Here is a 230,686-nt window from a genome sequence, read left to right on the forward strand (position 1 = left end):
TCGGCATCGTTGACGGCACCAAGGGCCATTTGCGCAGCCAGCCGCAGAGTGCCGCCTTGCTGACCCTGGTCGATGAAGACGTTGCCGGTTGGCATCAGCGCCTGACAGAGCAGGGCATCGACGGCCTGTCGCCGATTCTGCGCGGCAATTACTGCGAGCACTTCTTCTTTAAGGACCCTGGCGGCTATGCCGTGGAGATTCAGCGCTTTCATAACCCGGACGTGGCGGCGCTGTTTCGATGAGCCTGCATCAGCGCATGCAGCACCTGGCCCGCCAGCAGCTTGAACAATTGGGCAGCCCGACGCTGGCGCACAGTTATATCCCGCTGCTGACACGTTTTACCCAGGAAGACCGCGACGCCAAGGGCCTGCGCACCTTCACGGACGGCCAGGACAGCCAGCCGCCGATCCATCTGGCGGCACTGGAACTGGTCCGCGATTACCGCCTGTTGCTGCTGCAAGGCCCGCCCGGCAGCGGCAAGTCGCTGTTTGCCCGGCATCTGGCGCTGTGTGCCAGTGGCGCGCTGATCGATGATCCATCGTTCAACCCGGATCTGTTGCGCCGCCTTGAGCCGCGTAACGAGCAAAGCGACCGCCGCGAACTGGCCTGGAGCGCGCTGCCCATAGCGCAGTACCACGTGGCGCGTGACCTGCAGGCGATCATGGAAGACAACCAGCAACTGGCTCGCCACTGGCTGGACGCCGGCCAGCCGCTGTTGTTGATCATCGACGACGTGCAGTTGCTCGATGACCATCAGCAATTGCTGGCGCAGGCCAGCGAACTGAGCGAACGCTACCCGGCCTTGCACGTGCTGTTGCTGGGCGACAGCGACCTGTGCGGCGAATGGAACCTGCCCGCTGCCTGGCAGCGGCACACGTTGCTGCCGTTGCTGGCCAGCCAGCGTCGGGCCTGGCTGGCCACGCAGCGTTATGAGTTGCTGCGCGATCACTGGCTGGCGGATTGGGCCGGGCATCCGGCGACGTTCGCCCTGGCCTTGACGGTCGATGAAGCGCACAGCGAGTTTGACCTGGCGCGCCGTGTACGAGAGCGGCCGATGGATGACTCGCGTTATAACCAGCAACTGCTGCAAGCGGCCGGGCTGGTCGAGCGCAGCCCGGCGCAGATTGCCCGGTGGCTGGCCTCGCAACCGGTGCAGGCGCAACGGCCGGTTGTGCTGTACGCCCGCGCGCTGCACGCGCCGGGCGAACTGTTCGACGCGCTGTTGCAGCATCGCGAAGTGCCGGCCTGCGTGCTGCTGGCGGCAGAACTGGCCGGGGCCGGGCATGCCGGTTTACAGGATGCACTGCTGAACCTGATCGAAAAACCGGGCGCAACGCTGCATCAACGAGTGGCGGCCGGCCAGGCCCTGGCACGCTTGGGTGACCCGCGCGATTTGCTGGCGCTGTGTGCGATACCCGCTGGTGAGCTGTGCATGGGCACCGCCGAATACGCCACTGCCCGTCCTGCACATCGGCTGTCGGTCGCGGCCTTCAGCATGGGGCGTTATCCGGTCAGCAATGCTGCTTACCAGCAATTTATCCAGGCCACCGGGCGCGAATGGCGCTCTGTCGAGGGCCGCCTGCCCGAGCGGCGTAATGCCCCGGCGGTCGACCTGACCTGGCACGATGCGCAGGCTTTCTGTGCCTGGTTGACGCTTGAATGGCAAGGTGAGGGGCGAATTCGCCACGATCAACAGGTGCGCCTGCCCACCGAGCCGGAATGGGAATACGCGGCCCGCGGCACCCAGGATCAATCGGGCTTGAGCTATCCCTGGCAAGGCCCGTGGCAAGCCGACCATTGCAATGGCGAAGAAGCCTCGCTGAACGACACCTGCACGGTCGGCCTGTTTCCGCTGGGGCGCACGCCGTGGGGCTGCGACGACCTGTGCGGGCAGGTCTGGGAATGGACCAGCACGCTGTGGGGCGAAGACATGAGCCAGCCGCGTTTTGCGTATCCCTATGCAGACGACGGCCGCGAAGACCTCTCCGCCCCGGACCGCGTACGCCGCGTGTTGCGCGGCGGCTGCTTTTCCAGCCCGGCCTGGAAAGCCTGCTGCAGCTATCGCGGCAGCCTGGAAGCCAATGGCTTCTGGCGCGGCAACGGCTTCCGGATTGCAGTGAGTCGCTGATCTCACCGTGAATACTTCAGGGCCCTTTCGCGAGCTTTACGCTCACTCCTACGCGATTTGTGTCGTACGCAATACCAGGCCGCCCCCAAAATCCGTAGGAGCGAGCGCCAGCTCGCGAATGCTGACTGTGTTTCAGCACATTCAAATATGGTGACACGCCACAAAATGCCCCGTTGCGACCTCACGGCTATCAGGCGCTTGTTCGGCGCAGGTTGGGCTGCGTCTTGGGCATCCGGCGTAGTAGCGGCAGGCATTCGGGCTGGCGGGGGCGTGTGGAATGACCGCCGCCAGCGGCGTCGGCGGTCGGTGCATGCGGGGCACCGATTCGAGCAATAACTGCGTATACGGATGCAGCGGCTGTGCATACAGCTCATCACACGGTGCGCGTTCGACGATGCGGCCGCGGTGCATCACCGCCACCTGGTCGCTCATGTGCCGGACCACCGCCAGGTCATGGGCGATGAATACATACGACAACCCGTGCTGTTGCTTGACCGCTTGCAGCAGGTTGAGCACTTGCGCCTGCACCGATACATCCAGCGCCGACACCGGTTCGTCGGCGACGATAATCCGTGGCTGCAAGGCCAGTGCGCGGGCAATGCCGATGCGTTGGCGCTGGCCGCCAGAGAATTCATGGGCAAAACGGCTGGCATGGGTGCCGCGCAGGCCGACGTGTTCGAGCAGTTGAGTCACCCGCTCGCCGCGTTCGGCTTTGCTCAGCCCCGGCTGATGCAGTTTCAGCGGCTCTTGCAGTGACTCACCCACGCTGTACGCCGGGTTGAACGAGGCGCCGGCGTCCTGAAAGATCATCTGGATCTGCGGGCGCAGCGGCTCGAACTGGCGGGCGGGCAGGGCCAGCAGGTCGACGCCGTCGAGCCGTACTTGCCCGCGACTGGCCTGCACCAGACGCAGCAGCATGCGCCCGGTGGTCGATTTGCCGCTGCCCGACTCGCCGACCAGGCCGAGGGTCTGGCCGGGCGCGAGGTCAAAACTTACGCCGTCCACCACGTTATGCCGGGAGCGCGGTTTAAACAGCGAGGTGCGTGGGCCGGGGTAATCCTTGCTCAGGTCGCGGACCTGTAGCAGTGGCGAAGCATTCATGGGCGGGACTCGGACAAGGGATGCCAGCAGCGCACCTGCTGTTGTTCATGGCGCCGGGCCGGGCCAGGTGGGGAGCTTAGCTCGGGCAACTGTTCCAGGCAGTCAACGGCTGCCCGTTCGCAGCGCTCGACGAACGCGCAGCCGCGCGGGCGCTCGTGCAGGTCGGGCACGCTGCCGGGGATGGTCGGCAACTGCGCGCAGCGCTGGTCGATGTCCGGCATGGCGCGCAGCAGGGCGGCGGTGTAGGGATGCGCCGGCGCTGCGCGCAGGGTCGAGACGTCGGCCTGCTCGACGATCTGTCCCAGGTACATGACCGCGACCCGGTCGGCGTAACGCGCGACCACGCCAAGGTCGTGGGTGATCAGCAACAAGGCCATGTTGCGCCGTCGGCACAGGCCGTGCAGCAGGTCCATGACCTGGCGCTGCACGGTGACGTCGAGCGCGGTGGTCGGCTCGTCGGCAATCAGCATGGCCGGGTTGCAACTGATCGCCATGGCGATCATGACCCGCTGGCACATGCCGCCCGACAACTGATGGGCATAGGCATCCAGGCGCGCTTCAGGGTCTTGAATGCCGACTTCGTGCAGCAACTGCACCGCCTGCACCCGCGCCTCGGCCGCGCTCAGGGATCGATGACGGCGCAGGGTTTCGGTCAACTGCCGGCCGATGCTCAGCACCGGGTTCAGTGAGGTCATCGGGTCCTGGAAGATCATCGCCAGGTCCTTGCCGCGCAACTGGTCGAGTTGTCGACGGTTCAGGCCGCGCAGGTCGCAGCCATTAAGGTGTACGGAGCCTGCGACCACCTGGCCGCTGTCGGCCGGGATCAGGCCCATGATCGACATGGCCGTGGCGCTTTTGCCGCAACCGGACTCACCCAGCAAGGCGAGCACTTCGCCGGCGCGCACCTCAAGGTCGACACCGGCCACCGCTTCAACCGGACCGCGCCGGGTAGTGAAGTGGGTGCGCAGGCCTTCGACCCTCAGCACGCTGGACATGGCTGTCACTTAACGCGGCTCCTGATCACGTTGCAGGCTGTGCTGCATACGGCTGATGGCCTCTTCAAGCAAGGCGCGCGGGCAGCCGAAGTTCAGGCGCACGTACTGACCCCAGGCCGCGCCGAAGTCCTGACCGGCGCTGAGCGCGACGTTTGCCTGTTCAAGAAAGAAGCGCTGTGGGTTATCCAGCTTCAGGGCCGAGCAGTCGAGCCACGCCAGGTACGCGCCTTGCACCGGTGCCATGCGCACGCCCGGCAGGCGTTGCGGCAAAACGTCCAGCAGCCAGTCGCGGTTGGCTTGCAGGTAAGTCAGCGCCTGTTCCAGCCAGTCGCCGGCTTCGGCGTAGGCGGCGCGAGTGGCTTCCAGACCCAGGGCATTGACGCTGTCGACCATGCCCAGGCGCGTGGCATTGAAGCGCTGGCGCAGCTCGGGATTGCTGACAATCGCAAACGCGGTCTTGGTGCCGGCGATGTTGTAGGCCTTGCTGGCCGACTGCAGCGTCACGGTGCGCTCGGCAACCGCCGGACCCAGCGAGGCGAAGGGAATATGACGGCGACCATCGAACAACAGGTCGGCATGGATTTCATCGGCGATGACCAGCACGTCGCGGGCAACGCAGATGTCAGCGATGCGTTGCAGCTCGTCGCGTTCGAAGACCTTGCCGATCGGGTTGTGCGGGTTGCTCAGCAACAAGGCGCCGCCTTGCGCCAGCGCCTGATCGAGGGCGGCAAAGTCGGTGTGGTATTCACCGTTTTCGCCGAGCGTAAACGCAAGCTCGATGCTTTGGTGTTGCCAGTAGCCTGCGGCCGCCCGCAGCGGGCTGTGATTGGGCACTTGCACCACCACCGGCGAGTTCGGTGGCAGCAGGCCTTTGAGCGCCATGCTGATGCCGGGCTCGACACCCGGCAACATCAGCAGATGCTCGGCTTCTATGCGCCAGCCATAGGCGCGTTGCTGGTGCTCGACCAGCGTGGCGAGCAATCGCGGCTGCGCCAGGCTATAGCCCAGAAACGGGTGCTCGAGGCGTTGGCGCATGGCCTCGATAATCGGCGGCGCGATGGCGAAGTCCATGTCGGCGACCCATAGCGGCAACACATCGTCGGGGTAAAAATCCCATTTGCGGCTGCCGGTGTCGCGGCGCGGGTAAACGGTGTCGAAATCGAAATTCATGGGGGCGGTCTCATCATGGCTTGCGCGCACTTTAGGGCACCCTTGTGCGCGCAGGCCAGTCTTGCACATTCAATCAGAATGCATAGTTCAGGCGGGTGTAGTAATACGCGCCGTTGGCACCGAAGGGCGACAGTCCGGTGTCGTAGGGCAGCTCGTCACGCAGGTACTGGTCGTTGCTCGACTTGATCTTCGACGGGTAGGTGTTGAACAGGTTGTCGGCACCTGCGGTCAGGGTCCAGCCCGCGATGCGGTAGTTGACCGAGGCGTTGGTGATCCAGCGTGCCTCGTAGCGTTGCGGCTCGATGCCGGCCGGGTACGGGTAGGACGCCGGCGAGCGGGTCACCGCGCCATAACGGGTCTGATTGAGCAGCACGTTCCAGTTGCCCAGGCTCCAGTCGGCGGTGATCGAGTACTTGGTGCGCGGCGTGGCGTCGGTCAGCAGGCTTTCGCTGCCGGGCCCGAACAGCGTCGCGGACGGTGAGTAATGGCTGAGAATGCCGTTGCTGCCATTGATCGACAGGACCTTGGTCTTGTTGTAGTTGGCCGCCAGCGACAGGTTCAGCTTGCCGAATGCTTCCAGGTCGAAGCGATGGCTGCTGACCAGGTCGACGCCACGGGTGCGGGTTTTCGCGCCGTTGGTGAAGAACTGCGCAGCGGTCACTTGCTGGCCGGGCACTTGGCTTTCGAAGTAGTTGGCCAGCGCGGAGCCGGTCGGCATCAGGATCTTGTCGGTGTACAGAATCTGATCGTCGATGGTGATCTGGTAGGCATCGACCGTCACGTCCCAGTCACGGGTCGGCGACCAGACCAGGCCCAGGCTGATGTTCTGCGATTTCTCAGGCTTGAGGTCCTGCGAGCCGAGTGCGCGGGCGGCGGCGCTGTCGACCGCGTAGGTGCCCGACTGTTGTAGCTGCTGGTTGACGATGCTGGTGTTGATCGACTGGTAATGCTGCTGGGCCAGCGAAGGTGCGCGAAAGCCGTTGGACAGCGTGCCGCGCAGGGCCACTTCGTTGTTCAACTGGTAACGCAGCGACAATTTGCCGGAGCCGGTGGAGCCCACGCCGTTGTCATAGTCCTCGTAACGCGCGGCGACGCCGGCCGAGAGCTTGTCGGTGAGGTCGGTTTCCAGGTCGACAAAGGTGTTGAAGCTGTTGCGGTGCCAGTTACCGGTCTGGCTTGGCGGCGTGCCGGTGCGGATCTGCGCGCCGACGGCGCTGCCTTCGATGCCGTAGTACGACGAGGCTTCGCCCGCAGTGATTTCGTAGCCTTCGCGGCGCACACCGCCGCCCCAGGTGAACGCCACCGGGTTGGGCAAGCCGAGGTTGAACTCGCGGCTCCACTCGGTGCCGGCCTGGGCGTCGCTCGAACGGTACGAGCCCAGGTAGAAGTGCGTCGGGCTCTCGCCGAAGGCGCGGTAGTACGACACGTTGAGCGTGTTCCAGGCGTTGAGTTCGACCTTGTTGCGCCCGTAGCTGGCGAAGGTTTTCCAGTCCCAGTTCTCGGTGCGGCCCTTCAGGCCCAACGTGGTTTGCAGGTCTTCGGAGGTAACCACTTGTTCCGGCAGATAGCCGTTGGGATAAATAGCGGTGATGTTGCGGTTGTTGTTCTGGGTCCGGTAGAAACCGTACGTGGTGGCTTCGCGCTGGCCGAGGATGACGTTGCCGTAGGCGGTCAGGTCATCGGCCAGGTCGAATTCGAATACGCCGGCGCCCTGAAAGTCGGTTTCTGGCGAATCACCGCGATTCTGGTAGGCGTAGCCGCCGTCAGCGGCAGCGGTCTGGGCGTTTTGCGCGCCGAATTGTGCGCGGTCGGTGCCGTCCAGGTTCTGCGCGGCGAACGAGAAGCGCGCCCAGCCCGGATGCTCGTTGCTACCCAGATCCACGCCGTAGCTGCCCGACAGGCCGCGACGAATACCGTCGCCGGCGTCGGTCTTGCCGAACTCGGCGGCGATGTTGTTCGAGCCAGGCTTGGCGCCGTGCTTGAGGATGATGTTGACCACGCCGGCAATGGCGTCGGAACCGTACTGCGCCGAGGCGCCGTCACTGAGCACTTCGATGCGCTCGATGGCCGCCAGCGGGATCGAGTTGATGTCGGCCGGTGCCGAGCCGCGCGACACGTCACTGTTGAGGTTGACGGTTGCCGAGGTGTGATAGCGCACGCCATCGACCAGCACCACGGTCTGGTTGGGCGACAGGCCGCGCAGGATAAACGGCCGTTGCAGGCCGGCCGCGCCCTGGTTGAAGCGCGGGAAGGTCACCGCCGGAAGCAGGGCGCTCAAGGCACTGCCGATGTCCGAATAGCCGCTCGATTGCAGCTCTTTGCTGGAGATCACCTGGATCGGTGCCAGCGAGTCGGCGACGGTGCGTCCGGTCTGACGGGTGCCGGTAACGACGATTTGCGACAGCTGGGTGTCGGTCGCAGCGGTTTGCGCTTCGTCGCCGGGCGCAGGTGCAGCGATGGCCGTTACGGTAAGGGCCTGCGTGCAGAGCAATGCGCCGAGCGTGGCGGTTTTCGACAGCCTCGACAGGCCGGATCCGGAGTGGATCATGATGGTGGAACTCCCCTGATAAGTTAAATGGAACGCAACGCTCCCTTTTCCTGTGTAGGGTCATTCGGGCGCAGAAAGCCACTGCGCACGTATCGGCCGTGCGCGAGCGGGTGTGACGAACGTGTTTTTTCCCTGACTCCTGGAGGAGTTATGAGCCCTGTTCTACAGGTCGCTCGGGGTCGGCACTCCATGCCGACCAGGAACCGACATACATCGGTGCGTCGATGCCCAGACACGCCAGGGCAAGAATGGCGTGGGCGGCGGACACCCCGGCGCCGCAATACACCGCTGTGGCCTGTTGGTCATTGATGCCGGCGGCGGCGAACAAGCGTTGCAGCGCCGCATCAGGCAGAAAGCGCCCGGCCGCATCGAGGTTGTCCGCGGCCGGAATATTCACCGCCCCCGGAATATGCCCGCGCGCAGGTTCGCCACTGGCGCTGGGGCCACCCTGATAGTTGGGGGCAATGCGCGTGTCCAGCAACACGCCGCTGGCGGCCCATTGCTGCGCCTGGCTGGCGTCGATTTGTGCCATATGCCCGGCTTCAAGAATCGCTGTGCCCGGTCGTGCCGGGCGCGCCGCCTGACCCTGCCGGTCTTCGGCACTCAGCGCGGCCCACGCGGCATAGCCACCGTCGAGCAGCCGCACATTGGCAAGGCCGGCCCAACGCAACGTCCACCAGGCACGCGCCGCTTGCAGGCCGCCACTGTGGTCATACACCACCACTTGCGTATTTTGATCGATGCCCCAGGCCTGTACCTGCGCCTGCAAGTGTTCGATGGCCGGCAACGGTCGCGAGCCTTGCCGGCCGCCGCCTGCTGCGGCGAAATCGGTGGCCAGATCACTTTCCTGGGCACCGGCAATCCGTGGCCAGTCGCTGAACGGTACGTCATTGGCGATATCCGGGCTGCGTACCGCGAGCACCACCGGCGGGTTGGTGCTGCGCAGGGCATCGGCCAGCGTCGTGGCATCGATCAACACGCGTGAACGCAGGGTTTCAGGGGCGTGGCTCATAGCGAGATATCCAGTTGTTGCGAAGCCATCAGCGACTGAATCAGGCCGCGATGGGTGCTGGCGATATGTTCACTCATCACCTTGCGGGCCTTTTCCGGGTCGCCTTCGCGCAGTACGGCCAGCAGGTCATGGTGCTCGCGGTTGGTTTCGGAGTTCACATCACGCGCCTGGGCACCGAGGTGGAAGAAGCGCTCGCCTTCTTCAAGGTGGCTGACGATCAGGGCATGCAGGCGTGGATTGCCGGTGGCGCGGCTGATCGCCAGGTGAAATTCACGATTGGCATCGACGAATTCTTCACGGCTCTTGCCTTCATCAAGGCGGTACGAGGCATCGGCCAGTTGTTCGAGTTGCTGGAAATCCGCCTCGGAGAAATTGCGCACTGCCAGCGCGGCGGCATCGCCTTCAAGGACCGCGCGGACATGGAACAGGTCATTGATGGCCTTGAGCGTCACCGGTTTGATGCGGTAGCCACGGCGCGGAAAGCTTTCTACCAGGCCTTCAAGGCACAAGCGCATCAGCGCCTCGCGCACCGGTGTCTTGCTCATCTGCAAGTGCTCGGATAACTCCTGCTCGGAGATGTCCATGCCGGGCGGCATTTCACAGTTGATGATCTTGCCGCGCAAGGCAGCATAGGCTTGCTCGGTCAGGGATCTGGCAGATTTTGGAGGCGCTTGTGGCAGGGTGTCGCGCTGCGCGGTGGACTTGGCCATCAGAAGTATCCAGCTTGATATGCGGCGTAATATATCAGCAAAAATATCAGGCGGATAAAGGGCTTACCAAGTATTTGCTTATAAGGTTAGAACCGCTGCGCAGGCCGTATTCAGATCCCGCGCAAGGCATGCGGCCCCTCGCTCAGCTGGTTGCTGAGAAAGTCCAGGCACACCCGGATCTTCTCCGATTCCGATCCTCGCACCGTGGTCACCGCCGAGACATCGGCGGCCTGGCGCCAAGCCGGTAACAGGCGCACCAGTTTGCCTTGTTCAAAGCTGGGCGCCACATCCCAAGCCGAGGCCAGGATTATGCCGAAGCCATCGTGCGCCCACTCCCGCACGATATCGCTATTGTTAGCGGCCATCGGGCCGGTGACTTTTACGGTTTGCATGCCATTGGGGCCGTCAAGGCGCCACAGGCCAAAGCTGCTGTCGCGGTCGCGAAACAGCAAGCAGTCATGCCGGGTCAGCTCGGCCAGTGAAGCCGGGTGGCCGCGTTGTTCGAGGTAGCCGGGCGCGGCGCACAGAATGCGCTCGCTGCTGACAATCTTGTGCGCGATCAGGTGCTGTTCGCTGATCTCACCGACGCGAATATCGATATCGAACTGTTCGCCGATCAAATCGGTGCGTTTGTCGGTCAGCTCCAGCCACACATCGAGCTTGGGGTAGCGCTTGCGCAGCAAGGCCAGCACCGGGGCGACATGAAAGCGGCCCAGGCGCTGGCTGGTGGTGATGCGCAACAAGCCTCGCGGCTCGACCTTATCGCCGTGCGCGGTGTCGAGCATGGACTCGACATCTTCAAGGATCTTGCGCGCCCACACGAGCATCGCTTCACCTTCACGGGTAATCGACACCCGGCGCGTGGTGCGGTTGAACAGCTTGCAGTTGAGCGTTTGCTCCAGGGTCGCCAGCCGCTTGCTGACATGTGCCGGCGAAATGCCGAGTTCTGCGCCGGCACTGGCGAAGCTTGAACGTCTGGCGATGGTGGTGAACAACAATAGATCCCGCAGAAACGGGTCATTATTCGCTATGGGAGAATTCTGATTTTCCATTGGGGCTGATTATGCTGCGAAGGGGAGATAGTAGGCTGGATCGTAGCAGCATCCACCGACAACAATAAAACCCGTGAAGAGCACAGCATGTCTGGAAAAATCAAAATTGCCGTCGCTGGCGTGGGCCTGATCGGCCGCCGTCATATTGAGCTGGTGCAAGCGAGTTCATCCTGTGAACTGGTCGCGGTGGTCGACCCCATGCCGCTGCCGGCTGACTCTCTGGCCAGCCTGGGCGTGGCGCAATACGCCGATTTGCCGGCGCTGTTCGCGGCGGGCAAGCCCGACGGGGTGATCCTCGCGACCCCCAATGCACTGCATGTCGAGCAGGCGTTGCTCTGCATCGAGGCCAGTGTCGCCGCCTTGATCGAAAAGCCGGTCGCGCACAGTGTCGAGGAAGGCACGCGGCTGCTGGCGGCGTCAGAAGCAACGGCTGCGCGGTTGCTGGTCGGCCATCATCGTGCGCACAGCCCGCTGCTGGCCCGTGCGCGGGAGGTGATCCGCGAAGGCATCCTGGGCGATATCGTCGCCGTGCAGGGCAGCGCGCTGTTCTACAAACCCGATGATTATTTCGATGCCGCGCCATGGCGGCGGCAGGCCGGCGGTGGGCCGATCCTGATCAACATGATTCACGAGATCGGCAACCTGCGTTCACTGTGCGGCGAGATCGTCGCGGTGCAGGCGATGCAATCGAATGCCGCCCGCGGCTTTGCCGTCGAAGACACGGTGTGCATCGGCCTGCGTTTCGAGAACGGCGCGCTGGGCTCGTTTCTGCTCTCGGACTCGGCAGGCTGCGCGCGCAGCTGGGAACAGACCTCGCAAGAGAATGCCAGCTACCCGTCTTATGACGATGAAGACTGCTATGTCATCAGCGGCAAGAACGGCTCGCTGGCGGTGCCGACCTTGCGCATCAAACACTATGCCCGGACTGAGCAGCGCTCATGGTTCACGCCGTTTCAGACGGCCGTGGCCGAAGTGCAACGGCACGATCCGCTGGCGCTGCAACTGGAGCATTTCTGCCGGGTGATTCATGGGCTTGAAGCGCCGCTGGTGACGGTGCGCGACGGGCTGCGCAACCTGATCATTACCGAAGCGATCAGCGAGGCGGCCCGGAGTGGGGAGATTGTGCCTACGGCGCCTGCATGCTCATGAGTCACACCGGCGTTGAAGTGAGCGCCAGACGAATCGCCAGCAGGACCAGAACAATCGCAAGGCCGCGCGACTGCCACTGCATGGCGTCACCGTTGCGTGATGCCAGACGACGGATTGCACTCCCCAGCATGCCCAGTGCGATATGGAAGACGATCGCGATCAGCGTCAACACCACGCCCAGCAGCACTATTTGCCGGGTAATCGACGCACTGCCTGGCACAACGAATTGCGGCAGAAACACCATGAAAAAGAGCAGGGCCTTCGGATTGAGTAACGAGCTGAGCATCGCGCGCATGCACACCGACCTCACGCAGGCCTGAATGTGGGCGTGGGTCGGCAGTTCTGCGCGCACCCGAATGGCCTTGTAGGCCATCCACAGCAGATAGAGCACACCGGCCCAGCGGATCAGGTCGAACGATGGCGGCCACTGGGCTATCGCGGCCGTCAGACCGGCGGCTGTCAGTGCGGTCAATACCAGGTCGGCCGCGCCTATGCCGAGCGCGGCGGCCACGCCGCCACGCCAGCCGTAGCGTGCGCCGTGCGCAATCACGAACGCCATGTTCGGGCCGGGCGACATCAGCAGCAGTAACACCGCCCCGGTAAAGAGTAGTAGCGTCGATGGCTCTAGCATGGGTGTTCCAGATCGCCACGATGGACGATGTGAAGCTTGTTGCCATCAGGGTCACGAAGGTAGGCGCCGTAGTAACCCTGGCCATAACAGGGCCGCTCGCCCGGCGCGCCTTCGTCAGTACCGCCATGCAGCATGCCCGCCGCCCAGGCCGCCCGCACGCTATCGGGCGTTTGGGCGTTGAACGCCAGCATGCTGCCATTGCCGGGCGTGGCGGCACGACCATCGCGTGGCAGGTAGACATAGAACCTGGGCAAGACGTGCGTCGGGTGAACCCAGCAAGCCGAGGCCGGGCCGCCATCCGGGATCAACGCTCGACGGACCAGCCCGAGCGGCTCAAGCAGGGCGTCATAAAAAACCGAGGCTCTTTCGAGGTCGGTGCAACCCACGGTGATGTGACTGAACATGTCTCGTACGTCTTGTTGATTTGTGTGGTTTTGCAGCCTAACCTCGCCAACCTGATACACACAAAGAATTGTTCTAGATACATTCGATGACGAAACCACGCTACAAAACCATTGCCGACCACATGGCGAAAGCCATTCGCAGCGGAAGTTTGCGCCCAGGAACGCAGTTGCCCACGGTGCGCGCGCTGATGAGCGAACACGGTATTGCCTTGGCGACCGCCGCTCGCGTGTACCACTCACTGGAGGCAATGGGCCTGGTGGTGGGCGAAATGGGGCGCGGCACCTTTGTACGTGACACCTCGCTGGCGCGCGACCAGGGTCTGCAGCAGGCCTCTCAGGCCGGAATGATTGACCTGACGTTCAATTACCCGTCGCTGCCTGAGCAATCGGAGCTATTAAGGCAGGCACTGCGCACTATCGCCTCGTCGGGAAATCTGGATGCCTTGCTGCAATCGGCGCCCCATGGCGGACGTGTGCATGAACGAGAGATCGCGGCGAAACACCTGCGTAATCGAGGCATTCGAGTGCCCGGCTCGCAGGTCTTGATCGTCAATGGCGCGCAGCAAGGGTTGGCGCTTGCGGTGATGGCGACGTTAAAGCCAGGCGATGTACTCGCTGTCGACGCGCTCACCTATCCAGGCATCAAGGCGCTGGCCGGCGCGCATCACCTTGAGCTGGTGCCCATACCGATGATGGATGGCAAGACCCATCTGGATGCGCTTGCAGCCACCTGCAAGCGGCGTCCGGTACGCGCGTTTTACGCCATGCCAACCCTGCACAATCCCTTGGGGTCGGTCATGTCGATCGCCGACCGTGAACGCCTGGTGGCGCTGGCCGAACAGCATGACTTCATGCTTATCGAAGACGGCGCCTACGCCTTTCTGGCCGAGCCCGTACCCAAGCCTTTGTTCATGCTCGCACCGCATCGCACCGTGTATGTCTCCGGCCTTTCCAAGAGCGTCGGCTCGGGCCTGAGAATCGGATTCGTCGCAGCGCCCGTGTCGCTTATTCCGGCGCTTGAGCAAGCCCTGCGAGCCTCTTCATGGAGTTCGCCGTCGATCACGGTTCAGTTGGCGTGTCGCTGGATCGAGGAGGGCGTGGTCGATGATCTTGAGGCGTTGAAGCGCAAAGATGCCGCGCACAGGCAACGGCTTGCCCGGCGCGTACTCAGCGGCATCGACCTGGTCGCGCATCCCGATTCCTACTTCCTGTGGCTGCCATTGCCTGAAGAGCTTCGTGCTGAGAGCGTCGCGGCCGCCTTGCGCCGCGACAACGTGCTGGTCACGACAGCAGAGCCGTTTTCAGCCGCATCCAGTACGCCGAACGCGCTGCGGGTGGCGCTGGGGTCCGTGCCGCTCGACATGCTGGAGTTGTCCCTGAAGAAATTGAGGCTTGCCTGCGGTTATTAGGGACTGGTCTACGGCAACACCCCAAGCACCGACCAGATTCGCCGTGTGTCCACGTCGGCATTCACCAGTTCGCCGAGTAAATCGCGCAGGGGTTTGTTGCCCCATTCGATGCCGCGATTGATCAGGTACGGTACCGGGCTGTGCGGTTCGATCCTGGCCAGGTACTCGGAAATCACCTTCAACTGCTGATAAGCCGCTTCGCGCGACGGCGGCGTCCCCGTCGGTAATTGTGGCGCCGGTGCAGGGGCGGGCGCGGCTGCCTGGGTGACCGCGGCGGCGGTAACAACGGGCACTGCAACCGGTGCGGGCTCGGGCTCTGGCTCCGGTACGGGTTCAGGGTGCATCGAGAGAAATTCCTGTTGGGCCTGGCGCTGCAGTTCCAGGCCGTGTTGCAAGGCGATGAAGCTGGGGGCTTCGTCGCCCAGATGCATGTCGCTCCAGCGGTTGAGGCGTTCCAGATTGACCAGACAGGTATTGAGCACCTGAATCTGCTGAGCGATTTCGCGTGCAGGGACTTGCAGCACCGATTCTGCCCACTGGCGCAGCAGGTCTTCGGCTTCCTTGGCTTCGGCCTGGATGCGTTTGTTCTCGCTGGTGTTGCGCCGCAGCTTTTGTGCGTGCGTCCACTGCGAAAGGGTCAGGCCTTCGAAGTCCCGTGCGTGGATGACCAGCATCGGCATGCGCACATTGAGGATTTCACTGTAGTTGCGGGCCGCCCAGGCCAGCGGCGGTGCGAGCCAGCTCGGGTCTTCGTCCTGAGCGCGCGGGTAAAGCTGGCCGCCATAGCGTTCGCCCAGTTCGGCGAGCAGTTCCAGGGCCACGCACAGCCCGACCAGACGGTAACGCTGCAACCAGGCCTCGCCCAGCCACACCGCGACCATCAGGTCTTTGCTGCGCTGGCGCAGCAGTTCGCTGGCTATCAGTTCGACCTTGGGCCAGTTGCTGCGTTTGAGGTCGTGCTCCCACACGCCACGCGGCAGGCTGGCGTCGTCTTCGCGGCGCGCCTCGCGCAGCCGGTCAATTTCGCGGGAGTCCTTGAGGCTATGGCCGACCGGATTGTCGCCTGCAAAGGCGGCGAGCAGGTCCGGCAGCGCTTTGCGCAGGCTGTCGAGAGAGATGGATTCAGTCATGGTGTGAACTCGGCGGTGGTCGTCAGTGCGGGCAACCGATTGATAACAGGGTAGGACGCAGCCTGTGCAATCGTATTCTAGGCTGATGGGTTATAACTCTGCCACGGCAGATTGCCACCTATCGAGGAGACCCTATGTTCAGTCATATCCAGATCGGCGCCCGCGACCTTGAGCGGCAGATTGCTTTTTATGAGGCGGTACTGGCGCCGCTGGGCCTGGTGCGCATGGCAGACGAGGCCGATGGCGGTCCTGCCGGTGCCGGCTGGCACACGCCGGGCAGCAAGCGGCCGCTGTTTTACGTGCAATTGCCGTTCAACGGCCTGCCGGCAACCTGGGGCAATGGTGTGCAGGTCAGCTTCGCCGCCGGCTCCCAAGAACAGGTGCGTGCGGCCTGGCAGGCGGCGCTCGATCACGGCGCCAGCGACGAAGGTGAGCCCGGTATTCGGGCCCATTACGCACCGGACTATTACGGTGCGTATTGCCGCGACCCTGAGGGCAACAAACTGTGCTTTGTGCACACCGACGACGCTCAATAGCCAGCGTTGCTTAAGTTGCTCGGCTGTCCATCGCCCTGTGCATCAGCCGTATATAGATGACGCAAAAGACTTTTCTTTTAAAGACTCCCTCATGACCGCCGATATGGAAAATAGCCATATTTATGGCAATAGATATTCCATATTGATATATAGCACTCAGAAAAAGGTATTTCTCATGCTGTTGCGGAGTCTGAAAATTGCTTCAAGGTCGAGCATTTTCTTTGCGTCATTCACCCTGTTGTTAATCATTGTCGGGGCTTTTTTCCTGAGTAAAACCGCACAACTCAGGCAGATCGAGCAGGACATCGAAACTGGTTCGCTGCAAAGCATCAATGTCACCGGCAAGATCAACGCGGCCCTGATTTCCATGCGCCTGGAAACGCAGCGGCTGATTACCGCAAAAGACCCCACCGATATTCAGGACACCAACAAGCGCCTGGACGGTTTTCGCGAGAACTTGAAGCAAGGGCTGAATGACTTTGCGCCTTTGGCCAAGAGCGATGAGGTCAAGGCTATTTTTCTGCCGCTGAAGTCGTCGTTCGATGATTACCTGCGCTTGCAAGCGCAACAGCAGCAGATGCTGAACGCGGGGCAGGTGGCCGAGATGGTCAAGTTCACCGCCGACCAGGGTGTGCCGACGATAGGCCGTGCCATCAGTAAGGGCCTGGCTGATCTGGCGGCCTTCAACGAGCGTTTCGCGGCCTTGCAGGGCGAAGAGGCGGGAACGATTTATACGCACACACGCACGGCGCTGTTCATCGTGATCGCTCTGGCGGTGATCTACACCCTCTTCATTGCCTGGGTCTTTACCCGCAGTGTGACGCAACCGCTTTATCACGCGGTCGCGGTTGCCCAACGCATCGCCAAGGGCGATCTGTCCGGGCAAATTGTGGTCGACGGTGCAGATGAAGCCACCGATCTGCTGCGCGCGCTTGATGGCATGCAACGCGAGCTGCATGAAACGCTGAAGCTGATTGCTTCTTCGTCCGAACGCCTGGCCTCGGCGGCGGAGGAGATGTCGACGATCAATCAGGAAAGCAGCCGTGGCTTGCTGCAACAGAACATCGAGATCGATCAGGCCGCGACGGCGGTCAATGAAATGAGTGCAGCGGTGGATGAAGTTGCACGTAATGCCGCCTCGGCGTCCGAGGCGGCACAGGCTTCCAACGACGCGACCCAGAGCGGGCATCAGCGTTTGGGGCAGACGATCAAGTCCATTCACAGTCTCTCGGACAATGTTCAGGGCACGGCTGTGCAGATCAATGGCTTGGCGCAACAGGCCCAGGACATCAGCAAGGTGCTTGATGTGATTCGGGCGATTGCAGAACAAACCAATCTGCTGGCGTTGAATGCGGCGATCGAGGCGGCGCGGGCCGGCGAGCAGGGGCGTGGATTTGCCGTGGTGGCTGACGAAGTCAGAGCGCTGGCGCATCGTACGCAGCAGTCGACGACCGAGATCGAGACGATGATTGCCGGTGTGCAGAACGGCACTTCAAGCGCCGTCAGTGCGATGCAAAGCAGTATCGAGCAGGCCAGGGTGACACTGGGGCAAGCCGATGATGCCGGCAATGCCTTGCAGGTGATTGCCGATGCCATCGTGCAAATCAACGAGCGCAACCTGCAGATTGCGACAGCGTCCGAGCAGCAGGCGCATGTCGCAAGGGAGGTTGACCGCAACCTGATCAGTATTCGCGACCTGGCCAGTCACAGCGCCGAGGGAGCGAGCCAGACGGCCGTCGCCAGTCATGAGTTATCGCAACTGGCGGTGGGCCTCAATTCTGTGGTGATGCGCTTCAAGCTGCATTGATGGCGCGCGGGGTTACGCCTGCTTGCCGCGTACCCCGATCGCATAAACCGCCAGCCCCAATACCGCCATTGCGGCGCCTACATAGCCGGTTGAGGTCCAGCCCCAACCGGCGGCGATGGCCATGCCGCCCAGTAACGGGCCGATGGCATTGGCCAGGTTGAACGCTGCGTGGTTGGAGGCTGCCGCCAGGGTTTGGGCGCCCTTGGCGATGTCCATCAGGCGGGTTTGCAGCACCGGGCCCAAGGCAATCATGGTGCCGACACAGGCAATCGCCGGCAGCAGGGTCCAGATCGAATGGGCGGCAAACGGGAAGGCCAGTAGCACGACAATCGACCAGACCAGCACGATGCCGATGGCTTGAGCGCCATAGCGGTCGAACAGGCGGCCGCCGACCACATTGCCGATCACTGCGCCGCCGCCGAAGCAGGCCAGGGCGATGGGAATCCAGCTTTGTGCGGCACCGGTGACTTGCAGCAGCGTTGGCGCCAGGTAGCTGAACACGCAGAACATGCCGGCAAAGCCGGTGGAGGCGATCAGCAACAGCAGGCCGATTTGCGGTTGGCAAAACGCTTTGAGCTCATGCGCGACGCTGGTGGCCTGGGGTTTATCGCCGGCCGGCAGCAGGCACTGGACAAGGATGCAGGTCAGCGCGGCAAGCGCCGCCACGACCACGAACGCATAGCGCCAGTCGAGCAGCTGCCCCAGCCAGGTGGCCAGCGGGTTGCCGATCAGCATGGCCACGGTCAGGCCCATCAGCACGGTGCTGACGGCGGCGCCGCGTTTGTGCAGTGGGCTGATCGAAGCGGCGGCCAGGGCGGCGACGCCGAAATAGGCGCCGTGTGGCAGGCCGCTGATAAAGCGCGCCAGCATGGCGCCGTGATAATCGCTGACCAGTGCGCTGGCCAGGTTGGCCACGGCATAGAACAGCATCAGGGCAACCAGCAGGGTTTTGCGTCGCAGTTTGCTGCCGAGCATGGCCAGCACCGGCGCGCCGATCACCACACCCAGCGCATAGGCGCTGATCAGGTGGCCGACCTGTTGTTCGTTAACGTCAAGCCCGCGGGCGATTTCGGGCAGCAGTCCCATGATGACGAATTCGCTGGTGCCGATGGCGAAGCTGCCCATCGACAGGGCCAGCAGAATCCAGAACCGCAATCCGGCGCTTGGCGCTATGTTGTCGCTTGTTGACACGTAATAACCTCATTAATAACCGTGGATGCCCCATAGAAGCGCGCTCTGCCGGAGTGCCGGCCAACCCGTGACCGAGTGCGTTAGCGTTCGCAAAATCTCGGAAACGCTGAAAGTTTACGACTGCTCACGCAGCCGGTCGCGGGCAGAGCGCGCTCCTGCAAAAGCTGGCGAATATACGCGAATCACCCCCCGGCCAGTGTGCGCCCGACCTTCTCCAGCAATTCGCTGATCTGGAACGGCTTGATCAGCATGTCCATGCTGTCGCCGAGAAACACCTGTCGGTTCATGGCGCCTGCCGCATAGCCGGTCATGAACAGGATTGGCAGGTCGGGGCGTGAAAAACGTGCACGTTCGGCCAGTTCGCGGCCGTTCATGCGGGGCAAGCCGACATCGGTGAGCAGCAGGTTGATCGAGGCATCGTCTTGCAGGTGCTGCAAGGCGCTGTCGACATCTTCGCAGGCGGTGCAGCGGTAGCCTGCGTCGATCAGCACTTCGGCGACGAACATGCGCACCGAGGCTATATCGTCGACGATCAATACATGCTCGCCGGCGCCTTGCGGAGGCGGCGTGTGTGCGGGCCGCTCGGCGCTTACCTGCTCTTGGCTGGCCGGCAGCATGATAGTCACTTCGGTGCCACGCCCGGCGACGCTGCGAATGCTGGCATTGCCGGCTGACTGGCGGGCAAAGCCGTAAATGCTCGACAACCCGAGCCCGGTGCCCTGGCCCAGCGGCTTGGTGGTGAAGAACGGGTCGAAGACCTTGTCGATCAGGGTGTGGTCGATGCCGGTGCCGTCGTCGCGCACGCTCAGTGCCACATAGGCGCCGTCAGCCAGGTTCGGGTCGCCATTGGAATGCGCCATGTAGGTCGCGATCCAGATATTGCCACCCATCGGCAAGGCATCGCGGGCGTTGATCACCAGGTTGAGCAAGGCGCTTTCGAGCTGGTTGGGGTCGACCAGGGCGACGGCGGCATGCGTCGTCAGCTCAAATTGCAGGGCAATGCGTTCACCGATGGTGCGCTGCAGCAATTCTTCGAGTGAGCGTACGCGCTCGTTGACGTTGACCGGCCGGGTGTCGAGCGGTTGCTTGCGGGCAAAGGCCAGCAGCCGGTGAGTCAGGGCAGCGGCGCTCATGGCCGAGTTCAGGGCGGCCTCGGTGTAGAGCTGGACCTTGTCGAGCCGCCCATCGCCGATGCGCTTGTGGATCAGTTCCAGGCTGGTGATGATGCCGGTCAGCAGGTTGTTGAAGTCATGGGCGATGCCGCCGGTAAGGTTGCCCAGTGCGTCCATTTTCTGCACTTGCAGCAACTGCGCTTCGGTACGCGCCCGCTCGGCCACCTCGATGGCCAGTTGCGTGTTGGCAGTGTCCAGTTGCGCCAGGTGCGAGCGCTCGCGGTGGCGGTGTTCGGTGACATCTTCGACAAACACCAGGCTCAGGCCCGGTGTGCGATACGGCGAGAGCTGCCATTGGGTTTCACGCAGCTGGCCCTGCACGCGCATGGTCAGTGAACCCTGCCAGCGTTCATCGTCGACCAGCCGCCGGCGCAGTTCATCGATCAGATCGCCTTGCTCGGCAGCAAAGCACTCGTCCAGGCCCTGGGGATTGCGGTTGTCCTGAGTCAACTGGCTGAAGGCACGGTTACATTCATGCACCTTCAGGTGTGCGTCCAGTACGGCAATGGGCGCCGAGACATTGACAAAAATCTCTTGAAACTGCGCCTCGCTTTCACGCAGGGCGTTCTCGGTATCGCGCACCCGCAGCAACGTGCGCAAGGTGGCCAGCAACACGTCCGGGTCGACGGGATGAATCAGGTAGGCGTCGGCGCCGGCGTTCAGGCCGGTGATGATGTCGCCGGTCTGGATCGACGCCGCCGACACATGAATCACCGGCAGCAAGGCGGTGAGCGGGTCGGCGCGCAGGCGGCGGACGATGTCGAAGCCGCTCATGTCCGGCAGGTTGACGTCGAGGATCAGCGCATCGGGTTGCTCGGCGTCAAGCAGGCTCAGGCCTTCACTGCCAGTGCCGGCTTCCTGCACCGCATACCCGTGTTTTTCAAGACGCCGGCGCAGGGCATAGCGGGTGGCGGTGTTGTCGTCGACGATCAGCAGGCGGATCTCACGCTTCATCAGCGGCGTCCTCGGCGATCGCCAGCGGAATCACCACAAAGAAGCTCGAACCTACGCCCGGTGTGCTTTCGACGCCAACCCGGCCACCGAGCAGCGCGGCAAAGCGTTTACACAGCGACAGGCCCAGACCGGTGCCACGCAGGCGCTTTTGCAACGGCGAGTCGACCTGAGAGAAGTCTTCGAACAGTTTGTCGTGCAGCTCCGGGGCGATGCCGATGCCGGTATCGGTTACCGCAAAACGGATCTGGCCGTCGCCTTCCAGTTGCGCCGAGACCCGCACCTCGCCATGGGCGGTGAATTTCAGCGAGTTGGCAATGAAGTTACGCAGGATCTGCGCCAGCTTCTTGTCGTCGGTAAACAGCTGCGGCAGGCCTTGCGGCTCTTCGAAGATCAGGTCGACGCTGCCGGTGTCGACGATAGGCCGGAACATGCCGCGCAGGGCGGCGAACAGGTCGAGCATGTCGAACCAGGCCGGCGAGATGCTGATGCGCCCGGCCTCGATCTTGGCTAGGTCGAGCAGATCGTCGACCATGTCGCTCAGCTCGCGGGTGGCGGTACTGACGAACGCCACCTGTTTGTGCTGCTCGATGCTCAGCGGCCCGTCGAGTTCGTCGGTCAGCAGGCTGGTGATGCTCAGGATCGAGCCCAGCGGGGTGCGGAATTCATGGCTCATGTACGACAGGAAGCGGCTCTTGAGGTCCGACGCCTGGCGCAACTGTTCGGCCTGGGTGTCGAGCTCGGAATACAGCGCCAGCACGCCCTGGTTGGTTTCATCCAGCTCGGCACGCAAGGCGGCGTTTTCGTCTTGCAGGCGCTTGATCAGCGCTGCCGGGTCGTTGCTGATGTCAGTCATGCTCAGCCTCCAGTGTCAGCACGATGACAGTGACGTCGTCACGGCCGCGACTGAAGTCGCGGTGCAGGACCGTGGCGATTACGGCGGGATGACGGTGCACCAGGCCGGGGTAGTCCTGCAGGTTCCAGCGAGACTGCAAGCCGTCACTGTACATGATCAAAAGGTGTCCATTGACGTGGGGGTAATCGAACGATTGTGCCTTGCGGTACTGGGTGCCGACGATGCCGGGGTGCGAGGCCAGGCCTCTGGCGCGCTCGGGGTTGATCAGGCTGGCGCCGATATTGCCGATGCCCGTAAAGCTCAGGCGCCCGCTGGAGGCCTGGTACTGGGCGATGGCCGCCGCGCCGCCGCGAGTGCCGCCCATGGCATGGTGCAATTCGTCCATCAGCTGGGTGGGCGTGGTAAACGGCGCCTGGGCAAAGGCCTGCTCGCCAGCGCGCGCCGCCAGCTCTGCGTCCGGGCCGTGGCCCAGGCCGTCGATGACCAGGGCGCTGAAACTGGCGCCCTTGACGTTCAGGTGCCAGACATCGCCACAGGCCGGATCGTCGTGCAAGGAATGCTGGCTGACCCCGAATGACAGGTCCGCCGCCTTGTCGCCGCGCTGGTACAGGCGGGCGAGCAGCACCGTGCCACGTTGATCGGCGTAGACATCGAAGACGTTGGCCAGGCGCGCGATGGCGCCCAGGCCGATGCCTTGCGTGCCGCCGGTAGAAAAGCCGTCGGCCAGGCAGGCGTCGAGATCAAAGCCCTGGGCGCGATCGACTGCCAGCAGTTCGATGCCGAAACCCTCCGGGCGCGGCAGGACGCGCAGGTGCAGCTCGCCATGGCTGGCGTGCTTGAGCAGATTGCTGGTCAGTTCGGTGGTGACCAGCGCCACGCGCCCGGCATCGGTTTCGTCGAAGCCATGGTCTTCGGCGAGTTTTTGCGCGCAGCGGCGGGCATGGCCGATCTGGCTGCTGTCTTCGATCAGCAGAACCCAGGTCAGGGTGCCGCTCAGGGTCATGTCCATCGGGTAATCGTTATCCGGGTGCCTTGGCCTGGTGCGGTGTCCAGTTCGAATTCATCCACCAGACGCCGCGCGCCGGTCAGGCCCAGCCCCAGGCCACCGCCTGAGGTCCAGCCGTCGGTGAGCGCCAGCTTGAGGTCGGGAATGCCGGGGCCTTCATCGCGGAAGGTCAGGCGCAGGCCGACCCGCGTGCTGTCATCGAGGATCTGCCAATCCATGTCGCCACCGCCGCCATAGACCACGGTGTTGCGCGCCAGCTCACTGACCGCCGTGACCATCTTGGTCAGGTCGACCAGGCGCATGCCGCACTCGGTGGCCAGCTTGCGCGCAGTCTGGCGCGCCAGGACCACGTCTTGCTCGATGGCGATCGGTTGGGTGCCGCTGCTGCGCTCGATCATCGCAGGGCCACTCGCTCGCGCAGCCGTTGCATGCCGCGCTCGACATTCAGGGCGGTGCTCACGCCGGGCAGGTCCATGCCCAGTTCGACCAGGGTGATGGCCACGGCCGGCTGCATGCCGACCAGCATGGTTTCGGCGTCCATGATCCGCGAAAGGCCGGCAATGGTGCCGATCATGCGGCCGATGAACGAGTCGACCATGTCCAGCGCCGAGATGTCGATCAGTACGCCGCGAGCCGAGGTTTTGCTGATCAGCTCGGCCAGGTCGTCTTGCAGGGTCAGGGCCAGCTGGTCATGCATGTCGACCTGAATGGTCACCAGCAGAAACTCGCCCATGCGCAGAATCGGAATTCTGTCCATGCTCTCAGACCGCTTTGCTGAGGTTGATGCCCAGGCGGGTCAGCGCCAGTTTCAAGGCATCCGACAGATTGGCCTTGGTCACCACGCCTTGCAGATCAAGCCCCAGGTGCACGATGGTCTGGGCGATTTGCGGACGCACGCCACTGATGATGCAATCGGCGCCCATCAGGCGGATGGCGGTCACGGTCTTGAGCAGGTGTTGGGCCACCAGCGTATCGACGGTGGGCACGCCAGTGATGTCGATGATGGCGAGTTCAGAACCGGTGTCGACGATGCGTTGCAGCAGCGACTCCATGACCATCTGCGTGCGTTGCGAGTCCAGGGTGCCGATCATCGGCAGGGCCAGCACGCCGTCCCACAGCTTGACCACCGGGGTCGACAGTTCCAGCAGCTCTTCTTGCTGGCGCTTGATCACCGCTTCCCGGGATTTCTGGAACGTGGCAATGGTGTGCAGGCCCAAGGCATCGAACAGGTCGGAAATTTCCAGAAGTTGCTCGGCCAGTTGCGCCGGGTCATCTTTGAAATGGCTTTGCAGCAGGTTGAACAGCGGGCCTTTCAGGGAAAAAATGAAGTTGGCGGTTTGCTGCGAGTCCTGACCGAGCAGGGCACGGCTGGCCGAGAGCTTTTCCAGAAACTGGCGGGTGTCGGCCCAGCCGGCGGCGGCTGTCGAGGTGCCGTGGCCGTTTTCCAGGCCGCTGATCACCAGTTGCAGAAACTCGGCGGTTTGCTGTTGCAGGTCCTGTTCCTTGATGTTGCGGGTGGCGCCTTTGGCTTGCAGGCCCTTGAGCCACTCTTCCAGCAAGTGCGGCTGTTTATTCTTGATCGCATCGATTGTGCCGATCTGCAGTACTGCCATGTGACTCGCTCCCCGAATAATAAACGCCGGCTCCCCCAAGAGTATCGGCGTACGACACTGACCTTGACGGCTCAAAAAAGTTGAAGCAACTGTGCAGTCTGCATCGAAAATTTTCCGACAGGCTGACCTGTATCAATGCCGCGCAGAATAATTGAATCTCTGGCGGCAGAGAATAGACCTGTTGAGTCTTCTGTGTATTGAAATCATTGAGTTATGGGCAGCGGAACCGCGTTGGCGTGTGCCGGTCGGTATGTTGTAGCCATTTGCAGATGAATCTCAGGGAACCTGCCATGAACGAAGACGAACGCTATGTCGCCAACAGCATCCGGATGTGGGTATGGTCCGGGTACTACACGGCCGATGAAATGGTCGACATGGTCGACGACATTCTTGAAGACGATTGCAACGGCGCGATGCTCAAGCGCCTGGTCGAGCCGGAGTTGCACAACAAGCTAGAGGCCGAGAAGTCATGGCCTTCCGTTACGCCCTGCGATCGTCTCGATGCCGTGTTCTATCACTTGCACGAGGCGGGTATCTGCGCGCTGGGCAATGCCGGCTACACCATGTCCGATGGTTTTGCTGAAGTCGCCGAGGCCACGCACGATGCGCCTGACCGGCATTACCATGGTTTTTGTTTCTACCACGGCCAGGATGTGGCGCGGGCGATTGAAGAGGGCGGTTTGATGATCGCTTTCGGTGCGATGGCCGACGACCCTGCGCAGAGTCTGGAAGTGGCGCGGACGGTGTGTGATGCACTGAAAGCCGCAGGCTTCGATGTGGCCTGGGACGGCACGATCAAGCAACGTATCGAGATTCCGGGCTTTCAGTGGCTGCGCCGCAGCTGATAAGCGCATAAAACGGAGTGTTTCAGCTCTCTTTGCTCAGCGCCGCCTGGTCAGTCGGTTCGGCAATCAGGCGCTTGAGCTCGCGGCTCATCGGGAAATTCAGGTTCAGGCCCTTCGGCGGAATCGGCTGGTTGAACCATTTGTCATAGATGGCGTTGATTTCACCCGAGCTGAACAGCGCCTTGATGGCACCGTCCACAACGGCTTTGAAGGCTACGTCGTCCTTGCGCATCATGCAGCCATAAAGATCCTGGGATTGTGCCGTGCCGGTCAAGACCCAGTCCTGCGGCTGCCTGGCCTTGGCACGTTCGCCGGCCAGCAAGGCGTCATCCTGCATGAAAGCCACTGCGCGGCCGGTTTCCAGAATCTTCCAGGACTCACCGATGTCCTTGCCCGAGATAATATTCATGCCCATGCCGTTGCTGGCATTCATGACTTTGAGCAAACGCTCGGAGGTGCCGCCGGCCGTGGTGACGACATTCTTGCCGCGCAGATCATTGAAGTCCTTGTAGGCAGAGTCTTGTCGGGACAACAGTCGGGTATTGGCGGCGAAAATACCCACCGAGAAGTCAACTTGCCGGGCGCGCTCTTCAGTATTGGTAGTTGAACCGCATTCCAGGTCCACGGTGCCATTCTGTACCAGTGGAATACGGTTCTGCGCAGTGATCAGGTTGTACTTGACCTTCAGCGCAGGAAGTTGCAGTTGCTGGCCAATACTTTCCACGATGCGCATTTGAATATCCTGCGAATAGCCGACCGGTTGCCCCGTCAGGTCTGCCATATAGGAAAACGGAACCGACGAGTCCCGATGGCCGACAGTGATGACGCCACTTTCCCGGATTTTTTTCAATGTGCCGGTGTAGGGCTCGGCCGTCGCGTGCGATGTAGCCAGTGCGATCAGCAATGCCGCACCGACCGATATTCCAGAAGAACGCATGCCGGGTACCTCTGTGATGGGCTCCTTGAGAACTGAATTTATCACCGCGTGCGAGGGGCGCAGTAGTCGGCGAAAACACAGATCAGCTATAGCGTCCCGGCATGGGTCTTGTGGTGCTGCGCCACCAGCCATGCCAGCCACAGGCACAGGCCAAAAGCGATCAGCGCCATGGCCGTCAGCAGGTGAATCACCGCATCGCTGCCCCAGGTGGCGATCACATAGCCGCATGCCAGGGGCGCGGCGGCCTGGGCGAGCAGGGCGGGGCGTGCCATGCGCCCGGACACCACGGCGTAGTCCGAGGCGTGGACCACCACCATCGGCAAGGTGCTTTTGACAATCGCCCGCAAGCCGTTGCCGACGCCGTAGCACAGCAGGCCCCAGATCACCAGGTCCGGTGCGAAGTCGACCAGCAACAGGCCCAGCGCGGTCATGCCGCTGGACAGCAGGGCGGTGAACATCGGCGCCTGGCGCTTGAGCAGCAAGTCGCCTATCCGGCACAGCACCTGCGCCGGACCTATCAGCGCCCCCAGCGCAATCGCCGACGCCAGGCTATGGCCGCGCGCCTGCAAGACGGTGAGCAGGACGATGGACAGGCAGGTCATCAAGGCGGCGGCAATCGCGAACAGCAAGGTCATGCACCAATAGATCGCTGGCGCCAGCGCTTGCCCGTTACCGCCAGCGGCTTTGCTGCTGGCCGGCATCGGCACATGTTCGGCCAGCGCGTAGCGGTACAGCGGAAACAGGGTGAACAGCACGATGACGCCCAGCACCGCGCAGGTCATGCGCCAGCCCATGGCGTGGTCCATGATCGCCAGCAGCGGCCAGATCAGGGTCGTGGTGAAGCCGGAAATCAACGTGATGCCGACAATCACCGGCCGTGCCTTCATGCCGTACATCGCCCCCAGCGAGGTGAACAGCGCGTCATACAGACCGGTGGCCATGGCCGCGCCGAGCACCACCCAGGCCAGCAGAAACACCGGCAGCGACGGCGCGATGGCCAGCAAACCCAGGCCCGCCGCGAGAATCAGGCCATGCGCGCCCAGTACCTTGCGCCCGCCCACCCGCGCAATCAGCCGCCCGCACAAGGGTGACAACAGGGCCGCCACCAGTAAACCGAGCGAGGCACCGCCCAGCACCCATTGATGTGGCCAGCCGGTGTCGGCGGCGATAGGGTCGGCCAGCACGCCGAGCAGATAGAACGAGCCGCCCCACGACAGAATCTGCAGCAGGCCGAGCAAGACGATTTTGGTGCGGTTGGGGCGTTGGGGATCGGTGACGGTGTTCAAACGGGATCCTTCGATAACGGCTTGGCCCTGGATGGCAAGGCCGTAGCGGAAACGGTATGCAGTACGCCTCATGCGCGACCGCTGCGGGTCGCAGCTTAGCGGCTCGGGACCGTGTGTTACAGACTGTTTTTGGCATAACTGTTATCGAATCAGCGTCGCCTTTGCGCAGGCCAGACCATCTGGCAAGCCAATCCTGCCTCCGGGGTTGTCTGCGCCTGGCTGCAATCAGACAATGCAGCGGTGCTTATTGACGGCACTGGTCAGCCCTGTCGAAATGGCCCGCTTCTAACGTAACGCCTGCCGTAACACCTGCCGTAGCGCCTATAGCTGAAGCGCTTCGATCCGAACCTTGAGTGAACACGTCCATGCTAGAAGTCACCGAAGTCTCCATTGCCCAGTTGCGCGACGCGCTCGAGTCGGGCCGTACTACGGCCGTCGAGCTGGTCAAGGCCTATCAGGCGCGTATCGACGCCTTTGATGCCCCAGGCACGGCAACGGCGCTCAACGCTGTGGTGGTGCATAACCCTGAAGCCCTTGCTGAAGCAGCCGCCTCCGATGCCCGGCGTGCCAGCGGCAAAACCCTTGGCCCACTGGATGGCATTCCCTACACCGCCAAGGACAGCTATCTGGTCAAGGGGCTGACCGCCGCCTCCGGCAGCCCGGCCTTCAAGCACCTGATTGCGCATAAGGATGCGTTCACGGTCGAACGCCTGCGCGCCGCCGGCGCCATTTGCCTGGGCAAGACCAATATGCCGCCGATGGCCAATGGCGGCATGCAGCGCGGCGTCTATGGCCGGGCCGAAAGCCCCTATAACGCCGATTACCTGACCGCGCCCTTCGCGTCCGGCTCCTCGAACGGTGCCGGCACCGCCACGGCCGCCAGCTTCGCCGCTTTCGGCCTGGCCGAAGAAACCTGGTCCAGCGGGCGCGGGCCGGCCTCCAATAACGGCTTGTGCGCCTACACGCCTTCGCGCGGGGTGATTTCGGTGCGCGGCAACTGGCCGCTGACCCCGACCATGGATGTGGTCGTGCCGTATGCGCGGACCATGGCCGACCTGCTGGAAGTGCTGGATGTGGTGGTGGCCGACGATCCCGACACCCGCGGCGACCTCTGGCGGCTGCAGCCCTGGGTGCCGATCCCTGAAGCCTCCACGGTGCGCCCGGCTTCATATCCTGCGCTGGCGGCAGGGCCTGGTGCGCTGGCCGGCAAGCGCTTTGGCGTGCCGAAGATGTTCATCAACCAGGACCCGGAAATGGGCACCAGCGAGGCGCCGGGCATCGGCGGCCCGACCGGTCAGCGCATCGACACCCGGCCGACGGTGATCGACCTTTGGCAGCAGGCGCGCCAGGCCTTGCTGGCGGCCGGTGCCGAGGTCGTCGAAACCGATTTTCCGCTGGTGTCCAACTGCGAAGGCGACCGTCCCGGCGCGCCCACAGTGTTCAATCGCGGCCTGGTGTCCAAAGCCTTTATGCACGACGAGTTGTGGGAACTGTCGGGCTGGGCGTTCGACGACTTTTTGCGAGCCAATGGCGATCCGGCGCTGAACCGTCTTGCCGATGTCGATGGCGCGCGGATCTTCCCCCACGACCCCGGCACCTTGCCCAATCGTGAAGACGAGCTGGCGGCGGGCATGGACGAATACGTCAACATGGCCAAACGCGGGATCACGCCCTGGGACCAGATCGCGACGCTGCCCGATGGCCTGCGCGGCCTGGAGCAGACCCGGCGCATCGACCTTGAAGAGTGGATGGATCGACTGGGGCTGGACGCGGTGGTCTTCCCGACGGTGGCCGATGTGGCGCCGGCCGATGCCGATGTCAATCCGGCCGCCAACGACATTGCCTGGCGCAACGGCATCTGGGTCGCCAACGGTAACCTTGCCATTCGCCATCTGGGCGTGCCGACCGTCACTGTGCCGATGGGCGTGATGGCCGACATCGGCATGCCGGTCGGCCTGACTTTCGCCGGGCGTGCCTACGACGACAATGCACTGCTGCACCTGGCCTCGGCCTATGAAGCCACAGGGCCAAAACGCCAGGTACCGCCGCGCACGCCGCCGTTGCTGAAGACCGCGCTGTAAGGCGTTGATAGCCAGGCGCCAGCCACGCAATAGGGCTGGAGCCTGGCGGCAATTTTGGTCACCATAGGCAGTCTTTGAAGCCCTTCACGGAAAACTGCGTGCCTGACGAACTGCCCTCTGCGTTGCCTCCTGAACTTGCCATCGACCTCGTTGAAACGCAGCGCTTGCCCTGGTTCAAGCGGGTGTTGTCGCGGGTACTGGGCGGTGGTTTGAACGGGCTGGGTGCCCAGCACAAGGCGTCCTGGATGCAGGGCCACACCGACGGTTACCTGGCCGGCCATAGCGAAGGCCTGCGTGAAGGCTATGGCGAAGGGCATCTGGATGGCGTCGAGCGCGGCCGGCAGATGCTGCTGATCCGCGATACCCGACCCGAGCAGCATCGTGGGCCGCAGATCGAGGATCACCTGTTTGAAGACTGGCGCCTGCCACTCACGCCCGAACTGAAAAAGCGCTTCAAGGCCGATGTCGCGCAAACGCTGGCGGCCCATGCCCAGCCCAGTGCCGCGCAATGGAAGATGATCCTCAGCGATACACCCTCGACCTATGTCATCGCCGGTGCCGGTGCAGGCAAGTCGACCTCGCTGGTGCTGCGCATCCTGCTGTTGACCCATTATCTGGGCTTCGAGCTGGACAGCATGACCGTGGTGACTTTCACACGCGAGTCGCGCAAGGACTTCATCGCACGCCTGATCGAGATCATGGCGCTGTGGGGCCACGCCTTGAGCCCGCGTCAGGGCCGCGAACTGGTGCGCACCTTTCACTCGCGCATCTTGCCGCTGGTGCGCAGCCTGCCGGGTTTCGAACAGTTGCAGGCGTTCGAGAACATGAGCAGCCAGCAGCACAATGATGCCGATATCGACAGCAACCCGTTCGATCTGCGCATCAACGACGCCCAGCGTCAGGCACTCAACCTCTGCTATCGCGATTTGTATCAGCGCGATGAGCGCTTTCGTCAGGTGATTACGCCGTTGTACCGCCAGGCCCGGCAGCTCAGGACGCTGGAGCGCGACCACCCTGATGTGCAAAAACGCCTGGCCGTCACTGAACTGTCGGCCAAGCGCGATGAAGACTGGTGCAACAGCGTCGAGGATTTATGGAAGCGTGCCCGCGCCTGGCCAATCAAAGGCATCAAACCTTCGCGGCAGACGATGCAGATCAACGGCCATGCCTTTCACGTACACGGTTACGCCGCCGAGCTGGATGCCTGGGTGGTGCTGGGCGTGGATGAGGGCGAAGACCGCGAACTGAAACGCCCCGACGCCAAGTTGCCGCTGTGGGCCGAAGGGGTGATCAAGCGCACGCTGTTCCAGGCCTTTTGCTCCAAACCGGTGATCTGGCTCGACAGCTACCAGAGCGGTGGGCAATTGCTGGGCAATCTGGCTGGCAAGGCGGTGGCAGGTCCCGGCTTTGAATACAAGGTGAAAGGTGAACTGGTCAGCGCGCCGTTGCTCGACTGTTTTGTCGCCGCCGCAGGCTTTATCGAAAACCTGGGCCTGGATGTGCCGGCGGCCGTGGCGCAGATGAGCTTTGCCAGCGACGATCCGGACCGGTTCTTTTTCGAAGGGCTGAGCCTGTTCTGGAAGGCCTTCGAGTCGCACCTGCTGGACCTGAGCCCGCCGGTGATGACCTACAACCGCATGTTCGCGCTGTTTGGCGAGAACGCGCCGGAGAACCTGACGCAACTGTCCGATGAGGTCTTGCGACCGCTGTCGCACCTGATGATCGATGAATTCCAGGACGTGTCGCCGCAGATTGTCTCGTGGCTGCGCGCCAGCCTGCGCGAGATTCGCCGCCGGGGCCCGGCGATGCAGGCCGGACGCAAGGCCAGTTACAGCTCCTTGCTGTGCGTCGGTGACGACTGGCAGTCGATCTACGGCTGGCGCGGCAGCTCGCCGCACTATTTCATGGCCTTTACCGAGACGTTTTCCGCGCCGGCCACGACGCGGGTGATGCTCAGCGAGAACTACCGCAGCCATCAGCACATCATCGACGCGGCGGAGCATATCGTCCGCGCCGCGCCGGCGATTGCCGGCAAGAAAGCCAAGGCCAGCGGCGCACAGCAGGAGCTGTGGCCAGTGACGGTGCTTGATCGCGACGACCAGACGCTGTTCGAGCGTGTTCAGGCCCATTACCAGCAAGGTGACAGCATCTTGCTGCTGTACCGCAAGGGCAGTGAGCGGCAACGTTTTGACCCGCAGTTGCAAGGATTGCTGGGCAGTGACCAGTCCCGACGAATCAAGACCCTCAGTTATCACAGCGCCAAAGGTTTGCAGGCCGATGCGGTGTTTCTGCTCGGCGATTGCCAGCACCTGACCCAGTCACCGGCCAAGAACCAGCTGTATCGCCTGGCCGGGTTGGGGGAGAAGGGCGAGCTGCAAGCGTTCGACAAGGCGCAGCAGGACGAAGTCTTGCGCCTGGCCTACGTTGCCATCACCCGCGCGGTGCGCCAGTGCTACTGGTTTATCGATGCGCAAGATAACACCACCGCACCCAAGGCCTCGGATCGGGTCGCCACCGACAAGCCGTTCTTCGACGATCGGCGCAGCCAGTCGCTGCGCGGCTGAATCAGGACATTTGCAGGCGTGTGAGCGGCTGACTGAACAGCTCCATTTCCGCCTCGATGGCTTCAATGATGATTTCCACGTCACGGGCATGCATCACCGTGGCACACGGCAGGCCGGCAATGGCAACCAGTGTTTCGCCGCTGGCACGATTGAACAGGCGGACAATCATGCTGCTGGGGGCATCCATGCTGGCTTCGAAGCCGACTGGATGGAAATGCCAGCGCATCAGCTGGCAGGCATTGGGGAATGTCACCTTGTTCATGAGACCCACCTGTTACATACGGGCACCGGTCGATGCTCAGCGTGGCAGGGCAAGACGTCTCTGCGCAGGTCCGTTTGTCCGATTATCAAACCCACGACGTCGGGCAAATCCCTACAGGGTTGTCAGAAATGTCCTGATTGAGCATTGAACATAGCACTGCATTGCGAAACAAGAAGAAATATTTGTCGGACGGTCGGGCCTCTTGCGAATTCCATGATGTGAATCAACTTTGAGTCGCTTTGTTCTGTGGCTTCTATGGCAGCCATAGGCATTTTCCGTTGAAGCATTGTCCGATAGAAGGCAAGCTGATGGCTCGAAGTCGAGGGCTGCGCCATGTTAAGAACCATCATCCTGGGATTGTTGCTGGCGGCCCCGGTCAGCCACGCGGCTGAAGTCGTCAACATCTATAACTGGACCGACTACATTGCCGCCGACACCCTCAAGAACTTCCAGGCGGCCACTGGCGTCAAGCCCACCTACAAGACTTTCCTGAGCAACGAAGAGCTTAACGCCAAGCTTCTGGCCCGAGGCTCGGGCTATGACGTGGTGTTTCCCTCGGTGCATTTTCTGGCGCGGCAGGTCGAGGCCGGCGCACTCAAGACGCTGGACCGGCGCCAGTTACCCAACTGGAACAACCTCAACCCGGTGCTGTTGCGGGCCTTGCAGGTCAATGACCCGGATAATGCCCATGGTTTTCCCTACCTCTGGGGCAGCACCGGCATCGGCTTCAACCGGGCCAAGGTCAAGGCCGTGCTGGGTGACACTGTGCCGCTGGACTCGTGGGACCTGATTCTCAAACCCGAGAACATGAAGAAGCTGGCGGAATGCGGCGTTGCGCTGATCGACAATGCTCCCGAGATGCTGCCCATTGCCCTTAATTACCTGAGGCTGGACCCGCACAGTGAAAATCCTGCCGATTACACCAAGGCCGAAGCCTTGCTGGCCGGTGTGCGGCCCTATGTGCGTTATTTCCACCTCAACAGCTACATTGCCGACCTGGCCGAAGGCAAGATCTGCGTCGCGGTAGGCTTCTCGGGCGATATCTCCCAGGCTCAGGAACTGGCGGTCAAGGCCGGCAGTGACGTGAACCTCGATTACGTGGTCCCCAAAGAGGGCGCGCCGATGTGGTTCGACATGGTCGCGATGCCCGTCGATGCCCCCAACGAAAAGGCTGCCTACGCCTACATGAACTACCTGCTGCGCCCCGAGGTGATTGCCAATATCACCAACCAGATGCATTACGCCAACGGCAACGAAAAGGCCGATGCCCTGATCGCGCCGCAGTTATGGAACGACACCACGGTCTATCCGAACGCCGACATGGTCAGCCGCATGTTCGTTCTGCAGGCGGTCAAGCCTGAGGTTGAAACGCTGCGCAACGAGGTCTGGGCGCGGATCAAGCTCGGTCAATAAGTGCCCTTTACAGGCCGTTATCGTTTGCCTCCAGGACATACCGGCTCGGCACTTCACCGAGTGCGCGTTTGAATACGGCGGTAAAGGCACTTGAGCTGCTGTACCCCAACTCCATCGCAACCCGTGTCACGGATTCGCCGTGGCCCAGGCGGACCACGGCGGCGAGCAAGCAGGCTTGTTGTCGCCATTCGATGTAACTGACGCCGGTATGAGCTCTGAACAACCGGGTAAAGGTGCGCCGGCTCATCGCGGTGCGCTGTGCCATGTCATCGATGCTTACCTCCAGAGAAGGGCTGCTCAGAAACTCACGGCATGCCTGGGCGAGGCGAGGTTCCTGGGGCAAGGGCGCATTGAGCAAAAGCGCCGGCATCGCGGCAATTTCGTGCAGCAACAAACCCGTCAGGTGGCCAGCGTAGCCATCGCTGACAACGCCTGTCGAGACCTGCATCGCCTTCATCAGCAACTGCCGCAGCAGCGCCGACACCTCTACAACCTGGCAATGCGCCGGTAACTTCAAGCGTTGTGCTGCCTGCTCGCTGACATAGGTATTGAGCATGGTCACCGGGCCACGCATGTGCATGGCGTGCGCCAGCCGGGCGGGCACCCAGACAGCGCGCTGGGGCGGCACGACCCAGTTGCCATCGTCGGTCAATAACGTGATGACGCCCCGCGCGGCGTAGGCGAACTGCCCGCGCTGATGACTATGGGAGGCGAACACCTCACCGTCGGCATAGTCGCAAGCGGTCACCACGGCATCGTGTGGCAAGCTCTGGTCGGTGTCTGAAGTGATTATGGGCATGGCCCGATTCTAATGATAATTGGCCTTGGATCGAAAGCAGGCCATGCCGGTTTCTTGCATATTTCCTCAGTAAATCAAGCACCTCCGCTTGGCGATCTGAGAAAAGACACGTAACCATGCAGAAAAAACACCTGTTACTCGCCGTGTTGGTCACGGCCGTCTGGGGAATTAATTTCCCTGTGACCAAACTCGGTCTTGCCGATATCGATCCCTTGCTGCTGACCGCGCTGCGCTTCACGCTGGCGGCCTTGCCGTGGGTGTTTTTCGTCAAGCGTCCGCCGGTGGCGGTGCGCTGGCTGGCCGCCTATGGGTTGATTTTTGGCGTGGCCATGTGGGCGTTGATCAACCAGGGCATCGCACTCGGTGTGCCACCGGGCAGCGCTTCGCTGCTGATCCAGTTCAGCGCTTTCTTTACGCTGGGATGGGGCGTGCTGGTGTTCCGTGAGCGTTTCACCTGGCCGCAATTGATTGGCAGCGTGCTGGCAGCGATCGGGCTGGTCGGGATGTTGTCAGGCAGCGCCGGTAAAGGCACCACGGTCGGCTTCATGCTGCTGATCGCCAGCGCGTTCGCCTGGAGCGTGGGCAATGTCGTCATCAAGGTGTCGAAGGTGCAGGAGATTTTTGCCTTCGTGGTGTGGGCAAGCCTGTTCCCACCGATACCGCTGTTTTTGCTGACATGGTTGTCACACGGCACCGAACCCTTCACGGCGCTGCCTGCGCATTTACATGCTGTCACCATTTTTTCGCTGGCCTTTCAGGTCTATGGCGCTACGCATTTTTGCTACTGGGGCTGGAACCTGCTGTTGCGCGAGTACCCGGTTTCAGCGGTGGCGCCGATGTCGCTGCTGATCCCTGTATTCGGCATTGCCAGCACCCTGGTGATCCTCGGCCAGCGCCCCGGCACTTGGGATCTGGCCTGCATGGCGTTGATTCTGCTGGCGCTGGCGGTTGGTTCAAGGCCGGGACGCGGGGTGCTTTCACGGCGCACGGCTTCTGAGTCGTGACGTTTTTCTGACAAATGACATGGTATGTTTCCGTCCTCTTTGCAACAGAACGACTTTTTCCCACTCCTATAGTGGGATTTGGATGTCCAAGAAGTAGAAAAATCCTACATATCGTCGGGCTTCTTCATACGGAAACATACTGCAGCTAGCCTTCACAGAAGCTACCCGCGGGACTGGAATACCACCTTTCGAACGGACTCACGAACCCGCCAGGTCTGGCAACGTTGCCGCAGTGACTGGACAAAATTGCATTTATAAAAACCTGCACCGGATTCAACTCATGATTAACCGTGTCAAATCTTCTCTGACCCAATGGCGCCATCGCCGCTGGTTGGCATTGCCTGCTGTATTAGGCGCCTCGGCAGTGTTGTGGTTTGCCAGCGGCGAAGGTGTCATGGCCGACCCCAAGAACGGCACTCAGACCCTGGTGTTTCTGCGCCACGCCGAAAAGCCGGCCATGGGCCTGGGCCAATTGAATTGCCAGGGCCTGAACCGTGCCCTGGATCTGGCGGAACTGCTGCCCAATGAGTTCGGCAAGGCAGACTTCATTTTTGCCGCCAACCCGAGCCGGCATGTCGAAGAGGGCGAGGGCGACCTGTCCTACAGCTATATCCGCCCATTGATGACCATCGGCCCCAGCGCAATCAAGCTCGGCTTGCCCGTCAACATCGATTTCAGCGCCAACGACACCAGCGACCTGGCCCACGAATTGATGGCCACCAAGTACCACGACTCGACCATCTACACCGCCTGGTCCCATGGCTATCTGCCGGACCTGGTCAACAAGGTCGCGCAAGAAGCGTCAGGCAAGAAAATGACCCTGATCGATGACTGGACCGGCGATGACTTCGATTCGCTGCTGGTCATGACCCTCAAGTGGACCAACGGCAAAGCCACGCTGGACTATCAGATTCATAAGCAGAACCTCAATAACGGCACGGTGAACTGCCCGACCTGATCGGTGTGCCCTGCAAGCGGCAGTAGCGCGAAAGGGCTGCTGCCGCTAGTGTGTGCAGCTTTTCGCCCAAGCACCGGTCCTTAATGAAAACCGTTTTTGTCGCCCTATGGCTGTCTGCCGCTTGCCTGTTGTCAGGCTGTATCGGCGCACCGTTACCCCTGACCGAACAGACCGCCGAGCAACTGCGCCAGGTGCCGCCGGTGCGTTTTGTGCTGACCTTCGACGACGGTCCCAGTGGTTCGAGCTTTTATAACCCCACCGAGCGGGTGCTTGACGATCTGGCCGACAACCCGGTGCAACCCGGCATCAAGGCGGTATTTTTCGTGCAGACCGGCGCAGTGGGCGGTGGCGGCACCGACAAGGGCCGTGAAGTGATGCGCCGCCAGGGCCAGGAACTGCATGTGCTGGGCTTTCACAGCAGCACGCCACGGCACACCAACCATCGTTCGCTCAGCCCCGAAGCACTGGAGCAATCGTTGAGCGAGGGCGTGCAGATCATCGAAACCCAGACCGGCCAGCACGCCACGCTGGTGCGCCCGCCGTTCTGGAATTACGACCATCGCACCTTTGCGGCCTATCAACGCCATGGCCTGCACGTGTTGCTGACCGACCTGAGCGCCAACGACGGCAAGATCTGGGGCTTCAACATGAGCCCGCGCCGCCGCGCGCACTTCTTGCGCCAGGTCTCGGAGGTGCGCGAGCGCGTTGCTCGCGGCCAGTTGCCGGCGGTCGATGGCGCGACGCCGGTGGTAGTGACCTTCCACGACATCAACCGCTACAGCGCACGGCATATCCAGGAATACCTGCAAATCCTCATCGACAGCGCCCGCCAGGACGGCCTGCCGCTGGCCGCCAAACCGTTCTACGACGACCCCGCCGAACTGCAACGCGCCGCCATGGCCCGCACCGTCAAGGATGGCCAGACCATCGTGCATTTGCCGGGATTATGGGATTGGGTCTGGGACCATAACGGGCATTGAGCCTAAAGGCTCAGGCTCAACGAACAGCCGCATTGGCCAGCAACCAGTCCCTGAACACGCACAACGACGGCAAATTCTGAAACCGCGTCGCGTACGCCAGATAATAACTGCGGCCGCTGTCCATTGGCTCGAACAGGCTGATCAGTTCACCGCGCGCCAGTTCATCGCGCACCAGCACGCTGGGCACCAGGGCGATGCCGATGCCGGCCGCTACGGCCTGAATCAGGTGCGAGGTGACTTCAAAACTCGGTCCCGGGCGCAAAACGTGATGGTTCAGGCCGTTGTGCTCGAACCAGTCCGACCAGGCATTGGGCCGCGACACCACGCTGAGCAGCGAGTGCTGGGCGACATCCTGCGGGCGCATGCCTGCATGGCCGGGCAGGGCCGTGGGGCTGGCGATCAGCACCAGCTTTTCAGCCATCAACAGGTGCGCGATATAACCCGGCCAGTTGCCGTTGCCGACGCAGATCAGCGCATTCATGTCCTGCGCAGCTGAACTCAGGTCGGTCATGGCGATGCGCGAATGGATATGCACGACAAAGCCCGGATGCCGGGCGTAAAAGTCATGCATCTGCGGCAACAGCCAGCGCGAACCGAAGGTGGGCAGCACGGCCAGGTTCAATGTGCCGCCTTCAGACTTGTGCGCGATGGTCTGCAAGGTCGCACTGCGAATGCGCCCCAGCGCGGCGGCCAGTTCATGCTGATACAGGGCGCCGGCGGTGGTCAGCTCGATGCGCCGGCCGTCGCGCTTGAACAGCTCGACCTCCAGTTGCGCCTCAAGCGCCTGCACCTGGCGGCTGATGGCGCTCTGGGTCAGGGCCAGTTCGTCGGCAGCCTTGGTGAAACTGCCATGCCGCGCCGCCGCCTCGAAAGCGATCAGCAGCGACATTGAAGGGGTAAGGCGTCGTGGATTCATCGTGGTTAAAACGCTCATTCATAAAACTCATGCAAAAACGCCAGGTTTTACATTTGCCTGATCAACCGTTGTGCCCGAAAATCTGTGTCAACCGTTGATCAGCCGTGTCCGGGCATTGCCGCCAGCATACGTGTTCTGCATATAAAAAGTCTTCGAGACAGGAAGTACCGCCATGATTGCCTTGTTGAAACCCGCTAACGAGCAGGCCGACCTGTATGACCGCTTTCTCGGCGCCCTGGCGCAGGAAGGCTTTGCCGGCGACATCGCCCGCGATCAGGGTTCGCGCACCGTGCTGGCCACCGACAACTCGATCTACCAGCGCCAGCCGCAAGCGGCCGTTTTTCCGCGTGACAGCGGCGATGTCGAGCGGGTTGCGCGCCTGGCTGCCCGTCCCGAATTCAACGCCATCGTCCTGACCCCGCGCGGCGGCGGCACCGGCACCAACGGTCAGTCGCTGACCGACGGGCTGATTGTCGACCTGTCGCGGCACATGAACCGCATTCTGGAAATCAACGTCGAAGAGCGCTGGGTCCGGGTGCAGACCGGCGTGGTCAAGGACCAGCTCAATGCCGCGCTCAAGCCGCACGGGCTGTTCTTCGCCCCGGAGCTGTCGACCTCCAACCGCGCCACCATCGGCGGCATGATCAACACTGACGCCAGCGGTCAGGGCAGTTGCACCTACGGCAAGACCCGCGACCACGTACTCGACCTGTCCACCGTGCTGCTTGGCGGCGCGCGGGTCTACAGCCATGTGATGGACGAGCAGGCCGTGGCCGCCGAACAGGCGCGCAACGACCGTGGCGCCGAGGTCTATCGCTGCGCGCAAGGCATCGCCGACGACAAGGCGCAGTTGATCAAGGACATCTTCCCGCCGCTGAACCGCTGCCTGACCGGCTACGACCTGGCGCACCTGCGCGAAGAAGACGGGCGCTTCAACCTCAACAGCGTGCTGTGTGGCTCCGAAGGTTCGCTGGGCTTTATCGTCGAGGCACGCCTGAACGTGCTGCCGATCCCCAAACACTCGATTCTGGTCAACGTGCGCTACGCAGGCTTCATGGACGCACTGCGCGACGCCAAGGCGCTGATGGCGCTCAAGCCGCTGTCGATCGAGACTGTGGACTCCAAGGTGCTGATGCTGGCCATGCAGGACATCGTCTGGCACGGCGTGGCTGAGTATTTCCCGGAAAACCCTGAAACCCCGACCCTGGGCATCAACCTGATCGAGTTCAGCGGCGATGACCTCGATGACGTCGAGCGCCGCGTGCATGAGTTCGTCGAACACTTGCAGCGCGACACCTCGGTGGTGCGTCTGGGCCATACCTTGGCGGTGGGGCATGCGGCGATGACGCGCATCTACACCATGCGCAAGCGCGCCGTCGGCCTGCTGGGCAACGTCAAGGGCGAGGCACGGCCGCAGCCGTTCGTGGAAGACACCGCCGTGCCGCCGGAAAACCTTGCTGACTTCATTCAGGAATTTCGTGACCTGCTCGACAGCTACGGCCTGCAATACGGCATGTTCGGCCACGTCGACGCCGGCGTGCTGCACGTGCGGCCGATTCTGGACATGAAAGACCCGGCCCAGGCCGCGTTGATCCGGCCGATCTCCGACCAGGTCGCCGCCCTGACCCAGAAACACGGCGGCCTGCTGTGGGGCGAGCACGGCAAGGGCCTGCGTTCGCAATACGTGCCGGGCTATTTCGGCGAGCTGTACCCGTCGTTGCAAGCGCTCAAGGCCGCATTCGACCCGCACAACCAGCTGAACCCCGGCAAGATCGCCACACCGGCCACCGTGCCGAGCGCCACACTGACGCTGGTCGATGAAGTGCAACTGCGCGGCGACCTGGACCGCACCATCGACGAGCGCGTGTGGCAAAGCTATGAAAGCGCCGTGCACTGCAACGGCAACGGCGCCTGCTACAACTATGACCCCAACGACGCCATGTGCCCGTCGTGGAAAGCCACCCGCGACCGCGTTCATTCGCCCAAGGGTCGCGCCTCGCTGATCCGCGAATGGCTGCGCCTGCAAGGCGAGCAGAACATTGACGTGCTGGCAGCCAGCATCAAGGCACGTTCGGCCGGCGCCTTGAGTGGCGTGCTGAACAAGGCCCGCAACAGCATTGCCAGGCTGCGTGGCCAGCAGGATTTCTCTCATCAGGTCTATGACGCCATGGCCGGCTGCCTGGCGTGCAAATCCTGCGCGGGCCAATGCCCGGTCAAGGTCAACGTGCCGGATTTCCGCTCGCGTTTTCTCGAGCTGTACCACACCCGCTATATGCGCCCGCTCAAGGATTACCTGATCGGCTCGCTGGAATTCACCATTCCGCACCTGGCGCGTTTTCCCAAGTCGTACAACGCCATCATGGCCGCCAAACCGGTGCGCTATCTGCTTGAACACGTGGCCGGCATGGTCGACAGCCCGCTGCTGAGCCTGATGGACTTCCGTGCGGCCTGCGCGCGCTGGAACGTCGGCATCGCCACCCCGGAACGCCTGGCGGCATTGAGCCCCGAGCAGCGTCAGCGCACCGTGATCCTGGTGCAGGACGCCTTCACCCGTTACTTCGAAACGCATCTGGCCGCCGATTGGCTGGAGCTGATCAGCCGCCTGGGTTACCAGGTCTATCTGGCGCCGTATGCGCCTAACGGCAAGCCGTTGCAGGTGCAAGGCTTCATGGCCGCCTTTGAAAAGGCCGCCAACTACAACAGCCAGACCCTCAGCCGTTTGCAGGGCTTCGACATTCCGTTGGTGGGCCTGGATCCTGCGATGACCCTGGTCTATCGCCAGGAATACAGCAAAACCCTGGGCGACAACGCACCTACCGTGCTGCTGCCGCAGGAGTGGCTGGCCAACGCGCAACTGCCCGAGCGCGCCGACACTGGCCAGGTGTTCCGCTTCTTGCCGCACTGCACCGAGAAAACCAACGAACCGGGCAGCGTCGGCCTGTGGCAAAAAGCCTACTCGCGCCTTGGCCTGAAGCTGGATGTACTGCCCAGCGGCTGCTGCGGGATGTCCGGCACCTACGGCCACGAAACCCGTAACGTTGCTACCTCGAAAATCATCTACCAGCAATCCTGGCAACCGCTGGTGGCCAAACATACAACGGACGGCGGACTGGTTGCGGATGGCTATTCGTGCCGCAGCCAGGTCAAGCGCCAGGATGGCAAAGTGGTGCTGCATCCGTTGCAGGTGGTGTTGCAGCAGGTGAGGGGGAACTGAGCGCTACGTTTGCCTCTGGGCAAATCTCTCTGAACTTCTAAGCCCCACACGGGCCAATCCTGAAAGGGCAATTTTTTCTTTTGCCCGTTCAAGAGGAGATTCAGGATGCCTACAGCAGACGGCAAGATTCGATATGGCGTGGTCGGCGGCGGCTCGATTTCCCAAGGGGCGTTCATGCCTGGCGTCGGTCAGACCGAGAATTCGGTGCTGACCGCACTGGTTACCGGTGACCCGCAAAAAGCCGATCAACTGGCGAAGCTGTACGGGATCAAGGCGTATCGCTATGAAGACTATGAGCAGTTGCTCACCTCTGGCGAAATCGACGCCGTGTATGTCGCAACGCCCAATTTTCGCCACCGCGAATTCGTGATTCCGGCGCTGGAAGCAGGCATTCATGTGCTGCTGGAAAAACCCATGGCCACTAACGAAGTCGATTGCCACGCGATGATCGAGGCGGCCAACCGTACCGGCAGCAAGCTGATGATCGCCTATCGCCTGCACCACGAGCCGGGCACGCTGGAGATTATCGAGCGCGTGCGGGCCGGGGATTTTGGCGAGCCACGGCTGTTTACCGCGACCTTCACCCAGACCGTGAAAATCACCAATCACCGGGCCAAGCATGGCTTTGCCGCCGGTCCCGTGCCGGACATGGGGCCGTACCCGCTGAACATGGTGCGCCAGTTGTTTGCCGATGAACCAATCGAAGTCACCGCATTTGGCAGTAAAAACCCGGAACACGACATTGGCACCTGGGACACCGTAACCGTGGCGCTGCGCTTTCCGGGCGAGCGGCTGGCGCACTTTACGGTCAGCTATAGCTTGCCGGACAGCGAGCGCTTCCAGTTGATCGGCAGCAAAGGCGAGGTCGAGGCGTCGCCGTGCTTCGGTTATGGCGCAGGCGTAGGCATCGCTTATCGCGCGCATATTGGCGACAACACCCGCGAGCATCTGCAGCCGGTGGTGGATCAGTTTGCTGGCGAAACAGCTTATTTCTCCGACTGCATCCTCAATAACGAGATGCCGGAAGCCGATGGCCAGGAAGGCTGGCGCGATGTGCGCGTGGTAGCGGCGATTGAGCGGGCGCTGGAAACCGGCCAGCCGCAAACGCTGGAAACCTTGCCAGGCCGGCGCGGGACCGACCGGCATCAGCAGCGCCAGTATGAGCTGGCCGAGGTGCCGGGGTTTATCGACACCGAGTCACCGACCGAGTAAGACTGCTCGGCCGGTTTGCACGGTATGTGTCAGACCGGCCGTCTACGGTGATCAGAGCCCGATAACGCCCGCGCAGCGCCCAGCAGCGCCAGATGCGTCAACCCTTGTGGCAGGTTACCCAGATAACTGCCGGTGTGCGGGTCGACCATTTCCGAATAAATGCCCACGCCATTCTCCAGGCCCTGCACGGCACTCTCAAACATGCCCGCTGCGCGTTCACGATCGCCCAACAGTGCAATGGCTTCGACCATCCAGAAACTGCACGCCAGAAAACAGCCTTCCTCTTGATCGACATCGGTGTAGCGGTAGTGGAACGCGCCGCTGCCCAGTTCGCGGTCGATGGCATCCAAGGTGCTTTGCAGACGCTCGGTGTGCGGATAGCCAAAGCGTACGGCCAGCGTCAGCGAGGCATCGAGGCGGTCGCTGCCGGGGTAAAACAGATAGGCCTGATGCTGCTCGCTCCAGCAGTGTTCCTCGATCCAGTCTTCGACGCGCTGACGTTCGCGGTCCCAGCGCTCGCAGCAGGTGGTGGGCAGGTGGCCGTCGCGGGCCAGTTCCACCGCGCGGCTGAGGGCTTGCCAGCAACTGATTTTCGACATGCTGTAGTGCTGTTCTTCAGGCAGCTCCCAGATGCCGGCATCCTTGCGCCGCCAATGGTCGGCGCATTGATCGGCCAGGCTGGCGAGGAGCATGGCGCTGGGGCCGTCAAGAATGTTGCCGCAGTCGATAAAGCACTTGGCGGTCTCGAAAATGTCGCCATAGACGCCATGTTGCCATTGCCCGGCGGCGTCGTTGCCAACCATCGGCGGTGAATGCTTGTAGCCAGGCAGGTCAAGGGTCGCCGCGTTGTCGACCAGATCACCGCACAGCGTGTAGCACACGTGCGGGCCGTGTTCGCCCAGCCGCTTGAGCAGCCAGGTAAAGGCTGCCTTGGCTTCCGGTTGCGCGCCAATGCTGAGAAAGGCTTCGATGGTGTAGCCGGCATCGCGGATCCAGGCGAAGCGATAGTCGTAGTTCTTGTCGCCACCGATGCGTTCGGGCAGCGAGGTGGTGGCGGCCGCCATGATCGAGCCGGTGGGCGACGACAGCAGCAGCTTGAGCGCCAGGGCGCTGCGGGTAACCAGTGATTTGTACTCACCGTCATAGGTCAGGCCGTCGCTCCAGATCCGCCACTCCCGGTCGGAGCCGTCGATGCGGGCATCGATCAGATCCAGCGGCGGCACCACCAGCGGTTCGTCACGGCCGGCGACGATGGCCAGCACTTCTCGCTGGCCCTGATGGATCTGCAAGCGCGCCTTGATGCCTTGGTCGCCGCTTTCGTCGATTTCAAGGTTTTCGCTGTGCAGGAACATGCCCAGCACACGTCCGGCATGGAACACATTGCCGTTACCGCTCTGCGAGATATAAGGGCTGACCTTGTCGGCCTGGGTGCCGAAATTGATCTGCACGTTAAAGCTGACCTGACCTTCAATGCCTTCGATACGCCGGCCCAGCTCCGCCCATGGCAGGCGACCGGCCGGGCCGCTGTTGAGCGATTCGGTCATGCGTGCCTGCCCGGTTTCGGTCAGAAACAGGGTTTCCAGCACGTTACTGTCTTGCAGATAACGGCGCTCGACCCGGTACGGGCCTTGAGGGGTAATGGTGAAAAAGCCACCGGACTGCGGTGCCAGCAAGCGGTCGAACAGCGGCGGCGAGTCCATGTGCGGCACGCACCACCAGTCGATGGAACCGTCGGCGCCCACCAGCGCGACCGAACGGCCATCGCCCAGGGCGGCGTAGTCCTCCAGTGGAAGGTAGCCATCGGCATCACGGCGCGGGGTGTGCATTGCAGAAATAGAAAGTTGTAGGGTCATAACGCCTGCCAGGCCAAGTCGAAATTCCGGATGAAGGCATCCGCGCGCATCAAAGCGGCGTGGTGCCAGCATCCACATGAAAATTCCGACTTCGCCTGGCGGGCAGGGTTCGGGGTATTTGCATTCAGAATGCTGGATTGAAGCCTTACCGTAGAGGCTCGCTTGTTTGAATCGCCTGCGCCGTCATGAGTTCATGCTCCAGCGCGTCGAGAAAAACCTTTACCCGTGTCGCCACGAAACAGCGGGTCGGCATGACTGCCCATATCGACAGTTCCTGCATCTTTGCATCCTCAAGGTGTATTTCGATCAACGATCCATCGTGCAATTGCTTGAAAACATCCCAGTAGGTGAGCAAGGCCAGGCCCAGACCTTGAATGGCGGCGGTGCGCACGGCTTCGATACTGCTGGTCATCAAGTGCCCGTTGACCCGCTGGCGCTTGAGTTCGCCGTCGACAATCAGTGGCCAGCGCGGGATGGCCTGCAGCAATACACAGTGATGAGACTGCAGGTCGGCCAGCGTCTCTGGGCGCCCATGACGCGCCAGATACTCCGGTGATGCACAAATGATGCGTGGGTTGGGCAGGATTTTTCGGGCGATCAGTTCTGAATCTTCCAGCGGCGCCAGTCGAAGTGCGAGATCCAGGCCGTGAGCAACGATGTCGACCACCCGATCGGAAAGGTCCAGCTCAACTTTAAGTTCCGGGTGGTCTTCCATCAGGCGCGACAAGACGGGCAGCACAATGGATTGGCCAAAGACACTGGGCGCTGTCATCCGCAGTACCCCGGTGACGGTCGCCGCGCTGGGGCTTAGTGTGTTTTTCGCGCCATCCTCGGCTTCGATCATGGTGGTCGCATAGGGAAGCAATGCTTCACCTTCGGCGGTTAGCGAGACCGATCTTGTCGAGCGATGAAAGAGCCTGACCCCAAGTTCTGCTTCCAGAGCGGCCACGCGCCTGGATATCTGCATAGGTGCGACGCCGAGCAAACGTGCCGCCGCCGACAACGTTTCGCAAGAGGCCACCGCAGCAAAGATTCGAAGATCCGCAACAAGCACTTTATATCCTTTTATGTTCAGCCGGCTTCACGTAATGCGAGATTCAAAGGCCGGTAATAACAGCCTAGCATGGCGCTGAATCCATACTTAATGCTCGTATCTACAGTGAGTCTTGAACAAGAGTGAATCAATATGATTAATCAGTCTGCAACAGAAATATTATCCGAATTCGTTATCAAGAGTGCTGTATCACGCAACCGTCTGGCCGTGGCGCCTATGACCCGCATCAGCGCCAGCGCCGAGGGTAGAGTCACCCCAATCATGCGTGATTATTACCTGCGGTTCGCCAAAGGCGGCTTTGGGCTGATTACCACTGAGGGCTTGTATACCGATAAGGCCTTCTCGCAGGGATATCTTAATCAACCCGGTCTGGCGGATGAGAAACAGGCGCTTGGCTGGGCCGAGCTCAATGCAGAGCTTCAGGCTCATGGCGCGCTGGTTTTCGCGCAACTCATGCATGCCGGGGCGTTGAGCCAGGGCAATCCTTATCGCAGCCATACCCTTGCGCCGTCGGCGGTTCAGCCAGTGGGCGAACAGATGCCGGTTTACTACGGCAAGGGACGTTATGCCACACCTTCAGCAATGACCGAGGCCGAAATTGAAGAGGTCATTCGCGGGTTTGCCGAGGCGGCGGCACGTGCAGTGCAAGTGTCTGGTTTTGACGGCATTGAAATTCATGGCGCCAATGGTTATCTGCTCGATCAGTTCCTCAGTGCGTCTACCAACCAGCGCACAGACCGCTGGGGCGGCGATATCAACGGACGTGTCACCCTGTTGGTCGAGATTATAAAAGCGGTGAAGCGCGAGATCGGTGAGGGTGTCCCGGTAGGCATCCGCATCTCTCAGGGCAAGGTCAATGACTTCAAGAGTAAATGGCCAGGTGGGCAGGGCGATGCAGACGTTATCTTTAGCGCATTGGCCAATGCGGACGCGGACTTTATCCACGTTACCGAATATGAGGCGTGGCAACCCGCGTTTGAGAATGGCGGCCAAAGCCTGGTCGCGCTGGCCCGCCGATATGCACCGGGCGTCAGTCTGATTGCCAACGGCAGCCTGCATACCCGGGAACGAATCGCCGCAGCACTGGCAGACGGTGCGGACATGGTGTCATTGGGGCGCGGCGCACTGAGTAATCCCGATTTCCCGAAAATTCTCGCTGATAATGGCAGCGCACGCGCGTTCGACAGCTCTATTTTGGGACCTGTTGCCGATATCAAGGCGTCTGAGCTTCGCGCAGAATAGCGTGGTGCTTTAACTTCATGACGACTCATGCCCGGTAGACCGATCGACTAGTAACAGTTAACATCGCCGCCATGAGCACTCCCAAAACACGCGAAACCTCCGATGTCCGCCAGGGAATCCTTGATGTAGGCCAACGTATCATGGCCGCCAAGGGCTATTCCGCCGTGGGCCTGAATGAAATTCTGGCCACTGCCGGCGTGCCCAAAGGCTCGTTTTATCATTACTTCGGTTCAAAGGATGCGTTCGGCGAGGCGATGCTGGAAGGCTACTTTGCCGACTATCTGGCCGAGCTGGACCAGGTGCTCGCACTGCCTGATCTCACCAGTGCCCAGCGGCTGATGCGCTATTGGGCCATCTGGCAGGACACTCAGTCGTTCCAGGACTGTCAGGGCAAATGCCTGGCGGTGAAGCTGGGCGTTGAGGTGGCCGACCTGTCGGAAGCGATGCGCACCGTGCTCAAGCGTGGCACGACCGGCATCATCGACCGCCTGGCGCAGGCGATCGAGGAGGGGATTGCAGACGGTTCCGTGACGATCAGTGGCGCGCCTTACGCCACCGCGCAGAGCCTTTACCAGCTGTGGGTCGGTGCCAGTGTGATGGTGAAAATAACCAAGAGCGTCCAGCCCTTTGAAACAGCCCTGTCGACGACGCGGCAGATCCTCAGCCTTTCCTGATCAACCCTTCAAACGACGTATCGCCGCTCGCTACCTGAATCCAGGGGCGAGCAAAAAAATCAAAATAGCACTAGACGACTGGTCTAATCGTGATTAGAGTTACCGCACATTCAACGCACCGATTCATTTAATACCCAGTCTCTAGACGACCAGTCTAATCTGTTTCTGGCTACTCCAACTTCAAGCAGGGAAATCAAAATGAAAGTTCTCATGGTCCTGACCTCGCACGACACCCTTGGCACCACTGGCCGTAAAACCGGCTTTTGGCTTGAAGAGCTGGCGGCGCCTTACTACGCCTTTCTGGATGCCAAGGCCGAAATCGTCCTGGCCTCGCCAAAGGGCGGCCAGCCGCCGCTTGACCCAAAGAGCAACGAACCAGACTTCCAGACTGACCTGACCCGCCGTTTCGAAACCGATGCCGTGGCCAGCGCATTGCTCGCCAGCACTGTGCGTCTGGACAGCATCTCGGCAGCCGATTTCGATGCCGTTTTCTATCCGGGCGGCCACGGTCCACTGTGGGATCTGGCAGAAGATCCGGTTTCGATCCGCTTGATCGAATCCTTCTTGGCCGCCGGCAAGCCCGCCGCTCTGGTGTGCCATGCGCCTGGCGTGCTGCGCCATGTGAAAAAGCCTGACGGTACGCCGCTGGTTCAAGGCAAAAACGTCGCCGGCTTTACCAATAGCGAAGAAGAGGCGGTCGGCCTGACCCAGGTCGTGCCTTTCCTGGTCGAGGACATGCTCAAGGCCAACGGCGGCTTGTACTCGCAAGGTGCGGACTGGTCTTCCTACGTGGTCCGCGACGGCCTGCTGATCACCGGCCAGAACCCGGGTTCGTCCAGCGAAACCGCAAGCGCGCTGATCAATCTGCTCAACAACGCCTGAGCCTCTCCCGGCTACACCGCTGACTGACGTCAAAAGGAATTCTTTTATGCAACACCGCTCACTGTTCGAACCCACCTCGCTGGGCCCGCTGACCCTGAAAAACCGTATCGTCATGCCGCCGCTCACCCGCCAGCGCAGTGCCCAGCCCGGTGATGTGCCCACGGCGCTGATGGCCCGCTACTACCAGCAACGCGCCAGTGCCGGCCTGATCATCAGCGAAGGCACGCAGATCGAGCCCCGCGGCAAGGGCTATGCCTGGACGCCGGGCATTTACAGCCAGGCGCAGATCGATGGCTGGCGCACCGTGACCGACGCCGTGCACGCCGAAGGCGGCGTGATCTTTGCCCAACTGTGGCACGTCGGCCGCGTGTCCCATAACGCACTGCAACCGGACAACGCCGCGCCCATTGCGCCGTCGGCGATTCAGGCGCAAAAGGTCAAAGCCTTTATCGAAACCGGCCCAGGCACCGGTACGCTGGTCGACCCTTCCACGCCACGGGAACTGAGCGTCGCCGAGATCAAAGCGCTGGTCGAGCTTTACGCCCAGGCCGCACGCAATGCCCTGGACGCCGGCTTCGACGGGGTCGAGATCCACTGCGCCAACGGCTATCTGGTCAACCAGTTCATCTCGGCCCACGCCAACCAGCGCACTGATGAATACGGCGGCTCGCTGCACAACCGCCTGCGCTTTCTGCGTGAAGTGGTTCAAGCCGTCAGCGCCGTGGTCGGGCCTGACCGCCTCGGGGTGCGCTTCGCGCCCTTGTTCACCAGTACCGACGAAGACCGCGTGTACATCGGCTTCGTCGAAGACGATCCACACCAGACCTACATCGAAGCCATCAAGGTGCTCGAAGAAACCGGCATCGCTTATCTGTCGATCGCCGAGGCGGACTGGCCCAATGCGCCGGACCTGCCGCCAGCGTTTCGCCGTGAGGTCAGAAGCACCTTTACCGGTCGGATCATCTACGCCGGGTTGTACACCGCCGACCGTGCGGCGTCCCTGATCGAAGCCGGTCTGGCCGACTTCGTTGCGTTCGGGCGGCCCTTTATCGCCAACCCCGACTTGCCCCGGCGCATCGCCAATGGCTGGCCGCTGAATCCCTTGAACGCCACCGGCCTGTATGGCGGTGACGAAAAAGGCTTCACCGATTATCCGCAGTATTCCCCCGCCAGATCCGAACTTGAAAATGAGGTGTTCGCATGAGCAAAGGTATTGAAGGCAAAGTGGTATTGATCACCGGTGGCAGCACCGGCATCGGCGCCGAAGTCGCCCGATTGCTCGCCGCCCGTGGCGCGAAAGTGGCCGTGGCCGCCCGCCGCGCCGACAAGCTGGAAGCGGTGGTGGCCCAGATCATTGCCGACGGTGGAACAGCCCGTGCCTACACCCTCGATGTCACCGACAAGCACCAGGTCGAGGCGGTGGTCGCGGCGGCAGTGGCGGACTTTGGCAAGCTCGATGTGCTGATCAACAACGCCGGACTGATGCCGATCCGGCCGATGTCGGAGGTCAACACCGATGAGTGGGACGCCATGATCGACGTCAACCTCAAGGGCACGCTCTACGGCATCGCCGCCGCGCTGCCACGGTTTCTGGCACAAGAAAGCGGGCACATCATCAACCTGAGCTCGGTGGCCGGGGTCAAGGTGTTTGCACCAGGCGGAACGGTGTATTCGGGCACCAAGTTCGCCGTCAGTGCCATTTCCGAGGGCTTGCGCCAGGAAGTCGGTGACAAGGTGCGCGTGACTTCGATTGCACCGGGCGCGGTGGACAGCGACCTCAAGCACAGCACCTCGGGCACAGCCAAAGACACGGTGCTGGACTTCTATAAGCAGGCGATTCCGGCGGCGTCGGTGGCACGGGCTGTCGCGTTTGCGATCGAGCAGCCCGATGACGTGGATATCAACGAAATCGTATTGCGCCCGACGCATCAGGTGTTTTGATTTCGGGTTGAAGGAAAAGCACGCTGACAGACCTCTAAAGCGGATACGAGGTCTTACAGCGATGCATTCAGTTCTTCGATCAGCGTTTCCCGATACTTCAATGCCGATATCGACAGCTCGCCGAGTTTGCTGGCAACGGCGCTCAACAAACCCTGCGCCAGCAACATGAAGGCGCACATGCTGTTGCTGAAAAACAGGCTGTGATTGGGCACGTAGAAGCTGTGCAATGCAACCTTGGCCAGCGGCGAACTGGCCGAGTCGGTCAGGGCAATGACCTTGATTCCGTGGCGGGCCGCCACCTCGGCAGTGGCCAGAACGCTGGGGGTGTAGGGAAAGCAGCTGGAAACAACCAGCACATCACCCTGATCCAGTTGTGCGAGGGCATCGGCCACGCCCTGGCGGCTGGAGTCGAGGGCGGCTACATCCGGGCGCAACATGCCCAGTCCGTAGGACATGAACAACGCCAGTGAATTGAACTGGCGCATGCCGTGGATCCTGATCCGCCGGGCACTGGCCAGCAGTTCGACCGTCTGCACGAACACGTCCGGGTCGACCTGTTCGATCATGCTGGCGATGTTTGCGCTTTCCTGACGACCCAGGCGAGTCAACTGATTGAGGGCGTCCTTGTCTTCATTGTTGATGACCAGTCGTGAAGCCTGATCGCTGTAGAAATGCTTGCCTTCGGTAATCTCCCGACGAAAAACATCCTGCAGTTTGCTGAAGCCGCCATAACCCAGGCGCTGTGCCAGCCGCGACAGGGTAGAGGCATTGACGTCCAGTTGCTCCGCCAGCTCGCTGATCGAAGAAACAGCGGTGCGTTGTGGTGATTCGATCAGCCCCATCAGCACGCGCCTGGAGCTGCTACCCAGCGCGATATCGACCTCGCGTCGTTCGATGGCCGCGAGCAGTTGCTTGAGGCCGTCGAGCGTATCGGGAGGTGCGGTCGGGGCGTTAGTCATCAGAGGTATCCATTATTGAGTGAGCGCCTGCGCTCGTTGCACTCAACCCGAACAAGCGTTGATCAGTGAGCGGTGGACCACGCCTTCGACATCGGGCCGGTCTGTGCTGGGCTGCGTGTAAATCCGCCACTCTACAGTGTTGGCGTTAATCAGAAAAACGCCGGTTGCCAGGGTGTTTTCATCATCGGGATCATCAGCCGCGCAACGATAAACGGGCAGGGCGCCGCCTGCGGTGTCACGCAGAATAGCCAGTGAAGTGTCGGCATCCAGATAATCGGGTATCAGTTGCAGGCGCTGGTCGATCCGCCGCTGCCTTGCGCCTGAGCTGGCGGTGATGCGCTGCCCGACCTGATTGAGCGACAACGACACCAGATGGTTCGAGTGCCCGGCCGGCCACTGCACTTCGCTGACATTGCTGCCTTCGGCGCTGGCCTCGACACTGACAATCCGTGCGCTGCCCACCTGCCCGAAGGTGTGGTGAAACGCCCCGGCGCGATCGGTGCGCGTGACCAGGGCAATCGCTTCGTCGATATCGGCGGCGTCGAGCGTAGCGCGCGCCAGAACCTGCCGTGGAATGCCCGCCGCAATATGCCTGGGCCGGATGTTGTTGACCGTCGCCACCAGCCCGCGCTCATTCACCGCCAGCGTGTGCCCCGGCAGGGAGCCTGGGTAGATAAAGCTGGTGAACGCCAGGCCCGCCTCTGGCGTCGCATGCAGGAGGGCGCAATGGCCGCGAAGTTGTGGAAAGCCGTCTTCGTTGTGGGCGATCAGCGTGCCATCCTGTGTCGGGCCAAAGACGGTCGTGCAGCCGTCCACACTCTGCGCGTACACATAGTCACCCCGGCAGTTCCACATGAACACTTCATCGAGTGGCAGTTGCAGGCCATCGGCCAGCCCTTCGATTTCCTGCCAGTAACGCGGGAATTCGTCTTGTACCCGCTGACGCATGTGCAGCGCCGCCGGCGTGTGTGCCTGCGCGGCCAGGTATTGCCAGAGTGCAAGAGGCCGCAGGTGCTCATGCACCGCCTCGCGACCGAAAACACCCAGCCCGTGGCCAATCGAGTACGCGCTGCCATCAAGATGGATAGAGGGCAATGTCATGGCTTTTCCTCACGATACGTGTTGCAGGAATTCCCGCAGGCGGGGGCTGGGCGGGTTGGCGATCAGTTCGGCCGGCGGGCCATCCTCGGCAATGCGGCCCTTGTCGATGAAGATCAGGCGTGTGGCAACCTTGCGGGCAAAGTCCACCTCGTGGGTGACGATCACCATGGTCATGCCTTCATCGGCCAACGACTTCATCACGGTCAGTACCTCATGGCGCAGTTCCGGGTCCAGCGCAGAGGTGGGCTCGTCAAACAGCATGAGCTTGGGCTTTACCGCCAGCGCCCGGGCAATCGCCACGCGCTGCTGTTGTCCGCCAGAAAGTTCGGAAGGGTAATGGCCGGCGCGGTCGGCCAGGCCGACTTTTGCCAGCAGTTCGGTGGCGAGTTGCTCGGCTTCCTTGCGGCTGGCACCGCGCACCCGCACTGGGCCGAAGGCGACGTTCTGCAGCGCGGTCATCTGGGGAAACAGGTGAAACTGCTGAAACACCATGCCCGCTTCCTGGCGAATCAGACGCTCGTCGACCTTGGGGTTGTTGACCTCCAGGCCATCGACCAGCAACTGGCCGCCGCTGATTTCTTCCAGCTTGTTGATGCAGCGCAGCAGTGTCGACTTGCCTGAGCCCGAGGGGCCGATGATGACCACCACTTCACCGCTGGCAATCTTGAGGTTGATGTCATGCAACACCTGGGTGCTGCCGAAGTGCTTGGAGACACCGTTGAACTCGATCATAGGATTTTCAGCCTCGATTCCATGCGCCGCAGTGCATAGCTCAGCACCAGGGTAATAATCAGGTAAATGACGGCGACGGCTGACCAGATCTCCATGGCGCGGAAATTTCCGGCGATGACTTCCTGGCCCTGGCGGGTCAGTTCGGCCACGCCAATGACAATGAACAGCGACGTGTCCTTGATGCTGACGATCCACTGGTTGCCCAGCGCCGGGATCATCCGCCTGAACGCCAGTGGCGCGATGACGTAGCGCAACGTGTCACGTCTGGACAGGCCCAGTGCCAGGCCTGCTTCGCGAAAGCCGCGGTGGATCGACAGCACTGCACCGCGAGTGATCTCGGCGATGTAGGCCCCGGAGTTGAGCATGATGGTCACTACGGCTGCGGTGAACGGGTCGATGCGTACCGGAATCATCATCGGCAGGGCAAAGTAGATGAACATGACCTGCACCATGATCGGGGTGCCACGAATCAGTTCGATGAAAACGAGCGCAACACGGCTGCTGAAAAAACCGCCGTAGGCGCGGGCAAAGCCCGCGACCACGCCGATGACGGCACCACCGATCAGACCCAGGATCGAAATCCACAAGGTCAGCCTGGCGCCTTCGAGCAGGACCGGCAGCGCATCCCAAATGGCGCTCCATTGGAAATGCATGCTGAATTCTCTATGGGGAAGGATGAAGGTTATTGCGGGTCGGTACCGAACCACTTGCGATAGATCTGCGCATAGGTGCCGTTTTCACGGATCTTCTTCAGCGCCGCGTTGACGGGTTCGCGCAGCTCGCTGCCTTTGGGGAAGCCGATGCCGTATTGCTGGGCGAGCATCTGCTGGCCGACAGCCTTGACTTGGCCTTCACCGGCAGTCTTGATGTAGTACAGGACATTGGGGGTGTCGTGCATGGCGGCGTCGACACGGCCAGTGCGCAATTCCAGGTAGGCATTGTCGATGTTGGGGAATTGGCGCAGGTCGCGCGCTTTCAGGTTGGCCTTGGCATAGTCGGCGGCCGAGGTGCCGCTTTTCACCGCCACGGTTTTACCGGCGATATCGGCTTCACCCTTGATCGTGTCGTTGTCGCTTTTGACCATCAACAGAAAGCCGCTGTCGTAGTAGCCGTCGGAAAAGTCGATGGCTTGCTTGCGCTCCTCCTTGATGGTGATGCCGGCCAGTGCCACATCGACGTTACGGGTTTGCAGGGCAGGAATGATGCCGTTGAAATCCATCGGCTTGAGCGTGTAGGTAACGCCCATTTCCTTGGCGATCGCAGCCCACAGGTCAATATCGAAACCCACGTATTCGTTGCCTTGCTTGAACTCGAACGGCACGAACGCCGTATCGGTTGCCACCAGCAGTTCCTTGCTGGCAGCAAAGCTGCTTGAGGTGGTGACCAGTGCCATGACCGCCAGTGAGGCCTTCAGAAAGTTCTTCATGCGTAGTTTCTCTTCAGGGGGATGCAAGCCCCAAGACAAGCCTTGGGACAATGGGGATAGCGGCAGTCAATTTTTGAGTGATTCACGGCAACTCACTCCACTGTTCTTGTTGTTGGCCCGGCTAGCCACCCGAAAAAGGAGGCGCACGAAATAATTGCTCTTTCGCAAAATATACATGCATTTATTTTGCGTGCAACTATATTTTGCATAGGTCGTGGTCACCAAAAAATCGGTTTTATCCTTTATTTATTGAGGTTTAAAGCGAATTTTTAGCAGATGCCAAGAATGTCCCGCCTGCAAAAAATAATTGCATTTAAAATTTGTGCATCTATTATTTGCAAAAATCCCGGGAGCGGCACCATGAGCCACGTCTTTCATCGCAACCTCAAGCACAGTTACCCAATGGCCGTTCAGGGCGATGGGCCTTACCTGGTCGACAGTCACAACCGTCGCTACCTGGACGCCAGCGGTGGTGCCGCCGTGTCTTGCCTTGGCCATAGCGATCCTGATGTGATCGAGGCGGTGCGCCAGCAGATTGGCCAGTTGGCCTATGCGCATACGTCGTTTTTCACCACGCAGGTGATGGAAGAGCTGGCGGACTTTCTGGTGGCTCGGGCACCTGAAGGGATCGATTCGGTGTACTTCGTCTCCGGTGGCTCCGAAGCGATAGAGGCGGCACTGAAACTGGCGCGCCAGTATTTCATCGAGATCGGCCAGCCCCAGCGCACGCATCTGATCGCGCGTCGCCAGAGCTACCATGGCAATACCCTGGGCGCGCTGGCCACCGGCGGCAATGAATGGCGGCGCAAGCAGTTTGAGCCATTGCTGATTAACGTCAGTCATGTCAGCGCCTGCTATGCCTATCGCGAGCTACAACAGGGCGAAACTCCCGAGGCCATGGGCGTGCGTCTGGCCGCGGAGCTGGAAGCTGAAATCCTGCGCCTGGGGGCTGAACATGTCATGGCGTTTGTGGCCGAGCCGGTCGTTGGCGCCACGCTGGGGGCGGTGACGGCGGTGCCGGGTTATTTCAAGCGTATTCGTGAAGTGTGCGACCGTCACGGCGTCTTGCTGATCCTCGACGAGGTGATGTGTGGCATGGGGCGTACGGGAACACTGTTCGCCGCGCAGCAGGAGGGCATTACAGCGGACCTGATCACTGTCGCCAAAGGGCTGGGCGCGGGCTATCAGCCTATCGGTGCAACACTGGTCAGCCAGAAAATCCGCGACGCCATCGCCGCAGGTTCGGGCTTTTTCCAGCACGGGCATACCTATATTGGCCACGCCACTGCCTGCGCTGCGGCACTGGCGGTGCAGAAAGCCATCGAGTCGCGTGGCTTGCTGGCCAGGGTCAATCACCTGGGTGAAGGATTGCGCGAGCGATTGCTGGCGCGTCTGGGCGATCATCCGCATGTCGGTGATATTCGTGGGCGCGGGCTGTTTCAAGGCATCGAGCTGGTCGCCGATCGTGGCAGCAAGGCGGCGTTCGATCCTGCGCTCAAGCTGCACGCCCGACTCAAACAGGCCGCCATGGCCGAAGGCCTGATGTGCTACCCCATGGGTGGCACCCTCGATGGGCTGCGCGGCGATCACATTCTGTTGGCGCCACCGTTCATTCTTGAGGAACACCACCTGGACGAGATTGCCGACACGCTGTTCAACGCCGTAATCACCACGCTGAAAAGTCTCTGAGGGCATACCGTAATGGCTATTGAATCGCGGCTGAGCGAGCTGCCTGAAGCATGCATGGATGACGCCCAGCGTGCGGTGCTCAACGACATTCTGGCGGGACCGAGAGGCAACCTGGACGGGCCTTTCCTGGCCTGGATTCACAGCCCGGCGCTGGCCAGTCACGCCCAGCAACTGGGCGCGTTCTGTCGTTACGGTACGCGGCTCGAATTGCGCCTGACCGAGCTGGCGATTCTGTTTACCGCTGCGTGGTGGCAGTCACAGGCCGAGTGGCAGATCCATGAGCCCATCGCACGTGCGGCGGGAGTGAATGAGGCGATTATCGAGGCGCTGCATCAGCGCAGCGTTCCGGTGTTCACGCGTGACGACGAGCAGTTGGTCTACAGCATCGGCAAGTCGCTGTACGAGACGCGGCGTGTCGACGAGGCGCTGTATGCCGATGCGGTCAAGGCGTTCTCGGAGCCTGGGGTCGTCGAGCTGATCGGCGTTTTCGGCTATTACGCCTTCGTGGCAATGACCCTGAATGTGTTTGCGGTTCGACGTGATACCGATGCGCCGCTGCCGTTTATCGAGCCCTGAAGGTCTTGTTCAAGCGCCTTTGCAACATGAGCTTATCCGGCAAGCTCGATGAGAACCTCTTCATTGAGTTGCGCGGGATGCGATACGCCGAGAAGTCCCAGATCCCTTTTCAGTTCTTCCGTGATCAGTTTGATCGCATGAGACACCCCGGCTTCACCGCCGACCGTCGCCGCGTAGTTGAACGGCCTTCCGATGAAGACCGCTTGGGCACCCAGCGCCATGGCCTTGATCACATCAGTACCGCGCCGCACGCCGCTGTCGAGCATGACCACCATGCTGGGTGCTGCTTCTATGATTCTGGGAAGAATCACCAGTGGTGCAACGCTGCCGTCCAGTTGCCGTCCACCGTGGTTGGAAACGATGATGCCGTCTGCGCCGATCGCATGGGCCTTGATCGCGTCCCTGGGGTTGAGTATGCCTTTGATGATCAGCGCGCCTTTCCAGCGCTTGCGGATCCTGATGACGTGCTCCCAGTTCAGATGCCCGCGATCTGAAAAGTCGCGCAGCACGTTCGCCGACATGATCGGTGCTCCCCTGGACGCATAGTTGTTCTCGAAGTGGGGCATGCCATGGCGGTAAAGCGTTTTCAGAAACGTCGTCAGCAGCCAGGTGGGATGAGTCAACCCATCCAGCGCAAGTCGAAGGCTGGGTCGTAACGGTGTGGAAAATCCTGCCCGTACATTGTTTTCCCGATTGGCCGCTACCGGGGTATCGACCGTCAGTACCAATGTCTTGACGCTGGCGGCGGCTACCCGGTCGATCAGCGCATCGATCTGTCGCTCATCGCCTGGCAGGTAGGCCTGAAACCACGTTGTCGGCGCGGCGTCCATGACCTCTTCAAGCCGGATAAGTGATGAGCCACTCATGATATTTGGCACTTGAGCCTTGGCGGCGGCCTTCGCCAGGATGATATCGCCCCGATAACTGGTCATGGCGGCGATGCCCATAGGCGCAATACCTACAGGGGCGCTGTATTGCTCGCCAAACAGACTGCATTGCGTGCTGACTGTCGAGACGTCGACTAATGCATTGGGAATAAAGCCGTAACGGTGAAAGGCGCGCAGGTTGGCGGTAAACGAAACTTCATCTTCCACGGCACCGCAAACATACGCATAAAGAGGTTTGGGAAGCAGGCGTCTGGCCGCGGGCTCGAAGTCTTTGAGCGAGAGGTATCGGCTGAGAGAGATGGGCATTCTTATAGGCTCTGTTTTCTGGAGTGTTCTGAGCTAAGCAGTTGCAGCTAAAACTACGAGTGAATCCCTTCGCCATAAAGCGAATAAAATCGTACTGTTGGTTTCGCTTTTAAGAAAAAGAGACGATGCGATGACGCTCAAGCAACTTGAGGCGTTCTATTGGGCTGCCACCTGCACCAGCTTTTCCATTGCCGCCGAACGGCTCAATATCTCGGTGTCCTCCCTGTCCAAGCGCATAGCAGAGCTGGAGTCTGCCCTGAGTACATCGCTGTTTGACCGAGGTGCGCGAAATGCCGTGCTGACCCCGGCCGGCCAGCACCTGGTGCCTCACGCGCGCGACCTTATCGGGCATGCGGGGCGCTTTTTATCGATGGCTAAAAGCAGTTCGGCAATCGAAGGGCGCTGCAGGTTCGGGGCCGGAGAATTGTCTGGGCTCACCTGGCTGCCGCAAATGATGGGTTCCCTGCAAAAAGCCTCTCCAAACCTTCTGATCGAGCCCACCATTGCGGTGGGGCAGGTGATAGAGCAGGCACTGGTCGCCGGTGAGCTGGATTTTGCCGTGATTTCCGGACCCTCAACCCGCGCCGGTATCGCTTCACTGACCATTGGCGCTGCCGAGTTCACCTGGGTGAGCTGTCGTTCGCTGCAATCGGGTCGGGATGTATCGACCTTGCGTCCCGAGGACCTTTCCACGCTGGCGTTGATAAGCCTGCCCGCAAGCGCCGGCACGGTAAGGATTCTGGACGACTGGCTGGCTGAGCAGCACGTGAATCCGGAACGGCTGATGTCTTGCGAAAACTGGGGCGCCATCGCCGGGCTGATCCGGCATGGGCTCGGTGTTGGCTTTCTACCGAGCGCCTGGGCGGCGAAGCTTATTGAGCGTGGGTCGCTGATAGCGCTTGAAGCATTCCCGCCACTGCGCCCGCTTCAGTACACCTTTCAATGGCGGCGGGATGACAGCCGGGCATTGATCGTGCAGGCCCGCGAGATTGCGCTGCGCTGCATCGACTTCCACGCGCCGACCTGTTTGCTGTAACGGCCATGGCTACACCGCCACTGAAAATGGCGCTAGACTCGTCCCCACGCTGAATCGATTCACCCTGCATCAGCGAACCATAATTCCAAGAAAGGATCCGCTCATGAAACTGCTCCCCATCGCCTGCGCCATCGCCACGCTTTCCCTCAGTACTCACGCCTTTGCCTGGGACTTTGTCCTGCTCGACAGCGACAAGCCCGCCAGTAATCTGCGCATCACCAGCGAGCAACTTGGCGTCAAGGTCGACAAACCTTTTTCGATCAGCATGCGCACCTTGCACGGTGGTCGTCAGGAGGGCGTGAGCCTGATCGATATCGACAACGGCACGATGAAACTGACGCTGGTGCCGACGCGCGGCATGAATGTGCTCAATGCCCAGGTTGGCAATGCGCGGATGGGCTGGGATTCGCCGGTCAAGGAAGTGGTCAACCCGGCGTTCATCGAGCTTAACGGTCGCGGCGGCCTGGGCTGGCTCGAGGGCTTCAACGAGCTGGTCACCCGCTGTGGTTACGAGTGGGTCGGTCATCCGGGCATGGACAACGGCGAGTTGCTGACCTTGCACGGTCGCGCGGCGAACATCCCGGCCAGCAAGGTGACCGTGCACATCGATGAAACCCCGCCGTATGCCATTCATGTGCGTGGCGAGTTGAAAGAGCAGGCGTTCAAGAAAGTCGACTTCAGCGTGCAGACCGAGCTGGTCACCGAGCCGGGTGCGGCGCGGTTTGTGCTTAATGACACCTTGACCAACAACGGCGATTACCCCAAGGAATACCAGGCGCTGTACCACAGCAACTTCAGCACGCCGTTTCTGGAAGAAGGTGCCCGCTTTGTCGCACCGGTCAAACAGGTATCGCCCTTCAACGACAAAGCCAAGGCTGACCTGAGCGACTGGCAGACCTATCGCGCCCCGACGCCCGACTACGATGAAACCGTCTACAACGTGGTGCCTTACGGCGATGCCAAAGGCGACACCTTGACCGTGCTGCACAACAAGGCCAGCAACCTCGGCGTCGCGGTGGGTTTCAATGTGCAGCAGTTGCCGGTGTTCTCGCTGTGGAAAAACACCGACACACGCGGCCAGGGCTATGTCACCGGGCTGGAGCCAGGCACCAGCTTTTCCTACAACCGCCGTTATCAGCGGCCGCTGAACCTGGTGCCGACCATTGGCCCTAAACAGCAGCGTCAGTTCAGCATCAGCTACGCCTTGCTGGCCGACAAGCCGGCGGTGGACCAGGCATTGCAACAGGTCAAATCGATCCAGAACGAGCGTGCGACAGAAGTGCGGCAGACGCCGTTGGTGGATCTGAGCAAGGAGTGATCAGCCACCACGCTGTATCTGCTCAAGGATCAGGCTGTCGGTGATGTTGATGTCGTCCAGCAACAGAAACATCTTGCTCAGCACCTCGGCCATTTTCTTGTCGGTGTCGGCGAACGGCAGGTAGAACTCGGTAACGCTGGTTGCTGCCGGCACGATGCACAGGTAGTTGCCGGGTTCGATGTGGATGGCTGCGCTGCCCAGATGAATGCGGTAGTCGGCACGCTGGCCGCTGATGTGCAGGAAATGCCCTGCACATTTAACGTTTTGCAGCCCGAGCCCTTCAATCAACTCGCCGACCAGTTCGGTGCGTCGTTGCAGGGTTTCGTTGCTGGTGCTGTAGCCGTCTGCGGCGTGGGCCACCGAGACCAGCAGGTCGGCGTCGCGCATGACTTCCGAGAACAGCAGCGGCGGCACGTGCTCAAGCGCGATGGCTTGCTGGTCGCGGTAGAAGGCAATCGTGTCGAAGGTAAAGTGTTCGGTCTCCGAAAGGTAATGTCCGGTGTCGAGAAAGTTGAACAGGGCGTAAATGCCGTGCTCTTTGCTCTCGTAATAGATGTCTTCGACGCTTGAGGTCGACCAGTTGCGCGCCTGCAGCAAGCGGGCGGCGACGTTGGCTTTCAGGCGGTGGCCGGCAAAGCGGCTGGAGCACAGGCCGCTATCGCGCTCGGCCGGTGTCAGCAGGTACAGCTCGCGAAAGGCCTGCTTGAAAGGCTGTACGCGGCGCTGGCTGACCACTTGTTTTTGCCAGGCCGACAGTTGGCCTGCCGTGAACAGATGAAGAGGGTGCGCGATACGCAGGTTGTTTTGCGCGACGTGTGGGCGGCCTTCAAGGTCAGTCACCGTCAGCGTGGCGGCATCGAACCAGCCCAGCGCGGCGTCATCGACCTGCACGATCAGTTGTTCCAGTAGCAGGCGCACGGCGGGCATGTTCAGCAGCGGCTTGAGGTCGTCCAGCAACAGGGTTTCGCCGCTGCTCATCATCGCTTCCAGGGTGCGGCAAAAGCGTGCGATCTGCTCCTTGAGCTGGGTCTGCTGCGCTTTTAGCGCGACAAAGTCAGCGTGTTTACGGATCGCCGGCGGGGCGGTCTTGAGCGTCTTTCCGGCCTTGCCGATGTGCAGCGTGGGCGACAAGCCGTCGATCACCAGGGTGATGTCGTAGCCATCGATGCTGGCGGCCGTGTGGGCAGATTCGGCGATCTCCGATTCCATGGCCCATTCCAGGCGAATCGCCGAGGGGTAACCGGCGACACGCGCCAGATTTTCCAGGCCTGCCTGTATTGCTGCGTGGGAGTTGGCCTGGCGTTCCGCGCCGTATTTACGCACCTCCTTGTGCAGTTTCTTCAGCATCAGATAGCGCTGGCGGACGTCGTCCGGCCCCGTCACCGGCAGTACGCCATAGATGCGCATGGCCGCCTGTGCGTGACGGGTCAGTTTCTTTTCCAGCGCCGCTCGACCGATGCCCCGGTAGGCGTCAAGCAACACGCGCGTTTCGGGAAATGCCCAGTGCGAGGGCTCAAGCGCGGCAAGGTATTCGCGCAGGTGGTCGGGGTTGGCCTCGGCCAGCGCCTTGTCCAGCAGGTAGCGGTCCACCACGCCGACGCTGTCATCCAGGGTATTGGGCAAGTCGGTGCCCCAGCCGGACTGAGGCGCCAGGGCGATGTTCAGGTATTCACGCTGGAAGGCTTGCAGGTCACGCCAGCCAAGCGCGTCGAGCAGCACACGGCTGGCTTGCCCAGCGTAGGGCAGAGCGGTCAACAGGGTGTTTCTTGAAAAGCCGTTCAGCGCCGCGAGCAGTTCTGCCGATTGATGCTTGGGCAGTTCCTGAAGCAACAGGAATTGTTGCAGCACCGTGGCGGTATCGCCGAAGCTTTCGAAGTCATCCGGCCTCATGCCCAGCCGTTCGATGACTGCCAGGGCTTGCAGCAACCAGCGGCGCTGATACACCTCGACCGAGCGGAAGGTGTCAGCCAGTTTTTCGGCGTTATCGGGCAATGCTGCCAGGGCGTCCTCGACATAGCGCACGGTGAAGTCTGCCAGCTCAGGGTGTACGGCGGCGGGTTCGTCATCGGCGTAACGCTCCTGGTCCACGTCATCGCTGACAAGCCCGGACTCGTCCGGGTAGAACAGCATGGCGCGGCCCCAGGTATTGGCCGCGCGGACGAAGCGCGGGTAATCGAGGCGGCCCGCTTGCAGCAGGCCCAGCGCGATGCGCTCGATTTCCTTGTGGACATAGACGTATGCGTCGGCGACTTTCCGTTGTTCCTCATCCGGCGCAGAGGCGGGTGGTACGCGGTTCCAGCGGCCATCCAGTAACCACTCGGCCAGGGTCTGCCAGGCCGGGTCAGTTGGGTAATTGCTCAGCCGATTGATGCAGGCGTGAACGTCAGGAAAGACCCAGGCCTGGTCCGGGTTTCTTCTGTACAAGGCAGAGCCATCGCCGTCATCGGGCACTGGATAGTCACTGTCTTCGAAGGCAAATTGCAGCATGTGCTGCAGCCGCGCGCCGAGCTGCTCCAGCGCATAGGCATCCGGGTGCGCCGTGATCCATGCATCGCAAAGCCGCTGTTGCAGGCCATAGCGCTGTTGATCGCGGTGGTCTTGCAGATCGTCCCAGAGGGTCGGGAACGCAAAACCATCAGCCAGTGCCTTGGTTCCATGCTCGGGATGCTGCCTGACCCAGTCGTCAGCGATGGCCAGCAAATCGATGCCCTCCCAGAAGTCGGACTCGAATTCGTCATGCCGACTGAGCGTTGGATAATCATCCAGCGCTTTATCGCAGAAGGCTTGCAGCGCCGCGAGGCGGGTGGTTTGTTCGGGCACAGGACGGCGTGATTGCATGACAGTATCCGGGCAAATGAGCGACGAGGATCAACCGCCAACCAGCGGCACCAGGCGGATAAACGCGAGCGTGGAAGGAGGGCTCAATTCGATGGATTCATCGAGCCCATGCAGCATGACGCCATTGTGCAGAACGCGAAACGCACGGCTTTCAAAGCCCTTCAAGGCGCGCTCGACCTCAGCGTCGACATCCACGTCTGGCGCCTCGCGGGCCTGAGGCATCACAACCGCACCTTCACAGGCTTGCTGGCGAATGTCGCGCTCGCTCAGGTATTGGCGGTCGAGCACTTCGCGCACCGACAGGTGTTGCTGCCAGTGCTGGGCTGACAGCGCGGCGATCTGTTCGGCAACGGTCAGGCGAATGAGCTCGGCGACCGTCAAGGTCATCGAGCCCGGTGTCAGGGTGACAGGAGGCAGCAAAGGCTCCTGGCGTGCGCCTTTCAGGCAATAGCTATGAACCACGAACTCCATGACACCCCTCACAGGCCGGGTTATTCAATTGCCTCGGCCACGCCTTGATCTTCACCCAGAAACCCACCGCTCTGGTGATGCCACAACCGCGCATAAACGCCGTTCTTGCCGAGCAGTTCGGCGTGGGTGCCTTGTTCGATGATGCGCCCGTCATCCATGACGATCAGCCTGTCCATGGCGGCAATGGTCGACAGTCGATGGGCGATGGCAATCACGGTCTTGCCCTGCATCATTTCATCGAGGCTTTCCTGAATGGCCACTTCGACCTCCGAATCGAGGGCGCTGGTGGCCTCGTCCAGTAACAGGATCGGTGCGTTCTTGAGCATCACCCGCGCGATCGCGACACGTTGACGCTGGCCGCCCGACAGCTTGATGCCACGCTCGCCCACCAGGGTGTCGTAACCCGAGTGGCCTTGCTTGTCGCTCAGTTGACTGATGAAGCCATCGGCCTGGGCATTGGCGGCGGCGGTGCGGATTTGCGCATCGGTCGCGTCGGGACGGCCATAGGCGATGTTGTCGCGAATGGAGCGGTGCAGCAGCGAGGTGTCCTGTGTGACCATGCCGATGGCGCTGCGCAGGCTGTCCTGGGTGACGTGCGCGATGTTTTGCCCGTCGATGCGGATCTCGCCGTTGTCCACATCGTAGAAGCGCAACAGCAGGTTGATGAGTGTGGATTTGCCGGCACCGGAGCGGCCTACCAGGCCAATCTTTTCACCCGGGCGAATGCTCAGGCTGAGGGCATCCAGCACCTGGCGCTCGCCGTTGTAGTTGAAACTGACATTGTCGAAAGTGACCGCGCCACCGCTGGTGACCAGGGCGGTCGCGTCGGGTGCGTCCTGAACCTTGGGGCCGCGGGTCAGGGTGGCCATGCCGTCCTGCACGGTGCCGATGTTCTCGAACAGCGAAGTCATCTGCCACATGATCCAGTGCGACATGCCATTGATGCGCAAGGCCATGGCGGTAATCGCTGCCACGGCACCGGTGCCGACTTCGCCCTGGTGCCACAGCCACAGGGCAAAACCGCCGGCACCCATGATCAGCGCGACCACCAGAATCTGGTTGACGATCTCGAACTGGCTGACCAGGCGCATCTGGCGCAGGCCGGTGAGTTTGAAATCCTCCATCGCCGCACGGGCAAAGTGCGCTTCACGTTTGGAATGGGAGAACAGTTTGACCGTGGTGATATTGGTGTAGGCATCGGAGATGCGCCCGGTCATCGATGAGCGGGCGTTGGCCTGTTCCTGGCCGACTTTGCCCAGGCGCGGCACGAAGTAGCGCATGGCCAGACCGAACAACACCACCCAGGCCACAAAAGGCAGCATCAGCCTCAGGTCGAAACCGCCGGCCAAAGCGATAATCGCGATGAAGTACACGCCGATGCCGGGCGCGATTTCGACAATCGTGAACAGCACCTCGCGCACCGACAGGGCGGTCTGCATCACCTTGGTGGTGACCCGGCCGGAGAACTCGTCGGAGAAAAAAGAAAGGCTTTGGCGCAGCATCAGCCGATGGAAATCCCAGCGCAGCCGCAGTGGCAGGTTTATCGCCAAGACCTGGTGCTGGACCATCGTGCGCAACGCGACCAGACCAATGCTGGTCAGCAATATGGCGCCGATGCCCCACAGCACGCGGCTTTCCTGTGCAGCGGCTTCACCGCCGGCCTGCCAGGTCGAGAGCAGGTCCACGACTTGCCCGAGGAAGGAAAACAGCCAGGCTTCGTAAATCGACACGCCGGCGCTCAGCAGCGCAAACGCCAGGATATAGCCGCGGGCGCCACGGGTGCAGGCCCACAGGAAGCGCGCCATGCCGTCAGGCGGCGGTGGGACTTCATCGGGTGGGAAGGGGTCGAGCCATTGTTCAAACGCGCGAAGCATGGTGATCTCCAAAACGATCCAGTGCGAGATTCTGGCATTTAAAAGGACAAGTGGCCCACTATCGAGCGCACGCAATCGCTGATAGCATCCGGCCACTTCGTCGGATGCCATTCTGGCTAGGCCGTTCCCGGCTCTGCACCGGGCATTTGCGGCGGTAGCCTCAGGGTTGACGATGCTGACCAACGGTGGTTCAGGTTCTCTGAAAATCCGCCGATATCTCGATTGAATATTTCAGACCTTTACAGGGACGTAGCGAATGAAGCACGTAGTGTGGTGGGCGGCGTTGGCCCTGTTAAGCGGTGCGGTGCAGGCGGCGAGCGAGAGTGACCCGCTGCTCGAGGGCGCCACGTCGACCTCCAGTGAGGTTCGCGGCGTGCTGCGCGCTCGTTTCCAGGCGGTACTGGCCAGCGAGTTGTCCGGTCGGGTAACGGACCTGCCTTACGCCGAGGGCCAATCGTTCAGCAAGGGCGATGTGCTGGTGCGCTTCGATTGCAGTGCTTATCAGGCCCAGGCCAATGCGTCCGGTGCCGCCGTCCGTGCTGCCCGCGAGGAGCTGCGCAACAAGCAGCAACTGGCGGCGCTCAACTCCGTCGGCCGCTTCGAGGTGACACTGGCCGAGGCCCGACAGGCTCAGGTCCAGGCCGAATCGCAGGTCTATCAGGTCCAGGTCCAGCGCTGCCAGGTGAAGGCGCCGTTCGATGGCCAGGTCGTGGTACGCCGTGTGCAGGCGCACGAAAGTGTCGCCAGCGGTACGCCGCTGCTGGAAATCGTCGACAACCGCTCGCTTGAAATCCATGTGCTGGTGCCGTCGCGCTGGCTCGGCAGGCTCAAGCCCGAGCAAACCTTCAGTTTCGTCCCGGATGAAACCGGCACGCCGATCAATGCCGTGGTCAAGCGCCTTGGGGCGCGGATCGACGAGGGCAGCCAGACACTGCTGCTGATCGGCAGTGTGCCGGCGAACACCAAGGGCCTGCTGGCCGGCATGAGTGGCACGGCGCATTTCGCGGAGCCGCAATGAACGCGCCTGCCCCTGGCCCGCTTGAACAACTGCTTGCCCATTACCTGAAGCTGGAGCGTCAGGCACGCGCCGCTGCGTCGGTCGAGGTGCTGTCGTTCAGCATGGTCAACGACAGCCAGGCACTGTTCGGCTTTCGGCATGCGGCCTTGCTGATCACCGGCAAGGTCCGCGCCCTGACCGGTATCAGCGCGGTCGAGCCGAACGCGCCGTTCGTGGTGTTCATGGAGCGCATGGCCTCGCGCCTGGCGGCGGGTGAGCGTTTCGCCTTGCCCGGCGTGGTGCCGCCGCAGGATCTTGATCAGGCCAGTCGTGATGACTGGCAGGCACTGTCGGCGCCGCATGCATTCTGGCTGCCATTGAAAAACCGCGAAGACGAAGTGTTCGGCGGCCTGTGGCTGGCCCGTGACACGCCGTGGAATAGCGCCGAACAGGCGCTGCTGGCGCAACTGGGCGATTGCTACAGCCATGCCTGGCGAGCCTTGCAACCGGGCAAGCCATGGCGTTTGCGCTGGCCGGCGCGCACTCGCTGGGCGCTGGCTGCGGCCTTGTTGCTGGTGCTGTTGGTGCCGGTGCGCCAGTCGGTACTGGCGCCGGCCGAGGTGGTGCCGCGCAACGGTCAGGTGGTGGCCGCGCCGCTGGACGGCGTGGTCGCCGAGTTTCTGGTCAAGCCCAACCAGCCGGTCAAGACCGGGGATGTGCTGGTGCGCTTCGACGCCACCAGCCTCAAGGCCCAGGCCGATGTGGCCGAGCGTACCCTCGGCGTCGCCGAGGCGGAACTCAAGGCCAACACCCAGCGGGCGTTTTCCGATACCGATTCCAGTGCCCGGCTCGATCTGCTGGCCGCCCGCGTCGAACAGAAACGCGCCGAACGCGATTACGCCCGCGAGCTGCTGGCGCGCAGCGAAGTGCGCGCCGAGCGCGACGGCCTGGCGGTGTTCGCCGACGCCCAGCGCTGGACCGGCAAGCCGGTGCGCACCGGTGAGCGGCTGCTGGAAATCGCCGACCCGGCCCAGGCCGAACTGCGGATCGAACTGCCGGTGGCCGACGCCATCGGCCTGGAGCAGGGCGCCGAAGTCGCGCTGTTTCTCGACAGCGACCCGCTGAACCGCCACAGCGCCACGCTGGAGCGTGCCGCTTACCAGGCCCAGAACACAGCGGCCGGGCAACTGGCGTACCGGCTCGATGCGAACTTCGATGCGGCCGTACCGCGTATCGGTTTGCGCGGCACGGCCAAGGTCTTCGGTGACCGTGCGCCGCTGGCGCTGTACCTGCTGCGCCGGCCATTGGCAGCCCTGCGCCAGGCGGTGGGCCTGTGATGCTGCCGGCACTGCGTGCCGACCTGCAGCTTTCAACAGGCACGCCGGGGCTCGACGGTTCGCCGCAATGGACCCTGGCCGACCCGCTGCGCGGCAAGTACTTCAAGCTGGGCGCGCCGGCCATGCGCCTGTTGCGCCACTGGGCGCTGGGTGACCCGATGCGCGTGCTGAAGGCGGCCAATACCGAACCCGGCGTGCCACTGGGGCCCCAAGCGATCGAAGAACTGCTGCGTTTTTTGCGCGGGCATGACCTGATCAGCGCCGGCGACGCCGAGCAGCGTGCCGGTTACGAGGTCAAGGCGGCCAGCCAGCGCCAGGGCCTGTGGACGCAAGTGCTGCACAAATACCTGTTTTTCCGCATTCCGCTGTGGCGGCCGGACGCTTTTCTAAATCGCACCTGGCCGTGGCTGGAGCGTTTCGGCCCGAACCTGCTGCGCTTCGGTTTGCCGACCGTGTTGCTGCTGGGCATCTTTCTGGTGATGCGCGACTGGGAGCGCTTTCTGGCGACCTTTCCGCACCTGCTCAGCCTTGGCGGTATGGCGGCCTTCGCGATTGCTTTGGGCTTTGCCAAGCTCTGTCATGAATTCGGCCACGCCTACATGGCCAAGCGCGCCGGCTGCCGGGTGCCGAGTATGGGCGTGGCGTTCATGGTCTTGCTGCCGATGCTGTATACCGATGTCAGCGATGCCTGGCGCGTGCAGGACCGCCGGACCCGGTTATTGATCGGCGCCGGCGGCGTGCTGGCCGAACTGCTGCTGGCCTGCATCGCCTTGCTGGCGTGGTCGTTGTTGCCGGACGGGGCAGGGCGCACGGCGGCGTTCATGCTCGCCAGCGCCACCTGGATCACGACATTGGCGATCAACGTCAACCCGCTGATGCGTTTTGACGGCTACTTTCTGCTCAGCGATTTATGGGGCGTCGACAACCTGCAGAGTCGCGGTTTTGCTCTGGGCCGCTGGCACCTGCGCGAGCGCTTGTTCGGCTACGGCGAACCGGCACCGGAACGCTGGTCGCCGGCGCTGCGCAAGCGCCTGCTGTGCTGGAGCTATGCCGCCTGGATCTGGCGTGCGGTGCTGTTCTTCGGTATCGCCCTGGCCGTGTATCACCTGTTCTTCAAGGTGCTCGGCATCTTCCTGATGATGGTCGAGCTGGTGTGGTTCATCGGCCTGCCGATCTGGCGCGAGTGGGGGCATTGGTGGCAGCACCGCGACAAGGCGCAGCCGCGCAAGGTGTTGTTGCTCGGCGCCGGCCTGCTGGCGTTGCTCGCGGTGCTGCTGGTGCCGTGGCGCAGCGGCGTCGAAGTGCCGGCGATGCTCGAAGCGCAGCGGGTAAGTGCCTTGCACGCACCGACGCCTGCGCGGATTCGCGAAGTGCTGGTGAAGGATGGACAGCCTGTTACGCAGAACCAGGTACTGCTGACGCTGGAGTCGCCGGACCTGGCGTCGCGCATGAGCATTACCCGGCGTGAGATCGAGATTCTGCAATTGCAACTGCGTCGGCAGTCGAGCCGCAGCGCCACGGCCGCCGACAGCGGCATTCTGGAGCAGCGCCTGGCCGAGGCCGTGGCTGAGTACCGTGGTCTTGCGGCCCAACGCGAGCGCCTGAGCCTGCGCGCGCCGCACGCCGGCGTGGTCCGCGATCTGGCGCAAAACCTTGCGCCGGGCCGCTGGGTCGGCGTCGAGCTGCCGCTGGCCCAGGTCGCCGAGGACGGCTTGCGCTTGCGCGGCTACCTGGCCGAGGCCGATTTGTGGCGGGTCGCGCCGGGCACCACCGGGCATTTCGTCGCCGATGACGTGTTGCGCGATTCGCTGCCGGTCAGCCTCAAGGATGTGGACGCCAATGGCGTCTCTTTTATCGACCAGGAAGCGCTGGTGTCCGACCAGCACGGACCGATTGCCGTGCGCCGTGACGAAGAGAAAAGGGCGCAGCCGCTGGAGGCGCAATACGGTGTGCGTTTCGAGCTTGAAAGCGCAGCGCCCGAGCAGGTTTCACACCCGCAGCGAGGCCTTGTTGTGCTGGATGGAGAGGCCATGTCGTTATTGGGATCTGCCTGGCGACGACTGGCTGCATTAGGCGTCAGAGAAAGTGGATTTTAGTGATGTGTTTGTCAAACAGTTGCGCTAATCTGCTGGCAATATGCCGCGCCATCGAATGTGACACTCGTTACAAAGAAAGATTCACTGGAAAAGTCGTTCATACAGGGAAGTTGCTTTGATGCTGTCGAAGTACGCTGTGACACTCCGTGCCTTGCACTCAGGCGATATGGCCTTCATCGAAAGTCTTTATGCCGGCTCGCGCGCCTTTGAAATGTCCCATAGCGGCTGGCCCGCCGAACAGATCGCGGCTTTTCTCAGCCAGCAGTTTCATGCCCAGCATACCTATTACAAAGCCCATTACCCCGACGCCGAATTCCTCATCATTGAGCATGAAGGGCATGCCATCGGCCGGCTGTATCGATATTGGGGACCGAACACTTTACATGCGATCGATATTGCACTGCTTGCCGACTATCAGGGACGGGGTATTGGCAGTGCGTTGCTTGAGGACATGCTGCGTCGCGCCGATGAATCAGGGTTGGTGACCGAGTTGTTCGTAGAAAATTATAACCGTGCCCAGCGGCTGTATGGTCGCCTCGGATTCGACGTCATCAACGAGTCCGGGGTGTACCTGCGCATGCGCCGTGAACCTCGGACTGCCGCCAGGAAAGCGTTATGACTCAAGACACACTCTATGTAATGCCCAGCAGAGCTGAACTCGAAAGAGCAGATCCCCATGGCTTCATTCTGCAGATCGCCCCTGAGCAGGGACTGCGGGTCTCGCTGCTGAGCGTCGTCGAAGGCGTGCCGATGGATGCGCGCTTTGAATGCTATTCGCTGATGCTCGCGTTGCCCGTCGGGGTGACGTTGCCATCGCAACTGTATCGCCTGTTCGGCCCCGAGGGGCAGCAATGGCTGTTGCTGCTGACCCCTGTGATGCCGGAGCCGGACGGTCGCAATGTGCTCGAAGGTGTGATCCACCGTGAAGTGGTCCCGGCGACCAGCATCGAAAACTGAAAAGTTTCACCCCCAACGCTATTCAACTTTAAGGAAGTGGTTCGATGAGCGATCCGTTTATTGGCGAAATCAAGATGTTTGGCGGAAATTTCGCCCCGCGTGGCTACTCCTCATGCTCAGGGCAGTTACTGTCAATCGCCCAGAACAGTGCATTGTTTTCCATTCTTGGGACTACCTTTGGTGGAGACGGTCAGAACACATTCGGCCTGCCTGATTTGCGTGGCCGGGCGCCGATTCATTACGGCGCTGGTCCAGGCCTGACGCCCATTGAGTTGGGTGAAGTGGCGGGTACCGAGATGGTGACGCTGTTGAATACGCAAATGCCGGCGCACGTCCACACCATGATGGGTTCCACCGACGAAGCCACCAGCAATGTGCCGACGCCAAATTGCTTCCTTGGCTCGGCAGTCGACAAGGACCTGAACCCGGTAAACATCTACACCAGTACCCAGGGCACCCCGACGCCTTTCAACCCACAAAGCGGCGGCATTGCCGGTGGCTCCCAGGCATTTCCGATTCGCAACCCCTACCTGGCCGTGAACTTCATCATCGCACTTGAAGGGATCTACCCCTCCCGCCCCTGATGCAACAACCGGCGGTGCTCTAGGGCACCGCCACTTTTTTTGAGCGCATCGCCGGCGTTGGCGATGCGCAGGCACACCTGGAGGTGCAACATGAAATTCATCGAACGATTCTCGCGTAAGTCCGTCCCGCAGCCGCATTCCGTCGAGCCCGATGCTGCGCCGCTGCTGATGGCCCTCGAGCCGCGAATCATGTTCGATGCGTCCGTGGCCGTGGTCGCCCAGGAGGCCACTCAGGCCACCGCCGAGCCCGCCAGGGACAGCACCTCCGCAGACAACACCAGTCAGGCCGCAGCCAGCATCGATACGCGGGCCAGCACCAACGACAGCGCGCAGCGCCAGGAAGTGGTGTTCGTCGACAGCCAGGTGGGCAATGTCGCCGAACTGCTCGCCGGCCTGTCGGCCAATGCCGAGGTCGTTGTGCTCGACCCGAGCAAGGACGGCCTGCAGCAGATGGCCGACTACCTCAAGGGGCGCGAGAACCTGGACGCCGTTCACCTGTTGTCCCATGGCGCGCAGAGCACGGTGCAGGTGGGCAATGTCTGGCTGGCAGAAAGTAACCTGGCCGAGCATCGGGCGGCACTGGAAAGCATCGGTGCCGCGCTCAAGGCCGACGGCGACCTGATGCTCTACGGCTGCCGGGTCGGCGACGGTAACCAGGGCCAGTCGTTCATCGACGATCTGGCGAGTATCACCGGCGCCGACGTGGCGGCTTCTTCGGACGATACCGGGTCGGCAGCGCTGGGCGGCAACTGGACGCTGGAACGCAGCAGTGGCCAGGTCGAGACCGCAACACTGAGCGGAGATGGCTATGAAAGCCTTCTGGCCAATGCATGGAGTATCGGTACGGCGCCGCTAGGCACAACCATCGCTGCGGCCGGCCGTACCGTGGTCGGCGATTTCGACAGTGACGGTGACACCGACATTCTTTACCAGACTGGCGGTGCCAGCTCTGTCTGGGCGTATGCGCAGAGCGATGGCGACGGCACCTTCACCCAGCTCTCGATCGCAAACTCGCCTTTTGCCGGGGTACCGCTGGGTAACCACGGGGGCAACTTCTTCGTGGCCGATTTTGACGGGGATGGTGATGTTGATGTGCTGATAGGCGCGGCCACCACCACGGGTACGTTCTTGCGCAACGACAACGGCACCTTCACCAGTCAATCCAGTGCAGGTTTTCCGTCAACCACCACCGGCACACGTATGGTGGTAGGGGACTTCGACAATGATGGCGATGCCGATATTCTCTATCAGGCAGGGGCCAATGGCAGCGTATGGGGGTATGCGCGTAGCCTCGGTAATGGCAGCTTCCAGTTGCTGACCCAGGCTAATTCTCCTTTCGCCGGCGTGGCGCTGCCGAACCACTCCGGCACAAACTACTTCGTCGCCGACTTCGATGGCGATGGCGACCTTGATGTCATGGTGACTGCCACGGGTGCGACGACGACCTACCTGAGCAACAGCGCTGGCTCTTTCAGCAGTCCTGCCACATCCGGCCTGCCCACGCCTACTGCCCCCGGGCGTATGGTGGTGGGCGACTTCGACGGCGATGGCGATGCCGACATCCTCTATCAGACGGGTAGCGACAGCTCGGATTTCCAGTATGCGCGCAGCAATGGTGATGGCTCCTTCACCATACAGACTCAGGCACAGTCGCCCTTTGACGGCCTGAATCTGGTCAACAACGGTGGTACGAACTATCGCGCTGGCGACTTCGACGGCGATGGTGATGTCGACCTCTTTGCCCCGACCAACGGCAGTCAGGGCACCCTCTATCTGCAGAACGGCGCGCCGCCCGGGTTGCTGTCTTCCACACCGAGCGACAACGCCACCGGCGTGAGTCCGACCGCCAACATCGTGCTGACCTTCGACAAGTCGGTCAGCAAGGGCAGCACTGGCAATATCTATATCGTGCGGACCTCCGACAACGTGGTAGTCGAGACCATCGCGGTCAGCTCTTCACAGATCACCGGTTCCGGCACCACCTGGACCATCGATCCATCCATCACCCTGGGCTCTGGCACGGCCTACGCCATCCGTGCCGATGCCAGGACCTTCGTCGATGCCAATAACATTGTCTTCACGGGTATTCAGTACAACACCACGCTGAATTTCGTGACCTCGAGCAATGCCGCGCCCGTGATCACCGGCCTCACTGGCGATAACGTCAGCTACACCGAGGGCAGCGCGGGCGTGTTGATTGATTCGGGCGCCAACGCGACGGTCACCGATGCCGACAGCGCCAACTTCAGCGGCGGCAATGTCACCGTGTCGATCAGCAACAACGGCGTGTCCAGTCAAGACGTGCTATGGATCTCCGATCAGGGCGCCGGTGCCACGAACATAACGGTCAGCGGCAACTCCGTTTCCTACGGCAGTAACGTGATCGGCACCTTCACCGGCGGCACCTCGGGTAACCCTCTGGTGATCACCCTCACCAACGCGGCGACCCCCGCCGCGGTAAGCGCGCTGCTGCAACGCCTTGCGTACCGCAACAGCAACGACGCCGACATCGCCACACCGACGCGCACCGTGCAGGTCACGGTCAGCGATGGCGCTGGCGGTACCAGCACCGCCGCCTTGGTAAACGTTGTCATCAACGCGGTCAACGACGCCCCGACCCTGACCGCCACCGGCTCCAACCCGACCTTCACCGAGAACGGTTTGCCGGCTGTTCTGTTCAGCGGCACTGCCATCAGTACCGTCGAAGCAGGGCAGAGCATCACCGGGCTGATCGTGCAGGTCACTAACCTGGCGGACGCAAGCCTGGAAAAGCTGGTCATCGACGGCACCAGTGTCAGCCTTACCGATCTGACGTCGGTGATCACGGGCACCAACGGCCTGAATGTATCGGTTGCTTTCAGCGGTACTACCGCCACAGTGACCATCACCCATGCCGGGATCTCCACGGCGCTGGCGCAGACCATCGTCAACGGCCTGGCCTACCGTAACGACAGCGATACCCCGACGGGCGGTTCCCGTACTGCCACCCTGACCGCCGTTCGCGACAGCGGCGGCACCGCCAACGGCGGGATTGAAATCACCCCGCTGTCGATCGCCAGCGTCGTGACCCTGGTTTCGGTCAACGATGCGCCGGTCCTCACCGGCAGTGGCGGCAGCGTGACCTGGACCGAAGGCAACAACACCCCTTCGACCCCGGTGGTCATCGACAGTGGCCTGACTATCAGCGATCCAGACGGTCCGGGCATTGCCTCGGCCACCGTGCGCGTCTCGGGCAACTACAGCAACGGCCAGGATTCTCTGGCGCTGTTGTCCAATCCGGCGACCATGGGCAACATCATCGGCTCATGGGACGCCACCACCGGCACCCTGACCCTGAGCTCCGCCGGCAACCAGGCCAGTCTGGCGCAGTTCCAGTCGGCGCTGCGGTCGGTGACCTACACCAACCTGTCGGACGCGCCCTCGGTCTTGACCCGCACCGTGCAATTTCAGGCCAACGACGGCAGTCTGGACTCCTCTGCGGTCAGCCGTACCATCACCCTCACTGCCGTGGACGACTCTCCGCTGATCAGTGCGCCGGCGAGCACCCTGGTGGTCGAAGATGTCGCCTCGGTGATCAACCAGATCAGTATCAGCGACGTTGACTCCACCAGCGGCACCGTGACCCTGAGTGTCGGCTCCGGCACGCTCAGCGCCACCAGCGCCGCTGGCGTAACCGTAGGCGGTACCTCCAGCGCGCTGACGCTGACCGGCACCATCACCAGCATCAACAGCTTCATCGCCAATAACCGCCTGACCTACACCACGGCAGCCAACGCCACGGCCAACGAGACCCTGACCATCAGCGTCGACACCGCCAGCGCCAGCACTGCCAGCACCACCATGACCCTCAGCGTCAACCCGGTGAACGATGCGCCGGTGGTTACCGTGCCGGGCAGTCTCAGTGTCACCGAAGATGTGGCCGGCGCCATCACCGGCGTCAGCTTCAGTGATGTCGACGCCGGCAGCGGCAATGTGACCGCGACCTTTTCGGTGGCCAGCGGCACCCTGACTGCCACCGCTGGCAATGGCGTCGGCGTCGGCGGCGATGGCACCGGCTCCCTGACCCTGTCGGGTACGCTGGCCGATATCAATGCCCTGATCGCCGGCAACAACCTGGCCTACAAGACCGCGCAGAACGCCACCGCCAGCGTGATCCTGACGGTGACTATCAACGACAACGGCAATACCGGAGGCAGCGCGCAGACGGACACCAAGACGGTCACCATCAACGTCACTGCGGTAAACGACGCGCCGGTCAATACGGTGCCGGCCGCCCAGACCACGTCGCAGGACTTCGTTCTGGCGTTCAACGATGCCAACGGCAACGCCATTTCGGTTAATGACGTGGATGCCGGCAACAACCTCATGATCGTGACGCTTACCGCGGTCAACGGCACCGTGTCATTGTCTTCTGCCAGCGTGACCTTCATGACGGGTACCGGCCTGGATGACAGCACCCTCCGTATTCAGGGCACCCAGGCCAATCTTAATGCCGCGCTGCAAAGCCTGACGTTCAAGCCTGATAGTGGCTTCCTCGGCAGCGCCAGCCTGGTCATCGAGAGCGACGATCAGGGCTATACCGGCAGCGGCGGGACCAAAAGCGATCTCGACACCATTACCATCAGCGTGGTGCCAGCGAATCCGAGGGTCACCGGCGTTGCCGCGCAGGGCCTGGACCGTACCGTAAAGATTGGCGACGACGTGCTGGTCAACGTGGTGTTCGATCAGGCGGTCAACGTCAATCTCACCGGCGGTATCCCGAGCCTGCTGCTGGAAACCGGCCTGGTCGATCGCAGTGCGGTTTACCAGAGCGGGTCGGGCAGCAACACGCTGGTCTTCAAGTACACGGTGCAGGCCGGTGACACCAGCGCTGACCTGGACTTCCAGAGCACGACGGCGCTGCAACTCAACGGCGCGGTGCTGGCCAATGCCTCCAGCGACCTGGCGATCCTGACCCTGCCGACCGTCGGCGGTGCGAACTCTCTCGGTGGCCGCAGCAATATCGTGGTCGATGGTGTGGTACCGGTTGTGGCCAGCGTCAGCGTGCCATCCGACGGCACTTATATCGCCGGGCAGACCCTCGATTTCACGGTCAATTTCAACGAGAACATGGTGGTCGACACCAGCGGTGGCACCCCGAGCCTCGCCGTGACCCTCGACACCGGCGGTACCGTGTACGCCAATTATGTGTCCGGTTCCGGCACTAACGCTTTGGTCTTCCGCCTGACCGCCGCCAGCGGCCAGCTGGACAGCAACGGCGTCACCGTGGGCAGTTCGATCCAGCTCAACGGCAGCAGCCTGCGTGACACCGCCGGCAACGACGCCGTGGTCACCCTGAACAACGTCGCCAGCACCGCCAACGTCAATGTCGACGCCGTGGTGCCGACCGTGCTCAGCGTGGCGACGCCAGGCGATGGCACCTACAAGGCCGGCGATACACTGAGCTTCACTGTCAATGCCAGTGAAGACCTGCAGACCGGTGCGCTGGCACCTCGTCTGGTACTGGACGTGGGCGGCGCCACCCGTTACGCCACGTATGTCTCCGGCAACGGTAGCTCGGCGCTGGTGTTCGAGTACGTGGTGCAGGCGGGCGACAACGACAGCAACGGCATCGCGGTCAGCAGCCTCGACCTGAGCGGCGAGCAGTTGACCGATCTTGCCGGCAACGACCTGAACCTGACGCTGAACAGCGTGGGCAGCACCGCCGGTGTACTGGTGGACACTGCGGCGCCGAGTGCCAGCGGCATCGTTCGTGTCGGCTCAACGCCGACCAGCAGCAGTTCGGTCAGCTTCACCGTGACCTTCAACGAAGACGTCAGCGGTGTCGATGCCAGCGACTTCGGACTGTCCCTCGTCGGGACGGCCAGCGGTACGATCACCAGCGCCACCCAGGTGGACGGCCGCACCTGGACGGTCGTGGTGGACAGCCTGAGCGGTCTCGGCACGCTGGGGCTGAACCTCAACAGCAGCGGCACGAACATCGTCGATGCGGCCGGCAACGCGATTACCGGCGGCCTGACCGGCGCGACCTACACCATCGACCGCGTGGCGCCGAGCGTTACCAGCGTCGATGTGCCGGCCAACGGCACCTATGTGGCCGGGCAGAACCTCGATTTCACCGTCAACTTCAATGAAGCGGTGCAGGTGGACACCACCGGCGGCACTGCGCGCATCGGCGTGACCCTCGACACCGGCGGCACCGTTTATGCCAGCTACCTGTCCGGCGCTGGCACCACTGCGCTGGTGTTCCGCCTGACCGTTGCCAGCGGCCAGCTCGATACCGACGGTATCAGCCTTGGCAACAGCATTCAGCTTAACGGCGCGACCCTGCGCGACGCGGTCGGCAACGACATCAACACCACCCTCAATGGCCGAGGCACCACCACGGGTGTACTGGTCGACGCCATCGTGCCAGTGGTGGACTCGGTCGGCTTGCCGGCCGACGGCAGCTATAAGGCCGGCGATGTGCTCAGCTTTACCGTCAACACCAGCGAAGGCGTGGTGGTCGATACCTCCACGGGTACGCCGCGCCTGGTCCTGACCGTGGGTGGCGCGACCCGTTATGCCAGCTACGTCTCTGGCGCCGCCAATGGCGCGCTGGTGTTCCAGTACACGGTGCAGGCGGGTGACACCGCCGCTGGCGGCCTGGTGGTTGGCAACACGCTGGACCTCAATGGCGGCAGCGTGCGCGATCCGGCCGGTAACAGCCTGACGCTGAACCTCAATGGCCTGGGCAGCACTGCGGGCGTACTGATCGACACTACGGCGCCAACGGCCAGCGGCATCGTGCGTGTCGATTCGACCCCGACCAACAGCGGTGCAGTCAGCTTCACGGTGACCTTCGACGAAGACGTCAGCGGCGTGGATACTTCGGACCTGAGCCTGTCCTTTACCGGCAGCGCGTCCGGCACCATCGCCAGCGTTACCCAGGTGAATGGCCGGACCTACACCGTGCTGGTCAACGGCATCGGCGGTACTGGCAGCCTGGGCCTGAATCTGAATGCCAGCGGTACCGGCATCGTTGATGCGGCCGGCAACGCCATCACCGGCGGCCTGACCGGCGCGACCTACACCATCGACCGCGTGGCGCCGAGCGTTTCCAGCGTCGATGTACCGGCCAATGGCACCTATGTCGCCGGGCAAAACCTCGATTTCACCGTCAACTTCAATGAAACGGTGCAGGTCAATACCACAGGCGGCGTGCCGCGCCTTGCCGTGACCCTAGACACCGGCGGCACCGTGTACGCCAACTATGTGTCCGGCTCCGGCACTAACGCATTGGTTTTCCGCCTGACTACTGCCAGCGGCCAGCTGGACAGCAACGGTATCGCTCTGGGCAGTTCGATCCAGCTCAACGGCGGCACCCTGCGCGACAGCGTTGGCAACGACACCGTAGTTACCCTGAACAACGTCGCCAGCACCGCCAATGTCAATATCGACGGCATAGTGCCGACCGTGCTCAGCGTGGTCACACCGGCCGACGGCAGTTACAAGGCCGGCGACGTGCTGAGCTTCACCGTCAATGCCAGTGAAGCGTTGCAGACCGGCGCGCTGGCACCACGGCTGGTGCTCGATGTCGGCGGCGTGACCCGCTATGCCACTTATGTCTCCGGCAACGGCAGCTCTGCACTGGTGTTCCAGTATGTGGTGCAGGCCGGCGACAACGACAGCAACGGCATCGCGGTCAGCAGCCTCGACCTGAGCGGCGAGCAACTGACCGATCTTGCCGGCAACGACCTGAACCTGACGCTCAATAGCGTGGGCAACACGGCCGGTGTGCTGGTCGATACCGGGGCGCCGAGTGCCAGCGGCATCGTGCGTGTCGATTCAACCCCGACCAACAGCGGCGCGGTCAGCTTCACGGTGACCTTCGACGAAGACGTCAGCGGTGTGGATACCTCGGACCTGAGCCTGTCCTTTACCGGCAGCGCGTCCGGCACCATCGCCAGCGTTACCCAGGTGAATGGTCGAACCTACACCGTGCTGGTCAACGGCATCGGCGGTACCGGCAGCCTGGGCCTTGATCTGAATGCCAGCGGTACCGGCATTGTCGATGCGGCCGGCAACGCCATCACCGGCGGCCTGACTGGCGCGACCTACAGTATCGACCGCGTGGCGCCGAGCGTTTCCAGCGTCGATGTACCGGCCAACGGCACCTATGTCGCCGGGCAGAACCTCGATTTCACCGTCAACTTCAGCGAAGCGGTGCAGGTGAATACCACAGGCGGCGTGCCGCGCCTCGCCGTCACCCTCGATACGGGCGGTACGGTCTACGCCGACTATGTGTCCGGTTCCGGCACTAACGCTTTGGTCTTCCGCCTGACCGCTGCCAACGGCCAGCTGGACAGCAACGGCATCGCTCTGGGCAGTTCGATCCAGCTCAACGGCGGCACCCTGCGCGACAGCGTTGGCAACGACACCGTGATCACCCTGAACAACGTCGCCAGCACCGTCAACGTCAATGTCGACGGCATAGTGCCGACCGTGCTCAGCGTGGTCACACCGGCCGACGGCAGCTACAAGGCCGGCGACGTGTTGAGCTTCACCGTCAATGCCAGCGAAGCATTGCGGACCGGCGCGCTGGCACCACGACTGGTGCTCGATGTCGGTGGTGTGACCCGCTATGCCACTTATGTCTCCGGCAGCGGCAGCTCTGCACTGGTGTTCCAGTACGTGGTGCAGGCGGGCGACAACGACAGCAACGGCATCGCGGTCAGCAGCCTCGACCTGAGCGGCGAGCAACTGACCGACCTGGCTGGCAATGACCTGAACCTGACGCTGAACAGTGTGGGCAGCACCGCCGGTGTGCTGGTCGATACCGGGGCACCGAGTGCCAGCGGCATCGTCCGTGTCGATTCAACGCCGACCAACAGCGGCGCGGTCAGCTTCACGGTGACCTTCGACGAAGACGTCAGCGGCGTGGATACCTCGGACCTCAGCCTGAGCCTGACCGGCACCGCGTCCGGCACCATCGCCAGCGTTACTCAGGTGAATGGTCGAACCTACACCGTGCTGGTCAATGCCATCGCGGGTACCGGCAGCCTGGGCCTGAACCTGAATGCCAGCGGCACCGGCATCGTCGATGCGGCGGGCAATGCAATTACCGGCGGCCTGACCGGCGCAACCTACAGCATCGACCGCGTGGCACCGAACGTCACCAGCGTCGATGTACCGGCCAACGGCACCTATGTCGCCGGGCAGAACCTCGATTTCACCGTAAACTTCAATGAAGCGGTGCAGGTGAATACCACAGGCGGCACTCCGCGCCTTGCCGTGACCCTCAACACCGGCGGTACGGTCTACGCCGACTATGTGTCCGGCTCCGGCACTAACGCTTTGGTGTTCCGCCTGACCGCCGCCAGCGGTCAGGTCGACAGCGACGGCATCAGCGTCGCTACCAGCATTCAGCTCAATGGCGCCATTGTCCAGGATGCGGCGAGCAACGCGGCCAACCTGACCCTCAATGGTCTGGGCGATACCTCGGGTGTGCTGATCGATGCCGTGGTGCCGGTGGTGGACTCGGTCGACCTGCCGGCTGACGGCAGCTACAAGGCCGGTGATGTTCTCGGCTTTACCGTCAACACCAGCGAAGGCGTGGTGGTCGACACCTCGACCGGCACGCCGCGTCTGGTGCTGACCGTAGGCGGCGCGACCCGCTATGCCAGCTATGTGTCTGGCGCCGCCAGTGGCGCGCTGCTGTTCCAGTACACGGTGCAGGCGGGCGACACCGCCGCCAGTGGCCTGCTGGTCGGCAGCACGCTGGACCTTAATGGCGGCACCGTACGCGAGTCGGCCGGTAATAACCTTGAGCTGAACCTCAATGGCCTGGGCAGCGCTGCTGGCGTACTGATCGACACCACCGCACCAACGGCCAGCGGCATCGTGCGGGTCGATTCAACCCCGACCAACAGCGGCGCGGTTAGCTTTACCGTGACCTTCAGCGAGAGCGTCAGCGGCGTGGATGCCTCGGACCTCAGCCTGTCCTTGACCGGCACCGCGTCCGGCACCATCGCCAGCGTTACCCAGGTGAATGGCCGGACCTACACCGTGCTGGTCAACGGCATCGGCGGTACCGGCAGCCTGGGCCTGAATCTGAATGCCAGCGGCACCGGCATCGTCGATGCGGCGGGCAATGCAATTACCGGCGGCCTGACCGGCGCGACCTACAGCATCGACCGCGTGGCGCCGAGCGTCACCAGCGTTGATGTACCGGCCAACGGCACCTATATCGGCGGGCAAAACCTCGATTTCACCGTCAATTTCAGCGAGAACGTGGTGGTCGACACCACCGCTGGCATCCCGCGCCTCGCCGTGACCCTCGACACCGGCGGCACAGTCTTCGCCAACTATGTATCCGGCTCTGGCGGCAACGCTCTGGTGTTCCGCCTGACCGCTGCCAGCGGCCAGCTGGACAGCAACGGCATTGTGCTGGGCAGTTCGATCCAGCTCAACGGCGGCACCCTGCGCGACAGCGTTGGCAACGACACCGTGGTCACCCTGAACAACGTCGCCAGCACCGCCAATGTCAATGTGGACGGCGTGGTGCCGACCGTGCTCAGCGTGGCCACACCGGTCGACGGCAGTTACAAGGCCGGCGACGTGTTGAGCTTCACCGTCAATGCCAGTGAAGCCTTGCAGACCGGCGCGCTGCCACCACGGCTGGTGCTCGATGTCGGTGGCGTGACCCGTTACGCCACGTATGTCTCCGGCAATGGCAGCGCGGCGCTGGTGTTCCAGTACGTGGTGCAGGCCGGCGACAACGACAGCAACGGCATCGCGGTCAGCAGCCTCGACCTGCGTGGTGAAGCACTGACCGACCTGGCTGGCAATAATCTGAACCTGACGCTGAACAGCGTGGGCAACACCGCCGGTGTGCTGGTCGATACCGGGGCGCCGAGTGCCAGCGGCATCGTGCGCATTGATACCACGCCGACCAACAATGGCTCGGTCAGCTTCACGGTGACCTTCAATGAAGATGTCAGCGGTGTCGATGCCAGCGACTTCAGCCTCGCCCTCACCGGAACTGCCGGTGGCACGATCAGCACGGTCACTCAGGTCAACGGTTCGACCTGGACGGTTCGGGTGGATAACCTGAGCGGTGCCGGCAGCCTGGGCCTGAATCTCAATGCCAACGGCACCGGCATCGTCGATGCGGCGGGCAATGCGCTGACCGGCGGCCTGACCGGCGCGACCTACAGCATCGACCGTATTGTCCCGAGCGTGGTCGGCGTCGATGTGCCGGCCAACGGCAGCTATGTCGCCGGGCAGAGCCTGGATTTCACCGTCAACTTCAGCGAAGCGGTGCAGGTGGATACCACCGGCGGCATTCCACGCATCGAAGTGACTCTGGACACCGGCGGCACCGCATACGCGACCTACCTGTCCGGTGCTGGCACAAATGCGCTGGTGTTCCGCCTGACCGTTGCCAGCGGTCAGCTCGACAGCAACGGTATCAGCGTCGGCAACAGCATCCAGCTCAATGGCGCCACGCTGCGAGATGCGGCGAGCAACGCGGCCAACCTGACCCTCAACGGCCTGGGCGATACCTCGGGTGTGCGGGTCGACGCTGTGGTGCCGGTAGTGGACTCAGTCGACCTGCCGGCTGACGGCAGCTACAAGGCTGGCGATGTGCTGAGCTTTACCGTCAATACCAGCGAAGGCGTGGTGGTCGATACCGCCACCGGCACGCCGCGTCTGGTGCTGACCGTGGGTGGCGTGACCCGCTATGCCAGCTATGTCTCTGGCGCTAACAGCGGCGCGCTGGTGTTCCAGTACACCGTGCAGGCGGGCGACACCGCCGCTGGTGGCTTGTTGGTCGGCAGCACGCTGGACCTCAATGGCGGCAGCGTACGCGATCCGGCCGGCAACAATCTTGAGCTGAACCTCAATGGCCTGGGCAACGCCGGCAATATCTTGATCGACACCACGGTGCCGACTGCCAGCGCTCTGGTCGTTTCGCCAGGCAGCAGCGGTTCGGTCAGCTACACCCTGACGTTCAGCGAGAACGTCAGCGGTGTGGATATCAGCGATTTCAACCTGGTGTTCAGCGGTAACGCGGCTGGCAACATTGCCAGCGTCACCCAGGTGGACGGCCGTACCTACACCGTGCTGGTCAATGGCATCGGCGGCACCGGCAGCCTGCGCCTGGATCTGAACGCCAGTGGCACCGGCATCGCCGACGCGGCGGGCAACGCTATCAGTGGCGGTCTGACGGGTGAAAGCTTCGTCGTCGACCAGTTGGCCCCGAGTGTCACCACGGTCGATGTACCGGCGAGCGGCAGCTACAAGGCTGGCGATGTGCTGAGCTTCACCGTCAACACCAGCGAGGGCGTGGTGGTGGATACCGCCACCGGCACGCCGCGTCTGGTGTTGACCGTAGGCGGCGCGACCCGTTATGCCAGCTATGTGTCTGGCGCCGCCAGTGGCGCGCTGCTGTTCCAGTACACGGTGCAGGCGGGCGACACCGCCGCCAGTGGCCTGGTGGTCGGCAGCACGCTGGACCTCAATCGCGGCAGCGTACGCGATCCGGCCGGCAACAACCTTGAGCTGAACCTCAATGGCCTGGGCAACGTCGGCAATGTGCTGATCGACACCACGGCGCCGACGGCCAGCAATCTGCTGCGGGTCGACGCCTCGCCGAACAATGGCGGTTCGGTCAGCTACACCCTGACGTTCAGCGAGAACGTCAGCGGCGTGGATGCCTCGGACCTCAACCTGTTCTTCACCGGCACCGCGTCCGGCAGCATCGCCAGCATCACCCAGGTGGATGGCCGCACCTACACCGTGCTGGTCAATGCCATCGGCGGCACCGGCAGCCTGCGCCTGGACCTGAATGCCAGTGGCACCGGCATCGTCGACGCGGCGGGCAACGCACTTGTCGGCGGCTTGACCGGCGCCAGCTACAGCATCGACCGTGTGGTCCCGAGTGTGGTCGATGTCGATGTACCGGCGGGCGGCAGCTACAAGGCCGGTGATGTCCTCAGCTTCACCGTCAATACCAGCGAAGGCGTGGTGGTCGATACTGCCACCGGCACGCCGCGTCTGGTGCTGACAGTGGGTGGCGTGACGCGGTATGCCAGTTATGTCTCTGGCGCTAACAGCGGCGCGCTGGTGTTCCAGTACACCGTGCAGGCCGGTGATACTGCGGCTGGCGGTTTGGTGGTCGGCAGCACGCTGGACCTCAATGGCGGCAGCGTGCGCGACGCGGTCGGCAACAACCTGGAGCTGAGCCTCAATGGCCTGGGCAACGTCGGCAACATCCTGATCGACACCTCAGTGCCGACCGCCAGCAATCTGGTTGTTTCGCCAAACACCGACGGCTCGGTCAGCTACACCCTGACGTTCACTGAGAACGTCAGCGGCGTGGATGTCAGCGATTTCAATCTGGTGTTCAGCGGCACCGCCAGCGGCAGCATTGCCGGCATCACTCAGGTCGATGGCCGCACTTACACCGTGCTGGTCAATGGCATCGGCGGCACCGGCAGCCTGCGCCTGGACCTGAATACCAGTGGCACCGGCATCGTCGACGCGGCGGGCAATGCGCTTGCTGGCGGCCTGACCGGCGCCAGCTACAGCATCGACCGTGCGGCACCGAGCGTGGTCGGCGTCAATGTACCCGCCAACGGCACTTACGTCGCCGGGCAGAACCTCGACTTCACCGTCAACTTCAGTGAAGCGGTGCAGGTGAACACCACCGGCGGCGTGCCACGCATCGAAGTGACGCTGGACACCGGCGGTACCGCGTATGCAACCTACGTGTCCGGCGCTGGCACCAACGCGCTGGTGTTCCGCCTGACGGTTGCCAGCGGCCAGCTGGACGCCACCGGCATCAGCGTCGGCAACAGCATCGAGCTCAACGGCGGCACCGTCGGTGACAGCAACGGCAACAATGTCGTCACCACGCTTAACGGGCTGCCGGACACTTCACTGGTGCGGATCGACGCCGTGGTGCCCGTCGTGGACTCGGTCGTCCTGCCGGCGGGCGGCAGCTACAAGGCCGGCGATGTGCTGAGCTTTACCGTCAACACCAGCGAAGGTGTGACGGTAGATACTTCTACCGGTACACCGCGTCTGGTACTGACCGTGGGCGGTGTGACGCGGTATGCCAGCTATGTCTCCGGAGCTGCCAATGGCGCGCTGCTGTTCCAGTACGTCGTGCAGTCGGGCGACACCGCCGCTGGCGGCCTGGTGGTCGGCAGTACCCTGGACCTCAACGGCGGCAGCGTGCGCGATCCGGCCGGCAATAGCCTGGCACTCAACCTCAATGGCCTGGGCAACGCCGGCAACATCGTGATCGACAGCACGGCGCCAACGGCCAGCAGTCTGGTGCGGATCGACGCTTCGCCGAACAACGGTGGCTCGGTCAGCTACACCCTGACGTTCAGCGAGAATGTCAGCGGCGTGGATGTCAGCGATTTCAATCTGGTGTTCAGCGGCACCGCCAGCGGCAGCATTGCCGGCATCACTCAGGTCGATGGCCGCACTTACACGGTGCTGGTCAATGGCATCGGCGGCACCGGCAGCCTGCGCCTGGACCTGAATGCCAGTGGCACCGGCATCGTCGACGCGGCGGGTAATGCGCTTGCCGGCGGCCTGACCGGCGCCAGCTACAGCATCGACCGTGTAGCACCGAGCGTGACCGGCGTCAATGTGCCCGCCAATGGCACTTATGTCGCCGGACAGAACCTCGACTTCACCGTCAATTTCAGTGAAGCGGTGCAGGTGAACACCACCGGCGGCGTGCCACGCATCGAAGTGACGCTGGACACCGGCGGTACCGCGTATGCGACCTACGTGTCCGGCGCCGGCACTAACGCGCTGGTGTTCCGCCTGACGGTTGCCAGCGGCCAGCTGGACGCCACCGGCATCAGCGTCGGCAACAGCATCCAGCTCAACGGCGGCGTCGTCGGTGACAGCATCGGCAACAATGTCGCCACTGCCCTTAACGGGCTGCCAGACACTTCACTGGTGCGGATCGACGCCATTGTGCCGACCGTCACCACCGTGGGGCTGCCGGCGACAGGCGCCTACAACGCCGGCGATGTGCTGCGCTTCACCGTGAACGTCAGCGAGGCAGTCAACGTCGACACCAGCACCGGCACCCCGCGTGTCGCGTTGAACATCGGCGGCGTGACCCGCTACGCCAACTATGTGTCCGGCTCCGGCAGCAACGCGCTGGTGTTCGAGTACACCGTGCAGGCGGGCAACAACGCCGCCGGCGGCATCGGCTTGCCGGGCACCCTCGACCTCAATGGCGGCACCGTGCGCGACTCTGCCGGCAATGCGCTGAACCTGGCGCTGAATACGCCGGGCGTGGTCGGCGGTGTGGTGATCGATACCGTGGCACCGCAGGTCAGCGACATCGTGCGTGTCGACCTGAGCCCGACCAACAGCGGCTCGGTGCGCTACACCGTGACCTTCGACGAGAGCGTGTCCGGTGTCGACAGCGCCGACTTCGCCCTGGTCTTCAGCGGTTCGGCCAATGGTCGCATCGCCTCGGTGGAGCAGGTCAACGGCCGCACCTACATCATCCTCGTCGACAACCTGAGCGGCGCCGGCAACGTACGCCTGGACCTCAACAGCAGCGCAACCGGCATCGTCGACGCAGCGGGCAACGCGATCACCGGCGGCCTGGAAGGCAGCAGCTACAGCATCGATCGCGTGGCGCCAAGCGTCACTCGCGTGGATGTCCCGGCCAATGGCACCTACGTTGCCGGCCAGGCTCTGGACTTCACCGTGCGCACCAATGAAGCGGTGCTGGTGGACAACGGCGACGGCAATCCGCGACTGGCGATCAGCCTCGACAACGGCACAGTGGTTTACGCCAACTACCAGTCCGGCTCCGGCGGCACAGCCCTGGTGTTCCGCCTCAACGTCACCAGCGGCATGGCTGGCAACAGCACCTTCGCCGTGGCGCCGTCCATCGATCTCAATGGCGGCAGCATCCGCGATGCTCGCGGCAATGATGCCAATGCCGGCCTGAACAACATCGGCGACACCGGCGGCATTCTCGTCGATGCCAAGGCACCGCTGCCGACCAGCATCGTGGTGGACGGCCCGGTATCGGTGGGCGACCGCACGCTCAACTTCACCCTGACCTTCGACGAGGCCGTCAGCGGTGTCGACCTCAGCGACTTCAGCGTGACCGGGACCGGCAGTGCCAGCGGTACCGTGCAATCGGTGCAGCAGATCGATGCCACCACCTACCGCATCACCGTGGGCAACCTGAGCGGAGCGGGCGCGCTGGGCTTGAGCCTGAACGCGCTGAACAGCGGCATTCGCGACCAGGCCGGCAACGACCTGGCGAGAAGCCTCAACAGCGCGTTGCAGACCCTTCAGTCGCAGGATATCGGTGACCTCAACTACCGGCTCAACCCACCTGACACGCTCAGCACGCCGCAATCGGTGGTGGTGCAGCCGCAGGTGCCGGGCTTCGTGCCTACTGAGGCGGTGTCGCCGCTGTTCGCAGCAGGCCTGTTCGAGGTCCGCACCGTGGGCGGCAACGTGCAGCCTCTGGGCATCATCTTCCTCGGTAACGGCAGCAGCGCGCCGAGCTTCATCGCCCAGGTCTTCGGCAGCAGCGGCCTGAGCAGCCTCGGTGGCAGCCAGGGCGGCTTTGGTGGCGGGGAGGGCAGCGTGTTCGGCAGCAGCACCTTCGCCGGCATTTTCAGCCGCGCGATACCGGGCGTCAGCGAGATGAACGTATTCAACGGTGCTCAGTGGAAACAGAGCGACCTCAACCAGGGGCTGCGCGGCATGTTCGGGACACCGACCTTCGGCCAGCAACTGCAACAAATCAACGAAGCCGACCAGCGCCATGTGCGCGAGTTGGCCATGGCCCTGGCTCAGCCGGCGCAGATCGGGAAGCGGGCATGAAGCACAGCACACACTTACAAAACAAAGCCGTACCAGGGGGCGGCCCAAGGATGAATAAAAGCCAGAAATTGTTCGGTGCCAGCTTGCTGGCGCTGGCCATCAGCGGTTGTGCTGTCACCAGCCAGCCTATCGACCGCAGCGCCAGCGAGGAACGTGCGCGCACCGACCTGGTAACGATGTTCAAGGATCAGGAACCGCTCAACGGCCCGCTGACCGTGCACCAGGCCATGGCCCGTGCGGTGAAGTACAACCTCGAAGCACGCCTGAAGATCATGGAAGAGGCATTGTCCAAGCGTCAGGTCGACCTGTCGCGCTACGACATGCTGCCGCGCATGGCGCTGGCCGCCGGTTACGCCGGTCGCAACAGCGTCGGCGCTTCCAGCAGCCAGAGCATCGAGACCGGCACCCAGTCCCTCGAGCCGTCGACCTCCCAGGACCGTGACCGCGACGTCGCCGACCTGACCATGGTCTGGAACGTGCTGGACTTCGGTGTCAGCTATGTCAGCGCCAAGCAGCAGGCCGACCAGCGCCTGATCCTCGAAGAACGCCGGCGCAAGGTCATCCACACCATCACCCAGGACGTGCGTTCGGCGTACTGGCGTGCGGTGGCGGCACAACGCCTGCTGACCCAGATCGATGGCCTGATGAGCCGTATCCACCAGGCCCGCGACAACAGCCAGCGCATGGCTGCCCAGCGCGTCGGTGATCCGGTGCAGACGCTGAGTTACCAGCGTGCGCTGATCGAAGCCACCCGCCAGCTGGAAGAGCAGCGCCGCGCGCTGTCGCTGGCCAAGACCGAGCTGGCGGCGCTGATCAACCTGCCGCTCAACACCCAGTTCACCCTGGCGCCGGATGAAGGCTATGTGGTGCCCAGGTTCACCGGTGACCTCGCCAAACTGGAACAGCAGGCCCTGTCGAGCCGTCCGGAACTGCGCGAGCAGGATTACCAGGCGCGCATCAGCGCCGCCGAAACCCGCAAGGCCATGCTACGCATGCTGCCGGGCCTGGAGTTCTCGCTGGGCGGTCATTACGACAGCAACTCCTTCCTGACCACCCAGAGCTGGGCCGACTACGGGGTGAAAATCACCTGGAACCTGTTCAACGTGTTCTCGGCACCGGCCGCGATCAAGGTGGCCGAAGCGGGCGAAGATGTAGCCGCTGCCCGTCGCCAGGCGATGTCCATGGCGGTGCTGGCACAGTTGTATGTGGCCAACGCCAACTACAACGAAGCCGTGCGTCAGTTCCGCACCAGCGAAGAGCTGGCCGACCTCGACGGCCAGATCGCCGAACAGCTGCGCAACCGCTACCAGACGCAGAACATCGGTGAGCTGGAACTGATTCAGGGTGAACTGAACAACCTGCAGACCCAGCTCAAGCGCGACCTGTCGTACGCAGAACTGCGCAATGCCTACGCGCAGTTGTACGTCAGCTCCGGCAGCGACCCGCTGCCCGATTCGCTGCCGGACAACAACCTGCAGACCATCGCGGCGGCGCTGCAGACCAGCGAGGCAAACTGGAACCGTTGATCGTCCTCAAGTGCCGCACTGGCCCGCTGACACGTCCTTCAAGGACGCGCAGCGGGTGTACAAAAACGCGGTGCTGAAGGTACGCAAGGATCGGTGGGGCGCGATCAACCTTTCGCCCCGCCTTCAATCGAGCCTCTTGCAGGTATCGATCAACAGCGTTCGCAGCCACTTCTGGCCTGGGTCGTGATGCGTTCGCTCATGCCAGGCCACGGTCTTGCTGAAGCCTGGAACCTCCACCGGCGGCTCGAGCATCACCAGGCCATCGGTATGCAACGCCAGGCGTCGCGGCACCACAGCGATCAGGTCGCTGGTCAGCAGGATATCGGGAAGCACCAGAAAGCTGGTCACCGAGGTGGTCACACGGCGTGATCGGCCGATGCGCGCCAGCGCCGGGTCGGTCACGCCATGAAAGGAACCGCCGCCGGGCGATACCAGCACATGATCCAAGGCGCAGAAACGCTCCAGGGCCAGGGTTTGTGTGCCGGCATCAGGATGATCGGCACGCATCACGCAGACATAACGTTCATCGAACAGCGCCGCTGCGTGCAAGCCCGGAGCGGTGCTTTGCGGCGTAACCAGCGCCAGGTCGATATCGCCCCGGTCCAGCTGGCCTGCGAGCTGTTGAGCATCCACAGGCTGCACGGCCACCCGGATATTCGGTGCCTGAGTTCTCAAGGCGTTCAAAAATGGCACGACCACCGCACGCAGTGCGTAATCGGTAGAGGCAATCGAAACGGTCATGTCGGCGGTGGCAGGATCAAAGGCTTGAGGCCTTAGCAGGTGTTCAATGTCACTGAGCAGTTGCTTGACCGGTGCTGCCAGTTGCTCGCCACGCAGGGTCGGGACCATGCCGCGTTGGGCGCGCACGAACAGTGGATCGTCAAAGCTCTCACGCAGGCGGGTGAGCATGCCGCTCACAGCGGGCTGGGTGAGGGATAAGCGCTCGGCGGCCCGGGTAACACTGCGCTCATCCAGCAGGGCGTCGAGAGTTTTGAGCAGGTTGAAGTCGAGGTGCCTGATATCAGAATTCATGATGCTCTGGATAAAGTATGGCGATTGGCGTTATTTGACCGTAGCACCCAACATGGCGTCGGTCTATTAACAGTGAGTGCCGATCATGAACGAAATCTTCTGGCCGCCAGGCTATCTGCCGGGATTTACCGAAAACTTTGTCTGCAATGAAGTCATTGTTGCTGGCCTTGGCGCGGCGGACATCTGGCCGTTACTCAGCCAGGCGTCGCGATGGCCGACCTACTATGCCAACTCTGCAAACGTGCGGTTTTACGAGGGCGCGGGTCCAGAGTTGAAAAGCGGCGTGCGCTTTTACTTTGAAACCTTCGGCTTTGCGGTCGAGGCGCAGTGCAACGAGTGTGTGCCGCCAGCCGAGGGCCAGCCAGGACGGATTGCCTGGCACGGTTGGGCGGGAGAGGGTGATACCCGCCTGGATGTGCATCACGCCTGGTTGATCGAGGACCTGCCTCAAGGCCGCGTTCGTGTGCTCACCCAGGAAACCCAGAAGGGAAAGCCGGCTGAAGCGCTGGCCCTGGCGCATCCTGATCCGATGCTCAATGGGCATCAGGATTGGCTCAACGGTCTGGTCAGGGCTGCGCGTGAGGCCAGCCAGTAACGGCAGACGCCTGCCAGACAGCGTTTTCCCCTGCGCAATGCCATCCCAAAAACGACGTGACACTTTCCTGGAAGCGACCTGTCGTTTGTCCATTGGACTTTTATAACCTATTGAATTTATTACAAAAAATATTATTTAATTTGTGTTCTGTGTGAATTCTATTTGTATACACACAGAATACATCCTATTGACCCGCACTTTTCCCCATGCCAGTCTGGCCTCGTCAAGCAGCCATTTCCAACGCTGCGCCCCTTGTTGTCGCATCACTCCACCCTCTGGCAATCAGAGGTTTGAAACTAAAAAACAGAACGGGATCGAGGCACGCCATGAAGAAGTTTTGGAAAACCGTTTGTGCAGTTGCGCTTGTGGGAATGGTTGCTCTTCCGGTGCAGGCAGAAGAAAAAACCATCACGGTCGGGACAATGTCCTGGGAGGACCTGACGCCGATTACCGGCATTACCAAAAAGGTGCTGGAGAATGCCGGTTACACCGTAAACGTCGTTGAGTTTTCCGAAATCGGTATTGCGTATGCCGCGTTGACCAAAGGCGATGTGCAAGTTCTGGCTTCGCAGACGGATTACGCCACTCAGGATTACTGGAACAAGAACAAGAACCGCCTGGAAAAACTCTCGCCGGTTTCTTATGGCTTGTACCAGGCCATTGCTGTTCCGAAGTACGTCGATATTGATTCTCTGGAACAACTTAACGAGAACGCCGACAAGTTCAGCGGCAAGATCATCGGCATCGAACCCGGTTCAGGCTTGATGAGCGACGCAAACAAAGCCGTGAAGGACTATGGCTTCAAGCTCAAGTTGCTTGAAGGCAGCACCGCCGCCATGACCGCTGCACTGAAGTCCGCCGTCGACCGCAAAGAGTGGGTTGCAGTGACGATCTGGGAACCGTCGTGGATGGCCCAGAAGTTCGACCTCAAGTTCCTCAAGGACCCCAAGGGCTCCTTCGCACCGCCGCAAGCCTACTACTGGATCGGGCATAAAGGTTTTACCGGCCAATACCCGCATGCCCGTGAAGTCATCGCCAGCGTGTACGTGCCCTTGGCCGATATCACCGCCATCAATGGCGCCGTCAAGGACGGCAAGACCATGGATGAGGCCGTCGCCGGCTGGGCCGATAACCATGCCGATCTGATGAAGCGCTGGGCCAATATCAAACAACCCTAAGCATCGATTTTTTTCGCCACTGCCAGGTACGGATAAAGCGTTCTGATCAATTAGAAAAACCAATGCAATTGGTTCAATAGGCTTAGAAATGACAACGGTCAAAATAGACACTAACGAAGTGCTTGTGGATTGCCAGTCGGTCTGGAAGATCTTCGGTCAGAATGCCAGGGCGGCGATGCAGGCAGTGGTCGACAAGGGGCTCGCTAAAACCCAGGTCCTGCAGGACTTCAGCTGCGTGGTCGGGGTGTCGAATGTGAGCCTTCAGGTTCGCCGCGGTGAAATCTTTTGCATCATGGGCTTGTCCGGCAGTGGCAAATCGACCCTCATCAGGTTGCTCAATAAACTGATTACTCCCAGTGCCGGCAAGGTGCTGGTCAAGGGCAAGGATTTGTCCGCGCTGTCACCAGCGCAATTGCGCGAAGTGCGTGCGCGGCATATCGGCATGGTGTTCCAGAGCGTGGCGCTGCTGCCCAACCGCACCGTGCTGGAAAACACCGCCTTCGGCCTGGAAGTGCAGGGCGTCGGCAAGGCCGAACGCTACGAGGTTGCCCGGCGTGCGCTGGCCAAGGTCGGTTTGACCGACTGGGCCTCACGCTATCCTGGCGAGCTGTCTGGCGGCATGCAGCAGCGCGTCGGGCTGGCGCGGGCACTTACCGCCGATCCTGAAATCATCCTGATGGACGAGCCGTTCAGCGCACTCGATCCATTGATCCGTCGGCAATTGCAGGACGAATTCCGCCAGCTCACCAAGGCGCTGGGCAAATCTGCGGTATTTATCACCCATGACCTGGAAGAGGCGATTCGTATCGGTGACCGCATCGCCATCATGAAGGACGGGGTGATTATCCAGGTCGGCACGGCCGAAGAGATCGTGCTGAATCCGGCCGATGATTATGTCGCCGAATTCGTCGCGGGCATCTCGCGCTTGCACCTGGTCAAGGCCCACTCGGTGATGACGCCCGTTGCGCTCTACCGCCAGGCCTTTCCCCAGTGCGATTTTTCACGACTGGCCCAGACCTCGCCTGATACCGATATCAACGAACTGATCGGTCTGAGCATGAATGCCGATCTTGAACCGGTGGCGGTGGTCGAGCACGGTGTGGTGGTCGGCATCATCACCACCAGGGATCTGCTGCGTGGCGTTCAAGGCATCCCTAATGATGCCCAGGCGATTGCGCCGGTGCTGGAGGCCTCGACATGAGTACCCCGGATTTCTCGGTGCAATTCGATGCCGCCGTGGACTCGGGCCTTATGTGGCTGCAGGACAACGGTGAGGGCTTTTTCAACGCGGCCAACACGGCGTTGACGGGTGTATTCAAGGCCGTGCAGTGGTGCATCGCCTCGCCGCCGTTCTATGTGATCGCTCTGCTGATCGGCCTGCTGGGCTGGCGCATGGTCGGTGCGCGGTTTGCCGTGCTATCGGCGCTGGCACTGTTGCTGTGCAGTCTTATCGGCCTGTGGCCCGAAACCGTCAGCACGCTGGCACTGGTACTGACGGCCACGTTGCTGGCGTTGCTGGTGGCGGTGCCGTTGGGCGTGCTGGCCGGACTGGCCCCGGCGTTTGATCGCGTGGTCGACCCGTGCCTGGACCTGGTGCAGACGCTGCCGCCTTACATTTATCTGCTGCCGGCCATCGCGTTGCTGGGCTACGGCCCTGCGACGGCATTGCTGGCCACCTTTATCGTCGCGGTGCCGCCGGCGTTGCGCCTGACGTCGCTGGGCATCCGCATGACGCCCAGGGAATTCGTCGAACTGGGCGATGCCAGCGGCGTCACTGGCTTGCAGATGTTCTTCAAGATCCGCCTGCCGTTTGCGATGCCGAGCATCATGGCCGGGGTCAACCAGAGTCTGATGATGGCGTTCGGCATGGTGGTCATCGCCGGTATTGTCGGCTCCGGCGGGCTGGGCGAAGCCATCTACGGTGCCGTGCGCACTCTGGATATCGCCCGGTCGATCAACGCCGCGCTGGCCATCGTCATCCTCACCATGATCCTCGACCGTCTTGCACAAAGCGCCGCTGAATCGCGCAGAGGAGCCAGCCAATGAACCTCACGGATTTCCGTTTCTCGCCAGGCGCATTCCTGGCGCCTGCCATCGATTGGCTGAACGCCAATCTGCATGGTCTGTTTGTGGTGATCAGCCAGGTGATCGAGGCCACTCTGGGCGCCATCGAGACCGCGTTGCTCGCGCCTCACGCCTATGGGTTGATTGCGGTGGTGGTGCTGTTGGCGGGGCTGCTGGCCAACTGGCGCGTGGCGCTTTTTGCCGGCTTGATGTTGCTGTTTTGCCTGTTCTCCGGGCTGTGGGTGGCGTCGATGCAGACCATCGCGCTGGTCTCGGTGGCGGTGCTGATTTCGGTCAGCGTGGCCTTTCCGCTGGGCATTCTGGCTGCGCGGGTCAAACGCGTGGATGCGGCGCTGCTGCCGATCCTCAACATCATGCAAACCGTGCCGCCGTGGGTGTACCTGATTCCGGCGGTGATGCTGTTCAGCCTGGGGCGCGTGCCGGCAATCATCGCCACCATCGTGTATGGCATTCCACCGATGCTGCGCCTGACCACATTGGCCTTCAAACAATTGCCCAAGGACCTGCTGGAGCTGGGCCAGGCCATGGGCGCATCGCCGCGCCATATTCTGTTCAAGATCGAATTGCCCACGGCGGCGCCCACGCTGCTGGTGGGGCTCAACCAATGCATCCTGTTGTCCCTGGCGATGGTGGTGCTGGCCGGGCTGGTGGGCGCGGGCGGTCTGGGCGCTGAAGTCACGCGCGGTCTGACCCGCATGGAAATGGGCCTTGGCCTGCGAGCGGGCCTGGCCATTGTGGCGGTGGCGCTTTTGCTCGATCGTCTGTCACGCGGCGCCTTGCAGCGCCAGGCACGGCGCGCCTGAGATGGGCGAGCGACGGCAATTCTGCGGGGCGATGCAGGGCAAGAACCTGCGCTACCTCAATGATGACCTGGGCCAGGAGGCTCGCCGGGCGCGTGCCGGGTTTGTGCTGCTGGAGCATTTTTCGCTGCCGGCGTTTACCCAGGCACTGGACACCGTTGTCACCGCCAACTTGCTACGGCCGGGGCTGTTCGCCACCCAAACTTTCGGGCTGGGCGCTGAAGAAATCGTCAGCGACCTTGGCCTGGTGATTCGCCCCGATGCGCACCTGACGCTGGACGCGGTGGGTAGCCTGGATTTGCTGATGATTTGCGGCGGTTACCGCACGCCGCTGCGTGACAACGATGAATTGACCACGTTGCTGACGGCGGCGGCAGAGCAGGGCGTCGCACTGGCGGGTATCTGGAACGGCGCCTGGTTCCTGGGGCGCGCGGGGTTGCTGGAGGGCTATCGATGTGCGATTCACCCCGAACATCGTCCGGCCCTCGCAGAGATCGCCAGGCTCAGCCATGTCACCAGCGAAGCCTATGTGGTGGACCGAAACCGGCTGACGGCCTCCAGTCCCACCGGGACGTTCTATATGGCTCTGGAATGGATTCGCAGCCTGCATGGCAAAAGCCTCACCGACGGCATCGAAGACATCCTCGCCTTCGAGGCGTCACGCTTCAGGCGGATCAAGCCGATGTTGAACGTGTCGGTCAGCGGGCCACTGCGTGAGGTGATCAACCTGATGGACGTCAACCTTGAAGAGCCTCTGGAAATACACGATCTGTGCCTGTATGCCCGGCGCTCCCGGCGCCAGATCGAGCGATTGTTCAAGGAGCAACTCGGCACGTCCCCGCAACGCTATTACATGGACCTGCGCATTACCGAAGCACGGCGGCTGTTGCAGCACACTTCGTTGACCATCGTCGAGGTGTCGGTGGCCTGCGGTTTTGTCTCGCCCAGTCATTTCAGCTCGTGCTACAGCGCCTATTTCGGGCATCGGCCGTCCAAGGAAAATCGCTTGGTCAAATAGCCTTTAATGCCCGTAATCATTGGGCGATATCGGCTATTTGGTTTGTGTATATTAATTGTAGACAATTAGAATATTGTTGTTTTATAGTGCCAATACAGGTAGTAGACCGGGTGCACTTACTACTAGGAAGGTTTCACCATGGCTAGCAAAGAACTCAATACGCCGGCTCCCGTCGAGCCCACCCTTGACCGCAAGGCGGTGTTGGGTGACGCGCTGCGGCGTCGCATCCTCAGCATGGAACTGGCACCGGGTGCCGTGGTGGACGAGTTGGCGCTGTGTGATGAGTTCGGTTTGTCGCGCCCGCCGGTGCGTGAGCTGATGCGGCAAATGGCGACAGAGGGTTACATCGACCTTGAAGCCAACCGTGCTGCACGGGTGTCGGCGATGAGCTACCAATCGCTGCGCAGTTTTTTCCTGGCGGCGCCGTTGATTTACATCGCCACCACGCAACTGGCCTGTTCCCACGCAACACCGGCTGAAATTGTGGAGTTGAAGCGGATACAGGCCCTGTTCCGTACCGCAATCGAGGAAAAGCATGTCGAGAATCGTGTTCTGTACAACGACGAGTTTCACCTGCAAATCGGCAAGATGGCGCACAACGTCTACCTGATGCCGAGCCTGCAGCGCCTGCTGATCGACCACGCCCGTCTGGGCAAGATCTTTTACCGCCATCCGACCACGGTCGATATGCAGGAAGACCTGGAAGTGGCCGCTCAGCAGCATGACGAGATGATCAGCGCAATTGAAAACCACGATCCGGTCTTGGCCGGCGAAATCGTGCGGGCCCACCTCGAACTGTCCCGTCGGCGGATGTCCGAGTACGCGGCCCCCGAAGGCCTGGATGTAGCGATCACGTTCTGACCATTCGATGCCGGCCAGTGTGATGCGATGCAGACGGGTAGCTTTTAGCGCTAACAACTATAAAGAACCCAGGTCGCGAAAATGGCACTCATCAGAAACACCCCGGCAGACGATTCAACCTGTGGCTGGTTTCACCTCAGCCCGGCACGTGTAGCCCGCGCGCGCCATAGCGGCACTCGCTCGGTGCGCTGGGCCATCGTAGGGGCAGGGTTCACCGGCCTTGCAGCGGCACGGCAACTGGCGCTGAATTTTCCGGATGACGAGATCGTGCTGATCGAGGCGCAGGAAGTCGGTTACGGCGCCTCCGGGCGTAACGCAGGCTTTGCCATCGACTTGCCCCACGACATCGGCGCCGAGGACTATATCGGCGATATCGCCACCGCCAGAATCAGCATGGAGTTGAACCTCGCCGGGCAGTCCATGCTCCGTGAGCTGGTCGAGCAGCACGGCATCAACTGCCAGTGGCGCGATTGCGGCAAGTACCAGGCGGCTATCGAGGATCGTGGCATTGCCGTGCTGGACGCCTATCGTCGCGGCCTCGACAAGCTCGGGCAGTCCTATCGGATGATCGAAGCCAAAGACTTGCCCAGCCATATCGGCACCGGTTTCTATCGCAAGGCCTTGTTCACCCCGGGCACTGCGCTGGTTCAGCCGGCGGCGCTGGTCAAGGGCCTGGCAGACTCACTGCCGCCGAACGTGACCCTCTACGAAAACACCCCGATTACCGAGGTTGAATACGGCGAAAAAACCGTGCTCATCCACGCGCATGGCCGCATCGTCGCCGACAAGCTGGTGCTCACCAATAACGCCTTCGCCATGAGCTTCGGCTTTCTCAAAAGCCGCATGCTGCCGATCTTCACCTATGCCAGCCTGACCCGGCCGTTGACCGAACAAGAGCAAGCGCGCCTGGGCGGCAATCCGTTCTGGGGCGTGATCCCCGCCGACCCGTTTGGCACCACCTTGCGGCGTACCGTCGACAACCGCCTGCTGGTGCGCAACAGCTTCAGCTTCAACGCCGATGGGCGCAGCAACCCCAAGTACCTGGAGCGCTTCGTCAAACGGCACAAAGCCTCTTTCGACCGGCGCTTTCCAGAGCATCGCCAGGTCAACTTCGAGTACACCTGGGGCGGCTCGCTCAGCCTGTCGCGCAACCACATGGCGCACTTTGGCGAACTGGCGAAAAACGTCTACGGCGCTCTGTGCTGTAACGGTCTGGGCGTCACCCGCGGCACCGTCACCGGCACCCTGCTGGCCGAATGGCTGGCCGGTAAAAGCAACCACCTGGTGGATTTTCTGTTGACATCGCCGGGCCCTAGCAGAAACCCACCGCAGCCACTGTTATCAGCAGGGGTCAACATGAACCTGCTATGGGGGCAAAGCCGCGCAGGCAAGGAAAGCTGATAGTTGCAACACGCCAGAAAGGCACGACCGAACGTAATTGATTGATTGGAATACAGCAGGCACTTCAGTGACCACTGTTTCTGATTGAGACGGCTTTCATTCGCCTGGACTTCACGTGTGCGTTGTATCCGGCGAATGAACGAAATGAAGCAGGAGATAATAATGACAAATCCGAATGCCTCCGTTGAGGATGTACCGCTTAATAACTTTCACCGTTTACTCACCGCCCGTTCGGGGGGCGGTTCATTTGTGGATGGTTATGTATTAAGCATTATCGGCATTGCGATGATGCAGATCACGGGCGCGCTGGAGTTGACCGAGTTCTGGCAAGGCCTGATTGCCGCCTCTGCATTGATTGGCGTGTTCTTTGGCGGTTTTATCGGCGGCTGGCTGACCGACAGGTTGGGCCGCAAGAAAGTTTATTTCATCGGTCCGTCGTTATTTATTCTGTGTTCGCTGGCGCAGTTCTGGGTCGAGTCGGCATTTGTATTATTTGTACTGCGATTCATCATCGGTCTGGCCGTGGGTATCGAATACCCGGTGGCCACTTCATTGCTGGTGGAGTTTCTGCCGAAGAAGCAACGCGGTCCAAGGCTTGCCGCGCTGACCATCCTCTGGTTTGCCGGTGCAGCCTTTGCCTATGTGGTGGGCAACGCGATTCTCGACACCGGCGTCGACGACGCCTGGCGCTATGCGCTGGCCAGTGCAGCGCTGATCGGGCTGATGCTGTTTGTACTGCGCCTGGGCACTCCGGAGTCTGCGCGCTGGCTGCTGAGCAAAGGCCGCGATAGCGAAGCCGAACAGGTCATCAAACGTGTCTACGGGCCGCACTATTCGCTGCGCGATCTGCCGGAACAGCCTGATGAACGCAAGATGACCTTCCGTGACCTGTTGCGTTCGGGGTATGGCAAGCGCCTGTTGTTTGTCTCGGTGTTCTGGTCCTGCTCGATCATTCCCGTGTTCGCGGTGTATGCGTTTGCCCCAAAAGTCCTGCAGGCGCTGAACCTGAAAGGCGAGTGGGCCTCCTACGGCTCGATGTTCATCACCTTGTTGTTTGTGGTCGGCTGCATCCTCGCCACCCGGCTGATCAACACCCTCGGCCGGCGCAGCATGCTGATCCACAGCTTCTTGTGGTCGGGCCTTGCACTGTTGCTGCTGGCGACGTTTTCCGCCAGCCATGAGCTGCTCGTGCTGTTTCTGTTTGGCGCCTACGCAGTGTTCATCGGCGGCGCCCAGGTGCTGCAACTGGTGTACCCCAACGAATTGTTCCCCACCGAAATCCGCGCCTTTGCCGTCGGCATCGGCACTTCGCTGTCACGGATAGGCGCTGCCGTGGGCACCTATCTGGTGCCGCTGTCGCTGACCTCGATCGGTATCGGCAACACCATGTACGTCGCCGCCGGCGTGACCTTTATCGGTCTGGCGGCTGCCTGGGCCATGGCGCCTGAAACACGGTCACTGAACTTGCGGGACGCAGCGGCATTGAGCAACTGAGCGGAAAAACATCACTTTCACTGTTGGAGAAACACGCATGAAGTTTGAAGGCATCTACACCCCGGCAATTACCCCGTTGACCGCTACCGGGCAAATCGATAACCGCGCATTCGCCGACGTTCTCGAGTACCTGATCGAATCCAGAGTGCACGGCATCATCGTTGGTGGCTCCACCGGTGAGTACTACGCACACACCTCTCAGGAGCGCATCGATCTGGCAGCTTACGCCAGGGAAGTCATCGGCAACCGTGTCGCGCTGATCGTCGGCACCGGCGCCATCCGCACCGAAGATTCCGTGGAATACGCCAGGGCGGCACGCGCCATCAAGGCCGACGCCATCCTCGTTGGTTCGCCGCCGTATGCACTGCCGACCGAACACGAAAACGCCCTTCACGCGCTGGCCGTTGACCAGGCCGCCGACCTGCCGATCATGCTCTACAACTACCCTGGCCGTATGAGCGTGAGCATGGGGGATGCCTACTTCAAGGCTGTGTCCGCCTCGAAAAACATCGTGGCCATCAAGGAAAGTTCGGGCGACATGGCTCAGGTACACCGCCTGGCCACGCAGTTCCCGAACATCGCACTGTCCTGTGGCTGGGATGACCAAGCCTTGGAATTCTTCGCGTGGGGCGCGCGCAGCTGGGTATGCGCCGGCTCCAACTTCGTGCCGCGTGAGCACGTTGCATTGTACGAAGCCTGCGTGATCGAGAAAGACTTCGACAAGGGCCGCAAGATCATGAGCGCGTTCATGCCACTGATGGATTTTCTGGAAGGCGGTAAATTCGTGCAGTCGATCAAGGCCGGTTGCGCCTTCAACGGCCTGCGCACCGGCAGTGTTCGCGCGCCGCTGCAACCGCTGTTCGAGGATGAAAAGCAGGCACTTGAACAGGTGATTACGACCCTCAAGCGCGATGTCGCGCACATCGTCGGAGGTGCATGATGACTCACTTGCTCAGCGCTGCCGAATACGCCGCCATCGCCAGGGACCTCAAGTTCCCCACCACCTCTTTCGTCAATGGCGCGCCCTACACCTCAGTGTCGGGCAATACCTTTGCCACCCTCAACCCGGCAACCGGTGAAGTGCTGGCTGAAATCACCGCGTGCAATAGCGACGATGTGGATGTTGCCGTGGCCTCGGCCAGGCAGGCATTCGACGATGGCCGCTGGCATAAGCTCAGCCCCGGCGCACGCAAGAAAGTCCTGCTGCGCTTTGCCGATCTGCTGGAGCAGCACTCTCACGAGTTGTCTGTGCTCGAAAGCCTGGACAGCGGCAAGCCGGTGCGTGAGTGCCAACTGACCGACGTGCCGGAAACCATCCACATGATCCGCTGGCACGCCGAGTTGATCGACAAGATCTACGACAACACTGCGCCGGTTGGCCACGACGCCCTGACCCTGGTGGTGCGTGAGGCCATTGGTGTGGTCGGCCTGGTGCTGCCGTGGAATTTCCCGCTGCTGATGCTGGCCTGGAAAATCGCGCCGTCACTTGCGGCCGGTTGTTCGATTGTGGTCAAGCCGGCCAAGGAAACGACCTTGACCGCGCTGCGCGTGGCCGAGCTGGCGTCCCGGGCCGGTGTGCCGGACGGTGTGTTCAACGTGGTGTCCGGTGGTGGTCGCGAAGTGGGCGAGCCATTGGGGCGTCACATGGACGTCACCATGGTCAGCTTCACCGGTTCGACCGATACCGGGCGCCTGTTCCTGCAGTACGCGGCAGAGTCGAACCTCAAGCGCATCGTGCTTGAGCTGGGCGGTAAAAACCCGGCCGTGGTCATGAACGATGTGGCAGACCTTGATCTGGTCGCGGGCCATGTCGTCAATGGTTCTTTCTGGAACATGGGCGAGAACTGCTCGGCGTCTTCGCGCCTGATCGTCCATGCCGACATCAAGGATGAACTGCTCAAGCGTATTGGCGTGCAACTGCAGGACTGGAAGATGGGCAGTCCGCTCGACCCGGACAACCGCCTAGGCTCGATGGTCAGCAAAGCGCATTTTGACAAGGTCAGTTCGTACCTGGTGCAGGCTGGCAACGAAAAGCTGCGCGTTGTCTACGGTGGCAAAACTGAAGAGGGTATCTACGTGCAGCCGACAGTGATCGACGGTGTCGGTGCTGACAGCCAGCTGTTCAAGGAAGAAATCTTTGGCCCGGTGCTGACCGTCACCACGTTCAACACGCTGGAGGAGGCCATCGTCCTGGCCAACGACACGATCTACGGCCTGGCCGCGTCGGTCTACACCGATAATCTGCGCAACGCGATCAAGCTCTCGCGCGAGATCCGGGCCGGTATCGTCACCGTCAACTGCTTTGGCGAGGGCGATGCATCGACACCGTTCGGCGGCTACAAGCACTCCGGATTCGGCGGGCGTGACAAGTCCATCTGGGCCCACGACCAGTACACCGAGATCAAGACCATCTGGATTGATGTGTCCGAAGGCTAGAAAATCAGGCGCTCCATCACAACCCTTTACGCAAGCAGACTGGGGCGCCTTTACTCGAACGAAGTCAATTTAGCGGTCTTGCGTCTCTATTTTTCTCAAATAATTCAGATTATTTTCAAGTGGATGTGTAACTAACCGCTCGTCAGACCTGGCGTGAATTTCTTGAACATACGATTCGCTCTCCCGGACAGATTGAACATGTGCTGACGAAAATTCCCTTTCGTTTTGCCTCTGGGAGAAAGCAATGAAAGCCATCGTTTATAACGGTCCTCGTGACGTCAGTGTGCAAAACGTGCCGGACGCCAGAATCGAAAAACCTACCGACGTTCTAGTGCAGGTTACGACCACGAATATCTGTGGGTCCGACCTGCACATGTACGAAGGCCGAACCTCTTTTGAAACAGGAAGAGTGTTTGGTCACGAGAACATGGGAGTGGTCATTGAAGCGGGTGCCGGCGTTGACCGGGTCAAGGTAGGCGACCGGGTTTGCTTGCCCTTCAACATTGGCTGCGGCTTTTGCGAAAACTGTGAGAAGGGCCTGACCGGTTTTTGTCTGACGGCTAACCCGGGCAGTGCTGGTGCGGCCTATGGTTTCGCCGATATGGGGCCTTACCAGGGTGGCCAGGCCGAGCTGCTTCGCGTGCCTTATGCCGACTTCAACTGCCTGGTCTTGCCCGAAGATGCGCAAGAGCGTGAAGACGATTACGTCATGCTGTCCGACATCTTCCCGACAGGCTGGCATGCAACCGAGCTGGCTGGCCTGCTTCCAGGCGAAAGCATTGCCATCTACGGCGCTGGCCCGGTGGGTTTGATGGCGGCTCATTCAGCCATGATCAAAGGCGCTTCCCAGGTTTTCGTCGTAGACAATCATCCTGACCGCTTAAAGCTGGCTGCCCGGATGGGCGCCACGCCCATCAACTCGCTCGAGAAAGAAGCGGTGGATCAGATATTGAATCTGACCCATGGCAAAGGCACTGACCGCGGTTGTGAGTGTGTTGGCTATCAATGTTGCGATCGCCATGGCCATGAAGCCAATCACCTGACAATGAATAATCTCGTCGCTTCGACCAAGGCTACCGGGGGCATCGGTGTCGTTGGCGTATTCGTGCCGCAAGATCCGGGCGCGAAGAATGAACTGGCCAGGGAAGGCAAGATGGCCTTCGATTTCGGCGCGTTCTGGTTCAAGGGACAACAGATTCGCACCGGGCAGGCCAACGTTAAGGTCTACAACCGACGCCTGGCCGAGTTGATCCATCACGGACGGGCGAAACCCTCGCAGATTATTTCTCATCGACTCAAGCTCGCTGAAGGTCCAGACGCCTATAAGCACTTCGACGCGCGTGACGATGGCTGGACCAAAGTCGTACTCAAGCCCACAGCCTAAGACGAATCAGTGTGAAGGAGAAAAACATGATCGGAAACCATCGTAAGTTGGCCATTGCACTGTCGGTGATCGGCGCTGTTGCGCTTATCGGCGGCTGTGCTCGAGACCCGGAAAAACCTTCTGTTACCCAGCTCGCCGTCAGCGGCACAAAAAGCATGTTGCGCACTGATGCAGATATGCAGAAAGTGCTGAACAAATTTGCCAGTTTCGATGGCAAGGCCGTTGAAAAAATCACTCCGGCCGAGGCTCGTCAACAACCGACAATGGCCGATGCGGTCAAGGGTGTACTCACCGATCAAAAGCGTGACAGTACCCCTACGGCACTGGTGCCTGGCGTGACCACTCGTGATATTCAGGTTCCCGGTGCCGCAGGCTCGATGCCCGCGACGGTCTACACACCTGAAGGCACGGGGCCGTTCCCGGTCGTGTTGTTCTTCCACGGAGGCGGTTGGGTATTCGCCGACCGCAAGGTGTACGACGGCGGTGCGCGTGGTCTGGCCAGGCAGGCCGGTGCGGTGGTTGTATCCGTCGATTATCGACTCGCACCGGAAAACAAGTTTCCGGCGGCCCATGACGACGCTCTGGCCGCTTACCGCTGGCTGACCAGCAATGCGACTTCGCTCAATGGTGATCCGAAGCGTCTTGCATTGGCAGGTGAAAGCGCTGGCGGCAACCTGGCCGTCGCAACTGCAATCGCGGCCCACAAGGCAGGTCTGACACAACCCAGGCACGTCCTTTCCGTGTACCCGGTTGCGCAATCGAGTACAGACACCGAGTCCTATCTCAAATACGCAGATGCAATCCCGCTTAATCGTCCGATGATGCTGTGGTTCACCTCCCAGATCACCACCAGCCAGGCGGACACTAAAGACCCTCGAATCGACCTGGTACACGCCAACCTGCAAGGGTTGCCGCCCGTCACGGTCATCAACGCTGAAATCGACCCGCTGCGCGACGACGGTGCCCAGCTGGAGCAAGCACTTAAAACTGCAGGCGTAAGTGTGGAACGCAAGGTGTATCCAGGCGTTACCCACGAGTTCTTTGGCACCGCAGCGGTGGTGCAAAAGGCGCAGGACGCCCAGGCTTATGCAGGCTCGCGCTTGAAGGCCGACCTGGAAAAATAGTCTGTAAGGGGCGCGATGATCGCTTTGCGGATCTCGCGCCTCTGAATCAATGTCTTAACACCCAAGTGGTCAACCCCCGAATTTCTATTGATTGGCTGAAGGCCCGCATGACAAAGCGTCCGGGCGAAAAAGGGCTGCGTCTTTTTTTCATGATTGGAGAAGCTGAAATTGGACCCTGCCGAAGTGGACGGCTCTGTATAATGGCCCTTTAGCCACATCTATTTTGAACCCGTCCGTAGAAAAGAGATTCTGTGGCCATCATTGGGAGATTCGTTTGCCTACTGTTCCGGTAGATCCAGTCGGTGATGAGCGCTTGTCCCATGTGCTGAATGCCAGTGAGCGACTGGTGATGGCAGAATCGGTGGACGAGGTTGTTGCCGTACTCCGCGACACGGCGCGTGCCGCTGTGGGAGCTGAGGGCGTCGCGGTCGTTATCGAGCACGACGGACGCTGTTTTTATGTCGCGGAAGATGCTGTTTCTGCGCTTTGGCAAGGCCAGACCTTCCAGGCCGACCACTGTATTTCCGGGTGGGTGATGCATCGTAGTGAGACGGTCGCGATCCGCGACGTCCGGCTCGATCCACGCATCCCGCAGGACGCTTATGCGCCGACCTTCGTGCGCAGTCTCGTCATGGTGCCCATCGGTCGACCTGTTCCGGTCGCAGCACTGGGCGCTTACTGGTCAGAGGTTCGTACCCACGGCCACGATACGATCACGTTGCTGGAAAGCCTGGCGCGTCTGGCGACGATTGCCATTGAGAACGCGCGCCTTACCCAGGCACGCAATCGCGCGGCAGCATTGGGGGCTGCGCAGAACCGCATCCTGGGGCTGGCCGTCGAAGAGACGCCCCTCAACGTTGCGCTGGATGCAATCGTCCGCGAGGTCGAGGCGCTGTCCACGTCCCGCTTTCTGGGCAGCATCCTGCTGCTGGACGAGGAGGGCCTGCACCTTCGGCATTGCGCCGGGCCGAGCCTTCCCGGCGCCTACATCGATGCTGTCGAACGCCTCGTCATCGGCGCGGGCGCAGCCGCTTGCAACACCGCAGCATTTCGCAGCGATCCACGCTGGGCCGGGTTCCGCGAGCTGGCCATCGGGCAGGGCCTGCACGCTTGCTGGGCAACCCCGATCCGTTCGGCTCAGGGCGTCGTACTCGGCAGCTTTGTCATGTACCACCCTGAGCCACGCGATCCGTTATCGGTGGATATCGAGATCGTCGATTTCGTTGTGCGCACGGTCGGGCTTGTCGTTCACCGCGCTCGAGCGAAGGCTGCGATCCGCATCAGCGAGGCGCGCTACCGCCAGATCGTCGAGGGCGCAGAAGACTTCGCGATCATCACCTTCGATGCGCAGGGCGTGGTAACCAGCTGGAACATCGGTGCCCAGCGCGTCGTCGGCTATCGTGCCGAAGAGGTCGTGGGGCGCCAGGGTGATCTGTTCTACACCGACATCGACCAGGTCGAGCGTGTGTTTCACAGCGAGCTTGAAACCGCCCAGGAACAGGGCCGCGCCGTCAACGAACGCTGGCACGTTCGCAAGAATGGCACGCGCTTCTGGGGGTCGGGACTGATGATGCCGCTTGCCATGAACCACGGCGGCTTTGTGAAGATCTTCCGCGACCGTACGGCCGAGCACCAGGCGGAGGCGGCGCTGCAGGAGAGTGCGGCGCGGCTGCGTTTCTTTGATGAGCTCGACAGCCGGCTCTTTGACATTCGCCATGCCGAAGACGCGATGCTCGCAGCGACCGAGTTGCTTGGGCGCACGCTCAACGTGTCGCGCTGCGCCTATGCGGATGTCGACATCGATCACGACCGGTTCTGGATTCGCAGTGACTACAATGCGCCCGGCATCCAGAGCTCGGCCGGAACCTACAGGCTCGACTTTTTCGGTCCACGGGCGGCGGCTGATATGCGTGGCGGTCGCACGTTGATCCTGCGCGACGTCGTCGCCGAGCTTGCCGACGACATCGGGCGTGAGACTTTTCTGGCCATCGGCATCGACGCGATCATTTGCTGCCCGCTGGTAAAGGACGGTCGGCTGACGGCAATGATGGCGGTTCATCAGAATCAGCCTCGGGACTGGTCACCGTCCGAGATCTCCTTGGTCAAGGAAGTCGTCGAGCGCTGCTGGGCGCACGTCGAACGGGTGGGCGCCGAGGCGCGCCTGCGCGAGAGCGAGGAGCGATTGCGCCTTGCCGTCGACAACGCCGATATCGGCTTCTGGGACGTGGATACAGTTCACAACACCCTGATCTGGCCGCCACGGACCAAGGCGATGTTCGGTATTTCTGCTGACGTGCCGGTCTCGATTCAAGACTTCTACGACGGCCTGCATCCCGAGGACCGAGAGGCGACGGTCGAGGCCTTCGCGGCGGCCGTCGACCCTGAACGCCGCGCGCTCTATGACGTGGACTACCGCACGATCGGCAGGGAAGACGGCATCGTTCGCTGGGTGGCCGCCAGGGGCCGGGCTGTGTTCGATGCGACCGGACGCTGCCTGCGCTTCACCGGCACGGCAGTCGATGTCACCGCCCGCAAGGCCGCCGAAGAAGAACTGCGTGAACTCAATGCCACGCTCGAAGCGAGGATTGCCCAGGCCATCGCCGAACGTGAGGACGTCCAGCAGGCGCTGCGCCAGAGTCAGAAGATGGAGGCCATGGGGCAGCTTACCGGCGGCGTAGCCCACGATTTCAACAACCTGCTCACCCCGATCGTCGGCACCCTCGACATGCTCCAGCGCAAAGGCGTGGGTGGTGAACGGGAGCAGCGTCTGATTGCCGGCGCCGTGCAATCGGCCGATCGGGCCAAGACGCTGGTGCAGAGGTTGCTCGCCTTCGCCCGCCGTCAACCGCTTCAGGCGGTTCCGGTCGACGTGGCCAGGCTGGTGAGTGACATGGGCGACCTGGTGGCCAGCACCACCGGCCCGCAAATCAAGGTCGTGGTCGATGCCCCGCAGGATTTGCCGGCAGCGATGGCCGATCCGAACCAGCTTGAGATGGCACTGCTGAATCTCTCTGTGAACGCCCGCGACGCCATGCTTGAGCGCGGGACGATGCGGATATCGGCCAGCACGGAATTTGTCCGTGCGGGTCACCGTTCAAAGCTTGCGACAGGTGAATACATTTGCCTGTCAGTCGCGGACACCGGCACGGGCATGGACGCGGCCACGCTCGCCAGGGCAGTGGAACCGTTCTTTTCGACCAAGGGCGTCGGAAAAGGCACGGGTCTGGGGCTCTCGATGGTTCATGGACTGGCATCCCAGTTGAACGGCGCGCTGACGATTCAAAGCTCACCCGGTCTGGGGACCAACGTGGAGCTTTGGCTGCCACGCAGCATGACCGTGCCGGCAGCGGCCTTGCGCATTGTCGAGGCTGCGCAGCCACAATCGGCACATGGATTTGCGTTGCTGGTCGATGATGAAGAGCTTGTGCGCGCCAGCACGGCGTACATGCTGGCCGAGCTGGGCTACCGCGTGATGGAGGCCGCGTCAGGCGAGGAGGCTTTGCAATTGCTGGATACTGGACAGCCATTCGACCTGCTTGTCACCGACCATCTGATGCCGGGCATCAGTGGCACCGATCTGGCCAGGCTGGTCAGCACCTCGCGTCCCGGGGTCAAGATCCTCATCGTCTCCGGCTATGCCGAACGCGAAGGGCTCGACCCGGACCTGCCGCGGCTTGCCAAGCCGTTTCGCAAGGATGAGCTGGCGGCGAGTTTGTTGCAGCTGGGTGGTGAGTCTTGAGAGGGGCAAGAGGAAGCAGTAATTCCCATCCCGGAAATCATGCCATCGGGTAATGGTTTTGAATGGCGTGGGAACCATCAAGCTTAAAAAGGTTCGAAGGCGCAGCCGCCGGCCCAGCGTTCTGGAGCAGCGGCTCCCCCGTTATATCGCGCCTAGGCAAAGCCGGCAGCCATTGCCGAGCGCTGGTCACTGATGGAACGCGACTGACCCCAAGGACCCTTTATGTCTGGATTCATCCGTGCATTCGCACGTCTTTTACCCCTTGCCGTGCTCAGTGGCTGCGCGGCCCAATCGCCCGTTTTCGTCAGCGAACCCCTGCAACCGGCGGCGGGTGGCCCGGTGGCTTACCTGGTCGGCAGCATCGGCCCATTGGGGCGCGACGCCGCCTATACCAATCAGCGCATCCTGCTGCGCAAGCGCGGTGTACCTGATGGTGCCGCGGCCTGGTGGGGCCATGCTGCAGTGGCGCATACCCCCCAAGACATCCAGGACTCGCGCAGCCCTGATGATAAGGCGCTGCCCGGCGAAGCCAGTGTGTTTGTCATGCCCCTCAAGCCGGGCGATTACGAGCTTTACGATTTCCAGTTCTTCTGGAACGGCGCCAATAGCAGCTTTCGTTCCGTCCAGGCGCGTGAACAGTTTGTGATCCCGCTGCGACTGGAGCCGGGCAAAGCCTACTACCTCGGCGAATTCCGCTCACGCTGCATCGACGTGTCGGCCTGTATCTTCGTGCATGACAGCCAACAGCCACGCGATGAAGTAATTGCCCGACGCTACAGTCCCGACCTGCCGGTGCTGCAACCCTTGAACTTCGACCTTGCGCCTGCCTATCCCTTCGTGTTGCCAGCGAAGTCGTCGCCTGAAACGGACGCCGTATCAGGCACCCCAAGGAGTACACGATGAGCAAGCCCATCATGTTTGCCGCCAGCCTGTTACTGGCCGGTTGTGCCGGTACCCAGACCTTGCCCGATCCTCAGATCGAAGCGGGCCGCGACTACCTGCCGCCGATCACGGTGATGATTGATTCGCAGGAGCACGGCTCCGAACTGCGCAACTACCTGCGCGAAAGCGGCGTCTTCAGTAAGGTCGAAAGTGGCACGGCCAAGGCAGGGGAAACCCAGGTGATGGTCAACCTGAACGTCAAGCGCGAGATGGCCCCCACGCCGCTGCTGTTCCTCAGTGCTGCCACGCTGTTCCTGTTGCCATTGCAGAACGACATGGATACCAGGGCCGATTTCACCGTGATGCGCGATGGCAAGGTGCTCAAGCGTTACCACTATGAAAACTACATGGGCAAGTATTCCTGGCTGTTGGATCTCGGAGTACCCGAGCGCCAGGAAAATATCCGCCGTGTGGCGCGTGCCTTCGCCCGTGACATGCAGACCGCGAGCCTGGCCGACAAGCCGCTGGAGATGCAATGACCAAGCACCTGTTCAAGATCGCGGCAGTCGCCGGCGGACTGCTGGTGCTCAGCGGCTGCAATCCGTCGATGAAGCCGCTGGGCTATCACGCGCAAAAGCCTTATGTGCCGTTGAGCCTGCTGGTGGTGCCGCAAGGCTATACGCGCCATGACATCCAGGAAAGCAATGAGTTGACCGAGGCCGTGAAGTCGTCCGGTGCGTTTTCATTTACCGACCATGGTTTCTCACGCAAGGGTTATGGCTTGGTCATCACCCAGCCGCCGGGTGAGGGCGGCGGGCTGCTGGTTGCACTCAATGCCCTGACTCTGCTGACCTTGCCGGTACCCTACAGCTACGTGCATAACCTCAGCGGCCAGGTCTACAAAGACGGCCAGTTGCTGCGCACGTTCAACTACACGCGCGAGGGCATGAGCGTGGCCACTTGGTACGTTGCGCCGCCAAATACCGAAAACCGGCGGCAGATGCTCACCGAACTGATGCAGGACCTGGAGGCCAGCAAGCTGATTCCCCATACAGGCGAGGAATGACAAGGCTGGCTTTTCCTGATCAAAGACTGTGTCCGGGGTGAAGATAAAACCCGGCTGGATAACGCCATCCTTCTGCAAACAGCGGCCGGCGATGTTGCCGAACGATTCGGTGTGACGACAAGTACACCTGAGTCAGGTCTGGCTGCTTTCGCTGCACGCCTCGTTCTGGAGGTAATACGCCGTAGAGCGCTCGACCACCGGCAGCATGCCACTGAGCGGGCGTGCTGAGTTGAGACTCTCCAGACTTTCGCCGGTGCCAAGCAAGGCGACGGTGTGTTGGCTGCAGTTGTAGACATGCCTTGAATACAACGCCCCTAACAAACCATCCCGTCGGGTCACTACCACGCGTTGCTGAATATGGCCGGATTTTTCCAGCAGGGTATGCCGAGCATTGGGGTCGTGAGGAATGTTGATGAGCGTTTCGGCTGCCTGAGCCAGAGCCGCTTGTGTCATACAGGCAGGGATCAATAAGGCCAGCCAGAGTGCTTGAATGTTCATCAGTGCTTCCTGCGGATGAGACGGCGCGTCATGCGTATCCCGAGATTATGGGATCCAAAAAAATGGGCATAGCGCCGCTTATCGGCCTGTGCAGCGCTCTGGCACAACTCTCTGAGAGTTATTGAACATCCTGTTGTGCAACAGCCACTTGGCAACGGTTTCCGGCAAGCGTCAGTGCCATGACGCTTGCTACTCTCAGGATTTGCCGACCAGTGGTGCGCAGCACGCTTTCCAGATCTGGCGCATGCAGTTCTTGAGCAGCCGTTTTTTTGATGGAAACAACGGAGCTGGTGGGAACAGGCGCTTCACTCGATTGGCGGACTGTACGAGGTCGAGCGAAACGCCAAGGAAATGAGAGACGAAGATCGCTGGCGATTACGCCAGGAAACAGCGGTGCCCGCCGAAAAACTGCATCAGTGGATGCCTGCCTGATCTGTGCAAGGTGTGCGTACCACAGTGGAATCGATCATTCAGGTGTCCATATCAACCAACCTTTCCCGGTCCAGCCGGATGTATATTGAAATGACTGAGTATGGAGCTGATCAGTCCTGGAAAGCGCATTTCAACATCCTCCTGCCGAAGAGCGTTCATATGGGTTGCACCAACGCTGCGCGTGCGCATCAACCCCGCATCACGCAGAACTCTGAAGTGGTGAGAGGCGCTTGATTTAGGTCGGCCGCCATCTAGCTCGCCACAGGTCGCTTCATTCACATCAGCAAGGTGACGAATAATGTTCATGCGCACAGGATCGCTCAAGGCATAAAGAACACGCTCAAGAATGAACTCCTCGGGTTCCGGATGTTTGAATGCTCTGGAGGACTGGCTGCTGCCATTGGTCGAGGCAGGTGTCGACGTCCTGCACTGCTCACAACGCCGCTTCTGGGAACCCGAGTTCCCTGAGATTGACGGTGAGAACGGCCTGAACTGCGCAGGCTGGGCGAAGAAAGTCACCGGCGCCGCGACCATCAGTGTGGGTTCGGTCGGGCTGGAGAATGATGTTACCAACGCCTTCGCCGGCAAGGGATCAACCCCGGCGAGCCTGGATCGGCTTATCGAGCGCATGGAACGCGAAGAGTTTGATCTGATTGCAGTAGGGCGTGCTCTGCTGAGTGACAAGGATTGGGTCGCCAAAGTGGAGAAACGCGATTACGCCGATCTGAAGGGTTTCAATCCGGCATCGTTAGCCGAATTGATTTGAGCATCGCAGTGCAAAGGAACGTGTGACACCGCGAAGGTTTCAGTTTGAGGGGGCAGAGCTCTGGCCTGGTGTTGCGAGGTCGAGATCGCCCCCTTGTTGAGTGCGCCATGACCAACGGATCAAGGCCACTCAACAAAACTGCGCACCGCATCGTGCGCTAATGCCAGCGGGCGTTTGTAATCAGTCATCGCCATTGATAGCGGTGACATAAACCCCGGTCAGTCCTCCCAATGCAGCGGTCGCTTGCGATGCTTTTCTCAAGACAGTGGAGCGGACGCGCTTGATTTGCTCGGCGTTGAATCGATCTGCGGGCCCCGACAGAGTCAACGCGCCGACCAGTTCGTTTTCAGTGCCAAACACCGGAACGGAAATCGCAGCCGTGTCTGGATCCCGCTCTCCGAATGAGACTGCCCAGCACTGTTCGCGGATGGATTCAAGGGATGGGTCTTTTGCTGCGCCAAATGCGCGAAGGACTTTGCCTGAAGCACCCGCATTGATGGGGAATCGATCTCCTTCATGAATGGAAACACGTACCGATCGTTTAGGTTCGACACGGAGCAAGACGACTCTGCTTGCTCCTTGCGCAACATAAAATGATGAGGTTTCCGCGCATTCCTGGGACAGCGCTTCGAGTATGGGCAGTAGCGCATCACGCAGGTTGAAGGCGCCCTGATAAAGCTGGGCGAGCCGAAGAGGTTCGTGCCCGACAGCAAATTGACCGTCCGCCAGTCTGCGTATGAAGCCTGCGCGCTCCAAAGAGGTCATCAGGCGCAAGATCGTACTTTTGTACAGGCCTGTGCGCCGTGATATTTCAGCCAAAGGCAGGCTGGGGCGATCGGAATCGAACGCTGCGAGAATCGCAAAGGCCCGGTCTACGGCGGCGACACCGCCTGCTGCTTCATTATTGTCGTCACTTGCTGGGGTGTTGTAGGTAGGCATAGCGTCACTTTTGGTGCTTGAAAAAGGCCTGCCACTGGGCAGGCCAACCCGAGCTGCTTAAATCCCAACATAGAGAATCCAGCCTTCGGGTGCAACAGAACACTGTTCTGATCAGGCTTCTCGCATAAACAGCTTGAGCACCAGTGCCATCACGGCAGCGAAAAACAGAATGCAGCCCATCACCATCAGCCCTGCGGTGAAGGACTGCGTGGTTTCTTTCAGATAACCCATCAGCGACGGTCCAACGAAACCGCCGAACGCTCCAATTGAGTTGATAAGGGCAATGCCACCCGCTGCCGCCTGACCACTGAGAAATTTGGCGGGCAGTGTGTAAAAAATGGTCTTGGCCGAAATGGTACCGACCAACGCCAGCGTGATACCTATCAGCGCAGGAATCAACGCGCTCATCTGAAGCGCGAGCATCAGGGCCAGCCCGGCCAGAACCAACGCAATCACAAGGTTCAGAATCCCTTTGCCGGTCCGGTCCACATGCCTGGCCCAAAACAGCAATCCTATGGTCGAGAAGAAATAGGGGATGGATGCAATCCAGCCAATCATGCTCAGCTCTACGCCTTGCGCCTTGAGCATTTGTGGCAGCCAGATACCTATTCCGTATGTACCAATCGTGAAGCTGAAAGTGATCGAACTGAGAATCCATACACGAGGGTCTTTGAGCGCTCCCTTGAATGCATGACTCTTTTGAGTTTTGCCCGTCTCCGCTGCCAGAAGCGAGTCCAGTGCATCGCGCTCCTCAGTGCTGAGCCATTTGGCTTCGCTGGGCCGATTGGCGAGTACTTTCAGGGTAATCAGCCCCAAAACGCATGCTGGAAGCCCTTCAATGATGAACATCCACTGCCAGCCGGCCAATCCCCAAGCGCACCGTGCATCTGCAGCAGCCAGATAGACAGCGGACCGCCCACAAGAAACGAAATCGGCGTCGCGACGGTAAACCAGGCCAATACGCGGGTACGGTACTGGAGTGGAAACCAAAGAGTCAGAAAGAAGATGACGCCGGGGAAGAATCCTGCCTCAGCCACGCCGAGAATGAAGCGAATGATGTAGAAGCTGTAGGGCCCGACCACAAGAGCGGTGGCAGCTGCTGCCAGCCCCCAGGTGATCATAATCCGGGCCATCCAGAGCCTGGCGCCATAGCGATACATGGCAAGATTGCTAGGGACTTCGCATAAGCAATATCCAACGAACATGATGCCTGCACCCAGCCCGAACTGGGAGGCTGTCAGGCCAAGCTGATCCGTCATTTGCAACGCGGCATAGCCAACGCTCGTACGGTCCAGATAGTTAAAGAAGTAAGCCAGAGCCAAGAGCGGGATCAGTCGCCATGCAGCTTTGCGCAGCGCGCGTTGCTGGAGTTCGGACAGCTCAAGGGGTTGTGCCAGGGAGCAGCGTTTGCTGGAGTCGTGACGTTAGCCATGACAGGTTCCTCGATATTGTTCTTATGTACGGTCAGACGAAGTGGGCAACGTCGATGCATGGCCAACACCCGATGGGCGTTGGCACTGCACATTTATTGGCGCCAGTTCTTGTGCGGATCTATCAGAGTCGAACCAGACCGGCGGATGCCAGGTCATTGATTGCGCTACTTTCGTACCCCAACTCGGTCAACAGCTCCCGCGAGTGACTGCCGATTTCAGGCACTGGCAGTCGTGCACCAAAACGCTGGCCATCCATTTCAAATGGCAGCATCGGCACTTTTGTTGTTTGCCCATTACCGAGCGCCAGTTCAGTCAGCCCACCCGACTCATTCAGGTGTTTATCATCGAAGAGATCTTCCGGACGTTGAATTGGCGAGAAAGGCAGGCCGGCCATTTCGCACAGCGCCATGACGGACGCTTTGTCCATAGCCTGGAGACGCTCGCGCACAATTGGCATGATTCGCTCACGGGCCTGCACACGCTGGTTATTGCGGGCTAACGAGTCATCATTGGAGAATTCCGGGAAATCGAATGCTTTGCAGAATTCGACCCATTGGCTATCGCTCACGACGCCCAGGAATACCTGCTGGCCTTCTGCAGCAGTTTCGAAAACGTCATAAATAGCCCAGGCAGAAATGCGGCTTGGCATCGGTGCTGCGGCCGCCCCGGTCACCACCTTTTGCATCATGTGCTGCGCGACCAGGAACGCGGAGTTTTCGAACAGACCGGTCTGGACAAACTGACCCTTGCCACTGTCTTTGCGCTGGAGGAGGGCTGCCAATACAGAGATAGCGCTGAACATACCGCCCATCACATCGTTGACCGACGCACCTGCGCGCAGTGGACGACCAACCGGGCCGGTCATGTAGGCGAGCCCGGTCATCATCTGGACAACCTCGTCCAGCGCTGTCCGTTTTTCATAGGGGCCAGGCAGGAAGCCTTTCATCGAGCTGTAGATAATATCTGGCTTGATCGCCTTGATCGCGTCGTAGCCAAGGCCCAGTTTCTCCATGGCGCCTGGACGAAAGTTCTCCGTCACCACATCTGCGGTAGCGATCAGTTTCTTGACCGCGGCCATTCCTTCTTGCGACTTGATATCGACGGCGAAGCTTTTCTTGTTGCGGTTGTAAGTCAGCCAGTAGCCTGCGCCGGACCCCATCAGGCGACGGGTATTGTCACCTTCAGGAACGGGCTCTACCTTGATCACCTCTGCGCCAAGATCTGCAAGCAGCAGGCCACAGGTTGGCCCCATGACCATATGAACGAACTCAATGACTCGGATGCCGGCAAGTGGCAGTGATTTGTCCGGGGACTGGCTCATACTGCCTCCTTCGCATAGGTAAAGTTTTTTCCAACACCGGCATCGGGGATAAAGCCATACAAGGCCTCACCTGGAAGGCCTTGGCGCAGCCACTCGCGTGCAGCGACCAGACGATCGATATCGACGCCGGTTCGCAAACCCATGGACTCGAGCAGGTAAACCAAATCTTCGGTCACGATGTTGCCTGAGGCGCCGGGAGCGTATGGACAGCCGCCAATACCGCCCTGTGACGCATCGAAGACCGTCACGCCAGCCTCGAGCGCCGCGACAACATTGGCCAGGCCTTGACCGCGCGTATTGTGGAAATGGGCGCTTCCGGCCAAGGCGCCAAGCTCATTTCGCAGCCGGGTGAATACTCGACGAACCTGAGCCGGGTTGGCGTAGCCGACAGTGTCTGCCAGTCCGACCTCATCGACTCCCAACCCGGCCATCTTTATCGCCATGGCGATGCTCTCGTCTTCAGTAACCACGCCTTGAATGGTGCAACCGAAAACGGTGGAAAGGCCGGCCTCGATGGCGACTCCGGGGAACTGCTCATTGCGCAGCGCAACCACAGCCCTGACCTCTTCAAAGACCTGAGCGTGCGTTTTACGAACATTGGAAAGGGAGTGAGGTTCGCTGACGGAGATCGGTAGCGTGATTTTCTGAACGCCCGACTCGAAGGCTGCCTGTGCGCCCTTGAGATTCGGCACAAGCGCGGTGACGAAGAGGCCGGAAATCTGACGAGCGTGAACAACCAGTTCAGCGCAGTCGGCCATCTGCGGAAGAAGTTTTGGCGGTACGAACGATCCAACTTCGATCTCGCGCAATCCCGACTCGGCCAGTGCCGAGAGCCAGCGAAGTTTCAACTCGGTAGGCATGGTTGCCTTGATGCTTTGCAGGCCATCGCGGGGGGCGACTTCACTGACCAATACATCGATATCTGAACCGTGGTGCATGGAGGTTCTCCTCATCGGCTGGAGAGCCTTTGGAACATTCACGCGGCAGGCTATTGGGGTAGCACAGGTCCGTATTTTATGATTGTTCTGTTAGGCAGAATGACGTTCTGTTAAATAGTATCTGCGCCATTTTCTTATGCTGTCAATGCCCATTCATGCTTGTTGAAGCACGCAGGAAGAAAAATATTTGTGCATGTGTACGGCTTGACAGATGCCATTAAATTTTGGAAAAGTGTTTCGTACAAAGAAATGGTGTTCTGTCAGATAGAACATTAAATATAAGAATGCGTATCTGGATACTCACCCATCGCCGAAAATGGATGCAGTGCCTGCGCGCTTTGCGGAGATCTCCATGAGCCTTTATGCCCCTCCCCAGGACCTCCAGACCGAAGTTTTCAGCCGCATGCCTGAGAAATTCTGGCGCGATGGCGATTCGGATTGGGTAAGAGCCAACAAACCTGGCCAGGTCGTCAGTTGCTTTCTTGAAGGCCCGTCGTTCGACAAAGCCGGAAATCTCTATGTGACGGACATTCCCTACGGTCGAATTTTCCGTATTTCTCCTGCCGGCGAGTGGGAGCTGGTAGTCGAGTACGATGGCTGGCCAAACGGGTTAAAGATCCATGCAGATGGTCGTATCTTTGTCGCGGACTACAAGCGCGGCATCATGGTGCTCGACCCTGCCACCAAGACCATCGAGCCTTTCCTCACCCATCGGCGTAGCGAGGGTTTCAAAGGGGTCAACGATCTTTTCTTCGATCAGGAAGGGCGCCTCTATTTCACTGACCAGGGCCAGTCAGGCATGCACGACCCGTCCGGTCGTGTATTTCGATACGACCTGCAAACGCAGCGACTGGACTGCCTCATCGACAACGGCCCGAGCCCGAACGGCCTGGTGCTGGATCTGAAAGAACAAGCATTGTTCGTCGCCATGACTCGTGGAAATGCGGTGTGGCGGCTACCTATCCAGAAAGACGGCTTTACCTCGAAGGTGGGCATTTTCAGCGCCATGGCTGGTGGAGTCAGTGGTGCAGACGGTATGGCTCTGGACGATGAGGGTAATTTGTACGTCTGCGATGCCGGTAACGGCTGCGTATGGGTCTTCGATGCTCATGCCGTGCCAATGTATCGGATTCGGGCATGCTCGACCGGCAAGACCGTTACCAATCTGGCTTTCGGCGGCGAGGGCAATCGCACGCTGTTCATCACGGAATCGGCTACTGGTCACATTCTGAAAGTGCACTTGCGCCACGCAGGAAAAAAACTCTTCTCCCACGCCTGAGCTGAAATAACTCGCCACGTCTATGCGTGACCGCGTAGGCGTCCGCTCGTCCAGAAGATGAGCACACGAAAGTCTTCACTATAAAACCGATAAGACGAGGGACTTCATGATCACGATCCTGAGCTACACCATGATCATCTGCTTCATGTACCTGATCATGTCAAAGCGGCTCTCTCCGTTGGTGGCATTGATACTGGTACCTGTTGTATTTGCCTGCGCAGCCGGGTTCGCTGGCGAGCTGGGCCCGATGATGTTTGATGGCGTGAAGATGCTTGCTCCCACGGGCATCATGCTGACGTTCGCCATCCTGTACTTCTGCATGATGACCGATGCTGGACTGTTCAACCCGCTGATTGAAACAGTCATCAGAGTCGTCAAGGGTGATCCTCTGAAAATCGTATTGGGCACAGCTGTTCTGGGGATATGCGTTGGCCTGGATGGCGATGGGGCAACCACTTACATCATCACCACAGCCGCTCTTTTGCCCCTGTACCGTCAGACAGGTATCCGCCCGCAAGTCATGGCAACCGTACTGCTGCTCACAATAGGTGTGATGAATATCCTGCCTTGGGCAGGCCCGTTCTCCCGTGCCGCCAGCGCCATGCATGTCGACATCACTGAGTTGTTCATCGAGATGCTGCCGATCATGTTGGCGGGCCTGGCCTGGGTGTTGCTGGTAGCCACCATCCTGGGCCGCCAAGAGCGCAAAAGACTCGGAGTGGCACGAATCGATCTGGAGAACCTCATTGCTGAGCTTGAGCAATCCAGGCTCACTGGCTGGCGATTTATCTTCAGCGCCATGCTGACGGTCACGTTGATCGCGCTGATGATGCTGAACGTCATGCCTCTGTCGACATTATTCATGATCGCCTTCGGCTTGGGGCTTGTCGTCAACTACCCTACGTTGAAGGCGCAGAAAGAAGTCATCGACAAATACGCGGGAAGTGTCCTCTCGGTAACGTTACTGATCTTCGCTGCAGGCATATTTGTAGGCGTCATGTCAGGGACGGGAATGATCAAGGCCGTTTCTGAAAGCCTGGTGCAGATCATTCCGGAGTCGGCTGGCCAGTTTATGTCGGTCTTCACCGCCATTATCAGTATGCCGTTCACTTACATCCTCACCAATGACGCATTTTACTTCGGTATTTTGCCCATCCTGGCTGAGACCGCTGCGCATTATGGTATCGATGGGAAAGAAATGGCCGTCGCAGGATTGATTGGCCAGCCTGTTCACCTGTTGAGCCCGCTGGTGGCATCAACTTACTTGCTATGCGGCCTGCTTAACGTTGACTACGGAGATAACCAGCGCGCTTCGATTGGTTGGAGTATGGGCACCTGCCTGGTCATGTTCATCGCTGCCGTCCTCTTTGGCTCGATCACGGTTTTAGCCTGATCCGCCTGCCCGGTCTAAACAGCCCTGCAGCCAGCCGGCTTTCGGAGTGTCCGCTCTGCGGCCGGCCTGTTTGAAGTTGCCTGCTCTTATCTGATGTTCTGAACGTCGAGCCCCTCGCGTGGCCACCATCCACACCGGTACATTCCTCGACGTTACGGGCGGTCAATGAATCAGAGGCACGGATCATCCAACTGCTTGCGCTCGGTTTCAAGTAACAGCGGGCTGCCTCACCTTGCGACTCAATCCCGGTGTCTGGCCCGTAATGCGCTTGAATGCACGACTGAAAGCGGCCTGCGATGTATAGCCCAAACGCTGCGCTACCTCTTCAATCGGCAGCCTTTCGAGGGTCAGCCACTGGCTCGCGAGCCGCATTCGCAGTTCGGTGACATAGCGCAGCGGGGCCATGCCAATCGTCGCCTGGAAGCGGTCCGCGAAAACCGAGCGTGAGGTATTACAGTGCTCTGCCAACTGCGCAACGGTCCAGTCGCGGCCCGGTTGCTGATGAAGTGCAAGCAGTGCACCGGCCAGGCGTGGATCGCGCAAGGCGGCGACCAGGCCAGAGGCATTTCCGCAGGCGCACTCCACCCAGCCGCGAACGACCATGGCAGCCACCACGTCGGCCAACCGCGCAAGGATACCGGCGAAGCCGACACGGGCGGCGCTGACCTCGCGTTCCATGGTGGTCAGGATCGGCACCAGCCCGGGGTAACGCTGGCCGCCGGCATCAATCAGCATCAGGCCCGGCATCAGCCGGCCAAGGCCATGGATACTGCCCAGTTCAAACTCCATGCAACCACTGAACACAATTGTGCTCGGCGTGGGGCTGGCATCGGTTCCGGTATCCACCGCGCTGACGGTGTCGCCCAAGGGCGCGCCGTCCAGACGGTCGATGTCTTGAACGGACACATCCGCATGGGAAGCCAGTTGATGGGCTGCGCCGTGGGAGATGAACACGGCGTTGCCGGCAGACAGCGCGTAGGTGCTGCCGTCCTCCATTTGCAGCAGCGCATTGCCGACGGCCATGAAGTGGAACCAGGCGTGCCCGGGCTTTTCCGCAAAACCCAAACCAAAGGTCGGGCCCGCCTGGATACGCCGGTATTCAACGCCACGCAGGCGCATGCCGCGCAACAGCTCGTTGATGAGGTCCGAGGAGAGAGCAAACTGATCTGCAGGCATCGTTCAGGTGTTTTAGTCAAAAAGTAGAGACTTTGGATCATAGATCATCCAGTTTTCGGCGCCTAGACTTCGGCTCGCAATGAAAATTGGGAGATCCGAGCAATGACTGACTGTGTATGTAACGCCGTGTCCGACCGCCATCCCGGCATCGGCGCGGACGTAGAGCCTGCGACGCCCGCGTGGATGGCCGTCTTCTCGTTGGCAATGGGAGTGTTCGGATTACTGACCGCTGAGTACCTTCCGGCCAGTTTGCTGACACTGATGGCTACCGACCTGGGCGTGTCCGAAGCGCTGGCCGGGCAAGCGGTAACGGTGACAGCCGTGGTGGCGCTGTTTGCCGGCTTGTTGGTGCCAGGCCTGACCCGCAGCATCGACCGGCGTTGGGTGTTGCTGGGTTTTTCCACGCTGATGGTCGCCTCCAATCTGTTGGTCGCCATTTCCTCCAGCTTTGCGGTGCTGTTGTTGATGCGCATCTTGCTGGGCATTGCCCTGGGCGGGTTCTGGAGCATGGCGGCGGCAGTAGCGATGCGCCTGGTGCCGAGTGCCTTGTTACCCCGGGCGCTGTCGATCATTTTCAGCGGCATTGCCATCGGCACGGTCGTGGCAGTGCCGCTGGGCAGCTATCTGGGCGGGCTATATGGCTGGCGCAGCGCGTTCTTTGCAGCGGCAGCGGTCGGCATGGTGACCCTGGCTTTCCAGTCCTTCACTCTGCCGCGCCTCGCGCCGCGCCGGCCGGCACGTCTGCGCACCGTTTTCGAGGTGTTGCAGCGTCCGGGCATCGCCATCGGGATGTTCGGTTGCGTGCTGGTGCACAGCGGCCACTTCGCGATGTTCACCTATGTTCGGCCGTTCCTTGAAGGGACGACCGGCATCGGCCCGCAAGGGCTGTCACTGATGCTGCTGGGGTTCGGTGTGGCGAACTTCGCCGGCACGTTGTTGGCCGGCAAGCTGCTGGAGCGCCACCCGCTGGCCACCCTGGTGCTGATGCCCGCACTCGTCGGCGTTGCGGCACTGGCGTTGGTGCTGTTGCCGGCCTCGGTGCCGGGGCAGGCGGTACTGCTGGCGATCTGGGGCCTGGCCTTTGGTGGTGTGCCGGTGGCGTGGTCGAACTGGGTCGCCAGCGCGGTACCTGATCAGGCGGAAAGCGCCGGAGGCATGGTAGTGGCCTCTGTGCAGTCAGCCATTGCCACCGGTGCCGCCGCTGGCGGTGCAATGTTCAGCCTCGGTGGCAGCGCAGGTGTATTCGTCGCGGCGGCCGTGCTGATGCTGCTGGCCGCGTTGCTGATTGCGCTGCGTGTCCGCGTCCCTTCTGCCCATGGCGCTCGCCAGCCCAAACCCGCGCTGCACCTTTGATCCGGTTTGCCAAACCGCCTCGATCCGTCCGTCACCAGGAGATACCCCATGAACAATACGACGTCTCACCAAGGACGCCTCAAATCGTTGCGCGCAGCAGGCATCGGCAATGCGCTCGAATGGTTTGACTGGACCCTGTACGCAACCTTTTCGGTGTACCTGGCCAGCAACCTGTTCGACAAGACCGATGCGCGCTCGGCGATGCTCGCGACGCTTGCTGTGTTTGCGGTTGGCTTTGTCGCACGCCCTGTCGGCGGATGGTTGTTTGGCCGATTGAGCGACCGGCTGGGGCGCCGGACCATCATGGTGCTCACCATGCTTTTACTGGCGATCAGCAGCCTGGGCATCGCGCTTATCCCTGACTATCAGAGCATCGGCCTGTATGCCTCGGTCGCACTGTTGTTTTTCCGCCTGATGCAGGGGCTCGCCCATGGCGGGGAGACAGGGGTTTCCTATACCTACGTCGCCGAGATCGCGCCAAGCAAACACCGTGGTTTATGGTCGAGCTCGGTCTATGTGGGGGTGACGCTGGGAGTGATGTCAGCCACGGCCGTGGCGGCAGCGCTGACCTGGCTGCTGGGCGCGCAGGCAATGGGTGACTACGGCTGGAGGATCGGTTTTGCCATCGGTGGAGTCCTCGGCATTTATGCTTTGTTCTTGCGCCGCGGCGCGCAGGAATCTCATGTGTTCGTAGAACAGCAGGGGCAAGCGCAGCCGCCGCGCAAGCTGTCCACGGGGGAGATGCTACGCGTGGCACGTAACATCGTCATGCTTGCAGCGGCCGCCAATGTCACTTACTACGCCTGGGTCACGTTCGGCGCTTCGACGGCGATTGCCCAGGGCATGGACGCCACGGGGGCCTATGTGGCCAGTCTTCTCGCGCAGGTCCTCTGCGTGTGCTGGTTGCCGGTCTGCGGAATGTTGTCCGATCGGGTAGGGCGCCGGCCCATGGTCATCGCCTGGGGCCTGGGTGTGATCGTGCTGACCTATCCCATTTCAATAATGGTGACCACTGAGCCCTATACGCTGTTTTTGGCCCAGGTGCTGGGGCTTGGCGCCTGGTCGTTGATCGCGGCGATTTTCCCCGCGGTGCTGTCCGAGCAGGTGCCGACCCAGGCACGCGCGCAGGGCGTCGGTCTGGTCTCGTCGGTTTCAGTGGCGATCTTTGGCGGCACCGCCCCTTATCTGCACAACTACCTTGGCGGCGCCGACCTTGGCTATCTGTACGTCAGCTACGTGATCGGGTTGGGCGTAGTCACCGTTCTGGCAGGGTTTCTTATCGACGAAACGGCGGGCATCGACCTTGCGCATATCGAGGCGCCCGGCGCTCGAGCCGGCGTAAATACATTGACTGGTCGAGCCACAGAGTCAGCCGAACAAAGGAGTACGACTCAATGAATGCCACAGACCTGAAAAACGCCGCTGCACGAGGTGAACGACCGGGCGCCAACGTGACCGTCAGCCAGACTTCAGGCCCCCGTCAGGCCGCACGCGAGACCTGGGTCGAAGTTCCTTCCGAGTCGGGCCCGGCGGCCGCCTGGTGCTACTCGGACCGCCGCACCTACAGTCCGGGTGATTCGGTTTGCCTGTACGTGTCGTCAAACCGCCTGCACGTGAGGCTGCGGATCTATCGTGATGGCGCCATCGCCCGCACGCTGCATACCACCGACCGCCTCGATGCTCGATTTCACCCCATACCCGAACGTGCCTATGAGCATGGCTGCCAATGGCCTGTTTTCATGCAGTGGTCAGTCCCGACGGATGCGGAGCAGGGTGGCTATATCGTGGAAATACGCGATGGTGCTGACAGCGTCCTCGGGCATCACCTGTTTATCGTCAAGGCGCTGCGCAAGCGTGCCGATGCCTTGGTGCTCGTCGCCGCCACATCGACATGGGCCGCCTATAACGACTGGGGCGGTGCCAATCATTACTTTGGCCTTCACCCCGGCACGCCGCGTGGCCGCTCACCGTTGCTGTCGGCACAGCGCCCCTGGGCGCGAGGGCTGGTCTGGCTGCCGGAAGGCGCACCACGTTGCGTCAACGCGACACGGCCCCGCAAGCCAGGTCCGGCGCGCTATGAGTTCATCGAATGGGCCTCCCTCAACGGCTACGCCAAATACTACGCGCTGGCGGGATGGGCTTCCTACGAGAGACCTTTTGTGGTCTGGGCCGAACAGCAGGGTTATACGGTGCATGTCGTGACCCAGGACGATTTGCATCACGACCCGCACGCGCTCGAAGGCTACGCCTGCGCCGTCTTCATCGGCCACGACGAGTACTGGACGCGGGAAATGCGTGACCATGTCGACGCCTTTGTCGAGGAGGGCGGCAAGGTCGCGCGCTTTGCCGGCAATTTCATGTGGCAGATCCGCCTGGAAGATGGAGGCCGGCGGCAGGTGGCCTACAAGTACGATGCCGGTGCGCTCGATCCTGTGGCTGCTACCGAGCCTCATCGGCTAACCGGGGCCTGGGAAGATCCGAGGGTAAATCACCCCGGGGCAACGACGTTCGGGGTGAATGCCCTGCGCGGGATATACGGCAGCTTTGGGGGAATGGCACCGCGCAGCCCTCGCGGGTATACCGTCTTCAGGCCTGAGCACTGGGCGTTCATGGGGACGGGCCTGGGTTACGCGGACATGTTCGCAGACGAAGCCAACATCTTTGGCTATGAAGTGGATGGCCTCGAATACACGTTCGTCGACGGCCTCCCCGAACCACTCGGCACCGACGGCGCGCCCTGCGGATTGCAAATCCTCGCAATGGGCTGGGCGACCAATGCCGAGCATGGCCGCGCCGAGGATGCCTATTCATTCATGCTCGGCGATGGCGATGCCCGGTTTCGTGCCTCCATCCTGGCACCCGACCTTAGCGACGCCAGCATCGATCTGCATCGCCGCGGGGCCGGCATGGTGGTGCACTTTCACAAAGGTCGAGGTGAGGTCTTTACCGCCGCCACGTGCGAATGGGTTCATGGGCTCATGCAGGCAGACATCTACACCGTGATGATCACAAAAAATGTGCTTGAGCGTTTCTTGCGCACGACGTAGGAGCGAGCGCCAGCTCGCGAAAGGGCCAGTAAAATCAACACATTTGAGGGTGACTGCACCTTAGCATTCGCGAGCTGGCGCTCCCTCCCACAGATTTTGGGCTGGCCTTGATACTGAGTACGACACAAATTGCGTAGGAGTGAGCGCAGCTCGCGAAAGGGCCAGTGAAATCAGCACATTTTAGGGTGACTGCACCTTAGCCTTCGCGAGCTAGCGCTCCCTCCCACAGATTTTGGGCAGGCCTTGATATTGAGTACGACACAAATTGCGTATGAGCGAGCGCAGCTCGCGAAAGGGCCAGTAAAATCAGCACATTTTAGGGTGACTGCACCTTAGCATTCGCGAGCTAGCGCTCCCTCCCACAGATTTTGGGCAGGCCTTGATACTGAGTACGACACAAATTGCGTAGGAGCGAGCGCAGCTCGCGAAAGGGCCAGTGAAATCAATACATTTGAGGGTGACTGCACCTTCGCCTTCGCGAGCTGACGCTCCCTCCCACAAATTGCGTACGAGGTTCGCTGACCTCCCTCAGCAACTTTTAACGCTAAGGCGCTGGCAGAGCTCACGGCAAGCTTGGAGCGCGTCGATGATGATCTGAGCGCGGTTATGAACATGTTCGACAAACTGGAAAGGCAAAAATAATCAGATAAACAGCCTGCCCGACAACGCCTAAAGACTATCCGGATCCCCGAAAAACATCTGAATCCGCGACCTCAACCACCGTTCCGCCGGATCGTTATCCTGCGCCCCGCGCCAGGCCATATGCAGCTCGAACGTCTGCGATTCCAGCGGCAAATCCTCTGCCCGCACACCGCCATTGGCGGTCAGCACCTCAGCCGCATAGTCGGGCACGGTGGCAATGATGTCGGTGCCGGCCAGTAACGTCGCCAGCCCATTGAATTGCGGCACGGCCAATACCACATGGCGCTTGCGCCCCAGCTTTTCCAGGTACTCGTCCATAAACCCCGACAGGTCGCCGGCAAACGACACCAGCGCATGCGGGCGGGCGCAGAAGTCGTCAAGGCTCAGCGGGCCCGGAATCGTATCGGCGCGCAGCACTTGCGGGCGGCTGCGGCGCAGGACCTTGCGCTTGGCGTTGGCCGGCAGGTCGCTGGTGTAGCTGACGCCCACCGAGATCTCGCCGGAGGCCAGCAGCGCTGGCATCAGGATGTAGTTGACCCGGCGCACCACCAGGACGATGCCCGGCGCTTCGGAGCGCAGGCGTTTGAGCAGTGAGGGCAGCAGGGCAAATTCGACTTCATCGGACAGGCCGATACGAAACACCGCCTGGCTGGTGGCGGGGTCGAATTCCGAGGCACGGCTGACGGCGGTAGAGATCGAGTCCAGCGCCGGCGACAGCAGGCTGAAAATTTCGGTCGCCCTGGCGGTGGGCTCCATGCTGCGACCGGTGCGTACGAACAGCGGGTCGTCGAACAAGCCGCGCAGGCGCGACAGGGCTGCGCTGATCGCCGGCTGACCAAGGAACAGTTTCTCGGCGGCGCGGGTCACGCTGCGTTCGTGCATCAGGGTTTCGAAGACGATCAGCAGGTTGAGGTCAACGCGACGCAGGTCATTGCGGTTCATACGTGTGGGCTCGGGCCATTTGTCGATTCGGGCATGTCGCTGCGGGCTGTAGGAAAACACCCGGTATAGACAGTGGTGCGCATAGTACGGGCAAACCACACAGCGGCGGAACGATTAATTGAGGCCTGGCGCAAGGCATTGACGGTTGCAATGTGCCTGCCAGATGCGAACAATGGCCGCCGCATGGCGCAAGGATGGAACGTCTCGACAGCAGATTGAATCTATTGCGAATCGATGACAGGCATGTCGACTATTAACAGCCACTGACTGGTTCTGCCGGGAAAGCCCGGATAAAGTGCATGGCATCTAGGTTCATAAGGCGAGGTTCTCAATGTCCCGCACGATCCGTTTTCACCAGTTTGGCCCGGCTGAGGTGCTCAAGCTTGAAGAGCACCCAGCCGCGCTGCCTGCGCCTGGCGAAGTGCAAATCCGCGTCCAGGCGATTGGCATCAGCTGGTATGACGTTCTCTGGCGACAGAATCTGGCCAGCTCCAAGGCACGCCTGCCGGCAGGTCTTGGCTACGAGATGGCCGGTGTGGTCACTGCGCTGGGCGCAGGTGTCGACGACCTGGCGGTGGGTGACAAGGTGGCCAGCTTCCCGGCTGCCGACCCCAATCAGCATCCGGTGTACGGCGAAGTCATCGTGCTGCCACGCACCGCCCTGACCCGTTATCCCGACGTGCTGACCCCGGCGCAAGCCAGCGTGCATTACACGCCCTTGCTGATTGCCTATTTCGCGTATGTCGATCTGGCGCGCATCAAGGCCGGGCAGACCGTGCTGGTGACCGATGCCAGCCATTGTGCCGGGCCCTGTTTCGTACAGCTGGGCAAGGCGTTGGGCGTCAAGGTGATTGCCGCGACCAAAACCGACGATGCCCGCGAATACCTGTTGTCGCTGGGTGCCGACAAGGTGGTGGTCACCGAGGAACAGGACCTGCTGATGGCCATCAACAAATACACCGCCAACCGCGGTGTCGATGTGGTGTTCGATGGTCTGGGCGGGCCACAGATGTCGCTGATGGGCGATGTCCTGGCGCCGCGTGGCAGCCTGGTTCTGTACGGCCTGCAAGGCGGCAACCAGACGCCGTTTCCGGCCTGTGCGGCATTCCAGAAGAACATCCAGTTCTATGTGCACTGCCTGGGCAACTTCACCGGCAAGCCGGAACTGGGTATCGACCAGGACGCCGAGTCGCTGCAACGGGCGCTGAGTGATATCAACCAGTTGACAGCTGACCGGGTGTTGCAGCCGTTGACGATTCGTCCGTTTGCCTTTGAGCAGGTGGTCCAGGCGCACCGTTACATGGACGGCTGCCCGATTGGCGGGCGTGCGGTGCTGGAACTCGCGGCTGATTGATTCGGGCTGCGCGAAGGTATCGGCCCTATGCTTTAGTGCCGATACCCTGAATAAAATCTCCTGTTACATTAGTTAGTCAAGGCATTGATTGTTTCCAGTCAATGCCTTTTTTGCTTTTGGCTCCTACAGAGTGCAGTTCATGTTGTAGGAAAGTTCTCTACTAAATAGGGCCTGTGTCTGTCATTTCACCGAGCGATTATACTGCTTGCGTCACACGGCCAGTGTCGGACACTGTGTTGAGCCTCCATTGGCTTGTATTGCTTGTCTTCGGTGGGGCTGGCTGAATGCCAAGGCTGGTCTGGCACGGGGCTTTGCTCAAGGCCGCTGCGCAGTTGCAGAAGACCCGTGCGCCGCCGTGTTTAAACAGTATGAAGTGTGGGTGTGATGTTTAATTTAAGGTGTTTAATTACGCGGTAGTGTGGGGCTTTTGCACGGAGTGGGTCACTTGTAATAGCGATGTCGATATCGATAATGATTTGATAATTACTACTCAGGGAATGAGCCATGTCTGTTTTTCAAATCCATTGTCTACCCCGTGTCGCTACAGAGACGGCTTCAACTTCGCAGTGGGCAGGGCTAGCATGATGAGTGCCATTCACGAGCAAGCAATGAACTATGTCTACCAGCAGGTTTTGCAACGCCTGCTCGGTTACTTCACGCGCGCCGAACGTACCGCCCTGCAACTGCTGATCCAGCGCCTGATCGTGGCCGCAGGCGGGATCGAGCGCATCAGCAGCTTCAAGGTCATGACCGCCTTCAGCGGCGGCAAGGACAGCGCCTACACGGTTGCACTGTTGCGCGCCGCCCAGTTGAGCATTGCCGGCAGAGCGCCGGGCACCTTCAACTTGCGCGTGGCCACCATGCGCCATGCGGGCATGACGCCTGCGGTCATGGGCAACATACACAGGGTCTATTCGGCACTGTTTCTGTATGACGATCCTCGGGTCGAGATGCTGGTTTTCGACAATCAATACACCCATGCCTTCGAGCCGGACCTGCCGTTCTCCAGCGCCGGGCGTGAGCAGAACCGCAGCGACATGCTGCAGGCCGGACACCTGTCGGCCGGCGATGCGCGGACCACGTTCTGTAATAGCTGCTACCTGGGGCTGGCGCAGTTTCTGGGCCGCGCCATCAGCTGGGGCGAGGGCGCAGACGCGGTGCTCAGTGGCGACTCGCGCAAAGAGCAGAAACTCTACATCACCTGGCTGATGCGCCTGGCCCAGGGCAGTGGCTTGCACACCGGTCACTGGCGTAACCAGAACTTGCAGACGGTGATGCGCAGCCTGGACCACATCGGCCAGGCCTGGCTGCAGGAACTGTACGGCGAAGCGGAAGAAGACGCTGCGTGCAGCCGTTTCATGCCGCCCGGCAAACCGCTGAACCCGACGTTTGTGGCGATCAACGACCTCATTTGCGGCAAGGTCGATGAGCACTGGAACCTGCTGACCGAGTTTCTGGCGTTCCGCTTCGATGACCTGGCCTTCAGCTTCAGTGAGTCCGACTGCGCCAACCCGGTATTGATGGCCCACATGCAGGGCCTGCGGGCGCAATGGATCGAGCAGCGCGAGTACGCCGAAGGCATTGCCGACTACCTGATTCTTGCCCGCAGCCTGATGCGCAGCAAACAAATGCCCGTACGCTTGATCGAGCAGGCCATGACGGCCTATGACGGCGCACAGCGCATCGACGTGCGGCGCGAGCTGGCGGCCAGTTTCGCCCAGGACGCCTACGGCCTGAGCGAGGCGCAACTGGTGTGCATGCTGTTCTCGCCGTTCATTGATCAGGGCACGGGGCTGGAGGCGTTTTTGCGTCGGTGTCATCCCGGCATGCTCGTGGCCCTGGCCGATCTGCACCGGGCGCTGGCCGGTCAGAACGCACCGGATCAAGTGCTGCTGTGGCTGGTGGAAATCAGTGGGCTGAGCTTGCGCGGCTTGCAGCGGTTGTATGCCCGCCAGCCGGTGGATTTTGCCGACCCGCAATCGATCATTGCCCGGATTCGCCTCGCCGACCCCGATCAGCGCCGCATCCGGCGGCTTGACCCGGCCAGCGGCCAGACGCATGTCGTCAGGCTTTCCGGCCGCTGACCGCAGCCTTGCGCTTTATCCAGAGACTGTGCCCTTGCCTGAAGGCGATTGCGCGGTTGTTGATGTCAATGCCCCATGCCCCGGTTGCCTGCCATGAAAGATAAAAACGATTTCGCCTACCAGGCGGTGTATCGCTATCTCGTTCGCCTGATCAATGAAGTACAGACCGATTCAACCCTGAAAATGCCCTCGCTGCGCCAACTGGCCCGGCGCCTGCGGGTGTCGATCTCGACCATCCAGAGCGCCTACTCGCTGCTGGAGCAAGAGGGACGCATCTGCTCGGTGCCCAAGTCTGGCTATTACGCCTTGCCCGCCAGCAGCGAAGAGGCATCGGCAGGCGAGGGCGACAGCGTGCTCGACACGCTCTACCGCCATGTGCGCAGGCCCGGAGTGAACATGCTGTCGGGCGACGAGCCGAGCCTGTTGCTGGCGCCGCAAGGGGTATTGCTCGGTATGGAGCGCGAGCTGGTGCGCCAGTACCCGCAACCGCTGGACACCGGTTTTCAGCCGTTTGGCGACCTGGAACTGCGCAGCGCCCTGGCCGCGCGTTACACCCGCGATGCTCAGGACTGCTGGCATGCCGAGCAGGTGTACATCGGTCCCGACCTGCTCGGCATGCTCAAGGCGGTGGTGCAGACCCTGCGCCTGGCCGGCAGCAGCGTGCTGGTCGAATCGCCGTGTACCTGGACGCAATTGCGGCTCTTGCAATCGCTGAACGTGCAGGTGGTGGAAATGCCGCTGGACGATGACGGCAGCGTGCGTCTGGCCGAGCTTGATCATCTGCTGCTGGAGCACAAGATCAGCCTGGCGATCCTGCCTTCACGGCTCAATCCGGTGAGCGGCACCGTCGCGCCGCTGCCCAATCGCCAAGCCATGGCGAAGTTGCTCAATCGCTACCGGATCTGGGTGCTGGAAAACGACAGCCATGGCGAACTGGCCTTCAATCCCCACGACACCTGCCTGCGTGAACTGATCGACCCGCAACGGCTGCTGATCCTCGGCAGTTTCGACAAAGTCCTGGGACCTGAAGCGCCCTACGGTTACCTGTTGTGCAAGCATTTCGAAGCGCTGTGGCAGGAGTACTTTCTGCTGCGTGCCTTCGACCTGCCGCCCGTGCGCCAGAAGGCCATTGCCCGGCTGTGCAACAGCGGGCGGCTGGATCAGCACATTACCGAGCTGCGCAGCCTGCTTGAACAACGCATGCAAGACATGGGGCTGTTGATGGACCAGCATCTGGGCCGCTGGGTACGCTTTGAAATGCCCAAGGGTGGCAGCGGCATCTGGGCTGAAAGCCAGCAATGCGTGGATATGCGTCAGGTATTCGAAACCCTGCTGAACCAGCGTCTGGTCATCGCGCCGGGCGAACTGTTCAGCCTCAGCGGCCTGCACCGCCAGCACCTGCGCATCAGCTACGCCATCGACTGGCACCAAAATGTTTCAGGCGTGCTGGAAACCGTGGGTGAAGCCCTCAAGCAGGCCCGTCGCTAGGCAACCCTTGTGCCTGCCACCGATCCATTTCCATTTGCCAGCATGGGGCAGGCTGGTTACTGTGCGCCCATCCAGTACCTCCTTTATCGATGGTTGAACCGCGCTGTGACCCTCCCGACCTCATTACCGCCGCCGGTCAGCGCCGATCCGGTGCCTGTGCGCTACACCGTGGCGGTGCGGGCGTTGTGCGAGTTCACCGCCAAGGCCGGCGACCTCGACCTGCGTTTCACGCCGTCGCCCACTGCCCTTGAAGGCATGCTCGGCCACCGCACCGTGGCCTCGCGCCGTGGCCCGGATTACCAGGCCGAAGTGTCGTTGTCAGGCGAATACGGCGCCTTGACCGTGCGCGGGCGCGCCGATGGTTATGACGCCGCGCTCAACCAGCTGGAAGAGGTCAAGACCTATCGCGGCGAGCTGGACGCCATGCCCGACAACCACCGCCAACTGCACTGGGCACAGGTCAAGGTCTATGGCTGGCTGCTGTGTCAGCAACTGGACCTGCAAGCGCTCACCCTGGCGCTGGTGTATTTCAATGTGACCACTGAACGCGAGACGCTGATCCGGCAAAAAGCGACCCGCGACGAACTGCACGCCTTCTTCATTCGCCAGTGCTCGCTGTTCCTGCACTGGGCCGAGCAGGAGCTGGCGCACACCGGTGAGCGCAACCAGGTGCTGGCGGACTTGAGCTTCCCGCATGCCGGGTTTCGTAGCGGGCAACGGGTTTTGGCCGAATCGGTCTATAAAGCCGTCAGCACTGGTCGTTGCCTGATGGCCCAGGCACCGACCGGCATCGGCAAGACCCTCGGAACATTGTTCCCGTTGCTCAAGGCCATGCCGATGCGCGGCCTGGACAAAGTGCTGTTTCTGACGGCCAAGACGCCCGGCCGGCAACTGGCGCTCGATGCCCTGGCGACCTTGAACCGGCACCAGCCGAACCTGCCGTTGCGGGTGCTGGAGATGGTCGCCCGCGACAAGGCCTGCGAACACCCCGACAAGGCCTGTCACGGTGAATCCTGTCCGCTGGCCGAAGGCTTTTATGACCGTTTGCCCGCAGCCCGTGCGGCAGCGGTGCAAAGCCGCTGGCTGGATCAGGCCGGGGTTCGCGACGTGGCGCTGGCGCACCGGGTCTGTCCGTATTACCTGAGCCAGGAACTGGCACGCTGGGCCGATGCGGTAATCGCCGACTACAACTACTGGTTCGACCTCAGCGCCATGCTGTTCGGGCTGGCGCAGCTCAACCAGTGGCAGGTCGCGGTGCTGGTGGACGAGGCGCACAACATGGTCGAGCGCTGTCGGCAGATGTACAGCGCCAGCCTCGACCAGCAGGCCTTGGCCGAGGTCATTACTACCGCACCGGAGCCGGTGAAAAAGGCCCTGCAACGCCTGAACCGGCAATGGAACGCGCTGAACAAAGAACAGACCCAGGCCTATCAGGCGCATGAACAACTGCCCGCCAGGTTGCTCGCCAGCCTGACCGGCTGCATCTCTACGCTGGGCGATTACTTCAACGACCACCCGCAGCAGCTCCCCGATGCGTCGTTGCAGAGCTTTTACCTGGAGCTGATTGGTTTTACCCGCATCGCCGAGCTGTTCGATGAGCACTTTCTGTTCGATGTCTCGCGCCGCGACATCGGCCGCCAGCGCAGCCGCTCACGCCTGAGCCTGCGCAATGTGGTGCCGGCGCGCTTTATCGGTCCGCGCCTGACCGCTGCGCGCAGCACCGTCATGTTTTCCGCGACCCTGACGCCTCAGGCGTTCTATGCCGACTTGCTGGGCGTGCCGGCGAGTACCGTCTGGATCGATGTCGAGTCGCCGTTTCATCATGAGCAACTGGAGGTGCGCATCGTCAGCCGCATCTCGACCCGTTACACCCATCGCCAGGCATCGCTGGCGCCGATCGTCGAGCTGCTGGCCGAGCAGTATCAGGCGCGACCGGGCAATTACCTGGCGTTCTTCAGCAGCTTCGATTACCTGCAACAAGTGCTGGACCTGATGCGCCAGACCCACCCGCATCTGCCGGTGTGGAGCCAGGCGCGGGGCATGAGCGAGGCTGACCGCAAGGCCTTTCTCGAACGCTTCACCGCCAGCAGCCAGGGCATCGGCTTTGCCGTGCTGGGCGGCGCATTCGGCGAAGGCATCGACCTGCCGGGCGCGCGCTTGATCGGCGCATTCATTGCCACGCTGGGGCTGGCGCAGCTCAACCCGGTCAATGAACAATTCAAGCAGCGCATGGCTGCCTTGTTCGGCGCCGGCTACGATTACACCTACCTGTATCCGGGCTTGCAGAAAGTGGTGCAGGCGGCCGGCCGTGTGATCCGTACACAGAATGACCGGGGCGTGGTCATGCTGATCGACGACCGATTTGCCGAGCCCAACGTGCAGCGCTTGTTCCCGCGCTGGTGGCGCCTCAACTAGTTCAAGGGCTTGGGGAATCAAAGCCAAGCACAACAGTCAAAGTGCCAGTAAACTGCCGCTGGTCTGACTTTTCCTACACGTTCAGGCACGGAATTTTAAATCTATGGAGGTCGCATGAGTCTGAGTCCCCTCGCCGGCAAGCTGGCACCCGAGCATTTGCTGGTTGATATCCCAAGGCTGGTCACAGCCTATTACACCGGCCAGCCGGATGCTTCGGTGACGACCCAGCGTGTGGCATTTGGTACTTCCGGGCATCGCGGCACCTCCTTTGAACTGAGCTTCAACGAATGGCACGTTCTGGCCATCAGCCAGGCGATCTGCCTGTACCGCCAGAGCAAAGGCATCGACGGCCCGCTGTTTCTCGGCGCCGATACCCACGCCCTGTCGACGCCAGCCAGCGCCACCGCGCTGGAAGTGCTGGCTGCCAACGGCGTGCAGGTAATGATCTCGGTTGACGACGAATACACCCCGACGCCTGCGGTGTCGCACGCCATCCTTTGCTACAACCGTGGTCGCAGCAGCGGCCTGGCCGACGGCATCGTGATCACGCCGTCGCACAACCCACCGCAAAGCGGCGGCTTCAAATACAACCCGCCCAACGGCGGCCCGGCCGACAGCGATGTCACCAAGTGGATCGAGAACAAGGCCAACGAACTGCTGGCCGCAAAACTCGCCGGCGTCAAGCGCATCAGCCATGAGCAGGCTCTGCGTGCCGACACCACCCATCGCCATGATTACGTCAACACCTACGTCGCCGACCTGAAAAGCGTCATCGACCTCGACGCCATCCGTAACTCGGGCCTGAAACTGGGCGTCGATCCGCTGGGCGGGGCAGGCGTGCGCTACTGGCAGGCCATCGGTGAGCACTACAACCTGGACCTGGACGTGGTCAACCCGCACGTCGATCCGACCTTCCGCTTCATGAGCGTCGACTGGGACGGCCAGATCCGCATGGACCCATCCTCCAGCTACGCCATGCAGAGCCTGATCGGCCTCAAGGACCGTTACCAGATCGCCTTCGCCTGCGACCCGGACCACGACCGCCACGGTATCGTGACCCCGACCGGCGGGCTGATGACGCCCAACAGCTACCTGGCGGTGGCCATCGATTACCTGTACCAGAACCGTCCGCAATGGCGCGCCGATGCTGCCGTGGGCAAGACCGTGGTCAGCAGCGGCCTGATCGACCGCGTCGCGGCGCGCCTGGGCCGCACGCTGTATGAAGTGCCGGTCGGGTTCAAATACTTTGCCCAGGGCCTGTACGAAGGCTCGCTGGGGTTTGGCGGTGAAGAAAGTGCAGGCGCCTCGTTCCTGCGTCGCGACGGCAGTGTCTGGAGCACCGACAAGGACGGCCTGATTCCTGCGTTGCTGGCCGCCGAAATGACCGCCATCAGCGGTCTTAACCCAAGCCAGCGTTACAGCGCGCTGACGGCTGAACTGGGTGAGCCGTTCTCGACCCGCGTCGACGCCAAGGCCAACCCGCAACAGAAAGCCGCACTGGGCAAGCTGTCGCCGGAGCAGGTCACTTCAACAGAACTGGCAGGCGAGTCGATCCAGCACGTGCTCAGCCACGCACCGGGCAACGATCAGGCCATTGGCGGCCTGAAAGTCATGACCGAAAACGGCTGGTTCGCAGCACGTCCTTCGGGCACCGAAGACATCTACAAGATCTACGCCGAAAGCTTTATCGGCGATGACCACCTGCAGCGTCTGGTCGGTGAAGCACAGACCCTGGTGGATGCGGCCATCGCACCGCGCTGAAGTGCTGCGCACCTGCGGGTCATCCCGCAGGTGCGCGCTTTTGCCGACGGTTCTTCACGAAGCCGCGAATGTTCAACCCCGCCAGCAACACCTGCAACACAATCAGCGCCCAGGCGCTGGCATGCACGCCCCAGATCACCCACAGCACATTGCTCAGGCAGAAACACCAGAAGCCGATCATGCGCCTGCGCGGTAAGTGCGAGCCGGTGAACCAGGCGGCCAGAACGGTAATGGCCATCGCCGGCCATTGAATCAGGTCGACCCACATCGGATTAATGGCTTTGCTTCTGGGTGTCTGACTTCGGATCGGGCGTTGCGGGCTGGTGCTTTGTTGGATCAATGCGCTCGACGGCCGGTTTTTTAGCGCGATCCTTATCGCTGTCCGGGGTCATGAGGGTTTCCGGACGCACGTTACCGCTCGGGGCCGAGGGCGCTGTGCCGGGCGGCAATGCCGAGCCGCCGGGTGCCATCGGCTGACCCGCGCCGGCCGGAATATCGCTGACTGCCGCCGCCGGTACGGTCGCCGCCAGCGCCGAAATGCTCAAAACGCCCGTCAGAGCGGCCATTGCTACTGCGTGACGCAATGAAGTTTTCATGGGTGTACCTCTTGGTCGAAACCGGAACAAGCACCGGTCACTCATGAGGTTGGGAAAGAAACCAGCCGGGTAAAGTTTGAAAAAGATTGGCATGTCACGACGAGCGGACGCCGCGCACCGCCTGAAAGGGCTCAGGCAGCGTGCGGCTCAGCCTGTCAGGCCTGCAGATAAACCACGTGCGTGTGGGTGTATTCGTAAAGCCCGTGCTTGCCATCGGCGCCGCCGACACCGGACTTGCGCACTCCGGCATGAAAGCCCTGCATGGCCTCGAAGTTCTCGCGGTTGATGTAGGTCTCGCCAAAATCGATTTCGCGTATCGCGTGCATCGCCTTGCCCAGGTCCCTGGTGTACAGCGATGACGTCAGGCCGTACTCGCAATCGTTGGCCAGCGCGATGGCTTCATCGAGGTCATCGACGATCTGGATCGGCAGCACCGGGCCGAAAATTTCCTTGCGCATGATCTCCATGTCCGCGCTGCAGCCGGCCAGTACGGTGGGCTGGTAATGAAAGCCCTGACCCAGATCGGCGATCTGTCCGCCGGTGATCAGTTGTGCGCCTTGCGCCTGGGCTTTGCTGACCTTGGCCGCCACGCTGTCCAGGCCCTGGCGATTGATCAGCGGGCCCATTTCAACGCTGCTGTCGGCCAGCGGGTCGCCATAGCGCGTCGCAGCCATGGCGGCGCTGATCTTGTCGATGAATTGATCGGCGACCTTGCGCTCGACATACACCCGTTCGGCGCAGTTGCACACCTGGCCGGTGTTGATGATCCGCGAGTCACGAATGGCTTTGACTGCCAGCTCCAGGTCCGCATCCGCCAGCACGATGGCCGGCGCCTTGCCGCCCAGTTCCAGGTTGAGCTTGGTGATATTGGCCGCTGCCGCGCTCATGATCCGTGAACCGGTCTCGACACTGCCGGTAAAGCTGATCATGTCGACCTGAGGGTGCGCGGTCAGGGCGGCGCCCACGCCGCCATCGCCGGAAACGACATTGAACACGCCCGGCGGCAGGTCGGTTTCGGCTACAAGGCGGGCGAACTCGAAGCAATTGTTCGGGGTTTCTTCACTCGGCTTGATGACGATGGTATTGCCGGTCAACAGCGCCGGCGCCATCTTGCGGGCGATCAGAAAGAACGGAAAATTCCACGGCAAAATCCCGGCGACCACACCCAGCGGCTTGCGAAACAGGAATATATTCTCGCCCGGCCGGTCGCTGTTGATGATCTCGCCTTCGATACGCCGCGCCCATTCGGCCATGTAGTCGAGGTAATCGGCGGTGAAGTTGACCTCGACCTCGGCCAGCGCCGAGATCTTGCCTTGCTCCAGGGTGATGGTGCGCGCCAGGTGCGCCACGTTTTCACGCAGCTTGCCGGCAATCCTGCGCAGGAAGCCTGCGCGTTCATTGGCCGTACGTTTCGCCCAGCCGGGCTGTGCGGCCCGCGCCGCTGCAAGCGCGGCTTCGACCTGGCTGGCATCCGAGGCCGGAACCCTGGCCAGTAACGCGCCGGTGGCCGGGTTGAACACGTCCAGGTGCTCGGCGCTGCTGACGAACTGGCCGTTGATGTAGTTTTTATACGCAGTCATGGTCCAGATCCTTTTATCAGTAGGTACGCGAGGCCGGGCGCTGCTCGGCCGGTTCCCGGTAGCGCGCCAGATTGCTCAGTGCAGCCTGGCGCATCAGGCTGATGTCGATGGCCACCGCAATGAACTGGCAGCCCCAGCTCTGGTAGCGCCGCGCATCGTCTTCGGCCGGGGCCAGAATGCCGCTGACCTTGCCAGCCGCCAGCGTGGCGTCGATGGCGTAGCGAATCTTTTCCTGCACCTCGGGGTGTGACGGATTGCCGATATGGCCCAGCCCGGTGGACAGGTCGGCGGGGCCGATAAACACCGCATCGACGCCGTCGACGGCGGCAATGGCAGCCACGTTTTCAATGCCGGCCCGCGATTCCACCTGCACGATCAGGCACAGCTGTTCATGGGCGGTGTTGATGTAGTCCGGCACCGCGTCCCAGCGCGTGGCGCGGGTCAGGCCACCGCCGACGCCGCGAATACCGTGCGGCGGGTAGCGCATGGCTTGCACCAGCGCACGCGCCTGCTCGGCGGTCTCGACCATCGGGATCATCAAGGTCTGGGTACCGATATCCAGCAACTGCTTGATCAGCACCGGATCATGACCGACGGCGCGAACCACCGGTGCGGTCGAGTAGGGCGCCACCGCCTGCAACTGCGCAAGAATCGACGGTACGGTGTTGGGCGCATGTTCGCCGTCGATCAGCATCCAGTCATAGCCGAAACTGGCGGTGATTTCAGAACCGTAGCCGGTGGCGAAACCGGCCCAGATGCCGTATTGCGGCTCGCCTTTGGCCAGCGCGGCCTTGAATGCGTTGTGGGGCATGTTCATAAAAGGGCTCCTCGAATTGAACGAAAAGTGATCAGTGCTGATACGGCCGGTGCAACTGGCACTCAGGGTTCAAATCGACGCCAAAGCCCGGCTTGTCGAGTTTCGACAGGCGCATGCGGCCATTTTCCGGGACCGGCTCACCGAGCAGTTGCGGGTGGAACATCGGCACCACCTCGTCGGCCTTGGGCGCCATCATCAGGAACTCGGCGAACGGGCTGTTGGTGCGCGTGGCGACGAAGTGATAGCTGTACACCGACGAGCCGTGTGGAACGACCATCGCGCTGTGCGCATCGGCCAGTGCCGAGATCTTGATCAGTTCGGTGATACCGCCGCACCAGCCAACGTCCGGCTGGATGATGTCGCAGCAACCCATCTCTAGCAGCATACGAAAACCCCAGCGCGTTGCTTCGTGCTCGCCGGTGGTGACCAGCATGCCGGTCGGTACGTTTTTCTTAAGCGCCGCGTAGCCCCAGTAATCGTCGGGCGACAACGCCTCTTCGATCCACTTCAGGCCAAACTCGTGCGCGCCTTGCGCCAGGCGCGTGGCGTAGTTGAGGTCCAGGCTCATCCAGCAGTCGAGCATCAGCCAGAAATCCTTGCCGACCCGCTCACGCATCACTGCCAGTTCTTCGAGGTTCTTGCGCAAGCCTTCTTCGCCCTCGGCCGGGCCGTGGTGCAACGGCAGCTTGCCACCGATAAAGCCCATCTTCTGCGCCAGGTCCGGGCGCGCGCCGGTGGCGTAGAACTGCAACTCGTCACGCACCGCACCGCCCAATAGTTGATGCACCGGCTCCTGGCGCACCTTGCCGAGCAAGTCCCACAGCGCCAGGTCGATGCCGGAAATCGTGTTGATCACCAGGCCCTTGCGGCCGTAGTACTGCGACGAGAAATACATCTGGTCCCAGATGCGCTCGATGTCAGTGACCCTGGCGCCTTCGACAAAGCGCGCCAGGTGCTTCTCGACGATATACGCCGCCGGCTCGCCGCCGGTGGTCACTGCGAAACCGACATTGCCGTCCGAGTCCTCGACCTCGACCACCAGCGTGCCCAGCACATTGATGCCGAAACTGCGGCGGCTCTGGCGGTATTCCGGGTATTTGCTCATGGGTGTGGCGATATGGTCGTCGATCCAGTGGCCGTCGCCCTGATCGTGGTAGTCGGCGCCGCCGCCTCGCAAAACATAGGCGCGAACGTGTTTGATGGTTGGAATGGCCATTTTTATATGCCTCTTGATCAATGCTGAAAGGTGGGCTGTTTATGCGGCTGGGCAGTGCGTGGCGCACGGATACCCATCACCAGCGCGGCGGCGATGAAGGTGGTCATTGCCAGCAGGTACAAACCGGCGGCGGGCGATTGAAAGGCGTTTTCAGCCCAGTTCTTGATAATCGGCGCGATAAACCCGCCCAGGGCGCCAAACGAGTTGATCAGCGCAATGGCACCGGCTGCGGCGGAGCCGGCAAGAAAACTGCCCGGAAAGGTCCAGAACACCGGCTGCACGGCAATAAAGCCGGAGGCGGCAAAGCACAGCGCCAGAATGCCCAGCACCGGGCTGGCAAAGGTCACCGAGGCGGCAATGCCCAAGCCCGAAACCACCAATGTCAGAGCGGCCACGGTGCGGCGCTGGCCGGTGCGGTCGGCAATGCCCGGAATCTTCCAGGCCGCCAGCAAGGCACACACCCAGGGAATGGCGCCGACGATGCCGACCATCAGACCGACCTTGGTGCCCAGCAATCCGGCCACTTGCGTGGGCAGATAAAAGACCACGCCGTAGACGCTGGCCTGAATCAGCAGATAGATCAGGCACAGGTACAGCACGGCCGGCTGGCACAAGACCTTGAACACGCTGCCATGGCTCTGCTTCTGGCTGTCTTCGGCGTCCAGCACGCTCTGCAACTGGGTGCGTTCCTGCACGGTCAGCCATTTGGCATCGGCGGGGCGGTTGTCCAGGTAAAAGTACGCCCAGATGCCGACCGCACTGGCCATCAGGCCTTCGACCGCAAAAAGCCACTGCCAGCCGTGACTGCCCAGTACGCCATCCAGCTCCAGCAGCAAGCCAGACAACGGGCTGCCGAATATGAATGCCAGCGGCGCGCCGAAGTAGAAGAAACCCATCGCCTTGCCGCGTGCGGCACTGGGAAACCAGTAGGTGAGGTACAGGATCACGCCCGGAAAGAAGCCGGCTTCGGCCACACCGAGCAAAAAGCGCAGCACATAGAAAGTCGTTTCGTTATGGGCAAAGACCATGGCCGCCGAAACCAGGCCCCAGGTGACCATGATCCGGCACATCCACAGCTTGGCGCCGACGCGGTGCATGATCAGGTTGCTGGGCACTTCAAGCAGCGCATAACCGACAAAGAACACCCCGGCGCCAAACGCGAAGGCGGCATCGCTGATGCCGGTGTCAGCCTGGAAGGCCTGCTTGGCAAAGCCGACGTTGGCGCGGTCAAGGAACGCCATGATGTACATCAACAGCAGAAAAGGCAGCAGCCGCCAAGAGACCTTGGCCAGCAACGAGGCAGGGAGTGTGTTCACGTCAGTTTCCTTATTGGAATTATTTGACTGATGAGTAACAGCTCAAGAGCGTAGTGATTCTCTTGTGGAACAAACTCTACTGCTTACTTATGATGCGTGACTAATCGAAATAAGCTGTTAGTCGATACCTTGAGGGTATCGGTCTAAAGAGCATCACGATAACGGCCGGCCTGACCCTGGCGTATAATGCCGGCCCGGCCGGATCCTCTGGAAACTGCACGCGATCCAGGCCGGCGTCCTTACTCTCTTGGTCCCAAGGCATGGCATTCAGCATACTTGTTCAGCGAATCGTTTCCGAAATCGGGCAGAAGATTGTCAGTGGCGAGCTCAGCCCCGGGGCGCACTTGAGCGCCCAGAAAGTGGCCGACAGTTTCCATGTGTCGCGTTCGCCTGCCCGCGAAGCATTGGCGTTGCTGGCTGAGCAGGGCGTGCTGGAGCAAATCCCGAACCGGGGTTTTTTCGTGATCGGATTTTCAGATGCAGGTGTCGAGCAGACTGACGAGATCATTCCGCTGGAAGAGCCCGCCGAGTATTACCGTCTTTCCGAAGACTGGCTCAACGACGCCATTCCCGCCGAAGTGACCGAAAAATACCTGCGCGAGCGCTATGGCCTGACCAGGTTCGAGGTCATCGATATCCTCAATCGCGCTGCAAAGGTCGGCTGGGCAGAGCCCAAGCCCGGCTATGGCTGGCGCTTTCTCGATGTCGCGAAGACGCCCGAGGCGCTGGAGCAGATCTACAAGGTCCGTTCGTTGATCGAGCCTGCGGCGCTGCTCGAAAGCACCTTCAACCATGACCATGAGGTGCTCCAGCGCCTTGGCAAAGAGCAGCATGATCTGCTGGCCGGAGGCATTGATACCTTGCCCGCCGACGTGCTGTTCAGGGCCGGTATCCGTTTTCATGAAGAATTGATCAAACTGTCCGGCAATCCGCTGTACCTCATGGTCCTCACGCAGCTCAACAACATGCGTCGATTGATCGAATACCGCTCGATGATCGACCGCAAGCGTTTGTACTCCCAGTGCGCAGAACACGTGCAGATCGTGGAACTGGTGAGCGCCGGCAACAATCCCGAGGCCGCAGACTTGATGAAGCGCCACCTCAGCGGATCGCTAGCCCGCAAGTCGCCGATTCTCGATCGGCGTCGTGGCGACAAGGCACCCGTACAGACCATGACGCAGGTGCCTTCAATCAACGAGTGAGCCGTCGCCTGGTGTTACCCCGTGATCACTTGCGCCACGGCGTGGCCGAAGGCACGGCAACCCAGTTGACCGCCGAGGTCGGCCGTACGCTGGTCCGGGACGTCAAGGACCTTGTCCACGGCCTGTTCCATCATCTTGCCGGTGCTGGCCAGTGCTGGTTCACCGTGTTGCTCGGCCATCCACTGCAACAGCATGGCCACCGACAGAATCATCGACACCGGGTTGGCCTTGTCCTGGCCGGCAATGTCAGGGGCAGAACCATGCTGGGCCTGGGCGCAGCAGTGGCTGTCGCTGGCCATGATCGAACCTGCCAGGCCCAGGCTGCCAGAGAGCTCGCTGGCAAGGTCACTGATGATGTCGCCATAGAAGTTGGTCGCCACCAGCACGTCGAAGCGCTCCGGGTTGCGCACCAGGTGCGCGGTAGAGGCATCGACCAGCATGTCGTCCAGTTGTACCTCGGGGAAGTCTTTGGCGACGTGACGCACACACTCCAGGAACAAACCGTCGGTCATGTGGAAGCTGTTGGCCTTATGGATCGCCGTGACCTTGCGCTTGCGCTTCATGGCCAGTTCGAACGCGCGCCGGGCGATGCGCTCGCAGCAGTGACGGGTGATCTTGCGGGTCGATAGCGCCATGTCGGGCGAGGGCATGACCTCACCCCAGCCGCGAGACATGTTGCGGTCCGGGTAAAAGCCTTCGGTTGCCTCACGCATGATGACCAGGTCCATGCGTTTGCCGGGTTTCATGTTCGACTCGATAGAGGCGCGTGTGCGGGCCGGGCGGACATTGGCGTAAAGATCCAGGCCTGTCCGGAAACCTGCCGAGACGTTGCGACCGCCTTTTTCCGGTGCCGGGTAATCGGCATGGGACTGCGTGCCAAGGATGATCCCGTCATAGTCTCTGGCCTTTTCCAGCACCTCATCACGCAGCGTGGTGCCGTACTTTTTCAGGCTGTCGAAACCGACATCGTCATAGTCAAAGCTCAGCCCAAGCCCGAATCTGTCATTGGCAGCGTGCAGCACTTGCATTGAGGAATCGATGATTTCGGGGCCGATTCCATCGCAGGGAAGAACCAGAATACGCATGACATTCTCCTGGGCGAATAGCCCGTGGATTTCAAGAAAGCACCTTGGAGGTGCGCCCTTATATTGCATTTTATTGATTTAAAATCCAATAAATGTAATTTTGTGCGCTTGTGCAATCGCGCTGCCGGATCCATCGCTACCAGGAGTTTTCGATGCGTTACGACCTCACCAGCCTTGACCTTTTCATCACTGTCGCTCAAGAGCGCAACCTCACCCGTGCCGGGCGCATCAAGCACATGGCGGTCTCGGCGATCAGCAAGCGGATTACCGAGCTTGAAGCGCAGGTCGGATCACCACTGTTGTTGCGTAATGCGCGTGGGGTCGAGTTGACGCCGGCGGGACAATCACTGTTGTTTTATGCCCGCCAGCTCAAGCAGACCATGGCCCAGCTCGACAGCGAACTGAGCGGCTACGCCAGCGGCGTGAAGGGGCATATCCGCATTCATTCGATTACCTCTGCGTTGTCGCAGTTTCTGCCTCAGGACGTCGCAGGCTTTGCCCAGTTGTACCCGCAGATCAAATTCGATATCGAGGAGCGGGTAGGGTCGGCGGTGATTCGTGCCGTGGCGGATGGGCGTGCGGACCTGGGCATCATTGCCATTCAAACGGCGGCCGAGGGACTTGAAACAGTCGTCTACCGCCATGATGAGCTGACGCTGGTGGTGCCGGGCGGGCACGCATTGGCCGCTCTGAAGTCGATCCGCTTCAATGAAGTGCTGGAGCACGAGTTTGTCGGGCCGCATCTGGAAAGCTCTATGCATACCTTGCTGACCGGCGAAGCGACAAAGCTTGGCCTGGCCCTCAAGTTGCGCATTCGTATCAGCAGCTTCGACTGCATGTGCCGCATGGTCTCGAACGGGCTGGGCATTGCCGTGCTGCCTCGCAGCGTCATCAATCAGTACCTGCGCAGCCACAAGCTCAAAGCCGTGACGCTGGATGAGCCGTGGGCGCAGCGGACATTGCTGTTGGCAGTGCGCAAGTACGATACCGCTTCGCCGACACTTAAAACCTTCATCGACCACCTCAAACTGCCCGGCAGAGACGCTTCGTAGCGTTCGCGTCTGGCGAACGCTGCTGTGGTGATTGACCAATTTTCATCCCGGTAGACTGCTTTTAGTATCCGCTCATGCACCGTGCTGACCGCCTGAGTCACGCCGAGTGAACACTTATAAGAAGCCGAGCGATAGAAGCATGACCGAGACTGCCTGCGACCTCTTCAGCCCCCTGGTGATCAATGACAATGCGTTTACCATTGTCGATCTGCGCAAGATGCTCGATCACGAGCAACTGGCCAGGCTGCCATACTCCATTCGCATCCTGCTGGAGAACGTTGCACGCTGCTCGCCACAGGCCTTGTCGTCGGTGCTGGCGCGTGCCATCGGCCAAGGCCCTGATTGCGAAGTGCCTTTCCAGCCCAACCGGCTGATGTTTCACGACACCACGTGCCTGCCAGCCCTGGCCGATTTCGCCGGCATGCGCGATGTCGTGGCCGAGCTGGGCGGTGATCCCCAGGCAATGAACCCGTTGATCCCGGCCGTGCTGACCATCGACCATTCGGTGATCGTCGAGCGCTATGCCGAGGCGGATGCCGTCGAGCAGAATCTGGATATCGATTTCCGCCGCAACAGCGAGCGTTATCGCTTCATCAAGTGGGCGCAGAAAAGCCTCGACAACTTTGGCGTCATTCCACCGGGCACCGGCATCATTCACCAGATGAACATGGAGGCGCTGGCCCAGGTGGTCTGGGAAAGCCGTGGCGAACACGGCGAGCGCCTGCTGCACCCGGACGATATGGTCGCGACCGACAGCCACACACCGATGATCAACGCTATCGGCGTACTGGGCTGGGGTGTTGGCGGCCTGGAAGGGCAGGCCGCCATGGTCGGTGAGCCTGTCCCGATCAGCTTCCCGCAGGTGGTGGGTATTCGGGTCAGCAATGCCATGCGGCCTGGCGTCACCGCAACCGACCTGTCGTTGCATGTGGCTGAAATCCTGCGTCAGCGTTCGGTGGTGGGCAAGTTCGTCGAATTCACCGGCCCCGGCTTGTCGACCCTGAGCTGGGCGGCGCGTGGCACGGTGTCGAACATGGCGCCCGAGTACGGTGCAACCGTGGTGTTTTTCCCGTTCGACAACGAAACCCTGGCGTATCTGGAGCTCAGTGGTCGTTCGGCCGCACTGCGTGAGCAGGTCGTCGCGTACATGAGTGCGCAACCGCTGTGGCGCCGTGACGAATTGGCCGAGCCGGTGTTCGACGAGTTGATCGAGCTGGACCTGGCCAGCATCGAGCCAAGCGTCGCCGGCCCGCATCAGCCGCACCAGCGCCAAGCGCTGTCCAATGCTGCCGCCTCGTTTCGCGACGAAGTGCTGGGCGGCGGCAACCTGATCACGACACCGCAAGGACAACGCTTTAACGAGCCCTCGTTCGGCGAGTCCATCACTCACGGTGCCGTGGTGATGTCGGCCATTACCAGTTGCACCAATACCGCCAACCCGGCGCAAATGATCCAGGCCGGCCTTCTGGCACGCAAGGCTCGATCCTTCGGTTTGCAGCGTAAACCGTGGGTCAAGACGTCGCTCTCACCCGGCTCGCAAGTGGTGGCCGATTATCTGGCCGAAGCCAACCTGCTGGACGATTTCTCGGCGCTGGGCTTCGATCTGGCAGGCTTCGGCTGCATGACCTGCATCGGCAACTCCGGCAAGCTCGAAGAGCACGTCGAAGCCTTTGCCGACCAAGGGCTGAAGGGCGTCGTGGTCCTGTCGGGCAACCGCAACTTCGAAGGTCGGGTCAACCCCAAGGTGCCGGCCGGTTACCTGGCATCGCCGGCACTGTGCGTGGCCTACGCCATCGCGGGCACTATCGACATTGACTTGACCTCGCAACCGCTGGGCCAGGATCGCAACGGGCAGCCGGTCTACCTGCATGACCTGATGCCGTCCGATGCCGACATCGCCATGCAAGTTGCCAGCGTGGTCAAACTCGAGTTCTTCCAGCAGCGCCTGGCGACCGTCTGGGACGGCACCCATCACTGGCAGGCGCTTTCGGCCGAGGGCAGCGTGCAGTTTCCGTGGAGTCCTGAATCCACCTACCTGCGTCGCCCGCAATACCTGGCCGATATCCAGGCCGAGCCCAAGGCGTCTCTGGCGATACACGCAGCCCGCACGCTGATGGTGCTTGGCGACAACGTCACCACCGATCATATCTCGCCGGCCGGTGCGATTCCCGCTGACAGCCTGGCTGGCCAGTGGTTGCTTGCGCGCGGCGAAGACCCGCAGGACCTCAATCAATATTCGACCCGGCGCAGCAACCATGAAGTGATGCTGCGTGGTGCCTTTACCAACAAAACGGTGAAAAACCGCCTGCTCGGCGAGCAGCAGCCAGGCCTTGGCGCCTGGGCCTGGAATGCCGATCACAGCGCGTGCCTGCCGCTGTATGAGGCCGCCAAGAGCTACGCCGCACAGCAAACGCCCATGGTGGTGTTCGCCGGCATCAACTACGGCGCCGGCTCCAGCCGCGACTGGGCAGCCAAGGCGCAAGCGTTGCTTGGCGTCAAGGCGGTTATCGCGCAGAGCATCGAGCGTATCCACCGCAGCAACCTGATCGGCATGGGCGTGCTGCCTTTGGTCTTCAAGCCGGGGCAGGGCGTCGATGACCTGCAGCTCGATGGCACGGAGCAGTTCGATTTCCTTGGTCTCGATGACCTGGTAGTCGGTGAAAACCCGGTCACGTTGACCATTCGCCGCGCCGATGGTCGTTGCGATCAGGTTGAGGTCATCGCCCGGGTCGATTCACAACAGGAAGTCCGCTACCTGACCCATGGCGGGGTACTGCCGTTCGTGATTCGTAAAGTCGTCGCCCGTACTCGTCGCTGACAGTACCGCGATCTTCAACCCTTTCTGCAAGCGGGAGAACTATCCCTATGTTCGCGTATGTCGGTTCGCGCACAACCCGGGAACGCAATGCCCGAGGTGATGGCATCACGGTCTATCGGCTGGATCAGCAAGCCGGCACGCTGGAGCAGGTGCAAGTCGTCGATGACCTGATCAACCCGTCTTTCCTGGCGCTGAACCGCGCCGGCGATCGGCTGTACACGGTCCACGGTGATCAGAGTGAAGTCAGTGCCTTCTGTGTCGACAAGGCCAGCGGCAAGCTGACCTTTCTCAATCGGCAGGGCTGCGCAGGCAGGAATCCGGTGCATCTGGCACTGGATCCGAGTGAGCGTTTTCTGGTGGTGTCCAATCACATCACCGGCACCCTGGCCGTGCTCAATGTCACTGAAGACGGGGCGCTGGGCAGCGTCAATCAGTTGCTTGAGCTTGAGGGAACGCCTGGGCCGCACCGTGTCGAGCAACCGTTTGCCAAGCCGCACTTCAATCCATTCGATGCGACCGGCCAGTTTGTGCTGGTGCCGGACAAGGGCCTGGATCGGGTATTCAGCTTCCGTTTCGATAACGGCACGTTGTACCCGGCCGATCAGCCTTATGTTGCCAGCCGTGAAGGTGCAGGTCCCCGCCACATTGCGCTGCACCCGAAAGCTGCATTTGCCTATGTGATCAACGAGCTCGACTCCAGCGTCACCAGCTATCGATTCGACCCGCTCAGCGGTGCATTGCAGCCGGTACAGGTACTGACTTCGTTGCCTGCGACCTACACCGGCAATAGCCGTGCCTCGGAAATCGAGATCGACCGTAGCGGGCGTTATCTCTACGCCTCCAACCGTGGCTACGACAGCATCGCGGTGTTTGCCATTGACTCCCTCAGTGGCCTGTTGAGCCCGGTGGCCTTTGTGCCCACCCAGGGCAAGACCCCACGTTTCTTTACCCTGACGCCCAACCAGCGTTTTTTGTTCGCACTCAACGAGGACAGCGACACCATCGTTTCCATGGCTGTCGACCCGCAACACGGCACGTTGAGCGGCACCGGTTTCTCGGTGTCGTCCGGTAGCCCGGTGTGCATGGTTTTTTCTGCCTGAACCGCTCTGCAACCATAAAAATGAAAGGAGCCGGCACAAGCTGGTTCCGCGTGAGGTCGCCATGAATAAAAACAAGACAGTTGATGAGCAAGCGATAGTTCGCAAGATCACCTGGCGGATCATTCCCTTTGTGTTCCTGCTTTACATCGTCTCCTACCTGGACCGGGCCAACATTGGTTACGCCGCGCTGGAGATGAACAAGGAACTGGCGCTGTCCAGCGAGGCCTTCGGCTTCATTTCCGGCATTTTCTTTATCGGTTACTTCCTCTTCGAAGTGCCGAGCAACGTCATGCTCAACAAGTTTGGCGCGCGGGTCTGGATTGCCCGCATCCTGGTCACCTGGGGTTTTATTGCCGCCTTGACCGCGTTCGCCCAGACCGCCAACCAGCTTTATGTACTGCGCTTTTTGCTGGGGGTGGCCGAAGCCGGTTTCTTTCCTGGCATCATTGTCTACCTGACGTTCTGGTTCCGCTCCCGTGAACTGGCGACCACCGTGGCGCTGTTCACTGCGGCGATTCCGGTCAGCTACATCATTGGTGCGCCGTTGAGCACCTGGATCATGGACAACGTCAAGTGGTTCGACTGGAGTGGCTGGCGCTGGATGCTGTTCCTGGAGGGCATTCCAGCCGTCTTTCTGGGCATTGCCTGCTACTTCTTTCTGACCGACAAGCCTGAACAGGCCAAATGGCTCAAGCCCGAAGAGAAGGCGTGGCTGCTGGCCGAACTGGAACGCGACCGCCAGAGCCGCAAGAACGTCAAGAGCCTGAGCGTCTACAAGACCATGACCAACCCCAAGGTTCTGTACCTGTCGTTCATCTACTTCGTCTATCAGTGCGGCAGCCTCGGCGTCGGCTACTGGATGCCACAGATCATCAAGGGGTTTTCCGACACACTCAGCCATACCCAGATTGGCTTGATCGCCACGCTGCCTTACATCGTCGCCACCGTGGCCATGGTGCTGTGGTCACGCAGCTCCGACAAACATAACGAGCGCAAGCTGCACTCGGCGGTTCCATTGCTGGTCGCGGCATTGGGTCTTGTGGGCGCCGGCATGCTCGGCAGTCCTTACCTGGCGATGGCAATGATCTGTGTGGCGTTGTCCGGGTTGTACAGCTTCAAGTCACCGTTCTGGGCCTTGCCGACGCTGTTCCTCAACCGTGCCACCGCGGCGGTGTCGATTGCCGTCATCAACTCGATCGGTAACCTGGGTGGCTTCGTCGGGCCCTCGTTGATCGGTATCGTCAAGGGCAATAGCCAGAGTGCCTCGACCGGCCTGCTGTTTCTCAGCGCATTACTGCTGATCGCCTTCCTGATGACCGTCCTGATGCGCGTGACCAACAAGGACCCGGATCAGCCCGTCACCGCCCCGAGCCAGCAGACCAGCTGACTCTGCGCCGAATCACCCTCCCTACACCTTGCCACCTGGTAAGGCTCATTGCTGGAGTATCACCATGAGTGACATCACCCCCGCGGTTCTCGCCGATCTCGCGCCTGAGGGCAGCCTGTGTGCTGCGATCAATTTTGGTAACCCGGTGCTGGCACAACGTGGCGCTGACGGCAGCCCGCAAGGCGTGTCGGTGGCATTGGCCAAGGCCCTGGCTGCTGAATTGGGCGTGACCCTGGAAATACGCACTTTCGATGCTGCAGGCAAAGTCTTCGCTGCATTGGAGCAGGGTGCCTGGCACCTGGCGTTTCTTGCTATCGAGCCGGTGCGCGAAGCGCAAATCGCTTTCAGCGAACCCTACGTGATCATCGAAGGAACGTACCTGGTACGAGCCGACGCACCGTACCAGGCGGTCGATGAGCTCGACCAGCCCGGTCTGCGCCTGGCGGTCGGACAGGGCGCAGCCTACGACTTGTTCCTGAGCCGGACCCTGCAGCATGCGCACTTGCAGCGAGCCGAAACTTCAGCCGGCGCCGTTGACCTGTTCATCGAGCAGCAACTGGATGCAGCCGCAGGTGTGCGTCAACCGCTTGAGAAAGTAGCCGCTGCCGACCCACGTTTTCGGGTTGTAGACGGCGCGTTCACCGCCATCCGGCAGGCCATGGCCGTTCCACGCGGTCGCGATGCGGGCGCCGCGTATGTACGTGCGTTCATCGAACGCAAGAAAGCCGAAGGCTTCGTGGCGAATGCCCTGGCCGAGAGTGGCCAGGCTGATGTCGCCGTTGCACCCTGAGGGCACCTCTGAAAACGGCCTGCGTTCGCTGATGGAGAACGCAGCCTTGCTCAAACACCAATTTTAATTTTCCGAACACCTTTCTAGGATGAACTTCTTCATGAAGTTTACGGCCTGGCCAAACTTCATATTGATGACGACTCGATAACAACTATAAGGAACCAGGTCATGACTCAAAAAGTTGCTTTTGTCACTGGCGGTATGGGCGGTATCGGCACGGCCATTTGTCAGCGCCTGGCAAAAGACGGGTTTATTGTCGTGGCCGGTTGTGGTCCCGATTCTCCTATTCGTGCTGAATGGCTACAGAAACAGAAAAGTGCCGGGTTCGACTTCATTGCCTGCGAAGGCAATGTCGCCGACTGGGACTCTACCGTGCAGGCCTTCGACAAGATCAAACAGCAAGTCGGCCCGATCGATGTACTGGTCAATAACGCCGGCACTGTCTGCAATGTATTGTTTCGGGACATGGTCCCGGCCGATTGGCAAACCGTGATCGATACCAACCTCAACTCCCTGTTCAACGTCACCCGGCAGGTCATCGACGATATGGCCGCCCGGGGCTGGGGGCGGGTGATCAATATCTCCACGGTCAATGCTCAACTCGGGCATGTCGGCCAGGTCAATTACGCCACCGCCAAGTCGTCCATCCGCGGCTTTACCCGCGCGCTGGCCCGTGAGGTGGCAGCACGCGGAGTGACGGTCAACACCGTGTCACCGGGCTATATCGGCACCGAGCGTCTCAAGGCAATTACCGCCTATGACCGCATGGACAAGGTCATTCAGGAGATTCCGGTCAAGCGCCTGGGAACGCCCGAGGAAGTGGCAGCCATGTGCGCCTGGATTGCTTCTGAAGAGTCGTCATTCGCCACCGGTGCAGACTTCGCCATTAACGGCGGTCTGCACATGAGTTGATGAGCAGCTCATATAAGCACGACGTCCAATAATAACTAAAGTTCTGCTGAGGGTCTTCAATGTTATCCATACTTGGCTATGGCATGATTATTACATTCATGTCATTGATCATGACCAAGCGCCTGGCACCGCTGGTTGCAATGACCACCATTCCCATTCTGTTCGCGATCCTGGGCGGCTTCAGTGCCGACATGGGACTGATGATGATCGACGGTTTGCGCAAAGTAGCGCCGACGGCCGTCATGGTCATGTTTGCCATTCTTTATTTCGGCATGATGTTCGACACCGGCCTGTTCGACCCGATCATTCGTACCTTCATCCGCCTGATCAAGGGCGATCCGGCCAAGGCGGTATTGTTTGCCACGTTACTGGCCGGCATGGTGTCGCTGGACGGTGACGGCTCGACCACGTACATGATCACCCTGACGGCCATGTTGCCGTTGTTCAAGCGCTTGAAGATCAACCCGCTCATCTTGCCGTGTGTGGTTATTCTGGCTGCCAGCGTCACCAACCTGTTGCCATGGGGCGGACCGCTGGCACGTGCGGCGGCCTCTTTGCAGGTGGAAACCACCGAGTTGTTCCTGCCTTTGATTCCGGCGATGGTCATTGCTTTCGTGAGTGTGCTGGCATTGGCGTTCTACCTGGGGCTGCAAGAGCGCAAGCGTCTGGGCGTGCTGAGTCTGCCCGGTGATCATCGCCGGCCTGCAAGCGCGCAGGACGAAGACATGAGCGACCTGTTGACCCTGAGCGATGAAAATGCAGAGCTGCGCCGGCCCAAAATGTTCTGGCTCAACGCTGTGTTGACGCTTGTGCTGATGGGCAGCCTGGTCGTGGAAGTGTTGCCACTGCCTATCCTGTTCATGCTGGCGTTCTCCCTGGCATTGGTCATCAACTATCCGGGCATGGATGACCAGCGTCGACGTATCGCCGCGCATGCTCCGACAGCCTTGAACCAGATTGCGATCTTTCTGGCCGCAGGTATTTTTGCCGGCATTCTCTCCGGTACCGGAATGGTCAAGGCCATGTCGGAAACCCTTCTATGGGCCTTGCCACAAAGCTGGGGTGCGTACCTGGCGCCGATCACGGCGATCCTGAGTATTCCGGGCACGTTCTTCATGTCCAACGATGCGTTCTATTACGGTGTGCTGCCGGTACTGGCCCATGCTGCCGAGGCCTATGGCATCAGTGCGGCTGAAATCGGTCGGGCATCGATGGTCGGTCAACCGGTGCACCTGCTCAGTCCGCTGGTGGCATCGACTTATCTGTTGTGCGGGCTGGCGGGCGTAGAATTCAGCGACCATCAGAAATACACCTTCAAATGGTCACTGCTGTTGTGCCTGGTGATCATGGCAGCGTCGATGCTGTTTGGCTTGTACCCATGGTATTCCACGGCGGTTTGACGATTACGCAAGACAAGGGCAGGTGCGGGCTATTGGGCACTCGGCTATGATGCGCGCTCAAGCAAAACAAGCTGCAGGCCAATGCTTTAAGGGTATCGGTCTAAAGAGGACTGCATGAGCGACCATCACCTGTTCGGCCGTTTGCGTTACAAGCACTTGCAGATGCTGATGATGCTCGGTTCCAGCCTTAACCTGCACCGCGCCTCGGTGAGCATGAACATGTCGCAACCGGCCGCCAGCCGGATGCTGCAAGAGATCGAAGACATGTTCGGCTGCGAACTGTTCGAGCGTTTGCCGCGCGGCATGCAGCCCACCGCGCTGGGCCGCGAGCTGTTGCGTTTCGCCGAAGCCGCCCTGAGCGGCCTCGACCGTTGCGCGGCGGATCTGGCGGCGCGCAAGCAGGGCGGCTACGGCTACCTGTCGATCGGCACGATCATGGGCGCCGCGCCGGATCTGGTGATGCACGCGGTGGCCGAAATCAAGGCGCTGAATCCACGCCTGCGCTTGCGCATCATGGGCGACACCAGCGATCAGGTGGTGCAATTGCTGGAGCAGGGCCGCGTCGACATCGCCGTGGCCCGGCGCGATATCAGCAATGACCGCGAACAATACGAATTCGAGCCGCTGGGTAACGAACGTTTGATCGCCGTGGTTCACCACGGTCATCCACTGGCTGACCGTCCCAGCCTGCAGTGGCACGAGCTGGTCCGTGACTGGCCGTGGATTCTGCAGCCGCAATCAAGCCCTGCGCGAGTGGCCTTCGAGCAAGCGTTGCTGCGCCATGAACTGCCGATGCCGGCCGACATCATCGAATGCAGCTCGGTGTACTCCATGCAGCAACTGGTGCAGTTGACCGATGCCGTGATGGTGCTGTCGGAATCGGCGATGCGCGACTACCTGAAGATGGGCCTGGTCAAGGCTCTGCCAGTCAGCATCGACGCGCAAATGGCGCCCTTCGGGTTATTGCGGCGTAAAAATGAACCGATCAGTCGTGAATTGCAGTTGTTCATTGATCTGCTGCGCAAGCGCAGCCAGGAAGACGAGGGGTAAAGCGCCTTACACCTACGCGATGGTTTCAAACCTTGCCGGCTCGTACTGACCTTTGCTCCACAGTTGACTGGTGAACCAGCCGGCGACTTTTTCGCTGCTCAGCTCTTTGTCCTTCCTTTCGATGAACAAGGCGCCCAGATCAATGGTCCTGGCAAAGTTTTCCTTGTTCAGGACATATTCGCCCAGCGAGCTGCCGCCCCATGGCGAGTCGGCAGCGACCATCTCTATCGAGGCGTCACGGTAGACAGCTGCCGAGCTTTTCAGGGCGTCTGAGGCGTTCAACAGCGCGTCGAGCTGCTCAAGGTCCTTGGCGTTCAATTCGCCAGAGGTATTCAGGGCTTTGAGGCTGCCGTCTTCAACGATGGTAAAGCTGAATTTCTTTTCGGCCAGATCGGGAAACATATAAGCCAGCGCCGACTTGAACTCGTCAAACGAAGCCTTCAAGGCATTGTGAGCCGCTTCGTGTTTTGCGGCCGCAGCCGGGAAATCGGCATACTCCGGCCGGCCGGCAAACGTGGGGCTGGACACAATTGACTCAGCCAGTGACAGGGCCTCTTCGCTGGGGTGATACACCGCAGCCGGAGTATCCAGCGCCTTCGTTGTCGTCGCGTCGATGGCGTCGGCTCTAGCCTTGATCGACACTGTCGAAAGCGTCAGTTGCGTGTTCAAGGCGCTATTCAAAGAAATGTCCATCTCGTCAATCCATGATGTGTGGGCGTACAGAACTGATCGGCCGGACAGATAAAAACTGTAGGCCCGATTCCATCCTTCATGCCCTGCGGTGACCTGTAGGAGCCCGCTTGCCGGCGACCGGCTGCATTAGCAGTCGTAAAATCTCAGCATGTCCGAAATCCTGCGAGCGCTAGCGCACTCGGTCGCCGTGGTCCGGCATGCCGGCAGAGCGGGCTCCTACGAGCGAGTCACGGCTGATCTCGCTGATCGAGCGGGCACCGGTCAGGATCATGGCCACGCGCATTTCCTTTTCGATCAGCTCCAGCAAATGGCTGACGCCCTGGCCACCGGCCGCGGCCAGTGCATAGATAAACGCCCGGCCGAGCATCACGGTGTCGGCGCCCAGGGCAATCATGCGCACGATGTCCAGGCCATTGCGGATGCCGGAGTCGGCCAGAATCGCCAGCTGGCCCTTCACCGCATCGGCAATCGCCGGCAGCGCCCGCGCAGTCGACGGCACGCCATCCAGCTGGCGGCCGCCGTGGTTGGACACCACAATGCCATCGGCGCCGAAACTCACCGCATCGCGGGCGTCTTCGGCGTCCAGAATGCCTTTGATCACCATCGGGCCTTGCCAGAACTCGCGAATCCACTCCAGGTCTTTCCACGAAATCGACGGGTCGAAGTTAGTGCCCAGCCAGCCGATGTAATCGGCCAGGCCTGTCGGGTGCCCGCGATACGCCGAGATATTGCCCAGGTCATGCGGCCGCCCGTTGATTCCCACATCCCAGGCCCAGGTCGGGTGGGTAAACGCTTGCAGCATGCGCCTGAACGCCGCGTTCGGGCCGCTCATGCCCGAATGCGCATCGCGGTAGCGGGCGCCGGGCACCGGCATGTCGACGGTGAACACCAGCGTGGTCACGCCGGCGGCCTTGGCACGTTCCAGCGCGTTCTTCATGAAGCCGCGATCCTTGAGCACATACAGCTGAAACCACATGGGCCGGCTGATTGCCGGCGCCACTTCCTCGATCGGGCACACCGACACCGTCGACAACGTGAACGGAATGCCCTTGGTATCGGCGGCCTTGGCTGCCTGCACCTCGCCACGTCGCGCATACATACCGGTCAGGCCAACCGGCGCCAGGGCCACCGGCATCGCCAGGGTTTCACCGAACAGCCGGGTTTCCAGGCTCAGCTCTGACATGTTGCGCAGCACCCGCTGACGCAGCGCGATGTCGGCCAGATCGGCAACGTTGCGCCGCAAGGTGTGCTCGGCATAGGCGCCGCCATCGATGTAATGAAACAGGAACGGCGGCAGCTTGCGTTGCGCAACGGCGCGGTAGTCGGTAGAGGCCGAAATGATCATGGCGATGCGTTCTCTCTTGTTGTCTGGCATGCAGTGCTGGCCAGTCTAGACGGCGGGTGCCATGCAGGACTAATCCGATTTAGGCAGGCTGCGATACCTTGAGGTTATGAGTTGAAATGAATGATGTCATGACTATGCCGACTGGGTAGGAGCGCGCTCTGCCGGAATACCGGACCACCGCGACCGGCTGCGTTAGCAGTCGTAAATTTGTGGCGTTTCGCAGATTTTGCGAGCGCTCCGCACTCGGTCGCGGGCAGAGCGCGCTCCTACGGGGACTTATGCTGGCTGTACGGCAGCGTTATGTCAGTGACAGAGGGCTACCTCAGTCGCTGAACAACTCAAACATCAAATCGCGAAACCACTGGTTGGCCGGGTCCTTGTGATAGCGCGTATGCCAGAACAGGTTGATGGCGATTTCCGGCAACGGCACCGGCAAGGGCAGGGCGACCAGCTGGAAGGGTTCTGTGCAGGTGGAAGCAAAACGCTCTGGCACCGTGGCCACCAGGTCGCTGCGTTGCAGAATGTGCCCGACAGCCACGAAGTGAGGCACCTGCAAACGGATATCCCGGTGCAGGCCGGCGCGGCGCAGGTACTGTTCGACCTCGCCATGGCCGGTGCTGGTGGCGGCGATGTGTACATGGGCGTGGCTGCAAAAGCGTTCTGCGGTCATCGGCTGGCGGGTCAGCGGGTGATCGCGCCGGCACAGGCACACATAACGATGGATAAACAGCCGGCGCTGGTAGAAGCCGTGCTGCAAATCCGGTTGCAGGCCCACGGCCAGGTCGATGCTGCCGCCGGCCAGCGCTTCGGATAATTGCGCGTCGCTGCGCACGGTGGTCACCGATACGCCGGGGGCGCGTTGCAGCAGGGCTTCGATCAGGCGCGGCATGAACCAGATCTCGCCGATATCAGTCATCGCCAGGGTAAAGCGCCGCTGGCTGTGCGCCGGATCGAATTCCACCTTGGGTTGCAGCGCCTGACCGAGCAGGGCAAGCGCTTGCGCCACCGGTTCTGCAAGGCTGGCCGCATAGGGTGTCGGCTGCATGCCACGCCCGGTGCGCACGAACAACTCGTCGTTCAAGGTGGTGCGCAGGCGCTTGAGGGCGTTGCTCATGGCCGGCTGGGTCAGGCCCAAGTGTTCGGCGGCCACGGACACCTGGCGGTCGATGAGGAGTTGGTGCAGCACCAGCAACAGGTTGAGGTCTAGGTTGCGCAGGTTCATGCCGGAAAGTCTCTTTATTCACAACGGTGATAGTTTCTATACGATCCGCTGCATTTATCAATACCGCATTGCAGCGCAGGATGGGCTCATACCAAAAACAATCAGCCCGATGGAGTGCCTTTCCATGCAAAACCCTTCTTCCTTGCGCATTGCTATCGTCGGCGGCGGTATCGCTGGCGTGGCGCTGGCAATCGACCTGTGCCGCCATGCTCACCTCGATGTCACGCTCTTTGAAGCCGCCGCCGCCTTTGGCGAGGTCGGCGCCGGTGTGTCGTTCGGCGCCAACGCGGTGCGCGCCATTGCCGGGCTGGGCATTGCCGAGCCATACCGGCAGATCGCCGATCAGACGCCGGCGCCGTGGCAGGATGTCTGGTTCGAATGGCGCCGTGGCGTCGATGCCGGTTACCTGAGCGCCAGTGTCGCCGCCGGTGTCGGCCAGTCTTCGGTACACCGCGCCGACTTTCTCGATGCCCTGGCTAGCCAGCTGCCCGACGGCATTGCACAGTTCTCCAAACGTGCGGTGAGCGTCCGTCAGGATGCCGAACAGGTGCATATCACCTTTACCGACGGCAGCGAGCATGCGTGCGATTTGCTGATTGGCGCTGATGGCATCAAATCGTCGATTCGTGATCATGTGCTCGGTGGCCTCGGCCAGCCGCTGGCCAGCCCGCGCTTCAGCGGCACCTGTGCCTATCGCGGCCTGATCGACAGCGACACCCTGCGCGCCGCCTACCGTGAACGCGGCGTGGACGAACACCTGCTGGATGTGCCGCAGATGTACCTGGGCCTTGACGCGCACATCCTGACGTTCCCGGTCAAACAGGGGCGCTTGATCAATGTGGTGGCGTTTGTCTCCGACCGCAGCCAGCCCGATCCGCAATGGCCGGCCGATCAGCCTTGGGTGCGCACCACCAGCCAGGCTGAAATGCTCCAGGCGTTCGACGGCTGGGGCGATGCGGCGCGGATCCTGCTCGAGTGCATCCCGGCGCCAACCCTGTGGGCACTGCATGAACTCGATGAATTGCCGGGTTATGTGCATGGCCGGGTGGCGCTGATCGGCGATGCCGCCCACGCGATGTTACCGCATCAGGGCGCTGGCGCCGGCCAGGGCCTGGAAGATGCCTGGCTGTTGGCGCGCCTGCTGGCCGACCCGCAGGTGCTCGACGCGCCGCTGCCCAAGGTGCTGGAGGCGTATGACGCGATTCGCCGGCCGCGCGCCTGCCGGGTGCAGCGCACCTCGCATCAGGCCGGCGAACTGTACGAGCTGCGTGAGTCGCAGACTGCTGCCGACGAAAGCTTGCTGGGCCAGACTCTGGCCGAGCGTTTCGCCTGGCTCTGGGAGCACGATTTCGATGCCGAACTGCGTCAGGCGCAGCAGCGTCTCGGCTGGTTGCAGGCGGCCTGAGGCAATAACGTGCAAAAACCGCGGGCACACGCCTGCGGTTTGAATAACCACTTCAAATAACAACAATAAAGAGCCATGCCATGCGCACAATCAACGTGACAGCCCTGCTGGACGGGGTTCGTTTCAATGCCTTTCATGCTCGCGTGCTGCTCTGGTGCGCGCTGATCATTATCTTCGACGGCTATGACCTGGTGATCTACGGCGTGGTGCTGCCCTCGTTGATGGCCGAATGGGGGCTGACGTCATTGCAGGCCGGGGCGCTGGGCAGTTGCGCGCTGGTGGGCATGATGATTGGCGCGCTGTTTTTCGGCTCGTTGTCGGACCGCATTGGCCGGCGCAAGACCATCGCCTTCTGCGTCATCCTGTTCAGCGGCGTCACGGCCCTTAATGGCCTGGCGCAAAGCCCGGAAGTGTTCGGCCTGTGCCGCTTTATCGCCGGGCTGGGCATTGGCGGCGTAATGCCCAATGTCGTGGCGCTGATGAATGAATATTCGCCCAAGCAGTCGCGCAGCACGCTGGTGGCGATCATGTTCAGCGGCTATTCGCTGGGCGGCATGTTGTCGGCCGGGCTGGGCATGTGGCTGATCCCGCAATGGGGCTGGCAGGCGGTGTTCTACGTGGCGGCGATTCCCTTGCTGGCGCTGCCGCTGTTGGTGCGCCAGTTGCCGGAGTCGATGAACTACCTGCTGCGCAGCGGCCAGACCGAACGCGCCAAGGCCATTCTCGATCAGGCGGTGCCCGATTATCAGCCTGCGGCGGGGGATGCGCTGGAACAGGCCTCGGGTCGTAGCGCCAATGTGTCGATCAGCGAACTGTTCCGCGAAGGCCGCACGCTGAATACGCTGATGCTGTGGCTGGCGTTCTTCTGCTGCCTGCTGATGGTCTATGCCCTGAGTTCGTGGCTGCCCAAGCTGATGAGCAGCGCAGGCTACGGTCTCAATTCCAGCCTGACCTTTCTGCTGGTGCTCAACGTCGGCGCCATCATCGGTGCGATTGGCGGCGGCTGGCTGGGTGACCGTGTCGGGTTGGGCAAGGTGCTGCTGGCGTTTTTCACCTGCGGTGCGCTGGCGCTGAGCCTGTTGTCGTTCAAGGCGCCATTGGCGGTGCTGTATCTGCTGGTGGCGATTGCCGGCGCCTGCACCATCGGCACGCAGATTCTGGCCAATGCCTGCACCGTGCAGTATTACCCGGCGCAGATTCGCAGCACCGGGCTGGGTTGGGCCATGGGCATCGGCCGTACCGGCGCCATCATCGGCCCGCTGCTCGGCGGTGCCTTGCATGCTAGCGGGTTGCCGTTGCAGGTGAGCTTTCTGGCCTTTGCCGTGCCGGGGCTGGTGGGCGCGCTGGCGGTGCTGGTGTTCTTGTGCAACAAGCCAGGCGCCCGGCCGGCGCTGAAATCGGCGCCGACTGTCTAGGGGCGTTCAGACGCTCTTCGAGCCGCCGCCGATTTGCCAGATATACGGCGGCTCGGTGCCGTTGATTTCCCAATCGCCGATGATCCGTTCCTTGTAGATCAGCGGGTTGTGCGAGGCGGCGGTGCGGGCGTTGCGCCAGTAGCGGTCGAGCTGTTTGGCGCTGCTGGTCGCCGAGGCGCTGAGGGCGTTGAACAGCTCGCTGGTGGCACGCAGGATCAGATCGCTGATCACCACCTGGCCTTGCGCCGATTCCAGTTCGGCCTGCAGGTTGGCCTGGCGTTCGGCGTCGTTGTCAGTGCCGAAATGCGCGAGATAAGCACCGTGCGAGGCCTGTGCGGCGCGCACGGCGGTGGCTTCGGCGGCATACACCTGGGCCGAGGCGCGGCCAACCACTTGTTGCACCAGCGGGTCGCGGTCCACCGATGAGGCATTGCCGTGGCTGAACACGCGGGTGCGCTGGCTGACCTGTCGGGCAAAGTCGCGTACCGCCGCGCGGCCGCTGCCGACCAGCACCGCGAGCAGCACCAGTTGATAGAAGGCAGTCTGGTATTTGAAGCGCCCGGCGAACGGCAGAATGTCGTGCTCGGCCACTTCGGCATTCACGAAGGTTGAGGTGCCGCTGCCGGTGGTGCGCTGGCCAAAGCCGTCCCAGTCATCCTGCAAGGTGACGCCCGCTTGCGCGGTGCGGGTGACGGCGATCACGTCTTCGCCGGTGTCGTCGCGCTGGGCGTACAGGTCGATCCAGTCGGCAAAGATGCTGCCGGTGCTGTAGTACTTGGTGCCGTTGACCACCCAGCGGCCCTCTGCACCTTCACCCTGACGCGAGACCCGCGTGATCACCTGGCCAATCTTGACGTTACCCACTTCGGTCCAGGCATTGCCGACCAGTTCGCCCTTGACGAAGCGCTCGAACCACACGCTCTGGTCGCTGTGGGCGTGGGCATTCAGGCGGTCTTCGACAAAGGCGAAGTGGCCGCGCAGCGCCTGGGGAATGTTGGAGTCGGCCTCGGCCAGCTCGATCAGCAGTTGCAACAGCTGCGTCAGCGAAGCGCCGTTGCCGCCGTGCTCACGCGGCACGCGCACGGCGCCGAAGCCTGCTTGCTTGAGCCAGCGAATCGGTTCATGGGGCAGGGTGCGAGTGCTTTCGCGTTCAAGCGCCGTGTCAGCGATGCGCGCAAAGATCGGCCGGAAGGTGTTGGCAAGCACTTCATAGTCGGTGCCGGTGGAAAGCTGGGGCAGATGCTGCTGGACAGACATTGGGTATCTCCTGGATCAATGAGCGATACCTGTGCTTTCGCAAAGTCCGTGCCTGATAAATAAACTCATTTAAATCATAGACTTATATTCATGTCGTAGCCTTTTCGCGCTGTACACCTCGCAGCAGCTTGCTGAAGCACTGTTGCCTGGCCTACAGCAGGCGCGGCCCAGCGTGCGCATGACGGCGTGATTCAACTGTTCATGGATCAACAGTTGTTTAACACCTTGCTGTTGAATGGACATTGCCCGAATCCCTTCGCTGTTATTTATATCTTTGATTTATAACGGATTTTAAGATTGGCACGGTTGCTGCTCTAGCCTCTTGCATCAAGGCCAACGCCGAAGAGGACAACATGAGTACACCCATCAAGGTCGTAGTGGTATCCGGCAGCCTGCGCACGCCATCGCGAACCCATAGTTTGTTGCACGCGGTGATCCAGCAACTGGAGCAACGCCTGCCGGTCGAGGTGCACTGGGTCCGCATCGCTGAACTGGGCAGCGCGCTGGCCGGTTCCCTGGAACGCGACGGCGCGTCGCCGGCCTTGCTGCCGCATCTAAAGGCCATTGAAAACGCCGACCTGATCATCGCCGGCAGCCCGGTGTATCGCGCCTCTTATACCGGGCTGTTCAAGCACTTTTTCGATCTGGTCGATCACCAGTCGCTCAAGGGCGTGCCGGTGTTGCTGGCCGCCACCGGTGGCAGCGATCGGCATGCGCTGGTCATCGATCACCAGTTGCGCCCGCTGTTCGGTTTCTTCCAGGCGCACACCTTGCCGTACGGCCTGTACGCCGCTGCCGACGCCTTCAGCGATTACCAGCTTGTCGATGCCGCGCACCTGGCGCGCATCGAGCGGGCGCTGGACCCGATCGTTGCCTTTTTTCATTCCGTAGCGCTCAGCGCCGCCTGATATTCAAAACCTTCGAGGAGTTATCGACATGAGCCAACAATCGATCAAGTTCGCCTATTGGGTGCCCAACGTCAGCGGTGGCCTGGTGGTCAGCAATATCGAACAGCGCACCAGCTGGGACATCGACTACAACCGCAAACTGGCGCAAATCGCCGAGCGCTCGGGATTTGATTACGCCCTGTCGCAGATCCGCTTTACCGCAGGCTACGGCGCCGAATTCCAGCACGAGTCGGTCACCATCAGCCACGCGCTGCTGGCCGCCACCGAAAAGCTCAAGGTCATCGCGGCGATTCTGCCTGGGCCGTGGAACCCGGTGCTGGCGGCCAAGCAACTGGCGACCATCGATCAGTTCACCAACGGTCGTGTCGCCATCAACGTGGTGTCGGGCTGGTTCAAGGGCGAGTTTCATGCGATCGGCGAGCCGTGGCTGGAGCATGACGAGCGCTATCGTCGGTCCGAAGAATTCATTCGTGCCCTCAAAGGCATCTGGACCCAGGACAACTTCACCTTCAACGGTGATTTCTACCGGTTTCGCAATTACACCCTCAAGCCCAAGCCATTGCAGCAGCCGCACCCGGAAATCTTCCAGGGCGGCAGCTCGCGGGCCGCACGCGACATGGCGGCGCGGGTGTCGGACTGGTATTTCACCAACGGCAACACGGTCGAGGGCATCAAGGCCCAGGTCGATGACATCCGCGCCAAGGCGGCGGCCAACGGTCACTCGGTGAAGGTCGGCGTCAACGCCTTCATCATTGCCCGCGACACCGAGCAGGAAGCCCAGGCGGTGCTGCGCGAAATCATCGACCAGGCCAATCCCGAGGCGGTCAATGCCTTTGGCAGCGAAGTGAAAAACGCCGGTGCGGCCAGCCCTGAAGGCGAGGGCAACTGGGCCAAGTCGACCTTCGAAGACCTGGTGCAGTACAACGACGGCTTCAAGACCAACCTGATCGGCACGCCGAAACAGATCGCCGAACGCATCGTGGCGCTCAAGGCGGTGGGCGTGGACCTGATTCTCTCGGGCTTCTTGCACTTCCATGAAGAGGTCGAGTACTTCGGCCAGCATGTGCTGCCACTGGTGCGCGAGCTGGAAGCACAGAAACTGGCCGACAAGGCGGTCGCTTGATGAGTGCACGCGCGCTGACATTGCCCGCATGGCTGGCGCATCAAGCCGGCGCGCGTGCGCAAGCGGTTGCCTTGCGGCACAAGTCGCTGGGCATCTGGCAAGCGCTCACCTGGGCGCAATTGCAGCAGCAAGTACAGGTGGTCGCCGCCAGCCTGCACGCCAGCGGTTTCGAGGCCGGCAAGCAGGTATTGATTATCAGCCGGCCACGCCCTGAAGCGTTGATCGTCGCCATGGCCGCGCAATGGCTGGGTGGCGTGGCGGCGCTGTTCGACCCGCTGGACGCGGCCGGCGCGCAAGGTGAAGTGCTGCGCCAGTTGCCGGTGGAGTTTGTGCTGGCCGAGGGCCTGGAAGAAATCAATCGCCTGCGTGACTGGCGGCTGGAGCCGGGCTGGCTGGTGTACGCCGATCCGCGCGGGCTGGTCGATGAACTGTCGCGCGGCAATGCGCTGGATTACGCGCGTTTGCCGGTTGCAAACAGTGCGCCCATCGAGGTGCAGGCACAGGCGATAGACATTGCCTTTGCGTTCTATCGCCTGAATGCCCACGGCCTGGAGCGGCTGTTGTTCAGCCATGCCCAGTTGATCAAAGAGGCGCGGCCACTGGTCGAGCAGCAAGGCCTGAGCGATCAGGAAGAGGCGTTGGCCGCGCGGGCATTTGCCGCCAGCGGCCAGGCGCGCTATCTGCTGGCGCCGTGGTTATTGGCAGGCTTTACGCTGAATTTTCCTGAACGCCTGGAAACCCGCGATCAGGACCGCCGCGAGCTGGGCCCGACGCTGGTGCTGGGCACGCGTGAAACCTATGGGCGGTTGTATGCGCGGGTGCTGCAACGCCTGCCGTTGCCAGGCACCTTGCATCGGCGCTTGCTCGACTGGGCGTTGCACGGTGCATCCGGCCGGTTGGCCGGGTTGATTGGCGAGGTGCTGATTCGCCGGCCGTTGCGCGATGTGCTGGGGTTTGGCCGCCTGCGCGTGGCGCTGTTGGTGGGCCCGCCGCTGGATGAGCGGGCGCAGCGTTTCTTTGCTGTGCTGGGTGTGCAGGTTCTGGCCTGGCCCGGCAGCGAGGCGCACGCGGTGCGCGGGCTACGTCACGCAGATCAAGCCCTTGGTTTGTCGGTGGCGGTATGAAGAGTGCGCAGCCATTGCTGGAATTGCAGGGTATCTCGCTGTCGTTCAAGGGCGTCAAGGCGATCAGCGACATCGGTTTTGCCGTTGCCGAGGGCGAGATCTGTGCGCTGATCGGCCCCAACGGCGCGGGCAAAAGCTCGCTGCTCAATGTCATCAACGGGGTTTACCAAGCGCAGCAGGGCAGCATTCGCTTTGCCGGAAAAACCCGGCGGGTGATGCGGCCCAACCAGGCCGCGCAACAGGGCATCGCCCGTACTTTCCAGAACATTGCCTTGTTCAAGGGCATGAGCGTGCTCGACAACGTGCTCACCGGGCGCAACCTCAAGCGCCGCGCCAGCTGGCTGGAACAGGCGCTGCGCATCGGCCGGGCGCCGGATGAAGACGACCGCCAGCGCGAAGCGGCCGAGCGGGTGCTGGCATTCCTGCGGATCCAGCCGTGGCGCGACGCGATTGTCGGCACGTTGCCGTACGGCCTGCAAAAGCGCGTCGAACTGGCGCGCGCGCTGGCCGCCGAGCCGCGATTGCTGCTGCTCGATGAGCCGATGGCAGGCATGAACGCCGAAGAAAAGGCCGAGATGAGCCGCTTCATCGTCGACATCAACCGCGAATTCGGCACCACGGTGGTGTTGATCGAACACGATATCGGCGTGGTGATGAGCCTGTCCGACCATGTGGTGGTGCTTGATTACGGACGCAAGATCGGCGACGGACCACCGGCCGAAGTGCGGCGCAACCCGGACGTCATCGCCGCCTACCTCGGCGCCCGCCACTGACTGGAAAACAACCATGGAATTTTTCTTTGAGGTGCTGATTGGCGGCCTGTTGGCGGGGGTGATGTATTCACTGATCGCCATCGGTTTTGTGCTGATCTACAAGGCCAGCGGGGTGTTCAATTTTGCCCAGGGCGCCATGGTGCTGTTTGCCGCGTTGACCTTTGTCAGCCTGCTGGAGCGTGGCGTGCCGTTCTGGCTGGCGCTGCTGATCACACTGGCGGTGATGCTGGCGCTGGCCGTGGCGGTCGAGCGCGTGGTGCTGCGGCCATTGGTCAATCGCCCGCCGATCACCTTGTTCATGGCCACGCTGGGTTTGTCGTACCTCATCGAGGGCGCGGCGCAAGCGTTGTGGGGCGCGCAAGTGCATGGCCTGGAACTGGGCATCAGCGACGAACCGCTGGAACTGCACGGCATGCTGCTCTCGGCCTTCGACCTGTTCGCGGCGGCCACTGCGGGGGTGTTGGTGGTCGGCCTGTCGCTGCTGTTCAACCGCACCCGCATGGGCCTGGCATTGCGCGCCGTGGCCGACGATCCGCTGGCCGCGCAGGCGGTGGGCATTCGTTTGCAGCGGGTCTGGGTCGTGGTCTGGGCGGTGGCCGGCTTTGTCGGTCTGGTTGCCGGGCTGCTGTGGGGCGCGCGGCTCGGGGTGCAGTTTTCGCTGTCGTTGATTGTGCTCAAGGCGCTGCCGGTGCTGATCATCGGCGGTTTTACCTCGATCAGCGGTGCCATCGTCGGTGGGCTGATCATCGGCGCCTCGGAAAAGCTTGCCGAGGTCTATCTGGGCCCGGTGATCGGCGGTGGCCTGGAAAACTGGTTTCCCTATGTGCTGGCGCTGTTGTTCTTGCTGGTGCGCCCGGCGGGTCTGTTCGGTGAACGCGCCATCGAGCGCGTCTAAGGAGTGGTGACTATGTTCTACCGAGAAGCCGGCCAGTTCAGCACTCGCTACCGCGAGGACCGGCGCTTTTTTCGCCTGCGCCAGGACCGTATCGGCGTGGCGCTGCTGGCGGTCGTGGCCGTTGGCGTGGTGCCCTGGCTGGGCAATGATTACTGGTTCAGCGCCATTCTGATCCCGTTTCTGGTGCTGTCGCTGGCCGGCCTTGGGCTTAATCTGCTGACCGGCTACGCGGGGCAGTTGTCACTGGGCTCGGCGGCGTTCATGGCCGTGGGCGCGTTTGCAACCTACAACGTCGAGCTGCGGGTTCCGGGTTTGCCGCTGCTGGTGAGCCTGCTGTTCGGCGGCCTGACGGCGGCGGCGGTGGCCATCGTGTTTGGCTTGCCGAGCCTGCGCATCAAGGGCTTTTACCTGTTGGTGTCGACCCTGGCGGCGCAGTTTTTCGTGCAATGGGCGCTGACCCGCTTCAGCTGGTTCTCCAACGACAACGCCTCCGGAGTGATCAGCGCACCGCCGTTGCAGATTGCCGGTATCGATTTTGCCTCGCCCGCCGGACGCTACCTGCTGACCCTCGGCGTGGTGCTGGCGTTGTTCTGGCTGGCCGGCAATCTGGTGCGCAGTGAGCTGGGGCGTAACTGGATGGCGGTGCGCGACATGGACACCGCTGCCGCCGTGATCGGCATCCCGTTGCTCAAGACCAAGCTGCTGGCCTTTGCCATCAGCGGCTTTTACCTGGGAATTGCCGGCGCGTTGTGGGCGTTCACTTATCTGGGCACTGTGGAGCCGCACGGTTTTGACCTGAGCCGCTCGTTCCAGATCCTGTTCATCATCATTATCGGCGGGCTGGGCAGCATTCTCGGCAACTTCCTGGGCGCGGCCTTTATCGTGCTGTTTCCGTTGTTGCTGTCGAACCTGGCCACGCTGCTGCCGGCCGGACTGATCGCGGCAGGGCAGCTGGAAAACCTGCAGAAGATGGCGTTTGGCGCGCTGATCATCCTGTTTCTGATCAAAGAACCGGAGGGCCTGGCGCGCCTCTGGAAAAAATTCCGCGAGCGTGCACGGCTCTGGCCGCTGCGCTACTGAGCGAACCCTTGGGCGTTGACCCTATCCCTGTCTGCCAACTGATTCCAACAAGGATTTAATAATGATCAAACATGCAATCGCCGGCGGCCTCGCCCTGGCGCTGGGCCTTGCTGCGTCTTTTTCGGCACAGGCCGAGGCCGAGCAGTACTTTCCGCTGCAAAGTTACCGGGTCGGCCCGTATGCCGCCGGCGGCACCGGATTTTTCGGTGGCTTTATCGACTACCTCAAGTACGTCAACGCCAGCGGCGGGGTCAACGGCGTCAAGCTGACCTGGAGCGAGTGCGAAACCGAGTACGTGGTCGAGAAGGGCGTCGAATGCTACGAGCGCCTGAAAAAAGGCCTCAATGGCGCGCCGGCTGCCGCGACCAACCCGCTGTCAGTGGGCATCGCCTACGCCACGCTGGAGCGCTCGACCGCCGACAAGCTGCCATTGATCACCATCAACCACGGGCGCACCGACTCCACCGACGGCAGCGTATTTCCGTATGCCTTCCCGTTGCAGTTGAACCCGTATTCCGAAGTGTCGGCGATCATCAACTGGATCGGCGACAAGAGCGGCGGGCTGGCCGGGCTCAAGGGCAAGAAGATCGTCACGCTGTACCACGGCTCGCCGTACGGCAAGGAAACCAACGAGGTGTTGCAGACCCTGGCCGACAAATACCGCTTCGAACTGACCTTGCTGGAGGTGCCGCACCCCGGCAACGAGCAGCAATCGCAGTGGTTGAACATCCGCCGCATCAAGCCCGACTGGGTGATCCTGCGCGGCTGGGGCGTGATGAACCCGGTGGCGCTGAAGACCGCGCAAAAGGTCGGTTACCCGGCCGACCACATCATCGGCAATATCTGGAGCAACTCCGAAGAAGACGCCACGCCCGCTGGCGGCGCGGCCAAGGGCTTTATCGCGATCACCACGCACCCGTCCGGCACCGCGTTCCCGGTGCTCCAAGGCATCAAGCAGCAGGTGGTCGACAAGGGTCAGGGCGACCTGGCCGACCCCAAGCGCTTCGGCACCGTGTATTACAACCTTGGTGTGGTCAACGGCATTCTCAATATCGAAGCGCTGCGCATCGCTCAAGAGAAATTCGGCCAGCAGCCGCTGACCGGCGAGCAGGTTCGCTGGGGCTTCGAGCACCTGAAACTGGATGACGCACGCCTTGAAGCGCTGGGCGCCAAGGGCCTGGTGCAGCCGCTGCAACTGTCATGCGCCGACCACGAAGGCGGTGGCGCGGTGCGCTTCCAGCAGTGGGACGGTGAGAAGTGGAACCTGATCAGCGACTGGGTCCAGGCTGACCGTGCGTTGCTGCGGCCGATCATCGAAGCTTCGTCGCACAAGTACGCCCAGGAAAAGGGCATTACCCCGCGCGATTGCAGCAAGGAAGGCTGATCGCCGTTCAACCCGGCCGGACCCTGTGTCCGGCCCTTATCGCTGGAGGCCGGGATGATCCTGCAAGTCGACAATATCGAAGTGGTGTACGAACAGGTGATCCTCGCCGTGGCAGGCGTGTCGCTGAACGTCGGGCAGGGCCAGATAGTCGCCTTGCTCGGCGCCAATGGTGCCGGCAAGAGCAGCACGCTCAAGGCCATCACCGGGCTGGTGCGTGCCGAACGTGGCGAGGTGGTGCGCGGCAGCGTGCATTACCAGGGCAACGACATCACCCGCCGCTCAGCCCAGGCCCTGGCCGGCGATGGACTGGTGCAGGTGCTCGAAGGCCGGCATTGCTTTGCGCACCTCACAGTCGAGGAAAACCTGCTGACCGGCACCTTCGCCCGACCCCGGATGTCACGCGGCCAGGTACGCGACGAACTGGCGCGCATCTACGACTGGTTTCCACGCTTGCAAACCCGGCGCAAGAGCCTGGCCGGCTACACCTCGGGCGGCGAACAGCAAATGGTCGCGCTGGGCCGCGCGCTGATCTCCCGCCCGCGCCTGGTGCTGCTCGACGAGCCGTCCATGGGCCTGGCGCCGCAACTGGTCGACGAGATCTTCGACATCGTCGCCGCCCTCAATGCCCGCGAAGGCGTGAGCTTTCTGCTCGCCGAACAGAACATCGACGTCGCGCTGCGCCATGCGCATTACGCCTATGTGATGGAAGGCGGGCGAGTGGTGGACCAAGGAGAAGCGCGGCAGATGGCTGCACGTGAGGACATACACGATTTTTATCTGGGCGGGGCGGCTTAACAACTGTGTTCTCAAGCCAACTGCGCGTCAGCCTTGAGCACGACACAAATTACGTAGGAGCGAGCGCAGCTCGCGAAAGGGTCAGTGAAATCAGCACATTTGCGGTGACTGCACCGTCGCATTCGCGAGCTTGCGCTCGCTCCCACAGAGTTTGGGCTGGCCTTGATACTGAGCACGACACACATTGCGTAGGAGCGAGCGCAGCTCGCGAAAGGGCCAGTGAAATCAGCACATTTGCGGTGAATGTACCGTCGTATTCGTGAGCTGGCGCTCGCTCCCACGGGTTTTGGGATGGCCTTGATACTGAGCACGACACACGTTTCGTAGGAGCGAGCGCAGCTCGCGAAAGGGTCAGTGAAATCAGCACATTTGCGGTGAATGTACCTTCGCATTCGCGAGCTTGCGCTCGCTCCTACGGGTTTTGGGATGACCTTGATACTGAGCACGACACAAATTACGTAGGAGCGAGCGCCAGCTCGCGAAAGGGCCAGTGAAATCAGCACATTTGCGGTGAATGTACCTTCGCCTTCGCGAGCTGTCGCTCGCTCCTACGGGTTTTGGGTTGGCCTTGATACTGAGTACGACACAAGCGCGCTTGCCTTGGGCGGCATAACGACGACCGGCTGCGTTAGCAGTCGTGAAGGTTCAGCGTTTCGCAGAGTTCTGTGAGTGCTTCGCACTCAATCGCGGGCAAGCGCGCTCCTACACAAGAGGTGAATTTTAAATTCAATAAGGTCAGTTATTGCGATTCGGCGTCAGATCGACAGGTGCACCAGGCGGTTGCCTTGTGAGCTTTGCGCCGGCTTGCGCTTGTTCACCACCAGCTCGCCAATACGGATCAGATGGCTGCGGGTGATGTTGCGCGACAGGCCCAGCAGGCTTGCGGTGTGTACCTGGTTGTAATGGCAGAAGCGGTAGGCGGCGCGCAGCAGGCTGTCTTCGACCTTCTCATGCAGGGCGCCGCTTTGCTCTTCGAACAAACGCACGAAGGCGCGTTGCAGCAGTTGCTCGGCGGTTTCATCGCGCGGGCGGTTGTCGTCTTCGCGCTCGATGCGCAGGTTGGACAGGTGCAGGTCTTCGGCGCGAATCAACCGCTCGCGGCAAATCAGCAGCGTGTGATGAATGACGTTTTCCAGCTCGCGAATATTGCCCGGCCAGCCGTAGCCGGTCAGGCGTTTGATCGCGTCCTCGGCCAACGTGACTTCGGCATAACCCAGCCGCTGGCTGTACTGGTTGATGAAATGCCGCGCCAGTGGCAGTACATCGCCGGGCCGCTCACGCAGCGGATAAAGCTGCAGGCTGACCACGTTGAGGCGGTAGTACAGGTCTTCGCGAAAGTGTCCGGCGTTGATGGCCTTTTCCAGATGCACATTGGTGGCCGCCAGCACCCGCACATTGATCGGGATGCTCTTGCGTGAACCCAAACGCACCACTTCACGCTCTTGCAGCACGCGCAGTAGCTTGACCTGAATGGCCATCGGCAAATCGCCGATTTCGTCGAGAAACAGCGTGCCGCCGCTGGCTTCTTCGAACCAGCCGGCCTTGGCCGCTAAAGCACCGGTGAACGCGCCTTTTTCATGGCCGAACAGCTCGGCCTCGACCAGCGATTCGGAAAAGGCCCCGCAGTTGACCGCCACGAATGGCCCGGTCTTGCGCGCGCTGAGGTTATGGATGTGCCGGGCGACCAGCTCTTTGCCGGTGCCGGTCTCGCCGATGATCAGCACGCTGGCTTCGCTGGGCGCGACCTGTTGCACATGGGCCAGCAGTGCCTGCGACTTGGGGTCTTCGAAGACCTGGGCCGTGGCCCTGATGGACGTTGCCAGGGTCGGGGAGGGTGGCAGGGTCAGCAAATGCATGGGCGAACCTTACGAATAGAAGGACGGAACAGGGCGCGTACCGTTCAGCGCCCAGTCGCCCAGTTCCTGGATGCGGTAGTCCACCGGATCGTGCAGGGTCTGGGTGCGCAGGTTGCGCCAGTAGCGGTCAAAGCGCAGCGAGGCGTGCGTGGCGCGGGCGCCGGTAACCTCGAACAGCCGATTGCAGATGTCCAGCCCGTGGCGGGTGGCGGCGACCTTGGCCGTCCCCACTGCCAGCGCCAGTTGCGCACGCTCTTCGCTGCTGAGGTCGTGCTCCTTGCTCCAGGCTTCGTCGAGCAGGTGGGCGGCGCGTTCGATCAACAACCGCACGCTTTCAAGGCCCACCCAGAATTCGCCATAGTGGCGCAGGATATAAGGGTCTTCGCCGCTGCTTTCGGCCGTTGAGCGAAACCATGGCCGGCTTTCTTTCAGCGTGTACTGACGCGCTTCTTCAAAGGCGCCCTCGGCGATGCCAAGAAACAGATTGGCGAAATGCAACTGGGCAATCAGCGGGCGCAACCCGGCAAACGGCGTGCTCAAGGGGCCCGGATTAAGCAGTAATTCGGAGTGTTCGACGCGCACGCGCTCGAACGTGGCGCTGCCGCTGTCGGTCTGGCGCTGGCCGATATTGTCCCAATCGTCATGCAGGCTGATGCCGGTACGGCCGCTGGGGATGGCGGCGATCAATAGCTTGCCGCCGGCGTTTTCGTCGATGGCCGAGGCGATGAGCATTTCCGAGTCGCTGGCACCGGAGCAGAAGCTCTTCTTGCCCGAGAACTCATACCACCCCGCAAATTTGCGCAGCACCGTACGGGTGTCCAGCGGGTTCAGGGCATTGCCCCAGAACCAGTGGTTACGGGCGGTTTGCTCGAACCACGGTTGCCACTGTTCAGGGCTGGAAAACAGCCGCACGGTGGCCAGCATCAGGTGATGGAAACCAAACACGTGGGCCAGGGAACTGTCGACCCGGGCGACTTCGCGCACCACTTCAAAGGTGTCCCGCCAACTGGCGCCCAGGCCGCCGTACTGGCGGGGGATCACCAGGCCCAGCAGGCCGCTGTCGCGCAACGCATCGCGCTCGGCCTTGGGCGTGCCGCCCTTGGCATCGCGCTCGACGGCGGTTTCGGCAAACCACGGCGTGAGCTCGCGCACGGCCTGCAACGGGTTGATCGGGATGGCTTGTTGATTGAGGCTCATGAGGGGTCACGATGTCCTGGAACAAGGAAGGTGACGTTTACACAGCAAGCACCGTTCCATGTTTAAAAACCCGTTATGAAACAGCAAGTTGCTGGGTTTAATCGGCCAGGACGACGTGTTGCTACGGCGGACAACTGTGGATCAGGTGTTGCTGGGACAACAGCGGCGCAAGTGTTGACAGATAAACACTCGGCAGGCCGCAGGCAGGTCATTCAGACACATCAGGTAATACCACCCCATATCTTGCAATGTATTTTTTGCCATAAACCGCGCAAACCCTGAGTAATCAATGCAAGGGGCCGGTGCAGCCTGCGTCTAGACCGCCAGGCCGTCGGTATAAAGCGTGTCGTCCTGTACGCAATAAATGCCCAGCGGGCCTTCACCGCCACCGGTGCAATCCAGAGCCATGACATTGCCCAGCCGCTGCGGGGCGCGCAGCCGGGTATGGCCGACGCACACGCGCCAGACACCATTAATGCCGTCAGTGTTTTGCTTGAGAATGCGTTCGCGACCCCACAGCGCGGTTTGCTCGATGCGTGGGTCATGCAGGTGCTCAATGAACATCGACCAGTTGATGGCGGCCGGCACATCGGCATGCAGGACGCCGACGGTGCCGTGCGCTGATTCGATTTCGATCACGATCGGCAGGCTTTGCAGCCTGGCGATGATCATGTCCTTGGACTCATCGGCAATGTTCATCCACCAGCGCGCGCCGTGTGCGGAGTAGGGCACATCGGGATTGTCCAGCCAGGCGCGGATCAGCATCTGTTCGTGGTTGCCTTGCACGGCATAAAACCAGGGCTCGCCCAACAGTTTCAGGCCTTGCAGCACACCGGGCCCGCGATCGATCAGGTCGCCGACGCCGATTACCCGGTCAACCGCGCGATCAAACCCCAGCGCCTCAAGCCCCTCGAACAACTCGGTGATTTTGAAATGGATGTCGCCGACCACAAAATCCCGGCCTTGGGTATTGGGCGGCAGTCTCAGTAGCTTTGCGTGCATAGGCACCGGATCCTTGAGGTGAATGGCTCTGAGGCAACAAATCGCAACATTTGTTGCACCTTAACCGCATCGGCTTCAGCATGACGCTTTTTTCAGGGAGGAAAAGCCCGTGCTGGCTTCGTTATTCGCCGTTTTGGCACCGGTGTTCATCGTTTCGCTCATCGGCTATGCCTGGGCGCGCAAAGGACAGAATTACCCGACCGACTTTATCGCCCGGCTGGTCATGACCATCGGCACGCCGTCGCTGGTGCTGTCGACCCTGAGCCGTACCCGCCTCGATTCCGCAGCGTTCACCAGCATGGCCGTGGCCTGTGTGCTGAGCATGATTGCCATGGCATTGATCGGCCTGCTGGTCAGCAAGGCATTCCGTCAGCACTGGCGGGTGCTGGTGCCGGCCTTCATGTTTCCCAACACCGGCAATATGGGCTTGCCGATCAGCCTGTACGCCTTCGGCGATCACGGCCTGGCGCTGGCAGTGGCGTTTTTTCTGACCCTGTCGATCTTCCAGTTCACCTTCGGAATTGCCTTGTCAGGCGGTGCCGCCTCGCTCAAGGACCTGATGCGCAATCCGGTGTTGATCAGCCTGGTGCTGGCATTGCCGATCATCTTCTTCGACCTGCACCTGCCACGCTGGCTGGCGAACACGGTTGATCTGCTGGGCGGCATGACCATTCCGCTGATGCTGCTGACCCTCGGCGTGTCGCTGGCCAGTATCCGTTTGCACCATGTCGCCAGCGGCATGCTGCAAGGCGCCTTGCGTATTGTGCTGGGTGCGGCGGTGGGGTGGATCATCGGTATCGCGCTGGGCATGGAGCCATTGGCCAGGGCGATCCTGATCACCCAGTCGGCGATGCCGGTGGCGGTGTTCAATTACCTGCTGGCGGTGCGTGCCAATCAATCGCCGGAGAAAGTCGCCAATCTGGTGATGTGTTCCACCGTATTGTCGTTCGTGTGGCTGCCGGTGGTGCTGGCGGGGTTGATGTAGCCATGGCGCTTACCCGGTAAACGTCACACCCACCGACAACAGGTTTTCAATCTTGCGCGCGGCGTCCAGCATTCGCTGGGCGATTTTCGGCAGTTCCTGATCATCCTTGCGGTACTGCGGGATGGTTGCCGAGATGGAGCCGCGCACTTCACCGTCGACAAACCAGGGCGCCGCCAGGCCGAAAGCGCCGGGCACTCGCTCGCCATCCCCGGTGGACCAGCCACGTGCGCGGATGTCTTGCAGGTCGGCGGCCAGCGTATCTGCCTGGGTGATGGTCGCCTCGGTGATCGGCGTCAGTTGCAGAGAGCCGGCCACTGCCGGGTCCAGCCACGCCAGCACGGCCTTGCCCGCAGCGCCTGCGTAAAGCGGCACATCGACATGGGTCTGCAACTTGTACTGGATGGGCCGCCAGCCTTGCAGCACCTCCAGAAACCTTGCTGTTTGCGTGTGCCGGTCATAGCTGAGAAACGCCACGGTTTCTCCGGTTTCCTGCACCAGTTCCTGCAGGATGGTGCGGCATAACTGCGCGATATCGACCGGTTCGCTTGCGATTCTGGCCGCCCATTGATACAGCCTGGGGCCGGGGAACAATTGCTGCTCGGCACTGGCCAGCAAATCTTCTTGAGCGGCCGACTGGATAAGGCGCCTGGCGGTGATGCCGTTGCACAGCAGGTGGTCGTGGATTCGGGCGCCATCGCGAAAGCCGTTCGGGCAAGCACAGGCCATTTGCAGCAGCCGCTCCAGCCGGGCAACAGTGGATTTGGCATCGCTTTCAGGCGCTTCGCTCAGGTGCTGGATGTCATGCGTGCAGTGCGCACCGGCCTGCGCATCGATGTTGCCGATTACGGCTTCAAGGTCCGCGTTCTGCACTGGATCATCCGTCGCCGATGCCTCACTGAAAGAGTGCAGCGACACGGCCACGGTCAGGCCATTGGGCAGGGTACGCAGCGCGATCGACAGCGCTCGCGGAAATTCCGATTCGGCCATCAGCGGGGAGCCTTGCGCGCCCATCGAGCTGTCAGCGTCTGCAGGCTTGATGTGCAAAAAATCGCTGAAGTGCCGGCCAATGTCGCCGAACGTCAGCGGATAAATAACCCCCAGCTCCGGCCTGAAACTTAGCGTGCCTTTCGACTCGCTGCACGCTGCCACGAAATAACCCTGGTCTACCGCTGAGAAAATCGAAAGCAGCGCGGTATGCCGGGTGCTGTCAGCCAGTGCGCCAAACAGCTGTTTGCAGGCACCCAGCAAGGTGCTGTGTTCGCTGAGCGAATGGGCAAGGACTTTCAGCCGTGGTCCCAGGCTGTATTTCCCTGTACCTGCCTCGACCGCAAACCCTCGTTCGACCAACGACAGCAGCAACCGGTTGACGGTGCTGCGGCTCTCGTTCAGTTCAGCCGCCAATTCCCGCACGCCCCAGGGTTCAGATGCCACTCGTCGCACCAGCGCGTCGATGACTTCGATCAGCCGAGTATGGCTGGAGGTGGCTGCAGCACGGGTTACAGCGGGAGTTGCCGGGTTTGCCTGGTTCATCTTCGAGTAGGTCGCCGCAGGGGAGCGCTATTTTGCGGGTTAAGGCCATCGAATCGCAATTGCATGTGGCGGTTGACAAGGATCAGTGGCTTGGAGATTCTATAAAAACAAAACAGGACGTTGTCCCATTTTTTGTAATTGCGCTGTACGATCGAATCCGATAAACCCGGAGTCCCATTAATGGGGAGTGCCATGAATAACAATAATGCTGCTGCAGCCACCGTGAGCCTGGCCACGGAGCCATCCGAAACAACATCCGAACAAACCCGCAAAGCCAAGAAGGCCACCCGCGCGGCGGTGTTTGGCACTTTTGTCGAGTACTACGATTTCAGTGTGTACGGCTATCTGGCCGCCACATTGGCCATGGTGTTTTTTCCTTCGGACGACCCGACTACCGGCTTGCTCAATACCTTTCTGGTGTTTGGCTCGGCGTTCCTGGTCCGGCCCTTGGGCGCGATTGCGTTCGGCTGGCTGGGCGACAAGGTAGGCCGGCGTACCAGCCTGATTGCCAGCATCACCTTGATGGGCGCCGCCGCGACCCTGATCGGGCTGCTGCCCGGTTACGCGCAGATCGGCGTCTGGGCGCCGATCTTTCTGGTGTTGCTGCGCATGCTGCAAGGCTTTTCAGCCGGTGGCGAAATTGGTGGTGCGGCCAGCTACATTCGTGAGTGGGCACCGGCCAATCGCCGTGCGCTGTACATTTCTTTCCTGCCCTCGATCGCTCAGTTCGGCAAAGGCCTGGCCGCGGCGATTGCCGGTCTGGCTGCGGCCTTCCTGACCGATCCGCAAATGATGGACTGGGGCTGGCGCGTACCGTTCCTGCTGGCGCTGCCGCTGGGCATCATCGGCTTGTACATGCGCCTGAGCATCGAAGACAGCCCGGAGTTCTCCTCACATAAAGAGGGCGGCGCGGTCGAGAAAACCCAGCCTTTCATGCAACTGGTTCGTGAATACCCGGCCCAGCTCGGCAAGGTCATCATGATTTCCCTGGTGCAGAACGTGGGCACCTACATTGGCACCGTGTTCATCGCCTCCTATTTCAGCTCGGTACTCAAGTACTCCAAGGGCCAGGCGTCGACCATCGTGCTGATTGCCGTGACCCTGGCGGCCTTTCTGATTCCGCTGGCCGGGCAGCTGGGTTCTGTGCGCGGCAGCCGCTCGTTGCTGCGCTACTCGTATGCCGGCTACGCATTGCTGTCGATTCCTGCGTTCATGCTGATGCAGAAAGGCGACATCACTTACGCGATTCTGGGCCTGGCCATCCTGATGATTCCTTACGCCCTGTGCGTAGCCGGCACCTATTCGGCGATGCCGGAATTCTTCCCGACGCACATCCGCCATACCGGCGTGGCCTTCGGGCACAGCGTGGGCGCGGTGATCGGCGGCGGTGCCGGGCCGTATCTGGCGACCTGGCTGACCGGCAGCACCGGTGATCTGTCCGCGCCCAGCTACATCCTGTGTGCCGCAGGCCTGCTGGGGTTGTGGGTCATCTCCACGGTTCGCCCGCACGACGCCTCGAGCCAAAACACCGATAACCATCAATTCAAGTGAGTGGATCTGTCATGCCTCTGATTTTTGTTACCAGCCCCATTCATGAACAGGTCCTGCACGCGCTTTCGGCCTACGGCGAGGTTCGCCTGGGCTACGGCGTTAACGCAGTCACCTTTGATGAGATCAAACACCAGGTCGATGCCGTGTTCCTGCGCGGCGGGCACATGACCGCCGAGCGCATCGCCGCCGCGCCACGCCTGAAAATCATCGCCCGGCATGGTGCCGGGTACGACAACGTCGACACCGCTGCCGCCGCCGAACACGGTATCTGGGTGACCAATGCGCCGGGCGCCAATGGCCGCAGCGTGGTCGAGCATGTCTTCGCGCTGTTGCTGGCGATCAGTAGAAAATTGCACACCGCCTCCGAGCAGACCCGCAACGACAACTGGGCCCGCGACCGGCTGGCCCTGAGCGGTATCGAGCTTGAAGGCCGTACCCTGGGCCTGATCGGTTTTGGCAACATTGGCCAGCTTGTCGCACCAGTGGCCGAAGCCTTCGGCATGAACGTGCTGTTTACCGACCCGGCCTATGACGCCAGCGCCGACAAGCGTTGTGTCAGCCTGGACACTTTGCTGGCCACTTCCGACGTCATCAGCCTGCATGTACCGCTGTTGCCGGGCACCCGCAACCTGCTGGGCGCTGCACAGTTGGGCAAGATGAAACAGGGTGCGGTGCTGATCAATACCAGTCGCGGTGGCGTGGTCGATGAAAGCGCTCTGGCCGACGCCTTGCGCAGCGGCAAGCTGGCTGGAGCCGGCGTCGATGTGCTGGATGCCGAGAACATCGACATGATCGATCCCTTCAAGCACAACACCTTTCCTGTGGCCGGGCTGCCGAACCTGATCGTGACCCCGCACGTGGCCGGGCAGACCGACGAGTCGCTGCTGCGCGTCGGCATGAGTGCGGTCGAGGCGATTGCCGCCGTGCTGCGCGGTGAAGCACCGGTGCATCCCGTCAACCAGCCCGTGGCCGCCTTGCTGCGCCAGGCTTGATACTGCTATCGAGGTCAACATGTTTATAAACGTATCGGCTGAAAACATTGGCGTTGCAACGCCTTGGGAGCGCGCGGACCTGGCTGCACTGGAAGCCATTTCGCACTACCCGGTCGCTCTCATCGGCGATGTCTTGCAACGCATGGGCATGATGGCGTCGGTGGTTCGCCATGTCGCAGGCAAGGCGTCGTTCTTCGGCACCATCCTTCCGATCCTGACCCGTGAGGGTGACAACCTGGCGATCCACCGCGCACTGGACGATGCCCGGCCGGGTGATGTGCTGGTGATCAACGCCAACGGCGAAACCAACCGGGCCGTCTTTGGTGATTTGCTCGGCGAGGTCTGTCTGGCCAAAGAGGTTGCGGCCGTGGTCATCGACGGCGCCGTGCGCGATGTCGAAGAGCTGGACGTCATGGGCTTGCCCACCTACGCACGGGCGGTCAATCCGGCAGGACCCTCCAAGTCCGGACCCGGTCAGGTCGGAACACCGGTGGCGTGCGCCCATGTGGTGTGCAACCCGGGTGACGCGATTCTGGGCGATCGCGACGGTATCATCGTCATCAACCGCCATGCAGTGCCTTCGTTGCTGGAAAAACTCAAGGTGCAGGACGGTTTCGAGAACAGCTTCAGGGAAAAGGTGCGGGCGAGCATTCAGGGTTCATCATACTGATCCGCGCTCCGTACGAGCCTTGCACCACGCGCCGGTGATAATCATTGGGCGTGGTGCTCACCAGCTTTTTAAAGTCGCGCAAGAAATGCGACTGATCGGTAAAGCCCAAGTCCAGCGCCAGCTCGGAAAACGACACTTCAGCCCCCGCGCCAATGCGGTTCAACGCCGCCTGGCAGCGGATGATCCGGCAAAAGGTCTTGGGCGTCATGCCGGTGTCCTGGCGAAACAGGCGTTGCAATGTGCGGCCGGTGTAGCCGCTCAAGGCTTCCAGCCGACAGATACGAACATCGCCGCGGTGCGCCAGCACCTGGCGGATGATCATGGCCGTGACTTCAGAGGTGTCTGGCGCCAGCCCCGGTGCGGCAAAGCGATTGAACAACGCCATTTGCTCGCCGAACAGCACAGTGCCTGCCATGCGCTCGATCATTGATTGCGCCCCCGGCAACAGCTCTTGCAGGTCGACTTGCTGTTCGGCCAGATCCTCAACCATGCCCTTGACGAAACCCGGTATCACACCGGGCCGGAAACGCACGCCGAAGTAACGGTGGCGGTGCAGCAAATCCACGCGCTGGGCCTGCAGTGGCGTACCACAGACCTTGGCGCCGGGGCGGCTGGCGTCACAGTCGAAGAGGATATCGACGCAGCCATCGGGCACCGCGAAGGTCTGATCCGCCGGCGTCTCGATGTCCAGCGCATAGAAGTGCGAAATCGCCGGATGCGCGGTGTTGATCACCCGATAGCGCGATGAATTGAGCACAAACCAAGGCTGCTCGCAGGCATCGCCAGGGAGAAAAGCGCCAGCGGGCAGGGCATGTCCGATTTTTACAATACGCTCCGGATTGCTCTTCATAAACTCGATATCACCTTGTCCAGACAGCGTTAAGCGTGGCAGGCCTCAAGCGGTGTAACGCCAGCCGCCAACTATGTCTCAGTGCGTCGAGATAAACATGACCAACAACGCCAAGATCGACTTTATCTACTTGTCTGAGCAGGACATGATCCGCGCCGGGGTGACCGACATGCCTTCGTGCGTCGACACCATGGAGGAGATGTTCGGCCTGCTGTACCACGGCGATTACCGCATGGCGGGTCCCAATAACGACTCGCATGGCGCCATGGTGATCTTTCCGGAAAACTCGCCGTTTCCGAACATGCCCAAGCCCACGGCTGACCGGCGCATGATGGCGATGCCAGCCTATCTGGGCGGCAATTTCTGCACCGCTGGCGTCAAGTGGTACGGCTCCAACATCGCCAACCGCGACAAGGGCCTGCCGCGCTCGATTCTGATGTTCACCCTTAATGACCCGGACACCGGCGCGCCGCTGGCGCATATGTCGGCCAACCTGTTGTCGGCCTACCGCACCGGTGCGATTCCGGGGGTTGGCGCCCGGCATCTGGCGCGCAAGGATTCCAGAGTGATCGGTTTATTGGGTCCTGGCGTGATGGGCAAGACTTCAGTCGCCGCCTTCATGGCGGTGTGCCCGCAGATCGACACAATCAAGATCAAGGGCCGTGGCCAGCGCAGCCTGGACGATTTCCTGACCTGGGTGCGCGTGACATTCCCGCAAATCGTCAATGTTCAGGTGGTCGACACCCTTGAAGAGGTGGTGCGCGGCTCGGACCTGGTGACCTATTGCAGCTCCGGCGAAGTCGGCGACCCGACGGCCTATCCGCAGGTCAAGCGTGAGTGGGTCAAGCCCGGTGCCTTCCTGGCCATGCCGGCCGCTTGCAACATCGACGCCGGCATGGAGCAGGCCGATGTGCGCAAGGTGGTCGATAACACCGGCCTTTACGAGGCCTGGTTTCACGAATTGCCCAAGCCTGCGCACCACTGCGTGCCGGTGATCGGCGTGCGTTTCATGGACATGATCGCCGAGGGCTTGCTGCAGCCGGAGCAGGTCGAGGACATCGGCAAGATCATCGCCGGTGACGCACCGGGGCGCCTGAACGATGAAGAAATCATCCTGATGTCGGTGGGCGGCATGCCGGTCGAGGATGTGGCGTGGGGCACGGTGGTGTACCGCAACGCCATCGAACGCGGCATCGGCGTGAAGCTGAACCTCTGGGAAACCCCGGTCCTCAGCTGACTGAATCTCTTTAAAGGAAGTGAACATGACTCAAATCACCAAACTCAAGACCGGCTCGACATTCGAAGAGCAGGCCAGCTACTCGCGCCTGGTCGCGGTCGACAACTGGATCTTCGTGTCCAACACCGCAGGTCGCAACCCGCAGACCAAAGAGATTCCCGAGGACCTGACCGAGCAGACCCACCAGGTGTTCGCCAACATCGAAGCGGCCCTGGCGGCGGTGGATGCCAGCCTTGCGGACGTGGTGTGTTCGCGGGTGTTTATCCAGAACCCGGCCGATGTGCCGCACGTAATGAACATCATCGGCGAGAAGTTTCGCGGCATTGACCCGGCCAGTACCGTGACCTGCCCACCGCTGGGCTCGACCGTCTACAAGGTCGAACTGGAAGTGACCGCCTACCGCGGCGCTTCGCAAGCCAAAGTGATGCAGATCACCTTGGCATAGGCACACGAATAATTATTGGATTCACCGCATTCGTAGGAGTGAGCGTCAAGCTCGCGAAGAGGCCGGCACATTCAAACTATGTTGTGGCTGATGATCAGCATTCGCGAGCTGACGCTCACGCCTACGAGTCCATACCATTCGCTTTCAGAGTGACCCATGGCCCCCATCATCGCCCCCGTCCACACCTCGCAGACGCTTCCACCCTCGACCACGGTCGTGATCATCGGCGGCGGAATCATCGGTCTTACGGCGGCCCTGACCCTGGCCGAGCGCAATATTCCGGTGGTCGTGCTGGAAAAGGGCCGGATTGCCGGCGAGCAGTCGTCGCGCAATCTGGGCTGGATCCGCAAGACCAGCCGCCATGCCGGGGATATTCCCCTGGCTCAGGCCGCCGACCGCCTGTGGGCGCAGATGCCCGAACGGGTGGGTAGCGATGTCGGTTATCGCCAGGCCGGCATCATGTTTGTGGCGCGCAACGAAACGCAGATGACTATGCATGAGCAGTGGCTCAAGGGCGTGGAGCACCTGGCGCTGGATTCGCACTTGCTCGGCAAACAGGCCATTGCCCGGCATGTGCCCGGTGGACAGGGCGACTGGCTGGGCGGCATTTACACGCCTTCGGACGGTCGGGCCGAGCCGACCCTGGCGGCCAGCGCCATCGCCAATGCGGCCATCGCCAAGGGCGCGGTGATCATCGAACACTGCGCGGTGCGTACCTTGCAGACCTCCGGCGGGCGCGTCAGCGGCGTGGTCACCGAGCAAGGCGAGATTCGTTGCGAGCAGGTATTGCTGGCTGGCGGGCTGTGGTCACGCCGGTTTCTCGGCAATCTGGGCGTCAACTTGCCCACCTTGCCATTGACCTGTTCGGTGCTGCGCACAAAACCCATGGCCGGTCCGACAGACATCGCCGTCGGCGCGCCGGACTTTTCGTTTCGCAAGCACATCGACGGCGGCTACATCATTACCCAGCGCGGCGCGCTGGATGCGTTCCTGACCCTGGACCACTTTCTGCTCGGGCCGCAGTACCTGCCGCAACTGAAGGCGCAGCGCGACTTTTTGCGCATCTCGCTGGGCAAGTATTTCTTCAATGACCTGACCCTGGCGCGGCGCTGGAAGGCGGGCAGCGTTTCGCCGTTCGAGCGCGTACGGGCTCAGGATCCGGCCGCCAATGCCGGGCTTAACGAGGAAGCGCTGCGTAACCTGCGCGCGGCCTGGCCGGTGTTTCAAAACGCGCAGATCGAGCAGGCGTGGGCGGGGACCATCGATGTCACGCCGGATTCAAACCCGGTAATCGGCCCGGTCGCGAAAATTCCCGGCCTTACCCTGGCCACCGGTTTTTCCGGCCACGGTTTTGGCACATCGCCGGCGGCGGGGCAACTGGCGGCCGATCTGCTGTCGGGGCAGGCGCCGATCATCGATCCGGCGCCTTACAGCTTCGAGCGGTTTGTCAGGTAGCCGGCACGATATCGACCGCTTCCATGATCGGCGCTTCGATATACGGACTGCCTGGCGTCAGGATGACCTTGCGGCAATCTTCCTGACGCTTGTCGAAGATCTTGTAGCCTTCGGCCGCCTGTTCCAGCGACAGTCGGTGCGTAATGATGGCTTCAGGCGACAACCGGCCGGTTTCGATATGCCCGAGCAGTTCCGGCAGATAACGCTGCACATGGGTCTGGCCCATGCGAAAGCTCAGGCCCTTGTCGAAGGCATCGCCAAACAAGAAGCCGTGAATGAAGCCTGCATAAACCCCCGGCACGCTGACTACACCGCCGCGCCTGACGGCGGCAATGCACTGGCGCAGCGCCTTGCCGCTGCTGCCTTCGAGCTTGAGGGTCGCCAGAATGGTTTCCGTGGTGCTGCCCTTGGCCTCGAAACCGACCGCGTCGACCACGCCATCGACACCGCGCATGCCCGGTGTTTGCTGGATGATGGTGTCGGCCGGATCGTCGTCGTCATCGAAATTGATCGGAATCACACCGTAGGTTTTCTGCGCGTAGGCCAGCCGGTACTCATGATGATCGACCATGAAGATGCGCTCGGCACCGAGCATCCGCGCCACGGCTGCGCACAGCAGGCCGACGGGCCCCGCGCCGTAAATGGCAATGCTTGAGCCGGCACCGATTTCAGTGTTTTTCACCGCTTGGAAGGCGGTCGGCAGAATATCGGACAGAAAAAGCACCTTCTCATCCGACAGCGTGCCCGGCACCTTGAAAGGGCCGGTGTTGGCTTTCGGCACTCGCACATATTCGGCTTGCCCGCCGGGAACACCGCCATACAGATGGCTGTAACCGAACAACGCCGCACCTGACGGAATCGACTTTTTATTGAGAATCGCACCGCGCCCGGTGTTGGTGGTTTCGCACGCCGCAAACTGATCGAGCTGGCAGAAGAAGCAACTGCCGCAAGCAATTACAAACGGAATGACCACCCGGTCGCCGGGGCTGACCGCCGTGACGCCGGTGCCGGTCTCTTCGACGATGCCCATGAACTCATGGCCAAAGATATCGCCATGCTCGACCGACGGAATCTTGCCGCGATAAAGGTGCAGGTCCGAGCCACAAATGGCCGTGGCAGTAACGCGCAGAATGATGTCGTCGGGCTGCTCCAGCACAGGATCCGGAACCGTATCGACTTTTACGTTATGCGCGCCATGGTAGGTGAGTGCTCTCATATCGGTTATCAGCCTGTTGGTGGGGTGATAAGCAACTGAGGCAGGGCTGGCGGGCTTAGTTCAACGCAATCTACCGATGGTATGGCCGCTGTCAAAGCCGGCCGAAGTCATCCTTTTCCCGTTCTTTTTCGATCATGGCGTCAAGGTATTCCTCCTGTTGCTTCACCCAGTCCGAGAAACGCGCAAACTCGCTGGCGCTCAGGTGTTGCGGGGTCATGTTCGTGTATGTCGAGTCGAACGCTTCGGAAAGCAAAAAGCACTTTAGCCATTCGTTGTAATAGCTGCGAACGGCTTTGGCATTTCTCAGCACCACGATGTTTTCACGGCTGTAATTAGCGTTGTCCGAGTAGTTATAGGAGCCTGTTACCACTTCCTTCGGGATGGGCTCACCCTCTTTGATGTCACAGCAGACGATAAATTTGTGATGAAGCAGAGGGTTCTTGTTGGTGACGGTGCCTGGCGTTGTTCCACCAAATAACCTCAGGAAGTCATTGTTGACAGCATTGTGATCAACCAGATCAGGACTGAATAAAAGCGTCGCCGCAAACGCAGACTCTGATACCGGAAATGGCAGTGCATTTGCCGCTTTGACGATGTTGATACCGGACCGGCTCAGACAGGTTTTGGCTTTTTTTTCCATGATGATGCAGCTGCCACTGGGCCGACTGGCGAGTGCCTGTAACAGACCGACATTCGACAACCAGGCCACGCAGCCTACGACGGCGTCGTATTGCTCGATCTTCTTGAGCAGGATGGCCTCGATATTGCTGAAGTAGACGTCTACCTCTGGAGACTCGAAGTTATCTTCCTGAAAAAGCACGTTGAAACCTTGAACCATCGTTCTGCTTCCTTGATTAATTCTGTGCCCTGGCCAGCATCGACATGATCACCTCGAAAAGCTCGTGCCTGGCCTGCTCGGGCAGCACTTCTGCTGATGCCGCCGCATTCGACAGCGCATCGGCAGCGCCCATCATGGCGCGCAAGTGCGCATTTGAAAGCTGCGCGCCGCCGAGAAACGGCGCCAGCACGGCGCGGCATTTGTCCATGAACAGCACTTCATACTCATGTTTGACCCGGGCCAGTTCCGGCGAGCTGCTGAGTGCTGCAATGACGCCCGGAATCTCGCGGCCCTGGTGCAGCACGCAATCGACATAGGCGTCGGCGATCACCCGGGCCTTGGCCTCGGCGCTGGCTTCGCTGTTGTGCAAGGCCTCGTCGAGCAGTGCTGTCTGGCGTTCATCGAAATCCTGGTACAGGCGCGACAACAGCGCCGGCCGGTCAGGAAAGTGATCGTAGACCACCGGTTTGGTGACGCCGGCCTGCTCGGCGAGGTGCCCCAGCGTCAGCGCTTCAGTGCCTTGCTGGCGCACGATTTGCCACGCCACGCTGAGCAACTGGGCAAGGCGATTTTCTCGGGTCATTCTCTGGCGCGGCTGTGATGGGGCGGATGAAGGTGGGCTTGACACGGTTATATACCAAAAGTAAGTTATCGAAACCTACCAAAAGTATATTGCGCGCTGCATTCACCCGCAACCCATCACAGAGACCAGACCATGCATACCCTGATCGTTGTCGCTCACCATAATCCCCAGTCACTGACCCACAGCCTGGCGGCGCAGATCGCTGAAGGCCTGAGCGAGGCCAACCCGTCGCACAGCCATGAGCTGTACGATCTGGCCGCATCAGGATTCGACCCGCGGTTTTCGGACGCCGACAGTGCAGTGCATCGCTACAAGGCTCGCCCGCCTGCGGATGTTGCTGTCGAGCAAGCGCGCATCGACCGCAGCGATGCGCTGGTGCTGGTGTACCCGGTCTATTGGTGGTCGATGCCGGGTTTGCTCAAGGGCTGGATCGACCGGGTGTTTTCCAACGGCTGGGCCTTCGATTTCAGCATCGATGGCGATTTCACCAAAAAACTGGGGCATCTGGAGGTGCATCTGGTAGGCGTGGCCGGCGCCGACGCGGGTTCTTTCGAGCGCCACGGCTACGACGCGGCGATGAAAGTGCAGATCGATCACGGCATTTTCGATTACTGCGGCGCGCGGGTGATCACCTCGCAACTCATCCATGAGTCGGAAACACTGGATCCACAGGTGCACCTGCAGGCCGCGCGCGCGATCGGCAAAGGCCTTTTCAGATGATGGCGTCGGCAAATTCCAGCATCAGTTGCGCCAATGCCTGAGGTGTCTGCAATGGCATCAAGTGCCCGGCGCCGGGTATGACCTTGACCTCACCGTTGGCAAAGTGCGCCAGCGTAGTACGTGCCTGCTCGTCAGGGCCGGGCACTTGCCGGTCATCGGCGCCGCACACCACCAGGGCCGGGTACGGCAGCGGGCCGATGCGATCGCTCCAGTCTTCGCGGCTGCCGTGGTCGACCCAGGCGCGCCAGGCGTCGAGGTTGACCTGCCGGGCATCGGCAATGGCGATTTCACGCAACGGTTCTGGCAAGCGATGCGCGCTGGACTCGTCGACAAACTGTTCGGCCTGCTCGCGTGAGCGGTCGTAGCCACGTTGCTGGTCACGGTCGTCTTCGCTCATCGGCTGCGGGCCGGGCGGCGAGGGCGCAACCAGGATCAGGCCGGCGAGATACTCGGGACGGCGTGCCGCCAGCACCACGGCCACCTTGCCGGTCATCGAGTGGCCGACCAGGATGCAGCGCTCAAGCCCGAGCTCGCTAATGGTCTTGTCGACCTGATCGGCCATTGCTTCGACGCTGTAACCGCTGATGTGCGCCGCATCGCCAAAGCCCGGTGTATTGAGGGCCACGCAGCGGTGCTCACGGTCCAGAAACGGCGTGGCCGCCGACCAGGTGCGGTGAGAGCCACCGAGAAAATGCATCAGGATGAAAACCGGCGAACCGTGGCCTTGCTGACTGTTGGGGAGCATGCGCGACACCTGAAGAGGATTTTGCTATGGAGCAAAACCCAGGCACCGAGTTTCATCCAGATTGCTCCGAGAAACCCTTTCCTTCAGGTGGGGGTAGGAAAGGAGCGCGGCGTAGCCGCATGGGCTGTACATAAATACAGCTTGATGGCACTATCCATCGATGAGCAAGCGCGCCTATAAATTCAGGTTTTATCCCACTTCAGAGCAGAGGCTGCTACTGGAGAAAACCTTTGGCTGTGTACGCTACGTCTACAATTACATCCTGGATTTTCGCTCCAAAGCTTACGCCGAAGACAAGACGAACATTGGCTTTACTGGCGCTAATGCGGCGTTGACCCAATTGAAGAAAGATCCAGAGAGGGCATGGCTCAACGAGGTCTCCAGCGTTCCTCTGCAGCAGGTGCTTCGCCACCAGCAAAAAGCTTTCATCAATTTCTTCGAAAAGCGTTGCGGATACCCTTCATTCAAAAAGAAACACCATCGTCAGTCCGCTGAGTTCACGCGCAGCGCCTTCAAATATGTCGACGGCAAGCTTTTTATTGCGAAAAGCAAGGTGCCCCTTGATATTCGCTGGAGCCGAGGCGTTCCGGGTGAGCCTTCCACCGTCACGGTTTCAAAAGACGGGTCTGGTCGTTATTTCGTGTCTTTACTGTGCGACTTTGAGCCTGAAAAACTCACGGTTTCGCCAAACATGATCGGCATTGATCTGGGGATCACGGATCTGTTTACGCGATGCGACGGACAGAAAGAGCCCAATCCAAAGCACACGGCCAAATACGCCGCCAGGCTGGCGCTGCTACAGCGTCGACTGGCCAAAAAGAAGCTCGGATCAGCCAATCGCCTGAAAGCCAAGCGAAAGGTGGCCAGGCTGCACGCAAAAATTTCAGATGCCCGCCAGGACAACCTTCATCAGGTGTCGCGCAGATTGATCAACGAAAACCAAGTGATCTGCGTCGAGTCTTTGAAAGTCAAAAACATGATCAGGAATCGCACGCTGTCCAAGGCCATTGCTGACGCCGCCTGGGGTGAGTTCGCCCGACAGCTGGAGTACAAGGGTGACTGGGCGGGCCGGCAGATCGTGAGGATTGATCAGTGGTACCCGAGCAGCAAAACCTGTTCAGGTTGTGGTCACGTATTGGCCAAATTGTCACTCTCGACTCGAATCTGGGCATGCCCATCGTGCAACGCCGAGCATGACCGCGACACCAATGCTGCAAAGAATATCAAATCCGTGGGACTCACAGTTTTAGCCTGTGGAGAGCGTGTAAGACCGATGGCTCAAGTAGCCTGAGGCTGTGCTCTGTGAAGCAGGAACCCCCTTGCTTTTCGCCTGTGGCGACGATCGAAGATCGAGGTGGGGGAGGACGTCAATTTTCCGATCAGCAATATGCCTATGTGCCATCTGTCGTCAAACGCGATGGATGCGTTGAACAAGTGTAAATCGCTCACAGTCACTCTCAGAACGGCGCGACACAGCGCTGCCCTGATGCCTCTGGAGATACCGTGATGAGCGACTTGCCTGTAACACGTCTTGCGATCAGCCCGCTGCGCTTTGAACCTTCGTTCGAGCAAGTGCCTGACGATGAAGCCCAGACCAGCCAGGAATTGGCTGAAACGCTGCGCTCGATCATGGAAACCACCTTCAAGGACAACGGCCACGCCGACCGCAGCGTGCACGCCAAGGCACACGGGCTGCTGCACGGTCACCTGACGGTGCTCGACAATCTGCCTGCCGAACTGGCTCAGGGCGCGTTTGCCACCCCGGCGCGCTTGCCGGTGGTGATGCGTTTTTCCACCAACCCCGGCGACATTCTTGATGACAAGGTGTCGACCCCGCGTGGTCTGGCGATCAAGCTGGTCGGCGTCGAGGGCCCACGGCTGCCGGGCAGCGAAGGCCAGGTGACGCAGGACTTTGTGATGCAGAACGCCAAGGCCTTTACGGCAGCAACGCCCAAGGACTTTCTCAAGACGCTGAAGCTGCTGGCCAAAACCACCGACAAGGTGCCGGGCATGAAGAAGGCCTTTTCGGCGTTGTTGCGTGGCATCGAGTCGACCATCGAGTCGATGGGCGGCGAAAGCGGCACATTGAAAAGCCTCGGCGGCCACCCGACCACGCACATTCTGGGCGAGACCTTCCACAGCGTTGTGCCGTTTCTGTACGGCGATTATTACGCCAAGCTGGCGTTGGTGCCGGTGTCTCCAGGCCTGCAATCGCTGACCGATCAGCCGGTGAATCTCGACGACAATCCGAATGGGCTGCGCACCGCCGTCAATGACTGGTTCGCCCAATACGGCGGTGTCTGGGAGTTGCGCATTCAACTGGCCACCGACCTTGAGAAAATGCCGATTGAGGACGCCTCGAAGGTCTGGCCCGAAGACCTCAGCCCCTTCGTCACCGTCGCGCGGCTTGAAGTGCAGCCGCAGGATTCCTGGAGCCCTGAAAACGTCAAGGCCATCGACGACGGCATGGCGTTCAGTCCCTGGCATGGCTTGCAGGCTCACCGGCCATTGGGTGGTGTAATGCGGGTGCGCAAGCAGGCCTATGAAATGTCTTCAGGCTTTCGGGCGCAGCACAACGGTTGCCCCATGCACGAGCCACGCTGATGCACTTACTCCATTCCACCGCCCGGTTCAAACCTTACCGCTCGGCTGCGGGCGGCTGGGGTTCGGCCCGTTCGGTCATGACCATTCTGTGGCGAGAGCAGGCGCTAGGTAAGGCGCCTGTGGCGCTATTCAAACAGAACAAGCCCAAGGGTTTTGCCTGCGTCAGTTGTGCGTGGGCCAAACCGGGTAACCCGCACGCACTGGAGTTTTGTGAGAACGGCGCCAAGGCGACCGCCTGGGAGCTGACTTCGCTTAGAACCGGGCCGGACTTTTTCGCCGCCCATACGTTAAGCGAACTGCGTGGCTGGAGCGACTATGCCCTGGAGCAGCACGGCCGGCTGACGCATCCGCTGCGCTACGAGGCGGTTTCCGATCGCTATGTGCCAACGACCTGGGAGCAGGCCTACCGCGAAATCGGTGCCAGCCTGCGCACGCTGGCGCCGGATGAAGTGGTGTTCTACGCCTCCGGCCGCGCCTCGCTCGAAGCGTCGTTCATGTACCAGTTGTTTGCCCGCGCCTACGGCACCAACAACCTGCCCGACAGCTCGAACATGTGCCACGAAAGCACCTCGGTCGGCTTGCAGGAAAGCATTGGCGTACCGGTCGGCACGGTGACGCTGGACGACTTCGAACATACCGACTGCATTTTCTTCTTCGGCCAGAACGTGGGCAGCAACAGTCCGCGCATGCTGCACCCGTTGCAGGAAGCGCGAAAACGCCACGTGCCGATCATCACCTTCAATCCCTTGCGCGAACGCGGCCTGGAGCGCTTCGTCAATCCGCAGTCGCCGGTCGAGATGCTCGGGCCTGAATCGACGGTGATCAGTACCCAATATCACCAGGTGGCGATTGGCGGTGACATTGCAGCGCTGACCGGCATGGTCAAGGCCGTGCTGGAACTGGATCGACTGGCACGCGCCGAGCAGCGCCAGCCGGTGCTGGATGATGCTTTCATCGCGCAACACACCGAAGGGTTCGAGGCGTTTATTGCGCAAGTCGAACGCCAGCCCTGGAGCACGCTGGAGCATCGTTCCGGCCTGAGCCGTAGCGCCATGGAAGCGGCGGCGACGGTGTATGCACGCAGCGAGCGGGTGATGCTGATCTACGGCATGGGCATGACCCAGCATCGGCATGGCGTCGAGAATGTGCAGATGCTGGTCAACTTTCTGCTGCTGCGCGGCAATATCGGCAAGCAGGGCGCCGGCATTTGCCCGGTGCGCGGGCATTCCAATGTGCAGGGCCAGCGCACGGTGGGCATCACCGAAGACCCGGCCAAGGTGCCGAAGGACAAGATCGAGGCGCTGTTCAAATTCAGCGTGCCGCAGCGTATGGGGCTGGCCACGGTCGGCACGTGCGAGGGCATTGTCGACGGCAGCGTGAAGGGGTTTATCGGGTTGGGCGGCAATTTCCTGCGCGCCATTCCTGACACCAACCGCATGGAGCCGGCCTGGTCGCAATTGCAGCTTAATGTGCAGGTGGCGACCAAGCTCAACCGCAGCCACCTGTTGCCCGGTGCGCAAATGTGGTTGTTGCCGTGCCTGGGACATATCGAAAAGGATCGGCAAGACGGCCATGAACAGGTTTACAGCACCGAGGATAGCACCGGTTTCATTCGCGCCTGGCAAGGCACCAGCGAACCGGCCGGTGAGCAATTAAGGTCGGAAGTGGCGATCATCGCCGGCCTGGCGCACGCCACGCTCGATGGCAGCGCGCAGATTCCCTGGGCGCAATGGCGCACGGATTACGCGCAGATTCGCACCGCGATCGCTCAGGTTTACCCGCAGATATTTCATGACATGGAAACACGGATGTGGGAGCCCGGCGGCTTTCATCGGCCCTTGCCGGCGCGCCAGCGGGAATGGAAAACCGAGTCCGGCAAGGCGCAGTTCATTACCCCTGAAACGCTCAACGAAGATGACGATGTGTTCAGCGGTCGCACAGGACGGGACGTCATCCAGTTGATGACGCTGCGCAGCAACGACCAGTTCAACACCACCATCTATGGCTACGACGACAGGTTTCGTGGGGTCAAGGGAACGCGCAGCGTGGTGTTCCTCAACCGCAATGACATTGTGCGGCTGGGCTTTGCGCCGGGCGACTGGATCATGCTGCGCACCGCTGTCGAGCCTGAGGTACGGCGTGAAGTCGGGCCGATGCAAATCATCGCCTATGACATTCCCGAAGGTTGCGCCGCGGCTTATTACCCGGAGTGCAATCCGCTGGTGCCGCTCTGGCATTACGCCCAGCGCAGCAAGGTGCCGGCCGCCAAATCGGTGCCGATCACCTTGCACGCCTCCAACCTGCGAATTCATGAGCGGGAGGTGCCGGACAAGGATCTGGTTATTTAGTCGGAGGAGGCCGAGGCATCGGCCTTTTCGCGGCGAAACTGCATGATTTCCGGCAGCCTGTCTTCAATCCAGTCGACCATAGCCTCGACTTTGCTGGCCGCTTCATTGCCCATGGGCGTGAGGCTGTATTCCACATGCGGTGGCACCACCGGGCGCGACACGCGCTGCACCAGGCCATCGCCTTCAAGCCCTTGCAACGTCTGGGCGAGCATTTTCTCGCTGATGCCGCCGATCTTGCGCCGCAGGTCACTGAAACGGTGAGTGCCGCCCAGCAGTACCACCAGCACCAGCACACCCCATCGGCTGGTCATGTGCTTGAGCACATCGCGTGAAGGACAGTGTGTATCCAGCACCTCGCCGCGCCGGACTTTGACTGAAAACGGTGTATCGATCTGTTCATTGATGGTCATGGCACTTACCTTTTTGTGCGTACTTACCCATCGTAAGTGTGCGGCGTAGGATCAGGTTTCCTTTCATCCAAATCAAGGTGCTTTCATGATTGCTGTCACAGGTGCTACGGGTCAGTTGGGCCGTCTGGTAATCGACGCGCTGCTCAAAACCGAACAGCCAGGCGATGTCATCGCGCTGGTGCGTGACCCACAGAAAGCGCAAGACCTGGCGGCCAAGGGCGTACACGTACGTCAGGCCGACTACAGCCAGCCGCAGACCCTCGACACCGCGCTGGCTGGCGTCAGCAAACTGCTGCTGATTTCTTCCAGCGAAGTCGGTCAGCGTTCGGCGCAACACCGTGCGGTCATCCAGGCGGCCAAAGCCGCAGGCGTGCAGTTGCTGGCTTATACCAGCCTGCTGCACGCTGACACCTCGCCGCTGGGCCTGGCACTTGAACACCGCGACACCGAACAGGCACTGGCCAATTCCGGCGTCAGCCATGTGGTGCTGCGCAACGGCTGGTACAACGAAAACTACACCGCAGGCGTGCCTTCGGCGCTTGAGCATGGCGCGATTCTGGGCAGTGCCGGCCAGGGTCGTATTTCGTCGGCCTCGCGTGCCGACTTTGCCGAGGCCGCGGCGGCGGTGTTGACCCAGCCAGGGCATGCCGGCAAGGTCTACGAGCTGGCGGGCGACGAGAGTTATTCATTGCAGGAACTGGCCGCGCTGGTCGCGGCTCAATCGGGCAAGCCCGTTGTGTATAACGACCTGACGGAAGATCAGTACAGGGCCGCCTTGATCAGCGTCGGCCTGCCTGAAGGCTTCGCGGCGTTGCTGGCCGACTCCGATGCCGGTGCCGCCAAGGGTGCTCTGTTTGAAGAATCCCGCCAGTTGAGCCAGCTTATTGGCCGTGCAACGACACCTATTGCGGTTTCTGTTGCCGAAGCACTCAAGCACTGAGGTTCATTCTTCAAAGGGAATCAATGCAATGAAGGCCATCAAGATTCGTCTGCCTGCGCAACTGGACACGCTTGAAGTCGTGGACCTGCCAGATCCGGGGCAACCGGGACCTGGGCAGATTCGCGTGCGCTTGCATGCCAGTGCCTTGAATTTTCATGACTACGCCGTGGTGACCGGCAAGATGCCAACCGCTGACGGGCGCATTCCCATGGCCGACGGGGCAGGGGTCGTCGAGGCGGTCGGTGAGCAGGTCACGGCGTTCAAGGTCGGCGATCATGTGGTCTCGTGCTTTTTCCCGCACTGGCATGACGGCGCGCCGGCCATCGCCGATTTCAGCACCACGCCGGGCGATGGTGTCGACGGGTATGCGCAAGAGGTCGTCGTCAAACCCGGCCACTGGTTCACCCATGCGCCCAAAGGCTTCACTCATCAGGAGGCCGCGACACTGACCACCGCCGGCTTGACGGCCTGGCGGGCGCTGGTGGTCAACGGTGCGATCAAGCCTGGCGATTCGGTGCTGGTGCTGGGGACGGGCGGGGTGTCGATCTTTGCGCTGCAACTGGCCAAGGCTATCGGCGCCACGGTGATTGCCACCTCATCGTCGGAGCAGAAGCTTGAAAAGCTGCGAGCGCTGGGGGCCGACCATGTCATCAACTACCGCACCCAACCGCAATGGGGCCAGCAAGTGCTGGACCTGACCGGCGGGCGCGGCGTGGATCACGTGGTCGAGGTCGGTGGCCCGGGCACTCTGGCGCAGTCGATCACGGCATGCCGGATTGGCGGGCACATCGCCCTGATCGGCATCCTGACCGGCATCGCCGGTGATGTGCCGACGGTTGCGCTCATGGCTAAGCAGCAACGTTTGCAGGGCTTGATCGTCGGCAGCCGCCAGCATCAGCTGGAGTTTGTGCGGGCCCTCGACACCTTGGGCATCAAGCCGGTGATCGACAGCGTGTTTGCGCTGGATGACATCGCCAAAGCGTTCGCCCACGAAGCGTCGGGCGCGCACTTTGGCAAGATCGTCCTGAGTCTCTGATCAGGCCAGGCTGTCGATTTCGGCCACGGCCGCTTCGATGGCGGCGTTGCGCGGTTGCTCGCCCAGCGCCAGGCCTTCAGCGCGAACGAAGGTCACATCGGTGATGCCGATAAAGCCGAAAAAGCCGCGCAGGTAGGTTTCCTGATGGTCAAGAAATGCGGCCGGGCTGCCTTCGCTGTACAGCCCGCCGCGCGTCGAGGCGATAATCACCCGCTTGCCGCCCGCCAGCCCTTCGGCGCCTTCTGCGGTGTAGCGAAAGGTCTTGCCCGGCACGGCAAGACGGTCGACCCAGGCCTTGAGCTGCGACGGCAGCGAGAAGTTGTACATCGGCGCACCGATGACAATCACTTCAGCGGCCAGAAAATCCTCCAGCACCTGAGCATTGCGCGCGACTTGCTGGCGAATGCTTTCGTCCTGGGGTTCAACACCCTGAAATGCCAGAAACTCGGCGGCAGACAGATGGCCCACCGGTTGCTCGGCCAGGTCGTAACGCACAACCGATTGTCCTGGCGTGGTTTCACGCAGTCGTTCAACGATCGCAGCGGTGAGCTGGCGGCTGATCGATTGGTCGTTGAGGATGCTGGCGTCGATATGCAGAAGTGTCATGGTTAAAGTCCGTGGTATAGAATTGTGACTGGGGCTAATAATGTAACTAGCCAATACTTGGCCGACAATACGGCACAAAAAGAGAACCCGGTATCATGAATGTGACCATTCCCCTGGATAACCTGCACGGCTCCGACTGCCAGAGAATCAGCCAGGTGCTGGCCCGAGTGGGCGAAAAGTGGAGCATCCTGATCATCATGTTGCTGGCTAGCAGGCCGCATCGTTTCAGCGAAATCAAACGCACCATCAATGGCATCTCGCAGCGCATGCTGACGCTGTGCCTGCGCGGGCTTGAGCGTGACGGCCTGATCAAACGCACGGTGTATGCCGTCATGCCGCCGCATGTCGAATATGAACTGACGGCGCTCGGGCTGTCGCTGACCGAACCGGTGATTGCGCTGGGCAACTGGGCCGGCCAGCACATTGCCGATATCGATGCGGCGCGCGCAGCCTACGATGCGCAGCAGCAAAACCCGGATGATCTGCCACCGCGATCCACTGCGGATTAATTGCTTGGTCAGACGCGCAGCAGGGCGCCGATTCGCTGAATCTCCGCTTCACCCTGCGCCAGGGCGGCCTGGCTGGTGTGTACCGAGTAGTGCCCGGTCACCAGGTCATGCGGGTGCTTGACCGCCGAGCCCAGCACGAAAGAAGTCGCGCCGTGCGCGACAAAATCGATGGCCTGCCCGGACTCCTCGAAGGCCGCCAGTTCGCCGGCTTCAATCGGGCCGTCAGCGTCCAGACTTCCTGCGTTGACCGCGACCCAGGCCACGCGGTGACCGGCCGGTGGCGTGTAGCGCCAGTGCTCGCCGTCTTGCAGGTTCACTGCCAGGTAATTGATGCCCTCCGGTGCCGGAATAACGCTGCTTGCGGCGCCGTAATGACCGAGCAGTACGCGCGCCGGGCCTTCCTGCACGATGTGCGCAGGGTCGAGGTAAACGCTCTGCGCGGGCGCGTTTTCCAGGGCTGCCGGCAAGGCCAGCCACAACTGGAAACCCAGCATCGAAGCCTCGCCGTTCAGCGCCGCGTCGTGCCAGACGCCATTGCCGGCGCGCATCCACTCCACGCCGCCGGCGGGTAATACGCCCGAGACACCGGTTGAGTCTTCATAAGCAACATCACCTTCGATCATGTACGTCACCGTCGCGATGCCTGAGTGCGGGTGCATGCCGAAGCGGGTCTTACCGCCCTGGGCTTCAAGGCTGAAAATGTCCAGAAACACGAACGGCTTTAACACCTGGCCCAGATCGCCAGGGCTCATCAGGCGGGTAATGGGGCCGTGAACACGGCCTTTGGTTTGCCGGACAATGCGCCGAGGCGCCAGGGTAGGTTGTTTAGCGGCAGCGTTAGCAGTCATGAACGTGTGCTCCTAATGTGCAATGAACACAGCATAAGCGTCTACTCATTGAGTTATTAGATGGCACAATTGGAATGAACTCATCCAGTTAATAAGGTAATGGTCTTCGTATGCTTGATCTCAACAACGTTGCCTTGTTTGTTCATGTGGTGCGCCATGGCAGCTTTGCCGAAGCGGCACGGCAACTGGGCATGCCCGCCAATACCCTGAGCCGACGGGTCCAGCAGCTTGAGGATCAGGTGGGTACCCGGCTGTTGCAGCGCTCGACGCGCAAACTCACCCTGACCCAGGCAGGCCAGGAATTTCATGACCGCTGCTCGGGAGCGGTTGAAGGCCTGATCGATGCCGGCCAGCAGTTGATGAGCGGCAGTCAGGAACCGAGCGGCACCGTGCGCATTGCGGTGATGGCCGATTTCTTCGACTTTTTTCCGATGCAGTGGGTGGCCGGCTTTCTCGATGAATATCCCAAGGTGCGGCTTGATTTTGTGCTCAGCGACGCACGCAGCGACCTGATCGCCGAACGCATCGACATTGCACTGCGTGGCGGTATCTTGCAGGACTCCGGCTATGTCGGGCGTCAGGTGCTCAGTCCCGGCAAGGACCAGTTGGTGGCCAGCCCCGCTTACCTCGAAAAGCACGGTGCGCCGAGCACGCTGCAAGAGCTGGTCAATCACGATTGCGTGAGTTTTTCCTGTCCGGGCGGCCTTTCGACCTGGCGTCTGAAAGGACCGGATGATGTCGAGGAAGAGGTGCAGGTCAGCAGCCGTTTCGCCGGCAACACCGCGCAGGCATTGCGCAAGGCTTGCGTGGCCGGGCTGGGGATTACCTTGCTGCCAGGCACACTGACCGGCCAGGACCTGAAAACCGGCCGATTGGTGCCGGTGCTGCCCGACTACCACCGCACCGGCCACGGCCTGCACGTGCTGTACCCCAGCCGCCAGCACTTGCCGCTGGCGGTGTCGGCCGTTATTGAACTGCTGATGAGCAAGTTGGCGCGCTGAGCTACGCCAGACCATCCAGTTCAGCCAGCACACTCTGATCAAGCGGCAACCCGGCCGCCGAGATATTTTCGTGCAAGTGCGCCACCGACGAAGTGCCGGGGATAAGCAGAATGTTCGGCGCACGCTTCAACAACCAGGCCAGCGCAACGCGCAAGGGTGATGCGCCGACGCGCTTGGCTACATCCGAAAGAATGTCCGATTGCAGCGGCGAAAAGCCGCCCAGCGGGAAGAACGGCACATAGGCGATGCCTTGTTCGCCGAGGGTGGCGATCAGTTGCTCATCGTTGCGGTGGGTCAGGTTGTAATGGTTCTGCACGCAAACGACAGGGGCGATGCCTTGGGCTTGCTGCACTTGGGCGGCGGTGACATTGCTCACGCCCAAATGGCGGATCAAGCCCTGTTGTTGCAGCTCGGCGAGGGCGGTAAACGAGGCTTCGATAGAGCCTTCGGTGGGCGATTGTTGATCGCCCCAGGCCCGGAAGTTGACCACATCGAGCACGTCCAGCCCCAGATTCTTCAGGTTGTCATGCACCGCCCGGGTCAGTTCTTCAGGGCTTTGCGCCGGCAGCCAGGCGCCTGCGGCATCGCGCAGCGCCCCGACCTTGGTGACGATGACCAGGTCCGACGCATAAGGGTGCAATGCTTCGCGAATCAGTCGGTTGGTAACGTGCGGGCCATAAAAGTCCGAGGTATCGATATGGTTGACGCCGGCTGCCAGCGCTTCGCGCAGCACGGCGATGGCGGCCTTGTGGTCCCTGGGCGGGCCGAACACATGCGGGCCGGCCAGTTGCATGGCGCCGTAGCCCATGCGATTGACGTGTTGATCACCAAGTCGATACGTTCCTGCTGCGCTTGCGTTGCTCATGTCAGTGCACCTGTGCTGTGGGAGCGCTCACTATAGGCATTGACCGCTGCGACGATAATCGGGTGCAATCGGCACGGGCTGTACGGGTGGGCGGACAATGCTGAACAATATTCAAGATCTTCTGGCACTGATCGCGGTGGTCAAGGCGGGCGGCTTTCGTGAAGGTGCGCGCATCAGCGGCAAGTCATCGTCGAGCCTCAGCGATGCGGTCAGGCGCCTGGAAAGCGAGCTGGGTGTGCGCCTGCTCAATCGCACCACGCGCAGTGTGGTGCTGACTGAAGCCGGCGCCCGCTTGATGGAGCGCATCGTGCCGGCGCTGGCCGAGGTCGAATCGTCACTGGATGTGGTCAATGACTACCGTGATCGTCCCTCTGGCAGCCTCAAGCTGAACGTACCTTCCAGCGCGGCAAAACTGGTGCTGCCCTCGATCATTACCCCGTTTCTCAAGGCCTATCCCGATATCCGCATGGAGGTGATCGTCGAAGAAAACTTCGTCGATGTGCTCAAGGACGGCTGCGATGCCGGCATCCGTTATGACGAGCGCCTTGAGCAAGACATGATCGCCATTGCGATTGGCCCGCGTATTCAGCGCATGGCCACTGCGGCTTCGCCGGAGTACCTCAAGGCCCGAGGCCGCCCGCAGTATCCTGCCGATCTGCTTGAGCACGATTGCCTGCGCGGACGTTTTCCCAGCGGGGTGATGCCGGTCTGGGAATATGAGCGCGAGGGCGAAACAGTGTGCGTGGACCCCAAAGGCCCACTAGTCGTCAGGTTCGGAGGCGGGTTTGACCTGGCAATCGAAGCGGCGCTGGCCGGGCTGGGCATCATCAATCTGTTTGAAGACTGGCTGAAACCCTACCTGGACAGCGGCGCACTGGTGCCGGTGCTTGAGCCGTGGTGGCAGGAATTTCCGGGACCCTACCTGTATTACCCCGGCCGGCGCTATCTGCCGTCACCGCTGCGGGCATTAGTGGACTTCATCAAGCAAACCAACGCCCGCATCCCGTAAGACCGAGGCTCAAACTCATTTAAAAAACACCGCTTGTAGGAGCGCGCTTGGCCCGCGACCGAGCGCGAAGCGTTCGCAGAAGTGCATCGCGAATGCCGGCTTCAATCCGCCTCGCGCCAGATCAGCTTGCTGGTGTCGTAACCCTGCTTACGTGCGGTGTCGAGCAACTGTTCGCGCACTTCGTCGGTGATCACCGCCGAGCGAGACAACAGCCACAGGTATTCGCGGTTCGGATGGCCGACCAGTGCAACGCGGTAATCCTGGTCGTGGTACAGCACCCAGTATTCGCCCTTGGTCAGGCCCGGCAGCAAACGGCTGAACCAGTTGTCGAACTGCACCCAGAGTTTGTCGGTCTTACCGGCCACTTGCGGCTCGGCGATGCCTTGCACTTCGTTGACCTTGCCGTCTTTTTCGCGGCACGAGTTGATGACATCGATGCGCCCGTCCTCACGCAGCGCATATTTGGCCTGGGACTGCACGCAGTTGCGCTGGAAAAACATCGGCAAACGCGCCAGCTCGTACCAGGTGCCCTGATAGCGTTGCAGGTCCACTTGCACAGTGGCAGGCGAGTTCTTGTCGTCGCTGCTGGAACCTGCGCAGCCGACCAGCGTCAGCATCAGGCATGAGAGCAGCATGGTGGTGCGCATTTTCATGGAAAACCTCTTGAGCAATGGCGGCCGGAAATACTCGTCTGTCTTTCGATACAAGGTTGAGCAAAAAGTTGTACCGGTTTGTCATCCCATACTGAAAAAACTATACAAAGATTTTTATTTGTACAATATTTCCCTGGTTTTCCATGAGGAATGAGCGCGATGAGCCAAGACACTCAAGTGAACCTGAAACGCTTTGTCGAACGCGCCAGGGCCGGGGAAATCCATGAACTGGAGCTGTTCTCTCTGGAGGGCGGTTTCTACCTGCTGCGGGTAAAGTCTCAACACGGCAGCCATTACCTGGTCGATGAGCGCGGCGAAACCCTGCGCCTGCGTTCAACCACGCATCTGCGCGACTTGCTGCATGAATACGCCTTGCCGGCGCTGCCTTGCGTGCTGGTGCAGCACGTGGTCCACGATGAAATGTGCGGGCGCCGCGACGGGCCGATCGAACCGTTGCGCCTGCCGGTGAGCCTGGAACGGCAGTGGTAAACCATCCACCACCGCGTCTGGGGCTGATTCTGGGCGACCAGTTGTCGTTCAACCTCGACCTGCTGCACGCGCTGGACCCGCAGCGCGATGTGCTGCTGATGGCCGAAGTCGAGGGCGAGGCGCGGTACGTGCCGCATCATCCCCAGAAAATCGTGCTGATCTTCAGTGCCATGCGCCATTTCGCCGAGGCGTTGCGCGAACGTGGCTGGCAAGTGGTGTATGTGCGCCTGGATGCGCCGGGCAACAGCGGCAGTATCGCGGGTGAGCTGAGCCGCTGGCAGCACACATTGGGGGCGTCGCAGTTACACGTGACCGAGTGCGGCGAATGGCGCCTGGAGCAGGCGCTGCATGACAGCGGCTTGCCGTTGGTATGGCACGCGGACCGGCGCTTTCTGTGCTCGCGCCAGGCATTTGCCGGCTGGGCCAGCGGCCGCGATCAGTTGCGCATGGAACCGTTCTACCAGTGGATGCGCAAACGCAGCGGCCTGTTGCTCGACGCCGATGGCAGCCCGCTGGGCGGCAGCTGGAATTTCGACAGCAGCAACCGCAAGTCCCTCCCACGCTGCCTGCGCGGGCCGTTTGCCGCACACTTTGCCCATGACGCCATTACCCTTGAGGTGCTGACGCTGGTACGCGAGCGTTTCAGTGACCATTACGGCGCTGTCGACAGTTTCGATTACCCGGTGACTCATCAACAGGCGCAGGCGCTGTGGCTGCACTTTCTCGACTTTTCGCTGGCCGCCTTTGGTGACTATCAGGACGCCATGGCCGAGGGCGAGCCGTTCCTGTTTCATGCGCGGATCAGCGCCGCGCTGAACATCGGCTTGCTCGACCTGCGCCAGCTGTGCAGCGATGTCGAGGCCGCGCATCGTCAGGGCAGGGTCAAGCTCAATGCGGCCGAGGGCTTTATCCGCCAACTGATTGGCTGGCGTGAGTACGTGCGCGGCATCTACTGGCTGCGCATGCCTGAATACGCCGAACTGAATGCCTTCGGCAATCAACGGCCGTTACCGGAGTTTTACTGGACCGGCGCCACCGGCATGCGCTGCATGGCCCAGGCCATCGGCCAGACGCTGGAGCACGGTTATGCGCACCACATTCAGCGGCTGATGGTCACCGGCAATTTTGCCTTGCTGGCCGGCATCGTACCGTCGGCCATTTGCGACTGGTACCTGGCGGTCTATCTGGACGCCTTCGACTGGGTTGAATTGCCCAACACGCTGGGCATGGTGATGCACGCCGATGGCGGCTACCTGGGCTCCAAACCTTATTGCGCCAGTGGCCGTTACATTCAGCGGATGTCCGACCATTGCGACAACTGTCAGTACCGGGTCGATCGCTCCGTGGAAGAGGATGCCTGCCCGTTCAATGCGCTTTACTGGCACTTTCTGCTGCGTCACCAACAAGCACTGGCCGCCAACCCGCGCCTGACCATGGTTTACCGCAACCTGCACGACATGCCTGAAAGCCGCCAGCAAGCGCTGTGGCAACGCGGCGAACGCTTGCTGGCCCGGCTCGATGCAGGAGAGACTCTTTGAAGCGTGTAAAAAAGGCCGATTTGCCGCACAAGACCTGCGTGGTGTGCGGCCTGCCGTTCAGTTGGCGCAAGCGCTGGGAAAAATGCTGGGACGAGGTTCGCTATTGTTCCGAGCGCTGCCGCAGGTCGCGCCATGGCAGCAATGCCCGAACGCCATAACAGCTAGACAAGCCTGCACCTTGGAGGCTGTGGCGCTGGCTGCTAGCCTGCGCAATGCCCCTGGATACGGAACCGCGCCTCATGCCCAACGATCTGCCCCGTGAACTGCTTATTAATGGACCGGTCGGTCACATTGAATTGTTTATCGATGCGCCCGCACAACCTGCCAAAGGCATTGTGCTGATCAGCCACCCTCAGCCCTTGCTGGGTGGCAGCCCACGGCATGTGGTGCCGCTGACCCTGGCGCGGCATTTATGTGCCGACGGCTGGCTGGTGGTGCGCCCAGGCTTTCGCGGCGTAGGCAACAGCGCCGGCACCTATGACGAGGGGCAGGGCGAAACCCAGGACAGCCTGGCGGTGGTCGAGTATTTCAAGGGCCGATACCCTGATCTGCCGCTTGCGCTGGTGGGGTTCTCGTTTGGCGCGCATGTGTTCGCACACGTGGCCTGCGCCGTGTCCCAGCCTCTGCATGCCGTCGCGCTGTTGGGGCTGCCGGTGGCTGAGGTGCCGGGCGGCCGCTATTACCAGCCTTTGCCGCTGCCGACCGACTGCCTGCTGTTGCATGGCGAGCTGGACGAAATGGCGCCCTTGGCAAATCTGCTTGACTGGGCGCGGCCTGATCAGCGCCCGGTCACGGTGTTTGCGGGCGCCAATCATTTCTTCAAGGGCTGCCTGAGCGTGGCCGCCGAGCAGGTGGCACGCCACCTGAACGGGGCGTTATCTTCAAGCGGTCAATAACGCCAGGCTCATTTGCAACACCCAGGCCTCGATCCAGGTTTCATCGACGGGCACACGCCGGCGACGCATGCCGTCGGCGGCCTGCACCAGTGCCAGGATCGCTTCGGCCGAGCTGTGGCTGTCCTGGCATTTGAAACTGCCCGCGCGCTGGCCACGCTCGATGATCTGCCGCAACGGCGCCTGCAAGCGATCCATCTTCTGATCGATCCACGGCCGTAGCGCCGGTTCTACATGGCAGATTTCATGGCACAGCACCCGCTCTTCACAGGGATAGGAGCGCTGACGCTTGAGCAGGAAAACCAGATAACCGTGCAGGTCGCGGCTGAATCGCCCGGTGCGCCAGGCGTGTACGCGCCGCTCGATGATGTCCTGCAGCACATCGACCAGCAGGTCCTGCTTGCTGGCGACATGGTGATACAGGCTGCCGGGTTGCAAACCCACCTTACCGGCGAGCTGGCGCATGCTCATCGCGCCGTAGCCGGCCTCGGCCATCAGTTCGCGTGCGGCCTGCAACAGAAAATCCGGGCTGCTACAGGCCGGTTCAGCCATGGTCGGCGGCCTGTTCGAGGATGGCGCGGGCGCGCAGGATCACCGGCGCATCGACCATCTGGCCGTCGAGGGTGAAGACGCCGGCGCCGCTCTCGGCACCGGCCACCACGCGCCGCGCCCACTCAAGCTCACTGGCTGACGGTTGCAGCGCCCGGTGAATCACCGCGACCTGGCTGGGGTGAATGCACAACGCGCCGCCAAAGCCCATGTCACGGGCAAACTGAACGTGGCGGTGTAAACCCTCGGTGTCCTGGATAGCCGGAAAGACGCCGTCCAGTGGCGCCGCCAGTCCGGCAACGCGGCTGTGCAGCAGCACGGCATAGCGGGCGTGGCTCAGCACCTGTTCGGCCGCCTCGCTGCCGGTGCGCAGGTTCAGGTCCAGGCCAAGGTCGAGGCTGCCGAACGACAAACGCTCGACACCGGCGCTGGCCGCAATGTGCGCCAGCGCAACCAGGCCTTTGGCGCTTTCGATGATGGGCCACACCGGTTTGCCCGTCGCATGCGCCAGCCGCACCTGCCCGGCGGTTTCGGCCTTGGGCAGCAGAATGCCGCTGACGCCGGCATGGCGCTGACACAACGCCAGATCGGCTTCGTGCGCCCAGTGCTCCGGCGCATTGACCCGCACCAGCACCTGCGCGTCCGGCTGCTGTTGTAGAAAGGCCGCCAGATTGTCGCGGGCCTGTTCCTTGGCGCTTTCTTCGACGGCATCTTCCAGGTCGACGATAACCCGGTCCGCGCCGCTGGCCAGCGCCTTGGCAATACGTTCCGGGCGGCTGGCCGGCACGAACAGCGCTGAACGTACGACAGCCGCAGTCATTGCGCGTCCTCCGTTGTGAACTCGACTTCGCCGGCCTGGGCCATGCCCGACCCGGTGCTGGCCCAGAGTTGCGCCTTGCCGTCTTCAAGCCGTCGGCCGCCGACCTCGAAAGGCGTCGGCGAGATCAATGGCCGCAGGCCGCGAAAGCTGAAGCGCTGCACCGTGGCTGTCGGGTTGGCACGCTGAAAGGCGCGCAGGTTAAGCGTGGCAATCAGCGGGCCGTGGACCACCAGCCCCGGATAACCTTCGGTTTCGGTGACATACGGCCAGTCGTAATGAATCCGGTGGCCATTGAAGGTCACCGCCGAATAGCGAAACAACAAGGTCGCGTCCGCCTGCACGGTTTCTTGCCACTCGGCGACGGGTGCCGCCTCGGTACCGCCGAGTTTGGGCGGCGTCGGTTCGCGGTAGACGATGTCCTGTTCTTCGACCAGCAGCGTGTCGCCATCCTGGAGGTATTCATGGCGCACGGTGACGAACAGCAGTGAACCGGTGCGGCCGTGCTTTTCTTCGACATTGAGAATCGTCGAGCGCCGCGACACCTCGGCGTCCACGCGCAGCGGCTGAATGAAGTGCAGGCGGCCGCCGGCCCACATGCGGTTGCGGTTATCAGCCGGCGGCAGGAAACCACCACGCGCCGGATGGCCGTCGCCGCCCAGGCCGGCAGCCTCGACTGGCTCCTGAAAAAATGCCCAGTGCCACAGCAGCGGCAGGGCGCTACCGGCCTCAGGTGTCGGTTCGCTGAGTGTGGCGGCGATGCGCTTGACCAGCGTGGGAGTGATGCGGTCGTGGCTGGTTTCGGTACGGCCGATCCAGGCACTGAAGTCTTGAGTTGGCATGCAAATGTCCTTGTTCAAAGCCTGATGGCAGTCAAATGACCCCGGCGCTGTGCAATTGCTCGATGCGCTCGCTGGACAGGCCCAGCTCGGCAAGAATGCTGGCGCTGTGTTCGCCCAGTGCCGGCACCGGGTCCATGCGCGGACTGAAGGCGTTGCTGTTGGCCGGCGGCAACAGGCTGGGAATATGGCCGGCCGGCGTTGCGACCTGACACCAGCGTTCGCGGGCCTGTAACTGCGGATGTTCCCACACGCCCTGCATGTCGTTGACCCGCGCATTGGCGATGCTGGCCTGGTCGAGACGCTGGATCACCGTGTCGAAATCCAGCGTGGCAAAGGCCTGGACAATCAGCGCCCGCAAGGCCTCGCGGTTTTCCACACGCTTGAAGTTAGCCTCGAAACGCGGGTCATCGGCCAGGGCCGGCTGCACCAGCACCTGCTCGCAGAACAGCCGCCATTCGCGTTCGTTTTGCAGGCCCAGCATCACCGTGCTGCCATCGCCGATCGGAAACGGCCCGTACGGGTAGATCGTGGCGTGCGCCGCGCCCGCACGCGGCGGCGGGCTGGCGCCGTCGTAGGCGTAATACAGCGGGTAATTCATCCACTCGACCAGGCTTTCGAGCATCGACACCTCGACATGGCTGCCTTCACCGGTCTTGCCGCGCAGCAACAGCGCCGACAGCACGCCGGTGTAGGCGTACATGCCAGCGGCGATATCGGCTATCGAGTTGCCGGCCTTGGCCATCTGTTCTTCGCCCGCGCCACCGGTCACCGAAAGAAAGCCGCCTTCGCTCTGGATCAGCAGGTCATAGGCTTTTTTCTGTTCATAAGGGCCACCGGCACCGTAGCCGGAAATATCGCAGACGATCAGCCGCGGAAAGCGCGCATGCAGCGCCTCGAACGACAAACCCAGGCGCGCCGCGGCCCCCGGCGCGAGGTTTTGCACCAGCACATCGGCCTGTTCCAGCAGTTGATCAAGAATCTCGCAAGCCGGGTCCTGCTTGAGGTCCAGGGTCAGGCTTTGCTTGGAGCGGTTGGTCCACACGAAATGCGAGGCCAGGCCATTGACGCGCTGGTCGTAGCCCCGGGCAAAATCGCCGGTGCCCGGGCGCTCGACCTTGATGACCCGCGCGCCCAGGTCCGCCAGTTGGCGGGTGCAGAAGGGCGCAGCAATCGCGTGTTCGAGGCTGACGACCGTGATGCCGTCCAGCGGGCGCATGTTCATGGCGTTTTCTCTCTTGTTATCCATGTTTGGGCGGTGAAACGTTCGGTCTAAAAAGAACGCGGCAGCTCCAGCAGGTGTTCGGCCACATACGACAGGATCAGGTTGGTCGAGATCGGCGCGACCTGGTACAGCCGGGTCTCGCGGAACTTGCGCTCCACGTCATATTCGTTGGCAAAGCCAAAGCCGCCGTGGGTCTGCAGGCAAGCGTTGGCCGCCTCCCAACTGGCCTTGGCCGCCAGGTACTTGGCCATGTTGGCGGCGGCACCGGCGTTCTGGCCCTTGTCGTACAGCTCGCAGGCCTGCCAGCGCATCAGGTCTGCCGCTTCGATTTCGATGTGGGCCTCGGCAATCGGGAACTGCACGCCCTGGTTTTGTCCAATCGGCCGGCCGAAGACCACGCGATCACGCGCGTACTGGGCAGACTTTTCGATGAACCAGCGGCCGTCGCCAATGCACTCGGCGGCGATCAGCGTGCGCTCGGCATTCAGGCCGTCGAGGATGTAGCGGAAGCCTTTGCCTTCCTGGCCGATCAGGCTGCTGGCCGGAATCTCCAGGTTGTCGAAGAACAGCTCATTGGTCTCGTGGTTGACCATATTGGCAATCGGCTGCACGGTCAGGCCGTTGCCGATGGCCTCACGCAAGTCGACCAGAAAGATCGACATGCCTTCGGATTTCTTCGTCACCTCGGCCAGCGGTGTAGTACGCGCCAGCAGGATCATCAGGTCGGAATGCTGGACCCGCGAGATCCACACCTTCTGGCCGTTGATCACGTACTTGTCGCCCTTGCGCACCGCCGTGGTCTTGATCTTGGTGGTGTCGGTGCCGGTGGTGGGCTCGGTCACCGCCATCGACTGCAAGCGCAGCTCGCCGCTGGCGAAACGCGGCAGGTAATAGCTTTTCTGTTCTTCATTGCCGTTACGCAGCAAGGTGAACATGTTGTACATCTGCCCGTGAATGGTGCCGGAGTTGCCGCCGCAGCGGTTCACCTCTTCAAGGATCACCGAAGCTTCGGCCAGGCCCAGGCCCGAGCCGCCGTATTCTTCAGGGATCATCGCCGACAGCCAGCCGGCCTCGGTCATGGCGGTGACGAAGGCTTCGGGAAAGCCCTTTTCTTCATCGATCCTGCGCCAGTATTCGGCCGGAAAGTCGCCACACAGGGCGCGCACGCCTTCGCGGATGGCGTTGAGTTCATCGTTGTCGTAGTCGCTCATGCGTGTTCTCCAGATCAGGTCGGCTGAAAGCCAAGCGCTGCGCGGAAGCGGTTCTTGATGTAGAAACCGTCGCGCGGTGGCAATACGCGCGGCGGGTTCTCGGCCTTGATCTTGACCGTGGCCAGCTTCACGCCCTCGCGCGTGGCGAAGCGTTCGCGCAGGTCGTGTACGCCATCGAGGTCGCGGATCTCGCCGGTCCAGCTGAAACCGCAGGTCTGCGCGACCTGATCGAGCTTTATGCCGAAACCGGCGTGGCTGATCTGCATGCCGGTTTCGCCGAAGTGGCCGTTGTCCAGCACCACCACGGTCAGGTTGGCAGGCTTTTGCAGGGCCACAGTGGCGAGGGCGCCAAAGCCCATCAGCAGTTCACCGTCGCCGGTAATCACCACCACCGACTTGTCCGGCTGGGCATTGGCCAGGCCCAGGCCGACGGTGATCGAGCTGCCCATCGCCGCCCACAGGTAGTAGTTGTTGTCGTGGTCGCCGGCGGCCATGACATCGTAAGAGGCCGAGCCCAGGCCGGTGACCACCAGCACATCCTTACGGTCGGCGAGCAGGGTGCGTACCACTTCGCGGCGGCAGAGGCTGTGATTAGCACTTACTTGACCCATTTCTTTTCTCCGATCAGGCGCTGACCGAGCAGCAGTGCGGTGGCAGAATCGCCGTTGAACGCCATGGTGGCGGCGCCGTGCAGCAGCGGCGCGACGTCTTCGGGCACATCGGCGCGCCAGGTCATCACTTTCATCAGGTTCAGCGCGGCCTCGGTGGCCTGGCCCATGGGGTTTTGCCAGGCGTTGAATTCAGCCCAGTCGCCACGCATGGTCACCACCATCAGCAGCGGAAAACCGGCGCAGTTCTGCAAGGCCAGGGTGTTGATGCAGTTGCCGACACCGCTAGACTGCATCAACAGCGCGCCGCGCTCGCCGCCCAGCCAGGCGCCGGCGAGATAACCAATGCCTTCTTCTTCAGTGGTCAGCACCACGGCCTTGATATCGGGGTCGGTATAGGCCATGCGGATCGAGGCGCTGTGGCCTGCATCCGGCACGAACACAATGTGTTTGACGTCATGGGCCTTGAGTACGCTGAACACGTCCTCTTGCCAGTGTTGTTCAGTTTCTTGCGATGACATGAGTGTCTCCCGTACGTATTGCTCTTGTTATGGATGGTGCTTTTGTCGGGGTTCAGCATGGGGTGAAGCAGCGGACACGACGACTACCGTTTTTCTCTTTGAGATATGCCGTGCGGGCATCGATAGCCAGTGGTGCAACGCTACTCCAGAGCGTTGCCCTGAATAAGAGCGCGGGGCGTCTAACAGCTATGCCCGAATGCTATAGCTGGCCGGGGCGGTGCTTGTTTAGACTGGGGGCCAACAGTGCGGTTATCAGTGAGTCAACCCATGGACGTCGTTCAGCTCAAAACCCTGATTCATGTGGCCGAACTCGGCAGCCTCAGCAAGGCCTCCGACCGGCTGCACATCGCCCAGCCGGCATTGAGTCGCCAGATCCGGCAACTGGAAAAGGAACTGGGCGTTTATCTGTTCGAGCGCCACGGACGCGGCATGGTCATCACCGAGGCTGGCAATGAAGTGCTGCAACACGCAACGCGGATCATGGATGAACTCGAAGCGATCCGCAGTTCGGTGTCCGGTGGGCACAGCTCCTTGCGCGGCGCCGTGGCCATCGGCACCACGCCGACCATTGCCGAAATTGCCACCGTGCCCCTGATCAAGCGCATCCGCGAGGCGCATCCGCAGCTGTCGATCCGACTTTCTTCGGCGTTCAGTGGCTATCTGGTCGACTGGCTGCAACGCGGTGAGCTGGAGCTGGCGATCTCTTACGACCTTGAGCCATTGAACACGCTGCGCATCGTGCCGGTGATGATGGAAACCCTGATTCTGGTCGGCCCGGTCAGCGCCGGCCTGAACATGCACACGCCGGTCAACTTCAGTCATCTCGCTGGCGAGTCGCTGGTGCTGCCCAGCGCCCGGCATGGCTTGCGCAAGATTCTGGATCAGTGCGCCCTTGACGTCGGCTTCAAGCTGGTCACGCACGTCGAGGCCGATTCCTTTGGCGCCATGATCGACCTGGTTCGTCATGGCTTTGGCTTTACCGTACTGCCCCTGGCTTCGATCTACGGCCACTTGCAGAACGGCACCTTGTGCGCCGCACCGCTGATCGAGCCGACGCCGATGCGCAAGGTAGTGATGGTGTCACCGGCAGACCGCCGCGTCAGCCCGGCGACACGCTATGTCGGGGAGACGTTTGTGCAACTGGCTTCAGAGCTGGTAGAGCAGGGGATCTGGGCGGGGCACATGCTTTAGAAAAGCTCCAGCGAGGCGGGGCGCTGGCGGTATTCAGCGGCGCAAGGATAAGGGTCATTGCGCCGCCAGCGATTTTGATGCGCCGCTTTACGGCAGCGGGTTGCCGCCCGTCACACCGAAGATTTCACCGGTGATGTAACTCGACTCCTGACTGGCCAGCAGCACATAGATCGGTGCGCATTCAGCCGGCTGGCCGGGACGGCCCATCGGCGTCTCGGAGCCGAAATCCGGAATCTTTTCCTGCGGCTGGCCGCCACTGGGTTGCAGCGGTGTCCAGAACGGGCCGGGCGCTACGGCATTGACCCGAATGCCCTTGCCGATCACCTGTTTGGCCAAGGCTTTGGTGAACGCCACGATCGAAGATTTGGTTGGCGCGTAATCCAGCAGGGTTTCCGAAGGCTGGTAGGCCTGGATCGAGGTGGTGTTGATGATGGTCGCCCCGGCAGGCAAGTGCGGCAACGCTGCCTTGCACAACCAGAACATGGCATAGACATTGGTCTTGAACGTGGCATCGAACTGCTCGGTGGTCAGATCGGCGATGTCTTTTTGCGCCGTTTGCTTGCCCGCCACGTTCACCAGAATATCCAGCCCGCCCAGTGCTTCGACGGCCTTGCTGATCAGGCTTTGGCAAAACTGCTCATCTTTCAGATCGCCAGCAATTGCGACGGCCTTGCGGCCTTCCGCTTCGATCAGCTTGATGACTTCCTGCGCGTCCTGCTCTTCTTCCGGCAGATAGTTCAGAACGATGTCGGCGCCTTCGCGGGCATACGCAATCGCTGCCGCCCGACCAATACCCGAGTCGGCACCGGTGATAAGTGCCTTGCGGTTTTTCAGGCGCCCGAAGCCTTTGTAGCTGGTTTCGCCGTGGTCCGCCGCTGGCTGCAACTTATGCACGGTGCCCGGCGCCGATTGTGGCTGCTCCGGAAATTTCGGGGTCGGGTACTGAGTCAACGGGTTCTGCATGCTGTACTGGTTTTCGGTCGCCATCGGTACTCTCCACAGTAAAAATCCAACACGGATGCCGATCGGATAACACCCGATCAGCATCGATCAGTCAGGAGAGTTGAAAGCCGCAGGAAGGCCATCGTTCAATTTTTTTCAGTGCCAGGAGAGCGGGCGGTTAATCGTTTCAGTCCAGGAAGCTGCGATCAAACAGGTACAGACTTTGCGGCTTCAGGTTATCCAGCGTTGCCTGCGGCCGGCCGCCTTCGCCGTTTTTCTTGCGCCCGGATTCTTGCAGGTAACCGGCTTCGATCATCTTCAACAGCCGTTGGCGGATGCTGGTCTTGAGCACCGGGCGCTGCAGCACCAGCGAAAAGATAGTTACCGCTTGCGGGGCACTGAATTCCGCGCCGAGGAACATCAGCGGCAAGCTGCTGTACATCGACTTGGAAAACAGACGCTCGTGGGCGCGGGCCACCAGCTCGTTGTGGTCGAAGGGCAGTTTGAACGCTCCGGAGGCGACGTCCCTGAGCGCAAAGAAACCCTGATTCGGCGCCAGTTCTACGCTGTCGCTGACGATCGCCAGGTAGAACGTCGAGGACGACCAGCAGCGCGGGTCACGAAAGGCATCGCCGACGGTGCCGACCTGCTCGGTCCAGGCCAGCGGCATGCCGACTTTGCTGGAACTGCGCAGACGCTCCAGGGCGTCCTCCAGCGTGCGGTCTTCGACATCGCCATTGACCACGATGCCGGGCAGCGCCCAGTGGTTGGCAAAAGGTTCGTTGTCACGCTGGTTCAACAGGATTTGCAGCGTCTGTGTGTCGCGGCAGTAGCGCAGCACGCACAAGTCGATGGTGTGCAGATAGGCACTTCTAGGGGCGATGCGGTCTTGCATGTCAGTTTCCGTGTGCGGCGTAGAGGCCATAGTTTAGCGGATTCATGCCTGGCGCCATCCAGTGGGTTGGCACCGGTTCGCCCTTGATCAGCCGCTCGCGCAGGGTGCTGCTGCGTACGCCGATCTGCTCGTCGATGCACACCACTGAAAATCGTTGCAGCAATTCATTGCCCCGATAGAAGCGGGGCAACTGCTCAAGCACGTCCGGGCCGACCACCAGCGCCACCTGCCGGTCGGCGATTCCCAGGCCGCGGGCCAGATAGTCGAGCAGGGTATAGCTGTAGATCGGGCCCGGCTGTACGGCGGCCAGTTGCGCCTCGATATCGCACACATCAATCCCGGCGGCGCAGTCCTTTCGGACATGGGCGACGATGCTGCTCAGCCATTTCAGGCGCAAGGCGTAATCGGCCATGCGCTTGCCATCGGGGTGCCTGAAGCTGGGCACCACCAGCACCTTATGCGCCTGGCGCGAAGCTTCGATCATCACGCTGGCATGGCCGGCGTGCGGCGGGTTGAAGGCGCCGCCGTAGAGCGCAATGTCATACATCGCAAAATCCTCAATAAGATCACGACGTGTACCTTAAGACAGATTGATCTGTGATGGAAGGGCTTGTTTCAGCGCTACCTGCATTATGGCTATTGTTCGCTGCCGTAACAGGGCTTGCGGGATATTTTCAGAAAGGGGTTGCAACATAGGTACACGACATGTACCTTTGGCTCATGCAAAGGAGGTACACGACATGAACCTTTCACTGAGAAACACGGCTTCTTTCGATGTCGATGCACAAAAGGGTTTTACCCCGCTGTGTCCCGATGAACTCCCGGTCACCGGCGGTGATCAGATCGGCGGCGAGCTGAATTTCATCGCAACCCTGGCCAGCCTGCGCCTCGGCAGCAAGGATGCCCACAGCCCGCAAGCACCCTGGGTGGTGGCGCAGCACACAGACATGTTGCAGCCCACCGGGCTTGAGCATGCCGACCTGACCTGGGTCAGCCACTGCGTGCCGGGCACTGAAGGTTTCACCCTGCTGGACGAACTGCCGGCGCCGTATGACTACGACTATTTCGTCTGGAAGGGCGTAGAGCCTGAGTTTCACCCGTACGGCGCGCTGTACCACGACCTGCACGGCAAGCTGTCGACCGGTGTTGTCGAGTACCTCAACAGCCGGGGCGTACAACAGGTCATCGTCGGCGGACTGGCACTGGATTACTGCGTCAAGACCACCGCCCTGCAACTGGCGGCGGCCGGCTTCAAGGTCATCGTGCACTTGCCGGCCTGCCGCGCGATCAGCGAGCCAGGCGCCATTCAAGCGATTGACGACATGCGTAAGGCCGGGATTGCCGTGGCGGCAACCCGTGAAGAAACCAGCCGATTGGCCACTCAATAAGGAGCGACACTCATGGACAGTGCATTCGATCGCAGCACCGGTGTTATCCAGAGCCTGCTGGACACCGACTACTACACCTTCACCATGATGCAGGCGGTGTTGCACCAGCACCCCAACGTCGATGTGGAGTACCTGTTCATCGTTCGCTCCAAAGAGTCGCTCGGCCACCTGATTCCCGAGATCCGTGACGAACTGGAAAAGCTTGCCGACCTGCAGATGCGCGAAGGCGAACAGCGCTTTCTGTTCAACAAGCGCTCCCGTGAATACTTGACCCCGGATTTCGAGCAGTTCCTGGGCCTGTTTCGCTTCAACCTGCGCTATATCCATGTTGCAGAGGTCGATGGGCAACTGAACATCCGTGTGCGCGGGCCGATGCTGCACTGCATCATGTTCGAGCAGCCGGTGCTGGCCATGGTCAGCGAGTTGCGCAACCGTGACAAATACCCGGACGTCGAACTGGCCGATGTCACCCGCAGGCTCTATCAGAAGTTCGAGTGGCTGGAGGAAAACGCCAGCCCTGAAGAGCTGGCCGAGTTGCGCGTTTCGGACTTCTCGACCCGCCGGCGCTTGTCGTTCCGTGCCCAGCGCGAAGTGGTCGACATCATGCGCAAGGACTTTCCCGGTGTGTTTGTCGGCACCAGCAATGCGCACATTGCCTACGAATTCGATCTGCCGCTGATCGGCACCATGGCTCACCAATGGCTGATGGTGCACCAGCAACTGGGGCGCCTGCGCGAGAGCCAGAGCGCCGCGCTGGAAAACTGGGTGCATGAATACCGTGGTCGTCTGGGCATTGCCTTGACCGACTGCATCAGCACCGATTTCTTCCTCAAGGACTTCGACCTGTACTTCGCCAAGCTGTACGACGGCCTGCGTCAGGACTCCGGTGACCCGATCGTCTGGGCCGACAAGGTGTTGCAGCGTTATCAGGAACTGGGCATCGACCCCAGGACCAAGGACTTGATGTTCTCCGATGGCCTGAACTTCGAGAAGTGCCTGCCGATCCTGCGCCATGTTCGTGGCAAGGCGCGCGTCGGTTTTGGCATGGGCACCAGTCTGGCTTGCGATGTCGACGGTGTCGAGCCGCTGAGCATCGTGATGAAACTGGTGCGGGTACACGGTGAGCCGGTGGTGAAGTTTTCCGATGACCCGATCAAGAACGTGTGCGAAGACGCCTCGTTCCTGCAATACGCCGCCCAGGTATTCAACGTCGATCTGAACAACCAATAACGGAGCGTTCGCCATGAGCACACTACAGACAGACATCGCCCGCGATCTGGGCATTGACCGCCAGTGGCAAGCCGGCAGCGAGCAACAGCACATCGCCCGGCGCGTCGACTTCATCAAAAACGTCTTGAAAGACTCAGGCTGCAAGACCCTGGTGCTGGGCATCAGCGGCGGTGTCGACTCGCTGACCACAGGACGGTTGTGCCAGCTGGCGGTGGAGCAACTGCGCGGGCAGGGGCATGACGCCCGCTTTATCGCCGTGCGCCTGCCTTACCGCACCCAGGCCGATGAAAGCGATGCGCAGGCCTCCCTGGACTTCATTCGCCCGGACCTGATTACCACGACCAACATTGCCGAAGGCGTGGACGGCTTGATGGCCGCCATCGACATCGAAGGCTTGCAGCCGTCGCCCGAACTGACCGACTTCGCCAAAGGCAACGTCAAGGCCCGTGCGCGGATGGTGGCGCAGTACGCGATCGCCAACTTCACCAACGGCCTTGTAGTCGGCACCGACCACGCGGCTGAAGCGCTGATGGGCTTTTTCACCAAGTTCGGTGACGGCGCCTGTGACTTGGCACCGCTGTCGGGGCTGACCAAGGGCCAGGTACGCTTACTAGCCGCTGCACTCGGGGCACCGGCGCAACTGGTTTACAAGGCACCGACGGCCGATCTTGAAGAACTGCAACCCGGCAAGCTGGATGAAGTGGCTTACGGCTGCAGCTATGCAGAACTTGATGCCTATCTGATGGGCGAAGAAGTGACGCCGACGACCCAGGCAATCATTGAGGCGGCTTATAGGCGTACTGCGCATAAACGCCAGTTGCCGAAGGTGCCGTAAGAAAATCTGGAGAGTCGTTATTATTATTGATCAGGGCCGGCAAACTTTTGCGGGTTCTGATTGTCTCGCGCCTTTTAAAACATGCTCTTGGTCAGCGACTGAAGTTGGGTCGCTGATATTTCTTTATGTACCTTTAATGATGATGGCGATTTGCCTGATCCGTGTGGTAGCATCCCTGCATAATATGCACTAAGGTCGCCCTCTTTGAGGGCCGACTCACTCTTCTTGCTCAATGTCCTACTCGAGAGCCCAAGTATCAAACTTGATACTTTCCCCACGCATTGATGACAACCGTCGACAAGGCTGGCGCCTTGCCGAGCCAATGGATGGCCTTCCGGAATTTTAAAATAGTCGGGTGCTGAAGATAGCCCATGCAGGCTATTTCCAGCGTATCCATCCATCACGTTTGTAAACACTGAGTGGCGCACATGTTCGATGCGGTAGAGAAGGGATTGGGGAATATAAGTGTCAGGTCCAAACTGGCCCTGGGCTTTATTGTGGTTTTATTGTTGACCATCATGATCGCTGTCGTGGGTTGGTCCGGGCTCAACGGCCTGGGTGAGCGCAGTGCCAGGCTGAGCAGCATTGCCAAGATCAATGAAGTGGTGCGCGACATGCGCATTGCGCGCCTGAGTTATACGATTACGCCAGACGCTGCACGCGCCGCCGCTGTAATTAAAGTGATGGACGACCTTGATGCCCGAATCGATGAGTTGGCGAAAAAGTTTACCGACCCTGCCGATCTGCGTCTGGTCCAGGAAGTCGACAGTGCGGTACTGAGTTACCGTGGCCACTTTCAGGATTTTGTCCAAGCCACAGAAGCGCGCAGCGAGGTGAACTCCCGGCAGGCCCAGTCTGCTCTGGACGGCGATATCAAGGCCCTGTTTACTGCCAGCGGGCATTTGACAGACAGTCAGTCCAAAAAGCGTGACGCTGAAGTGCAAACCGCCGGCGAAAGGCTGATCGGCGCCACCGTTCTGGCCTTGTTGCTGGGGCTGCTGGCCTCATGGCTGATTACCCGGTTGATCGTCGTGCCGTTGAATGAAGCGCTGCAAAGCGCCGAACGGGTGGCCGAAGGCAACCTGAGCCACGACATCCAGGTGTCACGTCGCGATGAACTGGGCATGTTGCAGGCCAGCATGCAGCGTATGACCGTGAACCTTCGTCAGTTGATTGGCGGCTTGCGCGACGGTGTCATACAGATTTCCAGCGCCGCCGAAGAGCTGTCTGCCGTCACCGAGCAGACCAGTGCGGGCGTCAACAGCCAGAAAGTCGAGACCGACCAGGTGGCAACCGCCATGAACGAAATGGCGGCCACCGTGCAAGAGGTCGCGCGCAGTGCCGAAGAGGCCTCGCGTGCGGCGGTCAATGCCGCCCAGGAGGCCCGCGAGAGCGACACGGTCGTCACCCAGGCGATCGAGCAGATTACCCATCTGGATGCGGAAGTCGGCAACTCGACCGAGGCCATGGCCGAGCTCAAGCGTGAAAGCGACAAGATCGGCACGGTGCTGGACGTGATCAAGTCGGTCGCGCAACAGACCAATCTGCTGGCCTTGAACGCCGCGATTGAAGCGGCGCGTGCCGGTGAAGCCGGGCGCGGCTTTGCCGTGGTGGCCGATGAAGTGCGCAGCCTGGCGCAACGCACCCAGACCTCGACCGAAGAAATCGAAGCGCTGATCGGCGGCCTGCATCGACGCACCCAGCAAGTGGCAGACACCCTGGATAAAAGCCGCGCACTGACCGGTAACAGCGTCGACCTGACGCGCCGTGCCGGTTCGTCGCTGCTGAAGATCACCCGATCTGTCGCCACCATCGAGTCGATGAACCTGCAGATTGCAGCCGCCTCCGAACAGCAGAGCGCCGTGGCGGACGAGATCAACCGCAGCGTGCTCAATGTGCGCGAAGTGTCCGAACAGACCGCCGCCGCCAGCGAGGAAACGGCCGCCTCCAGTATTGAGCTGGCGCGCCTTGGCGTGCACCTGCAAACCCTGGTGGGCCGGTTCCAGATTTGACTGTTCAGGCCCCGTCGCGTCATGCACCGACGGGGTCTTGCTGACTTTTCAGGCCTTCACAAAACTGCTTGAGCGCTTCGCCGGCCTTGACCAGCGAAGCATCATCAATCGCGTAGGCAATGCGCAAATGCCCCGCGACGCCAAAGCCGCTGCCTTGCACAACGGCCACATCGTTCTCTTCGAGCAAGGCCAGCGCCACGTCTTCATCGGTTGTCAGCACGCGGCCTTGCGCCGAGGTCTTGCCCAGCAAGCCTGTGCAGTTGGCAAACACATAAAAGGCCCCGGCCGGGCATTCACAGTGCAAGCCTGGAATGGCATTGATCAGCCGCACCATCAAATCGCGACGACGCTGGAACACCTCGCGGCTCTGGGCAATGAAGTCCTTGGGGCCTTGCAGCGCGGCAATCGCGGCCTGCTGGGAAATCGAACAGGCGCCCGAGGTCTGTTGGCCCTGAAGTTTCTCCATGGCGGCCAGCAACCAGCGTGGCCCGGTGGCAAAACCGATGCGCCAGCCGGTCATGGCGTAGGCTTTGGACACGCCGTTCATGGTCAGGGTGCGCTCGGCCAGGCGCGGCTCGACCTGGGCCAGGGTGTAGAACGTCTGGTCGTCGAACAGCAGGTGTTCGTAGATATCGTCGGCCAGCACCAGCACCTGCGGGTGGTCGAGCAGCACGCCGGCCAAAGCCTGCAGCTCATCACGGCTGTACACCGCACCGGTCGGATTGGACGGCGAGTTGATGATCAGCCAGCGGGTGCGCGGGGTGATGGCAGCGGCCAGTGCCTGCGGCGTCAGCTTGAAGCCGCTGCTGGCGTCACACGTGACGGTCACGCAGCGCGCGCCGCACAGTTGCACCATTTCCGGGTAGCTGACCCAGTACGGCGCCGGCACGATGACTTCGTCACCGTCGTTGAGCGTGGCCGACAGCGCGTTGTAGATCACCTGTTTGCCGCCACTGCCGATCAGGGTGTCCTGCCACTCGACCTGCAACCCGTTTTCGCGGCGAAACTTGGCGGCGACCGCTTCACGCAGCGCGCGGCTGCCGGCCACCTGGGTGTAGCGGGTGTGGCCCTGGTCGATCGCCTGTTTGGCGGCTTCGCGAATGTGCGCGGGCGTGTCGAAGTCCGGCTCGCCGGCGCACAGCGAAATAATCTGCGCGCCTTGGGCCCGGCGTTGCGCCACGCGGTCAATGATGCCGTAGGTGGCTGAAGGGCGGGCGCTGGCCAGCCGCTGGTTGAGTCGTTGCAGGTCGGCGTTCATAGTGCGCACTCCACATTGATCGCCTCGAACTGCGTGTCGTGCATCACCTCGGCAACCGACTGGCCGCTGCGCACCGCCGCGACCATGCCGCCCTGGCGGCGGGCGATGCGCTCGCCCAGATCGAGCACCTTGTCGATCTGCGCCTGCGCGATAAACACCGTGCCGCAGCTATCGGCAATCACATAGTCGTCCTCGCTGACGGCAACACCTGCCACCTCAAGGGTGCAGCCCGCATCGACCTGCACCACGCGGTTGCGGGCGCTGATCATGGTGACGCCACGCCCGTACACGGGATAGTCGATGTCGGCACTGCCATCGATGTCGCGGCTGTAGCCGTCGATCACCGTGCCGCGCACGCCCCTGGCAACGGCGGCATTGGCCAGAATGTCGCCCCAGCACGAAATGCCTTCGAGGCCGCCGGCGATCACCAGCACTCTGTCGCCGCTGGCAATGGCCTCGATCACCGGGGTAATCAGGTGCACGGTGGGCGCGTTGCCGGTCTTGGCCGCCAACTGCACGGTGCTGGCGCGGCCGACGATTTTGCCGCAGCCCCACAAAGGCCGCAGGCCGAACGTGGCACCGGGCAGATCAAGGAAATCCAGCGCATCGGACACGGTGTTGGTGTCCAGTGCCGCCAGCCGTTCGAGCGCGCAAGCCTGAGTCATGGGATGAACCTGATGGTGAAGGAGGGCGCCAGTGTCAGGCAGGCGGGTTGATAGGTATATTCCTTATCAACGATGCATTGCATACGCTCAACCTATGGAAAAGACATGATCAACTTTCGCCTGATACGCCACCTGTGGTTGTTCCTGGCGGTGGCCGAAGAGCAGAACTTTGGCCGCGCCGCCAAGCGCCTGGGCATGACCCAGCCGCCCTTGACCGAGCAGATCCAGATTCTTGAACAGGCACTCAAGGTCAAGCTGTTCGACCGCTCAAGACGCGGTGCGCGATTGACGCCCGTGGGCGCGGCGATTCTGCCGGCGGTGCGCAAATTCGCCGATCAGCTCGAACGCCTGGAACTGGCGGTAGAGGAGGCGGTTGCAGGTCATCGCGGCATGCTGACCATCGGTGCGATCTCCTCGGCCATGTTCGATGTACTGCCGGGAGTGATCGAACGCTTCAAGCTCGAACACCCGCATATCACCGTGTCAGTGCGTGAAATCGACAGCGTCGAGGCGGTGCCGGCCCTTGAAGCGGGCGATATCGACCTGGCCTTTGCGCGTCTGGACGGCGACCTGGGCAAAGCCATCGAGTGGCGCCCGCTGACCGAAGAACGCCTGATGGTCGCGTTGCCGGCCGATCATGCCTTGGCCAGTCGCAGCCGCATCGGGCTGGAAAGCCTGGCCAACGAGCCGCTGGTGATGTTTGCCCGCAAGGTCAGCCCGCTGTATTTCGACAATATTATTGCCACCTGCCGGGCCAACGGCTTCTCGCCCAGGGTCTTGCACGAAGTACGCTCGGTAGCTTCGCAAATTGCCTTTGTCAGTTGCGGCCAGGGCATCGCGCTGGTGCCGGCCGCCATGAAAAAACTGGCGCCGGGTAACGTCGTGCTGCGGGCGTTGACCCAGAAAATCAGCGTGGTCACCACGACGATTGCCTGGAACCGCGAGCGTGCCAATCCCCTGGTCGAGGCGCTGGTGAGCCAGGTGGGCGCCATCGATCAATAGGTTTGCCGTATGAAAGCCATCGTCGATCGGGAATTTACAGATCAAGGTGCCGGCGTCGACAGTGTCGGGCTGAATAAACCGAGGAGCCCACACGTGCCGCAATCGCATTCTTTCAAGCAAGACCGGCTGAATGTCAGCCTCGACGGCATAGACCTTGAGCTGGCCAGCGTTTACCGCGAAGGCGAGGGTGAGCCGATCCTGTTTCTGCATGGCTTTGGCTCGACCAAGGAAGACTACGCCGGCATCACCCGCCAGGCCGCGTTCGACGGCCGCCCATTCGTGGCTTATGACGCGCCGGGTTGTGGCGACAGTGCATGCAGCGACCTGTCGCGCGTCTCGATTCCGTTGTTGCTGGCCACGGCCCTCAAGGTGCTGGAGCACTACCGCATTCAGCGCTTTCACCTGGTGGGCCACTCGATGGGCGGACTCACGGCGCTGTTGCTGGCCCACCATTGCCCGCAGCGGGTACTCAGTTTCATCGACATAGAAGGCAATATCGCCCCGGAAGACTGCTTTCTCAGCCGCCAGATCGTCGACTACCCGGCGGATGACCCCCACGTATTCTTCAACGACTTTATCGAACGCACCCGCCACAGCCCGGACCCGGCCAGCGCCTTGTATGCCGCCAGCCTGCCGCACAAGGTCCGCGCCCAGGCGGTGCGCGCAATTTTCACCTCGATGGTGGAGTTGTCCGACCATGGCGACCTGATGAGCAAGTTCCTGGGCTTGCCGTGCCCGCGAATGTTCATGTTCGGCGATCAGAACAGTCACCTGTCGTACCTGGCCGATATTCAGGCGCAAGGTGTGGAACTTGCCAGGATTGCTGAGTGCGGGCACTTTCCGATGTATTCGAACCCGATTGAGATGTGGCGCAGGATTGCCGACTTTCAGCAGCGTCAATGATTGCAAATTGTATCGGCGCTAACCGCGCCCACCTGCCAAGGCCCCGGTCCTCGGGGCTTGCCGCTCATTCATGAGCCACGCTCATAAGCTCATCCCGTTTTGCTGACATAGTCGCGCTGCCTGAGCGCGGCTAGATTCGCGCCAGATAAAGCAAGCAGCGCCGGCTGCCTCGACCCTGTGAGTCTTGGCAGCTTCATGTCGCAAGGAGAACCCGCATGACCCCGACCCGACGCACCGTGTTAGTCGCCATGAGCGCGCTGGCGGCGATGCCCGTTCTTGGCTTTGCCGCTTCAGGCGGTTCTGGCAGCAGCCTGGTGAACAAACCCCTGCGCATTGGCGTGATCGGCGCCGGCTGGCTGGGCGGCACCGTTGGCCGTTGCTGGGTCAAGGCCGGGCATGAGGTGCTGTTTTCGACCCGGCACCCTGAAGAGCTGGAGTCGTGGGTCAAGCCGCTGGGCCCGCAGGCCTCGTTCGGCACGCCGCAACAGGCTGCCGGGTTCGGCGACATTCTGCTGATCGCGGTGCCCTACGAAGCCATTCCAGAACTGGCGCAAAACCTTGGGACGTTCATGCGCGGCAAGATCGTGCTGGATGCCTGCAACCCTTCCGCCTCCAGCACCACCGCGCTGGTGCTGGAGGCGCGGGCCAACGGTGCGGCGGTGACCACCGCCAGATACCTGGCCGGTGCCCACGTGGTACGCGCCTTCAGCGCCGTGGATGCAACGGCGGTCGAGGCGTCATTCGCAGGCTCCGGCGCCACGCTGGGCGTACCGATTGCCAGCGACGACCAGGACGCTTTGCAGGTGGTTGCGCAGCTGGTGCGCGACGCCGGCTGCGCGCCGGTCGTGGTCGGCACACTGGCCCAGACGGTCAGTTTCGAGCGCGGCGGGCCGGGATTCCGGGCCAATACTTCTGAAGCACAACTGCGCCGCCTGCTCGATCTGTAGCCGTGGCGGCGCCCGTTAAAGGTGAAACCTGATGACCGACAGCAAAAAAACCGACCCTCATGAGGGGGCAGCACCTTCACGTCGCAACTTTCTCAAATTTGGCGTCTCGGGCATCGCCGCCGCGACGGTCTCGACCTGGATTCCGGACGCCGTGGGCGCGGCGGTGCCTGCTGCGGTCATCGATGACAAGGACGCGCCCAAGGCCGGTGAGCAGCGCATCAAACTGACGGTCAATGGCCAGTTGCATGCTCTGAATGTGCCGGCCAATGCGATTTTGCTGGATGTCTTGCGTGACCGGCTGCAATTGACCGGCACCAAGAAGGGCTGCGACCACGGCCAGTGTGGCGCCTGCACCCTGTTGGTCAATGGCGTGGCAATCAACTCGTGCCTGTCGATCGCCTTGCAGCACGACGGCGACAGCATCACCACCATCGAGGGCCTGGCTCAGGGCGACGACTTGCACCCGGTGCAGGAAGCGTTCTGGGATCACGATGCCTATCAATGCGGCTACTGCACTTCGGGGCAGATCATGAGCGCCGTGGCGATTCTCAACGACCCCAACCTTGGCACCGACGATGCCAGCGTCAAAGAGGCCATGAGCGGCAATATCTGCCGCTGTGGCGCCTACAAGAACATCCTCGCGGCGATCCAGTCGGCGCGCGGCAAGATGCCGAGGGCGGTCTGATGCAAACATTCGATTATGCCCGCGCGCAATCGCCGGCCCAGGCCATCGCCAGCCATGCGGCACCGGGTTTGCCGTTCTATCTGGCCGGCGGCACGACGCTGCTTGATCTGGTCAAGCTGGATATCATGCAGCCCGACCGCCTGGTCGATATCAACCGGCTGGCGCTCAAACAGATTGAGCCCCTGGCCGATGGCCGTGTGCGCATCGGCGCCCTGGTGAGCAATACCGCGCTGGCCAGCCACCCGCTGATTCGCGAGCGCTATGCCGTGTTGTCGCAAGCGTTGCTGGCCGGCGCCTCGACACAACTGCGCAACAAGGCCACCACTGCCGGAAACGTGATGCAGCGGGTGCGCTGCAATTATTTTCGCGACGGTATTTCGCCGTGCAACAAACGCCAGCCGGGCTCGGGCTGCGCGGCGGTCGGCGGCCTGAACCGCAGCGTGCATGCGGTGCTCGGCACCAGTGAACACTGCATCGCCACCCATCCTTCGGACATGTGCATGGCCATCGCCGCCATCGGCGCGCTGGTCACGGTGCAAGGGCCGAACGGTGTGCGCGAGATACCGTTTGCCGATTTTCACCGGCTGCCGGGCAATACGCCGTGGCTGGAGCATGCGCTTGAGCCGCACGAACTCATCACTCACATCACCCTCGATGCGCCGCTGGCCAACAACCGTTCGGCCTACCTGAAACTGCGCGACCGAACTTCGTATCAATTTGCCCTGGCGTCCAGCGCGATCATTGTGGTGCTGGACGGCCAACGTATTCGTGAGGCGCGGATTGCCCTGGGCGGCGTCGGCACCAAACCGTGGCGAGCCCTGGACGCCGAGCGCGCACTGATCGGGCAAACGGTCGATATGGCGCTGTTCACCCGGATTGGCGAGCGCGCCATGCAAGGCGCCAAGGCTTACGAGCACAACGGCTTCAAGATTCCGCTCGGCCAGCAGGTGGTGACGCGCAACCTTCGCGATCTGACCGTCCCGATGAAAAAACAGGAGCGCAGCTGATGAGCCAGTCCATTATCGGCACACCCTACAAGCGGATCGACGGCCGGCTCAAGGTCACCGGCGCTGCCCGCTATGCGGCCGATCACCCGTTGCCGGACATGGCCTATGCCTATGGCGTCTACAGCACCATCGCCAGCGGCCGTATCATCGCCATCGACGACAAGATCGCGCGCGGCATGCCCGGCGTCGCGGCGGTGTTGCACCACGGTAACTTTCCGGCGTTGCACCGCACCCCGGATGTGGCCCTGAGCTTCAAGGAGATGCTCAGCGCGGCCAAGGTCGACGAGCGCCGCTTGCCCTTTGAAGATGACCAGGTCGCGTATCCCGGGCAGTTCGTGGCGCTGGTGGTGGCCGACACCTTCGAGCAGGCCCGCGCGGCGGCCCTCAAGGTCAAGGTCGACTATGCGCCAACCCGGCCCATCACCCGCCTGGCTGACGCCTTGCGGCAAAAAGGTGCGCGTGAAGGCGGGCGAGGGCACAAACGCGGTGACCCCGATGCCGGATGGCAAACAGCAAGTACCCGTCTCGATCAGACCTACACCACGCCGGTGGAAACCCACAGCCCGATGGAAATGCACGCCACCACCGCCTACTGGCGCGACGGCAAGCTGTTTGTCTACGAAGGCACCCAAGGCGTGGTCAACCACCGCAATGTGCTGGCCAACGTCTTCGATCTGCCTGAAGACCAGGTTGAAGTGCATGCACCGTTTATCGGCTCCGGGTTTGGCAGCAAGCTGTGGCCGTGGCCCCACTCGATTGCCGCCTGCGCCGCCGCCAGGGTGGTGAAGCGCCCGGTGCAACTGATGCTGCCGCGCGCGCAAATGTTCACCACCGCCGGCCACCGTCCGGAAACCTTGCAGCGTATTCGCCTGGCCACCGACGGCGAGGGCAAGCTGGTGTCGATTCGTCACGAGTCGTTCAACAGCACCTCGACCACCGATGCCTACACCGAAGCCTGCGGCGGCGTCACGCGCAGCCTGTATTCGTGCGCCAATGTGCTGGTGAACCACAAGAACAGCCCGCTCAATCGCGGCACGCCCACCTCGATGCGGGCGCCGGGCGCGGCGCCCGGCCTGTTCGCGCTGGAGTCGGCCATCGACGAACTGGCGTTGTTGCGCGGTATTGACCCCTTGGCGTTGCGCAAGCTGAACCTGGCCACCCGCGACGAAAGCCTGAACCTTGAGTGGTCGAGTAATCATCTGCCCGAAGCCATCGACATTGCCGCCGAGCGCTTTGGCTGGCACACGCGCAATCCGGCAGTGGCCAGCATGCGCGACGGGGATGAACTGATCGGCTATGGCATGGGCGCCTGCAACTGGGAGGCGTATCAGGTGCCGACCGACGCGCGGGTGATTCTGCGCGCCGACGGCAGCGCGCTGGTGCAATGCGGCCAGCAGGACATCGGCACCGGGACTTACACGGTGGCGGCGCAAACGGTCGCACAACTGACCGGCTTGCCGTTCGAGCGGATTGAAGTGCAACTGGGCAGCTCGACTTTTCCGCCGGGCGCGCTGGCCGGGGGTTCCTGGGCCACGGCCAGTATTCTGCCTGCCGTGGCCGGCGCGACCCGCGCCGCGCTCGGCAAGCTGCGCCAATACGCGGTCATGAACGGCGGGCTGCTGGCCGGCAGCGAGGCCGACAGCCTCACGGTTGCAGACGGGCAACTGATCAGCGGTGAGCGGCGTGTCGGTTTTGCCGATGTGTTGCGCCATCAACGGCTATCCCGCGCCGAGGGGTATTTTCAGAGCGGCGTCAAAGGCGGCGACTTCTCTTATCGCTCGTTCGGCGTGCATTTTGTCGAGGTGCGCTGGGACCCGGGTATTTCCCGGCTGCGGGTGGCGCGGGTGGTCAGCGCCATCGATGTCGGCAAGGTGGTCAACCCGCTGGCGGCGCGCAACCAGGTCGAAGGGGCAATCATCATGGGGCTGGGCATGGCGCTGTTCGAGGACTCGGAGCACGACCCGCGCAGCGGCCTGCCGGTCAATAACAACTACGCGGAATACGTGGTGCCGGTGCACGCCGACCTGCCTGACATCGAAGTCACTCTGCTCGATTACCCGGACTACAACCTCAGTGAATTCGGTGCGCGCGGAATCGGCGAAATCGGCGTGACCGGCCTGGCGGCGGCGGTTGCCAATGCGGTGTATCACGCCACCGGCAAACGTATTCGCAGCTTGCCGATCACCAAGGAAAAGTTGATGACGGTTTGAGACGGCTGTTGAGGAGTAGATGCCATGCAACCGCTTGACCTTCACGTCATTCAACAGGCCCGCGCCTGGATCGCGCAGGACCAGCCGGTGTGGCTGTGCACGGTGCTGGCCACCTTTGGCTCGGCACCCCGCGGGCCGGGGGCAATGCTGGCGTGCCTGGGCAGCGGCGAGCACTGCGGCTCACTGTCGGGCGGCTGTGTCGAAGAGGATTTTCTGCAACGGGTGGCCGACCGCCTGTTCAGCCCGGTCAGCCAGGTGGTGCGCTACGGCGAAGGCGGGCTGCCGCCAACACGGGCGCTGCCCTGCGGTGGCGGGCTCGATGTGCTGGTGGAATATCTGGCCCCCGGCCCGGACAGCGACGCACACCTGCAGATGATTGAAGCGGCTTTCGCAGGCGCCGACCTGATCGCTCGCACGGTGCTGCTGGGCACGCCACATCGCAGAATCGTGCCCGGCTGCATGAATTCAGCGCGTGTCGAGGTGGGCCTGGAGCAGGTGACCATTCGCATGGGCGCCGTGCAGCGCTTGCTGTTGGCCGGGCTTTCGCCGGTGGCCGAGTTCTGTGCAGGTTTTGCCGTGGCGCTGGGCTATGAAGTGATCGTCTGCGACCCGCGCACCGAGGTGATTGCAGGCTTTGCCCTGCCGGGTGTCGAGGTGCTTGAGGTGCTGCCGGCGGTCTATATCGCCAATGGTGGCTGCCATGCCGCCACAGCGGTGGTCGCGCTGACCCATGACCCTCGGCTGGACGACCTCACCTTGCTTGAGGCCGTCCGTACGCAGGCTTTTTACATCGGTGCGATGGGCTCGCGACGCACCAGCAGCAAACGCCTGGAGCGCCTGGCGCGGATCGGCGGGCTCGACGACGCCACGCTGCACAGAATCCACGCACCGATAGGCCTGAACTTGGGCAGCAAGACCCCGGCGGAAATCGCCTTGGCGGTCATGGCCGATATCCTCCGGGTGTCCAACGGTATCGCCCTTGAAACCTTGTGATCAGCGATTGACGTTCTTCTGCAAATGCGCCGGATACCGGTCGCCGACTACCTTGATCTGCTCCAGCGCCGTGGCGATTGCCGCCAGATCGGTGTCATGCAGCTCAAGCCTGGCGGCGCCCATGTTTTCCTCCAGCCGGTGCAGCCTGGTCGTTCCGGGAATCGGCACAATCCAGGGCTTTTGCGCCAGCAACCAGGCCAGGGCGACCTGCGCGCGCGTGGCGCCTTTACCGGCGGCAATGTCGCCCAGCACCTCGACCAGCCGTGCATTGGCCTTGCGGTTCTCTTCGGTGAAACGCGGCACCACCTTGCGGAAATCGTTATCGGCAAACTGCGTGCGCTCATCGATCGCGCCGGTCAAAAAGCCTTTGCCCAGCGGGCTGAACGGCACAAAACCGATGCCCAGTTCTTCCAGCACCGGCAGGATCTGCTCTTCAGGCTCGCGCCACCACAGCGAGTACTCACTTTGCAGCGCCGCGACCGGCAGCACCGCATGCGCCCGGCGAATGGCATCGACGCCGGCTTCGGACATGCCGAAATGCAGCACTTTACCGTCCTCGACCAGTTGCTTCACGGCACCGGCCACGTCCTCGATCGGCACTTGCGGGTCGAGACGGTGCTGATAAAGCAGTTCGATACGGTCCGTCTTCAGGCGCTTCAACGAGGCTTCGACCACCGCCTTGATGGTTTCCGGGCGACTGTCCAGGCCGTCACCCGGTACGCCATTTCTGAAGCCGAACTTGGTGGCGATCACTACCTGATCACGCATCGGAGCCAAAGCTTCGCCCAGCAATTGTTCGTTGGTATACGGCCCGTACGCCTCGGCGCTGTCGAAGAACGTCACGCCCTTGTCGAAGGCATCCCGAATCAGCGCGACCGCCGCCTTGTGTTCCTGTGCCGGTCCATAGCCGAAACTCAGGCCCATGCAGCCAAGACCGAGGGCAGATACGTGCAAACCGCTTTTACCCAGCTGACGTTTTTGCATGTGTTGTCTCCTTCGCAATGATGTGGTCGATGGTGTAGTCGATGCTTAAGTCGATAGGTACACTCTAAATTCCTGTGTCCGGCTCAACAATCGGCACACCGTTTCATGGGTACTTGAGGTTAATTCACTAATGATCCGCGCTGGCCTTCCAGAATTGACCGCTTTTGTCGCGATCGCCGAGCAACGCAGCTTCAGCGGCGCCGCCAGAGCGCTAGGGGTTTCGCCTTCGGCACTCAGCCACTCGATGCGCGGGCTTGAAGCGCGCCTGGAGCTGCGCCTGTTCAATCGCACCACCCGCTCGGTCGCGCTGACAGAGGCGGGCGAGCAACTGTTTCTGCGGGTACAACCCCTGCTGGGCGACCTGGAATGTGCGGTCAATGACGTGACCTCGGCGCGCAATACGCCTTCCGGGTCGATCCGGCTGAGCGCGTCGGAGTCGTCGTTCAAGCTGTTGCTGCGCCATGTCATGCCACCGTTCTTGCAGGAAAACCCGCAGATCCACATCGAATGCGTGACCGACAGCCGCCTGATCGACATCGTCGCCGACGGTTTCGATGCCGGTATCCGGCTGTATGACGACGTGCCGCGCGACATGATCGCCGTCCGCTTCGGGCCCGATGTGCGCTTTGCCGCCGTGGCTTCGCCGGACTACCTGAGCCGGCACCCGGCGCCACAAACGCCCCACGACCTCAAGGCGCATCGGTGCATTCGCTTTCGCTTTGCCAGCGGCACGCTGTTTCGCTGGGACCTGGACCATGAAGGCCGCTCAGCCAGCATCGACGTTGACGGTCCCATGACCCTGGACAACATCAACCTGATGACCGAAGCCGCTCTGGCCGGTATCGGCATCGCCTGGGTTCCCGAACATCAGGTCGCCGACCACTTGCAGGCCGGACGCCTGGTGCACCTGCTGCCTGAATGGGGACCTTGTTACCCTGGCGCCTGCCTTTACTACCCGGCCAATCGACACCCGCCCATGGCCTTGCGCATGTTCGCCGAGGCGGTGCGCGACTGGGCGCGGCGGCAGGAATGAACGATTGGTGAGTTTTACTCACGGGGCTATAAAGCCGTTTGCCGATTGTTGAGTCGCCCTTATAAAACTAGCCTCTGCCATTCATCACTGATCGATAGCAGGGAGTTAACGGCATGGCTGAACACGATCCGGTCCGCCGCCAGGTCATCGCGGCCATTGCCAGCCTGCCACTGCTGGCCACCGACGCCAGCGCTGACGCGCCTGGCTCGCGCCTATCCGGGGCCAAAGCCCTGGTCGCGTACTTTTCGCGCACCGGCAATACCCGCGTCGTGGCCGGCCTGATCCAGCGCGCGCAATACGCCGACCTGTTCGAGATAAGGCCGGCGACGGCGTATCCCGAGGACTATCTGCAAACGGTCGAGCAAGCCCGCCGCGAAACCGCCGATGGCTTCAAGCCTGCGCTGGCAGATACGGTGCCCGGCATCGACAAGCATGAAGTGGTGTTTCTCGGCTTTCCGGTCTGGGGAACCACGGCGCCACCGGTGATCCGCTCGTTTTTATCGGCCCATGACCTGTCGGGGAAAACCATCGTGCCGTTTGTGACGCACGGTGGTTACGGGCTGGGTAACAGCCTTGAAGTCATCGCCCGACACGCACCGGGTGCCAGGGTTGTGAAAGGCTTTGTGATGGAAGGGCCGCAGGAGAGGAGAACGATGGAGACGGTGAATGGCTGGTTGACGGGGCTGAAGGTTTAGAGCGCTGGCATCATGCGCTGTGAATGGGTGGTTAACGCCATGTTGTGGGAG

Annotated in this window: 192 protein-coding genes and 4 pseudogenes (1 of these 196 running past the window's edge); 115 read left to right on the forward strand and 81 right to left on the reverse strand. The window is 61.5% G+C overall.

What is annotated here, in order from left to right; all coding sequences use genetic code 11:
* Together ACYAS9_RS11925 and ACYAS9_RS11930 are read left to right on the forward strand one after the other, a co-directional pair.
* Positions 1-242, forward strand: the 3' portion of a protein-coding gene (locus tag ACYAS9_RS11925; RefSeq protein ID WP_463568503.1) for a VOC family protein. It extends 145 nt beyond the left edge of the window; the window shows 242 of its 387 coding nt (coding positions 146-387); its start codon lies beyond the left edge, outside the window; the stop codon is at positions 240-242.
* A complete protein-coding gene (locus tag ACYAS9_RS11930) occupies positions 239-2,128 on the forward strand; it encodes an SUMF1/EgtB/PvdO family nonheme iron enzyme (RefSeq protein ID WP_463568504.1) in 1,890 nt (629 codons plus the stop codon). Before ACYAS9_RS11925 ends, ACYAS9_RS11930 begins: the two co-directional genes overlap by 4 nt.
* A 141-nt stretch (positions 2,129-2,269) precedes the next feature.
* On the opposite strand, the gene ACYAS9_RS11935 is transcribed toward ACYAS9_RS11930, so the two are convergent.
* The 7 genes from ACYAS9_RS11935 to ACYAS9_RS11965 all read right to left on the reverse strand — a co-directional run bounded on the left by ACYAS9_RS11935 (position 2,270) and on the right by ACYAS9_RS11965 (position 10,716).
* Entirely contained in the window at positions 2,270-3,229 is a 960-nt protein-coding gene (locus ACYAS9_RS11935) for an ABC transporter ATP-binding protein (protein WP_463568505.1), read from the reverse strand.
* Positions 3,226-4,224 carry an ABC transporter ATP-binding protein gene (locus ACYAS9_RS11940; RefSeq protein WP_463568917.1) on the reverse strand — a complete coding sequence of 333 codons (999 nt, stop codon included), beginning with the start codon at positions 4,222-4,224 and terminating at the stop codon, positions 3,226-3,228. Before ACYAS9_RS11940 ends, ACYAS9_RS11935 begins: the two co-directional genes overlap by 4 nt.
* A gap of 9 nt (positions 4,225-4,233) precedes the next feature.
* On the reverse strand, positions 4,234-5,394 hold the full coding sequence (locus ACYAS9_RS11945; protein ID WP_463568506.1) for a MalY/PatB family protein: 1,161 nt from the start codon (positions 5,392-5,394) through the stop codon (positions 4,234-4,236).
* A 73-nt stretch (positions 5,395-5,467) separates the two neighbouring features.
* Positions 5,468-7,942 carry a TonB-dependent receptor plug domain-containing protein gene (locus tag ACYAS9_RS11950; protein WP_463568507.1) on the reverse strand — a complete coding sequence of 825 codons (2,475 nt, stop codon included), beginning with the start codon at positions 7,940-7,942 and terminating at the stop codon, positions 5,468-5,470.
* A 148-nt stretch (positions 7,943-8,090) separates the two neighbouring features.
* The gene (locus ACYAS9_RS11955) at positions 8,091-8,954 is read right to left on the reverse strand and encodes a sulfurtransferase (RefSeq protein WP_463568508.1); all 864 of its coding nucleotides are present in this window, start codon (positions 8,952-8,954) and stop codon (positions 8,091-8,093) included.
* On the reverse strand, positions 8,951-9,664 hold the full coding sequence (locus tag ACYAS9_RS11960) for a GntR family transcriptional regulator (RefSeq protein ID WP_463568509.1): 714 nt from the start codon (positions 9,662-9,664) through the stop codon (positions 8,951-8,953). The genes ACYAS9_RS11955 and ACYAS9_RS11960 overlap by 4 nt, the downstream gene beginning before the upstream one ends.
* 110 nt (positions 9,665-9,774) lie before the next feature.
* Positions 9,775-10,716, reverse strand: a complete 942-nt coding sequence (locus ACYAS9_RS11965; protein WP_463568510.1) for a LysR substrate-binding domain-containing protein — start codon at positions 10,714-10,716, stop codon at positions 9,775-9,777.
* 87 nt (positions 10,717-10,803) lie between these two features.
* On the opposite strand from ACYAS9_RS11965, the gene ACYAS9_RS11970 reads away from it, so the two are divergent.
* Positions 10,804-11,865 carry a Gfo/Idh/MocA family protein gene (locus ACYAS9_RS11970; RefSeq protein ID WP_463568511.1) on the forward strand — a complete coding sequence of 354 codons (1,062 nt, stop codon included), beginning with the start codon at positions 10,804-10,806 and terminating at the stop codon, positions 11,863-11,865.
* 1 nt (position 11,866) lies between these two features.
* Here ACYAS9_RS11970 and ACYAS9_RS11975 read toward each other — a convergent pair whose 3' ends face one another.
* Both ACYAS9_RS11975 and ACYAS9_RS11980 read right to left on the reverse strand, forming a co-directional pair.
* Positions 11,867-12,496, reverse strand: coding sequence for a LysE family translocator (locus ACYAS9_RS11975; RefSeq protein ID WP_463568512.1), 630 nt, complete (start codon positions 12,494-12,496; stop codon positions 11,867-11,869).
* Positions 12,490-12,900, reverse strand: a complete 411-nt coding sequence (locus ACYAS9_RS11980) for a VOC family protein (protein ID WP_463568513.1) — start codon at positions 12,898-12,900, stop codon at positions 12,490-12,492. Before ACYAS9_RS11980 ends, ACYAS9_RS11975 begins: the two co-directional genes overlap by 7 nt.
* Before the next feature lie 86 nt (positions 12,901-12,986).
* Here ACYAS9_RS11980 and ACYAS9_RS11985 point away from each other — a divergent pair, with 86 nt between their 5' ends.
* Positions 12,987-14,309, forward strand: coding sequence for an aminotransferase-like domain-containing protein (locus ACYAS9_RS11985; RefSeq protein ID WP_463568514.1), 1,323 nt, complete (start codon positions 12,987-12,989; stop codon positions 14,307-14,309).
* Between the two features lie 8 nt (positions 14,310-14,317).
* Here the strand turns inward: ACYAS9_RS11985 and tssA are convergent, their stop codons facing one another.
* Positions 14,318-15,439 (reverse strand): type VI secretion system protein TssA, encoded by a 1,122-nt coding sequence (tssA, locus tag ACYAS9_RS11990; RefSeq protein WP_463568515.1) that lies wholly within the window; start codon positions 15,437-15,439, stop codon positions 14,318-14,320.
* Positions 15,440-15,573: 134 nt separating this feature from the next.
* Here tssA and ACYAS9_RS11995 point away from each other — a divergent pair, with 134 nt between their 5' ends.
* The 3 genes and pseudogenes from ACYAS9_RS11995 to ACYAS9_RS12005 all read left to right on the forward strand — a co-directional run.
* Positions 15,574-15,975, forward strand: coding sequence for a VOC family protein (locus ACYAS9_RS11995; protein ID WP_463568516.1), 402 nt, complete (start codon positions 15,574-15,576; stop codon positions 15,973-15,975).
* 175 nt (positions 15,976-16,150) lie between these two features.
* Positions 16,151-16,924 (forward strand): annotated as a pseudogene (locus ACYAS9_RS12000) (MCP four helix bundle domain-containing protein); the annotation flags it as partial.
* Between the two features lie 258 nt (positions 16,925-17,182).
* Positions 17,183-17,782, forward strand: a pseudogene (locus ACYAS9_RS12005) (methyl-accepting chemotaxis protein); the annotation flags it as partial.
* 12 nt (positions 17,783-17,794) lie between these two features.
* On the opposite strand, the gene ACYAS9_RS12010 reads toward ACYAS9_RS12005, so the two are convergent.
* The 7 genes from ACYAS9_RS12010 to ACYAS9_RS12040 all read right to left on the reverse strand — a co-directional run bounded on the left by ACYAS9_RS12010 (position 17,795) and on the right by ACYAS9_RS12040 (position 24,571).
* Positions 17,795-18,907, reverse strand: coding sequence for an MFS transporter (locus ACYAS9_RS12010; protein WP_463568918.1), 1,113 nt, complete (start codon positions 18,905-18,907; stop codon positions 17,795-17,797).
* A gap of 248 nt (positions 18,908-19,155) precedes the next feature.
* The gene (locus tag ACYAS9_RS12015) at positions 19,156-21,099 is read right to left on the reverse strand and encodes a response regulator (RefSeq protein WP_463568517.1); all 1,944 of its coding nucleotides are present in this window, start codon (positions 21,097-21,099) and stop codon (positions 19,156-19,158) included.
* The gene (locus ACYAS9_RS12020) at positions 21,089-21,952 is read right to left on the reverse strand and encodes a sensor histidine kinase (RefSeq protein ID WP_463568518.1); all 864 of its coding nucleotides are present in this window, start codon (positions 21,950-21,952) and stop codon (positions 21,089-21,091) included. Before ACYAS9_RS12020 ends, ACYAS9_RS12015 begins: the two co-directional genes overlap by 11 nt.
* Positions 21,945-22,955: an ATP-binding protein gene (locus ACYAS9_RS12025; RefSeq protein ID WP_463568919.1), complete on the reverse strand. Its 1,011-nt coding sequence runs from the start codon at positions 22,953-22,955 to the stop codon at positions 21,945-21,947. The genes ACYAS9_RS12020 and ACYAS9_RS12025 overlap by 8 nt, the downstream gene beginning before the upstream one ends.
* The gene (locus tag ACYAS9_RS12030) at positions 22,952-23,356 is read right to left on the reverse strand and encodes an anti-sigma regulatory factor (protein WP_463568519.1); all 405 of its coding nucleotides are present in this window, start codon (positions 23,354-23,356) and stop codon (positions 22,952-22,954) included. The genes ACYAS9_RS12025 and ACYAS9_RS12030 overlap by 4 nt, the downstream gene beginning before the upstream one ends.
* On the reverse strand, positions 23,353-23,715 hold the full coding sequence (locus ACYAS9_RS12035; RefSeq protein WP_463568520.1) for an STAS domain-containing protein: 363 nt from the start codon (positions 23,713-23,715) through the stop codon (positions 23,353-23,355). The genes ACYAS9_RS12030 and ACYAS9_RS12035 overlap by 4 nt, the downstream gene beginning before the upstream one ends.
* A 4-nt stretch (positions 23,716-23,719) precedes the next feature.
* Positions 23,720-24,571, reverse strand: a complete 852-nt coding sequence (locus ACYAS9_RS12040; RefSeq protein WP_463568521.1) for an STAS domain-containing protein — start codon at positions 24,569-24,571, stop codon at positions 23,720-23,722.
* Positions 24,572-24,861: 290 nt separating this feature from the next.
* Here ACYAS9_RS12040 and ACYAS9_RS12045 point away from each other — a divergent pair, with 290 nt between their 5' ends.
* On the forward strand, positions 24,862-25,416 hold the full coding sequence (locus ACYAS9_RS12045) for a DUF6891 domain-containing protein (protein WP_463568522.1): 555 nt from the start codon (positions 24,862-24,864) through the stop codon (positions 25,414-25,416).
* Between the two features lie 22 nt (positions 25,417-25,438).
* Here the strand turns inward: ACYAS9_RS12045 and ACYAS9_RS12050 are convergent, their stop codons facing one another.
* Both ACYAS9_RS12050 and ACYAS9_RS12055 read right to left on the reverse strand, forming a co-directional pair.
* Positions 25,439-26,353, reverse strand: a complete 915-nt coding sequence (locus tag ACYAS9_RS12050) for a transporter substrate-binding domain-containing protein (RefSeq protein ID WP_463568523.1) — start codon at positions 26,351-26,353, stop codon at positions 25,439-25,441.
* Positions 26,354-26,439: 86 nt separating this feature from the next.
* The gene (locus ACYAS9_RS12055) at positions 26,440-27,639 is read right to left on the reverse strand and encodes an MFS transporter (RefSeq protein ID WP_463568524.1); all 1,200 of its coding nucleotides are present in this window, start codon (positions 27,637-27,639) and stop codon (positions 26,440-26,442) included.
* Between the two features lie 365 nt (positions 27,640-28,004).
* Here ACYAS9_RS12055 and ACYAS9_RS12060 point away from each other — a divergent pair, with 365 nt between their 5' ends.
* Positions 28,005-29,720, forward strand: coding sequence for an amidase (locus tag ACYAS9_RS12060; RefSeq protein WP_463568525.1), 1,716 nt, complete (start codon positions 28,005-28,007; stop codon positions 29,718-29,720).
* Positions 29,721-29,818: 98 nt separating this feature from the next.
* Positions 29,819-32,284: a UvrD-helicase domain-containing protein gene (locus ACYAS9_RS12065; protein WP_463568526.1), complete on the forward strand. Its 2,466-nt coding sequence runs from the start codon at positions 29,819-29,821 to the stop codon at positions 32,282-32,284.
* Between the two features lies 1 nt (position 32,285).
* Here the strand turns inward: ACYAS9_RS12065 and ACYAS9_RS12070 are convergent, their stop codons facing one another.
* Positions 32,286-32,546 (reverse strand): DUF1652 domain-containing protein, encoded by a 261-nt coding sequence (locus tag ACYAS9_RS12070; protein ID WP_463568527.1) that lies wholly within the window; start codon positions 32,544-32,546, stop codon positions 32,286-32,288.
* A gap of 333 nt (positions 32,547-32,879) precedes the next feature.
* Here ACYAS9_RS12070 and ACYAS9_RS12075 point away from each other — a divergent pair, with 333 nt between their 5' ends.
* A complete protein-coding gene (locus ACYAS9_RS12075; protein WP_463568528.1) occupies positions 32,880-33,959 on the forward strand; it encodes a polyamine ABC transporter substrate-binding protein in 1,080 nt (359 codons plus the stop codon).
* A gap of 7 nt (positions 33,960-33,966) precedes the next feature.
* Here the strand turns inward: ACYAS9_RS12075 and ACYAS9_RS12080 are convergent, their stop codons facing one another.
* On the reverse strand, positions 33,967-34,758 hold the full coding sequence (locus tag ACYAS9_RS12080) for an AraC family transcriptional regulator (protein ID WP_463568529.1): 792 nt from the start codon (positions 34,756-34,758) through the stop codon (positions 33,967-33,969).
* Between the two features lie 116 nt (positions 34,759-34,874).
* Here ACYAS9_RS12080 and ACYAS9_RS12085 point away from each other — a divergent pair, with 116 nt between their 5' ends.
* From ACYAS9_RS12085 to ACYAS9_RS12095, 3 genes are all read left to right on the forward strand, one after another.
* Positions 34,875-35,762, forward strand: a complete 888-nt coding sequence (locus tag ACYAS9_RS12085) for an EamA family transporter (protein WP_463568530.1) — start codon at positions 34,875-34,877, stop codon at positions 35,760-35,762.
* A gap of 283 nt (positions 35,763-36,045) precedes the next feature.
* A complete protein-coding gene (locus ACYAS9_RS12090) occupies positions 36,046-36,720 on the forward strand; it encodes a hypothetical protein (protein ID WP_463568920.1) in 675 nt (224 codons plus the stop codon).
* An 83-nt stretch (positions 36,721-36,803) separates the two neighbouring features.
* Positions 36,804-37,700 carry a polysaccharide deacetylase family protein gene (locus ACYAS9_RS12095; RefSeq protein ID WP_463568531.1) on the forward strand — a complete coding sequence of 299 codons (897 nt, stop codon included), beginning with the start codon at positions 36,804-36,806 and terminating at the stop codon, positions 37,698-37,700.
* A gap of 16 nt (positions 37,701-37,716) precedes the next feature.
* On the opposite strand, the gene ACYAS9_RS12100 is transcribed toward ACYAS9_RS12095, so the two are convergent.
* Positions 37,717-38,616: a LysR substrate-binding domain-containing protein gene (locus tag ACYAS9_RS12100; RefSeq protein WP_463568921.1), complete on the reverse strand. Its 900-nt coding sequence runs from the start codon at positions 38,614-38,616 to the stop codon at positions 37,717-37,719.
* 172 nt (positions 38,617-38,788) lie between these two features.
* Here ACYAS9_RS12100 and ydiJ point away from each other — a divergent pair, with 172 nt between their 5' ends.
* Both ydiJ and ACYAS9_RS12110 read left to right on the forward strand, forming a co-directional pair.
* Positions 38,789-41,830, forward strand: a complete 3,042-nt coding sequence (ydiJ, locus tag ACYAS9_RS12105) for a D-2-hydroxyglutarate dehydrogenase YdiJ (protein WP_463568532.1) — start codon at positions 38,789-38,791, stop codon at positions 41,828-41,830.
* A gap of 105 nt (positions 41,831-41,935) precedes the next feature.
* Positions 41,936-43,042 carry a Gfo/Idh/MocA family protein gene (locus tag ACYAS9_RS12110; RefSeq protein WP_463568533.1) on the forward strand — a complete coding sequence of 369 codons (1,107 nt, stop codon included), beginning with the start codon at positions 41,936-41,938 and terminating at the stop codon, positions 43,040-43,042.
* Positions 43,043-43,071: 29 nt separating this feature from the next.
* Here ACYAS9_RS12110 and ACYAS9_RS12115 read toward each other — a convergent pair whose 3' ends face one another.
* On the reverse strand, positions 43,072-44,895 hold the full coding sequence (locus ACYAS9_RS12115) for a glycoside hydrolase family 15 protein (RefSeq protein ID WP_463568534.1): 1,824 nt from the start codon (positions 44,893-44,895) through the stop codon (positions 43,072-43,074).
* A 145-nt stretch (positions 44,896-45,040) separates the two neighbouring features.
* A complete protein-coding gene (locus ACYAS9_RS12120) occupies positions 45,041-45,949 on the reverse strand; it encodes a LysR family transcriptional regulator (RefSeq protein WP_463568535.1) in 909 nt (302 codons plus the stop codon).
* Positions 45,950-46,084: 135 nt separating this feature from the next.
* Here ACYAS9_RS12120 and ACYAS9_RS12125 point away from each other — a divergent pair, with 135 nt between their 5' ends.
* The 5 genes from ACYAS9_RS12125 (at position 46,085) to ACYAS9_RS12145 (ending at position 50,688) form a co-directional block, all read left to right on the forward strand.
* The gene (locus tag ACYAS9_RS12125) at positions 46,085-47,191 is read left to right on the forward strand and encodes an NADH:flavin oxidoreductase (protein WP_463568922.1); all 1,107 of its coding nucleotides are present in this window, start codon (positions 46,085-46,087) and stop codon (positions 47,189-47,191) included.
* A 71-nt stretch (positions 47,192-47,262) separates the two neighbouring features.
* On the forward strand, positions 47,263-47,865 hold the full coding sequence (locus ACYAS9_RS12130) for a TetR/AcrR family transcriptional regulator (protein ID WP_463568536.1): 603 nt from the start codon (positions 47,263-47,265) through the stop codon (positions 47,863-47,865).
* 198 nt (positions 47,866-48,063) lie between these two features.
* Entirely contained in the window at positions 48,064-48,747 is a 684-nt protein-coding gene (locus ACYAS9_RS12135; RefSeq protein WP_463568537.1) for a type 1 glutamine amidotransferase domain-containing protein, read from the forward strand.
* Positions 48,748-48,793: 46 nt separating this feature from the next.
* Complete coding sequence (locus ACYAS9_RS12140; RefSeq protein ID WP_463568538.1) at positions 48,794-49,951, forward strand: alkene reductase; 1,158 nt, start codon at positions 48,794-48,796, stop codon at positions 49,949-49,951.
* On the forward strand, positions 49,948-50,688 hold the full coding sequence (locus tag ACYAS9_RS12145; protein ID WP_463568539.1) for an SDR family oxidoreductase: 741 nt from the start codon (positions 49,948-49,950) through the stop codon (positions 50,686-50,688). The genes ACYAS9_RS12140 and ACYAS9_RS12145 overlap by 4 nt, the downstream gene beginning before the upstream one ends.
* A gap of 53 nt (positions 50,689-50,741) precedes the next feature.
* Here the strand turns inward: ACYAS9_RS12145 and ACYAS9_RS12150 are convergent, their stop codons facing one another.
* The 5 genes from ACYAS9_RS12150 to glnH are packed head-to-tail and all read right to left on the reverse strand — an operon-like array spanning position 50,742 to position 54,906.
* Positions 50,742-51,647, reverse strand: coding sequence for a MurR/RpiR family transcriptional regulator (locus ACYAS9_RS12150; RefSeq protein ID WP_463568540.1), 906 nt, complete (start codon positions 51,645-51,647; stop codon positions 50,742-50,744).
* 42 nt (positions 51,648-51,689) lie between these two features.
* Positions 51,690-52,748, reverse strand: a complete 1,059-nt coding sequence (locus ACYAS9_RS12155) for a C45 family autoproteolytic acyltransferase/hydolase (protein WP_463568541.1) — start codon at positions 52,746-52,748, stop codon at positions 51,690-51,692.
* Between the two features lie 9 nt (positions 52,749-52,757).
* A complete protein-coding gene (gene glnQ, locus ACYAS9_RS12160; RefSeq protein WP_463568542.1) occupies positions 52,758-53,480 on the reverse strand; it encodes a glutamine ABC transporter ATP-binding protein GlnQ in 723 nt (240 codons plus the stop codon).
* Positions 53,477-54,133 carry a glutamine ABC transporter permease GlnP gene (gene glnP / locus ACYAS9_RS12165; protein WP_463568543.1) on the reverse strand — a complete coding sequence of 219 codons (657 nt, stop codon included), beginning with the start codon at positions 54,131-54,133 and terminating at the stop codon, positions 53,477-53,479. The genes glnQ and glnP overlap by 4 nt, the downstream gene beginning before the upstream one ends.
* A 29-nt stretch (positions 54,134-54,162) precedes the next feature.
* Positions 54,163-54,906, reverse strand: coding sequence for a glutamine ABC transporter substrate-binding protein GlnH (gene glnH / locus ACYAS9_RS12170; protein WP_463568544.1), 744 nt, complete (start codon positions 54,904-54,906; stop codon positions 54,163-54,165).
* 360 nt (positions 54,907-55,266) lie between these two features.
* On the opposite strand from glnH, the gene ACYAS9_RS12175 reads away from it, so the two are divergent.
* On the forward strand, positions 55,267-56,595 hold the full coding sequence (locus tag ACYAS9_RS12175) for an aspartate aminotransferase family protein (protein WP_463568545.1): 1,329 nt from the start codon (positions 55,267-55,269) through the stop codon (positions 56,593-56,595).
* A gap of 12 nt (positions 56,596-56,607) precedes the next feature.
* Complete coding sequence (locus tag ACYAS9_RS12180; protein WP_463568546.1) at positions 56,608-57,171, forward strand: carboxymuconolactone decarboxylase family protein; 564 nt, start codon at positions 56,608-56,610, stop codon at positions 57,169-57,171.
* A gap of 32 nt (positions 57,172-57,203) precedes the next feature.
* Here the strand turns inward: ACYAS9_RS12180 and ACYAS9_RS12185 are convergent, their stop codons facing one another.
* A complete protein-coding gene (locus ACYAS9_RS12185; protein ID WP_463568547.1) occupies positions 57,204-58,364 on the reverse strand; it encodes an alpha-hydroxy acid oxidase in 1,161 nt (386 codons plus the stop codon).
* A gap of 130 nt (positions 58,365-58,494) precedes the next feature.
* Here ACYAS9_RS12185 and ACYAS9_RS12190 point away from each other — a divergent pair, with 130 nt between their 5' ends.
* Together ACYAS9_RS12190 and ACYAS9_RS12195 are read left to right on the forward strand one after the other, a co-directional pair.
* Positions 58,495-59,400, forward strand: a complete 906-nt coding sequence (locus tag ACYAS9_RS12190; protein WP_463568548.1) for a LysR family transcriptional regulator — start codon at positions 58,495-58,497, stop codon at positions 59,398-59,400.
* Between the two features lie 103 nt (positions 59,401-59,503).
* The gene (locus ACYAS9_RS12195) at positions 59,504-60,718 is read left to right on the forward strand and encodes an aldose 1-epimerase family protein (protein ID WP_463568549.1); all 1,215 of its coding nucleotides are present in this window, start codon (positions 59,504-59,506) and stop codon (positions 60,716-60,718) included.
* Here ACYAS9_RS12195 and ACYAS9_RS12200 read toward each other — a convergent pair whose 3' ends face one another.
* The 3 genes from ACYAS9_RS12200 to ACYAS9_RS12210 are packed head-to-tail and all read right to left on the reverse strand — an operon-like array spanning position 60,719 to position 65,901.
* Positions 60,719-63,556 (reverse strand): DUF4132 domain-containing protein, encoded by a 2,838-nt coding sequence (locus ACYAS9_RS12200; RefSeq protein WP_463568550.1) that lies wholly within the window; start codon positions 63,554-63,556, stop codon positions 60,719-60,721. It abuts the gene before it with no gap.
* A 30-nt stretch (positions 63,557-63,586) separates the two neighbouring features.
* On the reverse strand, positions 63,587-64,027 hold the full coding sequence (locus ACYAS9_RS12205; RefSeq protein ID WP_463568551.1) for a hypothetical protein: 441 nt from the start codon (positions 64,025-64,027) through the stop codon (positions 63,587-63,589).
* A 20-nt stretch (positions 64,028-64,047) separates the two neighbouring features.
* Positions 64,048-65,901 (reverse strand): ABC transporter ATP-binding protein, encoded by a 1,854-nt coding sequence (locus tag ACYAS9_RS12210; protein ID WP_463568552.1) that lies wholly within the window; start codon positions 65,899-65,901, stop codon positions 64,048-64,050.
* Between the two features lie 256 nt (positions 65,902-66,157).
* On the opposite strand from ACYAS9_RS12210, the gene ACYAS9_RS12215 reads away from it, so the two are divergent.
* The 8 genes from ACYAS9_RS12215 to ACYAS9_RS12250 all read left to right on the forward strand — a co-directional run bounded on the left by ACYAS9_RS12215 (position 66,158) and on the right by ACYAS9_RS12250 (position 90,273).
* Positions 66,158-66,919 (forward strand): efflux RND transporter periplasmic adaptor subunit, encoded by a 762-nt coding sequence (locus ACYAS9_RS12215; protein ID WP_463568553.1) that lies wholly within the window; start codon positions 66,158-66,160, stop codon positions 66,917-66,919.
* A complete protein-coding gene (locus tag ACYAS9_RS12220) occupies positions 66,916-68,235 on the forward strand; it encodes an efflux RND transporter periplasmic adaptor subunit (protein ID WP_463568554.1) in 1,320 nt (439 codons plus the stop codon). The genes ACYAS9_RS12215 and ACYAS9_RS12220 overlap by 4 nt, the downstream gene beginning before the upstream one ends.
* Positions 68,232-70,331: an efflux RND transporter periplasmic adaptor subunit gene (locus ACYAS9_RS12225; protein WP_463568555.1), complete on the forward strand. Its 2,100-nt coding sequence runs from the start codon at positions 68,232-68,234 to the stop codon at positions 70,329-70,331. Before ACYAS9_RS12220 ends, ACYAS9_RS12225 begins: the two co-directional genes overlap by 4 nt.
* A gap of 118 nt (positions 70,332-70,449) precedes the next feature.
* Complete coding sequence (locus ACYAS9_RS12230) at positions 70,450-70,950, forward strand: GNAT family N-acetyltransferase (RefSeq protein ID WP_463568556.1); 501 nt, start codon at positions 70,450-70,452, stop codon at positions 70,948-70,950.
* A complete protein-coding gene (locus ACYAS9_RS12235) occupies positions 70,947-71,288 on the forward strand; it encodes a DUF6916 family protein (RefSeq protein ID WP_463568557.1) in 342 nt (113 codons plus the stop codon). The genes ACYAS9_RS12230 and ACYAS9_RS12235 overlap by 4 nt, the downstream gene beginning before the upstream one ends.
* 44 nt (positions 71,289-71,332) lie before the next feature.
* Positions 71,333-71,872: a phage tail protein gene (locus ACYAS9_RS12240; RefSeq protein ID WP_463568558.1), complete on the forward strand. Its 540-nt coding sequence runs from the start codon at positions 71,333-71,335 to the stop codon at positions 71,870-71,872.
* Between the two features lie 90 nt (positions 71,873-71,962).
* Positions 71,963-88,747 (forward strand): DUF4347 domain-containing protein, encoded by a 16,785-nt coding sequence (locus ACYAS9_RS12245; protein WP_463568559.1) that lies wholly within the window; start codon positions 71,963-71,965, stop codon positions 88,745-88,747.
* A gap of 50 nt (positions 88,748-88,797) precedes the next feature.
* Positions 88,798-90,273, forward strand: coding sequence for a TolC family protein (locus ACYAS9_RS12250; RefSeq protein WP_463568560.1), 1,476 nt, complete (start codon positions 88,798-88,800; stop codon positions 90,271-90,273).
* Positions 90,274-90,396: 123 nt separating this feature from the next.
* Here ACYAS9_RS12250 and ACYAS9_RS12255 read toward each other — a convergent pair whose 3' ends face one another.
* Positions 90,397-91,305 (reverse strand): LysR family transcriptional regulator, encoded by a 909-nt coding sequence (locus ACYAS9_RS12255; RefSeq protein WP_463568561.1) that lies wholly within the window; start codon positions 91,303-91,305, stop codon positions 90,397-90,399.
* 85 nt (positions 91,306-91,390) lie between these two features.
* On the opposite strand from ACYAS9_RS12255, the gene ACYAS9_RS12260 reads away from it, so the two are divergent.
* The 17 genes from ACYAS9_RS12260 to ACYAS9_RS12340 all read left to right on the forward strand — a co-directional run bounded on the left by ACYAS9_RS12260 (position 91,391) and on the right by ACYAS9_RS12340 (position 111,368).
* On the forward strand, positions 91,391-91,900 hold the full coding sequence (locus ACYAS9_RS12260) for an SRPBCC family protein (RefSeq protein ID WP_463568562.1): 510 nt from the start codon (positions 91,391-91,393) through the stop codon (positions 91,898-91,900).
* 326 nt (positions 91,901-92,226) lie between these two features.
* Positions 92,227-93,078 carry a glycine betaine ABC transporter substrate-binding protein gene (locus tag ACYAS9_RS12265; protein WP_463568923.1) on the forward strand — a complete coding sequence of 284 codons (852 nt, stop codon included), beginning with the start codon at positions 92,227-92,229 and terminating at the stop codon, positions 93,076-93,078.
* Positions 93,079-93,166: 88 nt separating this feature from the next.
* A complete protein-coding gene (locus ACYAS9_RS12270; protein WP_463568563.1) occupies positions 93,167-94,279 on the forward strand; it encodes a quaternary amine ABC transporter ATP-binding protein in 1,113 nt (370 codons plus the stop codon).
* Positions 94,276-95,124: an ABC transporter permease gene (locus ACYAS9_RS12275; protein WP_463568564.1), complete on the forward strand. Its 849-nt coding sequence runs from the start codon at positions 94,276-94,278 to the stop codon at positions 95,122-95,124. The genes ACYAS9_RS12270 and ACYAS9_RS12275 overlap by 4 nt, the downstream gene beginning before the upstream one ends.
* Complete coding sequence (locus ACYAS9_RS12280; protein WP_463568565.1) at positions 95,121-95,966, forward strand: ABC transporter permease; 846 nt, start codon at positions 95,121-95,123, stop codon at positions 95,964-95,966. The genes ACYAS9_RS12275 and ACYAS9_RS12280 overlap by 4 nt, the downstream gene beginning before the upstream one ends.
* 1 nt (position 95,967) lies before the next feature.
* Entirely contained in the window at positions 95,968-96,981 is a 1,014-nt protein-coding gene (locus tag ACYAS9_RS12285) for a GlxA family transcriptional regulator (RefSeq protein ID WP_463568566.1), read from the forward strand.
* Positions 96,982-97,119: 138 nt separating this feature from the next.
* Complete coding sequence (locus ACYAS9_RS12290) at positions 97,120-97,842, forward strand: GntR family transcriptional regulator (protein ID WP_463568567.1); 723 nt, start codon at positions 97,120-97,122, stop codon at positions 97,840-97,842.
* Between the two features lie 81 nt (positions 97,843-97,923).
* Positions 97,924-99,243: an NAD(P)/FAD-dependent oxidoreductase gene (locus ACYAS9_RS12295; RefSeq protein ID WP_463568568.1), complete on the forward strand. Its 1,320-nt coding sequence runs from the start codon at positions 97,924-97,926 to the stop codon at positions 99,241-99,243.
* A gap of 162 nt (positions 99,244-99,405) precedes the next feature.
* Complete coding sequence (locus ACYAS9_RS12300; RefSeq protein WP_463568569.1) at positions 99,406-100,737, forward strand: MFS transporter; 1,332 nt, start codon at positions 99,406-99,408, stop codon at positions 100,735-100,737.
* 37 nt (positions 100,738-100,774) lie between these two features.
* Complete coding sequence (locus tag ACYAS9_RS12305; RefSeq protein ID WP_463568570.1) at positions 100,775-101,677, forward strand: dihydrodipicolinate synthase family protein; 903 nt, start codon at positions 100,775-100,777, stop codon at positions 101,675-101,677.
* Positions 101,677-103,173: an aldehyde dehydrogenase gene (locus ACYAS9_RS12310; protein WP_463568571.1), complete on the forward strand. Its 1,497-nt coding sequence runs from the start codon at positions 101,677-101,679 to the stop codon at positions 103,171-103,173. Before ACYAS9_RS12305 ends, ACYAS9_RS12310 begins: the two co-directional genes overlap by 1 nt.
* Before the next feature lie 244 nt (positions 103,174-103,417).
* The gene (locus ACYAS9_RS12315; RefSeq protein ID WP_463568572.1) at positions 103,418-104,557 is read left to right on the forward strand and encodes a glutathione-independent formaldehyde dehydrogenase; all 1,140 of its coding nucleotides are present in this window, start codon (positions 103,418-103,420) and stop codon (positions 104,555-104,557) included.
* A gap of 11 nt (positions 104,558-104,568) precedes the next feature.
* The gene (locus ACYAS9_RS12320) at positions 104,569-105,681 is read left to right on the forward strand and encodes an alpha/beta hydrolase (RefSeq protein WP_463568573.1); all 1,113 of its coding nucleotides are present in this window, start codon (positions 104,569-104,571) and stop codon (positions 105,679-105,681) included.
* Between the two features lie 349 nt (positions 105,682-106,030).
* Entirely contained in the window at positions 106,031-109,420 is a 3,390-nt protein-coding gene (locus ACYAS9_RS12325; protein WP_463568924.1) for a PAS domain S-box protein, read from the forward strand.
* 222 nt (positions 109,421-109,642) lie between these two features.
* Positions 109,643-110,323, forward strand: coding sequence for a hypothetical protein (locus tag ACYAS9_RS12330; RefSeq protein WP_463568574.1), 681 nt, complete (start codon positions 109,643-109,645; stop codon positions 110,321-110,323).
* The gene (locus ACYAS9_RS12335) at positions 110,320-110,841 is read left to right on the forward strand and encodes a hypothetical protein (protein ID WP_463568575.1); all 522 of its coding nucleotides are present in this window, start codon (positions 110,320-110,322) and stop codon (positions 110,839-110,841) included. The genes ACYAS9_RS12330 and ACYAS9_RS12335 overlap by 4 nt, the downstream gene beginning before the upstream one ends.
* On the forward strand, positions 110,838-111,368 hold the full coding sequence (locus ACYAS9_RS12340) for a hypothetical protein (protein WP_463568576.1): 531 nt from the start codon (positions 110,838-110,840) through the stop codon (positions 111,366-111,368). The genes ACYAS9_RS12335 and ACYAS9_RS12340 overlap by 4 nt, the downstream gene beginning before the upstream one ends.
* A 132-nt stretch (positions 111,369-111,500) precedes the next feature.
* On the opposite strand, the gene ACYAS9_RS12345 is transcribed toward ACYAS9_RS12340, so the two are convergent.
* Positions 111,501-111,866, reverse strand: a complete 366-nt coding sequence (locus tag ACYAS9_RS12345) for a hypothetical protein (protein WP_463568577.1) — start codon at positions 111,864-111,866, stop codon at positions 111,501-111,503.
* Positions 111,867-112,160: 294 nt separating this feature from the next.
* On the opposite strand from ACYAS9_RS12345, the pseudogene ACYAS9_RS12350 reads away from it, so the two are divergent.
* Positions 112,161-112,295, forward strand: a pseudogene (locus ACYAS9_RS12350) (hypothetical protein); the annotation flags it as partial.
* Positions 112,296-112,349: 54 nt separating this feature from the next.
* Here the strand turns inward: ACYAS9_RS12350 and ACYAS9_RS12355 are convergent.
* Complete coding sequence (locus ACYAS9_RS12355; RefSeq protein WP_463568925.1) at positions 112,350-112,646, reverse strand: ArsR/SmtB family transcription factor; 297 nt, start codon at positions 112,644-112,646, stop codon at positions 112,350-112,352.
* Positions 112,647-112,677: 31 nt separating this feature from the next.
* On the opposite strand from ACYAS9_RS12355, the pseudogene ACYAS9_RS12360 reads away from it, so the two are divergent.
* Positions 112,678-113,064: pseudogene (locus ACYAS9_RS12360) on the forward strand (12-oxophytodienoate reductase); the annotation flags it as partial.
* Between the two features lie 180 nt (positions 113,065-113,244).
* Here ACYAS9_RS12360 and ACYAS9_RS12365 read toward each other — a convergent pair.
* The 5 genes from ACYAS9_RS12365 to ACYAS9_RS12385 form a co-directional block, all read right to left on the reverse strand.
* Positions 113,245-114,003, reverse strand: a complete 759-nt coding sequence (locus tag ACYAS9_RS12365; protein ID WP_463568578.1) for an IclR family transcriptional regulator — start codon at positions 114,001-114,003, stop codon at positions 113,245-113,247.
* 111 nt (positions 114,004-114,114) lie between these two features.
* Complete coding sequence (locus ACYAS9_RS12370; RefSeq protein ID WP_463568579.1) at positions 114,115-114,852, reverse strand: MFS transporter; 738 nt, start codon at positions 114,850-114,852, stop codon at positions 114,115-114,117.
* Positions 114,810-115,325: an MFS transporter gene (locus ACYAS9_RS12375; RefSeq protein ID WP_463568580.1), complete on the reverse strand. Its 516-nt coding sequence runs from the start codon at positions 115,323-115,325 to the stop codon at positions 114,810-114,812. The genes ACYAS9_RS12370 and ACYAS9_RS12375 overlap by 43 nt, the downstream gene beginning before the upstream one ends.
* A gap of 232 nt (positions 115,326-115,557) precedes the next feature.
* Entirely contained in the window at positions 115,558-116,757 is a 1,200-nt protein-coding gene (locus ACYAS9_RS12380) for a CaiB/BaiF CoA transferase family protein (protein ID WP_463568581.1), read from the reverse strand.
* The gene (locus ACYAS9_RS12385; RefSeq protein WP_463568582.1) at positions 116,754-117,695 is read right to left on the reverse strand and encodes a hydroxymethylglutaryl-CoA lyase; all 942 of its coding nucleotides are present in this window, start codon (positions 117,693-117,695) and stop codon (positions 116,754-116,756) included. Before ACYAS9_RS12385 ends, ACYAS9_RS12380 begins: the two co-directional genes overlap by 4 nt.
* A 352-nt stretch (positions 117,696-118,047) precedes the next feature.
* On the opposite strand from ACYAS9_RS12385, the gene ACYAS9_RS12390 reads away from it, so the two are divergent.
* Together ACYAS9_RS12390 and ACYAS9_RS12395 are read left to right on the forward strand one after the other, a co-directional pair.
* Positions 118,048-118,974 carry an SMP-30/gluconolactonase/LRE family protein gene (locus tag ACYAS9_RS12390; RefSeq protein WP_463568583.1) on the forward strand — a complete coding sequence of 309 codons (927 nt, stop codon included), beginning with the start codon at positions 118,048-118,050 and terminating at the stop codon, positions 118,972-118,974.
* A gap of 106 nt (positions 118,975-119,080) precedes the next feature.
* The gene (locus ACYAS9_RS12395) at positions 119,081-120,367 is read left to right on the forward strand and encodes a CitMHS family transporter (protein WP_463568584.1); all 1,287 of its coding nucleotides are present in this window, start codon (positions 119,081-119,083) and stop codon (positions 120,365-120,367) included.
* A 207-nt stretch (positions 120,368-120,574) separates the two neighbouring features.
* Here ACYAS9_RS12395 and ACYAS9_RS12400 read toward each other — a convergent pair whose 3' ends face one another.
* Positions 120,575-121,543: an AraC family transcriptional regulator gene (locus ACYAS9_RS12400; protein ID WP_463568585.1), complete on the reverse strand. Its 969-nt coding sequence runs from the start codon at positions 121,541-121,543 to the stop codon at positions 120,575-120,577.
* Positions 121,544-121,645: 102 nt separating this feature from the next.
* Between ACYAS9_RS12400 and ACYAS9_RS12405 the strand changes: the two genes are divergently transcribed.
* From ACYAS9_RS12405 to ACYAS9_RS12415, 3 genes are read left to right on the forward strand one after another with little or no spacing between them, the layout of a single operon-like run.
* On the forward strand, positions 121,646-122,896 hold the full coding sequence (locus tag ACYAS9_RS12405) for an MFS transporter (RefSeq protein WP_463568586.1): 1,251 nt from the start codon (positions 121,646-121,648) through the stop codon (positions 122,894-122,896).
* Between the two features lie 48 nt (positions 122,897-122,944).
* Positions 122,945-124,294, forward strand: coding sequence for an MFS transporter (locus ACYAS9_RS12410; RefSeq protein ID WP_463568587.1), 1,350 nt, complete (start codon positions 122,945-122,947; stop codon positions 124,292-124,294).
* Complete coding sequence (locus tag ACYAS9_RS12415) at positions 124,291-125,943, forward strand: N,N-dimethylformamidase beta subunit family domain-containing protein (RefSeq protein WP_463568588.1); 1,653 nt, start codon at positions 124,291-124,293, stop codon at positions 125,941-125,943. Before ACYAS9_RS12410 ends, ACYAS9_RS12415 begins: the two co-directional genes overlap by 4 nt.
* Positions 125,944-126,612: 669 nt before the next feature.
* On the opposite strand, the gene ACYAS9_RS12420 is transcribed toward ACYAS9_RS12415, so the two are convergent.
* Positions 126,613-127,527, reverse strand: a complete 915-nt coding sequence (locus ACYAS9_RS12420; protein ID WP_463568589.1) for a LysR family transcriptional regulator — start codon at positions 127,525-127,527, stop codon at positions 126,613-126,615.
* Between the two features lie 331 nt (positions 127,528-127,858).
* On the opposite strand from ACYAS9_RS12420, the gene ACYAS9_RS12425 reads away from it, so the two are divergent.
* From ACYAS9_RS12425 to pgm, 5 genes are all read left to right on the forward strand, one after another.
* Positions 127,859-128,881, forward strand: a complete 1,023-nt coding sequence (locus ACYAS9_RS12425; protein ID WP_463568590.1) for a zinc-dependent alcohol dehydrogenase family protein — start codon at positions 127,859-127,861, stop codon at positions 128,879-128,881.
* Positions 128,882-129,465: 584 nt separating this feature from the next.
* Positions 129,466-130,965: a hypothetical protein gene (locus tag ACYAS9_RS12430; RefSeq protein ID WP_463568591.1), complete on the forward strand. Its 1,500-nt coding sequence runs from the start codon at positions 129,466-129,468 to the stop codon at positions 130,963-130,965.
* Between the two features lie 93 nt (positions 130,966-131,058).
* Positions 131,059-132,453 carry an aminotransferase-like domain-containing protein gene (locus tag ACYAS9_RS12435; protein ID WP_463568592.1) on the forward strand — a complete coding sequence of 465 codons (1,395 nt, stop codon included), beginning with the start codon at positions 131,059-131,061 and terminating at the stop codon, positions 132,451-132,453.
* Positions 132,454-132,558: 105 nt separating this feature from the next.
* On the forward strand, positions 132,559-134,868 hold the full coding sequence (locus tag ACYAS9_RS12440; protein ID WP_463568593.1) for an ATP-dependent DNA helicase: 2,310 nt from the start codon (positions 132,559-132,561) through the stop codon (positions 134,866-134,868).
* A gap of 114 nt (positions 134,869-134,982) precedes the next feature.
* Positions 134,983-136,629, forward strand: coding sequence for a phosphoglucomutase (alpha-D-glucose-1,6-bisphosphate-dependent) (gene pgm, locus ACYAS9_RS12445; protein WP_463568594.1), 1,647 nt, complete (start codon positions 134,983-134,985; stop codon positions 136,627-136,629).
* A 19-nt stretch (positions 136,630-136,648) separates the two neighbouring features.
* Here the strand turns inward: pgm and ACYAS9_RS12450 are convergent, their stop codons facing one another.
* The 6 genes from ACYAS9_RS12450 to ACYAS9_RS12475 all read right to left on the reverse strand — a co-directional run bounded on the left by ACYAS9_RS12450 (position 136,649) and on the right by ACYAS9_RS12475 (position 142,154).
* Complete coding sequence (locus ACYAS9_RS12450; protein ID WP_463568595.1) at positions 136,649-136,897, reverse strand: hypothetical protein; 249 nt, start codon at positions 136,895-136,897, stop codon at positions 136,649-136,651.
* 4 nt (positions 136,898-136,901) lie between these two features.
* On the reverse strand, positions 136,902-137,225 hold the full coding sequence (locus ACYAS9_RS12455) for a hypothetical protein (RefSeq protein WP_463568596.1): 324 nt from the start codon (positions 137,223-137,225) through the stop codon (positions 136,902-136,904).
* A gap of 155 nt (positions 137,226-137,380) precedes the next feature.
* Positions 137,381-138,805, reverse strand: coding sequence for an aldehyde dehydrogenase (aldA, locus tag ACYAS9_RS12460; RefSeq protein ID WP_463568597.1), 1,425 nt, complete (start codon positions 138,803-138,805; stop codon positions 137,381-137,383).
* A 16-nt stretch (positions 138,806-138,821) separates the two neighbouring features.
* On the reverse strand, positions 138,822-139,622 hold the full coding sequence (locus ACYAS9_RS12465; protein ID WP_463568598.1) for an aldolase/citrate lyase family protein: 801 nt from the start codon (positions 139,620-139,622) through the stop codon (positions 138,822-138,824).
* Between the two features lie 31 nt (positions 139,623-139,653).
* Entirely contained in the window at positions 139,654-140,838 is a 1,185-nt protein-coding gene (gene rhmD, locus ACYAS9_RS12470; RefSeq protein WP_463568599.1) for an L-rhamnonate dehydratase, read from the reverse strand.
* Between the two features lie 17 nt (positions 140,839-140,855).
* Complete coding sequence (locus tag ACYAS9_RS12475) at positions 140,856-142,154, reverse strand: MFS transporter (RefSeq protein ID WP_463568600.1); 1,299 nt, start codon at positions 142,152-142,154, stop codon at positions 140,856-140,858.
* 260 nt (positions 142,155-142,414) lie between these two features.
* On the opposite strand from ACYAS9_RS12475, the gene ACYAS9_RS12480 reads away from it, so the two are divergent.
* The gene (locus ACYAS9_RS12480) at positions 142,415-143,356 is read left to right on the forward strand and encodes a GntR family transcriptional regulator (protein ID WP_463568601.1); all 942 of its coding nucleotides are present in this window, start codon (positions 142,415-142,417) and stop codon (positions 143,354-143,356) included.
* Positions 143,357-143,370: 14 nt separating this feature from the next.
* Here the strand turns inward: ACYAS9_RS12480 and ACYAS9_RS12485 are convergent, their stop codons facing one another.
* Complete coding sequence (locus tag ACYAS9_RS12485) at positions 143,371-144,441, reverse strand: isocitrate/isopropylmalate dehydrogenase family protein (protein WP_463568602.1); 1,071 nt, start codon at positions 144,439-144,441, stop codon at positions 143,371-143,373.
* 152 nt (positions 144,442-144,593) lie between these two features.
* Here ACYAS9_RS12485 and ACYAS9_RS12490 point away from each other — a divergent pair, with 152 nt between their 5' ends.
* The 8 genes from ACYAS9_RS12490 (at position 144,594) to ACYAS9_RS12525 (ending at position 154,950) form a co-directional block, all read left to right on the forward strand.
* Positions 144,594-145,493 (forward strand): LysR substrate-binding domain-containing protein, encoded by a 900-nt coding sequence (locus ACYAS9_RS12490; RefSeq protein WP_463568603.1) that lies wholly within the window; start codon positions 144,594-144,596, stop codon positions 145,491-145,493.
* A 139-nt stretch (positions 145,494-145,632) separates the two neighbouring features.
* On the forward strand, positions 145,633-148,311 hold the full coding sequence (gene acnA / locus ACYAS9_RS12495) for an aconitate hydratase AcnA (protein ID WP_463568604.1): 2,679 nt from the start codon (positions 145,633-145,635) through the stop codon (positions 148,309-148,311).
* A gap of 47 nt (positions 148,312-148,358) precedes the next feature.
* The gene (locus ACYAS9_RS12500; RefSeq protein ID WP_463568605.1) at positions 148,359-149,411 is read left to right on the forward strand and encodes a lactonase family protein; all 1,053 of its coding nucleotides are present in this window, start codon (positions 148,359-148,361) and stop codon (positions 149,409-149,411) included.
* A gap of 61 nt (positions 149,412-149,472) precedes the next feature.
* Positions 149,473-150,798, forward strand: coding sequence for an MFS transporter (locus tag ACYAS9_RS12505; protein ID WP_463568606.1), 1,326 nt, complete (start codon positions 149,473-149,475; stop codon positions 150,796-150,798).
* A gap of 64 nt (positions 150,799-150,862) precedes the next feature.
* Positions 150,863-151,588 (forward strand): transporter substrate-binding domain-containing protein, encoded by a 726-nt coding sequence (locus tag ACYAS9_RS12510; RefSeq protein WP_463568607.1) that lies wholly within the window; start codon positions 150,863-150,865, stop codon positions 151,586-151,588.
* 168 nt (positions 151,589-151,756) lie between these two features.
* The gene (gene phbB / locus ACYAS9_RS12515) at positions 151,757-152,500 is read left to right on the forward strand and encodes an acetoacetyl-CoA reductase (protein WP_463568608.1); all 744 of its coding nucleotides are present in this window, start codon (positions 151,757-151,759) and stop codon (positions 152,498-152,500) included.
* 59 nt (positions 152,501-152,559) lie between these two features.
* Positions 152,560-153,900, forward strand: a complete 1,341-nt coding sequence (locus ACYAS9_RS12520) for a CitMHS family transporter (RefSeq protein ID WP_463568609.1) — start codon at positions 152,560-152,562, stop codon at positions 153,898-153,900.
* Between the two features lie 114 nt (positions 153,901-154,014).
* Positions 154,015-154,950, forward strand: a complete 936-nt coding sequence (locus ACYAS9_RS12525) for a LysR family transcriptional regulator (protein ID WP_463568610.1) — start codon at positions 154,015-154,017, stop codon at positions 154,948-154,950.
* A 12-nt stretch (positions 154,951-154,962) separates the two neighbouring features.
* On the opposite strand, the gene ACYAS9_RS12530 is transcribed toward ACYAS9_RS12525, so the two are convergent.
* The 3 genes from ACYAS9_RS12530 to ACYAS9_RS12540 form a co-directional block, all read right to left on the reverse strand.
* The gene (locus ACYAS9_RS12530) at positions 154,963-155,643 is read right to left on the reverse strand and encodes a hypothetical protein (protein WP_463568611.1); all 681 of its coding nucleotides are present in this window, start codon (positions 155,641-155,643) and stop codon (positions 154,963-154,965) included.
* A 169-nt stretch (positions 155,644-155,812) separates the two neighbouring features.
* Entirely contained in the window at positions 155,813-156,988 is a 1,176-nt protein-coding gene (gene lldD, locus ACYAS9_RS12535; protein ID WP_463568926.1) for an FMN-dependent L-lactate dehydrogenase LldD, read from the reverse strand.
* Positions 156,989-157,310: 322 nt separating this feature from the next.
* Entirely contained in the window at positions 157,311-158,210 is a 900-nt protein-coding gene (locus ACYAS9_RS12540; protein ID WP_463568612.1) for a LysR family transcriptional regulator, read from the reverse strand.
* Positions 158,211-158,334: 124 nt separating this feature from the next.
* Between ACYAS9_RS12540 and salA the strand changes: the two genes are divergently transcribed.
* Both salA and ACYAS9_RS12550 read left to right on the forward strand, forming a co-directional pair.
* Positions 158,335-159,615: a salicylate 1-monooxygenase gene (gene salA / locus ACYAS9_RS12545; RefSeq protein ID WP_463568613.1), complete on the forward strand. Its 1,281-nt coding sequence runs from the start codon at positions 158,335-158,337 to the stop codon at positions 159,613-159,615.
* Between the two features lie 80 nt (positions 159,616-159,695).
* A complete protein-coding gene (locus tag ACYAS9_RS12550; protein ID WP_463568614.1) occupies positions 159,696-161,030 on the forward strand; it encodes an MFS transporter in 1,335 nt (444 codons plus the stop codon).
* A gap of 6 nt (positions 161,031-161,036) precedes the next feature.
* On the opposite strand, the gene ACYAS9_RS12555 is transcribed toward ACYAS9_RS12550, so the two are convergent.
* Complete coding sequence (locus ACYAS9_RS12555; protein ID WP_463568615.1) at positions 161,037-162,287, reverse strand: acyl-CoA dehydrogenase family protein; 1,251 nt, start codon at positions 162,285-162,287, stop codon at positions 161,037-161,039.
* A 353-nt stretch (positions 162,288-162,640) separates the two neighbouring features.
* Here ACYAS9_RS12555 and msuE point away from each other — a divergent pair, with 353 nt between their 5' ends.
* From msuE to ACYAS9_RS12595, 8 genes are all read left to right on the forward strand, one after another.
* The gene (msuE, locus tag ACYAS9_RS12560) at positions 162,641-163,195 is read left to right on the forward strand and encodes an FMN reductase (RefSeq protein ID WP_463568616.1); all 555 of its coding nucleotides are present in this window, start codon (positions 162,641-162,643) and stop codon (positions 163,193-163,195) included.
* A gap of 28 nt (positions 163,196-163,223) precedes the next feature.
* A complete protein-coding gene (sfnG, locus tag ACYAS9_RS12565) occupies positions 163,224-164,318 on the forward strand; it encodes a dimethylsulfone monooxygenase SfnG (protein ID WP_463568617.1) in 1,095 nt (364 codons plus the stop codon).
* On the forward strand, positions 164,318-165,442 hold the full coding sequence (locus ACYAS9_RS12570; RefSeq protein WP_463568618.1) for an AMP-binding protein: 1,125 nt from the start codon (positions 164,318-164,320) through the stop codon (positions 165,440-165,442). The genes sfnG and ACYAS9_RS12570 overlap by 1 nt, the downstream gene beginning before the upstream one ends.
* Complete coding sequence (locus ACYAS9_RS12575; protein WP_463568619.1) at positions 165,439-166,215, forward strand: ABC transporter ATP-binding protein; 777 nt, start codon at positions 165,439-165,441, stop codon at positions 166,213-166,215. The genes ACYAS9_RS12570 and ACYAS9_RS12575 overlap by 4 nt, the downstream gene beginning before the upstream one ends.
* Before the next feature lie 13 nt (positions 166,216-166,228).
* Positions 166,229-167,110, forward strand: a complete 882-nt coding sequence (locus tag ACYAS9_RS12580; RefSeq protein WP_463568620.1) for a branched-chain amino acid ABC transporter permease — start codon at positions 166,229-166,231, stop codon at positions 167,108-167,110.
* A 12-nt stretch (positions 167,111-167,122) separates the two neighbouring features.
* Positions 167,123-168,190, forward strand: a complete 1,068-nt coding sequence (locus ACYAS9_RS12585; RefSeq protein ID WP_463568621.1) for a branched-chain amino acid ABC transporter permease — start codon at positions 167,123-167,125, stop codon at positions 168,188-168,190.
* A gap of 61 nt (positions 168,191-168,251) precedes the next feature.
* Positions 168,252-169,574: an ABC transporter substrate-binding protein gene (locus ACYAS9_RS12590; protein WP_463568622.1), complete on the forward strand. Its 1,323-nt coding sequence runs from the start codon at positions 168,252-168,254 to the stop codon at positions 169,572-169,574.
* Positions 169,575-169,628: 54 nt separating this feature from the next.
* Positions 169,629-170,369, forward strand: coding sequence for an ABC transporter ATP-binding protein (locus ACYAS9_RS12595; protein ID WP_463568623.1), 741 nt, complete (start codon positions 169,629-169,631; stop codon positions 170,367-170,369).
* Between the two features lie 755 nt (positions 170,370-171,124).
* Here ACYAS9_RS12595 and ACYAS9_RS12600 read toward each other — a convergent pair.
* From ACYAS9_RS12600 to ACYAS9_RS12610, 3 genes are all read right to left on the reverse strand, one after another.
* Complete coding sequence (locus ACYAS9_RS12600) at positions 171,125-172,225, reverse strand: sigma-54 interaction domain-containing protein (RefSeq protein ID WP_463568624.1); 1,101 nt, start codon at positions 172,223-172,225, stop codon at positions 171,125-171,127.
* 9 nt (positions 172,226-172,234) lie between these two features.
* The gene (locus ACYAS9_RS12605; RefSeq protein WP_463568625.1) at positions 172,235-173,422 is read right to left on the reverse strand and encodes an acyl-CoA dehydrogenase family protein; all 1,188 of its coding nucleotides are present in this window, start codon (positions 173,420-173,422) and stop codon (positions 172,235-172,237) included.
* Positions 173,423-173,737: 315 nt separating this feature from the next.
* On the reverse strand, positions 173,738-174,424 hold the full coding sequence (locus tag ACYAS9_RS12610) for a metallophosphoesterase (RefSeq protein ID WP_463568626.1): 687 nt from the start codon (positions 174,422-174,424) through the stop codon (positions 173,738-173,740).
* Positions 174,425-174,533: 109 nt separating this feature from the next.
* On the opposite strand from ACYAS9_RS12610, the gene ACYAS9_RS12615 reads away from it, so the two are divergent.
* Entirely contained in the window at positions 174,534-175,409 is an 876-nt protein-coding gene (locus tag ACYAS9_RS12615) for an AEC family transporter (protein WP_463568627.1), read from the forward strand.
* Positions 175,410-175,418: 9 nt separating this feature from the next.
* Here ACYAS9_RS12615 and ACYAS9_RS12620 read toward each other — a convergent pair whose 3' ends face one another.
* Positions 175,419-176,939, reverse strand: coding sequence for an IclR family transcriptional regulator domain-containing protein (locus tag ACYAS9_RS12620; protein WP_463568628.1), 1,521 nt, complete (start codon positions 176,937-176,939; stop codon positions 175,419-175,421).
* A gap of 192 nt (positions 176,940-177,131) precedes the next feature.
* Between ACYAS9_RS12620 and ACYAS9_RS12625 the strand changes: the two genes are divergently transcribed.
* The 3 genes from ACYAS9_RS12625 to ACYAS9_RS12635 are packed head-to-tail and all read left to right on the forward strand — an operon-like array spanning position 177,132 to position 180,152.
* Complete coding sequence (locus ACYAS9_RS12625; RefSeq protein ID WP_463568629.1) at positions 177,132-178,490, forward strand: MFS transporter; 1,359 nt, start codon at positions 177,132-177,134, stop codon at positions 178,488-178,490.
* Positions 178,491-178,501: 11 nt separating this feature from the next.
* Positions 178,502-179,482 (forward strand): hydroxyacid dehydrogenase, encoded by a 981-nt coding sequence (locus tag ACYAS9_RS12630; protein ID WP_463568630.1) that lies wholly within the window; start codon positions 178,502-178,504, stop codon positions 179,480-179,482.
* Between the two features lie 19 nt (positions 179,483-179,501).
* Positions 179,502-180,152 carry an RraA family protein gene (locus ACYAS9_RS12635; protein WP_463568631.1) on the forward strand — a complete coding sequence of 217 codons (651 nt, stop codon included), beginning with the start codon at positions 179,502-179,504 and terminating at the stop codon, positions 180,150-180,152.
* On the opposite strand, the gene ACYAS9_RS12640 is transcribed toward ACYAS9_RS12635, so the two are convergent.
* Complete coding sequence (locus ACYAS9_RS12640; protein ID WP_463568632.1) at positions 180,109-181,002, reverse strand: AraC family transcriptional regulator; 894 nt, start codon at positions 181,000-181,002, stop codon at positions 180,109-180,111. The two genes, ACYAS9_RS12635 and ACYAS9_RS12640, sit on opposite strands and share 44 nt — an antisense overlap.
* Before the next feature lie 97 nt (positions 181,003-181,099).
* On the opposite strand from ACYAS9_RS12640, the gene ACYAS9_RS12645 reads away from it, so the two are divergent.
* From ACYAS9_RS12645 to ACYAS9_RS12655, 3 genes are all read left to right on the forward strand, one after another.
* Positions 181,100-182,239 (forward strand): tyramine oxidase subunit B, encoded by a 1,140-nt coding sequence (locus tag ACYAS9_RS12645; RefSeq protein WP_463568633.1) that lies wholly within the window; start codon positions 181,100-181,102, stop codon positions 182,237-182,239.
* Between the two features lie 25 nt (positions 182,240-182,264).
* Positions 182,265-182,684, forward strand: a complete 420-nt coding sequence (locus tag ACYAS9_RS12650; protein ID WP_463568634.1) for a RidA family protein — start codon at positions 182,265-182,267, stop codon at positions 182,682-182,684.
* 156 nt (positions 182,685-182,840) lie between these two features.
* Positions 182,841-184,139 carry an NAD(P)/FAD-dependent oxidoreductase gene (locus tag ACYAS9_RS12655; protein WP_463568635.1) on the forward strand — a complete coding sequence of 433 codons (1,299 nt, stop codon included), beginning with the start codon at positions 182,841-182,843 and terminating at the stop codon, positions 184,137-184,139.
* On the opposite strand, the gene ACYAS9_RS12660 is transcribed toward ACYAS9_RS12655, so the two are convergent.
* The 3 genes from ACYAS9_RS12660 to ACYAS9_RS12670 form a co-directional block, all read right to left on the reverse strand.
* Positions 184,132-185,355, reverse strand: a complete 1,224-nt coding sequence (locus tag ACYAS9_RS12660) for a zinc-dependent alcohol dehydrogenase (protein ID WP_463568636.1) — start codon at positions 185,353-185,355, stop codon at positions 184,132-184,134. The genes ACYAS9_RS12655 and ACYAS9_RS12660 overlap by 8 nt on opposite strands.
* Before the next feature lie 91 nt (positions 185,356-185,446).
* Positions 185,447-186,193: a phospholipase D-like domain-containing protein gene (locus ACYAS9_RS12665; RefSeq protein ID WP_463568637.1), complete on the reverse strand. Its 747-nt coding sequence runs from the start codon at positions 186,191-186,193 to the stop codon at positions 185,447-185,449.
* A 16-nt stretch (positions 186,194-186,209) separates the two neighbouring features.
* The gene (locus tag ACYAS9_RS12670) at positions 186,210-186,776 is read right to left on the reverse strand and encodes a TetR/AcrR family transcriptional regulator (protein WP_463568638.1); all 567 of its coding nucleotides are present in this window, start codon (positions 186,774-186,776) and stop codon (positions 186,210-186,212) included.
* 132 nt (positions 186,777-186,908) lie between these two features.
* Between ACYAS9_RS12670 and ACYAS9_RS12675 the strand changes: the two genes are divergently transcribed.
* The gene (locus tag ACYAS9_RS12675; RefSeq protein WP_463568639.1) at positions 186,909-187,496 is read left to right on the forward strand and encodes an NAD(P)H-dependent oxidoreductase; all 588 of its coding nucleotides are present in this window, start codon (positions 186,909-186,911) and stop codon (positions 187,494-187,496) included.
* On the opposite strand, the gene ACYAS9_RS12680 is transcribed toward ACYAS9_RS12675, so the two are convergent.
* Positions 187,489-188,241, reverse strand: a complete 753-nt coding sequence (locus tag ACYAS9_RS12680; protein ID WP_463568640.1) for an alpha/beta fold hydrolase — start codon at positions 188,239-188,241, stop codon at positions 187,489-187,491. The genes ACYAS9_RS12675 and ACYAS9_RS12680 overlap by 8 nt on opposite strands.
* Before the next feature lie 160 nt (positions 188,242-188,401).
* On the opposite strand from ACYAS9_RS12680, the gene ACYAS9_RS12685 reads away from it, so the two are divergent.
* The 3 genes from ACYAS9_RS12685 (at position 188,402) to ACYAS9_RS12695 (ending at position 193,193) form a co-directional block, all read left to right on the forward strand.
* A complete protein-coding gene (locus ACYAS9_RS12685; RefSeq protein WP_463568641.1) occupies positions 188,402-189,532 on the forward strand; it encodes an RNA-guided endonuclease InsQ/TnpB family protein in 1,131 nt (376 codons plus the stop codon).
* Positions 189,533-189,747: 215 nt separating this feature from the next.
* Complete coding sequence (locus ACYAS9_RS12690; RefSeq protein ID WP_463568642.1) at positions 189,748-190,845, forward strand: catalase family protein; 1,098 nt, start codon at positions 189,748-189,750, stop codon at positions 190,843-190,845.
* A complete protein-coding gene (locus ACYAS9_RS12695) occupies positions 190,845-193,193 on the forward strand; it encodes an FdhF/YdeP family oxidoreductase (RefSeq protein WP_463568643.1) in 2,349 nt (782 codons plus the stop codon). Before ACYAS9_RS12690 ends, ACYAS9_RS12695 begins: the two co-directional genes overlap by 1 nt.
* Here the strand turns inward: ACYAS9_RS12695 and ACYAS9_RS12700 are convergent.
* Positions 193,190-193,603, reverse strand: a complete 414-nt coding sequence (locus tag ACYAS9_RS12700) for a winged helix-turn-helix transcriptional regulator (RefSeq protein ID WP_463568644.1) — start codon at positions 193,601-193,603, stop codon at positions 193,190-193,192. The two genes, ACYAS9_RS12695 and ACYAS9_RS12700, sit on opposite strands and share 4 nt — an antisense overlap.
* A gap of 85 nt (positions 193,604-193,688) precedes the next feature.
* On the opposite strand from ACYAS9_RS12700, the gene ACYAS9_RS12705 reads away from it, so the two are divergent.
* Positions 193,689-194,543 carry an SDR family oxidoreductase gene (locus tag ACYAS9_RS12705; protein WP_463568645.1) on the forward strand — a complete coding sequence of 285 codons (855 nt, stop codon included), beginning with the start codon at positions 193,689-193,691 and terminating at the stop codon, positions 194,541-194,543.
* 28 nt (positions 194,544-194,571) lie between these two features.
* Positions 194,572-195,579 (forward strand): zinc-dependent alcohol dehydrogenase family protein, encoded by a 1,008-nt coding sequence (locus ACYAS9_RS12710; protein ID WP_463568646.1) that lies wholly within the window; start codon positions 194,572-194,574, stop codon positions 195,577-195,579.
* Here ACYAS9_RS12710 and ACYAS9_RS12715 read toward each other — a convergent pair whose 3' ends face one another.
* Positions 195,580-196,185 carry an FMN-dependent NADH-azoreductase gene (locus tag ACYAS9_RS12715; protein WP_463568647.1) on the reverse strand — a complete coding sequence of 202 codons (606 nt, stop codon included), beginning with the start codon at positions 196,183-196,185 and terminating at the stop codon, positions 195,580-195,582.
* A 95-nt stretch (positions 196,186-196,280) separates the two neighbouring features.
* Between ACYAS9_RS12715 and ACYAS9_RS12720 the strand changes: the two genes are divergently transcribed.
* Complete coding sequence (locus ACYAS9_RS12720; protein WP_463568648.1) at positions 196,281-196,694, forward strand: winged helix-turn-helix transcriptional regulator; 414 nt, start codon at positions 196,281-196,283, stop codon at positions 196,692-196,694.
* Positions 196,695-196,702: 8 nt separating this feature from the next.
* On the opposite strand, the gene ACYAS9_RS12725 is transcribed toward ACYAS9_RS12720, so the two are convergent.
* Positions 196,703-197,542, reverse strand: a complete 840-nt coding sequence (locus tag ACYAS9_RS12725; RefSeq protein WP_463568649.1) for a pirin family protein — start codon at positions 197,540-197,542, stop codon at positions 196,703-196,705.
* Positions 197,543-197,652: 110 nt separating this feature from the next.
* Here ACYAS9_RS12725 and ACYAS9_RS12730 point away from each other — a divergent pair, with 110 nt between their 5' ends.
* On the forward strand, positions 197,653-198,543 hold the full coding sequence (locus ACYAS9_RS12730; protein WP_463568650.1) for a LysR family transcriptional regulator: 891 nt from the start codon (positions 197,653-197,655) through the stop codon (positions 198,541-198,543).
* 1 nt (position 198,544) lies between these two features.
* Here the strand turns inward: ACYAS9_RS12730 and ACYAS9_RS12735 are convergent, their stop codons facing one another.
* Positions 198,545-199,408: an aldo/keto reductase family oxidoreductase gene (locus ACYAS9_RS12735; RefSeq protein WP_463568651.1), complete on the reverse strand. Its 864-nt coding sequence runs from the start codon at positions 199,406-199,408 to the stop codon at positions 198,545-198,547.
* Between the two features lie 97 nt (positions 199,409-199,505).
* Between ACYAS9_RS12735 and ACYAS9_RS12740 the strand changes: the two genes are divergently transcribed.
* Positions 199,506-200,417: a LysR family transcriptional regulator gene (locus ACYAS9_RS12740; RefSeq protein WP_463568652.1), complete on the forward strand. Its 912-nt coding sequence runs from the start codon at positions 199,506-199,508 to the stop codon at positions 200,415-200,417.
* A gap of 101 nt (positions 200,418-200,518) precedes the next feature.
* Here the strand turns inward: ACYAS9_RS12740 and ACYAS9_RS12745 are convergent, their stop codons facing one another.
* The gene (locus ACYAS9_RS12745) at positions 200,519-201,070 is read right to left on the reverse strand and encodes a lipocalin family protein (RefSeq protein WP_463568653.1); all 552 of its coding nucleotides are present in this window, start codon (positions 201,068-201,070) and stop codon (positions 200,519-200,521) included.
* A gap of 177 nt (positions 201,071-201,247) precedes the next feature.
* On the opposite strand from ACYAS9_RS12745, the gene ACYAS9_RS12750 reads away from it, so the two are divergent.
* From ACYAS9_RS12750 to ACYAS9_RS12765, 4 genes are all read left to right on the forward strand, one after another.
* Entirely contained in the window at positions 201,248-201,559 is a 312-nt protein-coding gene (locus tag ACYAS9_RS12750; protein ID WP_463568927.1) for a DUF6482 family protein, read from the forward strand.
* On the forward strand, positions 201,553-203,097 hold the full coding sequence (locus ACYAS9_RS12755; protein ID WP_463568654.1) for a cryptochrome/photolyase family protein: 1,545 nt from the start codon (positions 201,553-201,555) through the stop codon (positions 203,095-203,097). Before ACYAS9_RS12750 ends, ACYAS9_RS12755 begins: the two co-directional genes overlap by 7 nt.
* On the forward strand, positions 203,094-203,255 hold the full coding sequence (locus ACYAS9_RS12760) for a DUF2256 domain-containing protein (RefSeq protein ID WP_463568655.1): 162 nt from the start codon (positions 203,094-203,096) through the stop codon (positions 203,253-203,255). Before ACYAS9_RS12755 ends, ACYAS9_RS12760 begins: the two co-directional genes overlap by 4 nt.
* Before the next feature lie 81 nt (positions 203,256-203,336).
* Positions 203,337-203,993, forward strand: coding sequence for an alpha/beta hydrolase (locus ACYAS9_RS12765; protein WP_463568656.1), 657 nt, complete (start codon positions 203,337-203,339; stop codon positions 203,991-203,993).
* Here the strand turns inward: ACYAS9_RS12765 and ACYAS9_RS12770 are convergent.
* From ACYAS9_RS12770 to ACYAS9_RS12800, 7 genes are read right to left on the reverse strand one after another with little or no spacing between them, the layout of a single operon-like run.
* Positions 203,979-204,542 (reverse strand): TetR/AcrR family transcriptional regulator, encoded by a 564-nt coding sequence (locus tag ACYAS9_RS12770; protein WP_463568657.1) that lies wholly within the window; start codon positions 204,540-204,542, stop codon positions 203,979-203,981. The genes ACYAS9_RS12765 and ACYAS9_RS12770 overlap by 15 nt on opposite strands.
* Positions 204,535-205,359: an HpcH/HpaI aldolase/citrate lyase family protein gene (locus ACYAS9_RS12775; protein ID WP_463568658.1), complete on the reverse strand. Its 825-nt coding sequence runs from the start codon at positions 205,357-205,359 to the stop codon at positions 204,535-204,537. Before ACYAS9_RS12775 ends, ACYAS9_RS12770 begins: the two co-directional genes overlap by 8 nt.
* On the reverse strand, positions 205,356-206,198 hold the full coding sequence (locus tag ACYAS9_RS12780; protein ID WP_463568659.1) for an HTD2 family dehydratase: 843 nt from the start codon (positions 206,196-206,198) through the stop codon (positions 205,356-205,358). Before ACYAS9_RS12780 ends, ACYAS9_RS12775 begins: the two co-directional genes overlap by 4 nt.
* A gap of 31 nt (positions 206,199-206,229) precedes the next feature.
* Positions 206,230-207,420 (reverse strand): CaiB/BaiF CoA transferase family protein, encoded by a 1,191-nt coding sequence (locus ACYAS9_RS12785; protein WP_463568660.1) that lies wholly within the window; start codon positions 207,418-207,420, stop codon positions 206,230-206,232.
* Positions 207,421-207,467: 47 nt separating this feature from the next.
* On the reverse strand, positions 207,468-208,631 hold the full coding sequence (locus ACYAS9_RS12790; RefSeq protein WP_463568661.1) for an acyl-CoA dehydrogenase family protein: 1,164 nt from the start codon (positions 208,629-208,631) through the stop codon (positions 207,468-207,470).
* 14 nt (positions 208,632-208,645) lie between these two features.
* Positions 208,646-209,242, reverse strand: a complete 597-nt coding sequence (locus ACYAS9_RS12795) for a thiamine pyrophosphate-dependent enzyme (RefSeq protein WP_463568662.1) — start codon at positions 209,240-209,242, stop codon at positions 208,646-208,648.
* Entirely contained in the window at positions 209,230-209,760 is a 531-nt protein-coding gene (locus tag ACYAS9_RS12800) for a thiamine pyrophosphate-binding protein (RefSeq protein ID WP_463568663.1), read from the reverse strand. Before ACYAS9_RS12800 ends, ACYAS9_RS12795 begins: the two co-directional genes overlap by 13 nt.
* 267 nt (positions 209,761-210,027) lie before the next feature.
* On the opposite strand from ACYAS9_RS12800, the gene ACYAS9_RS12805 reads away from it, so the two are divergent.
* Entirely contained in the window at positions 210,028-210,951 is a 924-nt protein-coding gene (locus tag ACYAS9_RS12805; protein ID WP_463568664.1) for a LysR family transcriptional regulator, read from the forward strand.
* A gap of 87 nt (positions 210,952-211,038) precedes the next feature.
* Here ACYAS9_RS12805 and ACYAS9_RS12810 read toward each other — a convergent pair whose 3' ends face one another.
* The 3 genes from ACYAS9_RS12810 to ACYAS9_RS12820 all read right to left on the reverse strand — a co-directional run bounded on the left by ACYAS9_RS12810 (position 211,039) and on the right by ACYAS9_RS12820 (position 213,335).
* A complete protein-coding gene (locus tag ACYAS9_RS12810) occupies positions 211,039-211,938 on the reverse strand; it encodes an SDR family oxidoreductase (RefSeq protein ID WP_463568665.1) in 900 nt (299 codons plus the stop codon).
* Positions 211,939-212,080: 142 nt separating this feature from the next.
* Positions 212,081-212,788, reverse strand: a complete 708-nt coding sequence (locus ACYAS9_RS12815; RefSeq protein ID WP_463568666.1) for an NUDIX hydrolase — start codon at positions 212,786-212,788, stop codon at positions 212,081-212,083.
* A gap of 1 nt (position 212,789) precedes the next feature.
* Entirely contained in the window at positions 212,790-213,335 is a 546-nt protein-coding gene (locus ACYAS9_RS12820) for an adenylyltransferase/cytidyltransferase family protein (protein ID WP_463568667.1), read from the reverse strand.
* Positions 213,336-213,528: 193 nt separating this feature from the next.
* Between ACYAS9_RS12820 and ACYAS9_RS12825 the strand changes: the two genes are divergently transcribed.
* The 4 genes from ACYAS9_RS12825 (at position 213,529) to ACYAS9_RS12840 (ending at position 218,253) form a co-directional block, all read left to right on the forward strand.
* A complete protein-coding gene (locus ACYAS9_RS12825; RefSeq protein WP_463568668.1) occupies positions 213,529-214,176 on the forward strand; it encodes an isochorismatase family protein in 648 nt (215 codons plus the stop codon).
* 12 nt (positions 214,177-214,188) lie between these two features.
* The gene (gene pncB, locus ACYAS9_RS12830; protein ID WP_463568669.1) at positions 214,189-215,406 is read left to right on the forward strand and encodes a nicotinate phosphoribosyltransferase; all 1,218 of its coding nucleotides are present in this window, start codon (positions 214,189-214,191) and stop codon (positions 215,404-215,406) included.
* A 13-nt stretch (positions 215,407-215,419) separates the two neighbouring features.
* Positions 215,420-216,241, forward strand: coding sequence for an ammonia-dependent NAD(+) synthetase (nadE, locus tag ACYAS9_RS12835; RefSeq protein ID WP_463568670.1), 822 nt, complete (start codon positions 215,420-215,422; stop codon positions 216,239-216,241).
* Positions 216,242-216,669: 428 nt separating this feature from the next.
* Entirely contained in the window at positions 216,670-218,253 is a 1,584-nt protein-coding gene (locus ACYAS9_RS12840; protein WP_463568671.1) for a methyl-accepting chemotaxis protein, read from the forward strand.
* A gap of 19 nt (positions 218,254-218,272) precedes the next feature.
* Here ACYAS9_RS12840 and ACYAS9_RS12845 read toward each other — a convergent pair whose 3' ends face one another.
* Both ACYAS9_RS12845 and ACYAS9_RS12850 read right to left on the reverse strand, forming a co-directional pair.
* On the reverse strand, positions 218,273-219,511 hold the full coding sequence (locus ACYAS9_RS12845; RefSeq protein WP_463568672.1) for a pyridoxal phosphate-dependent aminotransferase: 1,239 nt from the start codon (positions 219,509-219,511) through the stop codon (positions 218,273-218,275).
* Positions 219,508-220,176, reverse strand: a complete 669-nt coding sequence (locus ACYAS9_RS12850) for an RraA family protein (RefSeq protein ID WP_463568673.1) — start codon at positions 220,174-220,176, stop codon at positions 219,508-219,510. The genes ACYAS9_RS12845 and ACYAS9_RS12850 overlap by 4 nt, the downstream gene beginning before the upstream one ends.
* Before the next feature lie 105 nt (positions 220,177-220,281).
* Here ACYAS9_RS12850 and ACYAS9_RS12855 point away from each other — a divergent pair, with 105 nt between their 5' ends.
* The 7 genes from ACYAS9_RS12855 to ACYAS9_RS12885 all read left to right on the forward strand — a co-directional run bounded on the left by ACYAS9_RS12855 (position 220,282) and on the right by ACYAS9_RS12885 (position 227,923).
* Positions 220,282-221,178 (forward strand): LysR family transcriptional regulator, encoded by an 897-nt coding sequence (locus ACYAS9_RS12855; RefSeq protein WP_463568674.1) that lies wholly within the window; start codon positions 220,282-220,284, stop codon positions 221,176-221,178.
* A gap of 126 nt (positions 221,179-221,304) precedes the next feature.
* Positions 221,305-222,081 carry an alpha/beta fold hydrolase gene (locus ACYAS9_RS12860; protein WP_463568928.1) on the forward strand — a complete coding sequence of 259 codons (777 nt, stop codon included), beginning with the start codon at positions 221,305-221,307 and terminating at the stop codon, positions 222,079-222,081.
* Between the two features lie 215 nt (positions 222,082-222,296).
* A complete protein-coding gene (locus ACYAS9_RS12865; protein WP_463568675.1) occupies positions 222,297-223,028 on the forward strand; it encodes an NADPH-dependent F420 reductase in 732 nt (243 codons plus the stop codon).
* Positions 223,029-223,059: 31 nt separating this feature from the next.
* Complete coding sequence (locus tag ACYAS9_RS12870) at positions 223,060-223,713, forward strand: (2Fe-2S)-binding protein (RefSeq protein ID WP_463568676.1); 654 nt, start codon at positions 223,060-223,062, stop codon at positions 223,711-223,713.
* On the forward strand, positions 223,713-224,720 hold the full coding sequence (locus ACYAS9_RS12875; RefSeq protein WP_463568677.1) for an FAD binding domain-containing protein: 1,008 nt from the start codon (positions 223,713-223,715) through the stop codon (positions 224,718-224,720). Before ACYAS9_RS12870 ends, ACYAS9_RS12875 begins: the two co-directional genes overlap by 1 nt.
* Positions 224,720-226,930 carry a xanthine dehydrogenase family protein molybdopterin-binding subunit gene (locus ACYAS9_RS12880; protein ID WP_463568678.1) on the forward strand — a complete coding sequence of 737 codons (2,211 nt, stop codon included), beginning with the start codon at positions 224,720-224,722 and terminating at the stop codon, positions 226,928-226,930. Before ACYAS9_RS12875 ends, ACYAS9_RS12880 begins: the two co-directional genes overlap by 1 nt.
* Positions 226,931-226,954: 24 nt before the next feature.
* Positions 226,955-227,923: an XdhC family protein gene (locus ACYAS9_RS12885; RefSeq protein WP_463568679.1), complete on the forward strand. Its 969-nt coding sequence runs from the start codon at positions 226,955-226,957 to the stop codon at positions 227,921-227,923.
* Here ACYAS9_RS12885 and ACYAS9_RS12890 read toward each other — a convergent pair whose 3' ends face one another.
* Positions 227,924-228,907, reverse strand: coding sequence for an aldo/keto reductase (locus tag ACYAS9_RS12890; RefSeq protein ID WP_463568680.1), 984 nt, complete (start codon positions 228,905-228,907; stop codon positions 227,924-227,926).
* 130 nt (positions 228,908-229,037) lie between these two features.
* Here ACYAS9_RS12890 and ACYAS9_RS12895 point away from each other — a divergent pair, with 130 nt between their 5' ends.
* Together ACYAS9_RS12895 and ACYAS9_RS12900 are read left to right on the forward strand one after the other, a co-directional pair.
* Entirely contained in the window at positions 229,038-229,940 is a 903-nt protein-coding gene (locus ACYAS9_RS12895; protein ID WP_463568681.1) for a LysR family transcriptional regulator, read from the forward strand.
* Between the two features lie 113 nt (positions 229,941-230,053).
* Complete coding sequence (locus tag ACYAS9_RS12900) at positions 230,054-230,635, forward strand: flavodoxin (protein WP_463568682.1); 582 nt, start codon at positions 230,054-230,056, stop codon at positions 230,633-230,635.
* Positions 230,636-230,686 lie beyond the last annotated feature (51 nt).

It is taken from the genome of Pseudomonas sp. HP_08, from assembly GCF_055284095.1.

What these genes read in the sequence shown, in the direction of transcription:
- ACYAS9_RS12205 (WP_463568551.1), bottom strand. Translation starts at nt 64,027, where the DNA reads ATGGAGTTCGTGGTTCATAGCTATTGCCTGAAAGGCGCACGCCAGGAG.
- ACYAS9_RS12585 (WP_463568621.1), top strand. Translation starts at nt 167,123, where the DNA reads ATGTTCTACCGAGAAGCCGGCCAGTTCAGCACTCGCTACCGCGAGGAC.
- ACYAS9_RS12210 (WP_463568552.1), bottom strand. Translation starts at nt 65,901, where the DNA reads ATGCTTCGCGCGTTTGAACAATGGCTCGACCCCTTCCCACCCGATGAA.
- ACYAS9_RS12325 (WP_463568924.1), top strand. Translation starts at nt 106,031, where the DNA reads ATGGCAGAATCGGTGGACGAGGTTGTTGCCGTACTCCGCGACACGGCG.
- ACYAS9_RS12530 (WP_463568611.1), bottom strand. Translation starts at nt 155,643, where the DNA reads ATGGACATTTCTTTGAATAGCGCCTTGAACACGCAACTGACGCTTTCG.
- aldA (WP_463568597.1), bottom strand. Translation starts at nt 138,805, where the DNA reads ATGACTGCGTATAAAAACTACATCAACGGCCAGTTCGTCAGCAGCGCC.
- ACYAS9_RS11970 (WP_463568511.1), top strand. Translation starts at nt 10,804, where the DNA reads ATGTCTGGAAAAATCAAAATTGCCGTCGCTGGCGTGGGCCTGATCGGC.
- ACYAS9_RS12245 (WP_463568559.1), top strand. Translation starts at nt 71,963, where the DNA reads ATGAAATTCATCGAACGATTCTCGCGTAAGTCCGTCCCGCAGCCGCAT.
- ACYAS9_RS12180 (WP_463568546.1), top strand. Translation starts at nt 56,608, where the DNA reads ATGGCTATTGAATCGCGGCTGAGCGAGCTGCCTGAAGCATGCATGGAT.
- ACYAS9_RS12595 (WP_463568623.1), top strand. Translation starts at nt 169,629, where the DNA reads ATGATCCTGCAAGTCGACAATATCGAAGTGGTGTACGAACAGGTGATC.
- ACYAS9_RS11960 (WP_463568509.1), bottom strand. Translation starts at nt 9,664, where the DNA reads ATGGCCAAGTCCACCGCGCAGCGCGACACCCTGCCACAAGCGCCTCCA.
- ACYAS9_RS12045 (WP_463568522.1), top strand. Translation starts at nt 24,862, where the DNA reads ATGAACGAAGACGAACGCTATGTCGCCAACAGCATCCGGATGTGGGTA.
- ACYAS9_RS12715 (WP_463568647.1), bottom strand. Translation starts at nt 196,185, where the DNA reads ATGACACTTCTGCATATCGACGCCAGCATCCTCAACGACCAATCGATC.
- ACYAS9_RS12020 (WP_463568518.1), bottom strand. Translation starts at nt 21,952, where the DNA reads ATGACTGACATCAGCAACGACCCGGCAGCGCTGATCAAGCGCCTGCAA.
- ACYAS9_RS12670 (WP_463568638.1), bottom strand. Translation starts at nt 186,776, where the DNA reads ATGACCCGAGAAAATCGCCTTGCCCAGTTGCTCAGCGTGGCGTGGCAA.
- ACYAS9_RS12650 (WP_463568634.1), top strand. Translation starts at nt 182,265, where the DNA reads ATGACTCAAATCACCAAACTCAAGACCGGCTCGACATTCGAAGAGCAG.
- ACYAS9_RS12575 (WP_463568619.1), top strand. Translation starts at nt 165,439, where the DNA reads ATGAAGAGTGCGCAGCCATTGCTGGAATTGCAGGGTATCTCGCTGTCG.
- ACYAS9_RS12700 (WP_463568644.1), bottom strand. Translation starts at nt 193,603, where the DNA reads ATGACCATCAATGAACAGATCGATACACCGTTTTCAGTCAAAGTCCGG.
- ACYAS9_RS12185 (WP_463568547.1), bottom strand. Translation starts at nt 58,364, where the DNA reads ATGCCCATCTCTCTCAGCCGATACCTCTCGCTCAAAGACTTCGAGCCC.
- ACYAS9_RS12195 (WP_463568549.1), top strand. Translation starts at nt 59,504, where the DNA reads ATGAAACTGCTCCCCATCGCCTGCGCCATCGCCACGCTTTCCCTCAGT.
- ACYAS9_RS12280 (WP_463568565.1), top strand. Translation starts at nt 95,121, where the DNA reads ATGAACCTCACGGATTTCCGTTTCTCGCCAGGCGCATTCCTGGCGCCT.
- ACYAS9_RS12880 (WP_463568678.1), top strand. Translation starts at nt 224,720, where the DNA reads ATGAGCCAGTCCATTATCGGCACACCCTACAAGCGGATCGACGGCCGG.
- ACYAS9_RS12030 (WP_463568519.1), bottom strand. Translation starts at nt 23,356, where the DNA reads ATGATCGAGCGCAGCAGCGGCACCCAACCGATCGCCATCGAGCAAGAC.
- ACYAS9_RS12075 (WP_463568528.1), top strand. Translation starts at nt 32,880, where the DNA reads ATGTTAAGAACCATCATCCTGGGATTGTTGCTGGCGGCCCCGGTCAGC.
- ACYAS9_RS12695 (WP_463568643.1), top strand. Translation starts at nt 190,845, where the DNA reads ATGCACTTACTCCATTCCACCGCCCGGTTCAAACCTTACCGCTCGGCT.
- ACYAS9_RS12135 (WP_463568537.1), top strand. Translation starts at nt 48,064, where the DNA reads ATGAAAGTTCTCATGGTCCTGACCTCGCACGACACCCTTGGCACCACT.
- ACYAS9_RS12080 (WP_463568529.1), bottom strand. Translation starts at nt 34,758, where the DNA reads ATGCCCATAATCACTTCAGACACCGACCAGAGCTTGCCACACGATGCC.
- ACYAS9_RS12425 (WP_463568590.1), top strand. Translation starts at nt 127,859, where the DNA reads ATGTCCCGCACGATCCGTTTTCACCAGTTTGGCCCGGCTGAGGTGCTC.
- ACYAS9_RS12040 (WP_463568521.1), bottom strand. Translation starts at nt 24,571, where the DNA reads ATGGCAGTACTGCAGATCGGCACAATCGATGCGATCAAGAATAAACAG.
- glnP (WP_463568543.1), bottom strand. Translation starts at nt 54,133, where the DNA reads ATGCATTTCCAATGGAGCGCCATTTGGGATGCGCTGCCGGTCCTGCTC.
- ACYAS9_RS12370 (WP_463568579.1), bottom strand. Translation starts at nt 114,852, where the DNA reads ATGTTCATCATTGAAGGGCTTCCAGCATGCGTTTTGGGGCTGATTACC.
- ACYAS9_RS12635 (WP_463568631.1), top strand. Translation starts at nt 179,502, where the DNA reads ATGTTTATAAACGTATCGGCTGAAAACATTGGCGTTGCAACGCCTTGG.
- acnA (WP_463568604.1), top strand. Translation starts at nt 145,633, where the DNA reads ATGACCGAGACTGCCTGCGACCTCTTCAGCCCCCTGGTGATCAATGAC.
- ACYAS9_RS12400 (WP_463568585.1), bottom strand. Translation starts at nt 121,543, where the DNA reads ATGCCTGCAGATCAGTTTGCTCTCTCCTCGGACCTCATCAACGAGCTG.
- ACYAS9_RS12295 (WP_463568568.1), top strand. Translation starts at nt 97,924, where the DNA reads ATGGCACTCATCAGAAACACCCCGGCAGACGATTCAACCTGTGGCTGG.
- ACYAS9_RS12895 (WP_463568681.1), top strand. Translation starts at nt 229,038, where the DNA reads ATGATCCGCGCTGGCCTTCCAGAATTGACCGCTTTTGTCGCGATCGCC.
- ACYAS9_RS12500 (WP_463568605.1), top strand. Translation starts at nt 148,359, where the DNA reads ATGTTCGCGTATGTCGGTTCGCGCACAACCCGGGAACGCAATGCCCGA.
- ACYAS9_RS12490 (WP_463568603.1), top strand. Translation starts at nt 144,594, where the DNA reads ATGCGTTACGACCTCACCAGCCTTGACCTTTTCATCACTGTCGCTCAA.
- ACYAS9_RS12800 (WP_463568663.1), bottom strand. Translation starts at nt 209,760, where the DNA reads ATGTCATCGCAAGAAACTGAACAACACTGGCAAGAGGACGTGTTCAGC.
- ACYAS9_RS12010 (WP_463568918.1), bottom strand. Translation starts at nt 18,907, where the DNA reads ATGGGCAGCTTCGCCATCGGCACCAGCGAATTCGTCATCATGGGACTG.
- ACYAS9_RS12815 (WP_463568666.1), bottom strand. Translation starts at nt 212,788, where the DNA reads ATGCAAGACCGCATCGCCCCTAGAAGTGCCTATCTGCACACCATCGAC.
- ACYAS9_RS12875 (WP_463568677.1), top strand. Translation starts at nt 223,713, where the DNA reads ATGCAAACATTCGATTATGCCCGCGCGCAATCGCCGGCCCAGGCCATC.
- ACYAS9_RS11945 (WP_463568506.1), bottom strand. Translation starts at nt 5,394, where the DNA reads ATGAATTTCGATTTCGACACCGTTTACCCGCGCCGCGACACCGGCAGC.
- ACYAS9_RS12525 (WP_463568610.1), top strand. Translation starts at nt 154,015, where the DNA reads ATGAGCGACCATCACCTGTTCGGCCGTTTGCGTTACAAGCACTTGCAG.
- ACYAS9_RS12285 (WP_463568566.1), top strand. Translation starts at nt 95,968, where the DNA reads ATGGGCGAGCGACGGCAATTCTGCGGGGCGATGCAGGGCAAGAACCTG.
- ACYAS9_RS12680 (WP_463568640.1), bottom strand. Translation starts at nt 188,241, where the DNA reads ATGCTCCCCAACAGTCAGCAAGGCCACGGTTCGCCGGTTTTCATCCTG.
- ACYAS9_RS12465 (WP_463568598.1), bottom strand. Translation starts at nt 139,622, where the DNA reads ATGAACATGCCCCACAACGCATTCAAGGCCGCGCTGGCCAAAGGCGAG.
- ACYAS9_RS11940 (WP_463568917.1), bottom strand. Translation starts at nt 4,224, where the DNA reads ATGTCCAGCGTGCTGAGGGTCGAAGGCCTGCGCACCCACTTCACTACC.
- ACYAS9_RS12365 (WP_463568578.1), bottom strand. Translation starts at nt 114,003, where the DNA reads ATGCCTACCTACAACACCCCAGCAAGTGACGACAATAATGAAGCAGCA.
- rhmD (WP_463568599.1), bottom strand. Translation starts at nt 140,838, where the DNA reads ATGGCCATTCCAACCATCAAACACGTTCGCGCCTATGTTTTGCGAGGC.
- ACYAS9_RS12540 (WP_463568612.1), bottom strand. Translation starts at nt 158,210, where the DNA reads ATGAACCTGCGCAACCTAGACCTCAACCTGTTGCTGGTGCTGCACCAA.
- ACYAS9_RS12310 (WP_463568571.1), top strand. Translation starts at nt 101,677, where the DNA reads ATGACTCACTTGCTCAGCGCTGCCGAATACGCCGCCATCGCCAGGGAC.
- ACYAS9_RS12855 (WP_463568674.1), top strand. Translation starts at nt 220,282, where the DNA reads ATGATCAACTTTCGCCTGATACGCCACCTGTGGTTGTTCCTGGCGGTG.
- ACYAS9_RS12100 (WP_463568921.1), bottom strand. Translation starts at nt 38,616, where the DNA reads ATGAATCCACGACGCCTTACCCCTTCAATGTCGCTGCTGATCGCTTTC.
- ACYAS9_RS12555 (WP_463568615.1), bottom strand. Translation starts at nt 162,287, where the DNA reads ATGTCTGTCCAGCAGCATCTGCCCCAGCTTTCCACCGGCACCGACTAT.
- ACYAS9_RS11980 (WP_463568513.1), bottom strand. Translation starts at nt 12,900, where the DNA reads ATGTTCAGTCACATCACCGTGGGTTGCACCGACCTCGAAAGAGCCTCG.
- ACYAS9_RS12795 (WP_463568662.1), bottom strand. Translation starts at nt 209,242, where the DNA reads ATGGGTCAAGTAAGTGCTAATCACAGCCTCTGCCGCCGCGAAGTGGTA.
- ACYAS9_RS12315 (WP_463568572.1), top strand. Translation starts at nt 103,418, where the DNA reads ATGAAAGCCATCGTTTATAACGGTCCTCGTGACGTCAGTGTGCAAAAC.
- ACYAS9_RS11950 (WP_463568507.1), bottom strand. Translation starts at nt 7,942, where the DNA reads ATGATCCACTCCGGATCCGGCCTGTCGAGGCTGTCGAAAACCGCCACG.
- ACYAS9_RS12275 (WP_463568564.1), top strand. Translation starts at nt 94,276, where the DNA reads ATGAGTACCCCGGATTTCTCGGTGCAATTCGATGCCGCCGTGGACTCG.
- ACYAS9_RS12740 (WP_463568652.1), top strand. Translation starts at nt 199,506, where the DNA reads ATGCTGAACAATATTCAAGATCTTCTGGCACTGATCGCGGTGGTCAAG.
- ACYAS9_RS12645 (WP_463568633.1), top strand. Translation starts at nt 181,100, where the DNA reads ATGACCAACAACGCCAAGATCGACTTTATCTACTTGTCTGAGCAGGAC.
- ACYAS9_RS12155 (WP_463568541.1), bottom strand. Translation starts at nt 52,748, where the DNA reads ATGACATTGCCCTCTATCCATCTTGATGGCAGCGCGTACTCGATTGGC.
- ACYAS9_RS12485 (WP_463568602.1), bottom strand. Translation starts at nt 144,441, where the DNA reads ATGCGTATTCTGGTTCTTCCCTGCGATGGAATCGGCCCCGAAATCATC.
- ACYAS9_RS11985 (WP_463568514.1), top strand. Translation starts at nt 12,987, where the DNA reads ATGACGAAACCACGCTACAAAACCATTGCCGACCACATGGCGAAAGCC.
- ACYAS9_RS12290 (WP_463568567.1), top strand. Translation starts at nt 97,120, where the DNA reads ATGGCTAGCAAAGAACTCAATACGCCGGCTCCCGTCGAGCCCACCCTT.
- ACYAS9_RS12380 (WP_463568581.1), bottom strand. Translation starts at nt 116,757, where the DNA reads ATGAGCCAGTCCCCGGACAAATCACTGCCACTTGCCGGCATCCGAGTC.
- ACYAS9_RS12175 (WP_463568545.1), top strand. Translation starts at nt 55,267, where the DNA reads ATGAGCCACGTCTTTCATCGCAACCTCAAGCACAGTTACCCAATGGCC.
- ACYAS9_RS12130 (WP_463568536.1), top strand. Translation starts at nt 47,263, where the DNA reads ATGAGCACTCCCAAAACACGCGAAACCTCCGATGTCCGCCAGGGAATC.
- ACYAS9_RS11930 (WP_463568504.1), top strand. Translation starts at nt 239, where the DNA reads ATGAGCCTGCATCAGCGCATGCAGCACCTGGCCCGCCAGCAGCTTGAA.
- ACYAS9_RS12015 (WP_463568517.1), bottom strand. Translation starts at nt 21,099, where the DNA reads ATGAAGCGTGAGATCCGCCTGCTGATCGTCGACGACAACACCGCCACC.
- ACYAS9_RS12385 (WP_463568582.1), bottom strand. Translation starts at nt 117,695, where the DNA reads ATGCACCACGGTTCAGATATCGATGTATTGGTCAGTGAAGTCGCCCCC.
- ACYAS9_RS12430 (WP_463568591.1), top strand. Translation starts at nt 129,466, where the DNA reads ATGAGTGCCATTCACGAGCAAGCAATGAACTATGTCTACCAGCAGGTT.
- ACYAS9_RS12330 (WP_463568574.1), top strand. Translation starts at nt 109,643, where the DNA reads ATGTCTGGATTCATCCGTGCATTCGCACGTCTTTTACCCCTTGCCGTG.
- ACYAS9_RS12480 (WP_463568601.1), top strand. Translation starts at nt 142,415, where the DNA reads ATGGCATTCAGCATACTTGTTCAGCGAATCGTTTCCGAAATCGGGCAG.
- ACYAS9_RS12845 (WP_463568672.1), bottom strand. Translation starts at nt 219,511, where the DNA reads ATGAACGCCGACCTGCAACGACTCAACCAGCGGCTGGCCAGCGCCCGC.
- ACYAS9_RS12630 (WP_463568630.1), top strand. Translation starts at nt 178,502, where the DNA reads ATGCCTCTGATTTTTGTTACCAGCCCCATTCATGAACAGGTCCTGCAC.
- glnH (WP_463568544.1), bottom strand. Translation starts at nt 54,906, where the DNA reads ATGAAGAACTTTCTGAAGGCCTCACTGGCGGTCATGGCACTGGTCACC.
- ACYAS9_RS12775 (WP_463568658.1), bottom strand. Translation starts at nt 205,359, where the DNA reads ATGACTGCGGCTGTCGTACGTTCAGCGCTGTTCGTGCCGGCCAGCCGC.
- ACYAS9_RS12580 (WP_463568620.1), top strand. Translation starts at nt 166,229, where the DNA reads ATGGAATTTTTCTTTGAGGTGCTGATTGGCGGCCTGTTGGCGGGGGTG.
- ACYAS9_RS12025 (WP_463568919.1), bottom strand. Translation starts at nt 22,955, where the DNA reads ATGACCCTGAGCGGCACCCTGACCTGGGTTCTGCTGATCGAAGACAGC.
- ACYAS9_RS12450 (WP_463568595.1), bottom strand. Translation starts at nt 136,897, where the DNA reads ATGTGGGTCGACCTGATTCAATGGCCGGCGATGGCCATTACCGTTCTG.
- ACYAS9_RS12110 (WP_463568533.1), top strand. Translation starts at nt 41,936, where the DNA reads ATGCCTACAGCAGACGGCAAGATTCGATATGGCGTGGTCGGCGGCGGC.
- ACYAS9_RS12505 (WP_463568606.1), top strand. Translation starts at nt 149,473, where the DNA reads ATGAATAAAAACAAGACAGTTGATGAGCAAGCGATAGTTCGCAAGATC.
- ACYAS9_RS12900 (WP_463568682.1), top strand. Translation starts at nt 230,054, where the DNA reads ATGGCTGAACACGATCCGGTCCGCCGCCAGGTCATCGCGGCCATTGCC.
- ACYAS9_RS12685 (WP_463568641.1), top strand. Translation starts at nt 188,402, where the DNA reads ATGAGCAAGCGCGCCTATAAATTCAGGTTTTATCCCACTTCAGAGCAG.
- ACYAS9_RS12625 (WP_463568629.1), top strand. Translation starts at nt 177,132, where the DNA reads ATGAATAACAATAATGCTGCTGCAGCCACCGTGAGCCTGGCCACGGAG.
- ACYAS9_RS12250 (WP_463568560.1), top strand. Translation starts at nt 88,798, where the DNA reads ATGAATAAAAGCCAGAAATTGTTCGGTGCCAGCTTGCTGGCGCTGGCC.
- ACYAS9_RS12840 (WP_463568671.1), top strand. Translation starts at nt 216,670, where the DNA reads ATGTTCGATGCGGTAGAGAAGGGATTGGGGAATATAAGTGTCAGGTCC.
- ACYAS9_RS12395 (WP_463568584.1), top strand. Translation starts at nt 119,081, where the DNA reads ATGATCACGATCCTGAGCTACACCATGATCATCTGCTTCATGTACCTG.
- salA (WP_463568613.1), top strand. Translation starts at nt 158,335, where the DNA reads ATGCAAAACCCTTCTTCCTTGCGCATTGCTATCGTCGGCGGCGGTATC.
- ACYAS9_RS12730 (WP_463568650.1), top strand. Translation starts at nt 197,653, where the DNA reads ATGCTTGATCTCAACAACGTTGCCTTGTTTGTTCATGTGGTGCGCCAT.
- pncB (WP_463568669.1), top strand. Translation starts at nt 214,189, where the DNA reads ATGGACAGTGCATTCGATCGCAGCACCGGTGTTATCCAGAGCCTGCTG.
- ACYAS9_RS12790 (WP_463568661.1), bottom strand. Translation starts at nt 208,631, where the DNA reads ATGAGCGACTACGACAACGATGAACTCAACGCCATCCGCGAAGGCGTG.
- ACYAS9_RS12255 (WP_463568561.1), bottom strand. Translation starts at nt 91,305, where the DNA reads ATGAATTCTGATATCAGGCACCTCGACTTCAACCTGCTCAAAACTCTC.
- ACYAS9_RS12785 (WP_463568660.1), bottom strand. Translation starts at nt 207,420, where the DNA reads ATGAACATGCGCCCGCTGGACGGCATCACGGTCGTCAGCCTCGAACAC.
- ACYAS9_RS12610 (WP_463568626.1), bottom strand. Translation starts at nt 174,424, where the DNA reads ATGCACGCAAAGCTACTGAGACTGCCGCCCAATACCCAAGGCCGGGAT.
- ACYAS9_RS12705 (WP_463568645.1), top strand. Translation starts at nt 193,689, where the DNA reads ATGATTGCTGTCACAGGTGCTACGGGTCAGTTGGGCCGTCTGGTAATC.
- ACYAS9_RS12270 (WP_463568563.1), top strand. Translation starts at nt 93,167, where the DNA reads ATGACAACGGTCAAAATAGACACTAACGAAGTGCTTGTGGATTGCCAG.
- ACYAS9_RS12240 (WP_463568558.1), top strand. Translation starts at nt 71,333, where the DNA reads ATGAGCGATCCGTTTATTGGCGAAATCAAGATGTTTGGCGGAAATTTC.
- ACYAS9_RS12060 (WP_463568525.1), top strand. Translation starts at nt 28,005, where the DNA reads ATGCTAGAAGTCACCGAAGTCTCCATTGCCCAGTTGCGCGACGCGCTC.
- ACYAS9_RS12810 (WP_463568665.1), bottom strand. Translation starts at nt 211,938, where the DNA reads ATGGCGACCGAAAACCAGTACAGCATGCAGAACCCGTTGACTCAGTAC.
- nadE (WP_463568670.1), top strand. Translation starts at nt 215,420, where the DNA reads ATGAGCACACTACAGACAGACATCGCCCGCGATCTGGGCATTGACCGC.
- ACYAS9_RS12780 (WP_463568659.1), bottom strand. Translation starts at nt 206,198, where the DNA reads ATGCCAACTCAAGACTTCAGTGCCTGGATCGGCCGTACCGAAACCAGC.
- ACYAS9_RS12340 (WP_463568576.1), top strand. Translation starts at nt 110,838, where the DNA reads ATGACCAAGCACCTGTTCAAGATCGCGGCAGTCGCCGGCGGACTGCTG.
- ACYAS9_RS12260 (WP_463568562.1), top strand. Translation starts at nt 91,391, where the DNA reads ATGAACGAAATCTTCTGGCCGCCAGGCTATCTGCCGGGATTTACCGAA.
- ACYAS9_RS12300 (WP_463568569.1), top strand. Translation starts at nt 99,406, where the DNA reads ATGACAAATCCGAATGCCTCCGTTGAGGATGTACCGCTTAATAACTTT.
- ACYAS9_RS12435 (WP_463568592.1), top strand. Translation starts at nt 131,059, where the DNA reads ATGAAAGATAAAAACGATTTCGCCTACCAGGCGGTGTATCGCTATCTC.
- phbB (WP_463568608.1), top strand. Translation starts at nt 151,757, where the DNA reads ATGACTCAAAAAGTTGCTTTTGTCACTGGCGGTATGGGCGGTATCGGC.
- ACYAS9_RS12550 (WP_463568614.1), top strand. Translation starts at nt 159,696, where the DNA reads ATGCGCACAATCAACGTGACAGCCCTGCTGGACGGGGTTCGTTTCAAT.
- ACYAS9_RS12140 (WP_463568538.1), top strand. Translation starts at nt 48,794, where the DNA reads ATGCAACACCGCTCACTGTTCGAACCCACCTCGCTGGGCCCGCTGACC.
- ACYAS9_RS12190 (WP_463568548.1), top strand. Translation starts at nt 58,495, where the DNA reads ATGACGCTCAAGCAACTTGAGGCGTTCTATTGGGCTGCCACCTGCACC.
- ACYAS9_RS12805 (WP_463568664.1), top strand. Translation starts at nt 210,028, where the DNA reads ATGGACGTCGTTCAGCTCAAAACCCTGATTCATGTGGCCGAACTCGGC.
- ACYAS9_RS12235 (WP_463568557.1), top strand. Translation starts at nt 70,947, where the DNA reads ATGACTCAAGACACACTCTATGTAATGCCCAGCAGAGCTGAACTCGAA.
- ACYAS9_RS12600 (WP_463568624.1), bottom strand. Translation starts at nt 172,225, where the DNA reads ATGCATTTGCTGACCCTGCCACCCTCCCCGACCCTGGCAACGTCCATC.
- ACYAS9_RS12690 (WP_463568642.1), top strand. Translation starts at nt 189,748, where the DNA reads ATGAGCGACTTGCCTGTAACACGTCTTGCGATCAGCCCGCTGCGCTTT.
- ACYAS9_RS12675 (WP_463568639.1), top strand. Translation starts at nt 186,909, where the DNA reads ATGCATACCCTGATCGTTGTCGCTCACCATAATCCCCAGTCACTGACC.
- ACYAS9_RS12420 (WP_463568589.1), bottom strand. Translation starts at nt 127,527, where the DNA reads ATGAACCGCAATGACCTGCGTCGCGTTGACCTCAACCTGCTGATCGTC.
- ACYAS9_RS12890 (WP_463568680.1), bottom strand. Translation starts at nt 228,907, where the DNA reads ATGCAAAAACGTCAGCTGGGTAAAAGCGGTTTGCACGTATCTGCCCTC.
- ACYAS9_RS12665 (WP_463568637.1), bottom strand. Translation starts at nt 186,193, where the DNA reads ATGGTTCAAGGTTTCAACGTGCTTTTTCAGGAAGATAACTTCGAGTCT.
- sfnG (WP_463568617.1), top strand. Translation starts at nt 163,224, where the DNA reads ATGAGCCAACAATCGATCAAGTTCGCCTATTGGGTGCCCAACGTCAGC.
- ACYAS9_RS12265 (WP_463568923.1), top strand. Translation starts at nt 92,227, where the DNA reads ATGAAGAAGTTTTGGAAAACCGTTTGTGCAGTTGCGCTTGTGGGAATG.
- ACYAS9_RS12095 (WP_463568531.1), top strand. Translation starts at nt 36,804, where the DNA reads ATGAAAACCGTTTTTGTCGCCCTATGGCTGTCTGCCGCTTGCCTGTTG.
- ACYAS9_RS12215 (WP_463568553.1), top strand. Translation starts at nt 66,158, where the DNA reads ATGAAGCACGTAGTGTGGTGGGCGGCGTTGGCCCTGTTAAGCGGTGCG.
- ACYAS9_RS12590 (WP_463568622.1), top strand. Translation starts at nt 168,252, where the DNA reads ATGATCAAACATGCAATCGCCGGCGGCCTCGCCCTGGCGCTGGGCCTT.
- ACYAS9_RS12305 (WP_463568570.1), top strand. Translation starts at nt 100,775, where the DNA reads ATGAAGTTTGAAGGCATCTACACCCCGGCAATTACCCCGTTGACCGCT.
- ACYAS9_RS12345 (WP_463568577.1), bottom strand. Translation starts at nt 111,866, where the DNA reads ATGAACATTCAAGCACTCTGGCTGGCCTTATTGATCCCTGCCTGTATG.
- ACYAS9_RS12035 (WP_463568520.1), bottom strand. Translation starts at nt 23,715, where the DNA reads ATGGACAGAATTCCGATTCTGCGCATGGGCGAGTTTCTGCTGGTGACC.
- ACYAS9_RS12410 (WP_463568587.1), top strand. Translation starts at nt 122,945, where the DNA reads ATGAACAATACGACGTCTCACCAAGGACGCCTCAAATCGTTGCGCGCA.
- lldD (WP_463568926.1), bottom strand. Translation starts at nt 156,988, where the DNA reads ATGATCATTTCGGCCTCTACCGACTACCGCGCCGTTGCGCAACGCAAG.
- ACYAS9_RS12620 (WP_463568628.1), bottom strand. Translation starts at nt 176,939, where the DNA reads ATGAACCAGGCAAACCCGGCAACTCCCGCTGTAACCCGTGCTGCAGCC.
- ACYAS9_RS12405 (WP_463568586.1), top strand. Translation starts at nt 121,646, where the DNA reads ATGACTGACTGTGTATGTAACGCCGTGTCCGACCGCCATCCCGGCATC.
- ACYAS9_RS12230 (WP_463568556.1), top strand. Translation starts at nt 70,450, where the DNA reads ATGCTGTCGAAGTACGCTGTGACACTCCGTGCCTTGCACTCAGGCGAT.
- ACYAS9_RS11935 (WP_463568505.1), bottom strand. Translation starts at nt 3,229, where the DNA reads ATGAATGCTTCGCCACTGCTACAGGTCCGCGACCTGAGCAAGGATTAC.
- ACYAS9_RS12765 (WP_463568656.1), top strand. Translation starts at nt 203,337, where the DNA reads ATGCCCAACGATCTGCCCCGTGAACTGCTTATTAATGGACCGGTCGGT.
- ACYAS9_RS12085 (WP_463568530.1), top strand. Translation starts at nt 34,875, where the DNA reads ATGCAGAAAAAACACCTGTTACTCGCCGTGTTGGTCACGGCCGTCTGG.
- ACYAS9_RS12510 (WP_463568607.1), top strand. Translation starts at nt 150,863, where the DNA reads ATGAGTGACATCACCCCCGCGGTTCTCGCCGATCTCGCGCCTGAGGGC.
- ACYAS9_RS12655 (WP_463568635.1), top strand. Translation starts at nt 182,841, where the DNA reads ATGGCCCCCATCATCGCCCCCGTCCACACCTCGCAGACGCTTCCACCC.
- ACYAS9_RS12770 (WP_463568657.1), bottom strand. Translation starts at nt 204,542, where the DNA reads ATGGCTGAACCGGCCTGTAGCAGCCCGGATTTTCTGTTGCAGGCCGCA.
- ACYAS9_RS12735 (WP_463568651.1), bottom strand. Translation starts at nt 199,408, where the DNA reads ATGAGCAACGCAAGCGCAGCAGGAACGTATCGACTTGGTGATCAACAC.
- ACYAS9_RS12710 (WP_463568646.1), top strand. Translation starts at nt 194,572, where the DNA reads ATGAAGGCCATCAAGATTCGTCTGCCTGCGCAACTGGACACGCTTGAA.
- ACYAS9_RS12050 (WP_463568523.1), bottom strand. Translation starts at nt 26,353, where the DNA reads ATGCGTTCTTCTGGAATATCGGTCGGTGCGGCATTGCTGATCGCACTG.
- ACYAS9_RS11975 (WP_463568512.1), bottom strand. Translation starts at nt 12,496, where the DNA reads ATGCTAGAGCCATCGACGCTACTACTCTTTACCGGGGCGGTGTTACTG.
- glnQ (WP_463568542.1), bottom strand. Translation starts at nt 53,480, where the DNA reads ATGATCGAGTTCAACGGTGTCTCCAAGCACTTCGGCAGCACCCAGGTG.
- ACYAS9_RS12455 (WP_463568596.1), bottom strand. Translation starts at nt 137,225, where the DNA reads ATGAAAACTTCATTGCGTCACGCAGTAGCAATGGCCGCTCTGACGGGC.
- ACYAS9_RS11955 (WP_463568508.1), bottom strand. Translation starts at nt 8,954, where the DNA reads ATGAGCCACGCCCCTGAAACCCTGCGTTCACGCGTGTTGATCGATGCC.
- ACYAS9_RS12865 (WP_463568675.1), top strand. Translation starts at nt 222,297, where the DNA reads ATGACCCCGACCCGACGCACCGTGTTAGTCGCCATGAGCGCGCTGGCG.
- ACYAS9_RS12520 (WP_463568609.1), top strand. Translation starts at nt 152,560, where the DNA reads ATGTTATCCATACTTGGCTATGGCATGATTATTACATTCATGTCATTG.
- ACYAS9_RS12070 (WP_463568527.1), bottom strand. Translation starts at nt 32,546, where the DNA reads ATGAACAAGGTGACATTCCCCAATGCCTGCCAGCTGATGCGCTGGCAT.
- ACYAS9_RS11995 (WP_463568516.1), top strand. Translation starts at nt 15,574, where the DNA reads ATGTTCAGTCATATCCAGATCGGCGCCCGCGACCTTGAGCGGCAGATT.
- ACYAS9_RS12605 (WP_463568625.1), bottom strand. Translation starts at nt 173,422, where the DNA reads ATGAGCCTCAATCAACAAGCCATCCCGATCAACCCGTTGCAGGCCGTG.
- pgm (WP_463568594.1), top strand. Translation starts at nt 134,983, where the DNA reads ATGAGTCTGAGTCCCCTCGCCGGCAAGCTGGCACCCGAGCATTTGCTG.
- ACYAS9_RS12220 (WP_463568554.1), top strand. Translation starts at nt 66,916, where the DNA reads ATGAACGCGCCTGCCCCTGGCCCGCTTGAACAACTGCTTGCCCATTAC.
- ACYAS9_RS12825 (WP_463568668.1), top strand. Translation starts at nt 213,529, where the DNA reads ATGAACCTTTCACTGAGAAACACGGCTTCTTTCGATGTCGATGCACAA.
- ACYAS9_RS12390 (WP_463568583.1), top strand. Translation starts at nt 118,048, where the DNA reads ATGAGCCTTTATGCCCCTCCCCAGGACCTCCAGACCGAAGTTTTCAGC.
- ACYAS9_RS12145 (WP_463568539.1), top strand. Translation starts at nt 49,948, where the DNA reads ATGAGCAAAGGTATTGAAGGCAAAGTGGTATTGATCACCGGTGGCAGC.
- ACYAS9_RS12570 (WP_463568618.1), top strand. Translation starts at nt 164,318, where the DNA reads ATGAGTGCACGCGCGCTGACATTGCCCGCATGGCTGGCGCATCAAGCC.
- ACYAS9_RS12150 (WP_463568540.1), bottom strand. Translation starts at nt 51,647, where the DNA reads ATGACTAACGCCCCGACCGCACCTCCCGATACGCTCGACGGCCTCAAG.
- ACYAS9_RS12870 (WP_463568676.1), top strand. Translation starts at nt 223,060, where the DNA reads ATGACCGACAGCAAAAAAACCGACCCTCATGAGGGGGCAGCACCTTCA.
- ACYAS9_RS12200 (WP_463568550.1), bottom strand. Translation starts at nt 63,556, where the DNA reads ATGCAATCACGCCGTCCTGTGCCCGAACAAACCACCCGCCTCGCGGCG.
- msuE (WP_463568616.1), top strand. Translation starts at nt 162,641, where the DNA reads ATGAGTACACCCATCAAGGTCGTAGTGGTATCCGGCAGCCTGCGCACG.
- ACYAS9_RS11965 (WP_463568510.1), bottom strand. Translation starts at nt 10,716, where the DNA reads ATGGAAAATCAGAATTCTCCCATAGCGAATAATGACCCGTTTCTGCGG.
- ACYAS9_RS12415 (WP_463568588.1), top strand. Translation starts at nt 124,291, where the DNA reads ATGAATGCCACAGACCTGAAAAACGCCGCTGCACGAGGTGAACGACCG.
- ACYAS9_RS12885 (WP_463568679.1), top strand. Translation starts at nt 226,955, where the DNA reads ATGCAACCGCTTGACCTTCACGTCATTCAACAGGCCCGCGCCTGGATC.
- ACYAS9_RS12115 (WP_463568534.1), bottom strand. Translation starts at nt 44,895, where the DNA reads ATGACCCTACAACTTTCTATTTCTGCAATGCACACCCCGCGCCGTGAT.
- ACYAS9_RS12720 (WP_463568648.1), top strand. Translation starts at nt 196,281, where the DNA reads ATGAATGTGACCATTCCCCTGGATAACCTGCACGGCTCCGACTGCCAG.
- ACYAS9_RS12335 (WP_463568575.1), top strand. Translation starts at nt 110,320, where the DNA reads ATGAGCAAGCCCATCATGTTTGCCGCCAGCCTGTTACTGGCCGGTTGT.
- ACYAS9_RS12850 (WP_463568673.1), bottom strand. Translation starts at nt 220,176, where the DNA reads ATGACTCAGGCTTGCGCGCTCGAACGGCTGGCGGCACTGGACACCAAC.
- ACYAS9_RS12820 (WP_463568667.1), bottom strand. Translation starts at nt 213,335, where the DNA reads ATGTATGACATTGCGCTCTACGGCGGCGCCTTCAACCCGCCGCACGCC.
- ACYAS9_RS12660 (WP_463568636.1), bottom strand. Translation starts at nt 185,355, where the DNA reads ATGAGAGCACTCACCTACCATGGCGCGCATAACGTAAAAGTCGATACG.
- ydiJ (WP_463568532.1), top strand. Translation starts at nt 38,789, where the DNA reads ATGATTGCCTTGTTGAAACCCGCTAACGAGCAGGCCGACCTGTATGAC.
- ACYAS9_RS12640 (WP_463568632.1), bottom strand. Translation starts at nt 181,002, where the DNA reads ATGAAGAGCAATCCGGAGCGTATTGTAAAAATCGGACATGCCCTGCCC.
- tssA (WP_463568515.1), bottom strand. Translation starts at nt 15,439, where the DNA reads ATGACTGAATCCATCTCTCTCGACAGCCTGCGCAAAGCGCTGCCGGAC.
- ACYAS9_RS12745 (WP_463568653.1), bottom strand. Translation starts at nt 201,070, where the DNA reads ATGAAAATGCGCACCACCATGCTGCTCTCATGCCTGATGCTGACGCTG.
- ACYAS9_RS12725 (WP_463568649.1), bottom strand. Translation starts at nt 197,542, where the DNA reads ATGACTGCTAACGCTGCCGCTAAACAACCTACCCTGGCGCCTCGGCGC.